197 protein-coding genes, 3 tRNA genes, 3 other RNA genes, 1 riboswitch and 3 other annotated features (2 of these 207 running past the window's edge) are annotated in these 230,686 nt (G+C 37.5%); of the genes, 32 read left to right on the plus strand and 171 right to left on the minus strand.

The window, feature by feature from the left end:
- The 5 genes from lspA to EUBELI_RS05590 form a co-directional block, all read right to left on the minus strand.
- On the minus strand, positions 1–401 hold the 5' portion of the coding sequence (gene lspA, locus EUBELI_RS05570) for a signal peptidase II (RefSeq protein ID WP_012739385.1). It extends 127 nt beyond the left edge of the window; the window shows 401 of its 528 coding nt (coding positions 1–401); its start codon is at positions 399–401; the stop codon falls past the left edge of the window.
- Between the two features lie 23 nt (positions 402–424).
- Positions 425–1,510 carry a 3-dehydroquinate synthase gene (gene aroB, locus EUBELI_RS05575; protein ID WP_041688112.1) on the minus strand — a complete coding sequence of 362 codons (1,086 nt, stop codon included), beginning with the start codon at positions 1,508–1,510 and terminating at the stop codon, positions 425–427.
- Positions 1,511–1,575: 65 nt separating this feature from the next.
- Complete coding sequence (locus EUBELI_RS05580) at positions 1,576–2,127, minus strand: cell division protein SepF (protein ID WP_012739387.1); 552 nt, start codon at positions 2,125–2,127, stop codon at positions 1,576–1,578.
- Positions 2,128–2,183: 56 nt separating this feature from the next.
- The gene (locus tag EUBELI_RS05585; RefSeq protein WP_012739388.1) at positions 2,184–2,876 is read right to left on the minus strand and encodes a YggS family pyridoxal phosphate-dependent enzyme; all 693 of its coding nucleotides are present in this window, start codon (positions 2,874–2,876) and stop codon (positions 2,184–2,186) included.
- Between the two features lie 40 nt (positions 2,877–2,916).
- Entirely contained in the window at positions 2,917–4,305 is a 1,389-nt protein-coding gene (locus EUBELI_RS05590) for an HlyD family efflux transporter periplasmic adaptor subunit (RefSeq protein WP_041688114.1), read from the minus strand.
- A 201-nt stretch (positions 4,306–4,506) separates the two neighbouring features.
- Here EUBELI_RS05590 and EUBELI_RS05595 point away from each other — a divergent pair, with 201 nt between their 5' ends.
- The gene (locus tag EUBELI_RS05595; protein WP_012739390.1) at positions 4,507–4,719 is read left to right on the plus strand and encodes a DUF378 domain-containing protein; all 213 of its coding nucleotides are present in this window, start codon (positions 4,507–4,509) and stop codon (positions 4,717–4,719) included.
- Between the two features lie 40 nt (positions 4,720–4,759).
- Here EUBELI_RS05595 and coaBC read toward each other — a convergent pair whose 3' ends face one another.
- From coaBC to mtaB, 3 genes are read right to left on the minus strand one after another with little or no spacing between them, the layout of a single operon-like run.
- The gene (gene coaBC, locus EUBELI_RS05600; protein ID WP_012739391.1) at positions 4,760–5,953 is read right to left on the minus strand and encodes a bifunctional phosphopantothenoylcysteine decarboxylase/phosphopantothenate--cysteine ligase CoaBC; all 1,194 of its coding nucleotides are present in this window, start codon (positions 5,951–5,953) and stop codon (positions 4,760–4,762) included.
- A 30-nt stretch (positions 5,954–5,983) separates the two neighbouring features.
- A complete protein-coding gene (locus EUBELI_RS05605; protein ID WP_012739392.1) occupies positions 5,984–6,790 on the minus strand; it encodes a type III pantothenate kinase in 807 nt (268 codons plus the stop codon).
- Positions 6,790–8,118: a tRNA (N(6)-L-threonylcarbamoyladenosine(37)-C(2))-methylthiotransferase MtaB gene (mtaB, locus tag EUBELI_RS05610; protein ID WP_081458292.1), complete on the minus strand. Its 1,329-nt coding sequence runs from the start codon at positions 8,116–8,118 to the stop codon at positions 6,790–6,792. Before mtaB ends, EUBELI_RS05605 begins: the two co-directional genes overlap by 1 nt.
- 103 nt (positions 8,119–8,221) lie before the next feature.
- Between mtaB and EUBELI_RS05615 the strand changes: the two genes are divergently transcribed.
- A complete protein-coding gene (locus EUBELI_RS05615) occupies positions 8,222–8,455 on the plus strand; it encodes an HPr family phosphocarrier protein (protein ID WP_012739394.1) in 234 nt (77 codons plus the stop codon).
- A 55-nt stretch (positions 8,456–8,510) separates the two neighbouring features.
- On the opposite strand, the gene thiI is transcribed toward EUBELI_RS05615, so the two are convergent.
- From thiI to EUBELI_RS05650, 7 genes are all read right to left on the minus strand, one after another.
- Positions 8,511–9,692 carry a tRNA uracil 4-sulfurtransferase ThiI gene (thiI, locus tag EUBELI_RS05620; protein WP_012739395.1) on the minus strand — a complete coding sequence of 394 codons (1,182 nt, stop codon included), beginning with the start codon at positions 9,690–9,692 and terminating at the stop codon, positions 8,511–8,513.
- 77 nt (positions 9,693–9,769) lie between these two features.
- A complete protein-coding gene (locus EUBELI_RS05625; RefSeq protein ID WP_012739396.1) occupies positions 9,770–10,927 on the minus strand; it encodes a cysteine desulfurase family protein in 1,158 nt (385 codons plus the stop codon).
- Positions 10,928–10,943: 16 nt separating this feature from the next.
- Positions 10,944–11,681, minus strand: a complete 738-nt coding sequence (locus tag EUBELI_RS05630) for a 16S rRNA (uracil(1498)-N(3))-methyltransferase (protein WP_012739397.1) — start codon at positions 11,679–11,681, stop codon at positions 10,944–10,946.
- A gap of 3 nt (positions 11,682–11,684) precedes the next feature.
- The gene (gene prmA / locus EUBELI_RS05635; protein ID WP_012739398.1) at positions 11,685–12,641 is read right to left on the minus strand and encodes a 50S ribosomal protein L11 methyltransferase; all 957 of its coding nucleotides are present in this window, start codon (positions 12,639–12,641) and stop codon (positions 11,685–11,687) included.
- A 29-nt stretch (positions 12,642–12,670) separates the two neighbouring features.
- On the minus strand, positions 12,671–14,074 hold the full coding sequence (locus EUBELI_RS05640; protein ID WP_012739399.1) for an aminopeptidase: 1,404 nt from the start codon (positions 14,072–14,074) through the stop codon (positions 12,671–12,673).
- 16 nt (positions 14,075–14,090) lie between these two features.
- The gene (gene scpB, locus EUBELI_RS05645; RefSeq protein WP_012739400.1) at positions 14,091–14,708 is read right to left on the minus strand and encodes an SMC-Scp complex subunit ScpB; all 618 of its coding nucleotides are present in this window, start codon (positions 14,706–14,708) and stop codon (positions 14,091–14,093) included.
- A gap of 1 nt (position 14,709) precedes the next feature.
- Positions 14,710–15,486 carry a segregation and condensation protein A gene (locus tag EUBELI_RS05650; RefSeq protein WP_041688116.1) on the minus strand — a complete coding sequence of 259 codons (777 nt, stop codon included), beginning with the start codon at positions 15,484–15,486 and terminating at the stop codon, positions 14,710–14,712.
- Between the two features lie 141 nt (positions 15,487–15,627).
- On the opposite strand from EUBELI_RS05650, the gene EUBELI_RS05655 reads away from it, so the two are divergent.
- A complete protein-coding gene (locus EUBELI_RS05655) occupies positions 15,628–16,482 on the plus strand; it encodes a YihY/virulence factor BrkB family protein (RefSeq protein WP_012739402.1) in 855 nt (284 codons plus the stop codon).
- Here the strand turns inward: EUBELI_RS05655 and EUBELI_RS05660 are convergent.
- The 4 genes from EUBELI_RS05660 to EUBELI_RS05670 form a co-directional block, all read right to left on the minus strand.
- Positions 16,451–18,181 carry a SpoIID/LytB domain-containing protein gene (locus EUBELI_RS05660; RefSeq protein WP_049777917.1) on the minus strand — a complete coding sequence of 577 codons (1,731 nt, stop codon included), beginning with the start codon at positions 18,179–18,181 and terminating at the stop codon, positions 16,451–16,453. The genes EUBELI_RS05655 and EUBELI_RS05660 overlap by 32 nt on opposite strands.
- A gap of 268 nt (positions 18,182–18,449) precedes the next feature.
- A non-coding RNA gene (ssrS, locus tag EUBELI_RS13885) (6S RNA) lies at positions 18,450–18,629 on the minus strand.
- 156 nt (positions 18,630–18,785) lie between these two features.
- Complete coding sequence (gene pckA / locus EUBELI_RS05665; protein ID WP_012739404.1) at positions 18,786–20,390, minus strand: phosphoenolpyruvate carboxykinase (ATP); 1,605 nt, start codon at positions 20,388–20,390, stop codon at positions 18,786–18,788.
- Between the two features lie 140 nt (positions 20,391–20,530).
- Positions 20,531–21,469 carry a sigma-70 domain-containing protein gene (locus tag EUBELI_RS05670; RefSeq protein ID WP_012739405.1) on the minus strand — a complete coding sequence of 313 codons (939 nt, stop codon included), beginning with the start codon at positions 21,467–21,469 and terminating at the stop codon, positions 20,531–20,533.
- A 151-nt stretch (positions 21,470–21,620) separates the two neighbouring features.
- On the opposite strand from EUBELI_RS05670, the gene EUBELI_RS05675 reads away from it, so the two are divergent.
- Positions 21,621–22,259 (plus strand): RpiB/LacA/LacB family sugar-phosphate isomerase, encoded by a 639-nt coding sequence (locus EUBELI_RS05675; RefSeq protein ID WP_022097436.1) that lies wholly within the window; start codon positions 21,621–21,623, stop codon positions 22,257–22,259.
- A gap of 65 nt (positions 22,260–22,324) precedes the next feature.
- On the opposite strand, the gene EUBELI_RS05680 is transcribed toward EUBELI_RS05675, so the two are convergent.
- Both EUBELI_RS05680 and EUBELI_RS05685 read right to left on the minus strand, forming a co-directional pair.
- Positions 22,325–22,882: a biotin transporter BioY gene (locus tag EUBELI_RS05680; RefSeq protein WP_012739407.1), complete on the minus strand. Its 558-nt coding sequence runs from the start codon at positions 22,880–22,882 to the stop codon at positions 22,325–22,327.
- A 120-nt stretch (positions 22,883–23,002) separates the two neighbouring features.
- A complete protein-coding gene (locus EUBELI_RS05685) occupies positions 23,003–23,422 on the minus strand; it encodes a GNAT family N-acetyltransferase (protein WP_012739408.1) in 420 nt (139 codons plus the stop codon).
- Positions 23,423–23,524: 102 nt separating this feature from the next.
- On the opposite strand from EUBELI_RS05685, the gene EUBELI_RS05690 reads away from it, so the two are divergent.
- Complete coding sequence (locus EUBELI_RS05690) at positions 23,525–24,466, plus strand: pectinesterase family protein (protein WP_012739409.1); 942 nt, start codon at positions 23,525–23,527, stop codon at positions 24,464–24,466.
- On the opposite strand, the gene EUBELI_RS05695 is transcribed toward EUBELI_RS05690, so the two are convergent.
- From EUBELI_RS05695 to EUBELI_RS05770, 17 genes are all read right to left on the minus strand, one after another.
- Positions 24,463–25,182 (minus strand): hypothetical protein, encoded by a 720-nt coding sequence (locus tag EUBELI_RS05695; RefSeq protein ID WP_012739410.1) that lies wholly within the window; start codon positions 25,180–25,182, stop codon positions 24,463–24,465. The two genes, EUBELI_RS05690 and EUBELI_RS05695, sit on opposite strands and share 4 nt — an antisense overlap.
- 89 nt (positions 25,183–25,271) lie before the next feature.
- The gene (locus EUBELI_RS05700) at positions 25,272–26,906 is read right to left on the minus strand and encodes a sensor histidine kinase (RefSeq protein WP_012739411.1); all 1,635 of its coding nucleotides are present in this window, start codon (positions 26,904–26,906) and stop codon (positions 25,272–25,274) included.
- 27 nt (positions 26,907–26,933) lie between these two features.
- Positions 26,934–27,611, minus strand: a complete 678-nt coding sequence (locus EUBELI_RS05705; RefSeq protein ID WP_012739412.1) for a response regulator transcription factor — start codon at positions 27,609–27,611, stop codon at positions 26,934–26,936.
- Positions 27,612–27,705: 94 nt separating this feature from the next.
- Entirely contained in the window at positions 27,706–28,353 is a 648-nt protein-coding gene (locus tag EUBELI_RS05710; RefSeq protein ID WP_012739413.1) for a hypothetical protein, read from the minus strand.
- Between the two features lie 53 nt (positions 28,354–28,406).
- Positions 28,407–28,892, minus strand: a complete 486-nt coding sequence (locus EUBELI_RS05715) for an HD domain-containing protein (protein ID WP_012739414.1) — start codon at positions 28,890–28,892, stop codon at positions 28,407–28,409.
- An 11-nt stretch (positions 28,893–28,903) separates the two neighbouring features.
- Entirely contained in the window at positions 28,904–29,530 is a 627-nt protein-coding gene (locus tag EUBELI_RS05720) for a lactate utilization protein (protein ID WP_012739415.1), read from the minus strand.
- A gap of 96 nt (positions 29,531–29,626) precedes the next feature.
- Entirely contained in the window at positions 29,627–30,598 is a 972-nt protein-coding gene (locus tag EUBELI_RS05725; RefSeq protein WP_012739416.1) for a hypothetical protein, read from the minus strand.
- A 49-nt stretch (positions 30,599–30,647) separates the two neighbouring features.
- Positions 30,648–31,121, minus strand: coding sequence for a flavodoxin (locus EUBELI_RS05730; RefSeq protein WP_012739417.1), 474 nt, complete (start codon positions 31,119–31,121; stop codon positions 30,648–30,650).
- A 564-nt stretch (positions 31,122–31,685) separates the two neighbouring features.
- Positions 31,686–32,024, minus strand: a transfer-messenger RNA (tmRNA) gene (ssrA, locus tag EUBELI_RS13890).
- An 89-nt stretch (positions 32,025–32,113) separates the two neighbouring features.
- Positions 32,114–32,596 (minus strand): SsrA-binding protein SmpB, encoded by a 483-nt coding sequence (gene smpB, locus EUBELI_RS05735; protein WP_022097410.1) that lies wholly within the window; start codon positions 32,594–32,596, stop codon positions 32,114–32,116.
- A gap of 18 nt (positions 32,597–32,614) precedes the next feature.
- Positions 32,615–34,735, minus strand: coding sequence for a ribonuclease R (gene rnr, locus EUBELI_RS05740; RefSeq protein ID WP_012739419.1), 2,121 nt, complete (start codon positions 34,733–34,735; stop codon positions 32,615–32,617).
- Positions 34,736–34,844: 109 nt separating this feature from the next.
- Positions 34,845–35,120, minus strand: coding sequence for a preprotein translocase subunit SecG (secG, locus tag EUBELI_RS05745; protein ID WP_228003404.1), 276 nt, complete (start codon positions 35,118–35,120; stop codon positions 34,845–34,847).
- 128 nt (positions 35,121–35,248) lie between these two features.
- Positions 35,249–36,799 carry a 2,3-bisphosphoglycerate-independent phosphoglycerate mutase gene (gene gpmI, locus EUBELI_RS05750; protein WP_012739421.1) on the minus strand — a complete coding sequence of 517 codons (1,551 nt, stop codon included), beginning with the start codon at positions 36,797–36,799 and terminating at the stop codon, positions 35,249–35,251.
- A 121-nt stretch (positions 36,800–36,920) separates the two neighbouring features.
- Entirely contained in the window at positions 36,921–37,670 is a 750-nt protein-coding gene (tpiA, locus tag EUBELI_RS05755) for a triose-phosphate isomerase (RefSeq protein ID WP_012739422.1), read from the minus strand.
- Between the two features lie 218 nt (positions 37,671–37,888).
- Positions 37,889–39,082 carry a phosphoglycerate kinase gene (locus EUBELI_RS05760; RefSeq protein ID WP_041688118.1) on the minus strand — a complete coding sequence of 398 codons (1,194 nt, stop codon included), beginning with the start codon at positions 39,080–39,082 and terminating at the stop codon, positions 37,889–37,891.
- 100 nt (positions 39,083–39,182) lie between these two features.
- Positions 39,183–40,211: a type I glyceraldehyde-3-phosphate dehydrogenase gene (gene gap, locus EUBELI_RS05765; protein ID WP_012739424.1), complete on the minus strand. Its 1,029-nt coding sequence runs from the start codon at positions 40,209–40,211 to the stop codon at positions 39,183–39,185.
- 216 nt (positions 40,212–40,427) lie between these two features.
- Positions 40,428–42,206: a Na/Pi cotransporter family protein gene (locus EUBELI_RS05770; protein ID WP_228003403.1), complete on the minus strand. Its 1,779-nt coding sequence runs from the start codon at positions 42,204–42,206 to the stop codon at positions 40,428–40,430.
- A gap of 269 nt (positions 42,207–42,475) precedes the next feature.
- Between EUBELI_RS05770 and EUBELI_RS05775 the strand changes: the two genes are divergently transcribed.
- Positions 42,476–43,285, plus strand: coding sequence for a histidinol-phosphatase HisJ family protein (locus tag EUBELI_RS05775; protein WP_041688120.1), 810 nt, complete (start codon positions 42,476–42,478; stop codon positions 43,283–43,285).
- Positions 43,286–43,329: 44 nt separating this feature from the next.
- Here EUBELI_RS05775 and EUBELI_RS05780 read toward each other — a convergent pair whose 3' ends face one another.
- Complete coding sequence (locus EUBELI_RS05780; protein ID WP_012739427.1) at positions 43,330–44,640, minus strand: alpha-amylase family glycosyl hydrolase; 1,311 nt, start codon at positions 44,638–44,640, stop codon at positions 43,330–43,332.
- Positions 44,641–44,677: 37 nt separating this feature from the next.
- Positions 44,678–45,808, minus strand: coding sequence for a cysteine desulfurase family protein (locus EUBELI_RS05785; RefSeq protein WP_012739428.1), 1,131 nt, complete (start codon positions 45,806–45,808; stop codon positions 44,678–44,680).
- Between the two features lie 82 nt (positions 45,809–45,890).
- Here EUBELI_RS05785 and EUBELI_RS05790 point away from each other — a divergent pair, with 82 nt between their 5' ends.
- Entirely contained in the window at positions 45,891–47,399 is a 1,509-nt protein-coding gene (locus EUBELI_RS05790; RefSeq protein ID WP_148231342.1) for an oligosaccharide flippase family protein, read from the plus strand.
- On the opposite strand, the gene EUBELI_RS05795 is transcribed toward EUBELI_RS05790, so the two are convergent.
- The 6 genes from EUBELI_RS05795 to EUBELI_RS05815 all read right to left on the minus strand — a co-directional run bounded on the left by EUBELI_RS05795 (position 47,365) and on the right by EUBELI_RS05815 (position 52,377).
- Positions 47,365–47,682, minus strand: coding sequence for a hypothetical protein (locus tag EUBELI_RS05795; RefSeq protein ID WP_193359389.1), 318 nt, complete (start codon positions 47,680–47,682; stop codon positions 47,365–47,367). The genes EUBELI_RS05790 and EUBELI_RS05795 overlap by 35 nt on opposite strands.
- Positions 47,675–48,151: a hypothetical protein gene (locus EUBELI_RS05800; protein WP_012739432.1), complete on the minus strand. Its 477-nt coding sequence runs from the start codon at positions 48,149–48,151 to the stop codon at positions 47,675–47,677. The genes EUBELI_RS05795 and EUBELI_RS05800 overlap by 8 nt, the downstream gene beginning before the upstream one ends.
- A gap of 30 nt (positions 48,152–48,181) precedes the next feature.
- Complete coding sequence (locus EUBELI_RS14805) at positions 48,182–48,316, minus strand: hypothetical protein (protein WP_012739433.1); 135 nt, start codon at positions 48,314–48,316, stop codon at positions 48,182–48,184.
- Positions 48,317–48,583: 267 nt separating this feature from the next.
- Positions 48,584–49,516 (minus strand): homoserine O-acetyltransferase MetA, encoded by a 933-nt coding sequence (gene metA / locus EUBELI_RS05805; RefSeq protein WP_012739434.1) that lies wholly within the window; start codon positions 49,514–49,516, stop codon positions 48,584–48,586.
- Between the two features lie 75 nt (positions 49,517–49,591).
- Positions 49,592–51,601, minus strand: coding sequence for an NAD-dependent DNA ligase LigA (gene ligA, locus EUBELI_RS05810; protein ID WP_012739435.1), 2,010 nt, complete (start codon positions 51,599–51,601; stop codon positions 49,592–49,594).
- A gap of 65 nt (positions 51,602–51,666) precedes the next feature.
- Positions 51,667–52,377: a pseudouridine synthase gene (locus EUBELI_RS05815; RefSeq protein ID WP_049777922.1), complete on the minus strand. Its 711-nt coding sequence runs from the start codon at positions 52,375–52,377 to the stop codon at positions 51,667–51,669.
- Positions 52,378–52,526: 149 nt separating this feature from the next.
- Between EUBELI_RS05815 and EUBELI_RS05820 the strand changes: the two genes are divergently transcribed.
- Positions 52,527–52,600: transfer RNA gene (locus tag EUBELI_RS05820), tRNA-Arg, on the plus strand.
- Between the two features lie 14 nt (positions 52,601–52,614).
- Here EUBELI_RS05820 and EUBELI_RS05825 read toward each other — a convergent pair.
- The 4 genes from EUBELI_RS05825 to gpr all read right to left on the minus strand — a co-directional run bounded on the left by EUBELI_RS05825 (position 52,615) and on the right by gpr (position 57,523).
- The gene (locus EUBELI_RS05825) at positions 52,615–53,511 is read right to left on the minus strand and encodes a DUF5688 family protein (protein WP_012739437.1); all 897 of its coding nucleotides are present in this window, start codon (positions 53,509–53,511) and stop codon (positions 52,615–52,617) included.
- A gap of 249 nt (positions 53,512–53,760) precedes the next feature.
- Positions 53,761–55,203, minus strand: a complete 1,443-nt coding sequence (locus tag EUBELI_RS05830) for an aminoacyl-histidine dipeptidase (protein WP_012739438.1) — start codon at positions 55,201–55,203, stop codon at positions 53,761–53,763.
- A 356-nt stretch (positions 55,204–55,559) separates the two neighbouring features.
- On the minus strand, positions 55,560–56,666 hold the full coding sequence (locus tag EUBELI_RS05835; RefSeq protein ID WP_012739440.1) for a stage II sporulation protein P: 1,107 nt from the start codon (positions 56,664–56,666) through the stop codon (positions 55,560–55,562).
- A gap of 41 nt (positions 56,667–56,707) precedes the next feature.
- Complete coding sequence (gpr, locus tag EUBELI_RS05840; RefSeq protein ID WP_012739441.1) at positions 56,708–57,523, minus strand: GPR endopeptidase; 816 nt, start codon at positions 57,521–57,523, stop codon at positions 56,708–56,710.
- Positions 57,524–57,710: 187 nt separating this feature from the next.
- Between gpr and rpsT the strand changes: the two genes are divergently transcribed.
- Complete coding sequence (gene rpsT / locus EUBELI_RS05845; RefSeq protein WP_041688124.1) at positions 57,711–57,974, plus strand: 30S ribosomal protein S20; 264 nt, start codon at positions 57,711–57,713, stop codon at positions 57,972–57,974.
- A 59-nt stretch (positions 57,975–58,033) separates the two neighbouring features.
- Here rpsT and holA read toward each other — a convergent pair whose 3' ends face one another.
- The 6 genes from holA to EUBELI_RS05875 all read right to left on the minus strand — a co-directional run bounded on the left by holA (position 58,034) and on the right by EUBELI_RS05875 (position 65,303).
- Complete coding sequence (holA, locus tag EUBELI_RS05850; protein ID WP_012739443.1) at positions 58,034–59,008, minus strand: DNA polymerase III subunit delta; 975 nt, start codon at positions 59,006–59,008, stop codon at positions 58,034–58,036.
- A 95-nt stretch (positions 59,009–59,103) separates the two neighbouring features.
- Positions 59,104–61,524, minus strand: a complete 2,421-nt coding sequence (locus EUBELI_RS05855) for a DNA internalization-related competence protein ComEC/Rec2 (protein WP_012739444.1) — start codon at positions 61,522–61,524, stop codon at positions 59,104–59,106.
- A 33-nt stretch (positions 61,525–61,557) separates the two neighbouring features.
- Complete coding sequence (locus tag EUBELI_RS13600; RefSeq protein WP_012739445.1) at positions 61,558–62,478, minus strand: GerMN domain-containing protein; 921 nt, start codon at positions 62,476–62,478, stop codon at positions 61,558–61,560.
- 27 nt (positions 62,479–62,505) lie between these two features.
- On the minus strand, positions 62,506–63,996 hold the full coding sequence (locus EUBELI_RS05865; protein ID WP_012739446.1) for a HAMP domain-containing sensor histidine kinase: 1,491 nt from the start codon (positions 63,994–63,996) through the stop codon (positions 62,506–62,508).
- Positions 63,989–64,678, minus strand: coding sequence for a response regulator transcription factor (locus EUBELI_RS05870; RefSeq protein ID WP_041688125.1), 690 nt, complete (start codon positions 64,676–64,678; stop codon positions 63,989–63,991). Before EUBELI_RS05870 ends, EUBELI_RS05865 begins: the two co-directional genes overlap by 8 nt.
- 19 nt (positions 64,679–64,697) lie before the next feature.
- Positions 64,698–65,303 carry a helix-hairpin-helix domain-containing protein gene (locus tag EUBELI_RS05875; RefSeq protein ID WP_012739448.1) on the minus strand — a complete coding sequence of 202 codons (606 nt, stop codon included), beginning with the start codon at positions 65,301–65,303 and terminating at the stop codon, positions 64,698–64,700.
- Positions 65,304–65,463: 160 nt separating this feature from the next.
- Between EUBELI_RS05875 and EUBELI_RS05880 the strand changes: the two genes are divergently transcribed.
- Entirely contained in the window at positions 65,464–68,190 is a 2,727-nt protein-coding gene (locus EUBELI_RS05880; RefSeq protein ID WP_012739449.1) for a YfhO family protein, read from the plus strand.
- Complete coding sequence (gene argH / locus EUBELI_RS05885) at positions 68,191–69,567, plus strand: argininosuccinate lyase (RefSeq protein WP_012739450.1); 1,377 nt, start codon at positions 68,191–68,193, stop codon at positions 69,565–69,567.
- Between the two features lie 527 nt (positions 69,568–70,094).
- On the opposite strand, the gene EUBELI_RS05890 is transcribed toward argH, so the two are convergent.
- The 13 genes from EUBELI_RS05890 to EUBELI_RS05950 form a co-directional block, all read right to left on the minus strand.
- The gene (locus EUBELI_RS05890) at positions 70,095–72,404 is read right to left on the minus strand and encodes a DNA gyrase/topoisomerase IV subunit A (RefSeq protein ID WP_012739451.1); all 2,310 of its coding nucleotides are present in this window, start codon (positions 72,402–72,404) and stop codon (positions 70,095–70,097) included.
- Positions 72,405–72,422: 18 nt separating this feature from the next.
- Positions 72,423–74,339 carry a DNA gyrase/topoisomerase IV subunit B gene (locus EUBELI_RS05895; RefSeq protein ID WP_012739452.1) on the minus strand — a complete coding sequence of 639 codons (1,917 nt, stop codon included), beginning with the start codon at positions 74,337–74,339 and terminating at the stop codon, positions 72,423–72,425.
- A 17-nt stretch (positions 74,340–74,356) separates the two neighbouring features.
- Entirely contained in the window at positions 74,357–75,355 is a 999-nt protein-coding gene (locus tag EUBELI_RS05900; RefSeq protein ID WP_012739453.1) for a peptidylprolyl isomerase, read from the minus strand.
- 16 nt (positions 75,356–75,371) lie between these two features.
- The gene (gene rlmH, locus EUBELI_RS05905; RefSeq protein ID WP_012739454.1) at positions 75,372–75,851 is read right to left on the minus strand and encodes a 23S rRNA (pseudouridine(1915)-N(3))-methyltransferase RlmH; all 480 of its coding nucleotides are present in this window, start codon (positions 75,849–75,851) and stop codon (positions 75,372–75,374) included.
- 5 nt (positions 75,852–75,856) lie between these two features.
- The gene (locus tag EUBELI_RS05910) at positions 75,857–76,120 is read right to left on the minus strand and encodes a hypothetical protein (protein ID WP_012739455.1); all 264 of its coding nucleotides are present in this window, start codon (positions 76,118–76,120) and stop codon (positions 75,857–75,859) included.
- A 13-nt stretch (positions 76,121–76,133) separates the two neighbouring features.
- A complete protein-coding gene (locus EUBELI_RS05915) occupies positions 76,134–76,916 on the minus strand; it encodes a Cof-type HAD-IIB family hydrolase (RefSeq protein ID WP_012739456.1) in 783 nt (260 codons plus the stop codon).
- Positions 76,917–76,927: 11 nt separating this feature from the next.
- Positions 76,928–77,491, minus strand: a complete 564-nt coding sequence (locus EUBELI_RS05920) for a Maf family protein (protein ID WP_012739457.1) — start codon at positions 77,489–77,491, stop codon at positions 76,928–76,930.
- 160 nt (positions 77,492–77,651) lie between these two features.
- The gene (locus tag EUBELI_RS05925; RefSeq protein ID WP_012739458.1) at positions 77,652–79,196 is read right to left on the minus strand and encodes a hypothetical protein; all 1,545 of its coding nucleotides are present in this window, start codon (positions 79,194–79,196) and stop codon (positions 77,652–77,654) included.
- A gap of 215 nt (positions 79,197–79,411) precedes the next feature.
- On the minus strand, positions 79,412–81,073 hold the full coding sequence (locus EUBELI_RS05930; RefSeq protein WP_012739459.1) for a 2-isopropylmalate synthase: 1,662 nt from the start codon (positions 81,071–81,073) through the stop codon (positions 79,412–79,414).
- Positions 81,074–81,168: 95 nt separating this feature from the next.
- Positions 81,169–81,426, minus strand: a binding site (T-box leader).
- 3 nt (positions 81,427–81,429) lie between these two features.
- Positions 81,430–82,803: a hypothetical protein gene (locus tag EUBELI_RS05935; protein ID WP_012739460.1), complete on the minus strand. Its 1,374-nt coding sequence runs from the start codon at positions 82,801–82,803 to the stop codon at positions 81,430–81,432.
- 11 nt (positions 82,804–82,814) lie between these two features.
- Positions 82,815–83,945: a DUF58 domain-containing protein gene (locus EUBELI_RS05940; protein ID WP_012739461.1), complete on the minus strand. Its 1,131-nt coding sequence runs from the start codon at positions 83,943–83,945 to the stop codon at positions 82,815–82,817.
- A complete protein-coding gene (locus EUBELI_RS05945; RefSeq protein WP_012739462.1) occupies positions 83,945–84,880 on the minus strand; it encodes an AAA family ATPase in 936 nt (311 codons plus the stop codon). The genes EUBELI_RS05940 and EUBELI_RS05945 overlap by 1 nt, the downstream gene beginning before the upstream one ends.
- 114 nt (positions 84,881–84,994) lie before the next feature.
- Positions 84,995–85,450, minus strand: coding sequence for an Lrp/AsnC family transcriptional regulator (locus tag EUBELI_RS05950; protein ID WP_012739463.1), 456 nt, complete (start codon positions 85,448–85,450; stop codon positions 84,995–84,997).
- 240 nt (positions 85,451–85,690) lie between these two features.
- Here EUBELI_RS05950 and EUBELI_RS05955 point away from each other — a divergent pair, with 240 nt between their 5' ends.
- Complete coding sequence (locus EUBELI_RS05955; RefSeq protein ID WP_041688126.1) at positions 85,691–86,002, plus strand: DUF1292 domain-containing protein; 312 nt, start codon at positions 85,691–85,693, stop codon at positions 86,000–86,002.
- On the opposite strand, the gene EUBELI_RS05960 is transcribed toward EUBELI_RS05955, so the two are convergent.
- The 4 genes from EUBELI_RS05960 to EUBELI_RS05975 form a co-directional block, all read right to left on the minus strand.
- Complete coding sequence (locus EUBELI_RS05960; RefSeq protein ID WP_049777924.1) at positions 85,956–87,812, minus strand: ATP-dependent helicase; 1,857 nt, start codon at positions 87,810–87,812, stop codon at positions 85,956–85,958. The genes EUBELI_RS05955 and EUBELI_RS05960 overlap by 47 nt on opposite strands.
- A gap of 102 nt (positions 87,813–87,914) precedes the next feature.
- Positions 87,915–88,415: a GreA/GreB family elongation factor gene (locus EUBELI_RS05965; RefSeq protein ID WP_012739465.1), complete on the minus strand. Its 501-nt coding sequence runs from the start codon at positions 88,413–88,415 to the stop codon at positions 87,915–87,917.
- Between the two features lie 78 nt (positions 88,416–88,493).
- Positions 88,494–88,661 carry a DUF454 domain-containing protein gene (locus tag EUBELI_RS14215; RefSeq protein WP_148231343.1) on the minus strand — a complete coding sequence of 56 codons (168 nt, stop codon included), beginning with the start codon at positions 88,659–88,661 and terminating at the stop codon, positions 88,494–88,496.
- A 2-nt stretch (positions 88,662–88,663) separates the two neighbouring features.
- Positions 88,664–88,969 (minus strand): ABC transporter ATP-binding protein/permease, encoded by a 306-nt coding sequence (locus EUBELI_RS05975; RefSeq protein ID WP_041688128.1) that lies wholly within the window; start codon positions 88,967–88,969, stop codon positions 88,664–88,666.
- A gap of 183 nt (positions 88,970–89,152) precedes the next feature.
- Between EUBELI_RS05975 and EUBELI_RS05980 the strand changes: the two genes are divergently transcribed.
- Positions 89,153–89,226 (plus strand) — tRNA-Pro (locus EUBELI_RS05980).
- 52 nt (positions 89,227–89,278) lie between these two features.
- Here EUBELI_RS05980 and EUBELI_RS05985 read toward each other — a convergent pair.
- Together EUBELI_RS05985 and EUBELI_RS05990 are read right to left on the minus strand one after the other, a co-directional pair.
- Positions 89,279–89,944, minus strand: coding sequence for an energy-coupled thiamine transporter ThiT (locus EUBELI_RS05985; RefSeq protein ID WP_012739468.1), 666 nt, complete (start codon positions 89,942–89,944; stop codon positions 89,279–89,281).
- A 140-nt stretch (positions 89,945–90,084) separates the two neighbouring features.
- Positions 90,085–94,080 (minus strand): pectinesterase family protein, encoded by a 3,996-nt coding sequence (locus EUBELI_RS05990; protein WP_012739469.1) that lies wholly within the window; start codon positions 94,078–94,080, stop codon positions 90,085–90,087.
- Positions 94,081–94,298: 218 nt separating this feature from the next.
- On the opposite strand from EUBELI_RS05990, the gene EUBELI_RS05995 reads away from it, so the two are divergent.
- Entirely contained in the window at positions 94,299–95,159 is an 861-nt protein-coding gene (locus EUBELI_RS05995; protein ID WP_041688129.1) for a helix-turn-helix transcriptional regulator, read from the plus strand.
- Between the two features lie 70 nt (positions 95,160–95,229).
- On the opposite strand, the gene EUBELI_RS06000 is transcribed toward EUBELI_RS05995, so the two are convergent.
- Together EUBELI_RS06000 and EUBELI_RS06005 are read right to left on the minus strand one after the other, a co-directional pair.
- Positions 95,230–96,273 (minus strand): hypothetical protein, encoded by a 1,044-nt coding sequence (locus EUBELI_RS06000; RefSeq protein WP_012739471.1) that lies wholly within the window; start codon positions 96,271–96,273, stop codon positions 95,230–95,232.
- 4 nt (positions 96,274–96,277) lie between these two features.
- On the minus strand, positions 96,278–97,618 hold the full coding sequence (locus EUBELI_RS06005; protein ID WP_012739472.1) for a hypothetical protein: 1,341 nt from the start codon (positions 97,616–97,618) through the stop codon (positions 96,278–96,280).
- Positions 97,619–97,742: 124 nt separating this feature from the next.
- Between EUBELI_RS06005 and EUBELI_RS06010 the strand changes: the two genes are divergently transcribed.
- Complete coding sequence (locus EUBELI_RS06010) at positions 97,743–98,006, plus strand: helix-turn-helix domain-containing protein (protein WP_012739473.1); 264 nt, start codon at positions 97,743–97,745, stop codon at positions 98,004–98,006.
- Between the two features lie 78 nt (positions 98,007–98,084).
- Here the strand turns inward: EUBELI_RS06010 and EUBELI_RS06015 are convergent, their stop codons facing one another.
- The 11 genes from EUBELI_RS06015 to EUBELI_RS06070 all read right to left on the minus strand — a co-directional run bounded on the left by EUBELI_RS06015 (position 98,085) and on the right by EUBELI_RS06070 (position 118,489).
- Positions 98,085–99,095 (minus strand): GGGtGRT protein, encoded by a 1,011-nt coding sequence (locus EUBELI_RS06015; RefSeq protein ID WP_012739474.1) that lies wholly within the window; start codon positions 99,093–99,095, stop codon positions 98,085–98,087.
- 14 nt (positions 99,096–99,109) lie between these two features.
- Positions 99,110–99,814, minus strand: a complete 705-nt coding sequence (locus EUBELI_RS06020) for an iron-sulfur cluster assembly scaffold protein (protein ID WP_022097694.1) — start codon at positions 99,812–99,814, stop codon at positions 99,110–99,112.
- A 153-nt stretch (positions 99,815–99,967) separates the two neighbouring features.
- Positions 99,968–100,639, minus strand: coding sequence for an LbetaH domain-containing protein (locus EUBELI_RS06025; protein WP_012739476.1), 672 nt, complete (start codon positions 100,637–100,639; stop codon positions 99,968–99,970).
- A gap of 23 nt (positions 100,640–100,662) precedes the next feature.
- Positions 100,663–102,483: a glutamine--fructose-6-phosphate transaminase (isomerizing) gene (gene glmS, locus EUBELI_RS06030; protein ID WP_041688133.1), complete on the minus strand. Its 1,821-nt coding sequence runs from the start codon at positions 102,481–102,483 to the stop codon at positions 100,663–100,665.
- Positions 102,484–102,505: 22 nt separating this feature from the next.
- Positions 102,506–104,521 (minus strand): DNA topoisomerase, encoded by a 2,016-nt coding sequence (locus tag EUBELI_RS06035; RefSeq protein ID WP_041688620.1) that lies wholly within the window; start codon positions 104,519–104,521, stop codon positions 102,506–102,508.
- Positions 104,522–104,555: 34 nt separating this feature from the next.
- Entirely contained in the window at positions 104,556–105,143 is a 588-nt protein-coding gene (gene yfbR / locus EUBELI_RS06040) for a 5'-deoxynucleotidase (RefSeq protein WP_081458296.1), read from the minus strand.
- A 123-nt stretch (positions 105,144–105,266) separates the two neighbouring features.
- Complete coding sequence (gene asd, locus EUBELI_RS06045) at positions 105,267–106,364, minus strand: aspartate-semialdehyde dehydrogenase (RefSeq protein WP_012739480.1); 1,098 nt, start codon at positions 106,362–106,364, stop codon at positions 105,267–105,269.
- 251 nt (positions 106,365–106,615) lie between these two features.
- The gene (locus EUBELI_RS14610) at positions 106,616–111,487 is read right to left on the minus strand and encodes a pectate lyase family protein (RefSeq protein WP_012739481.1); all 4,872 of its coding nucleotides are present in this window, start codon (positions 111,485–111,487) and stop codon (positions 106,616–106,618) included.
- A 363-nt stretch (positions 111,488–111,850) separates the two neighbouring features.
- Positions 111,851–115,711 (minus strand): pectate lyase family protein, encoded by a 3,861-nt coding sequence (locus EUBELI_RS13610; RefSeq protein WP_012739482.1) that lies wholly within the window; start codon positions 115,709–115,711, stop codon positions 111,851–111,853.
- A gap of 220 nt (positions 115,712–115,931) precedes the next feature.
- A complete protein-coding gene (locus EUBELI_RS06065; RefSeq protein WP_041688625.1) occupies positions 115,932–116,534 on the minus strand; it encodes a metallophosphoesterase family protein in 603 nt (200 codons plus the stop codon).
- 38 nt (positions 116,535–116,572) lie between these two features.
- Entirely contained in the window at positions 116,573–118,489 is a 1,917-nt protein-coding gene (locus EUBELI_RS06070; protein WP_012739484.1) for a BMP family ABC transporter substrate-binding protein, read from the minus strand.
- 249 nt (positions 118,490–118,738) lie between these two features.
- Between EUBELI_RS06070 and EUBELI_RS06075 the strand changes: the two genes are divergently transcribed.
- Positions 118,739–119,887: an aminotransferase class I/II-fold pyridoxal phosphate-dependent enzyme gene (locus tag EUBELI_RS06075; protein ID WP_041688135.1), complete on the plus strand. Its 1,149-nt coding sequence runs from the start codon at positions 118,739–118,741 to the stop codon at positions 119,885–119,887.
- Between the two features lie 95 nt (positions 119,888–119,982).
- Here EUBELI_RS06075 and EUBELI_RS06080 read toward each other — a convergent pair whose 3' ends face one another.
- From EUBELI_RS06080 to ppdK, 5 genes are all read right to left on the minus strand, one after another.
- Positions 119,983–120,621, minus strand: coding sequence for a bifunctional 4-hydroxy-2-oxoglutarate aldolase/2-dehydro-3-deoxy-phosphogluconate aldolase (locus EUBELI_RS06080; RefSeq protein WP_022097684.1), 639 nt, complete (start codon positions 120,619–120,621; stop codon positions 119,983–119,985).
- A 63-nt stretch (positions 120,622–120,684) separates the two neighbouring features.
- Positions 120,685–121,980: an MATE family efflux transporter gene (locus EUBELI_RS06085; RefSeq protein ID WP_012739487.1), complete on the minus strand. Its 1,296-nt coding sequence runs from the start codon at positions 121,978–121,980 to the stop codon at positions 120,685–120,687.
- Between the two features lie 111 nt (positions 121,981–122,091).
- Positions 122,092–122,739, minus strand: coding sequence for a uracil phosphoribosyltransferase (gene upp / locus EUBELI_RS06090; protein ID WP_012739488.1), 648 nt, complete (start codon positions 122,737–122,739; stop codon positions 122,092–122,094).
- Positions 122,740–122,768: 29 nt separating this feature from the next.
- Positions 122,769–124,196, minus strand: a complete 1,428-nt coding sequence (locus EUBELI_RS06095) for a uracil-xanthine permease family protein (protein ID WP_012739489.1) — start codon at positions 124,194–124,196, stop codon at positions 122,769–122,771.
- A gap of 149 nt (positions 124,197–124,345) precedes the next feature.
- Positions 124,346–126,976 (minus strand): pyruvate, phosphate dikinase, encoded by a 2,631-nt coding sequence (gene ppdK / locus EUBELI_RS06100; RefSeq protein WP_012739490.1) that lies wholly within the window; start codon positions 126,974–126,976, stop codon positions 124,346–124,348.
- Between the two features lie 234 nt (positions 126,977–127,210).
- Here ppdK and EUBELI_RS06105 point away from each other — a divergent pair, with 234 nt between their 5' ends.
- Positions 127,211–127,381 carry a DUF4250 domain-containing protein gene (locus EUBELI_RS06105; RefSeq protein ID WP_012739491.1) on the plus strand — a complete coding sequence of 57 codons (171 nt, stop codon included), beginning with the start codon at positions 127,211–127,213 and terminating at the stop codon, positions 127,379–127,381.
- A gap of 59 nt (positions 127,382–127,440) precedes the next feature.
- Here EUBELI_RS06105 and clpB read toward each other — a convergent pair whose 3' ends face one another.
- From clpB to EUBELI_RS06130, 5 genes are all read right to left on the minus strand, one after another.
- Positions 127,441–130,038 carry an ATP-dependent chaperone ClpB gene (clpB, locus tag EUBELI_RS06110; RefSeq protein WP_012739492.1) on the minus strand — a complete coding sequence of 866 codons (2,598 nt, stop codon included), beginning with the start codon at positions 130,036–130,038 and terminating at the stop codon, positions 127,441–127,443.
- A 209-nt stretch (positions 130,039–130,247) separates the two neighbouring features.
- On the minus strand, positions 130,248–131,483 hold the full coding sequence (locus EUBELI_RS06115) for a glycerate kinase type-2 family protein (protein WP_041688137.1): 1,236 nt from the start codon (positions 131,481–131,483) through the stop codon (positions 130,248–130,250).
- Between the two features lie 42 nt (positions 131,484–131,525).
- Positions 131,526–132,401 carry a 2-hydroxy-3-oxopropionate reductase gene (gene garR, locus EUBELI_RS06120; protein WP_012739494.1) on the minus strand — a complete coding sequence of 292 codons (876 nt, stop codon included), beginning with the start codon at positions 132,399–132,401 and terminating at the stop codon, positions 131,526–131,528.
- 125 nt (positions 132,402–132,526) lie between these two features.
- On the minus strand, positions 132,527–133,918 hold the full coding sequence (locus EUBELI_RS06125; RefSeq protein ID WP_012739495.1) for a GntP family permease: 1,392 nt from the start codon (positions 133,916–133,918) through the stop codon (positions 132,527–132,529).
- 120 nt (positions 133,919–134,038) lie between these two features.
- Positions 134,039–135,211 (minus strand): CdaR family transcriptional regulator, encoded by a 1,173-nt coding sequence (locus tag EUBELI_RS06130; protein WP_012739496.1) that lies wholly within the window; start codon positions 135,209–135,211, stop codon positions 134,039–134,041.
- A 161-nt stretch (positions 135,212–135,372) separates the two neighbouring features.
- Here EUBELI_RS06130 and hcp point away from each other — a divergent pair, with 161 nt between their 5' ends.
- Positions 135,373–137,046, plus strand: a complete 1,674-nt coding sequence (hcp, locus tag EUBELI_RS06135; RefSeq protein ID WP_012739497.1) for a hydroxylamine reductase — start codon at positions 135,373–135,375, stop codon at positions 137,044–137,046.
- A gap of 58 nt (positions 137,047–137,104) precedes the next feature.
- Here the strand turns inward: hcp and EUBELI_RS06140 are convergent, their stop codons facing one another.
- Positions 137,105–138,364, minus strand: a complete 1,260-nt coding sequence (locus EUBELI_RS06140) for a peptidoglycan-binding protein (protein ID WP_012739498.1) — start codon at positions 138,362–138,364, stop codon at positions 137,105–137,107.
- A 98-nt stretch (positions 138,365–138,462) separates the two neighbouring features.
- On the opposite strand from EUBELI_RS06140, the gene EUBELI_RS06145 reads away from it, so the two are divergent.
- The gene (locus tag EUBELI_RS06145) at positions 138,463–139,377 is read left to right on the plus strand and encodes an N-acetylmuramoyl-L-alanine amidase (protein WP_041688632.1); all 915 of its coding nucleotides are present in this window, start codon (positions 138,463–138,465) and stop codon (positions 139,375–139,377) included.
- A gap of 60 nt (positions 139,378–139,437) precedes the next feature.
- On the opposite strand, the gene EUBELI_RS06150 is transcribed toward EUBELI_RS06145, so the two are convergent.
- From EUBELI_RS06150 to EUBELI_RS06185, 8 genes are all read right to left on the minus strand, one after another.
- Positions 139,438–141,003 carry a flotillin family protein gene (locus EUBELI_RS06150; protein ID WP_012739500.1) on the minus strand — a complete coding sequence of 522 codons (1,566 nt, stop codon included), beginning with the start codon at positions 141,001–141,003 and terminating at the stop codon, positions 139,438–139,440.
- Between the two features lie 38 nt (positions 141,004–141,041).
- The gene (locus EUBELI_RS06155) at positions 141,042–142,742 is read right to left on the minus strand and encodes a zinc ribbon domain-containing protein (RefSeq protein WP_012739501.1); all 1,701 of its coding nucleotides are present in this window, start codon (positions 142,740–142,742) and stop codon (positions 141,042–141,044) included.
- A 120-nt stretch (positions 142,743–142,862) separates the two neighbouring features.
- Positions 142,863–143,351: a dihydrofolate reductase gene (locus tag EUBELI_RS06160; protein ID WP_012739502.1), complete on the minus strand. Its 489-nt coding sequence runs from the start codon at positions 143,349–143,351 to the stop codon at positions 142,863–142,865.
- Positions 143,352–143,353: 2 nt separating this feature from the next.
- A complete protein-coding gene (hflX, locus tag EUBELI_RS06165; RefSeq protein ID WP_012739503.1) occupies positions 143,354–144,595 on the minus strand; it encodes a GTPase HflX in 1,242 nt (413 codons plus the stop codon).
- 14 nt (positions 144,596–144,609) lie between these two features.
- Positions 144,610–146,337 carry a phosphoenolpyruvate--protein phosphotransferase gene (gene ptsP, locus EUBELI_RS06170; protein WP_012739504.1) on the minus strand — a complete coding sequence of 576 codons (1,728 nt, stop codon included), beginning with the start codon at positions 146,335–146,337 and terminating at the stop codon, positions 144,610–144,612.
- 15 nt (positions 146,338–146,352) lie between these two features.
- Entirely contained in the window at positions 146,353–148,164 is a 1,812-nt protein-coding gene (locus tag EUBELI_RS06175; protein WP_012739505.1) for a glycerophosphodiester phosphodiesterase family protein, read from the minus strand.
- A gap of 37 nt (positions 148,165–148,201) precedes the next feature.
- Complete coding sequence (locus EUBELI_RS06180; protein ID WP_118010133.1) at positions 148,202–148,795, minus strand: putative ABC transporter permease; 594 nt, start codon at positions 148,793–148,795, stop codon at positions 148,202–148,204.
- A gap of 44 nt (positions 148,796–148,839) precedes the next feature.
- The gene (locus tag EUBELI_RS06185) at positions 148,840–150,048 is read right to left on the minus strand and encodes an NADP-dependent isocitrate dehydrogenase (protein ID WP_012739507.1); all 1,209 of its coding nucleotides are present in this window, start codon (positions 150,046–150,048) and stop codon (positions 148,840–148,842) included.
- Positions 150,049–150,229: 181 nt separating this feature from the next.
- On the opposite strand from EUBELI_RS06185, the gene asnB reads away from it, so the two are divergent.
- Positions 150,230–152,074, plus strand: coding sequence for an asparagine synthase (glutamine-hydrolyzing) (gene asnB / locus EUBELI_RS06190; protein ID WP_012739508.1), 1,845 nt, complete (start codon positions 150,230–150,232; stop codon positions 152,072–152,074).
- Between the two features lie 80 nt (positions 152,075–152,154).
- Here asnB and trpD read toward each other — a convergent pair whose 3' ends face one another.
- The 36 genes from trpD to EUBELI_RS06370 all read right to left on the minus strand — a co-directional run bounded on the left by trpD (position 152,155) and on the right by EUBELI_RS06370 (position 188,999).
- Positions 152,155–153,162, minus strand: coding sequence for an anthranilate phosphoribosyltransferase (trpD, locus tag EUBELI_RS06195; protein WP_012739509.1), 1,008 nt, complete (start codon positions 153,160–153,162; stop codon positions 152,155–152,157).
- A gap of 50 nt (positions 153,163–153,212) precedes the next feature.
- On the minus strand, positions 153,213–154,400 hold the full coding sequence (gene fliB, locus EUBELI_RS06200; RefSeq protein ID WP_012739510.1) for a flagellin lysine-N-methylase: 1,188 nt from the start codon (positions 154,398–154,400) through the stop codon (positions 153,213–153,215).
- A gap of 16 nt (positions 154,401–154,416) precedes the next feature.
- Entirely contained in the window at positions 154,417–154,899 is a 483-nt protein-coding gene (gene ybaK / locus EUBELI_RS06205; RefSeq protein WP_012739511.1) for a Cys-tRNA(Pro) deacylase, read from the minus strand.
- Positions 154,900–154,920: 21 nt separating this feature from the next.
- Complete coding sequence (gene murI / locus EUBELI_RS06210; protein WP_012739512.1) at positions 154,921–155,718, minus strand: glutamate racemase; 798 nt, start codon at positions 155,716–155,718, stop codon at positions 154,921–154,923.
- Between the two features lie 21 nt (positions 155,719–155,739).
- A complete protein-coding gene (locus EUBELI_RS06215; RefSeq protein ID WP_012739513.1) occupies positions 155,740–156,138 on the minus strand; it encodes a hypothetical protein in 399 nt (132 codons plus the stop codon).
- A gap of 177 nt (positions 156,139–156,315) precedes the next feature.
- Entirely contained in the window at positions 156,316–156,483 is a 168-nt protein-coding gene (locus EUBELI_RS14350) for a hypothetical protein (RefSeq protein WP_012739514.1), read from the minus strand.
- 99 nt (positions 156,484–156,582) lie between these two features.
- Complete coding sequence (locus EUBELI_RS06220) at positions 156,583–158,370, minus strand: bifunctional homocysteine S-methyltransferase/methylenetetrahydrofolate reductase (RefSeq protein WP_012739515.1); 1,788 nt, start codon at positions 158,368–158,370, stop codon at positions 156,583–156,585.
- Positions 158,371–158,471: 101 nt separating this feature from the next.
- The gene (locus EUBELI_RS06225; protein ID WP_118148254.1) at positions 158,472–159,827 is read right to left on the minus strand and encodes an NCS2 family permease; all 1,356 of its coding nucleotides are present in this window, start codon (positions 159,825–159,827) and stop codon (positions 158,472–158,474) included.
- 280 nt (positions 159,828–160,107) lie between these two features.
- A complete protein-coding gene (gene mscL, locus EUBELI_RS06230; protein WP_012739517.1) occupies positions 160,108–160,536 on the minus strand; it encodes a large conductance mechanosensitive channel protein MscL in 429 nt (142 codons plus the stop codon).
- 38 nt (positions 160,537–160,574) lie between these two features.
- Complete coding sequence (locus EUBELI_RS06235; RefSeq protein ID WP_012739518.1) at positions 160,575–161,261, minus strand: HAD family hydrolase; 687 nt, start codon at positions 161,259–161,261, stop codon at positions 160,575–160,577.
- Positions 161,262–161,274: 13 nt separating this feature from the next.
- Complete coding sequence (locus EUBELI_RS06240; protein ID WP_012739519.1) at positions 161,275–161,925, minus strand: HAD family hydrolase; 651 nt, start codon at positions 161,923–161,925, stop codon at positions 161,275–161,277.
- A gap of 24 nt (positions 161,926–161,949) precedes the next feature.
- Positions 161,950–163,119 carry a peptidyl-prolyl cis-trans isomerase gene (locus EUBELI_RS06245; RefSeq protein WP_041688139.1) on the minus strand — a complete coding sequence of 390 codons (1,170 nt, stop codon included), beginning with the start codon at positions 163,117–163,119 and terminating at the stop codon, positions 161,950–161,952.
- A gap of 10 nt (positions 163,120–163,129) precedes the next feature.
- Positions 163,130–165,109: an NAD(+) synthase gene (locus EUBELI_RS06250; protein ID WP_012739521.1), complete on the minus strand. Its 1,980-nt coding sequence runs from the start codon at positions 165,107–165,109 to the stop codon at positions 163,130–163,132.
- Positions 165,110–165,159: 50 nt separating this feature from the next.
- Positions 165,160–165,312, minus strand: coding sequence for a hypothetical protein (locus EUBELI_RS14355; RefSeq protein WP_012739522.1), 153 nt, complete (start codon positions 165,310–165,312; stop codon positions 165,160–165,162).
- A 65-nt stretch (positions 165,313–165,377) separates the two neighbouring features.
- Positions 165,378–165,719 (minus strand): PAS domain-containing protein, encoded by a 342-nt coding sequence (locus tag EUBELI_RS06255; protein WP_012739523.1) that lies wholly within the window; start codon positions 165,717–165,719, stop codon positions 165,378–165,380.
- 24 nt (positions 165,720–165,743) lie between these two features.
- Positions 165,744–168,395: a valine--tRNA ligase gene (locus EUBELI_RS06260; RefSeq protein ID WP_041688143.1), complete on the minus strand. Its 2,652-nt coding sequence runs from the start codon at positions 168,393–168,395 to the stop codon at positions 165,744–165,746.
- A gap of 207 nt (positions 168,396–168,602) precedes the next feature.
- Positions 168,603–168,833 (minus strand) — a binding site (T-box leader).
- A 51-nt stretch (positions 168,834–168,884) separates the two neighbouring features.
- Positions 168,885–169,232, minus strand: coding sequence for a hydrogenase maturation nickel metallochaperone HypA (locus EUBELI_RS06270; RefSeq protein ID WP_012739526.1), 348 nt, complete (start codon positions 169,230–169,232; stop codon positions 168,885–168,887).
- A gap of 5 nt (positions 169,233–169,237) precedes the next feature.
- Positions 169,238–172,006 (minus strand): FAD-dependent oxidoreductase, encoded by a 2,769-nt coding sequence (locus EUBELI_RS06275; RefSeq protein ID WP_012739527.1) that lies wholly within the window; start codon positions 172,004–172,006, stop codon positions 169,238–169,240.
- Between the two features lie 3 nt (positions 172,007–172,009).
- On the minus strand, positions 172,010–173,350 hold the full coding sequence (locus EUBELI_RS06280) for an MATE family efflux transporter (RefSeq protein ID WP_012739528.1): 1,341 nt from the start codon (positions 173,348–173,350) through the stop codon (positions 172,010–172,012).
- Between the two features lie 35 nt (positions 173,351–173,385).
- Positions 173,386–173,883, minus strand: coding sequence for a CarD family transcriptional regulator (locus EUBELI_RS06285; RefSeq protein WP_012739529.1), 498 nt, complete (start codon positions 173,881–173,883; stop codon positions 173,386–173,388).
- 200 nt (positions 173,884–174,083) lie between these two features.
- Positions 174,084–174,563 (minus strand): DUF6465 family protein, encoded by a 480-nt coding sequence (locus EUBELI_RS06290; protein ID WP_049777926.1) that lies wholly within the window; start codon positions 174,561–174,563, stop codon positions 174,084–174,086.
- Positions 174,564–174,588: 25 nt separating this feature from the next.
- The gene (locus EUBELI_RS06295; RefSeq protein ID WP_012739531.1) at positions 174,589–174,840 is read right to left on the minus strand and encodes an HPr family phosphocarrier protein; all 252 of its coding nucleotides are present in this window, start codon (positions 174,838–174,840) and stop codon (positions 174,589–174,591) included.
- A gap of 107 nt (positions 174,841–174,947) precedes the next feature.
- Positions 174,948–175,274 (minus strand): DUF3837 domain-containing protein, encoded by a 327-nt coding sequence (locus EUBELI_RS06300; protein ID WP_012739532.1) that lies wholly within the window; start codon positions 175,272–175,274, stop codon positions 174,948–174,950.
- A complete protein-coding gene (trpA, locus tag EUBELI_RS06305) occupies positions 175,274–176,068 on the minus strand; it encodes a tryptophan synthase subunit alpha (protein WP_012739533.1) in 795 nt (264 codons plus the stop codon). Before trpA ends, EUBELI_RS06300 begins: the two co-directional genes overlap by 1 nt.
- Positions 176,068–177,255: a tryptophan synthase subunit beta gene (gene trpB, locus EUBELI_RS06310; protein WP_012739534.1), complete on the minus strand. Its 1,188-nt coding sequence runs from the start codon at positions 177,253–177,255 to the stop codon at positions 176,068–176,070. The genes trpA and trpB overlap by 1 nt, the downstream gene beginning before the upstream one ends.
- 20 nt (positions 177,256–177,275) lie before the next feature.
- Positions 177,276–177,929, minus strand: coding sequence for a phosphoribosylanthranilate isomerase (locus EUBELI_RS06315; protein ID WP_012739535.1), 654 nt, complete (start codon positions 177,927–177,929; stop codon positions 177,276–177,278).
- Positions 177,913–178,719, minus strand: a complete 807-nt coding sequence (trpC, locus tag EUBELI_RS06320) for an indole-3-glycerol phosphate synthase TrpC (protein ID WP_012739536.1) — start codon at positions 178,717–178,719, stop codon at positions 177,913–177,915. Before trpC ends, EUBELI_RS06315 begins: the two co-directional genes overlap by 17 nt.
- Positions 178,719–179,288: an anthranilate synthase component II gene (locus EUBELI_RS06325; RefSeq protein ID WP_012739537.1), complete on the minus strand. Its 570-nt coding sequence runs from the start codon at positions 179,286–179,288 to the stop codon at positions 178,719–178,721. The genes trpC and EUBELI_RS06325 overlap by 1 nt, the downstream gene beginning before the upstream one ends.
- A complete protein-coding gene (trpE, locus tag EUBELI_RS06330; protein WP_012739538.1) occupies positions 179,285–180,703 on the minus strand; it encodes an anthranilate synthase component I in 1,419 nt (472 codons plus the stop codon). Before trpE ends, EUBELI_RS06325 begins: the two co-directional genes overlap by 4 nt.
- Positions 180,704–180,791: 88 nt before the next feature.
- Positions 180,792–181,076: a binding site (T-box leader), on the minus strand.
- A 56-nt stretch (positions 181,077–181,132) separates the two neighbouring features.
- The gene (locus EUBELI_RS06335; protein WP_012739539.1) at positions 181,133–181,504 is read right to left on the minus strand and encodes a hypothetical protein; all 372 of its coding nucleotides are present in this window, start codon (positions 181,502–181,504) and stop codon (positions 181,133–181,135) included.
- A 610-nt stretch (positions 181,505–182,114) separates the two neighbouring features.
- A riboswitch (cyclic di-GMP riboswitch) is annotated at positions 182,115–182,252 on the minus strand.
- Positions 182,253–182,493: 241 nt separating this feature from the next.
- Complete coding sequence (locus EUBELI_RS06345) at positions 182,494–183,135, minus strand: HAD family hydrolase (protein ID WP_012739541.1); 642 nt, start codon at positions 183,133–183,135, stop codon at positions 182,494–182,496.
- Positions 183,128–184,015, minus strand: a complete 888-nt coding sequence (locus EUBELI_RS06350) for an HD domain-containing protein (RefSeq protein ID WP_012739542.1) — start codon at positions 184,013–184,015, stop codon at positions 183,128–183,130. Before EUBELI_RS06350 ends, EUBELI_RS06345 begins: the two co-directional genes overlap by 8 nt.
- Positions 184,015–185,862, minus strand: a complete 1,848-nt coding sequence (locus tag EUBELI_RS06355; protein ID WP_012739543.1) for an alpha-amylase family glycosyl hydrolase — start codon at positions 185,860–185,862, stop codon at positions 184,015–184,017. Before EUBELI_RS06355 ends, EUBELI_RS06350 begins: the two co-directional genes overlap by 1 nt.
- Positions 185,863–185,875: 13 nt before the next feature.
- On the minus strand, positions 185,876–187,303 hold the full coding sequence (locus EUBELI_RS06360) for an MFS transporter (protein ID WP_012739544.1): 1,428 nt from the start codon (positions 187,301–187,303) through the stop codon (positions 185,876–185,878).
- 50 nt (positions 187,304–187,353) lie between these two features.
- Positions 187,354–188,271, minus strand: coding sequence for a radical SAM protein (locus tag EUBELI_RS06365; protein ID WP_012739545.1), 918 nt, complete (start codon positions 188,269–188,271; stop codon positions 187,354–187,356).
- A 17-nt stretch (positions 188,272–188,288) separates the two neighbouring features.
- A complete protein-coding gene (locus tag EUBELI_RS06370; RefSeq protein ID WP_012739546.1) occupies positions 188,289–188,999 on the minus strand; it encodes a ClpP family protease in 711 nt (236 codons plus the stop codon).
- Positions 189,000–189,171: 172 nt separating this feature from the next.
- Here EUBELI_RS06370 and EUBELI_RS06375 point away from each other — a divergent pair.
- Together EUBELI_RS06375 and EUBELI_RS13615 are read left to right on the plus strand one after the other, a co-directional pair.
- A tRNA-Thr gene (locus EUBELI_RS06375) sits at positions 189,172–189,244 on the plus strand.
- 342 nt (positions 189,245–189,586) lie between these two features.
- Entirely contained in the window at positions 189,587–190,756 is a 1,170-nt protein-coding gene (locus EUBELI_RS13615) for a GH25 family lysozyme (protein ID WP_012739547.1), read from the plus strand.
- Between the two features lie 109 nt (positions 190,757–190,865).
- On the opposite strand, the gene EUBELI_RS06390 is transcribed toward EUBELI_RS13615, so the two are convergent.
- The gene (locus EUBELI_RS06390) at positions 190,866–191,852 is read right to left on the minus strand and encodes a DHH family phosphoesterase (RefSeq protein ID WP_041688149.1); all 987 of its coding nucleotides are present in this window, start codon (positions 191,850–191,852) and stop codon (positions 190,866–190,868) included.
- Positions 191,853–191,977: 125 nt separating this feature from the next.
- On the opposite strand from EUBELI_RS06390, the gene EUBELI_RS06395 reads away from it, so the two are divergent.
- The 6 genes from EUBELI_RS06395 to EUBELI_RS06420 all read left to right on the plus strand — a co-directional run bounded on the left by EUBELI_RS06395 (position 191,978) and on the right by EUBELI_RS06420 (position 197,413).
- Positions 191,978–192,703, plus strand: coding sequence for an ABC transporter ATP-binding protein (locus EUBELI_RS06395; protein WP_012739549.1), 726 nt, complete (start codon positions 191,978–191,980; stop codon positions 192,701–192,703).
- Positions 192,700–193,491 carry an ABC transporter permease gene (locus EUBELI_RS06400; RefSeq protein ID WP_012739550.1) on the plus strand — a complete coding sequence of 264 codons (792 nt, stop codon included), beginning with the start codon at positions 192,700–192,702 and terminating at the stop codon, positions 193,489–193,491. Before EUBELI_RS06395 ends, EUBELI_RS06400 begins: the two co-directional genes overlap by 4 nt.
- Before the next feature lie 57 nt (positions 193,492–193,548).
- Positions 193,549–194,043 carry a DUF5721 family protein gene (locus tag EUBELI_RS06405; protein ID WP_012739551.1) on the plus strand — a complete coding sequence of 165 codons (495 nt, stop codon included), beginning with the start codon at positions 193,549–193,551 and terminating at the stop codon, positions 194,041–194,043.
- A gap of 165 nt (positions 194,044–194,208) precedes the next feature.
- Positions 194,209–196,203: a molecular chaperone HtpG gene (gene htpG, locus EUBELI_RS06410; RefSeq protein WP_012739552.1), complete on the plus strand. Its 1,995-nt coding sequence runs from the start codon at positions 194,209–194,211 to the stop codon at positions 196,201–196,203.
- A 48-nt stretch (positions 196,204–196,251) separates the two neighbouring features.
- Positions 196,252–197,001 (plus strand): signal peptidase I, encoded by a 750-nt coding sequence (lepB, locus tag EUBELI_RS06415; RefSeq protein ID WP_012739553.1) that lies wholly within the window; start codon positions 196,252–196,254, stop codon positions 196,999–197,001.
- A 97-nt stretch (positions 197,002–197,098) separates the two neighbouring features.
- Complete coding sequence (locus tag EUBELI_RS06420; RefSeq protein WP_012739554.1) at positions 197,099–197,413, plus strand: DUF1540 domain-containing protein; 315 nt, start codon at positions 197,099–197,101, stop codon at positions 197,411–197,413.
- A gap of 203 nt (positions 197,414–197,616) precedes the next feature.
- On the opposite strand, the gene efp is transcribed toward EUBELI_RS06420, so the two are convergent.
- The 6 genes from efp to nrdR form a co-directional block, all read right to left on the minus strand.
- Positions 197,617–198,174 (minus strand): elongation factor P, encoded by a 558-nt coding sequence (gene efp, locus EUBELI_RS06425; protein ID WP_012739555.1) that lies wholly within the window; start codon positions 198,172–198,174, stop codon positions 197,617–197,619.
- 68 nt (positions 198,175–198,242) lie between these two features.
- Positions 198,243–198,686 (minus strand): type II 3-dehydroquinate dehydratase, encoded by a 444-nt coding sequence (gene aroQ, locus EUBELI_RS06430; RefSeq protein ID WP_012739556.1) that lies wholly within the window; start codon positions 198,684–198,686, stop codon positions 198,243–198,245.
- A 1-nt stretch (position 198,687) separates the two neighbouring features.
- Positions 198,688–199,221, minus strand: coding sequence for a shikimate kinase (locus EUBELI_RS06435; RefSeq protein WP_012739557.1), 534 nt, complete (start codon positions 199,219–199,221; stop codon positions 198,688–198,690).
- Positions 199,214–200,086 (minus strand): shikimate dehydrogenase, encoded by an 873-nt coding sequence (gene aroE, locus EUBELI_RS06440; protein ID WP_012739558.1) that lies wholly within the window; start codon positions 200,084–200,086, stop codon positions 199,214–199,216. The genes EUBELI_RS06435 and aroE overlap by 8 nt, the downstream gene beginning before the upstream one ends.
- Positions 200,087–200,107: 21 nt before the next feature.
- Positions 200,108–200,605 (minus strand): YqeG family HAD IIIA-type phosphatase, encoded by a 498-nt coding sequence (locus tag EUBELI_RS06445; protein ID WP_012739559.1) that lies wholly within the window; start codon positions 200,603–200,605, stop codon positions 200,108–200,110.
- Positions 200,606–200,641: 36 nt separating this feature from the next.
- A complete protein-coding gene (gene nrdR / locus EUBELI_RS06450; RefSeq protein WP_022097251.1) occupies positions 200,642–201,088 on the minus strand; it encodes a transcriptional regulator NrdR in 447 nt (148 codons plus the stop codon).
- Between the two features lie 112 nt (positions 201,089–201,200).
- Between nrdR and sigG the strand changes: the two genes are divergently transcribed.
- The 3 genes from sigG to EUBELI_RS06465 all read left to right on the plus strand — a co-directional run bounded on the left by sigG (position 201,201) and on the right by EUBELI_RS06465 (position 203,395).
- A complete protein-coding gene (sigG, locus tag EUBELI_RS06455; RefSeq protein WP_012739561.1) occupies positions 201,201–201,977 on the plus strand; it encodes an RNA polymerase sporulation sigma factor SigG in 777 nt (258 codons plus the stop codon).
- Positions 201,978–202,019: 42 nt separating this feature from the next.
- The gene (locus EUBELI_RS06460) at positions 202,020–202,277 is read left to right on the plus strand and encodes a PRC-barrel domain-containing protein (RefSeq protein WP_041688151.1); all 258 of its coding nucleotides are present in this window, start codon (positions 202,020–202,022) and stop codon (positions 202,275–202,277) included.
- Between the two features lie 68 nt (positions 202,278–202,345).
- A complete protein-coding gene (locus EUBELI_RS06465; RefSeq protein WP_012739563.1) occupies positions 202,346–203,395 on the plus strand; it encodes a lactonase family protein in 1,050 nt (349 codons plus the stop codon).
- 59 nt (positions 203,396–203,454) lie between these two features.
- Here EUBELI_RS06465 and EUBELI_RS06470 read toward each other — a convergent pair whose 3' ends face one another.
- The 17 genes from EUBELI_RS06470 to EUBELI_RS06545 all read right to left on the minus strand — a co-directional run bounded on the left by EUBELI_RS06470 (position 203,455) and on the right by EUBELI_RS06545 (position 225,678).
- Complete coding sequence (locus EUBELI_RS06470; protein WP_012739564.1) at positions 203,455–203,877, minus strand: aspartate carbamoyltransferase regulatory subunit; 423 nt, start codon at positions 203,875–203,877, stop codon at positions 203,455–203,457.
- A gap of 12 nt (positions 203,878–203,889) precedes the next feature.
- Positions 203,890–204,852, minus strand: a complete 963-nt coding sequence (pyrB, locus tag EUBELI_RS06475; RefSeq protein WP_012739565.1) for an aspartate carbamoyltransferase — start codon at positions 204,850–204,852, stop codon at positions 203,890–203,892.
- 38 nt (positions 204,853–204,890) lie between these two features.
- A complete protein-coding gene (trpS, locus tag EUBELI_RS06480) occupies positions 204,891–205,982 on the minus strand; it encodes a tryptophan--tRNA ligase (protein ID WP_012739566.1) in 1,092 nt (363 codons plus the stop codon).
- Positions 205,983–206,017: 35 nt separating this feature from the next.
- Entirely contained in the window at positions 206,018–207,379 is a 1,362-nt protein-coding gene (locus EUBELI_RS06485) for an MATE family efflux transporter (RefSeq protein ID WP_012739567.1), read from the minus strand.
- A 75-nt stretch (positions 207,380–207,454) separates the two neighbouring features.
- Positions 207,455–207,934, minus strand: coding sequence for a VanZ family protein (locus tag EUBELI_RS06490; protein ID WP_041688153.1), 480 nt, complete (start codon positions 207,932–207,934; stop codon positions 207,455–207,457).
- Positions 207,935–208,220: 286 nt separating this feature from the next.
- Positions 208,221–208,575, minus strand: an RNA gene (gene rnpB, locus EUBELI_RS13745) — RNase P RNA component class A.
- Between the two features lie 6 nt (positions 208,576–208,581).
- The gene (locus EUBELI_RS06495; protein WP_012739570.1) at positions 208,582–208,941 is read right to left on the minus strand and encodes a PilZ domain-containing protein; all 360 of its coding nucleotides are present in this window, start codon (positions 208,939–208,941) and stop codon (positions 208,582–208,584) included.
- Positions 208,942–209,224: 283 nt separating this feature from the next.
- Positions 209,225–210,256, minus strand: coding sequence for a tRNA preQ1(34) S-adenosylmethionine ribosyltransferase-isomerase QueA (gene queA / locus EUBELI_RS06500; protein ID WP_012739571.1), 1,032 nt, complete (start codon positions 210,254–210,256; stop codon positions 209,225–209,227).
- A 542-nt stretch (positions 210,257–210,798) separates the two neighbouring features.
- Complete coding sequence (pheT, locus tag EUBELI_RS06505) at positions 210,799–213,225, minus strand: phenylalanine--tRNA ligase subunit beta (RefSeq protein WP_012739572.1); 2,427 nt, start codon at positions 213,223–213,225, stop codon at positions 210,799–210,801.
- Positions 213,226–213,288: 63 nt separating this feature from the next.
- Positions 213,289–214,308 (minus strand): phenylalanine--tRNA ligase subunit alpha, encoded by a 1,020-nt coding sequence (gene pheS / locus EUBELI_RS06510; protein ID WP_022099095.1) that lies wholly within the window; start codon positions 214,306–214,308, stop codon positions 213,289–213,291.
- A gap of 78 nt (positions 214,309–214,386) precedes the next feature.
- Positions 214,387–215,844 (minus strand): hypothetical protein, encoded by a 1,458-nt coding sequence (locus EUBELI_RS06515; protein ID WP_012739574.1) that lies wholly within the window; start codon positions 215,842–215,844, stop codon positions 214,387–214,389.
- A 17-nt stretch (positions 215,845–215,861) separates the two neighbouring features.
- Positions 215,862–216,686 carry a tetratricopeptide repeat protein gene (locus EUBELI_RS06520; RefSeq protein WP_041688155.1) on the minus strand — a complete coding sequence of 275 codons (825 nt, stop codon included), beginning with the start codon at positions 216,684–216,686 and terminating at the stop codon, positions 215,862–215,864.
- 31 nt (positions 216,687–216,717) lie between these two features.
- The gene (locus tag EUBELI_RS06525) at positions 216,718–217,827 is read right to left on the minus strand and encodes a DUF5716 family protein (protein ID WP_012739576.1); all 1,110 of its coding nucleotides are present in this window, start codon (positions 217,825–217,827) and stop codon (positions 216,718–216,720) included.
- Positions 217,828–217,837: 10 nt separating this feature from the next.
- Positions 217,838–221,218, minus strand: a complete 3,381-nt coding sequence (locus EUBELI_RS06530; protein ID WP_012739577.1) for a DUF5717 family protein — start codon at positions 221,216–221,218, stop codon at positions 217,838–217,840.
- A 6-nt stretch (positions 221,219–221,224) separates the two neighbouring features.
- Entirely contained in the window at positions 221,225–222,547 is a 1,323-nt protein-coding gene (locus EUBELI_RS06535) for a replication-associated recombination protein A (protein ID WP_041688655.1), read from the minus strand.
- Positions 222,548–222,572: 25 nt separating this feature from the next.
- The gene (locus tag EUBELI_RS06540) at positions 222,573–224,243 is read right to left on the minus strand and encodes a hypothetical protein (protein WP_012739579.1); all 1,671 of its coding nucleotides are present in this window, start codon (positions 224,241–224,243) and stop codon (positions 222,573–222,575) included.
- A 46-nt stretch (positions 224,244–224,289) separates the two neighbouring features.
- The gene (locus tag EUBELI_RS06545) at positions 224,290–225,678 is read right to left on the minus strand and encodes a glycine--tRNA ligase (RefSeq protein ID WP_012739580.1); all 1,389 of its coding nucleotides are present in this window, start codon (positions 225,676–225,678) and stop codon (positions 224,290–224,292) included.
- Between the two features lie 654 nt (positions 225,679–226,332).
- Here EUBELI_RS06545 and EUBELI_RS13620 point away from each other — a divergent pair.
- A complete protein-coding gene (locus EUBELI_RS13620; RefSeq protein ID WP_012739582.1) occupies positions 226,333–227,181 on the plus strand; it encodes a hypothetical protein in 849 nt (282 codons plus the stop codon).
- 77 nt (positions 227,182–227,258) lie between these two features.
- Here the strand turns inward: EUBELI_RS13620 and EUBELI_RS06555 are convergent, their stop codons facing one another.
- From EUBELI_RS06555 to era, 4 genes are all read right to left on the minus strand, one after another.
- Entirely contained in the window at positions 227,259–227,861 is a 603-nt protein-coding gene (locus EUBELI_RS06555) for a TIGR04100 family radical SAM protein (RefSeq protein WP_041688157.1), read from the minus strand.
- Positions 227,862–228,273: 412 nt separating this feature from the next.
- Positions 228,274–229,116, minus strand: coding sequence for a pyridoxamine kinase (locus EUBELI_RS06560; protein ID WP_041688158.1), 843 nt, complete (start codon positions 229,114–229,116; stop codon positions 228,274–228,276).
- 151 nt (positions 229,117–229,267) lie between these two features.
- Positions 229,268–230,011, minus strand: a complete 744-nt coding sequence (gene recO / locus EUBELI_RS06565; protein WP_012739586.1) for a DNA repair protein RecO — start codon at positions 230,009–230,011, stop codon at positions 229,268–229,270.
- A 21-nt stretch (positions 230,012–230,032) separates the two neighbouring features.
- On the minus strand, positions 230,033–230,686 hold the 3' portion of the coding sequence (gene era / locus EUBELI_RS06570) for a GTPase Era (RefSeq protein ID WP_049777979.1). The gene runs 300 nt beyond the window's last position; the window shows 654 of its 954 coding nt (coding positions 301–954); its start codon lies beyond the right edge, outside the window — the gene reads right to left on this strand; the stop codon is at positions 230,033–230,035.

Below are 230,686 nucleotides of genomic sequence, written 5' to 3' on the forward strand. Positions count from 1 at the left end.
ACCGGAAAATTAATAAGCTTGAAATATATAAAATCCCTTACGTATCCGAATCTTACCCTGTCAATAAAGTTTCCTACTGCACCAGATACAAGTAATGTACATGTTATAAGAAGTGGCATATACTTTCTTGTTGCAGGAAGATTAATAATTACATAAGTTACTATAATCATAACTATAACTGTAAACACAAGAAACAGATTAATCTTACCGCTTAACATGCCCCATGCTGCACCTGAATTTCTAAGATAAGAAAAAACAAAAGCATCGCCTATTATCTTAAAATCCGGTTTTCCTAAAAGACTCGCTTCTGCAAGTGCTTTGGTAATCTGGTCTAATTCAGTCAGAACAACAATTCCTATAATATAAAATAACAAATTAAATATTTTCTTTTTATTATTCACTTTCGACCTCCGTTATTAAACATTTATCTTATAACACCTTCAAGTGCTCTTCTCATCTGGTCATCAGTTATATCTCTGTCAATATAAGCATCTCCGACTGACTTAAGAAGAATGAACTTAACCTTGCCGGCATCCATCTTCTTGTCATTCTTAGATACCGCAACAACATCATCAATCTTAATTCCTGTGACATGGTCAGGGAATTCATATAATGCAAATGTTTTAAGAGCATCATCTCTTTCCTCTGCAGTTATAGTTCCAAGCTCGACACATATATTGAGTGCTGCTATCATTCCAAGCACAACACACTCTCCATGATAAAGTGAGAAGTTCATCTCTTTTTCAATGGCATGTCCTAATGTATGTCCAAAATTAAGCAGTGCTCTTTCACCCTTTTCCCTAGGGTCATTCTCAACAACCTCTCTCTTGATGTTACAGCTCACATATATCATATGTTCAAGTGCATCTGAATCTAGTGCCTTAATTCTGTCTGCATTGTCCTTAAGCCAGTTGTAATATTCCCTGTCTTTAATAAGACCATGCTTAATAATCTCACCAAATCCAGAATTAAAAAGTCTCTTACTGAGTGACTTAAGCACAGACATGTTCATATATACAAGCTTTGGCTGATGGAATGCTCCAACCATATTCTTATATGCCCTGAAATCAACGCCTGTCTTGCCGCCAATACTTGAATCAACCTGTGCAAGAAGTGACGTAGGAACCTGTATGAATTTAATTCCTCTAAGATATGTTGCCGCAGAAAATCCTGTAAGGTCGCCAACAACTCCTCCGCCAAGTGCTACAAGGCAGTCATTCCTGTCAAAATGATTCTCTATAAGATATTCATATACATCCTGTACTGTGTCAAGAGTCTTATTCTCTTCTCCTGCTGCAAATGTATACACATATACTGCATTGCCTGTTTTTTCAAGTTCATTCTTTACCTGTTCTGCATATAAAGGACCTACATTGCTGTCTGTCACAATACATAACTTTCTCCCTGTTATTTCAAGCTTATTAAAGGCTTCTGAAAGTCCCCCGAATCCACTTTCAATCACAATATCGTATGCTGGTTTTCCTTCGCACTTTACATTAATACACTTCATAACATTCTCCCTTATTCTTATACTTAAACAGCCACCCATTATATGTGGGTGGCTGTGAAGATCAATTAAAATCTGTTTTCATTCTTGTTAAATGATGAAAGATCAATTCCTCCTGTTACTATCTCAGGAATATCACCCGAAATATCTACATTAGGTGGAGTCACCAGGAAAATATAATTAGTTATCTTCTGAAGGTTACCCCTTATTGCATATGTAGAACCAGCAGAATAATCTATTATTCTCTGTGCTATCTCAACATGGATTCCTTCAAGGTTAAGCACAACTGCCTTACCTGTAAGAAGTGTATCAGTTATCTCCTTAGCATCTTCCATAGATTCTGGTCTTATTACAACAACTTCAAGTCCTCTTGCAGACTGTGTCTTCATAGGAACAACCTTAGACTTCGAAGCGAATCTTGGCTTCTCTGCTGTATATGAAACTTCTTCATCAGCTACTGAATCTTTCTTGGATGAACCAGTAAAAAGTCTCTTTCTTGCAGAAGGCTTATCATCTTCATAATCTTCATCAAAATCATCATCATAATCTTCGTAATCATCATCAAAATCGTCATCATCATGCATCTTAAACATATTAGTTAAACCATCTAACATTCCCATTATAAACACTCTCCTATATCTGATAATCTGACTTTCTTTAGTATCCCCAAAACATATTAATGTGAATAGTCCCTGGCTCCAAATATTGCTGTTCCCACTCTGACATGAGTTGCTCCTTCTTCCACCGCAACTGTATAGTCGTTAGTCATGCCCATGGACAAAACATTCATGTATACATTATCTATGTTTTTGTTATTTATGTCAACCAGTAATTGCTTTAATTCTCTAAAATACTTTCTGTTATCTTCTGGATTTTCAACGAATGGTGCACTTGTCATGAATCCTCTTATCCTGATTCCCGGAAGCACTGCTATTTTCTTTACAAATTCTTCCGCTTCATCACATGTTACACCGAACTTGTTCTCTTCTCCTGCAACATTTACTTCAATAAGAATATCCTGTACAAGGCCTTTCTTTACTGCATCATCACTTATTGCAACAGCAAGTCTTTCTGAATCAACTGAATGAATCAATGCAGCTCGTCCTACAACATATTTTACCTTGTTTCTCTGCAGATGTCCTATCATATGCCATGTTATATCCTTAGGAAGTGTATCTGTCTTGTCCACCATCTCCTGAACATAATTCTCTCCAAACTGTCTTATTCCACAGTCATATACTTCCATAAGCATCTCCTTGGGCTTAGTCTTGCTTACTGCAACAAGACACACATCTTCTGGATTTCTTCCTGATTTCTCACATGCTTTCTTAATATGCTCTTCTACTTCAATAAGATTATCCTTTAACATAATGCCTCCTGAATGTAATTAATCTGATATACATAAGCATTTAATATATCATCTCATTCTCTGAATACTTGTCTGCATCTAGAATTATTCTGTCATATATTGACACACCATGGCTAAGTGACTGTTTAACAATATAGTATTCATTATTACCATCAATTATTTCTACAAGCTTAAAGACCGTATATCCTGTATTAACACAATAAATACCTTTAAGTTTTTCTACAGGGCCAACTACAAATCTGTCATTAGAATCCATTTTTATAATGGCTGTTCCCGCCGAAAGCTCTGTCTTTTTAATATATATTGATTCATCATTTGATTTATAGATATCAACTGACTTAAATACCTGATTCCGCTTTCCTTCTGAGTCACTTTCCTCTACAAGAAATCCATAATTGCCCTTTTCTCCATTAGTTATAAGATATTCCTTTGGTATCTTATAAAACTCATTCTCTGTAACTGCAGACACAGGAACCTTTATTCCTGATTTTCCTGACACAATTATTTCAATGTCAAGAAATCTTTCTGTTGCATATCTAATCATGTACTTTGATAAAGTAATCTCACCATATGAATTCTTTCCATCATTAACTATCTTAAAAGGAAATGTTCCCATAACATTGTCTTTTGTAAATTTGATTGATATTGTATCTTTACCGGATAACGAATACTTATCAATATCCGACTGTGTAACCGGAAACATAAGTGTCCAGTTCTCACTCGTAATAAGCTTATACGCCGGGTCCGACGCTGCAATCAATTTTTCAGCTTTAAGATTCTGCTTATCATATGCAGTTTTTTTAAAATCTACATTTCCAATTGTATCTTCTGTTATTCCCTCGTATCCATCAATTGAATACACAACTATTCCCGGTTTATCTGATTTCACAGTCTTGAAAAGATCCTGGCTTCCTGTACTTGAAACAATCGAATCAAGATTAGCCATGATATTCTCATTAATAGACTGAAGAACTGTTGCATTAAGATCAGACTTAAGATCATATACTGCACTGAAATCATTATCACCATATTCCGTCTTATAATTAGTAAGTGTATTCTTTATAACTGTCAGATTCTCATCAGACAGTTTATTACCATCTCCGGAAGTATACTGAGCAAGAATCTCTGACACTCTTCCTGTCTCATCAACCGTATACACTGTATCATCGGTCATAACCCTTGTTCCCTCTCGCTGATAATAGTTAATATCACCGGAATATGAAGAATTATAGACTTCTTCCTTTCTTAAGGCAACCGCTGTAAATGAAGCATTATTCATTAGTGAACCCACTTCAACTTCATATGTCTGTACCTTTGCTTTTGAAACATATATAACTATAAAGCACACAATATATACCAGCACTATTCCAAATATAATTGCTGCTGCTTTCGGCTTTCTTCTGTATCTGACTACTTTCTTTCCCGCCATGATAAACCTCATTATTTCCGCACTTTATCTGTGCTGATTCACAAACACTGTAATTGTAGCATTTTAGACAGTCTGATACAAGGTTTAAAGTCGTCAAGTTTACACTTTTTCTCAATAAAATCCATATTTTACCAGTATGATTTATCTTACATTTTCCATACTAATTTCAAAACCAAATCCGCTATTTTAAGGAGGCATTTTATGAATTCTAAACCTATAGACTACATTGCTCTTACAATTGCCATTGTAGGAACTCTTAACTGGGGACTTATCGGTTTCCTCAACTTTAATCTTGTGCATTTTATCTTCAGATCAGTTATGATTGACCGTATAATCTACGCACTTGTAGGTCTTTCCGGCTTATATCTTTTAAGTACTTACGGAAGAATCAAGGCACTTGGCGAAGATATGTAGCAAAACAGGCTGCCAGTTAACCGGCAGCCTGTTTTTATTATTATTGTCTTGCTTTCATTATTCTGTCAAGAAGTGCGTCAGCAACCTCTTCCTTACTCATCATAGGAAGCTCCTCGACTGCATCTTTAGTAATAACAGTAACCACATTGGTATCTGTTCCAAATCCGGCTCCTGCCACTTTGACATTATTAGCCACTATCATATCAAGATTCTTCTTTGTAAGCTTCACCTTGGAATTGTCAAGCATATGCTCTGTTTCCATTGAGAATCCGCACAGGAACAATCCATCTCTTTTACTGCTTCCAAGTGTGCCGATTATATCTTTAGTCCGCTCAAGAGGAATTGACATATCACCATCTTTTTTCTTAATCTTTTCATCGCTTACATCAGACGGTCTGTAATCTGCAACTGCTGCTGCCTTGATTATTATATCTGCGTCTTTAGCACTCTTAATTACTGCATTATACATATCCTCTGCTGAAACAATATCCACCATCTTAACAAATGGCACCGGCTCAAGGCTTACTTTTCCTGATATAAGTGTTACATCCGCTCCACGAAGCATTGCCATCTTAGCAATTGCATATCCCATTTTTCCAGTGGAATTATTAGATAAGAATCTTACAGGGTCTAACTTCTCTCTTGTAGGTCCTGCAGTAACTGTAAGCTTAATTCCGGTCATATCCTTATCTTTAGCTATTGTCCTTAAGATGTAATTAAGAAGAACCTGCTCCGACGGCATCTTTCCCGCACCTGTATCTCCACACGCAAGATATCCGCTGTCAGGCTGGATAATTTCATATCCATAATGCTCTAATTTCTTAAGATTATCCTGTACTATAGGATTAGTAAACATATTAGTGTTCATCGCAGGTGATATAAGCTTTGGACATTTGCATGCCATAATTGTTGTAGTCAGCATATCGTCTGCTATCCCATTTGCAATCTTTCCTATTACATCTGCCGAAGCAGGTGCTACAAGGAATATATCAGCCAGCTTTGCAAGGCTGACATGCTCAACATTAAACTGGAAGTTTCTGTCAAATGTATCAACTAAGCACTTATTTCCTGTAAGTGTCTCAAATGTTATCGGATTAATAAAATTGCATGCATTCTCAGTCATTATAACATGCACATTGGCATGCTTCTTTACAAGCATACTTGCAAGATTAGCAATCTTATATGCTGCTATACTGCCTGTTACTCCAAGAACAACTGTCTTTCCCTTAAGCATATTATCTCCTCCCGCCTATTCAGCCACTTTCTAGACATTTTTATCATAAATGTATTTCAGACCTCTTATAAGAAGTGCAGGGTCAGTCTCAATTCTATTCCTGCAGAATGGAATTATAACCTTGCTAAGCCCCCCTGTTGCCACAAGCTTTGCAGCAGGCTTTCCGTTCTTTCCGAATCCGCAGCAATCTATTATTCTGTCTATAATTCCGTCTATACTTCCTGCATGTCCGTATATAAGACCACTCTTCATACAGTCAACCGTGTTCTTTCCAACCGGTCCTTTTGGTGCATCAAAGCTGATTCTTGGAAGCTGCGCAGTTCTTGATGAAAGTGAATTCATTGAAACGCCTGCTCCCGGAAGGATTGCACCACCTATATAATTACCATTCTCATCAACTGTGCTTATAGTAGTAGCTGTGCCTATATCAACTATAATAACAGGTGCACCATAATCATGTGTCGCTGCAACTGCATCAACTATTAAGTCACTTCCCACCTGCTTCGGCTGGTCCATAAGAATGTTAAGTCCAGTCTTTACTCCGGGTCCTACAACCAGAGGCTCTATATCTACAACCTTTTCAACAGCAGCTTTAATAACATTAACAAGCTGTGGAACAACTGACGATATAATTGCACCATTGATATCCTCTGATTTTATATTATAAATTTCAAGAACATTCTTAAAGCTGATGGCATACTCCAGCTCTGTCTTTGAAAGGTCTGTACTCAGCCTTTCCTCAAATATTACTTTATCATCATCAACACAGCCAATAACTATATTAGTATTGCCCATATCTATAGCTAATATTGTTCCTTTAGTATTCTTTCTTGACATTAATTACACCTCGCTAATATAGTAACCCCGTCACAGATAAGCTTATCAGCCATACATTCATATATGTCATTAACAGGATTATCCTTAAACTCATCAGCGGCTATTGCCACTCTTATATAGTTCTTTGTATATCCTGTATAATATGACCTGCCATCTATTTCTGTCAATTCTTCTATAAGAACTTCTAGCCTTTTTCCGATATACATCTTTCTGTATTCAAGTGACTGTGCCTTCTCTAACGCAAGCAGAACTGCACTTCTTTCTGACTTAACAGTGTCTGCTACCTGTTCCTTCATCTTGTCAGCAACAGTACCCTTTCTTCTTGAATATTTGAATATATGCATTTCATAAAAATGTACTTTCTCAAGGAACTTGCGTGTCTCAAGGAAATCTTCCTCTGTCTCGCCCGGAAATCCCACGATTACGTCAGTAGTTATTGCCGGATTCTCAAACACTTCTCTTAACTTTACGCAGCCCTCATAATACTCTTCTGTATTATATTTTCTGTTCATTGCCTTTAATGTCTTGTCGCATCCACTCTGTAATGATAAGTGAAAATGTGGACATATCTTTTCTAAGCCGGCAATCCTTTTTGCAAATTCTTCTGTAATTATTCTTGGTTCAAGTGACCCTAAACGTATTCTTTTAATTCCTTCAATCTCATGGATTGCCTCTATAAGTTCTATAAGACTTATATTCTCAAGGTCTGTTCCATAAGATGATATATGAATTCCTGTAAGAACAACCTCCTTAACACCTGTAGCTGCAAGCGTCTTAACCTCATTTACTATATCTTCAGGCTTACGGCTTCTTACCCTGCCTCTTACGTATGGTATTATGCAGTAAGAACAGAACTGGTTGCATCCGTCCTGAATCTTGATATACGCTCTTGTATGTTCCCCTGTCTGGTTAATCTTAAGCGATTCATACTCCTGATACTTGTCATTAATATCAACAAGATAGCTTGTTTTATCCGCACCGCCAAAATAATCATTTAATGCTTCAACAATACTTATCTTCATATTATTACCAAGAATGATATCAACACATTCATCCTTTTTAACTCCGTCAGGGTCTGCCTGCACATAACAGCCAGCAGCAACAACAACCGCCTCCGGATTCATCTTCTTTGCCTTATGCAGCATCTGTCTTGATTTTCTGTCAGCAATATTAGTTACTGAACATGTATTAATTATATATATATCAGCCTGAACATCTTCACTGAAAGGCACTATCTCATACCCCTCATCCCTAAGCATTATCTCCATTGATTCTGCCTCATAGGAATTAACCTTACAGCCCAGACTGTGTATAGCAACTTTTTTCAATTTAATCCTCATTTCCTGTTAATTTTTGTTACATTTCTTTATTGACATAGGTTTAACAAATAGATATTATAGTTTATAGAAAAACATTTAAGGAGGTATTCTAATGAAAACTGTAAAGATTTCATTAAATTCAATCGACAAAGTAAAATCTTTTGTCAACGATATCACTAAATTCGATGTTGACTTTGATCTTGTTTCTGGCAGATATGTAATTGATGCCAAGTCTATAATGGGTATATTCAGTCTTGATCTTTCTAAGCCAATTGACTTGAACATTCATGCAGACAATGATATTGATACAATCCTTGCCGTATTAAAGCCATACATCGTTGAGTAATGATGTGTAAGCACATATAAACCGCTTTATCTGTTACAGATAAAGCGGTTTTATTTTATTCAATTACGATTTTTTCTGTTGTCTCAATTGCTGTCTTGTAAAGCTCCTCAATAACTCCGTCAAGGTTAGTCTCATGCTGCTTGATAATATTAAGATTAGGCTTGGTTACAGGGTGCTTTGCAACGAATATTGTACAGCAGTCCTCAAATGGCTGTATTGATGTCTCATATGAGCCAATCTTTTCTGATATATCAATAATCTCCTGCTTGTCAAAACCGATAACCGGTCTGAATACAGGCATTGTACACACTTCGTTAGTACAGTAAAGACTTGCCATTGTCTGGCTTGCAACCTGTCCGATACTCTCTCCTGTAACAAGTCCCTGACATCCGCTTGATTTTCCTAAATCTTCAGCAATCTTCATCATATATCTTCTCATAATGATTGTAAGCTCATCATGTGGACATTTCTCATATATAGCCATCTGGATATCTGTGAAATTAACAACATTAAGTGTAATAGGGCCTGAATACTTAGATACAATCTTTGCAAGGTCAATTACCTTCTGCTTTGCTCTTTCACTTGTATATGGAGGAGCATGGAAGTATGTTGCTTCAATCTGTACACCTCTTTTGGCAACCATATATCCTGCAACAGGGCTGTCAATACCACCTGATAATAAAAGCATAGCCTTTCCTGCTGTTCCGATTGGCATTCCGCCAGGACCCGGAACCTCGATAGAGTAAATATTGATTACATCTCCTCTGATTTCTACCTGTAAAAGAACCTCAGGCTTATGCACGTCAACCTTCATCTCTGGGAATGCATCAAGAATTCTTCCACCAAGTTCCATATTAATCTCCATTGAGTTCATTGGATAATTCTTTCTTGTTCTTCTTGCATTAACCTTGAATGTAAGATTCTTATTCTTATATGCCTTATCAAGATAATTGATAACCTGATTAGCAAGGTCATCAAAACCGTTATCTTCAATCTGAACTACAGGACAGATTCCAACTATACCAAATACTCTTGTAAGGCTCTCAATTACCTCATCATAATCATAGTCCGCAAGTGCATTAACATAGATTCTTCCATCTGCTCTTCTTACATCAAATTCTCCCTCAACATCTTTAAGTGAGAACTTAATCTGTCTTACAAGGGCGTCCTCAAAGATGAATCTGTTCTTTCCTTTAACGCCTATTTCTCCATACTTTATCAAAAATGCTTTATACATCGTTTTCCGCCTTTCCTTTGCATATCAAGATTTGTGCAAAGCACAAATCTTGTGTGTGAAAATCTATTTTCACACAATTATCGTCTTGTGTACTTCCTAAGCATTGGAAGCAGCTGTTTAAGTGTTTCTATTGTGTATTCAAGTTCTTCCTTTGTTGTCTCATAGCAGAAGCTGAACCGAAGTGTAGAATCAAGCAGCTCCTTATCAAGTCCGATTGCAACAAGTGTGTTGCTCAGTCCCGGCTTGTTAGATGAGCATGCTGAACCTGATGATACATAGATTCCTTTATCTTCAAGTGAATGAAGAAGCACTTCTGCCCTTACTCCCTTAAAGCTTGCACTTACAATCTGTGGTGCTGAATCCGTACCCTTCTTGCTGTTTACCTGCACATCAGGAAGCTTTTCAAGCTCATCTATGAAGTAATCCTTTAACTCATACAAATGTGCTATCTTGCTTTCAAAGTCATTATTATATATAAGCTTTACGGCAGTTGCAAGTCCTGCTATAGCCGGAACATTTTCAGTTCCTGAACGCATGCCCTTCTGCTGTCCTCCACCATATATAATAGGCTTGATTCTTGTCTTATCATTAATGAATAAGAATCCGCTCCCCTTAGGTCCGTGAATCTTATGTCCACTGACTGATAACAGATCAATTCCAAGCTTCTTAGGATATATCTTATATTTACCATAAGCCTGAATCGCATCAACATGATATACAATATCAGGATTATAATCTTTAATTATATGTCCGATTTCTTCAATCGGTTCAACTGCACCAATTTCATTATTAACATACATTACTGAAACAAGTATTGTCTCATCATCAAGTGCATCCTTTAGAGCCTCTATATCAACTATTCCGTCTTTATCAACTGGAAGATATGTTATTCTGAAGCCTTCTTTTTCAAGGAAATTGAATGGCTCTTTAACTGATGAATGTTCTACAGATGATACTATGCAGTGCATTCCTTTTCTTTTATTAGCCATTGCTGTTCCGATTATTGCCATGTTATTAGATTCTGTTCCACCAGAAGTAAAGAGTATCTCCTTATCCTGACACTTAAGAGTCTTTGCTATTACCTCTTTAGCTTCACGGATATATTTCTCTGCATCAACGCCCTTCATATGCTTTGATGATGGATTACCATAATCTTCTGACATAACCTTTACTGCTGTTTCTACTACCTCTGCTGCACATTTCGTTGTAGCAGAATTATCAAGATATGCTTCCATATTGCCTCTTTTCCGCTTATTCTTCCATATTATACATAAGCACTGACAACAGCATCATTCCCGCTGTCTCAGTTCTTAATATTCTCTTACCTAGTGTGATTATCTCACAGCCTGCATTTACAGCTTCGTCAAGCTCTGACCTGTCGAATCCGCCCTCAGGGCCTATGAATATACCAACAGATTCTCCATGTCCGATTTCTTCAATCACTTTTCTGGTCTTTTCCATGCCTTCTGCGCACTCATATGGCAGTAAAAGCTTATCTAGCTTTCCCGCATACTCAAGTGCCTGCTTAAATGTCATAACTTCTGTCACTTCAGGCTGGATACTTCTCTTGCTTTGCTTGGCTGCACTTAATGCAATACCATTCCAGCGTTCAACCTTAGCTTTAGCTTTCTTCGCATCTAGTTTTACAACGCTTCTCTTCATTGCTACAGGAACAACACTGTATGCTCCGAGTTCTACAGCCTTCTGTATTATAAGCTCCATTTTGTCAGCCTTAGGCAGTCCCTGAAACAGGATTATTCTTGAAGGCAGTTCTTTTCCCTGCTCGTCCTTGCTTAGTATATCTGCCCTTATATATTCATCTGACATAGAAGCAATGCTGCATTCATAATCAACATTATCTCCGCTGCTTATAAGAAGCTTGTCGCCTTCTTTGAATCTTAATACATTCTTAATATGATTAACATCACTTCCAACTATATCTATATATGAATCATGGATATTCTCATGCTCTGCAAAAAAATGATACATACACTACTTCCTTCTTGCTGTGATATTAACCCACTCGCCATCATGGTTAATCTCAACTATCTCTAACTCAGGATTCTTCTTAAATGCCTCTGCCACCTCATTTTCCTTAGTATCTATAATACCGGAAGTAATAAAGTAAGCGCCGTGCTTCATATGCTCATGTATGCATGTAGAAAGCGGCTCTAATACGTCTGCAAGGATATTGGCACACACAATGTCGTAGCACTCATAGCCACAGGCATCTTTAACAGCTTTATCATCAATGATATTACCCTCAATAACCTCAAGCTGCTTCTTATCTATATTGTTCTGCTCTGCATTTTCCTCTGATGCAATAATTGCATTAGGGTCGAGGTCTGTACCAAATGCATGCTTTGCACCATATTTTAATGCAACTACTGAAAGTATACCGCTTCCACAGCCGACATCTAACACCTCATCACCATCTTTAACATACTTCTGAAGCTGCTTTATAACCATTCTTGTAGTCTCATGCGAACCTGTTCCGAAAGCTGTTCCCGGGTCAATGCTAAGTACAGCATGCCCCTTCATCTCCTCTGTCTCCGGCTCCCATGTAGGCTTAATGAATAAGTCTCCTATTGTAAATGTATGCCAGTACTGCTTCCAGTTATTAATCCAGTCCTTATCCTCTGTCTCTGATTCTGTGATTGTACCCTCACCAATATCAATAAACATTCTTAAATCTTCAAGTTCTGCCTTAACCTTTTCAAGCATTGAGCCATCATCTTCTTCACTGTCAATGTAGAAATTAACCTTAGCTCTGCCATCATCAGGTGGAAGGTCAGGAATGAAATCTACAAACATTGACTTAGCCTCTTCCTTAGTAAGCTGTACATTATCCTCAATTTCGATACCTTCAATTCCTATATCATTAAGCGCGCTGCTTATCATATCAACTGCATCTGTAGTTGTCTGGATTGAATATTTATTCCACTTCATATTATTGTCCTTTCGTTAACACAAACATTTTACATCTGTAAAAATGCTTCATACCCCTTTAATGTCTCATATAGGTCAGCCTTGCTTATTACCTCGTATGGTGCATGCATATTCTGTACAGCAATTCCACTGTCGATTACATTCATATCAAGATTAGCCAAGATATATGCAATTGTTCCGCCACCGCCTGCATCTACCTTTCCAAGCTCTGCCATCTGGAAGTACACAGCTGCATCATCCATAACTTTTCTTAACTTTCCAATGAACTCAGCAGAAGCATCATTAGAACCGCTCTTACCTCTTGAACCTGTGTACTTGTTAAATACCATACCTTTTCCAAAGAATGCTGAATTCTTCTTTTCAAACACTGATGCATAATTAGGGTCATATGCTGCACTTACATCTGATGATAACATATAAGAATTAGCAAGCGCTCTTCTTAATTTAAGCTCTGAATAATCACCACATCTGTCCATAACCTCTGCGACCATATTTTCAAAGAATCTTGAATGCATACCTGTTGCGCCGACGCTTCCTATCTCCTCTTTATCCACAAGTATGCACACACCTGTTCTGTTAACCTGTGGTGTATTAAGAAGTGCAATAAGCGACGGATAAGCACACACTCTGTCATCATGGCCATATCCCATAATCATGCTTCTGTCCAGACCATAATCTCTTGCAGGTCCTGCCGGAACAGCCTCAAGCTCTGCTGATAAGAAATCTTCCTCTTCAATCCCATATTTTTCTTTAAGAATTGCAAGAATATTCTTCTTAACTGCTTCCTTTTCTTCCTTATCCTCATCTGTATTATCACTGTCTGATGCTGCCGGCATGCTTCCTATAAGGATATCAAGGTCCTCGCCCTCAACCACCGAGCTTCCTTTCTTTTCCATCTGTTTAGCAGCCAGGTGTATAAGAAGGTCTGATACTCCGACAACCGCATCGTCAGCATCTTCTCCGATTACAACTTCAACACATTCGCCATTCTTTAATGCAACAACACCATGAAGTGCAAGAGGAATTGCTACCCACTGGTATTTCTTGATTCCTCCATAATAATGTGTATCAAGAAGTACCAGGTCTGAATCTTCATACATAGGATTCTGCTTGATATCAAGTCTTGGTGAATCAATATGTGCCCCAAGTATATTCATGCCGGTACTTATCGGTTCACTTCCAATATTAAAAAGCACTATTGCCTTCTTCATATTAACGGCATATACCTTATCGCCTGCTTTAAGTGTCTCATTGGCTGCTATTATCTCCTGTAAATCTCTGTATCCGGCTTTCTTTGCCAATTCTACAGCCTTTTTTACACATTCTCTTTCTGTCTTACACTCAGATATAAAAGTCTTATATTCATCTGCAAATGTGAATACATTGTTCTTATCTTCGTCTGAATATTTCTTCCATGCATTCTTTCTTTCCATAATGTCAACTTCCTTTCTATATTCCTAATGTTATCTGACCATCAGAATCTTCCTGATTATCTGCATCAAAGCTTTCGCTTGCAAGCTCTAACTCTGCCTCTTCCTTATATTGTTCAACCATATCTTCACTGATTGTTGGAAGCTCATCTATAGACTGTACTCCAAATGACCTTAAAAAATCCTCTGTTGTTCCAAAAAGCATTGGTCTTCCCGGTGCATCAAGTCTTCCAACTTCCTTCACAAGACCAAGTTCAACAAGCTTGCTTACTGCTCTGTCTGAATTAACACCTCTGATATTCTCTATCTCAATCTTAGTTACAGGCTGCTTATATGCTATTATCGACAACGTCTCTAATGCCGCATCTGTCAGTGTGTATCTTCTTGGCTGGCTGCAAACTCTTATTAGTGCATCATAATATTCCTGCTTGGTACACAGCTGGAAGCTGTTCTCAAGCTCAATGATTCTTATTCCCCTGTTCTCTGATTCATATTTATCCATAAGATTGTGTACTATCTTAACAGTTGTATCCACATCCTGTTCTATAGCATCTGCAAGCTTACCTGCTTCCACAGAATCACCCATAGTAAAAAGCACAGCCTCAATTATGCCTTCCATCTGTTCTAAACTCATCATTCTACTCCTCTGTTATATCTTCAATAAGCTCAGGATCCCTGACCACCCTTATGAATATATCATCCTCCGGGCATTCCTGCTTAACCTCAACAAATCCAGTCTTAATAAGCTCTAACACAACTAAAAATGTTACTATAACAGCAACCTTTGACGGATTATTCCACAAAAGCTCCCTAAAACTAAAAGCTTCATGCTCCATCATAAATGCTTTAATATCCACAAGCTTTTCACTCATGGTAACTTCTTCTTTCTCAATCTTTCCAAACTTGCTTCGTACAGGATCTATCTTATCTTCCTTACGTTTACAAACATCAGCAAATATTCTGTTAAGACGCATAAGTGTTGTATCACCAATAACCTCTGTAAGATCAACCGGCGGTGTATATGCTGCAACCGCCTCCGGAATACTCTGCTTCTTATAATAGGTTCTCTCTGCATCTGTATGCTTGTCCTTTAATTCCTGTGCCATAGCCTTATACAGCTTGTACTCTAACAGCTTTTCAACAAGCTCTGCTCTTGGATCTTCCTCATTGCCTTCCTCATCCACTTCCTTAGGAAGTAACATTCTTGACTTAATATCAAGAAGAGTTGCCGCCATTACAAGGAACTCACTTACCACATTAAGATCTTCCTTCTTTAGCTGCTCAACATATTCCATATACTGTTCTGTAATCATTGCAATCGGAATATCATATATATTAACTTTATTCTTATCTATCAAATGTAAAAGAAGATCTAAAGGTCCTTCAAACACCTGAAGCTTAACACTTATTCCCATATCTGCCTCGCTATATTTACTGTGCATAATTACACGTATCACATTTTACATAAAATAACTGCTGTTTGCAAGTAATTGCTAAATTCTATAAAATAACATATAATATCTTGAAAACATTCAATTAAGGATTAAGGTATAAGAATGCTCAATTTAATATTATTAATTAAAAGAATTGTCACTAAAATATCTGAAGACCGCATCGGCGACTACGCATCCTCAGCATGTTACTATCTTATGCTGAGCTTTTTCCCGTTCTTTATTGGTCTTTTAAGCCTTATAAAGTTTCTGCCAGTTTCCAAAGCAGACCTTCTAAAGGTTATTTATGGCGTTCTTCCAACTCAGCTGCAGCCTATTGTCCAGGCAATGCTCACTGATATATATGACAATTCAACAACTGCATTAACCCTCATTACTGCAATTGCTATCATATGGGCTGCCGGTAAAGGTTTCATGGCTATAGTCCGTGGATTAAAACAGATATACAGAAAAGATAACCAGAAGAACTGGCTTTTCCAGAGAATAAGAGCAAGTATCTATGCCCTTATATTTATGATTCTTATTATTGCCAGCCTTATACTTATGGTATTTGGTAACAATATTATGAACTTCACTATGAAATATATACCACAGCTTACTAATGTAGTCGTGATATTCAGAGGTATATTTAACAGTAAACATTTTCTCTTTCCAAGTATATTCACACTCTTCTTTACTATAGCATTCTCACTTGTATCAAGAAGAGGAAAAAAGTTCTATAAAGAGATTCCAGGAGCTTTCTTTTCTGCTTTAGGATGGTATCTTTTTACAGCACTGTATTCTCTTTATGTTGGCCACTCACCGAACTTTTCATACATGTACGGAAGTCTTGCTACTATCATCATAGCACTTATATGGATGTATGCCTGTATGATTATAATATTCATCGGTGCAGAGATTAACTACTTCATCAATGATGAAAAAATATTCAGTCATTATCTTGGGAAGAAATCAGAGTAAGCGTAGTACCTCTGTAGAAGAATTCCAGAATCTGCGCGTAAGTCATGGATTCTGCCATTTTATTGGCAGCATTCTGACTCATGCCAATTCCATGTCCGTAGCCACCTCCTGTTATCTTAAAGCCTGTAAGCTTCTTTCCCTCCGTCACTTTCTCAAACACACAGAATGTGCTTGGGAGATTAGCATATCTTGTCGTTCCTGACTTAGTGTTCATATCCACATTTGCATTGCCAAATGCTGCCCTAATCGCTGATTCACTGTCTATCACTGTCTCGCCTTTATCACCTGTAACTTTAACTTTTACTGCAGCTCCTCCATTAACACGCTCAAGGACTTCAATATCTGTTATGTTTCCTACATTCTTCCCTGTAGAACGTGCAAATCCTTCACTTATCTCTTTAACAGATTCCTCCATGCTCCATCTGTACAATGTGCAGTCGTAATCATAATCAGCTTCATTTTCACCTTTTATAAATGTATTAAACTCCGATTCTACTGTCAGTGTAAGTCCTCTGTCCACTCCGCCCACACACTCCGCAACAAAATACGGATAGTTTTCTGTTGTATTGCCCCAGAGTGTAACGTCTGTTGTGCTTCCACATGAGGTTGAATAGTAATATGTCTTAACAACTTCTCCGTTATATGATAGCACCTGTCCCGCTGTCTCATCTACTGCAGTATCTGTTGATTCTGCCCGCTGTGAGTTATTATATACCTGAAACTGTATTGAGTCATCAATATGTGCTCCATAAGCACTATAATAGTTATTAGAAAGTTCCGTATAAGCATAGCTTCTTGCACATACAGCCTGACATTTCAGTGCTTCAAGATTAAACCCTGACGGCATCTCGCTAGGGACAACTTTTTTAAGATAATCTTCTATCCCCACTTCATTTACAATAACAATTCCTTCATCATACAGTGAAACTTCAATAGTTCCACCATATGAAGGTGTTCCTACGCCTCTGTTTACTGATTGGAACTGTATCTCACCTGATTTAGGAATTAGTTTTATTCTGCCCTCATTAAAGTCTTCTGTATCCGGATTAAACACAACCATCTCCCCGGGTGCTGTCTCATAAGATTCTTCACCAGTCTCAACTATCATTCCTGAATCAGCACAAAAAACTGCTTCATTAAAAAATATATCTCTGAATCCGCTTGTCTTGATAATTACTCTTATATTGTCAGCCTGCAAAGGTTTATTCTTAATAGCACCACAGACTTCTCCATCCGCCACAATAAAATCCTGTAATGCATAACCGACAATTATACTGCTGTAATTACTTATCAATGAGTTTTCTTTTTCATACATAATAAAGTCCTCATCCAGCTTAACAGAGCCATAACCTTCAATTTCAACGCTGTCTTGTGAAACTGACAGCACCTTTCCACTTACAACATCCGTCTTTGTATTAACTCCAACAATCTTTCCATTCTCAACGATAATATCACATAAACACCCGGTTACATCTTCTGCTATCTTTCCAGTATTGAATTTCTTTATATTACCATACATATTGGCAGTTATTGTATTGTCTTCTATATTAGTTACATATACATTTTTATAAAGATTGATTTCTGACGATGTGTCCTGATATCTTGATTTAATCATACATGACATATATATACATGCTGATGACATAAAAATCACCAGTGCAGAATAGGCTAAGAATATTATTTTTGTTCTCTGTTTCATATACTATTCTCCATACTAAATTAAGTGTCCTTGTTCAGACAAGCTCTTGATAGTATATGCTGAAAATTGAAGTTTTAGAACTAGGTATGCTCATCACTTTTCACGCAAAAAGCTTATATGCCAGAACTAAGTTCTGGCATTGTCGCGTTGCTCCTCGAATATAAAATCATAAAAAGCGACGCATGCAAGCATGGCCGCTTTTATAATTTTATATTCTCATCGCTTTTCGCGCAAAAAACAGGCTGTCACATATGTGACAGCCTGTTAATAATATCCCAAAACGCCGCTCCCCACGCTTTCGACTCCTAGCGAAGCTAGGTGGGCAACCGCATCCAGACCGCTGCCTTCCACTGACTAAGGAGGCTTGACATTGGAATGGAGATATAGGAATCCCGTCGATGAAATGTAGGATCAAAATAATGTGGTTTTGCGAACGTCCCAGGAAATATTCTATTGATACGTAATCTGTACCGATGTATTGATTATACATCTTCTTTACTGATTACACAATATTATATGTCAAAAAAATTCAAATATACCTGCGAATGAATTCAATTCAGACGCAGGTATATAATCATAATTCAAACTCTGTAATGATTGAAAATTAAAGCTGTGGACCAGCAGCAACTAAAGCCTTACCAGCTTCGTTACCTGTGTACTTAACAAAGTTCTTATTGAATCTTGCAGCAAGATCCTTAGCCTTAGTCTCCCACTCAGAAGCATCAGCATATGTATCTCTTGGATCAAGGATTGCTGGATCTACTCCAGGAAGCTCTGTAGGAACTTCAAAGTTGAACATAGGAATCTTCTTTGTTGGAGCTGTATTAATAGCACCTGAAAGGATAGCATCAATGATACCACGAGTATCCTTAATAGAGATTCTCTTACCTGTTCCATTCCATCCTGTGTTAACTAAGTAAGCCTTAGCTCCACTCTTTTCCATCTTCTTAACAAGCTCTGCTGCATACTTTGTAGGATGAAGCTCAAGGAATGCCTGTCCGAAGCAAGCTGAGAATGTAGGTGTAGGCTCTGTGATTCCTCTCTCTGTACCAGCAAGCTTAGCAGTAAATCCTGAAAGGAAGTAGTACTGTGTCTGCTCTGGTGTAAGAATAGATACTGGAGGAAGTACTCCGAAAGCATCTGCTGAAAGGAAGATTACATTCTTAGCTGCTGGAGCTGAAGAAATTGGTCTTACTATATTCTCAATATGATTGATTGGGTAAGATACACGAGTATTCTCTGTTACGCTCTTATCTGCAAAATCAATCTTTCCATTCTCATCAAGTGTAACGTTCTCAAGAAGAGCGTTTCTCTTAATTGCATTGTAGATATCTGGCTCTGAGTCCTTATCAAGGTTGATAACCTTAGCGTAGCATCCACCTTCGAAGTTGAATACGCCATTGTCATCCCAACCATGCTCATCATCACCGATAAGGAGTCTCTTAGGATCTGTTGAAAGTGTTGTCTTACCTGTTCCTGAAAGACCAAAGAAGATTGCTGTATTCTCTCCGTTCTTATCTGTGTTAGCTGAGCAGTGCATTGAAGCAATACCCTTTAATGGAAGGTAGTAGTTCATCATAGAGAACATACCCTTCTTCATCTCTCCACCATACCATGTATTAATGATTACCTGCTCATGGCTTGTAATGTTGAATGCAACACATGTCTCTGAGTTAAGGCCTAATTCAGCATAGTTCTCAACCTTAGCCTTAGAAGCATTATATACAACGAAATCTGGCTCGAAGTTCTCAAGTTCTTCTGCTGTTGGCTTAATGAACATATTAGTTACAAAATGTGCCTGCCAAGCAACTTCAACGATGAAACGAACTGCCATTCTTGTGTCCTTGTTAGCTCCACAAAATGCATCAACTACGAAAAGTTTCTTATTAGAAAGCTCTGCCTTAGCGATGTCCTTAACCTTAGCCCATACATCTTCTGACATTGGGTGGTTATCGTTCTTATACTCATCTGATGTCCACCATACAGTGTCCTTAGAGTTCTCATCAACAACAATGTACTTGTCTTTAGGAGAACGACCTGTATAGATACCTGTCATAACATCAACAGCTCCAAGTTCGCTTTCCTTACCAACTTCATAACCTTCGTTAGTAGACTTAGTCTCTTCCTCGAATAATAATTCATAAGAAGGATTGTAGACGATCTCTGTAGCACCTGTGATGCCATACTTGCTTAAATCGATTTTTGCCATCTTACATAAACCTCTTTTCTTATAATTTCTTGTAAATTATTACAAAATTCTTTTTAATTCTATACCATGCCCTAATTAAAATCAATAAAAAATTGTTAAATTTTTCTCGAAATCGTGTATATATTAATTTTATTAATCAGTTATTCTTTAGGAACCGTCTTTTCGTACTTGATATCTTCAATTGTTTCACTTGAAAGCCTGATAGCCTCAAGTACCACATTTTCTGCAACTCCCATGTTCTTGGCTACTTCTTCCACCGTAGGTTTTCTTCCTAATTCTTCTTTAAGTCTTGTTCCCCAGTCATTTACAAGATTGACTTTATTGAGAATTTTTCCCGAAACCATATTAACATCCGTCTGTTCATCTATAAGCATATTAAGACTGCCTTCAATAAGCTCCTTAACTGCTTCGTCAATTCCTTTAAGCACATTAAGAAGGTCTTCCTGTCCACCTTCTTTAATCTTATCCTTCCACTCATAATTATTAAGCCATTCCTGCTGTCCTATATATGCTGTCATAGCCAGATTGGCCTCCTGTACAAGGTCACATGCAAGAACTCCCTTTCCTCTGAATGGTTCTATCCATGACGCAATCTTTTCAAGATAACTTTCTGTAAACAGTTTTAGTGATTCTTTATCATTGTCCTCAACTATGTTCATAAGAAGATATGACCTTGTAACATCTGTCATAGGCTGTATTCCTGATATATCCTGAAGATATATTTTCAGATACTTCTCATCCTCTTCGTAATCAAGATGACTTACAATATCATCCGCAACCTTCTTATCTTCCTGCTCTTCCTTAGAAATATGTTGTCCTGACTCATCAATATTATCATCTGAGGCACTTTCCATCAGCTTTAGGAATTCATTATCTACGCTGTCTTCACCCTGTATCTTAATTCCATTAGCCATCAGATATCCTGAAATCATCTGGAATTTGGCATCATCTAATGCCATATCTTTAAAAAAGCTGTGTACATCCTCTCTTGTAACAATATTGCCATTAACCTTGGCATATTCTTTAATGCTTCCGACAGCCTCCATAAATGCTGCCTGGGAATCTTTATTTTCAGCCATATTATCTAACCTCTTTCAACTTAATTCGTTCTGTATAATATAACACATAAGTACGCATTTGGTAAATGTATTATTTCAGTATACACATTTGACAAAAGCAGACCCACAGCTTATAGTTTATATAGAATATAAGAAAAGAGGAGATTTCATAATGAGAATCGCATTAATTAATGAAAACAGCCAGGCTGCAAAGAACGAGATGATTTATGCATCACTTAAGAAGGTTGCAGAAAGCAAGGGACATACAGTTGATAATTATGGTATGTACTCAGCTGATGATAAAGCACAGCTTACATACGTACAGAACGGTATCCTTGCTGCTATTCTTTTAAACAGCGGTGCTGCTGACTTTGTGGTAACAGGTTGCGGTACTGGTGAAGGTGCTATGTTAGCACTTAACTCTTTCCCTGGAGTTCTCTGTGGACATGTTGTTGATCCTTCAGACGCTTATATGTTCATGCAGATTAACGACGGTAACGCTATTGCTCTTCCATTTGCAAAGGGCTTCGGATGGGGTGCAGAGCTTAACCTCACATACATCTTTGAAAAGCTTTTCGAGGGTGAACCAGGTGGCGGATATCCTAAAGAAAGAGTTGTTCCTGAACAGAGAAACAAGAAGATTCTTGATGGCGTAAGAGCTGTTACTCTTAAGCAGGATCTCGTAGAAGTTCTTAAGGAGCTTGATCAGGATCTCGTTAAGGGTGCTGTTGCAGGTGAGAAGTTTGAAGAGCTTTTCTTTGCTAACTGCAAGGATGAGAAGATTGCTGAGTATGTTAAGACTCTCAGATAATTAATTCTGCATTGTACTTAAAAAGGTGTCTCCGTTAATCCGGAGACACCTTTTTCTTTTACTTATTATGCTGCTTTCTGTATAAAACCAGCTTTAGTTATTGCATATCTTACTGTCTTTCCAAGAAGTGTTGCAATAACTATCTTAACAATATCAAATCCGATAAATGGATATACACATACTGTAAGTGCATATGTGACTGAACATTTCATAAGGTATACAAACCATACCGTACCAAATGCGTATGCAACAGCAGTTCCAACTACCCAGCCAAGCATTGTAAGAAAAATATTTCTGTGTGAAAGCTCAATCACAGCTCCTCCAATAAGTGCCATGAATATGAAACCTATAAGATATCCTCCTGTTGGTCCAAGAAGCTTTCCTAATCCACCAGCAAATCCTGAAAATACAGGAAGTCCTACAGCACCAAGCAGCAGATATATTCCATAGCTTCCTGTTCCTGCCCATATGCCCAGTACAAATACTGTGAAATAAATCACAAGATTAGTAAGAGATATTGGAATCTGACCAATTGGAACTGAAAGTGGTCCAAGAATACATGTAACTGCTGCCATCATAGCCATAAATGTCAGCTGATAAATAGTAACCTTTTTACTTTTCATAATTAAAGTCCTCTTTTCAAATGTAGTAATACAACATTTGTTATTGTACACACTCAAAAAGCTATTGTCAACCTATTATTAATTCAAGTTGACATTCAGTTAACATTACATTTTACAATGCTATTGTAATATATACTGTATCATTCCCGGTCCAAGCTCTGGTGTCGGCCTTGCGATAAATCCATGCTTTTCATAGAATATCTCTCTTCCCTTGGCACACATCAGACAAAGCATCATTCTTGTGCCATCCTGAGTAATTCCTTTGACATAATCTATTATATGTTCTATAAGCATGCTTCCTATGTGCTTACTCTGATATTCCGGTATTATTATTAAATCCTGGATATAGCTGATTACAGACATATCTCCAACCACTCTGCCCATTCCTATAGGCTTGCCATCATCATATACTGTGAATACTTTCACGCTGTTATCCAATGCTCTCTGAGCCTGATTTTCATCCAACTTAATCCAGCCAACCTGTTTTCTTAATGAAAGATATATATTAACATCTCTCATATCTTCTACTATTCTTATCATAATCTCTATTTCCTACAAATTTTTTAACGAATCGAATTATACTCGCTTTATTTATTAATGTCCAGTGTGCTATAATAGCAAAAAAATATCGGAGGTACTCACATGATTACTGTAGCTAAAGATAATTCCGGAGATTTTAATTCTATCCAGCAGGCTGTTGATTCAATTCCAGCCGGAACCCCTGAAACTATCTATATCAAAAAAGGAATATATAAAGAACGCGTTGAAGTCAGAAAGAATAATATATCATTTGTTGGTGAAAGCACTGATGATACTATAATAACAGAAAGCTATTATGCAAGAATGATTATGCCTGATGGCTCTAAACGTGGAACTTTCCGTTCTTATACATTTTTCGTCTACGCAGACAATTTTACTGCCAGCAATTTAACTTTTGAAAATGCAGCCGGATTCGGTGATGAATTTGGCCAGGCGATTGCAGTATATGCCGAAGGGGATAACATAACTTTCAGGAACTGCAAAATTCTCGGTCATCAGGATACTCTGTTCACCGGTCCTCTTCCAATGAAAGAAAAGCAGCCTGGTGGTTTCACCGGACCTACAATTGACGGAATACGCCGTGTTGTCCACCAGTTATATGAAGACTGCTACATTGCAGGAGAAATTGATTTTATATTTGGAAGTGCTACTGCTTACTTTAAAAACTGCACCCTTTTTGCACTGAACAGAAATCAGGAAATCAATGCTTTCTATACAGCACCTTCTACATATGAAGGACAGGCTTTTGGTTATGTATTTGAGAGCTGTACATTTACAGGTAACTGTCCTCCAAAAAGTGTTGCTTTAAGCAGGCCATGGAGAATACATGCCAAAACAGTTCTTCTTAACTGCAGCTATTCCGATCAGATAATTGATGAAGGATTTACTGACTGGAACAAGCCCGAATCGCATGAAACTGTATATTATGCAGAATACAACGGACATGGAGAAGGTTTTAAGCCTGAAAAAAGAGCAGCTTATGTTCATCAGTTAAATGAATCAGAAGCTGCCCTCTATACTCTTGAAAATGTTATGAATTCCTAATTAATTGTTAATGAACCAAGCGATGTTCCAGATGATGTTGCCGTCATAGAAGACCCGGCTACTAAACTGGCATCGCTTTCTTTTACCTGAAAAAGTACCACAACATCTTTACTTGCACCTGCTGCAAGACTTACATTTTTCAATGCTGTTATATCATTCTTCAATATTGATGCATAATTACCTACACCAGTTCCTCCAACTTCAAGTTTAAATGTTACATTACCTGAAGAATTGAGTGTTACTGCCTGTCCACTTGTATTAGTAAGTGTAAGTTCAACTGCAACCACCTTATATCCTTGCTGTGCAGGCACAGATACATAATCATCCAATGGATAAGCACTTCCTGTAACATAATCCTTATATCTGACTGTTACACCATTAAGTCCTAAAACTGCCGGAAGATTCCCCATTAAATCTGTTGACGCTGTTCCTGCTGCATTAGAAGCAGAAGGTTTATGTGAATTAACAGACTGACTCTGTGATGGTGTCTGTGTACTGCTGTTAGTACCTGCAGTTGTTGTAACACCTGTCTTCTGCGCAGTATTAAGCTTCTGGTACTTCCATTCATTATCATATGAATACTTAAGAAGTGTTCCTGCTATATATTCTGCTACAAGGTCATTCTCTTCATTAGTCAGTGATATATCATTCTTACCACAGCCTGTAAGTGCTGCCATACACAATAGTACAAGCAGACCCGTTAAAAATTTTTTCATATATTGTTCCTCAAACTCTTTAAAAAATTATTATTGTAGTTCATGATAAATAAATACATTTTCTAAACACTAATAACAATTATATCATATTATGATTTACAATCAAGATTAAACCAGAATTCTACACCATCAGATACATTTCTGACACCATATTCCTGCCCCATTGAATCCATAATAGCCTTTACAATAGACAGTCCTATTCCATTACCTCCATATTCTCTTGTTCTCGCTTTATCAGTCTTGTAGAACTTCTCCCATATTCTTTCAAGATCTTCATCAGCAATATTCTTTCCACTATTATATACAGTAACGGTAATAGTTCCTCCATTCTCTGATTTTTCAGTTCTCACCTCAATTGCACGCTTTCCATCACAGTGATTAAGTGCATTAGATATATAATTAGTAAGCACTTCCTCTGTCTTGTATTCATCAGCCCACACATAATTATGCTCATTACGGTTATCAAATACTATACTCATATTCTTTTGTCCCGCTCTTATTGCATTGGCATCTGCTACAGAAGCAATAAGCTCATTAATATCAAATCTCTCCATCTCAGGCTCATCATTTCCGAATTCAATCTGATTAAGTGTAAGAAGTCTCTTAACCATTGTATTCATCTTGTTTGCCTCGTCCATAATAACATCACAATAAAATTCCATGCTTTCAGGATCATCTGTTATGCCTTCCTTAAGCCCCTCAGCATATCCTTGTATAAGTGCAATAGGAGTCTTTAACTCATGAGATACATTTGAAAGAAAATCTGTTCTCATTATCTCAAGCTTTTCTTTTTTATCAATATCTTTCTTAAGTTCAAGGTTAGCCTTCTTAAGCTCAGCAATATTCTGTTCAAGCTTCTCAGACATATTGTTCATGCTCTTTCCAAGCAGACCAATCTCTCCCTTATCACTTCCCTCATATCTTGCATCAAAATCCATCTCTGACATCTTCTCAGCAATATTAGAAAGCTGCTTAATCGGTCTGGTAATATATGTTGATACTACAAATGCTGCAATTATACCAACAGCAAGAATTGCTCCTCCAACATACTTAATAAGAGTTGTCGATATATTTACATTATCTTTTATTCCCTGGATAGGAGTTCTTAATATAATTGAATATCCATTGTCAAGTGTACCCCATATCTCAAGATAGTAATCTCCAAGCCTTTCATCATACACCTTCTGTAATGTGTAATTATCATTGGAGCTTATAATTGTCCTGTTCTCAACAAGTGATGTACCAGACATATCAATAATATCTTCCAGACGCTTTCTATGATCTTTCTTATCATCCTTGTCTGCCGGGTTATCTGAATCATCTTCCTGTTCCTTAGGTTCCGGTGCTTTATCAGGTGAACCATTATTCTTAAAAATATCTCCATTAAATATACTCATGCGAAGACGTTCCATCATTGAATCATCTCCCTGAGTACTTACATATATGGTACACCAGCTGCTGTCAACTACAAGCACAGATATTCCCTTTGCTGTAGATATGTTCTCCATATCAGCACACATAGTATCTTTATCTATCTGTGAATCAGTATATTTCTGCATGATTTCATTGACATTCTCATAAGAATTAATCATGCTCTTCTGCTTACGGTTCATATACACTTTCTCAGAAAAAATGCTGTTAAATCCAATAAGCATAGCCACAAGACATGTAACAGTAACTACCAGAAGAAGTGTAATCTTAAACTTAATTGAATGTATCTTCATCTTTAATTGCCTTCCTTATACGCAGAATCAGTCAACAATGAACTTGTAACCCATACCCCAGATTGTCTTGATGTAATCACCCTTCTCACCCATTTTCTTTCTTAATTTCTTAACATGGGTATCTATAGTTCTTGCATCTCCATAGTAATCATAATTCCATACATTATTAAGAATCTTCTCTCTAGACAACGCAAGCCCTTTATTCTCAACAAAATAAGTAAGCAGTTCAAACTCCTTATAGCTTAACTCTATCTCTTCACCATCAATCTTAACGATATGTGCTGCTTTATCTATAGTAATTCCACCAATCTCAATTATCTCGTTGCTGTCAACACCATATGCACGTCTTATAATTGCATCAACTCTGGCTGTAAGTATCTTGGGTGAAAATGGCTTGGCAATATATTCGTCAGCTCCACATTCAAAGCCTTGTAGTTCATCCATCTCCTCGCCCTTTGCTGTAAGCATTATAATAGGAACTTTAGAATCCTTTCTTATCTGCCTGCACACTTCCCATCCATCCATTCTTGGCATCATAACATCAAGAATTATAAGTGCAATATCTTTATTCTCCATAAATGTATCTACAGCTTCTACACCATCAGCCGCTTCAATAACAGCATATCCTTTTCTTGTAAGGAAATCACTTACAAGCTTTCTCATTCTGCTTTCATCATCTACTACTAAAACCTTCATCTTATCCATATGTAATCCTCACTTTCACGGTGAATTAATTATCTATATACTATCTGATAAATATGTTTAAAATGTGTACTCTGCTCATATATTTATATTATGACTACTTTGTTGACTGCTGTGATGATGATTTTAAAGACTGCTTTGATTCAAGTTCCGCTTCCCTTGAATTAAGCTCTTTCTCTTTTTCCTTTAACTTGGCTTCCTTAGATTCAAGCTCTGTCTGCCATGAAGAATACTTATTCTGTACATTCACTTCATAATTAATGACATTAGAATTAGAGCCTGTCTTAAGAATAAAAAACATTGCAATTAACGCAATAACAAGAAACACATTTACAATCATAATTCTCATAAAATTGTTCTTGTACTTTGCCACCTGAATTGAGAGAGTATGCAGCTCACTTCTATGCTCATTTCTTTCACGTCTTCTGTCAATCGCAATCTGTGTTTCACTCTTTACCGGAATCGGCTTAATCTTATCATCTGGAATATCTGGTGAATTATACAGAAACTGCTGTAAATTCTTGAGATAATTTAGTCCAATGGATGTATAAAATAACTGTCTGTCAATTATCTTATTATACAACACATACACCTGTTTCGGATCTTTACTGTCCGTCTTTCCAGACAGATACTTAATAGCATTCATCTCATCTTTTGCTTCCTGCGCTTCCTGCTTCGTCTTAAAAGTATATCCGCCGACAACAAAGCCTTTTTCCTTATTATTAACATTTTTATTATCGCTCATAAACTCCACTTCCCACGCACATTTTTGTTAATTGTAACATTAAATCTCATTATCTACAAACCAAACATCTCCTGGCATATCTTTTTGCCGCTTTCCGTCTTAAAAATGTTATTATATGCTTTCAATGCTGCATCCTTTGTAAGATTATCATCGCATATGTTAACTAAGAAATCCGCCTCAACAAGTATCTGATAATCAATGCCGTCAATATTATTGTAAGTATGGTGATGTCCTATCAGATACTGCACTCTTTCTGATACTTCACTGTCAAAGCCAAGCCTGTCAAGAAGTCCTGCGGCAATAGCAGGACCTTCTTTTTCCTGCAGTTTTCCTCCGCACTCACCATATTTTTCTTCACATGTATGAATCCCGATATCATGTGTGAGTGCCGCTGTTTCAATTATAAAAAGACATTTGTCATCAACATTTTCCATCTGTGCAATCAGCTTTGCATAGCTGTGAACCTTGCAAAAATGCTGTATTCTTTTAGCGTCTCCTTTATATAATTCAATCATTGCCATATGAAGTCTGTTAATCATAGTGTCTCCTTTTAATAACCAAGTGTATCATTTACAAGTATTACATGTATTCTTCCGACATGGCGTGAATATCTTGTAATCAGGAACTGGCAGCATAATGTGTCTGGTGATTTGCAGTCAAAGCATTTTCCGGTTGTCTTGCAGGGTGTCTTGACATCAAAATTCTGTGCATTAGTTGGTGCAGCTATATTTCTTGCACGCTTCATTGCCGAATCGAGGTCTGAACAGACTTTATTCATTCCAACTATGAAGATTACCTTCTTTGGTCCCTGCGCTATGCATGAAACACGGTTAGAATTGCCATCAATATTGACAAGTATTCCATCACTTGTCATCGCATTTGCACTTGATAAGAACACATCAGCGTCATATGAAGCCAGAAGTCCCTCTCTTGGAGTCATCTTAGAGCGGTCTATATAATTGTAATTGCCCTCCTTCAAAGCCTTCACAAGTCCAATCTCCTGTGCACTGTGACAGCCGCCCATAGCAATTGTGCTTTCCTCGTCAATTAACTCCAAAGCCTGCTTTAAAGCTGCTTCTTTATCCTCTGCATAATATCCTGACATATTTCGTGACTGTAAGCCATTAATTACAGTCTGTGCCAGTACTTCATTTCTTTTCTTTACATTTTCGTCCATGCTTGTATCCTCCAGTCTATGTAAATATTTAGTATGCTTATTATAGCACAAATTCTTTTACTTCCTTTATGCTTCATAACAAAATAAATGTAGTTCTTATGAGTTATCAATAACATTTTCTATATAAAATTTAAGGAAATCATGTATCTCCATATTATATTCTTTCTCAAATCTTTTTCTAACATTTTCTTCCAGTTCCGATCTTTCGTGAAATGAATCTTCATAATATCTGACCATGCTTTCAACTACATTCTGACAAAATGGTGTTCTGTTATGTATTCCATTTAATTTTTTATCATCCCAGTTAAAACCATATGTAACGCCATACTCTTTTTCTTTGTACAAAATACAATAATTATAGTCGCCGCCATCTTGGGTCAATATTGTAGATGTAAAGTTTGTAAGGGTCAATACAATATCTCTGTTAGCTTCATAGACTCCATAAATAATATTTATATTATGGCTTTCAAGATTGAAATCCTCAAATTTTCTGTTACCTATCAGTTGTCTTCTCTGAGTATCTGTCAATTCAACCAGACTTAAATCTATGCTTATTTCATCACTATCAATATTATTGTCGCTGTTTACCTGATCTTTATCTTGTATAAAGCACTTAGGATTTTCAGAAATTCTTTGCAGATTCGCAACAAATAACTGAAGATGTTCCCGTTGAAACTTTAAATCTGTGCCAAACTGTCTGTTGACCGCTGCCATTTTTACAGATATTTTTCCATATTGTGATTCACCATCAAATTTTATCTCCTTACCGCCAAGAACATTTTCAACTTCAACATTTTTTATACTATCATTCTTTATGATATAACATTTATAAAACTTTCCCCACAAGTCAAACACAGCAATTAGAACATTTTCATCAGTTGTCGTGACAAATGCCTTACAATCAGATATGGAATGTCCATGGTGCATTATAATATAAGATATCCTGTCTCCATCTGGTTCTTCCATATCAACCAGAATCTCATCTCCGTGTGTAAACTCATCTTCTTTTAAAACTTTAGAAAATGTATCTTTATATAATTGTGTACAAAACACATTTTTAAATCTCATATTCTACCCCTGACTAATATCATAAACCTGCCATATTATTGTATAATTTCTACTTGATACTCATAACAAACTTTTCAAGCTTCTCCTGATTATCCTTTGCAGCATTACTATTGCGGTCTGCTAACGCAACCTGATTTTTTAGATTCTTAAGACTCTTTGACAGCTGCAGAAGGCATCTGTCATTGTCACCACCACCGCTGAATGTAAACACAGCATCAATTTTATCTGCCACGCCGTAATTTTTTATAAATGTGTTGACCGGAGACGCCGGCATACCTGCCCATACCGGCATACCTAATATAATTTCATCATAATAATCTATGTTATCCGGAACACCTTTTATCTTAGGTCTTCTTCCAAATGTTGACTGCATTCCTCCAACAATCATCTGCCTCACTGTATTCTTAGGTAATGGCTTAACTAAATCTATCTCAAAGATTTTTGCTCCCAACTTTCTTGCAATAACCTTTGCAGCTTCCTTTGTATTTCCTGATAATGAATAATAAACAACAGCTCTGTTCATAGCTGGCTCCTCCTTACTTATGTGATTGTACTTATTTTACGCTATTGAGTATTGTGTGGCAAGTGTACCTGGTGTTTTGGACTTTCTCGTACCTTACATTCTCTTCAATGTCCAATCTGCCACGCTTTCTCATCCCTTTTGGACTTCAGCATACCTTTCCTCCGCTTCAACGTCCAATCTGCCACGCTTTCTCATCCCTTTTGGACTTCAGCATACATTAACTCCGCTCCAACGTCCAATCCACCGCTCTTGCTCATCCCTTTTGGACTTCAGCATACCTTAACTCCGCTTCAACATCCAATCCACCGCTCTTGCTCATCCCTTTTGGACTTCCTCGTGCCATATCTCCGCTTCAACGTCCAATCTGCCGTGTATCCACCTCCCCCACAAAAGGGAGTCGAATTCTTCGCTCCGCTCCGGTCGGCGCAAAACCGAGGTCCACCGGACCTCGTGCGCCCCTGTCCAAAAACCCGGCTACGCCATGTTTTATCCATTAATAAGACTCCCCTCTGGTCCATAGGAAAAAGGGAGCGAAGAAGCTCACGCTTCCTCACTCCCTTTTTCCTATGGACCAGAGGGGAGTCGAACCCCTGTCCGAAAACCCATTCCCTGTTCTTCTACTATCATAGTTGATTGTTTAACATTCCCTCCGGTACACGAGAATCAACACCCTTGCACCTTTAGTAGCTTCATGATACGACCAGCATCTCAAAGCTTTGATACTGTCGTTTCCTACATGTTCGAAGCCTGGGTCTTAAAGTGTAGGTGCTTTAAGTCAGACTGCTGCAATTAGGCAGCGTATGCTAAATTATCGTTAGCGTTTATATTTAAGTTTGGATTTTGACGCTTTCCTGCGGATAGCTTCACCAGCTTCAAGATCCCCGTCGAAACCTTTACTAGCCCGTGTGTAAGCAGTTTTATCTGCTTATTTATATTAACATTGGCATAATGCCAAGTCAATGAACTTGTTATTCAAAACTGATAAAATATTTCTAAAATCTGAGATTCTTATTCTTGAATTCCTTCTGTGCATCTCTTATCTGGTCTTTCTTTGCAATAGAATCTCTCTTGTCAAAGTTCTTCTTACCTTTTCCAAGACCAATTTCCATCTTCACCTTTCCCTCTTTCAGATATACCTGAAGAGGAACAAGTGTGTAACCTTTAATTGTAAGTTCACCAGTAAGCTTATTAATCTGATTCTTGTGAAGAAGCAGCTTCTTAGGTCTTAAAGGATCTTTATTGAATATGTTTCCCTTCTCATATGGTGTAATATTCATACCTAATACATACACTTCGCCATTCTCAATCTTGATATAAGATTCCTTAATTGAGCACTTACCTGCTCTGATTGATTTAACCTCAGTGCCGTGAAGTACCATGCCCGCCTCGTATTTCTCTTCTATAAAATAATCAAAATAAGCTTTCTTATTGTTCGCTATAAGTCTGTTTCCAGATGCGCTTGTTTTTGATGCCATGTCAGTCTCCATTCTATTCTATGCAAATGCAAAATCAATTGTTCTTAGTATCTTATCGGTGCCTATAACCACAACCTTAACCTTCTGTCCGAGCTTATAACTTCTGTTCCCAAGTTCTCCTACCATCTCATAGTGTTCCTCGTCAAATGTATAGAATCCCTTCATATTATTGATAGAAACCATGCCCTCGATAGTGTTTGGAAGTTCAACATATACGCCCCACGCGGTAACACCCGAAACAACTCCATCAAATGTTTCTCCAACAAACTGTTCCATATACTCAGCCATTTTAAGCTTGTCTGTATCTCTTTCAGCATCTGCCGCACGCCGCTCCATCGCACTTGTCTGGACAGCAACATCCGGTAATATTGCATCATAATGGGCAGCTCTCTTAGGACTTAAACCTCCGTGAAGATTCTCCTTGATAATTCTGTGAATCTGGAGATCAGGATATCTTCTGATAGGCGATGTGAAATGACAGTAATACTTGGCAGCGAGTCCAAAATGTCCTACACATTCAGTAGTATACTTAGCTTTCTTCATAGAGCGGAGTGTCAGTCTGCTTATAAGATTCTCAGCATCAGAACCCTCTATCTCAGAAAGAAGCTTCTGAATCTCCTTAGGTCTTAAATCATCAGTAAGTCTTAATGTATAACCAAAGTTATTAATAAATGTGGCTAACTTACGCATTTTTTCAGGATCAGGATTCTCATGAGTTCTATATAGAAATGGCATATCCTGCCAGAAATAATCCTCTGCAACAGTTTCATTAGCAGCAAGCATAAAATCTTCAATAATCTTAGTTGCTACATTTCTGTCATACGGCTTAATATCAGTCGGGTGGCCATTCTCATCAAGTATAATCTTACTTTCAGGGAAATCAAAATCAACCGAACCTCTTGCAAATCTCTTCTTTCTAAGAAGCTCCGCAGCCTCTTCCATCATATGAAACATTGGAACAAGCTCTTTATACTTCATAATTTCATTAGTATCATTATCTACAAGAATCTTTTTTACGCTTGTATAGCTCATTCTTCTGTCTACATTAATAACAGTTTCACATATTCTATGTCCAACAATATTTCCCTTTTCATCAATATCCATAAGGCAGCTGAGTGCCAGTCTGTCTTCTCCCTGATTAAGTGAACATATCCCATTAGATAACTTATGCGGTATCATTGGAATAACACGGTCTACAAGGTAAACACTCGTACCTCGTTTAAGTGCCTCTTTATCCAGCGCACTTCCCTCTGTAACATAATGACTTACATCCGCAATGTGGACACCTAGATGATATACAGGTCCTTCTTTCGAGATAGATACTGCATCATCTAAATCCTTCGCATCCTCACCATCTATAGTAACCATCTGAACATTTCTTAAATCAACTCGTCCAGCCTTATCCTTTTCACTGACAACATCAGGAATATCATTAATTGCCTTCTTAACTGATTCAGGAAACTCCACTAGTAAATCATATGCCTTGATAATAGACATTATGTCCACACCCGGGTCATCTATATGTCCAAGTACTTCTGTGACCTTCCCCTGTGGATTCTTACTCTGGCTGCCGTAATCACTTATAGAAGCAACTACCTTAGAACCTTCAACCGCTCCATTCATGAATTCCTGCGGTATAAATATATCACAGTTAATCTTTGCATTATCAGGAATAACAAAACCATACGTTCTGTTCTTCTGGAATGTTCCGACAACTTCCTTAACCTCATGCTCAACAATAGCAACAATCTTACCTTCAGCCCTCTTACCGCCATTCTTCTCAGTAGTTATCACAACCTTGACTTTATCATGATAGAAAGCATTCATCGTGTCATTAGCCTTAACAAATATATCATCTTCCCTGTCAGGTATTACTACAAAACCAAAGCCCCTGCTTGTGCTTTCAAATGTTCCGACAAGTGCTACATTTTCAGGCTTCATATACTTACCCTTCTTTGATACACCTATTGTTCCATCTGCAACAAGACTGTCAAGCACTTCCATAAGTTCTGAACGCTTAGCTTTCGGAATATCGAGAAGCATAGCGATTTCTTTAGCTTTCATTGGAACATACAGTTCATTATTAAGAATCATATCAGTAAGCATCTGTCTTCGCTGTTTAAATATATCCTTCTCCATATCCCTTATATCCCTTTCTTACCATTAAAATATCCGAATTTCACCAGATTGCTCGTAAAAGTAAAAAACACTCTTAAGAAATTATCCGTTTCTTAAGAGTGTCCGTAATTTAGAAATTAAAATTAAGTATAACTGCTATAACAATAAAAAGAATTACAAGAATCTTGGTTATCTTAACAAGCTTGCCCTCCATTGAACGGCCCTTGTTCTTACCCCAGTATGAATCAGCAGCACCACTAATTGTTCCTGACAATCCGTTCTGCTTACTTTCCTGCATAAGAATTATTATTGCTAAAGCTATACAAATTACCACAAATACTCCCATTAAACCAATTCTTAATACATCTCCGACAGACATATGAAACAATGGAATTATCTTATTCATACTATCCTCATTCCTGCGCATCATGCGCTTTTTATTACATAATTATGCCAATACGGCAACATAGGTCATTCTATCACAAATAAACATTTTGTGCAAGAAAAATCAATAAATTAATTTCAACCATTCAATTAGTTCTTCTTCACAAGAAGAGACTCACCTGTCATCTCAACTGGTTTCTCAAGTCCCATAATTTCTATAAGTGTAGGAGCGATATCACATAATCTTCCACCCTCACGAAGTGTATAATTCTCATCATAATTAACAAGAATAAATGGAACAGGGTTAGTTGTATGTGCTGTATGTGGAGCTCCTGTTTCGTAATCAATCATCTTCTCAGCATTACCGTGGTCTGCACAGATGAAGAGAACTCCGTCAACATCCTTTACTGCATCTACAGCCTTGCCAACAAGCTCATCAACCTTCTCTACAGCCTTGATTGCTGCTGGGATAACACCTGTATGCCCAACCATATCAGGATTAGCGAAGTTGATAATAATAACATCATATTTGTCAGACTTTATAGCCTCAACTAAGTCCATACCTACTTCCGGAGCACTCATCTCTGGCTTTAAGTCATATGTTGCAACATCCTTAGGTGAGTTAACGAGTAATCTGAACTCATCAACATTAGGGTCTTCAACACCGCCATTAAAGAAGAATGTAACATGTGCATATTTCTCTGTCTCAGCAAGTCTTAACTGCTTCTTTCCATGATTAGCAAGGAATTCACCAAATGTGTTCTTAATAATCTCTTTCTTGAATGCAACCTTCTTGTTAGGGATTGATTCATCATAATCCTTGAAACATACAAATGTTAATGGAATAAATCCTGTCTTTCTTTCAAATCCTGTAAACTTATCATCGCAGAACGCTCTTGTCATCTCTCTTGCACGGTCTGGACGGAAGTTAAAGAATATAACAGAATCATTAGCCTTAACTAATGAAAGTGGCTGACCATCTTTACAGATAACTGTTGGCTCAACGAATTCATCTGTCTTACCATTATCATATGACTCCTGAAGTGCCTGTGTAGCTGACTCGGCCTTAATGCCATCACCTGTTACAAGTGAATCATAAGCCTTTTCTACTCTGTCCCAGTTATTATCTCTGTCCATTGCATAGTAACGACCTGATAAAGATGCGACCTTACCAACTCCGATTTCTGCCATCTTATTCTCAAGTGTCTCAACAAATCCCTTAGCTGAAGCTGGAGGTGTATCTCTTCCGTCAAGGAACGCATGAACATATACTTTAGACACTCCCTGCTGCTTTGCCATCTCTAAAAGTCCATATACATGGCTTAAATGACTGTGAACACCACCATCTGATAAAAGTCCGAAAAGGTGAAGATCCGAATCATTCTTCTTGCAGTTCTCCATTGCCTCAAGTAATTCTTCGTTCTTAAAGAATGTACCATCTTCAATATCCTTAGTAATTCTTGTAAGATCCTGATAAATAATTCTACCAGCACCAATATTCATATGACCAACTTCTGAATTACCCATCTGTCCGTCTGGAAGACCTACAGCAAGTCCTGAAGCATATCCCTTCTGGAACGGGCATTCCTTCATAAGCTTATCCATAACAGGAGTGTTAGCCATAGCAATAGCATTACCCTCTGTTCTATCATTTAAACCATAACCATCAAGTACCATTAAAACTACTGGTTTTTTACTCATAATGTGATTCTCCTTTAAATGTATTCTAATTAATTGCCTATAGCATGATAGCACATTTGTAAAAAAAATCAAAGACCTTGTCTTGAATATTATCATCAAAACAAGGTCTTTTCATGCTTATTTACTTATTATAATTAACTATATCCGCAAAATCCGGCTTGAGACTTGCACCTCCTACCAGTCCACCATCAATATCAGGCTGGGCAAAAAGCTCTGCTGCATTAGAAGCATTAACACTTCCTCCATAAAGAATCCTTATCTGATCCGCTGTTTCTTTATCATATAACTCTTCGAATACAGTTCTTATAAATCCACATACTTCCTGTGCCTGCGCTGTAGTTGCAACCTTTCCTGTTCCAATAGCCCAGATTGGCTCATAAGCAACTATTGTATGAAGCACCTGCTCTTTAGTAACACCAACATATGCTTCTACTATCTGTTCTTTAATGAAATCAAGTGTAATCCCTTTTTCTCTCTGTTCAAGTGTCTCTCCACAACAAAGAATTGGGATAATTCCATGTTCAAGTACCTTATGCATCTTGAGATTAAGCACTGTATTACTTTCATTAAAGTACATTCTTCTTTCTGAATGTCCTATGATAACATGGCTTACCCCGGCATCAACAAGCATCTCAGGCGATAACTCACCGGTAAATGCTCCTTTCTCCTGATAATATACATTCTCTGCACCAATATGTATATTAGATCCTTTCACTGCCTCCACTACAGGTACAATGTCAATAGATGGTACACAGAACACAACATCAACATCCGGATTATTAACATTCGGTCTCAATTCAGTAACGAGCTTAACTGCCTGGCTTGGTGTCATATTCATCTTCCAATTGCCTGCTATTACTTTTCTTCTCATTCTACGCCTCCCCACAGGAAATTATCCATAATAACATATATATGGACAATCCTATTAAATTATTCCGATATAACTATCCTAGTAAAATAGATAATAGCATACTTTGGTACATATTTCAAGTATAGTTTGTGAAATAAATAACAAAAAATCCAGACCCTACTTAACAAAAATAAGGTCCGGATTAAAATATAATTATATAACTATGTCAGTAAAATTAATTACTTATCGTTAGCTGCAACTACGCCTGGAAGTTCTTTACCTTCAAGGAATTCAAGAGATGCTCCACCACCTGTAGAGATGTGTGTCATCTTATCTCCAAATCCTAAGTTGTTAACAGCAGCTGCTGAATCACCACCACCAATGATTGTTGTAGCATCTTTAAGCTGTGCAAGTTCTTCTGCAACAGCAATTGTTCCTGCTGCGAAATTAGGGAATTCAAATACTCCCATTGGTCCATTCCATACTACAGTCTTGGCATCCTTTAAAGCTTCCTTGTAAAGCTCACATGTCTTAGGTCCAATATCCATACCCATGTCATCATCTGCCTGATGTCCTGCTTCTACGACATGTGAAGGAGAATCATTGCTGAATTCCTTAGCTACAACTGTATCGATAGGAATAAGCATTTTAACGCCCTTTTCTTCAGCCTTCTTCATCATTTCCTTAGCAAAATCAAGATAATCATCCTCTACTAATGACTTACCTACATTACCACCATGTGCCTTCTGGAATGTATAAGACATACCACCACCGATAATAAGTGTGTCAACCTTATCAAGAAGATTATTGATAACTGAAATCTTAGAAGAAACCTTTGAACCACCAAGAATTGCAACGAAAGGTCTTACAGGATTATTAACTGCATTTCCAAGGAAATCAATTTCCTTCTGCATAAGATATCCAACAACAGCTGTATCAACAAACTGTGTAACACCTACATTAGAACAATGCGCTCTGTGAGCTGTACCAAATGCATCATTAACAAATACATCTGCAATAGAAGCTAAATCCTTAGAAAATGCTTCACCGTTCTTAGTCTCTTCTGGTCTGAATCTTGTATTTTCAAGAAGAATAACATCTCCATCATTCATTGCAGCAACAGCTGCTCTTGCATTATCGCCTACAACAGTATCATCTGCTGCAAACTTAACTTCCTGACCAAGAAGTTCTGAAAGTCTCTTTGCAACTGGTGCAAGAGAAAATGCAGCATCTGGTCCCTTTGGCTTTCCAAGATGTGAACAAAGAATAACCTTTCCTCCATCAGCAATAAGCTTCTTGATTGTTGGAAGAGCAGCTACAAGTCTTGTTTCATCTGTAATTCTGCTTCCATCTAAAGGTACATTAAAATCACATCTGCATAATACTCTTTTGCCCTTTACATTGATATCATCAATAGACTTTTTATTAAGCATATTAATATCCTCCATATAATACATAAAATAGCTACATATACAGCTTTATAAAAAACCGGAGAATAGTCATACCATTCTCCGGCAAAAACAATCTAAATGATTAGTTTAATTCAGCGAAGTACTTAATTGTTCTAACCATCTGGCTTGTGTATGAGTTCTCATTATCATACCAAGAAACAACCTGAACCTGGCAACCACCGTTTGGAAGTTCATTAACCATTGTCTGAGTAGCATCAAATAATGAACCAAATCTCATACCAACGATATCGCTAGATACAATCTGCTCTGTATTGTAACCGAATGACTCTGTTGCAGCAGCCTTCATAGCAGCATTAACTTCATCAACTGTAACCTTCTTAGCAACTACAGCATTAAGAATTGTTGTAGAACCTGTAGGTGTTGGAACTCTCTGAGCAGCTCCAATAAGCTTTCCGTTAAGTTCTGGGATAACAAGACCAATAGCCTTAGCAGCACCTGTTGAGTTAGGAACGATGTTGCAAGCACCTGCTCTAGATCTTCTTAAATCACCCTTTCTCTGTGGTCCGTCAAGGATCATCTGGTCACCTGTGTAAGCATGAATTGTACACATAATACCTGACTCGATTGTTGCACAATCGTTAAGTGCCTTAGCCATAGGAGCTAAACAGTTTGTTGTACAAGAAGCAGCTGAGATAATCTGATCATCTGCTGTAAGTGTCTCATGGTTTACATTGTAAACGATAGTCTTAAGGTCATTTCCAGCTGGAGCTGAGATAACTACCTTCTTAGCACCTGCATTAATATGAGCCTGTGCCTTAGCCTTAGATGTATAGAATCCTGAACACTCAAGAACTACATCAACACCAATCTCTCCCCATGGGCAGTTATTAGCATCTGGCTCTTTGTAAATCTTGATAGTCTTACCTTTAACTGTGATTGTACCAGCCTCATCATCAGCTGTTACCTGATCTTCCTCACCGAAGTTAACATATCTTCCCTGTGATGAGTCATACTTTAAAAGATGAGCAAGCATCTTAGGGCTTGTTAAATCGTTAATAGCAACTACCTCATATCCTTCTGCACCAAACATCTGTCTGAATGCAAGTCTACCGATACGACCAAAACCATTGATTGCAACTTTTACTGACATAAAAACAATTCCTCCTAAAATGAATTTTTATAACATAGTTTGTTAAAATTTCAACTACCGTGTATTTTACATAAGAAGAAGCAAAATATCAAGGCTTTCTTCCCATTTTTTACATTTTTGCACTTTTTTCAATAATAACTCATTATCAATTAGTCATTTTGACGAAATTTTAACAAATTCTGTATCCAATATTATCTACTTAACACTAATCTCTGCTTAATACTGGCTTAAAGGAAACATTTCTTTGTATTCCTCAAAATATTTATCAAAATTAGTTCCATTATCTTTCTTGAGATTAATAAGATACTCATGTGTATCAAACACATTTAACTCAAGCTCAATAATCGCAACTGCCACGTTAGAACAATGGTCAGCAATTCTCTCGAAATCTGTAAGCAGATCATTAAATATAAAGCCCTGATGAAGTGTACATTCACCTTTCTGGACACGCTTGACATGATTCATCTTCATTTCATCACAATATATGTCAACGAGTTCTTCTAACGGCTCTGTCTTATAGGCATATTCAACCTTGTTCTGTTCAAATGCATCTATTACATTTCCAACTATTTCTTTCATAATTAGTGACATCAGTTCAACATCTTCAACAGCACAATCAGAAAACCTAAGCTTTTCATTAAACAGTTCTGCTGCTGCCTGTGATATGTTAACAGCATGGTCACTTATTCTCTCAAAATCAGAAATTGTATGGAGAAGCTTTGAGACCTCCTTGTTCTGTCCAGAAGTAAGCTCCTGCTGTGTAATCTTTACAAGATAAGTTCCAAGCTTATCTTCATATCTGTCAACCTTATCTTCTCTTCTCTGAATCTTGTCATATTTTTCCTGCGAAAATGTATCCAGTAGTTCCATGGAACGAATAAGATTTTTCTGTGCCATATGTGCCATTGAACAAAGAACTGACTTAGCCTGTTCAATAGCAACTGTAGGATGAGCAATAAATCTGTCATCAAGTACACTGATTTCAACAATATCTTTATCTTCCTCATCAACAACCTCCTTGAAAATTGCACATACCATCTTTTCAAGGAATCTGATGAATGGAAACAGTACAGCAACTGTTGCAACTCTGAATAAAGAGTTCACAAATGCTATCGAAACAGTTGTCATCGTTCTGTCCATAAATGAAAAATGCACAAAATGATTAACACTATAAAATACTACTGCCCATATTAAAGCACCAAGTGCATCAACAAGAAGATATACAAATGCTGTTCTCTTACCATCTGTAGTCGCACCAAATGAAGAAATGATAACAGGCATGGCAGCTCCGACAGCAATACCCATTATAATAGGCAGTGCTACTGAAAATGAAATAGCTCCTGTAACTGATAAAGCCTGAAGAATACCAACTGTAGCAGATGCACTCTGCAAAACAGCAGTAACCAAAAGTCCTATAAGTATTCCTATAAATGGATTAGAAAACTTAGTAAGCATATCAATAAATGCCGGCTCAGATCTTAATGGTGCAACTGCTGCACTCATGTTCTGCATTCCTACCATAAGGATACAGAAACCTATCATAATATCACCTATATGCTTCTTAGTGGGGTTCTTACAGACCATCCTGAACATGATTCCGATAACACCAATAACAGCAGCAAGAACCTCTGTTGAAAGTAAGTCTACCCATCCGGCACCACCACTGATATCAGAAAGACATAATACCCATCCAGTAACAGATGTACCTATAATTGCGCCCATAATAATACCGATAGCCTGTTTCATTTTAATCATACCGGCATTAACAAAACCAACAACCATAACAGAAGTTGCCGACGATGACTGGATAATTGCCGTAACACCTGTACCAAGCAGTACTCCCTTAAGAGGTGTATTACTTAATCTGTACAGAATAACTTCCAGTTTGCCACCAGCCACTTTCTTTAATCCATCTCCCATAAGCTGCATTCCAAAAAGGAAAAGCGCTATTCCTCCGAGAAGAATAATCACAATGTGTATCAATTCAAAACTCACGAAAGCTCCTATCTGCGCATAAAAGTCAAGGTCGGACAGCGTAGTTGGTACTTCTACATCTATGCGCATTCACATAATCAGAATTTATACGCTGTCTTCTTAATAATATCAATACTAATAATCATTTTCAAGGAAAAATTACCTGTATTTTACATTAGTTTACATGTTCTACATAAACATCAAAAATATCAATTGCGGATTAATTATGTTTATGTATAATGTATATTGACATTTAAGCATATGACTAATATTTGATGGAGGACATTACTATGCTGTTATCAGATTCACATATACATACTATGTTCTCTTCTGATTCAGAGGAGAACCCTGTAAATGTTGTTAACAATGCTATTTCACTGGGATTTAAACACATCTGTTTTACCGACCATAATGACTTTGATGCTCCTTTAGAAGATGGAAAAGTCATGTTTAACCTTGATTTTCCGGAATACATTAAGTATTTCCAGAATCTGAAAGAATCATACAAAAATAAAATCAATATTCACATAGGTGTTGAACAGGGACTTATGAGAAGTGTCGCAGACAGAGTCAATTCATACGATTCTGCAAAACAGCTTGATTTTATAATAGGCTCGTCACATCTTGTATATGGAGAAGATCCCTACTACCCTGAATTCTGGGAGAAACGTTCTACAAAGGATACTGTTTTAACTTATTACGAAAGTATTCTTGATAATCTTGGCTGTTGTCACAACTTTGATGTGTATGGTCATCTTGATTATATTGCAAGATATATTCCTGCCAATTCTTACGCATATGACTGGCATGATTTTGATGATTTAATTAATACCATCCTCAAAACAATCATTGAGAAAGGCAAAGGTATTGAAATCAACACTGCCGGTCTTAAATACGGAATGCCTGAACCTAATCCATGCCTTGATATTGTTAAAATCTATCACAACCTCGGAGGAGAGATAATCACTGTAGGTTCTGATGCACACGAAGTTAAGTTTTTTGCTTACAGATTTGATGTCGTGTCAGATATGCTTAAAAACGCGGGGTTTAATTATTACACCATATTTAATGAAAGAAAGCCTGAGTTCATCAGATTATGATGAGCTCAGGCTTATTTTATATACATGTATCTTATCTGCACCTTCTACATACATCTGTAAAATCTGAAGCTGTAAGATGGAAGAACTATTTTTCCAGATAATTCTTCTTTCTTACCTGTTATAAGATTAAGTGCATCTGCACATTCTGTATCAAAGTACGCTGTGTACTCATTCTCATCAGCATTAATTGCTACAAGCACTTTTTCTCCATCTGCTTCCCTTTTGAATACATATTGTCTGTTTGTAAGCACTTTCTTTGTGTAATCACCATAGCTTAATGCCCTGCTGTTATGATACATTTGTCCTAATGAACTTATTGTATCAGTCAGCTCGTTGTATTCCGGCTTATCAAACGCCGGACGCAGAATATTGTCATTGCCGCTGCCCTTAACTGCCTCGCAACCCCATTCACTTCCATAATATATACATGGAATTCCCGGCATACCGAACATAAGGGCATATATAAGCGGCAGATGTGCTTTGTTAGTAAGTGTGCTGGCAATCCTTGAAACATCATGGTTATCAACAAATGTAAGCAGATGTTTTCCTGTATACAGACACCATGGTTCTTTTCCAAACTGCCTTTCTATGCTGTGTGCAATCTCGAACATATTCATTGAATTAAAGCTTGAGTACAGTCCCTTATAGCACTCATAATTAGTTGCACTGTGCAGGCACTCATCACCCACAATTGTGTTGTAATCACCGTGAAGCATTTCTCCTACAAGGAAAAACTCCTGCTTCATCTGGTCTGTCTCGTATCTTAAACGCTTCATAAAATCCCTGTTAAGGCAGTACGCAACATCAAGTCTTATTCCATCAATATCAAATTCATTAACCCAGCCACGCACCGACTCAATAAGGTAATTAACCACATCCTGATTGTTCAGATTGAGCTTCACAAGATTGTAATATCCTTCCCATCCCTCATACCAGAAGCCGTCATTATATGGTGAATTGCCATCAAAGCTGATGTTAAACCAGTCCTTATAGGCAGAATCCCATTTTTTCTCACATACATCCTTAAATGCAAAGAAGCCCCTTCCGACATGATTAAACACACCGTCAATGACTACCTTTATTCCTGCCTCATGCAGCTTTGACACAAGCTCTGCAAAATTCTTATTAGTTCCTATTCTTTTATCTATCACACGGTAATCCCTTGTATCATAGCCATGATAATCGCTCTCAAAAATTGGAGAAAAATACACCGCATCAGTTCCTAACTTCTGCAAATGCGGTATCCAGTCTGCAAATTCTGATATGCATCTGTTCATCACCCCGTCGTTGTCTCTTAATCCATCACAAAATCCAAGTGGAAATACCTGATAAAACACCGCTTCTTCGTACCACATATTATTTTAACCTCCGTAACTGTCTGATATATTAATATTAAGCCAATTCCCGCAGTCTGGCAACATCTTTCTTAATACACTCAACCACATAATCAGCTTCCCTGTGTGTAATTGTATGGTTAATTGTCAGTCTTAGTGAACCTTCTGCTATTTTTTCATCAAGTCCAAGTGCAAGAAGGACATGTGATGGCTTTCCTGAATTAGATGTACATGCTGAACCTGCAGACACGCATATCCCCTGCTTATTAAGCATTACAACAAGCATTCCGCCATTAACATACTGAAAGCTGAAATTCATATTACCTGTAACGCGGCATTCCCTGCTTCCATTAAGCCTTGAATAAGGAATTTCTCTTAGTATTCTCTTAATCATATAGTCACTAATTCTCTTTTCCTGCCTTGCCCTGTCAGAAAGAGTTTCATAAGCAATTCTTGCTGCTGTTGCAAGTCCTGCAATCCCAGCTACATTTTCAGTGCCTGCCCTAAGTCCGTTCTCCTGTCCGCCTCCATGCATGAACCGTTCTGGCTTTCCGCCCCTGACATACAGAAATCCTACGCCCTTTGGTCCGCATATCTTATGTCCGCTTACATTTAAGAAATCCACACCCAGCTTTTTCACATCAACATCAATATGTCCAAATGCCGCCACTGCATCAGAATGAACCTTTGCACCATACTCATGCGCAATTTCACATACATTTTCTATCGGCTGGATAGTTCCAATTTCATTATTAGCAAGCATAACTGACACTAAAAATGTATCATTTCTAATCATTTTTTCTAACTGTTCCAGCTTAACAATTCCCTGCTCATCAACTGGTGCAAATGTGACATCTATTCCATAATTCTTAAGCCACAGTGCCGATTCCGTCACCGCATGGTGTTCTATTGAACTTACTATTATATGTCCCTGTTTTCTTTTCAGACTCTCTGCTTTAACTGCCCAGTTATCCCCTTCCGTTCCACCAGAGGTGAAAAATATTTCATTTCTGTCAGCATTTATTATATCTGCAATAATACCTCTTGATTCCTCTACAACATTTTTAGCTTTTTCAGACAACCTATACACACCTGACGGGTTTCCATAATCTCCCAAAAGATATGGAAGCATTGCTTCAGCCACTTCTTTTCTGATAGCAGTTGTCGCCGCATTGTCCATATATATCATTATATTTCCGCCCTGTAATTCCTTATAATATTGTATTCAGGCAGGGCATATATTGTTAATAAGTCTATCTGCGGTATCTGCTATGAATAATAAATTATCCTTAAAAGGTGGCATATTCAAATCCGCCATAATCCTTACATTTGCCGGCATTCTATCAAAATTGCTCGGGTTTTATTTTCGAATACTTCTCACTAATTATACAGGTGCTGCAGGAGTCGGACTTTTCCAGATGTGCATGCCTCTTATTGCGCTTGCATTTGCAGTATGCTGCAGTGGATTTTCTGTAGCTGTTTCAAAATATTCAGCATCATCTCCATCTCTAAAATGGCTTTTCTGCGTATTAAAGATTACTATTTCTCTTTCAATTGCCGTTATGCTTTTATTTCTTATATTCAGCGATTTCATTGCAAACCATATATTTATGGAAAGCCGCTGTGAGGGAATAATCCGTATAACTGCAATCTCTCTGCCATTCATGTGCATACATAACTGCTTGTCTAATTACTATTACAGTCAGAAGGAATCTTTTCTGCCAGCCTCCTCACAGCTTGTCGAACAGCTTGTGCGTATTGGCACTATTATACTTTATGTGCGCATAAAAAATGTATCAACAATATCCATTGCTGACGCTGTTACCGGTAATATATTCGGTGAATTTGCAGCTGCCACATACTGTGCTATTCCGCTGTTTTTCCGTTCCATTCATAATAAAAGCATGATGCAGAAGCTCTCCTGTTCACTCCGTGAATACAGATATATTGTTAAATATGCATTTCCAATTAACGCCAATCAGACTGTTCTGCATCTGCTTGAGGGTGCGGAAGCAATTCTTATTCCTGCAATCCTGTGCATGCATGGACTGACCAAAGATAACGCGATAAGCCAGTTTGGTATACTTACAGGAATGGCTCTTCCTCTGGTGCTTTTCCCATGTACGGCAGCTAATTCATTTGCACTTATGCTTCTTCCAAAGGTATCTGATGAAAGTTCGAATGTCCTGTCTGACCATCTTGCTGTGACAGTAAAAAGAACAGTTTCCATGTGTTTAAGTCTCGGCATTATAAGCATATTTTTATTCATTAACTATGGTGCGCGCCTCGGTGCAATGATGTTCCACGAAGACTCTGTATACATATACACCTGCATTCTTTCATGGCTGTGTCCTTTCCTCTACTTAAAAATCAGCCTTACAAGCGTGACTAATGGCATGGGACATACCGCCCTTACATTCATAATTAATATAACCGGAATTATCATCCGGCTTGCCTGTGTATTTCTGCTTATTCCAAAGCTTGGCATAACCGGTTATCTGTATGGTGTTCTTATTAGCAACATATGCATGAGTCTGCTTTACATTTTTAATATATACAAGAAGCTGAACATCCAGCCAGACCCGTTTGGCAGTATAATTGTGCCATTATGTATTGCGGTCATATCTATATTTTCATCAAGAATTATATGCCGCATTGTATTTGGTCTTATAATAAAAGAAGCAGAAGAATACACTCTCCTGCTTACCGGTGCCGCCATATGCTGCATTGTATATATTATTCTCTTTATTCATGAACAATCGGAACAGCGTCCTTTATAGACGGTGCCGCTTTCCAATAGTCAAGTCTGGATTCGTACTGCTGCCTTATCCATTCCACGGCAGCAAGACGACCATCTTCTGTCAGTTCAAATATCTCTGTTGTCTTATCTTCTTCCTTAACAGCACATGAAGCATATGGCCCGCGCCACACGCACGCAGAAAGCTTTAAATCAGGCTTTTCTCCTGTCTGCTTAAGCATATATCTCATTCCATTGTGCTGTCCTGTATACACACCCTTGTATTTGAAGAAATTAAGTGGCATTATTCCATTCGGATCAATCATTGCCATCACCTTCCACACCATTATTATTCTTTATAAGCTTCTCATTATAAAATGCGCCACCTAAATACATAATTCCTATTACAACCGGAAGGCATATAAGAATCAGCATGTTACCAGTTATTGAATACTTAGATACCACAAATACTATTATTAAATCAACAACTCCTGCTATAGTCATAACAATTCCATAAACTTTGATTTTATTAACTGCATCAACAGCACCTATATTGGTCATTCCATAAAATCCTGCAATTGCAAAGTAAACTCCCTCAACAATAACTGCTAAAAATGCTATGTTCAGCAGCCTAACAATCATATATAATGCCTTTCCCTGCTCTGTTGTTGAAAATGAATATAGATCCGACATAATATAAAACGCATAAAATGCCATTATAATCCCCATCGTTACCGCAAGCATTGATGCTAATTTAAGAATTCTGCACTTTGACTTTTTTGTTACTACGCTCATATTCTTATCTCCGTTTCTGATGATTAATGATTATAACATGGCATTGGCGATTTTTAAAGGGTGGGATGTATACATCCCGTATGAAGCTAATTCTGCATCGTAATCTGTAATATTTCCCTCTTTTATCATTTTTAATAATTCTTCTAGTACTTGTTCTTTTGACATTGTGTTCTCCTGTATAAGCCCATTACAGCTATCTTATAAATAAAAAAGCATAATTATTATTGGATGGGCGGTGTATCCATCATCTCAGGTACTCCGAAGAGTGTGTCGGGAACCATTTCCGACCTCAATAATAACTATGCTAATTAACAGTATATTCTTTATCATAAAAATATATACATTATTTTATGTTTTGTCAACACCTATCTGTTTCAATCTTTCATATATTTATTTCAATAGTTCAACAAAACAAAAGTATCTACACCCCTCTTAAATACAGTAATTATCATAACTTTCATTAAGGTCATAAGGAGTTATCTGGTATACATAATAATTCAACCAGTTAGTATAGAGATTGTTGGCGTGGCTTCTCCATGAGAGCAATGGTTTTCTGTTGCAGTCGTCATCAGGATAATAATTTACCGGAAGGTCAGGCTCAATTCCTTTGTCAATATCACGCTTATATTCCTGATCAAGAGTTAATCTGTCATATTCAGGGTGTCCCATAACAAAAATCTCTTTCCCGCCATCACCAAGAACAATATATATTCCTGCCTCATCTGAATCTGCAAGTACTTTAAGTCTTGGATTGTCAAGAATCTGCTGTCTGCTTGCCTGTGTATATCTTGAATGTGGTGCCATGAATACATCATCAAAGCCTCTTACTAAAGGCTCTTTTCTATTCATAACCCTGTGCTTGTACACACCTGACAGCTTCTTCGGAAGTAATTCCTTCTTAATACCATAATGGTAATACAATCCTGCCTGCGCACCCCAGCATATATGAATTGTTGATGTAACATGCTTATTAGACCACTCCATTACTGTTATAAGTTCATCCCAGTAATTAACCTCTTCAAAGTCAAGCTTCTCGACAGGTGCTCCCGTAATAATCATTCCATCATAATTATTATTCTTAATTTCTTCAAAAGTCTGATAAAACTTTTTAATATGTGAAGCTGAGGTATTCTTTGAAACATGTGATGACATCTGTAAAAATGTAACATCTATCTGTAAAGGTGTATTAGATAAACCTCTTAAAAGCTGTAATTCTGTATCCTGCTTTATAGGCATAAGATTAAGAACTATTATCTCCAAAGGTCTTATATTCTGTGAAATAGCTCTGTTTTCGTCCATGACGAATATATTTTCTTCTTCCAATTCTGCTTTAGCTGGTAAATCACTCTGAATCTTAATTGGCATTACTGTTCCTTCTTTCTGTTATCATTGCTGTCTGATTATATCATATCATCTTTAATAACTGCATAAAAATTTTCTTTACTTTATCATTTCCATAAATTCATCAATCGTAAGCACCTTAACCCCCAGTGAATTAGCCTTATCAAGCTTAGAGCCTGCTGCCTCACCTGCAACTAGATAATCAGTTTTTTTGCTGACACTTCCTGTTGCTTTGCCTCCATTAGAAACAATCAGTTCTTCCATATCCTTACGGCTGTAATTATCAAAGCTTCCTGTTACAACAATCGTCTTTCCTTCAAGCTTATCTGACATTTCTTTCTTCTCTGGCATCTGCATATTAAGACCTGACTGTTTTAGCCTTTCCAGCAATTCAATATTAGCCTCATCATGGAAAAAGTCATGTATACATTTAGCTGTAGTTGCGCCTATATCCGGAATATTCTGCAGTTCTTCCTCACCTGCATCAGCAAGTTCCATAAGATTATCATAATAATTCATAATCTGCTTGGCTGTATTCTTGCCGACATTTCTTATTCCAAGTGCAGTAAGCAGTCTGTCTGGTGTGTTCTCTTTAGATTTCTCAATAGCTGCAAGCAGCTTATCAGTATTCTTCTCTTTTCCTATGATTCCCTTCTCAATAAGTTCATCACGGTGTTCTTTCAATGCATATATATCAGCATAATTGTGTATATAACCATCTTTTATGAGAGCATCCACTAGAGTTTCACCAAGCCCCATGATATTCATGCAGTCAAGAGATGTAAAATATGCTACTGTTCTTGACAACTGTGCTGCACATGAAGGATTGACGCATCTTATATCTGCTGTATCCTCTTCTCTTATAAGAGGCTCTCCACATACAGGACATACCTTTGGTGCTTCAAACACATGCTCAGGTGCCTTTACGCAGCCATTAAGTTTAGGAATAATCTCACCACTCTTAAACAGCTTATATTCTCCTCCAATTCCTACATTCATCTGTGTAATATAATCCTGATTATGAAGAGTTGCTCTTGATACACTTGTACCACACAGTCTGGCAGGCTTTCCGGTTTCTGGATCATGGAATATTCCTGTAAATGTAAGTTTTCCTGTTCTTCCCACATCCACAAGAATATCATCCATAACAATAACCTTTTCTTCCGGCGGATATTTGTATGCAATATGACCGCTTGAATACTTGCTTCCTGCTGGAAACTCCTGTCTGAAGGCAATATGGTCAATCTTTACAACAGCACCGTCAATGTCATATGGAAGTTCTTCTCTCATTCTTCCTATCTCATCAATTGCTCTGACAACCTCTTCCTTAGTCTTACATATCTTATGATATACAACCGGTACACCTGCTGCCTTTAATATATCCATTCCCCTGCCGTGGCTTTCCATAATCTCATCAGGTCCGTCCTGTACATTAAAGATAAATATCTTAAGACCTCGCTTCTTCGTAATTGAAGTATCAAGCTGTCTTAATGTTCCGGCCGCAAGATTTCTGGGATTAGCAGCTGTTTTTTTCTCAAGTCTTTCCTGTTCTTCATTATATTTTTCAAAATCTTCATGGCTCATATACACTTCGCCACGAAGTTCTAGTGAATCATAAGGAAGGTCAATAACTTGTAACACATCCCCCACTACCCTTGCATTAGCTGTCACATCCTCACCAATAAGACCATCTCCTCTTGTCTCTGCCAAATGCAAATGCAGCTTCCCATCTGCTTCTTTTACATATCTTAAACTCATGCTTAAACCGTCAATCTTAGTCTCTACTGAAAATGTGCAGTCAGGATGCATGGCATGAACCTTATCAACCCATGCACACACCGCATCTTCTGAAAACACATCTTCAATAGACAGCATAGGTACATTATGTGTGACCTTAACTCCGGCTTCTCTTTTGACAGTTCCACCAATCTTCTGTGAAGGTGAATCAGATGTCACCCATTCCGGATGTTCTTTCTCAATCTCTTTAAGCCTTATCATAAGCTTATCATACTCATAATCGCTTATCTCCGGCTCGTCCTGATTGTAATATCTGTCCATATGATAATCTATCGTCTTCTTAAGTTCTGAATATTCCTGTAATAAATCCATAATCCGCTCCTTATATGCCGCTTATATATCGACTATTAAAATCTGCTTATATAAGCTTTTACTGCTTACTTATATATCTTCTCATAAAGTGTATTAAGCTCTTTACCGTCCAGTTCCCTGTACTCACCAGTCTTTAAATCCCCTAATTCCACATTCATAATCCTTATTCTTGTCAGTTTAGTTACACTATATCCACATTCCGCACACATTCTTCTTATCTGTCTGTTAAGCCCCTGTGTAAGAATAATTCTGAATGTCCTGTCTGATATCTTTTCCACAACACATTTTCTTGTAGTTCTGTCGAGTTCCTTAAGATATATCCCCCCTGACATTCTCTTTATAAAGTCTTTGTTTATTGGTTTATTAACTGAAACGATATATTCCTTCTCATGACCATTAACGGAACGAAGCAGCCTGTCCATCATATCACCATCATTAGTAAGCAGAATAAGACCATCAGACTCTTTATCTAATCTGCCCACAGGGTATATGCGTTCCTTATATCCGATAAAATCCACTATGTTATTCTTTCCCTGTTTATCAGTTGTTGTACATACAATTCCTACAGGCTTATTAAAAGCTATGACTACCTGTGGTGGTGTGCTGTTGTCAACTTTCCTGCCATCAACACATATAATTGTATTGTCGTCTACCATCTCACCCATAGCTGCAATCCTGCCATCAATTGTGATACGTCCTTCCTGTATCATTCTGTCAGCTTCACGTCTTGAACAGATTCCATGGGCACTGAGATATTTATTAATACGCTCTGACATGTTTCCTCCAATTCTTATCATCATTGTTGATAAGTTCAAATCAAAATACAGATGTATTAATTCTAACAAAAGAAAAAAATTAATTCAATTGTTGCGGGTTTTAATTTAATAATGTATAGTATATAAGCATATAAATTATTATATGTTGTGTACATGTAGCTTAGCTGGATAAAGCGTTCGCCTCCGGAGCGGAAGATCGTGGGTTCGAATCCCATCATGTACATTTTAATGAATATGTTACATAGTTATCAGTCTTTCATTTCTGTTATATTCATACACATTATCAGAAAGTATTTCATCTGCTGCCACGCCTTCTGTATTAACTTCTCTTACCATATTAACAAGTTCATTTTTTTCAAATATAGGCAGCTTTGGAAGAAGAATGACTTCATGAATAGATGATGGAAGAATATACAAATCTTTACCAAGCTTTTGTGCAAAATCATATAAAACATTATCATAAAGAATACAGGCAGCACCATTTATCTTTGTTTCATTAGTAAGCACATACATATCCGATGGCACATAATCCTTTAAATCAACTTCCTTACCATCTACACTGACACCACATTTGTCAAAAAGAGCTGACATTGAACTTATTCTGGAATGTAGCAAATCCGGGGTATTCTTTAATGCTGCTTTATACACATCATCAATCGTTACATTCCAGTTTTTAAGATTATTATTATATATTAGTGCTGTTGCACTCTTTCCACCACAATTATCCAGCAGGCAGTAAAATACAACCGCCAGATCAAGTATTCGCTTGTGTGGTACCTGTTCAAGAAGTTTCTCATTACTTTTATAATTAACAATCTTATAAACTATCTTATCCTTTATTGTGTCAAAATTCTTAAGAATATTAACATCAAATGTTATGTTATCCCTGTTTTCTCTGTATATAGTCTCAATCTGTCTAATAATTTTTTTAATATTCTCTCCCTGAATATACATTTCATAAAAACTATCAAGATAAATAGTTGGCGCTATATCCCTGTCCTTTTCCATAATAACAAGTCCGTCCATCTCCCTGCCATTATTCTTAATCACATGATTAATAGTAATCTTTCCACCTTCTCCTGCGATATACGCCGCATTCTCCTTAATATACTCTACAAAATCCTTATACTCCATATACTGTTCCCTTTCAAAATTTCTATCCCCTTGCGCATGGAAATTAATAAATGTTTTGTACGGGTAAAATGTTATACTTAGCCCAGATATTTGTCAACAATATATATAGTATTGTAATAATCATGTCGCGAACGGTATGATTTATGTTGTAAACGGTATATAAAATGTCGTATTCGGTTGATTTCCCGTCGTCAAAAAAAATTCAGCCAAATACGACATATACAAGATATAGTTTTATTAAATTATTTACTATGAAAGCTGCTTTAATACATTCAGAATAAGCTCCCATATTCTTTGTGTCGAAGCAATATCCAGTTTTTCTTTTACAGTATGAATATCAATTATATCAGGACCAAAAGATACACAGTCCAGACCATCAATCTTGGCAGCCATGATACCGCATTCAACACCTGCATGCATTGTTTCCACAGATGCCTCTTTATCAAAAAGCCTCTTATAAGATTCACACAACATATCCCTGATTGCTGAATTCTTCTTAAATTCCCATGCCGGATAAACACCTTTAAGTTCATAAGTTCCACCAAGATATTCAGTCATTTTTCCAACCTTATCAGTAAGATATTCTTTTTCACTCTGCGAACTGCTCCTTATTAAGTAGGTTGCTGCAAATGTTTTCTCAGCCAGCTCTGTAACTCCCAGATTAAGTGAAGTCTGCACCAGACCCTTAATATCATTACTCATCTTAACAACGCCATCAGGTATAAAATTAAGCACATTTATAAGCATCTGTGTTGTCACATCATCACATGCCAAAGCACTGCCTTCACATTCACAATTCACCTTGATGGTAAGCTGTGGGTCAGTAACCGAATACTCATCTTTCAAAACATTTGCAGTATTATTAAGAAGCTCTGCAACCTTATCTGCTTCCTGTGTCATTATAACCGCATTTGCAAATGGAGCTATAGAATTATCTTTTTCACCACCCGATATGCTTACAATATTCACACATTCTTTAACAGCAAAAAGAAGACGTCCCATCAGAATATTTGCATTAGCTCTCTGGCATATTATATCTGTTCCAGAATGTCCACTTGTAAGGCCATTAATTTTAATAGACATCTGTGTTCCTGTAATATCCGATTTTTTCAATGGATAAGAAGCCTCTAAAGTTGCTCCCCCAGCACATCCTGAAAGGAATATCCCCTCCTCCTCAGAATCTATATTAAGCATAATTTTACCTTCAAGACAATCAGTATTAATTGCCTCAGCACCAAGCATTCCAATTTCCTCGTCTACTGTAAACACAGCCTCAATCGGCGGATGACACACATCCTTGCTGTCTAATATGGCAAGTGCATAAGCAACTGCAATTCCATCATCAGCACCTAATGTTGTCCTGTCAGCCTTGACATATCCATCATCTATATACAGGTCAAGACCTTCTTTTTCCATATCTTTAACCTTATCATTCGTTTTGACGGCAACCATATCAATATGTCCCTGCAAAATAACAGGTGCAGCCTTGCTCTCACAGTTACTTGCCGGCTTTTTTATTATCACATTGTAACTTTCGTCCTGATTAAACCACAGATTTCTCTTGCGTGCAAATTCACACAGATAATCACTTATCTGCTTTACATTGCCTGAACCATGTGGAATTGCACATATCTGTTCAAAATATTTAAAGACAGCCTGTGGCTGTAAATCTGCTAAAATGTTGTTACTCATATTTTACCTCCTTTGGGTGTGGTGGTGATGGGACGGCAGGATATGTGGTGCAGGCGTGAGGCTCAGGGTTTCACTGTCTGGATACTGTGGGATTATGCGTATGTGTTTTGTAAGACGGACGCAACCGGTGCATACTCGCCATCCATGGCTCGGATGCACCTTTCCCGCACCTCGTGTGCGGGAATTGCTACACTGTAAGGCATAATCCTCTCAGTATCCGCCAGCTCCACATTCGCCTCACACCTGCACCACATATCCCGCCTGTCATCTCCACCACACATTATAGGGAAAATGTGAAGTAAAAACAAGATGCGCTTCGCTGTCTTGTTTTTGTGGTGGCACACCCACTATATCCCTCACTCCTCATATGCCTTCTCCCCACCGAGCAGCCTGTCGAGCATATCTGCCACTGGGACCATCGCATTTTTGACCTCTGTACTTGTATTAGTCTGTGCTCCTGCTTCTATAAGCATCGACCTGCCCTTCATATGCAGACAGTAACGATATGCATTAATATAAATATTCCGTAACAGCCCCGGATAATACGCTTCTCCTAAAAGATACATCTGAAGACTCATTGCCAGATTATCATCTCTGTTTGCATTGTAAAGATAGCCTATATCTCCTTTTGCCTTGCTGTAGCTTATTCCATTAAAAAACATTACCTTCGACATTATTACTCCATTTTCTTCGGTTACAAGTCTTGTAGTATCTGGAACACCATCCCTGTGAAGGTCTATTACAACCTCAATTGACGGATTTTCTTTCAGTATTTTTGCCACATTTTCTTCTGCATATGTATAAGCCTTGCTTCTGTCAAGCTTCCCATCAACATAATCATACACACTCGTATCATGATAAACATTGTAACCATATGTATTAGTGAGTATATCTGTTAGATAATCTCCAACACCAACTATTGTTGTAGACGTATCTCCCTCAACCGTATCCATAAATCCCTCCTGTGAATGTGTATGAAATATAAGAATCTGTGGAGAATCCGCATTTTTCTCCAATGACAGGTCTTTTGCCAGAAATTCCTCCGGACGCATTATCTGTGTTGTCAGGCTTGTGATAGAGGTAACTGTATAGAACTTCATAAGAAAATCATAATTTTTTAAATCTGCAATATTATAAACATTTCCAGCTGCATTTTCCTGTAAAGGCCAAGGACAAACTGCAGCACCTGCCTCCACAACCCCCTCTTCCGTCTGTGTAGCAGGTTTTTTATCCTCCTCAGCCATACTAAACATATTTTCCGAATCAACCCACACAGAACGGGCATTTTCATCATAATTATCTTCAAAATATGTCTCTACAGGAAACAATGTCTTAACTGCATTTTCATAAATTCTGTTCTGAATATAATATATTAAATTAAAACTATAATTCATCATTATTACCATAAGCATTAAGCCCATGAATATAAACATATACACAGGCCTGTACTTTCTATCACCCATATATCCTCCTTGCTTTTCATTACCATTATATTGTATTCACATCAGCCATGAATATGAACACCAACACGGTTAATTGCTTTGGATATTATGATACTTATGTTTCTAATGTCTGAATCAATGTCCTTCGGGGTTACATACATTTTTCCTGCCCCCTGAATAATGCCTTCTGCGTCTATAACAGTAGGCACGCCAATTGCAAGCACAGGAACACCTATATTGTCTTTTGTTATTCCTATTCTGTGATTTCCAACACCTGAGCCAGGATTAATTCCCTGGTCAGAAAGCTGTATGGTACTATTTAATCTGTTCACACTTCTTGCAGCAAGAGCATCTATCGCAATGCATACATCCGGCTTTATCTGACTTACAACGCCTTTAATAATTCCTGCAGTTTCAATACCTGTCTGTGCCATAACTCCCGGACTAAGTGTGCACACTCCCGTCTCATCGCCCTCACTTATCTTAATACAAATGTTATCTACAACCTCAGGACCTAATGAATCCGATGTTATATTTCTGTTGCCAAGTCCGATAACAAGAATTTTTTCCGGCTTTACATTTTTATTCATGCGCTTTAAAAGCTTAAATATATAGCCTGTCAGTGTCGATATAACCTCTTTTGCATATTCTTCGTCTCCGCCTGTAATATCATCAGCCTCTATTGTAAGATAAGTTCCTTTGGGTCTTCCTATCGCGGCTTCGCCCAAATGATTTGTCACCTGCAATTCTGTGACCTTCACTCCCATTCTTGATTTATTGCTTTCTCTTAATCTTATTCCTCGCAGCTTTCCTGTTCCATTCATTGCTTCTTCATTTGCCTCTACTGCAAGGTCAGTTCTTACAACTATATTATCCATTTTTCACATCACCTCCCCAACATATTGTGTAGAAAAATGAAATTTTTATACCAAAATCTTCATTTGGTTCTTGACATATAGATGTTTGTACTATAAAATGTGTGAGTATGTTTACATTAGATCGTCCGTGTCCGGCTTTAATGCGAAACAGATATTATTATTGAATTATGATTTGGAGGTGTACGGATTGGCTAACATTAAATCTGCTAAGAAGAGAGTAATTACAAGTCAGGTAAGAGCTGAGAGAAATAAGGCGGTTAAGTCTAGAGTTAAGACTTATATCAAGAAGGTAGAGGCTGCTGTTGCTGCTGGTGACAAGGCTGCTGCTAACGAAGCTCTCCCTGTTGCTATAGCTGAGATCGAGAAGGCTGCTTCTAAGGGAATCTTCCACAAGAACGCTGCTGCAAGAAAAGTATCTCACATTACTAAAGCTGTTAACGCAATGGCTTAATAAGAATTTTAATAATTTAAAGAACCCGGTGCTGACACCCACTCGCACCGGGTTCTTTTTTATTTGCTGTATTTAATTATAATAAGTTCTACTCCCAGCCTGTCATTAAGCCTTCCCTGCTTAACTGCTTCTTCTGTTTTCGCACATTCATTCAATGCATCCAACAGTGTATTCATCTCAAAATATTTTGCCTGTGCCTGATATTTACCGACAACAAATGGTGCTGCTCCTATCTTTGATGCAATCTCTTTACCTGAAATACCCCTTGACATAAGATCCTTCACCTGTAATATTCCGTTAAACTGTCTTACTATAAGATAAAGTATTCTCATAGGAGGTTCTTTTAATTCCAACAAATCATAATATAAATCAAGTGCCTGCTGTTGTTTCTTATTCGCAATTGCACTTATCATATCAAATATATGGCTTGTTGTCTGTGTTGCACATACTTTCTCTACATCTTCTGCTGTCACAACATTCCTTCCCTGACAATAACTTACAAGCTTCTCTATTTCCTGCCTTATATAATCCATGCCTGCACCTGTCTTATCAAGTATCAAATCACAGGCTTCCCTGCTTATTTTAAGATTATCCTTAGCAAGAAGCCCTGCTATCCATTTTTCAAGAGTAGCAGTTGTCTGTGGCTTCATCTCGCATACATATCCCACAGAATCAACTGCCTTATATACCTTATTACGCTTGTCCACATCTTTTTCTACCATAACAATAACAAGATAATCAGGAATATGTTTAATATAATCTGCAAGCTCGTCATTAGAACTTTTCAAAAAACCGGTATTTTCCATTATAACAAGTCTCTTCTGGGCAAAAAAAGGCAGCGTTTCACACACATCAATTATATCCTTAACGCTGGCATTATCCGAATCATAATATGAATAATTCATAGTATCATCACCAGCTATAGCATTCTTTAATCTGTCTCTGTACTGCTTCTTAAGATACTCTTCCTCTCCATACAGAAGATATACACTCTTAAATTCGCCCTTTTTAATATCATCACTTATGACCTTCAAACCTGCTGCCTCCGTTTCTAATCTTAAACAATAGTATCAGATATGTACAAGTGGTTCAAGTTGAAAATATTTTATCATAGCATGCTATGCATCTTCTATTCTTTTTGCTCACCAAACACTTCAATCGCATATGAATCTTCCCATACCCGCACCATAATCTCTCCTCTGTCATCAGTCCTGTACACCTTCGTACCTGCCTCTTTTAATCTCTGCAAAGTCTCATTATGCGGATGTCCATATGAATTATCCACTCCACAGGATATCAGTGCAGTTTCAGGCTTAACAAACCTTAAAAAATTCTCTGAACTTGCACCTCTGCTGCCATGATGCCCAGCTTTTAATACATTTATGCCAGACAGCTTCTGCAAATCCACCACACTGTCTGACTTTCTGGCATCCTGTATCAGACATTTCTCTGCTTTACTCTCTGCATCTCCTGTCATAAGCATGGAAAATTTTCCAAATGATATAAGATAGACTGCTGAATAGTCATTAGCTGATTCATAATTGTAGTTCTTACATGGATGTACACAGCTTATACTAAGATTACCTGCTGATAAAGCATCTCCCCTGCACGCGTATAAAACATTTATTCCTACTCTGTCAGCCATTTTCCTGATTTCCAATAATGTTTCATCCGTATCGTTAATATGCGGCAGAACAATGTTTTTTATTTCAAATGTATTATCACACATATCAATAAGTTCGTATATTCCACTTATGTGATCCTTATCGGGATGACTCACAAATACATAATCAAGACTCCGTACCCCGGCATATTTCAGATAAGTATATATCCTGTACCGTCCAATATTCTTCTTGCTTGTACTCCCTCCATCAAATAAAGCATTGAAGCCATCACTTGTCTGCAAAACTATTGAATCTCCCTGTCCCACATCAAGCATACTTATCTTCATTGAACAGCCTGTATTATATCTTAACTGTATAGTAATAATCAAATACAATATTGCAGGCAGTACATTTCTATATTTCCCTGAAATACCGGAAAATACTTTCATATAATAAATCACACACCATACAATAAGAAACACATAATACAAAACAACCGCTTTTTCCGGAGGATGACCTGTTACTATAACTGCACCTGATGAACCTGATGCCTTTTCACACAACCAGCTATATAAGTCAAGAATGTACTCTCCGGCACCTGCAGTCCATATCGCAGCTTTCATTGATATAAGTCCCATAATTCCTGTTAATATCCCACTTACCATAATAACTGACATCAACGGTATAACTACTATATTAAGCAAAAGACTTATAATGGCAATCTGTCCTGACATGCTTAAAACAACAGGAAGCGTTGCAATCTGAACACACAAGCCTGTAATCAGCATATCTATGATATTGTGGTATATAAACATTTCTGTAATGGATACCATTTTCTTTTTTCTGAAAAAAAGCATAATTGTTTCTTCATTAGAAAAAATCGGCTTTACAAATATAATTCCTGCCATAGCAAGAAATGACATTAAAAAACCTGCGTTACTTATACAATAAGGATTTCTGATAATTAGTATTACAACCGCCAATCCAAGCGTATTAGCACCATCACTTGTTCTGCCAAGCACATCTGCAAGCATAAAAACAAGAATCATAATGACAGCACGCCCGGCAGACACGCTGTTTCCTGTAATATACAGATAGAAAAGCATTATAACGCTGCTTAACACTGCCGCCTGTATTACGCTTATAATTTTTTTCAGCATCCTGTATACCAGCATACCAACCATCGTTATATGAAGTGCACTGATTGCAAGAATATGTGATATTCCGTTTTTCTTGTATAACTCCTTAATCTCATCATCCAGAACACTCCTGTCCCCAAGCACAATCGCCCTCATGGTACCTGCATTCTTTTGTGTAAATGTATTAACATATACATTTTTTATTGAATCAGCTATATTTAACAGGCTTGCTTTTAAAGTTCCTTCGCATGGTGTTATATTAACAGTTTTATTAAAAATCCCCTGATAATTAATACCATCTGATGTATAATAAGCTCTTGCATTAAACTGGCCTTCATTTGTTGGTTCTTCAAAATCCTTTAGTTTTACTCTCACCCAGATATAATCACCAGCATGACAGAATGAATCTTCCGAATATATAATAATTCCAGATTTTACCGATTCATTAACCTTTTCATCATTATTTTTCCAGTCAGGAATGAGCAATGCATTATTAAGCCTTGTTGCATAACTGTTACCACCTTTTATTACAGACACTGCTTCGCCTTTTATATATGCGTAACAGTCCTGCGTCAGCTTTCCCTGATAACGCATCCCCCTGCTGTAATATTCAGTTCTTATTACCATAATTGGAAAAATCAAAACAAACAGAATGTAAAACAATGGTGTTTTACTGTATTTATAGAATATAAAATAGCAAGCAATAATTATAACGCCTGCTGACAATACAATATATCCAGATGAATATATTGACAAATACGCAGCAGCCAGTCCGATAACTGCTGCAACAAAAAAAGGTCTTTTCAAGTATTTCCTTTCTGGAAATAACCGTAGATATAATTATTTTTCAACAATTTCATTATTCATGTAAAAAATACCATCAAGACTTATAACATCACGATACATAAGATTAGAATTACCATTTACAAGAATCTTTACACCATCAATTCCATCAAGCCCGACAAGTGAATCAACTAAAGAATATAAAGTAACATTACTCTTAGCATTAACCATATCAGATGCAAATTCAGAACTAAAATTCACATAACATATCCTGTCTATAACTGATATACTTAACAACTTGGTACTTGATGGTACCGACTGATAATATCCTCTCTCCTCCGGTCCGCTGATAATCTGTTCCACAACTACCTTTTCCAGAGAAACATTTTTGTTGTAACATATTTTTTTCTTAGTCTTTATAAGAGCATCACCTGTTTTATTTGCATAATACAGATTAATTGTAACCCACTTCACATCAGCCACAGCACCTTCTGAGGAATCGATAAAATCTTCTGCGCTCATATTACCTATATTGCTTCCGTCCTCATATACAGCATCCTTACCATCAACATAAAATCTTACATAAGTAACGCCTTCTATCTGACATAATTCTTTTACAACAGCAGCCCTGTACAGAACCTCTGTTGAAGGCTTCATATCATAATAACTGCTGTCAAAATACACATTAACATATATACTGTCAAATTCAACTGTCGGAGAATTGACATTAACAGGCTTAATAACACTACATTCCTTACTACTTTCAGAATTCATGCTATCCAGCAGACGCTGTGCTATAACATACTGGTCATTTTCATCTATAAATATAACATTTTCAAGCAGAGATGTTCCCTGATTATTCGCATAATAAACTTTATATGCTGTCCCATGCTGCTTCTGGGTACAGGCAGACACCATAAACATTGGAACCATAATAGCAATCACGCATAATATTGCTGATGATATTTTCTTAGGCATATTTACAGTTCTCCTTTCCTGACAGCATTATTGTACTTCTACATAATTAAGAGGTACTCTCATTGTAAATGTAGTTCCTATATTTTCCTCACTATGAACTTTTATTGTTCCATGGTGTAAAAGTATTATATTTCTCACAATAGCAAGTCCCAGTCCTGTTCCACCTGTTTCTCTTGACCTTGCCTTATCAACCCTGTAGAATCTCTCAAATATCTTATTCTGGCTTTCCTCTGGTATTCCTATTCCTGAATCTTCAACTCTTATATAGAAATACTGATAATCCGCATTTAAAGATACATGTACCCAGCCATCATCTACATTATATTTTATAGCATTCTCTACAAGATTAGATATAACCTGAGTCATTTTAACTTCATCTATCTGTGCAACTACTGGTCTGAAGCTCTCAAACAGCAGTTCAATATTCTTCTTCTGGGCTATAGGCTTAAGTCTTTTAAGTGTCATCTCAAGTAATTCATTCATATTAACTGAGGTAATATTAAGTGTTGCTGTTGTCTTATCCATCCTTACCAGAGTAAGCAGATCTTCAATAATCTTACTCTCTCTGTCAATTTCAGTGACAATATCCTGCATAAATTCCTGATATACTTCAATCGGAACATTCTCTTGTGTGTTAAGAGACTCCGCAAGGACCTTTATCGAAGTAATAGGTGTCTTAAGTTCATGTGACACATTTGAAACAAATTCTGCTCTTGACTGGTCTGTCTCATTAGCCTTGTCCATAATTCCATTAAAATCCTCTGCTATCTCACGGATTTCAGTATATCCCTTCAGAGGAATACGCTCATCATTATGGCCTGCATTAACATTAGCCATTATATCTATTATTCTTCTTACCGGTCTGTTAAGAAAATGTAACAAAACAATTAATGCTATAAGACATATTGTAATAATTATAACCTTAATATTATTATTCTGACTATTCACATTCATAAACAATGAATCAATTTCCGTATAATCAAGGTCTGCAACAAGTACTGCAATAAAATCACCTTCATCATTATATACAGGTGTTACAGCCTGTATATCTCCAGACTTATAATCATACACTGTGCTGGTTTTATGACTGACAACAGTATCAAAAACCTTTGAATTAATTATGGTCTTCCCATAATCTGTTGAATAAGTATCTGCATAAACATTATAATTCAAATCAACGATTCTTATTCTTATCTGGTTCATTGCTGAATAACTGTTAAGCCTGCTTCCCATGCCAGACAATTCAGCATCATGAAGTCCTGCATAGCCTGCATACTCAGCCGCAATAAGAATTGCTTCATTCTGTACAACCGCCTTCTGTCGTGTTATTACAGACTCTTTATATATATACTCAAAGCCTTCAAATGTACCTATAACAGCTGCAGTTATTATAACTGCACTTACAACAAACTGTATTACTGTATATCTTCTTATAAATTTCAGAAAATTATCAAAAATTCTTATCCATACGATTTTTCTACGATTAATTTCCTTTTTATTTTTATTTTTATTAAACATTAAAGTAATATCCTACTCCCCACTTTGTATGAACATACTTAGGTTCACTTGGATTATTCTCAATCTTTTCCCTAAGTCTTCTCATGTGGACATCCACGGTTCTTGCATCTCCTGTATAATCCTGTCCCCATACAGCCTTTAACAGGTTGTCACGGCTATACACTTTTCCCGGATTAACAGCAAGTATCTCCAGCAAGTCAAATTCTTTTGCAGTAAGATTGATTTCCTTATCTGCAATATATAGACTTCTGCTGTCACAGTCAATTTTCATATCTCCTGCTTTTATCACATTACTTTTCTGTTCCTTTTGGGTTATTGATGAATTACGCCTTAAAATAGCTTTCATTCTTGCTTTCACTTCAAGAATATTAAAAGGCTTTGTTATATAATCATCCGCTCCATAATCAAGTCCCAGAATTTTATCCATGTCATCACCTTTTGCTGTCAGCATAATGATAGGAACATTAGAAAATTCCCTTATCTGCTGGCATACTGATAATCCATCCAGTTTAGGAAGCATAATATCGAGAAGGATAATGTCATATTTGTTGTTTCTGACATATTCAAGAGCCTCTTCCCCGTCATATGCACAGTCAACCTCACTGTAATCCTGCATAAGACTGAATTTAAGTCCCTTAACTATCATTTTCTCATCATCAACAACCAATACTCTGCCTGCCATATCCTTCTCCTTTTTCTTTTTATACACTTATATAATTCTTAATTTTATTAAATGCGGACTCTTTTATCCCGGATACCTTCATTATATCCTCAATCCTGTCAAATCTGCCATTAGTATTCCTGTAATTAATTATGTCTGCCGCTCTTGAACTTCCAATTCCCGGAAGAGTCATAAGCTCATTCTCCGTTGCCCTGTTAATATTAACCAGTCCTGAGGTTGACACTGTACCATCAGTTTCTGATATATGTTCACTTTCACAGGGTATATATACCCTGTCACCATCAGAAAGAATACCAGCCATATTAAGAGCTGCTGTGTCAGCGCATTCAGCCATACCACCTGCCATCTGTACTGCCTCATACATTCTTGTTCCTGCAGCACATTTTATAACTCCTGGTTCAAGCACATCTCCACATACATATACATATATATCATTCTCTGCCTGCACTTCATCCGTGCATTCTTCATTCTCTGTGTCTGCCTGTGTTATTATAACTGTATTCCCATACTCACGCTTCTTCTGTCCGGCAGAAAAATATACAGTTCCTGTAACCAGCAATACAACTGCGCACATACAGTATTTAACAGTTTCTTTATGTTTAACAAATATTCTTTTATAATTCATGTACAATCTCCTTAACTTACAGGTCAAGGAAATTCCCTTTGCGTACCTTTATATTTTACAGAATTGTTACAACGAATACAAGCCTAATTTTAGTTTAAATGTTTACACATTTTTTGTTCTTTGGTAAAATGTTACTATTATCGGCTAAGGGAGGAAAGCCATGACATCTTCAAAGAAATCAATTCTTAATTCTAATCTGACTTATGTAATAGCATTTGTGCTTCCTTTAATTATGATGGCAGCACTCTATTATACCCGGGAAATATTTCCATGGGGAAGCGACTGCTATCTAAGATCAGACATGTATCACCAGTATGCCCCTTTCTTTTCGGAATTGTGGCACAAGATAAGGAATGGTGAAAGTCTTACCTATTCATGGGATATTGGTATGGGAACCAACTTTACATCATTATATGCGTATTATCTTGCCAGTCCTGCGAACTGGTTTATTGTATTATTTCCGCAGAAATATATGATTGAAATTATGAATTCCCTTATCATATTAAAAATTGCCGGCAGCAGTCTTGCAATAACATATTACATAACCAGACATTTCGATACTAAAAACTGTGTGGCTGCTCTGTTTGGCATGTTCTATGGAATGTCCGGATTCATTGCAGCATACAGCTGGAACATCATGTGGCTTGACTGCGTAATATTATTACCACTAATAATGCTTGGTCTTGAACGACTTGTTAATGAAAATAAATGTATCTTCTACTGTATAACACTGGGATTATGTATATTTACCAACTATTATATTTCAATCATGGTATGTATTTCTGTTGTTATTTACTTTATCATACTTATGATTTCATATAATGGTCCGGTAAGCATATTACAATATGTAAAGAAATTCATTAATTTCTGTATATATTCACTCCTCGCAGGTGGACTTGGTGCCTGCCTTTTACTGCCGGAATTTTATACATTTTCTTTATCTGCATCAAGTGACACTTCATTTCCTGCACAGTTAAAATCATATTTCAGCATACTTTCAATGCTTACAAGGCAGCTTATTAATGTTCCTGTCCATCTCGGACTTGAACATTTTCCTAACATATATTGTGGTGTTGCTGTATTTTTGCTTATTCCGCTCTATGTTATGTGCAAAAAAATCAATGCCCGTGAAAAAATTGGAAAATGTATAATTCTTCTGATTTTCTTAACAGCATTTAACCTCAATATACCTAATTATATATGGCACGGACTGCATTTTCCAAACAGTCTTCCATGCAGACAGTCTTTTATCTACATATTTTTTGTTCTTACTATGTGTTTTGAGGCTGTATATAATATAAAAGAGTTATCTAATAAACAGATTGGTACTTCATTATGGATTTCAATCGGTCTGCTTGTTCTTTTTGAACAGTTATTTATGGCGGATGGAAGTACTTATTCATTCAAGATTGCATATGTAAGTGGAATATTCATATTGTTATATGCTCTTCTTATGTTTATTAACAATAATGCAAAGCTTAAAATACCGCTTGTACTTCTGCTTACATTTTCTGTATCAATCATAGAATGTACTCTTAATATGGATTCGACAGGTATCGGTACAACGAGCCGTACATCATATCTTCTTGATTATGATGCAGTAAAGACTGTTACTAAAACAGTTGCTGATAACGACGATTCATTTTACCGTATGGACAAGCTTTTTGGTGCAAGAACCAAAAATGATGGTGCATGGCATAATTACAAAACTGTATCCACATTTTCTTCTACATGTAATGCAGGTATGTCAAAACTATTCAATTATCTTGGTTTAGAGAATTCAACCAATGCATATGGATGCAATGGTCTCACAGAAGTAACTGATATGATATTCTCTGTTAAATATACCATAAGCAACAAGCTTCTTGCAGAAAGTAATTTAAGAAGCTACTATACAGGAAGTGACGGTGAGTTCATATATAAAAATAATTATACTCTTCCGATAGGATTTGCTATTAATGAACAGTCTGCTTCCAAAATGAATTTCATGACTGCCAATAACGGTATTGAAAACCAGAATCTTATGATTCAGAATATGACAGGGATAAGTGATGTATTCACTGTAGTTGATGAATTTCCTAACGAATCAGACTGTACTATAAAGCCACAAAAAGATGGACATTTGTATCTTATAGCTGCCAACCAGTCCGTTGATTACATAACCGTAACGCTTAATAATTCAGACAAATCTTATTCTTACAGTAACTTAAAGAGTAATAACAGAATTATTGATGTAGGTTATATCACAAAATCTGACACAGTGGAAGTTACCGCCGAAACAGGTATGAATCTTACTGCTTATATGCTTGATTCTGATAAGTTAATCAAGGCTTACAATATTCTCAATGCAGAAAGTTATCAGGTTGATTCATATACAGATACTCATTTTAAAGGATCAATCAGCTTATCTTCTGACAAGACTGTTCTGTTTTCTATTCCGTACGATGCCGGATGGTCTGTATATGTTGATGGCAAACGTGTAGATACATTTGTATGGAAGAACGCTTTGTTATGTGTTGATGTTCCAGCCGGAACACACTCACTTGAATTAAGGTATGTTCCACACAATTTAATATTGGGTTGCGTTTTAACTGCATTTAGCATTATTATATTGATTGGCATATATGTGTCTGCCCGTCTTATAAGGAACGGCAGAATACATACTTATAACTGGCCTGTTTTCATCAGAAAGTATCTTGAACTTCCTGTTATAGAATCTGTTGCAGAATCTCATTCTGATAATGAGGACTACAATTTCCTTAATAAGAATATACAAGAAACTATTCTTGATGAAATGAATGATTTTGATAATCTCGAATCTCCGGATTTCGAAGATGATACATCAGATTATAATTTAAAAGACAATGAAACCAAGGAGGATTTATAAATGAAATTATGGGGTGGACGATTCACCAAAGAAACTAATGAGCTTGTCAACAACTTCAACGCATCAATTTCATTTGACCAGAAGTTCTATAAGCAGGATATTGAAGGAAGTATTGCACATGCTACTATGCTCGGCAAGCAGGGAATTATTCCTGAAAGCGAAAGTGAGCAGATTGTAGAAGGTCTTAAGGGAATTCTTGCTGATATTGAATCAGGAAAGCTTGAAATCACTGATGAATACGAGGATATCCATACATTTATGGAGGCTACTCTTATTGAGAGAATCGGTGATGCCGGAAAGAGACTTCACACAGGACGAAGCAGAAATGACCAGGTTGCTCTTGATATGAGACTTTTCACAAGACAGGAAGTTCTTAATACTGATGCTGAGCTTAAAGAGCTTATGGCTGTTATCTTAAGAATCATGAAAGAAAATACACATACATTTATGCCTGGTTTTACTCATCTTCAGAAGGCACAGCCTGTTACTGTTGCTCATCATTTCGGTGCATATTTCGAAATGTTCAAGCGCGACAGAAGCAGACTTCACGATATATATGAAAGAATGAATTACTGCCCTCTTGGTGCAGGCGCACTTGCAGGAACAACTTATCCATTAGACAGAGAACTTACTGCTTCTCTTCTTGGTTTCTACGGCCCAACACTCAACAGTATGGATTCTGTTTCTGACAGAGATTATCTTATTGAATTCTTATCTGCATTATCAACTATCATGATGCATTTAAGCCGTTTCTCTGAGGAAATATGCATCTGGAATTCTAATGAATACAGATTCATAGAACTTGATGACGCTTTCAGTACAGGAAGCTCTATTATGCCTCAGAAGAAGAACCCTGATATTGCAGAGCTTGTAAGAGGTAAGACAGGCAGAGTATATGGTGCTCTTATAAGTCTCCTTACAACAATGAAGGGTATTCCTCTTGCTTACAATAAAGATATGCAGGAAGATAAGGAATTATCATTTGACGCATTTGACACAGCTAAAGGTTGCATCAGCCTTTTCAAGGGCATGATTGATACTATGAAATTCAACAACAAGAGAATGGAAGCTTCAGCAAAGAACGGCTTCACTAATGCTACTGATGCTGCTGACTATCTTGTTAAGAAGGGGGTTCCTTTCAGAGAAGCCCACGGTATTGTCGGTCAGCTTGTTCTTATGTGCATTGAGAAGAATATCGCACTTGATGACCTTTCACTTGACGAATACAAGGCTGTAAGCCCTGTATTTGATGAAGATATCTACGAGGCAATCAGCCTTCAGACTTGTGTAGATAAGAGACTTACTCTTGGAGCTCCTGGTCCAGAGGTTATGAATAAGGTTATTGCTATTTATGATAAATATATGGAAGAGAATTAAATAGTATTTCGGGGTCGTACAGTCTGTGAGTCAAGCATTAGTGCCAACTTTAGGTAAGCTTACATGCCGTTGTCCCTAACGCTTAACTCACAGACACTACCACCGCGAAGTACCGATTTTGATTCATGCCATATGTCTCCAGTATAAAAAAAGGTATGGATAATCCCATACCATATTCTGACTAACAAAGTGACCTCGCTGGTCAAATTATTCTTTCAAATGTAGTCTCGCCAACCCAAAAACAATTTAACTAACTATCCATTTATATTTTAGAAAAATATACTTTTTTAAGGGTGGTCATGTCGAAGAAGTGCTTCACACCATCACAACTAAATTGTAAGCTATCCGTGTGGGTGTTATGCCGCCATATACAAAAGTTCGGTGCTGGAAATCTCGTTCAAGCGAAGCGCGTTTGATTTCCAGCACCGTTATAAACTCTGTATATGGCGGCATTTACAGCCACTAGGACCGCTTACCTTAGTTGTGATGGTGTGAAGCACTTCTTCGACTCTCCAACCGTTAAACAACTATACTCTTATCTTAGTCCCCTTAGTATCCCTGTGTGCCGTCTTCATCTTGGCAAAGCTGATACTCTTGCCCTTATATTCCATTGTGAACTCGTCACCTTCTGTAAGCAGGAATACATCTTCTATATAATCATCTTTTGAAAGCTTGATTCCTCTTACGCCAACAGCACTCTTCTTCTTCATTGGAATATCTGTTAATGGGAACTTTAAGAACACTCCATTTTCTGTCTGTACAATTACATTCTGGTTGCTCTCGACAACCTCTTCTTCCTTGATTTCTCCATCAAGTGAGAACTTTGAATAAATCTCTACTCTTGCGTCTGTTGAATACATTCCGATAAGTTTATCGTCATCTGCTAATTTTGTACATGCAACTGTACGCTTTGCAACCTGGAATTCTTCGCTGTCTACAAGCTTCATCATTCCCTGTCTTGTAACAAAAAGCATTTTCTGATTCTTAAGTCGTTCAAATGGAGTAATGTACACAATTATCTCCTTAGAACTGTCATAGTTACACAGATTATCAATCGGTGTGCCTTTATCTCTGAACTTAGTGAATGGCAGATCCTTTATCTTTAACTGGTGCAGATCTCCCGTATCAGTAAATATGCAGATTTTATCTGTGTTCATTACCGGAATGACATATTTGTTCTCATTAAATACAGCATCTTTATTTCTCTCAAATGCAGCCATATCAATGGTTCTTGCATATCCGAATCTGTCCATAATAAACATAACTTCCATCTCTGGAATCTTCTTTTCCTCAAATACAGCAGCTTCTCCGTCTTCAATTACAGTTCTTCTTTCAACACCATATTCCTTTTTAATATTAAGAAGGTCAGCCTTGATAACCTTAGCCATCTCTTTTCTGCTGCCAAGTATCTTTTCATACTTCTCAATCTTCTTGACACATTCATCATATTCTTTCTGAAGATTAAGAATTTCAAGGCCAATCAGCTTGTACAGACGCATTTCCAATATTGCGCCAGCCTGTCTTTCTGTGAAATCAAGACCTGCAGCCTGCTTTTTTGACTGCTCTGACTTAAACTTGATTCCCTCAACATTACCATTAACAAGGCAGTCCTTAGCCATCTTAAGATTAGCACTGCCTCGTAATATCTCGATAATAAGGTCAATAATATCACATGCTCTTATAAGACCTTCCTTAATCTCCCTGTTAGCCTTCTCCTTTTCAAGAAGTGTTGTGTACTTTCTTGTAGCAAGCTCATACTGGAAATTAATGTGGTGTTTTATTATATCCTTAATACCTAAGGTCTCAGGTCTTCCATCAACGATAGCCAGCATATTTACGCCAAATGTATCTTCCAACTTGGTCTTCTTGTAAAGAAGATTTTCAAGATTCTTGACATCAGCGTTCTTCTTAAGTTCAAGGACAATTCTTATTCCTTCCTTAGAAGATTCATTGGAAATGTCGACAATATCGGTAGTTTTCTTAGTCTCTATAAGGCTTACAACATCAGATATAAATTTACCTATGTTAGCACCAATCATTGTATATGGAATCTCTGTAATAACAAGCTTGTCCTTCTCAGAACGGTTCTTGGCAGGCTCGAATATGACCTTGCCTCTTAACTTAATCTTACCTGTTCCAGTCTCATATATTGCACCAAGCTCGCTTTTATTAATTACAATTCCGCCTGTAGGAAAATCCGGTCCAGGGCAGAGCTGCATAAGCTCGTCTGTTGTGATATCCTCATTATCCATATATGCACATACTGCATCAACAACCTCTGAAAGATTGTGTGGAGGGATATTAGTTGTCATACCAACCGCAATACCATCTGCACCATTTACAAGCAGATTAGGTACTCTTACAGGAAGAACCTCAGGCTCTTTTTCTGTCTCATCAAAGTTAGGCACGAAATCCACAACATTTTTATCAAGGTCAGCAAGATATACGTCCTGTGTGAACTTTTTTAACTTAGCTTCTGTATATCGCATAGCGGCAGCTCCGTCACCTTCGATAGAACCGAAGTTTCCGTGTCCGTCAACAAGAGCCATACCCTTCTTAAAATCCTGTGAAAGTACAACGAGTGTCTCATATATTGAACTGTCACCATGTGGATGGTATTTACCCATTGTATCACCAACGATACGTGCAGACTTTCTGTGAGGCTTGTCGTAATTAAGCCCCAACCGGTCCATGGCATACAGCACTCTTCTCTGTACCGGCTTTAAACCGTCTCTTACATCAGGAAGTGCTCTTGCTGTAATAACACTCATGGAATAATCTATATAGGACTTCTGCATAACCTCAGAATACTCAGTCCTTATAATCTTCTCAGCCATTTTCTACTCCTTTAGCTTTTACGCATCAATCTCAGCTTCATTAGCATGCGTATATATAAATTCTCTTCTAGGTGGTACATCTGTACCCATAAGCATTGCTGTAACCTCAGTTGCAAGCCTTGCGTCCTCAATCTCAACCTGCTTTAAAATTCTTGTTTCAGGATTAAGAGTTGTCTCCCATAGCTGGTCAGGATCCATCTCTCCAAGACCTTTGTATCTCTGAAGTGTAAATGTTCCTGACGTATGCTTCTTTCTGTAATCCTCAAGTGCCTTGTCATCATATAGATATTCACCCTCGCCCTTCTTAGGAACAACCTTGTAAAGAGGTGGTGTAGCAATATATACATGTCCCTGATTAATAAGCTCAGGCATGAATCTGTAGAAAAATGTAAGAAGCAGTGTATCAATATGTGCTCCATCCACATCGGCATCAGTCATGATAATAATCTTATTATATCTTAATCTGCTAATATCAAAGTCATTACCGTAGCCCTCTAAGAATCCACAGTTGAATGAATTAATCATTGTCTTAATCTCGGCATTGGCAAGTACCTTATCAATACTTGCCTTTTCAACATTAAGAATCTTACCTCTGATTGGAAGAATTGCCTGAGTTCTTCTGTTTCTTGCAGTCTTTGCTGAACCTCCGGCTGAATCTCCCTCTACAATGAATACCTCACATTCCTCCGGATTCTTACTCTCACAATTAGCAAGCTTTCCGTTGCTGTCTATAGAGAACTTCTGCTTTGTAAGCATATTTGTCTTGGCCTTTTCTTCTGCTTTTCTTATCTTCGCAGATTTTTCAGCGCATGCAATTACAGCGTTAAGATCGTCCAAATGTCTGTCGAAATAAAGCTGTACCTCGTCACCTGTTACATTTGCAACAACTGTACCAGCATCCGGATTATCAAGCTTGGTCTTGGTCTGTCCCTCAAATCTTGGCGCAGGATGCTTAACTGCAACAACTGCAGTCATACCATTTCTTACATCAAGACCTGTAAAATTCGCATCCTTATCCTTTAAGATGCCAAGTTCTCTCGCATACTGGTTGATAATCATTGTAAACTTGGTCTTAAAGCCTGTAATATGCGTTCCACCCTCCTGAGTGTATATGTTATTACAGAAGCCAAGAATATTTTCCTCAAATTCATTAACAAACTGAAATGCTACTTCAACCTCAATATCTTCCTGCTTCTTCTTAAAGTAGACGATATCGCATACTGTCTCTTTGCCATTGTTAAGGTCTTTGATATATGCCTTAAGTCCGTCAGGCTCATGGAAAGTTTCCTTATCCTCGCTGCCCTTTCTCTTATCTTCAAACTCAATTGTAAGCCCCGGATTAAGATATGCAGTCTCATGAAGCCTGCTCTTTATCGAGTCTGCTTTGAATCTTGTCTTTTCAAATATTTCTCCATCAGGAAGAAATGTAACAGTTGTACCAGTATCATTTTTTCTGCATGTACCAATCTTTTCAAGCGGCGCTGTTGCTTTTCCACGCTCGTATCTTTGCTTGTACACTCCACCGTCAACTCTTATCTCAACCTCAAGCCATACAGAAAGTGCATTAACAACAGACGCACCAACTCCATGAAGTCCTCCTGATATCTTATATCCGCCATCTCCGAACTTACCGCCTGCATGAAGTACTGTAAATACAACCTCAACCGCAGGTATTCCGGCTTTAGGGTGTATTCCTATAGGAATGCCTCGTCCATTATCCTTGATAGTTGCTGTTCCATCATCATTAAGAGTTACATTTATCTGTGTACAAAAACCTGCTAGATGCTCATCCACTGAATTATCCGCAATCTCATATATAAGATGATTAAGTCCCTTAGTTCCAACACTTCCAATATACATACCCGGTCTCATTCTTACCGCTTCAAGACCTTCCAGTATTGATATACTGTTAGCATCATATTTATTAGCTGCCATTATTAATTACGCTCCTCTTACTTTCCAAAATATGTGTTAAAAATATCTTCAAAGCAGCTATCTAATGTGTAACCATCTCTGATACTTAATTTTTTCCACGCATTGTTATTAAATTCCATATAAAGACCGGCTTCATATTTTTCGAAATCAGCATTAAACTTCTCTAACTTTCTTTTTTCAAGAATAGCCGTCTTATTAACCTCTGTCTTAGCTTTATCATTATCTGATGTACATCTGATAATATAATATCTGCCCTCTGCTTTAACAACCTTACTCATTTCACCTGTTGCTAAATCAAAAGCTGCTTTTTCAAATGTGCTGTCCATTTCACCACGCTTTAACTCATACTCATATTCGCCATCTGCATTACATTCTTTTGCAACTGCAAAAAATGAACTTCCTGAATTAACAAGATTATATGCTTTATTAATCTCTTCCTCAGAATCTGAAACAATATACTGAATATCAATAACTCTAGCTTCATCAGCACTTACTTCTATATCCATTTCAGAAGTTATATCTGAATATAATTTTTTTGCAATTGCAAATTCTGTGAACATATCACTAAGTTTTTTCTTAGTAATCCCAGTATTACTAATCTGCGTTTCAGAAAGACCATTATAATATGCATCAACAGCCTTGCTAACTGAATCCTTCTCATCTCTTCCAAGGACTACTCCCTTTTCTTTTGCCTTTGCATTCATTGCCTTGACACGCATAAGCTTACTCTTTATCTGATCTTTTATATAACTTTCGAAATCTGCATCACCAACATTTTCTTTCCAGATACTGCTGCCAAACATTTCCTCATATTCTTTTTTTACATCTGACATAAGTATTTCTGCTTCACATGTATATGTCACTTTCTGACCTGTAGTTTTTATAAGCTCGTCATCCTTCATTCCCATAGTAAAATATACTGGTTTTCCATTAAAAAACCTGATATATCCTGTTATAAGAAGCGCAACTACAAGAAATACTGCTATAATTACAATTGTTTTCTTTCTTCTTTTCATAATCCATCCTCTTTAACTACTTGTGATATGGCTCATTCTTCATAATCCTGTAAGCCCTGTATATCTGTTCCAAAAGAATAACTCTCATAAGCTGATGTGGAAATGTCATTTTTGAAAAACTCAGCTTATAATCTGCCCTTTTTAGGACTGCATCTGCCAGTCCCAAAGAGCCTCCTATTACAAATGTTATGTTGCTTGTTCCGTCTATTCCAAGTCTGTCAATCTTTTCTGATAGTTCAACAGAATCAAGCATTTTTCCTTCTATTGCAAGTGCGCATACATAAGCATCATCTTTAATGGCAGAAAGGATTCTCTCCCCTTCCTTGTTCTTAATCTGCTCGTTGACAACATCACTTGCATTATCCGGTGTTTTCTCATCAGGCAGCTCTACAATATCGAGCTTACAATATCTTGAAAGTCTCTTGGAATACTCATCTACCGCCTGGGTATAAAATTTTTCTTTAATCTTACCTACACATACAACCGTAATACGCATATGTATTATCCTTCCACAAAGAAATATCCGCCATTATCAAGTTTGAATACTTCTAACTGCTCAAGAAGCTCATCATTACTTAATTCAGATACATCCATTCCTTCATCATCCATAACTTCTCTTAACTCTTTAATATCCTTGCAGTATACTGCCATGCAATCCTCTAAGAATTCCTTTGCTTCGTCTAAATCATATGCAACAGGCTCATCAAAAAGCTGTTTCTGGTCTCTTAAAAATACCTTTGCGCATTCATCAATATGCTTATCCATAACTTAAGTCTCCTTATCTTATCTCCTTAAATTGTTCTCTTAATGTTCCTTCTACCCATCCTGTTATGAAACGCCCATGTTTCTTAACATCATCTACAGCTTTCTCCATAACATATGAGTAATACACATTGTCAAGCATTGCAATATCATTATAGTTATCACCAAATGCCATACATTCTTCAGGTTTTAGTCCAAAATACTGCTGAACCTGCTCAATTCCTCTTCCTTTATTAACATTAGTGTCCATAAGGTCTAAGTAAAGTTCTCCCGATACAAGTACTGAAGCCTTATCACTCCATTTGTTAATAAAATGCTCTTTAGAGTTCTTAATTCCTGTCATATCACATACAGCTATCTTTAATATATCCTCATCAATGTCTGTAAACTTATCGACTAATGTTGTATGGTAATTGACCACCTTGGTCATTCTGTAATAATATTCTTCTGACTTAGGTTTAATATATGCCGTATGTTCTCCTGATACAAGCACCTCACAATTTGGCTGTTCAATTACATCCTCAATTATCTCTAATGCAAGTTTCCGCTCCATTGGAGTCTTACCAATAGTTTTTCCCCTGTATTCTACAAGAGCACCATTCTCCGCAATATATGCAAGCCTATCACTGACAACTCCAAAAAGTCTCTTAAGACTCGTTATCTGCCTGCCACTAGCCGGTGCAAATATAACTCCATTATCAACAAGCTTATTAATATACTGTACCGCAGATTCATCAACACTCTGCGCTCCATTTAGAAGCAATGTCCCATCAAGGTCACTTGCTACGAATTTAACCATATATTTTCTCCTTAAAATACTTTAAGCTCATGTACAAGTCTTGCTACAGGCAGACCGACAACATTATTATAGTCGCCTTCAATACCCTTAATGTATGCTGCAAATTTCCCCTGAATACCATATGCACCAGCCTTGTCCATAGGCTCTCCTGTATTTATGTAATCCCCGATTTCTTCATCCGTCATATCATATACCCATACATCAGTTTTTTCGTAAAAGCTTACATTCTTGTGTGCACTGCATATAGTTACTCCTGTATACACCTGATGAATCTCACCCTCTAAAGACTTAAGTATTCTGAATGCATCCTCTTCATCCTCCGGCTTGGTAAGAATCTCTCCCTTATGGTAAACAATAGTATCTGCACCTATGACGATTACAGAATCCTCTTTATCAGCATATTGCTCTAATACAGACTGTGCCTTAATAGCAGATAACTCTCTTACATAATCTTCAGGCTCCATCTCTTTAATATTCTCATCTGCATCACTTGTAACAACAGTAAAATCAAGTCCTACCTGACTCATTAATTCTCTTCGTCTTGGTGAACCCGATGCAAGTATCAAACGTTTCATAAAACTTCCATCTCCTTGTTCTTCACTGTATTTTGTGTTCAGAGCCTATTTCGACTCATACATATTGCATTATAACATAAAAAAACAGCGTGCTTCAATACCACTTCAACAAAAAAGGCACAACATTACTGCTGTGCCCCTCTGATATCATTAACATTTATTATCTTTTATCGTTCTTTTTGCTTATCACAATAACAGTTCCAGAGATAACAGCTGCTACCACAAGAATCACGATATATACCCATACATGATTATTATCACCAGTCTTTATGACCTCTTCATCAGCCGCAACTTCACCTGTTTTTCTGACTCTTGAGCCATCAACAGTCTCATTCTCTTTTCCTGTAACCAATTCCTCATCTCCTGCAACTTCACCTGTCTTCTTTATAACCTGTGCTGATGAAGTTGTATGTTCTTTTGTCTGTTTATTAAAATCAACTGTTGTTTCATTTGGCTTTGTTGGCTTAGTTTCCTTACCTGCATCAATCGTTGTCTTATTCGACTTTGTTGTTTCCTGTGCAGCTGTTGTCTCATCAGCCTGTGTTGTCTCCTGCGCAGCTGTTGTCTCATTCGACTTTGTTGTCTCCTGTGCAGTTGTTGTCTTATCAGCCTGTGTTGTCTCTGATGAAGACTCTGCTGCAGAAGTTGTTTCCTTCTGTGTTGTCTCCTGCTGCTGATTGTCCGATATAAAATGCATTTGTCCATTAACATTAACAAATGACTTAGAAAGTGTTCTTCCGTTACATGTAGATGTTAAAGTAACATCTGCTTTTGGTGCAACAACTATACCACATACCTCACCTATATTAATATGACCCGTTACATTAACAGCATTAAATATAACAGTATCTGATATATCAATATCTGTTAATCCACCTGTATTCTTACCATTAATACTGAATCTTTTAATATCTGCATCACCATCACCGCCAAGCAGATTGATAATAACAAACTGTCCTTGTGCTTTATTTGTTATATTGAGCTGTCCTTCTCCATAATAAGATGTAACCTCTTTTCCCTGCCAGTCAATATAATTATTAGCATACATATTTACCACTACAATCTGCTTATTCTTAAATGAAGAAAGATCAATCTTTCTCTCATCATATGCACTAATAACTATATCAGCCTCAGAATCCGGCGTATCTGCATATACCTTGAAATTATCATATACATTATCAAGTGCTGCAGTTACATCCATATAGTCCTCTGCATAATAAACATTGATTGTATCCTTACAGTTAGCGACATTAATAACAGCACCCGTTCTTTTCCCATCTGTATCCTTAATATAATATTTATTCTCTCTAGGTTCATAATCATAATCAGTTCCAAGTACAAGATTATTAAACGCATTCCTATCCACATTCACTTCTGATGAACCTGAATTATCGAAGCTCCTGATATATGTTGTTCCAACACTCATGTCAAGCCATGCACTCATCCACTGATCTGTTATTACAAGCTTGTTAGTAGCGAAACATGTCTGATTGTGATTAGCGTTCTTAAACTCTTCAGCAACTACACCATATGGTTTTGCTGTTCCAAGCAATTCATTAAGAATATCCTGTGTTTTTGAATATGCACCAGCTCTTATGGATGTACCTGTAATCACAGAACCCGCAACCACTGCAACTGTAAGAACACCAACTGCTGCCTTCTTAACCTTTGCACTCAAACCATTTAATCGTTTTCTAAAAAGCATTACTATCCCTCCAAAATTTCTGAACCAATAGTTTCCCCTTAACTATATTTCTTTCCCCTCCGAGCGTATAATATCATTAGTACCAAAGTACCGCATCCCCCCTTTTTGTGGGGTTAACTTTACATAAAAAAAATAACTCATGCCCCGGGCCACTATCATTCTAGTATATGTCCAGGACATGAGTTATATTACAAATCATTTAATTAAACAATAAATTATGCCTCAATACTTCTGTTCATTGCTGACTCTAATGCATCAATAGAAGCTCTGATAATATCGTGATCAATACCAATACCAAAGTAATTCTTACCATCTTCTCCTGTAATACCAACATACGCAATAGCACTTGAATCAGATCCCTTCTTTAATGAATGTTCTTCATAACAGAAAATATCACAAGGCTTTCCAAAATGTTCTGAAAGAGCATTGCTTACTGCATCAAGACGGCCATTACCACCGTTCTCAACATTGCTCTTCTTTCCGTTTTCATCAATAGTCACAACAGTCTGGATACCGTTAATCTGCTTAAAATGTACTTCCGTAATCTTAAATACCGGTGTGTACTTTTTATATCTCTTCTCGAAAATTTCAAGAACTTCATCTGGTGAGAGTTCCTTATGATGTACATCAGAAACATCCTTAACTGCATATCCTAAATCTTCTCTCATAGCCTTAGGAACTATCATTCCATAATTATGCTCAAGGACATATGCTACACCGCCCTTGCCTGACTGGCTGTTAATTCTGATAACATCTGAATCATATGTTCGTCCGACATCTTCTGGATTAATTGGAAGATATGGAACTGTCCATTTATTAGGATCTTTTTCAATTCTGTAATGCATTCCCTTAGATATAGCATCCTGATGTGAACCTGAGAAAGCTGCAAAAACAAGCTTACCACACCATGGATGACGGTCATCAATCTTCATCTGTGTGAGTCTTTCAAACACTTCTGCAAGATGTGGCATATCAGAAAGATCAAGCTCAGGATTAACACCCTGCATATACATATTCATAGCAAGTGTAATAATATCTACATTACCTGTTCTCTCACCATTACCAAAAAGTGTTCCCTCAATTCTGTCTGCTCCTGCAAGAAGTCCTAACTCTGCATCAGCAACACCTGTCGAACGGTCATTATGTGGATGAAGAGAAATAATAACATTTTCTCTGTTGTGCATGTACTTAGACATATATTCAATCTGGCTTGCAAATACATGCGGAAGTGACATCTCAACTGTAGCCGGAAGATTGATGATACATTTCTTATCAGGTGTTGGCTGCCAGATATCAACAACAGCGTTGCACACTTCAAGCGCATACTCCGGCTCAGTTCCTGTAAAGCTCTCCGGACTGTATTCAAAAAGGAAGTTTCCACCATCAGCTTCTGCAAGCTCCTTTAATAACTTAGCACCTTCAATAGCAATCTGTTTAACCTCTTCTTTAGACTTCTTAAACACCTGCTCTCTCTGAGCTAACGAAGTAGAATTATATACATGAACGATTGCTCTTGGAGCACCCTTTACAGCTTCAAATGTCTTCTTAATAATATGTGGTCTTGCCTGTGTAAGTACCTGTATTGTAACATCATCAGGAATCATATTCTTCTCAATAAGTGTACGGCAGAATTCATATTCTGTCTCAGAAGCTGCAGGGAAACCTATCTCAATTTCCTTAAATCCGACTTCAACTAACATCTGGAAGAATTCCAGCTTTTCATCAAGGCTCATAGGTTCAACAAGAGCCTGGTTACCATCTCTTAAATCAACCGAACACCAGATTGGTGCCTTATCAACATACTCCTTGTTAACCCAGTCATTGCACTTAACCGGTGGCATAAAATAGCCTCTTTCATACTGTCTGTAATCAAACATTCCTAAAACCTCCTGAAAAAATATATATGGTTAATAAGTAAAAGCTTTCTCAAAGATAAGCATAAAAAAATCTTTCGTCCATGGGTAATTCTACCCAAAGAGACGAAAGACATAATCTCACGCGTTACCACTCTTCTTCATAGCTATGCTATGCACTCACTGAATACGTATAACAAATGTGTTATATTATATTCTGTCCACTATAACGGTTGGCTTCCGGCTACTCCTACTTCTCATGATGATTTCAGGTAGCAGCTCCAAGGCGAGTTCAATAAGTTCCTTCGACTGCCTCGCACCATCCGGCAGTTCTCTGACTCTGGTTCCTATCTAATAGTCCTCTTCACAGCATTTACTTATTATGTATGCTTATTATACTTGTCATTTTTTACAAAGTCAAGCATAAATTCAAGTTCTTCTTTGGAAATATTCTTATCAGAATATCTGGCTTTTTCATAACTTCTTGTAATTTTTTCAGCAGTCGCAGCATTTGAAGTAATATTATTTCTTGTGATATCCGCAGGCTGCATATAAACCAAACTGTTTGCAGCCATCTTTTCTTTTCTTTTTCTCTTATCCGGCATCGCAGCCTTTTTAAATGCTTTTCTATATTGCATATTAACCGCAAGATTGTTTTTCTCCACAGCATGCTTAGACCTTCTGATTTTTCTTTCATGCCTGCCTGTTCCTATGAATTCAACCTCATCTCCATTATCATCCCTTGATTCCTTGAACTTTCTCGCATATCTTACAACAACATATATAGCAGCAATCAATAACCCTGTAATAATAACCACTGTGAAAGCAACGAAAACTGCCTGCATAACAGGATTATCCGCATAATCTTTTATCTCTGTTTCGTCATACAAAGAATCATCCTTATTGATCGGTTGAGTTGGCTGCTGAGGCAGAGCTTCGTCATTTTCCTTCATAAGCATAAGCAGCAATTTAAGAAGCGGTCTGAATACTACACCTAAGATACTTCCCATCAGTGCAAATATATTACCACCATCTCCTCTATAGAACAGAAGCATTCCCATTATCATTAGTACAGCTACAACAGCCGCAGTCACCATATTAATACCAGTTATTCTTCTTGCTGGAAATTCAGATTTACCTGTATTACTTATAAATAAATCATTAACTCCTTTAAGCTGATTCCCTATAAGGCAAAGAATTATAAAAAGGGCAAACATCAATGATTCAAAACTTACAAGTTTTGTACTGCCATTCTGTCCGCCAAGTGTACTTCCAACAATCATAACAATGCAATACACCACTGACATTCTCTCTGTAGTCTGCATTACCGCTTTCTTTTCATCATCATTAACATCTTCTGTTTTAGTGCTGAACCGCGACTCCTTCATATATTCAGTTTTTCTTACATTAGCAATCCTTACACTTACAGATCGTACACATACAACAAACGCACTTACAAAATATGCCGTACTTTCAGCATCTGTTCTTCCAAGCATAATTGCTGCTGCAATAAGTACTATATGAATCGTTACAAAAAGAAACAACGACTTTATATATCTTCTTACAAAAAATGTAATAACTACAGGAATAGTAACCAGTGTGGCATATAAAATATATTCATCAGACTTTTTAACAACCCCTAGAATTATCATTGCAGCAAATGCCATAAAAACAACACACTGACTAAGTAATTCCACAACTGACCGCGCCGCATATAATGTTTTATTTCCTGAACGCGCAACAGACTCACTCATATTGCTTCTCCTTACTTAACTTCCCATCCAACCGGCTCAAAATCACATAATTCCAGTCCATAATCATCTCCTGGAAAATGTGGTACAATCCATACCATATCTGCCTGAATCCTGCTGATTTTATTAATAACACTCTGCAATTTCTTTCTTCTGCTTGCAGAGATTAAAACATATACATATTCACTTTCTATTCTCATATTATCCGGCTCAAGAATTTTTTCAAGCATAGCAGAGTATTCTTCCATAGCAATTCCTGTATCAATTCTTGCAAGTGCAGTATTAATATTATTGAGATGTCCTGTTCCAGAACCATTATTTATTACAACCGGACTCTTTGTATCAACATCACATCCATTGCTGAGCATTGAAACATTTATTCCACATGCAATTAGCATCTGTGATATTCCTGCTGCAATACTTATAGCCTGTTCGTCAACTGCATCATACCTCAACACTCCGTCTTCTTCGAGATTTAGCAGAATGCATACATTTCTGCTGACAGACTCATCATATTCATTAACCATAAGATTGCCGGTTCTTGCCGTTGCTTTCCAGTTGACATTCTTAAGGCTGTCATTACTGGTATAGTCTCTTATCCCCCTGAATACAAATGGATCTTCCAGCATATATTTTTTCCGTTCTGCTTCTCCTGTAATCCTGCTGTTCACTGATTTTAACACTGTCGGGTCTGCCGGTTTTGGATATACTGTTATTTCACAGTTATTACCAGCCTTTAGAACATTAATTTCATTCATAAACAAGCCAGAGAATACAATCTCAAGACCTGAAATGCGGTAAACGCCCCTTCTTGTGCACCTGACAGGAACCTTTCTTGTAATTCTCTGATTAGAAAGAAGAGAAAACACATCATTACGGTAAGTCTTATCCGATACGCTTGAATTAGTATCTGCACCTGTAAAAAGCAATTCTCTTGCAGCCTGAAATTTAAGATTAATACAAGGAAGTGGCAGTCTCTTGGCATTAGTAACAACTTCCGTAATATTAACAATATCATCCTTAACCACATGCTTTTTATCAAATTCAAGACTCACTGTAAGATTTTTATTCCAGTTATATCTGTACACAAGCTTTACAGCAAGGTACACAATCAGTACACCTAAAAGCATTAACAAAACATTCATTATCTATTCCAATCTTCAGTAGGAACTGCTGTTTTCGAGACAACATTGCCTATGATCTGTTCTTTATTATCTCTGTTCATAAAACCAGCCTGTAAAACAAGTCTGTGTGCCCATACATATGGTGCCAAAATCTTAATATCCTCTGGCACAACATAATCTCTGCCTGCGACATACGCATATGCTCTTGCAGCATTCAGCATGCCAAGTGTTCCTCTTGGACTGACACCTGTTAATACATTTTCTTCATTTCTTGTCATTCTTGCAAGTTCAACAATATACTCAATAAGCACCGGATGAATGTATACATTCTTAACATCTTCCTTCATTGCTATAATATCCTCACATGTTGCCACTTTTTCAAGAGTTATTTCCGGATTAGAAGTAAGGAATCTGTTAAGAATGAGTACCTCATCATCTTTTTCCGGGTAGCCCATATTAATCTTCATAAGGAATCTGTCAAGCTGTGCCTCTGGAAGCTGATATGTTCCTGCTGTTTCAATTGGATTCTGCGTTGCAATTACTATAAAAGGTTCTGCCAGTTTAGAATATTCTCCATCAACAGTAACCTGATGTTCTTCCATACACTCAAGAAGTGCCGACTGAGTTCTCGGTGTTGCCCTGTTAATCTCATCAGCAAGAATAACATTAGCAAATACAGGACCTCTTCTGAATACGAACTCCCCCTCTTTCTGGTTATACACATGTACGCCTGTTATATCAGACGGCAAAAGATCTGGTGTAAACTGAATTCTTGAAAATTCACCATCTATACTTTTGGCAAATGATTTCGCCATCATAGTCTTTCCTGTTCCCGGAACATCTTCAAGAAGAACATGTCCACCGGCAATAATACTTGTCAGAACCAGTTCTGAAACATTTCTCTTACCCACAATCACCTTACTTACATTATCTAATATATCTGAAGCCTTACTCATAATACCTCCTCGTAACACGAAATTTAAACTCAGATAATTATAACAAAAACACTGCCAGAACAGCAAGTGTCTGACAGTGTTAATAGGTTAAATAATTATGAACTTTTGATGAATTTAATTATCTGTAGGCATCTCCTGATTAACATCAATACCTCTTGGAGCAACAGGTGTTGAGAACACAATCTGTGTACTTGTTCTTCCGAACTTCTGAAGCTGGCCGATAAATGTATCAAGTTCCATGGTACTTGGGAACATAACCTTTAATAGCATTGAATAATTACCTGTTACACAGTTGCATTCAACAACATTAGGGCATGATTTGATAAATGGATAGAAATCCGGTTTCTGTACAGGAGCAACTTCAAGATTAATAAACGCAGTAATATGATATCCCAGCTTTAACTGATTAATCTTAACTTCATAACCTTCAATAATTTCTTCCTTCTCAAGCCTTTCAATTCTTGCTGAAACCGCAGGTGATGAAAGGAAAACATTTTCGGCAAGAGCCTTTAAAGGCATCCTTGCATTCTGCTGTAATAATGTAATTATCTTCTTATCGATTTTATCCATGGTGTTAACCTCCAGATTATAATATTCATTGTTTAATGCTATTAATTTAACCAAAAAAGGAGACAATCCTAGCGTTGCTGCTAAAATCGTCCCCTTTGACTTAAATTATTAACTTATGCATAATATACACCTTACATAATAAAATAGCAAGTCTTTTTTCTTTATTTTCATTGCTTTTATACATAATTTTTGTTAGAGTAGAGAAAATACTAAAGCCATTACTGGCAGAACGGAGACATTATGGAGAATAATAATCAGGAATATAACACAGTAACTCTGATGCTTGACGATAACACAGAATGTGAATGTGCAATAATACGCATATTCCCTGCTGGAGATAACGACTATATTGCTCTTCTTCCACTTGAGGGAGAAGCTGCAGACAACGATGAGGTATATCTCTACAGATACAAGGTTGAAGGTGACAACGAACCTGTACTTGAGAATATTGAATCTGATGATGAATACGAGCTTGTATCTGAAGCATTCGATGAAGAATTAGATGCTATGGAGTATGAAGATCTGTACGAAGAAGAGGATAACGAGCAGTAAGAATCTCTTCTAAAAAGCGTGAACGGGTTGTATCTTTATTGTACCTCTGCTTGGGGGACAGAAGATACAACTTTTCTTTTGCCCTTGTCATTGCAACATAAAAAAGTCTTCTTTCCTCTTCTATCTGCTCATCAAGAACTGCCTTATTATACGGTATTATCCCCTCACATACATCCATCACCATCACGATCTTATATTCAAGCCCTTTAGAGCCATGCATTGTAAGCATATGCACACCTTCCACCGTGTTGTTCCTACGCTGAGTATCACACTGCTTAAGGTATTCTGTAATACCATCAAGCCATTGTGAGAGGCTCATATACCGCGACGCCCTGTGTGCCAGTTCATCAAGCACATTATATAATTCTTCCTTATCAGCCTTATGTTCATATATATAATTTCTTATATATTCATCGTAGCCAATACCCTTTCTTATATAATTAACTGCCGCAAATGGAGACATATTTCTTATCATGTTAATATCAGATGCCAGCTTTTCCACCTGTTCACTCATCTGTTCATTTCTTTCACAGCTTCTCTTCAATGCATTAATATCTGCCGGCTGTGTAATATATGAACGGGTTATATATCGGATTGGTTTATTAATAATACGCAGAAAGTCCATTCTTTCCCTGCTTCCAAGTGCAATCCTTATATATGTCAGAATATCCTTACTTATCCAGTGCTCATATACATCCTGTACTGCCGAATAATCACAGCATGGAATCCCGTCACTTTCAAGCCTTGACATATACATATTCCCAATCACATTAGTTCTTGATAACACAGCAATGTCATCAGCAGCTATTCCGCTGTCAATAAGTCTTCTTATCTCAGATGTAACAAATGCTTTCTCATCATTCAGGCTGTTAAATTCATATATAAACACAGAATCTCCTTGTGAATTGTAGGTCGTTATATCTTTATAATAACGTTGCTCATTTTCCTCTGCTACAGCCCTTGAAGCAAGCACAATATTGCCCGTTGACCTGTAATTAATACACATGTCAATTCTTACTGCATCACTATAATACTTATTGAAATCTAACATTATCTGTGGAGCAGAACCTCTGAATCCATATATACTCTGGTCATCATCCCCCACCACGAAAAGATTCCTGTATCCGTCAGCAAGAATCCTCACAACATCAAACTGAGCCTTATTGATATCCTGAAACTCGTCAACCAAAATGTACTTATACTTATTCTGCCACGCCTTCCTGTAATCTTCCCTCTGCATCAGTAGGTCACGACATAGTCCTATCATGTCATCAAAATCAATCAGATGCTTTTTTACAAGCATATCATCATAAGCCATGTATATTATTCTGAAACTCTGTTGTGGAACAGACATGCTCTCATATTCATCTATATTAACAGCTTCACCCTTAACACGGCTTATCTCAGATAAAACACTTGCTACAGCTTCCTTCTCATCATCATACTCCAGTTCAAGTCTGCACATCTGGTCTTTCACGAATTCATGCTGTACCTGTGGCTTAATAATGCAGCGTGCAGAATAATTATATGCAGCCTTAAGTATTGTAAAAAATACTGCATGAAATGTACCAAATGTTACTGCAGAGTTTCTGCCCTCTGACAACCCCTTAAACTTAAGCTTCATCTGTTCGGCAGCAGCCTTAGTAAATGTAATAACAAGAATATCAGATGGATTGACCCCACACCTGTCAATAAGATATCTTACCCTGTGAGTAAGAACAGTTGTCTTTCCCGACCCCGGTCCGGCAATTACCATACACGGTCCTTTATTATGTTGTATAGCCTGTATCTGTGCTTCATTAAACTGCAAAAGCGGCACCCCTTATAATAATCTTACACAAACAAATGTATACTAAGATTATATAAGTATGTCGCTATTATGTCAATTCAATAATATATATTTTATATTTTATTAATAACTTGTTATATTATCATCAGAATCATCAGTATTAGATATATCCTTGATAACAACATAATATTCAACCTGTGGATTAACCTGTACAAGAACCCTGTCACCCTTCTTATGTCCAAGAAGAGCCTTGCCGAGAGGCGACTCTATACTGATCATTCCGCTTAACGAATCAGCCCTGATTGTAGTAACAATCTTAATAGTCTCAGTGCTTTCATCATCCTCATACAATACCTCAACCGTATTATTAACACCAACCTCATCATCTGCTGATGAATCATCAATAACAGTCGCATTCTTAATAGTTCTCTGCAGGTATCTTATTCTACTCTCGTTCTTATTCTTAAACCTTTTCGCTGCATGATACTCGAAATTCTCACTTAAATCACCCTGAGCCCTTGTCTCCTTGACATCATCAAGTGCAGCCTTTCTTACCTCATGTATCCTGTACTCAATCTCTTCTTCCATCTTTTTGATATCATTCTTAGTAAGTTCGTGTCCCATATCTATCCTTCTTTCTTACCTTTTAATCAATGAAATAATATGAGTATATTTTGCCCTTTTAAGATACATTTTGCAAGTCTATTCTGTCTCGACTTTAAGTGTCTTGATTCCAAATATAAAATACAGCACATGGAAAAGCCATACAAAGCCAAGAATAATTCTTCCAACCGGCACAGCATGCATCATAATAAATCCGATGCTCATAAGAATTGTAACCGTAACCATTATTCTAATCTTGGTTTTCATAGTCATCCCTTTACCCTGCCGTTCTCAACACAGTACACCTTTATATTTTTCTCTCCATATGAGAATGTAACATTTTCAGCAGCAGCGCCCTTAAATTCAATGCTCTCACAGCCTGTAACATCCTTGGTAACCGGCTGTTCATCAAGAATATCCAACACTCTGTTTCCTGCTGTAAATGTGTTCTGCAATATACTTCCAAGATTAGCAAGATTAAGCGTTAGTTCCATTCTTTTTGAATACTTCTCTGCTTTTTCTTTTTCCTTAGCAGTAAGCACCGGTTTACGCGGTGTTTCCATTGAATCAGACATACAATCCTCCTTAGCAAAAATAAGCATATTGTTAGAAATTGCTAACCACATGTTTAAAACGATATTCTAATTTAGTTGTAATTTCAACTATAATCTTACACAATAAATGATGTAAATATATTTTACTTTTTTGCTTGCACTTCCCTGCAGATACGCTATAATATATAAGTCACATTTAAGCATCGGCGTGTGGCTCAGTTTGGTAGAGCGCGTGGTTCGGGACTACGAGGCCGCAGGTTCAAATCCTGTCACGCCGACTAAAAAGCTCATGGGAATTATTTTATTAATCTCCATGAGCTTTTTTATTTTCTATACAAAATTATTTTTAACATAAACAAGTGCCTTATTAACGGCTGGCAATGATATAACCATAAGTGTTATCACTGCTTCAAGTCCAATATAAGAGGCATTATATACTATTGAATAAAGCACGGCACTGTTAAAAAAATCCGGAGTGTATACGGCAAAGAATATCCATCCAGACAGAAATGAACATATAAATCTTCCTATAACTCCAGCTATATATCCCTTAACAAGCCCATGCTTTGAACCAGTGAATATTCCTGATAATCCAAGTGCACCAAACCCTAATATATAATCAAGCATAACCTGTGGAATATTCAAAATATATGGATCAAGTATCAACTGTATAATTCCATATGCAACAGCTGCTGTTAATCCTGCCTTTATTCCATACCAATACCCTACGAGTACAATAAAAAGCATACTAAATAATGTTACAGAACCCCCCATCGGAAGTCTAATAACCCTAATCATAGAAGTTACCACGGCCAGTGCAATTGCCATTGCTGCAAATGCAATATGTTTCGCATTATTTTTCTTATTGCAGTCTCTCGCAACGCAGCCAATTATCAGTAGTGCAACACATAAAATTATAAGTACAGCGTAGCCTGCTCCTTTAAGACTATATGTTACCCCACTGTCATTAACCATTTTCTCAACTAAAAAACTCATAATCTTCCTTTCTTTCGCACCTCATTTAAGTACTTTCAAAAGATTATCTGTTTCTCTTATAAATGTCAAGAAAAACCCAGAGCATGACATTAACTAACTTAACGACTGCTCTGGGTTAATATGTTTTTTATTGCTTTGAATTAAACTCTTTTTTTCTTAGTAGAAGCAAAAATTCCTAATCCTGATAATCCAAGAAGTGAAACAAGCGCTGCAATTGGAGATTTGTCTCCTGTCTGTGCTGACTTATCGCCATCTTTAATTTCTGTTCCAGATGGTACCTCTGTTGTTGGATCTTCCGGTGATGGATTCTCTGGTACTGGATTCTTAACAGTATCTTCATATACTAATATATAAGTAGAGAAAACATCTGATTTAAATAATATTTTCTTTGTATTTTCATCATATGTTGCATCAAGTACATCAACATTACCATTATGAACTCTTAATACACTGTATTTTCTTGTCTTGTTTGCATCTGTATTAATTAATTCATCCGGAACTGACACTTCAATCGCAATTGGTTTCTTTGTTTCGGTAACAGAAATATTTCCATTTCCAATCATAACATTAAGGTCTATATCCAGATACATTCCTGCTTTCTTACCAGAAGACAATTCTGCAAGTTTCTTTTCAGCAGCTTTCTTATCATCTTCATTTACGCCTATATCCTTATTTACTGAAAGAACTATTTTAACATCCTTTCCTTCTGCATCTTTCTTCTGATCATCAGATAAAATATTATCAATTAAATCACTTACAGACTCTTTCACTTCAACAGAAGGTGCATCTTTTCCTGTATCAATAGAAACATCAGTATCCAATGTCGGAGCAGATGGCTTTGGACTATCCGGTGTTGGATCTACTGGTTTCGATTCATCTGGTGTAGAAGGAGTATCTGTCTTATACAATGCGTTAACAACGGCACTAGCATCATAATCGCCCAATACATTATTCATTGCATATACTGAAGCCTGTGTAGATGACAAAAGTGGTCTGTCATTATCTAATACATATCCTGGACCGTATGAACCATATTCTGCAAATCTTGCATTCTTATATGAATTACCACTCATATCACCATATCCTGAATCAATAATTGCTCTTCCAAGATAACAATTAATAAATGTTGTTGAATCATCTTTTCCCCATGGACGAGCCATTCTGTATGAATCATCGGCAACCTTGTCCTCTGCAATGAATCTGCAATTATTAAATACATATCCATAATCTGTAGATGCATATGTTCTGCCTGCTGTAAAGCATCCATCAGCCTTATATTCTGTATATCTTGCAACAATATCGCAATCATCAAAATATGATGTACCAGCTCCGTAAATGAAATCCACATTACCTGTAATATAACACTTAGAGAAGTACTGTCTTGTAACTTCATAGTTTCCATCAGAGCCCTTTACCCTCGAATCTGTAAGAAGAGTATCCTGATATCCAACAAGTCTTACATTAACACAAGCTGTCTTATCTGCAACTATGCAAAGTGCATCTGCCTGCTGGTCGCTGCCATTAGTATATGCAAATGAGTTCTCTACTGTAAGGTTTTCTGCAGTAAATCCATCAGCATCAGAACCTACATACATTGCATTTCTTGTCCACATATCAGTAGCAGTTTTATCTGCAAGAGCTGCTGAATAATAAATATGAGTCTTCTCTGCATCTTCTCCTAAAAGGCTTACATTAGGAACTTCTACTGTTACTCTTTCATTGTACTCCCCATTTTTAATGAATATAACCTTAGACTCTGCATTATCAGCTGATATTGAATTAACAGCTGCCTGTACAGTCTTATAAGTTGCATATCCGTCTACTACATCCCCATCTTTACCTGTAAATGCTGAATCAACCACAATGTTATAATCAGGATTACTTACAAAGTTAAATATTTTCCTTGTTGTCTTTCCAGTTTCATCTTTGAAAAGAACCTCAACATCATTTCTACCTTTAACTAATGATGATGCTTCAAGAATAAATGCTTCATCAGCATTTACTTTCTTGGCTATTGTCTCATTTCCGTTAACAACCATTTTTACAGTTCCAGCTCTGTCTGATTTCATTGCAACAGATGCCTTATCCGCAAATACAGTATCATTATCCTTAGCAACAACTTCTAACTTTGCAGCCTCATTTTCATATACATACTCACCAGTATGTCCATTAGATGCAAGAACCTGTAGCGTTTCTGATGGATTGCTTGTATTATCAGCATTCTTTGCAACAATATAATAATAATACGGTTCCTCAGCCTTTATATCAGAATCTGTATACGATAAATCTCCTACTGTTTTTACAATCTCTGCTTTTCCATCTGAACCAAATGCTTTGTAAATATCATATTCTGTTGCACCTTCAACTGCTGTCCATGAAAGTTCAATACTCTTATCAGTTCCTTTAGCTGACAATATTGTCTTAGCTAATGGTGTTTTTAAGCTGACTGCATTAGTTTCAATTGCTGTTCCCTTTGTATCTCCACCCACAGGAACAACTTTAAACTTATATGAACCATCCTCTTTTACACTATATGTATATGAATTAACCTTAGAATCTCCAGCTTTTACATAATCAGCTCCATCCTTAGATACATATACCTGATACTTAATATTTCCCGTGCCTTCTGTTGCAATATCCCAGTTTACAGAAATGCTGTTTCTGTCATCAGCAACCTTTGCTGTTGCATTGTTAATAACAGGTGCTACTCCGACAGCAATATAATAATCATTCATATCATATACTATTTCACCAGCTTCATTAATAAGCTTAACATTAGCTAAATCAACTGATATTCCAGAAAAAGCAAATCCATAGTTTACAGACTTTCCAGACTGAAGAGCCGAATCAATAACATCCTGTGCAAGATCAATTGTTGCCCCATTAGCTTCTGTGTCAACCAATACATTTCCTGATGCCGAAACAATTTTAACCTCAGCTTTATTATCTGCTTTCTTAGAATATGAAACTGTATATGTTCCTCCAATAGCATCAGCTAATGTACTAGTCTTCGGATCACCACAATTTCCTGTACCCCTGTTACCATATGTATGCTGATATACCTTATTTTTCTGGAAATGTACTACATCAAGTGATGTTTTTTGTTTTTCTTTAGTGCTGAACTGACCAATTGCGATTCCCTGCTTATCCGTTCCACTGTCAACAGAATTAACTGTTATATCAGCTGTAATTGTCAGATTTTCTGAAATCTCAGGGAATAATAGATAATCAATGTGCTTATCTTCTCTTATATTACCCTTATCAGCTTTAGAGCGTGTCTGAGTAATCTTTAATATATTACCGTCAGCAACTTCTTCGTATTTGTTACCTTCAATATATTTACCAGAATACGCTGCGCTTGTTGTATGAGTTGCCTTTAATTCTCCAACATTAGAATCGAACACAACCTTTTTAACCTTATTATCATCCTGATTATACTCAGAAGTAATCTTTACATCTGAAAATGTTGCTGTTGCTCCTTCTGTTGCAAAAAAACCTACTGTCTTTGTATCTATACCACTAAGAGTCTCTGATTTTGTTGGTTTTTCTGGAAATTCTGATGTAGCTGAAACATAATAACTAACAACCTGTCCAACTATCTGAATTTTAACATACACTTCATCACCAGCTTTAGCACTTCCTAAAGGATTTGCTCCATTCTTTCCGCCATGCCTGCCATATCTGATCTGGTTTTTACCAAAATCAGCATATATTGCCTCTGACTGACTGCCAGGTTCACTTGCGTCATTTCTTACAAGAACACCAGCCTGAGCATTTCCACTTCCTGAGACCTTCATTTTGGCAGTAATAGTGACATCACCTTTTGCATTAAAATAAGAATATGATAAATTATCGTTTCCTTTATCCTTATCAAACTTTGTTCCCGCTCCTGTTACTACAACTGTCTTAGCCGAAGAATCATATGTATACGAGCCTTTTCCAGTATGCTCTCCTATCTCTACACTATTCCATATTGTATCAAGTACCTTTGACTTAGCTTGTTCCTGTTCTTCTGCATGTACAATCTTACTAACTCCGAAATTCTGTGTAACCACACCAACAGGTAACATAGTTGCTGTCATAGCAACCACTGCTGCTACACCAACCGCTTTCTTCAATTTTCTTGTTCGTCTCATGATATATAAAAACCTCCCAATTTTTATTGACGCATTCCCGCGCATCACTGAAACATAATATAATTCACACGCTTTTTATTAGCAACTTATATTTTTGCATTTTACTTATTGACTACATGTTTTTTTAGTATTATACTACATTTTGTTAATAAGATAATAAAAATCAAGTCGGTTTTTAGTAATATTGCATAAATGTAATTATAAAGGATATTAAATATATGGATTCAGGCATTAACAATATATCAAGATTCAGAATTGACCATTCATTTCATAAGCTGCACTATGCCATGCATTCTGCACACAGCCACACATACTATGAACTGTTTTACATGATGCATGGCAATTGTACTATTTCAATAGATAACAGGCTTTTCACTCTTTCCGAAGGAAACATTATATTTATACCTGCCAACTCAGTACACAGAACATCATATATTGGTGAGCTTGTTCCTGAAAGAACATATATAGAATTTTCTAAAGACTATATAGAAACCATCAGCCAGACTCTCGGTAAAAACTGGGCTGAGCACAATCTTTGGGGACATATTTTATATATAGAAAAAGAAAAACGCGAAAAAATTGATTTCCTGTTCAGAGAAATCCAGAAGGAATATGATATTGTTGATGGCTATTCAGACTGCTGTATAAGACAGCTTTTCCAATATCTCATTATCAATCTCATCCGTCTTGACAGAAATACTAAAGATATAAAAGAATTCATTACCAATTCAGATAATAAAATTAATCAGAACATGATCATTGCTGCCAAATATATTGCAGAAAATTTTAAGAACGATATTACACTCAAAGATGTTGCCAGCCATTTAAATCTTAATCCATCGTATTTTTCCAGCAAATTCAAGGCTTTTAACAACATCGGATTCGCCGAATACCTACGTAATATCCGCGTCAATCATGCTGAATGGTATCTTATCGAAACAGACTTAAGCCTTTCAGATATTGCCAGCGAATGTGGCTTCTGTAATTCCAATTATTTCGGTGATACATTTAAACTGGTCAATGGAATATCACCATCTGAATTCAGAAAGAATAATAAGCCTAAGAAAGCTGAAAACTGATGTTTTTACATAAAAAAACTGTTACACATGGCCGAAAGCCAAATGTAACAGTTTTTAAATTATATTCAGATCAGCCATTCCATTGATATATTATACAGAATTTCTCACCATTATATCTTAAATATTTTTCAGAGCCATCTGGATAATAAAATGTGAACAAATAATCCTTAGCAGTATTTTTACTATTATAACTGCCATAAATAGTTGCACCAGATCTGTTATATCCGGACATATCAACAGAACGGAACTCATTTGTCCTCATAATTTTTCCATATATAGAATCATCCGTTGTATCTTTACGCCAGTAACTTTCATTAAGATTCAGTGTACCATCACTATTATATACAATATTATCCTCAAAATCTGCTTCAGGCTGCGAACTGCCTGTACCTCCTTGTAAAGCTCTTAATGCTGTCTGCCTTGCAAAATGAAATCCATTATCATCATATGTAAACACATAACAATATGACAAGTCCTTTAAATATATATAATATTCTATATCTTTAGCAGTAACCCTGTTCTTAACATCACTTGTAAATCCCTGCCAGCTGCTGACCGGATTTCCCAATGCATTTACTTTATTAACCAGCTCCATAAACTCAGGAACAGTAGAAAGCGCATTCGACAATTCTTCTGTAGAAACATAACCAGACGACTTAAAACTTGTGCTCCAATAACTCTCCTGAAGATTAAAAGAACCATCATCATTATATACAAGATGCTTTGCCGATGCAGCAGACGGTTTAACATAGCTATTCTGGTTACTATCAGCAGAACCATTATAATTACCTGACGAATCGTCATTACCATCGTTACTGCTGTCAGCCTGAAAGCTTCCGTTTTCTTCTGATGCAGAGCTTTCCTCAGAACTGTTATTTTCTGTACTCTCTGTGCTTATTTCACTTTCCGTTGCAGTTTCTGTCTGTTTTACTGTTTTATTCTCATCTGAATTTACAGTTGTACTCTCATTCTTCTGCGCTTTATTATCTGCGACAGCTTTATTTCCAGATTTCTTAACTCCATTAACGATAAGAATAACAGCCAGAACAACAATTATTACCGCAGCACATGCGCCTGCAATTAATAATTTCTTATCCTTTAATATATTTTTCATATAATTATAATACTCTCTTCTTTCCGAATACAACCATTCCCATTAATGAAACAACTGCAAGTAATGATATCATTACTACAGCAGAATTATCTGATGTCTGTGGAGCCTGTACATCTTCATTTTCTGTAGGTGCCTGTACATCTTCATTTTCTGTAGGTGCCTGTGTGCTTTCGCCTTCCTTTACCTCTGAAGCCTTAGTAAGAACATATGTTGAACAATGATCCTGTGAAACAGTTACATATCCATTTTGACCAACGACAACATTCTGAATTAAAGTAAGAGTATTATCATCATTTACTAATGAATACTGTAAAGTCTGTCCTGCATAATCTGTTCCTACAGGAATTGTTATCTGTGCCTTAGCTGGAAGATTTCCTGAATAGTTAAACTTAATCTGTGATACAAAGCCGTCATTTTTAACTACTGCTTTAACAATATCAGCATTTTCAAAGTCTGATACTATCTGTGTTGTAAAATCATATGCTGATACGCCATCAACCTTGTTCATTGTTCCCTTTGCAAATGTAAATGTAACACCATTATCTGTTTTAATTATTACATCCTTTGTTGCATTCTTGGCTAAAACATCATTGAATTCCTCTGCAGTCATAGACTTGTCTACATTGACAGTATAATTATTATCCGGTTTTACCTCTGAATTATCAGCGAATTTAAGTACAGTCTTATCTACCATATAATCAGGCATAAAAAGTAAAGCATCTCCATCGCCGACACCATCAACACATGTTATATACATATATGTAAAATCAACTTTTGTTGTTGACTGCAGATCCATGCTTTTATCAATATAATATCCCTCATCATCCTTGCAGCCGTAAGCCTTTGAGAAAACTATTTTCTGGAAATGTCTTGTTGTTCCTAATTTACTTGAACCATTAACTGCAAACAGCTCATCATACTCGAATCCTTTATTAAAGCTTCCATAATACATAGGCGGATTTATTCCTATTATTGAACCATTATTAGCCTTAGTAATCACAAGCTTTCCTGCTTCATCCCTTGATAATGAATATCCTATAGCGCCACATGTTTTAATATCATCAAGAGTAAGTGTTGATCTTTCTTCATCAACTTCAATTGAGCTGTTTTCTGAAAAAACATTAAGCCCTGTAAAGCTGGTACCAAAGTATTCATTAATAACCTCAAGATCACAAGCATCAATGTCCTTTACTTCAAACCCTTCTGCATTATACTTAATTATTTTTGATATCTCATCAGCCTTAACTGTCGTAATATTTCCATTAATTCCAGCAGCCATGACAAATGCTGTAATTGCAGCAAGTGCAGTTCCCATTAATTGTTTGATTTTGTTCTTTTGTTTCATTTCCAATCTCCTTTTATTTTTATTTTTTTATATTATATCACTTTTCTTCCATTTTGGACACTTTTATTTTCCATTTTGGACATAATTTTTTTGATCCTAAAAAATTAAAAGAAGGTGAATAATTATGGCAGAAAGAATTAACCAGCACAAGAACCCTTTAGTAGGTTCTAATATCAAAAGACTTCGCATTGAAAGAAAAATGAAAGCTATTGATATTGTAGCAAGATTGCAGCTTATGAATATTGATGTAACCTCTGGAATATTCAGTAAAGTAGAAAATGGAAGAAATAATCCATCCGTAGATATGCTTATAGGACTTACCCATATATTTGAATGTGATTTTAATGAATTTTTTAAAGAACAAACAGACAATAATGATACCTTGTAAAAATAAGAGCCTGCCACACCAATCTGATGTGACAGGCTCTTAAAGCCCGTATTATACGGTTTTAATATACATTTTTAATTAGAACTTGCCATTCTTAGCAGCTTCCTCGATAGAAACAGCTACAGCTACAGTAGCACCAACCATAGGGTTATTACCCATTCCGATTAATCCCATCATTTCAACGTGAGCTGGAACTGATGAAGAACCGGCGAACTGAGCATCTGAGTGCATACGTCCCATAGTATCTGTCATACCATAAGAAGCAGGACCTGCTGCCATATTATCTGGGTGAAGTGTACGTCCTGTACCACCACCTGAAGCTACTGAGAAGTACTTCTTTCCAGCTTCAAGTCTTTCCTTCTTATATGTACCTGCAACTGGATGCTGGAATCTTGTAGGGTTTGTTGAGTTACCTGTGATAGAGATATCAACATTCTCCTTCCACATGATTGCAACACCTTCTGTTACATCGTTAGCGCCGTAGCAGTTAACCTTAGAACGAAGACCATCTGAGTATGCTGTTCTAGAGATTTCCTTTACTTCGCCTGTTGAATAATCCATCTCTGTCTCAACGAATGTGAATCCGTTAATTCTTGAGATAATCTTAGCAGCATCCTTACCAAGACCGTTAAGGATAACTCTAAGAGGTTTCTGTCTAACCTTGTTAGCCTTCTCTGCGATACCGATAGCACCTTCAGCAGCAGCGAATGATTCATGACCTGCAAGGAATGCGAAACATTCTGTCTCTTCTTCAAGTAACATCTTTCCTAAGTTACCATGTCCAAGACCAACCTTTCTCTGGTCAGCAACTGAACCTGGAATACAGAATGCCTGAAGACCCTCACCGATAGCTGCAGCAGCTTCTGAAGCCTTTCTTGCACCCTTCTTGATAGCGATTGCTGCACCTACTGTGTAAGCCCAGCATGCATTTTCAAAACAAATTGGCTGGATACCCTTAACCATAGCATATACATCTAATCCGGCATCCTTAGTAATCTTTTCAGCTTCTTCAATACTAGCTATACCATAGCTGTTAAGAACTGAAGTAATCTTATCTATTCTTCTCTCATATGATTCAAATAAAGCCATTCTAATTGTCCTCCTTACTTAACTTCTTCATCTGTTCTTGGGTCAATAATCTTAACAGCATCTGCAACTCTTCCGTACTGTCCGCAAGCCTTCTCATATGCTGTTGTAGGGTCATCACCCTTCTTAATGAAGTCTGTCATCTTACCAAGGCTGACAAACTTGTAACCGATAATCTGGTTGTCCTTATCAAGGGCAATACCTGTTACATAACCTTCAGCCATCTCAAGGTAACGAGGACCTTTCTTTAATGTACCATACATAGTACCAACCTGAGAACGAAGTCCCTTACCAAGATCTTCAAGACCGGCACCAACTGCAAGTCCACCCTCAGAGAATGCGCTCTGAGTTCTTCCGTAAACAATCTGTAAAAATAACTCTCTCATAGCTGTGTTAATTGCATCACAGACAAGGTCAGTGTTAAGAGCTTCCATAACTGTAAGTCCTGGTAAAATCTCTGCTGCCATAGCTGCTGAATGTGTCATACCTGAACATCCGATAGTCTCAACTAAAGCTTCCTGAATGATACCTTCCTTAACATTAAGAGTAAGCTTACATGCACCCTGCTGAGGAGCACACCAGCCTACACCATGTGTAAAACCTGAAATATCTTCAACCTTCTTATTCTGTACCCATTTACCTTCTGTTGGCACTGGAGCTGCTCCATGATGAACGCCCTGTGCTACTGGACACATATTCTCTACTTCCTGTGTGTAAATCATCTTATTACTCCTTTCGTAATTCATAGTGTTTACTATAAATGAAACGACGGCCAGAAGCCGTCGTCCAAGCCTTGACTATTTTCTCACAAACTTTTGCATTAGTCAATGTGAGACACAACATTTTTACATTAATAAAACAAAAAATTCACATAATTATCTCTTAGTTACTACTTCGCCCTGCTTCTTATATATAGAACCTGCCGGAATAAAGCCCCTTACACTTGAAAGCGGATAAATATTACTCTCTCTTCCAACGATTGTTCCAGGATTAAGTACGCTGCCACAGCCAACCTCAACATTATCTCCAAGGAAAGCACCTATCTTTTTGATACCTGTATCAATATTGCAGTCAGGTCCTTTAATAGTAATAAGCTTCTTGTCAGACTTAACATTAGATGTTATAGAGCCTGCTCCCATATGAGCCTTGAATCCAAGAATTGAATCTCCAACATAATTATAATGTGGAACCTGAACCTTATTAAAAAGAATTACATTCTTAAGCTCAGTTGAATTACCGACAACAGCACCCTCACCTACAATAGCTTTTCCACGGATAAATGCACAGTGTCTTACCTCGGCATCTTTACCGATAATTGCAGGTCCTGCAATATAAGCTGATGGAAATACATTTGCAGTTCTGTGAACCCATATATTCTCCCCACGCTTCTCATATTCATCTTCTGGCAGAGTATTGCCAAGTTCTACAATAAAATCACCAATCTTTGCAAGTACTTCCCATGGATATGTACAGCCTTCAAATACCTTTGCTGCAATAGTTTCATTAAGGTCATACAGATTACTTATCTTTAATGCATCATTATTCATATCTAATATCCTCTTTATATCAATTATTCAACCGTAACAGATTTTGCAAGGTTTCTTGGCTTATCAACATCGTTACCCTTAAGAACTGCTGTATAGTAGGCAATAAGCTGTAATGGAACTGCCGCAACCATAGGCATAAGAAGCTGGTCTGCCTGTGGAAGCTTAATAACAATATCTGCCACTCCATCCTCAATATCAAGCTCTGGTTCTGCAATAAGCACTACAAATGCTCCTCTTGACTTAACTTCCTTAATATTACTTATAGTCTTTTCCTCAAGATTCTTCTGTGTTGCAATTGCAATTACAGGCATCTGTTCTGTAATAAGCGAGATAGTTCCATGCTTAAGCTCTCCTGCTGCATATGATTCAGAATGAATATAAGATATCTCCTTTAACTTAAGAGAGCCTTCCATACTGAGTGCATAATCAAGACCTCGTCCTATATAAAGAAGACTGTCTGCATTAATAAGCTTAGAAGCTGCAAACTGACACTTACTCTCAAGTGCAATGGCTTCTTCAATAACCTCAGGTATTTCTTCAAGCATCTTAGTGTATCTGCTGCATTCTGCCTCATCCATCTTACCATTAGCATAAGCTAATTCAAATGCAATTAAATACATAATTGATATCTGAACCATATATGCCTTTGTTGAAGCAACTGAAATCTCAGGACCCGCATGTGTATATACAACCATATCTGCTTCTCTTGCAATTGATGAACCCTTAACATTAACAATTGCCATAGTATCAGCACCTGCCTGTTTTGCAAGTTCAAGTGCAGCCTTAGTATCAGCAGTCTCACCTGACTGTGATATAACAATCATAAGATCATCTTCACTGATAAGAGGATCTCTGTATCTGAATTCTGATGCAATATCAACAGTTACAGATACTCTTGCCATCTTTTCTATTATATATTTTCCTACCATTCCGGCATGCATTGCAGTACCACAGGCAACAATATATATATTCTTATAATTCTTTAACTTGTCAGGATTGAATCCTTCTGCACTGAAATCAGGCATATCGTCCATGATTCTTGGCATGATTGTTCTCTTTACAGAATCTGGCTGCTCATGGATTTCCTTAAGCATAAAGTGCGCATAACCGCCCTTTTCTGCAGCATCAACATCCCAGTCAGCAGTATTTAATTCCTTATGTATCTCATTGCCATGAACATCATATATCTTAACTGAATCCTTCTTAATAACTGCAATCTCATTCTGGTCAAGAAGATAATAATCTCTTGTATAATGAATAATAGCCGGTACATCAGATGCTATAAAATTCTCATGTTCTCCAACACCAACAATAAGAGGACTGTCCTTTCTTACTGCAAATATTTCATCAGGGAAATCTCTGAACATAATTCCAAGTGCGTATGAACCCTTAATCTCTGATAACACCTTTGCAATAGTCTTCATAGGATCGCCATCATAGTAGTAGTCAAGCAGCTTTGCTGCAACTTCAGTATCTGTTTCACTTGCAAAGCTATATCCCTCTCCGATAAGAAAATCCTTAAGCTTCTTGTAGTTCTCAATAATACCGTTATGTACAATAGTAACTCTCTTATTACCATGTGGATGTGAATTGATATCTGATGGTTCTCCATGTGTAGCCCATCTTGTATGACCAATTCCAACATGTCCTTGTGGTTTTCCCTCTTCATCCATCTTCTCAACAAGGTTGGCAAGTCTTCCCTTGCATTTCTTAACCTTAATATTGCCATGATCAAATACCGCAATACCTGCTGAGTCATATCCCCTGTATTCAAGCTTAGACAATGCATCTACAAGTACATCTGCGCTTTCTCTGTCTCCTACATATCCTGCAATTCCGCACATATATTTAATTCCTTTCACTCATTTACTTATAATTCTTAGCAGTCTCGTTAAAAAGCCCTACAAGCCCCACCTGATTCCTTAATGCCATAACAGCCCTTGTTCTTCTTGAAACAAAACCATCAAGCTTTTCCATATACTCATCTGCTGTAATATTCCCCTCTGCTACACCTGTAAGTCCTTTTTCCCAGCTTGCCGTAAGCTCCGGATTAAGCAGATGCCTGATAGAATTGTCTACAACATCATATATTATCTCGCCTAAAAATGTAGGCGTAATAATCTGTGTCTTAGAATTAATAGAAATATACTTAATAGTATTAAGTTTTTTAAGAATCTCTGCTCTTGTAGCACTTGTTCCTATTCCACTACCCTTAATCTGGGCACGCAGCTCCTCATCTTCAATAAGCTGTCCTGCATTCTCCATTGCAAGAATAATAGAACCTGAATTATATCTCTTAGGAGGTGATGTTTCACCTTCTTTGATATTAAACCCATTAAATGTGATTGTAGAACCTTTTCTGTATTTTTTCAATACCTCAAATAAAGCTACATCACATTTATTATCTTCCTTATTATCGACGCTATCATCATCCTTTACTTTTGCATCATTTCTCGCCTTTGCAAATGAGTTCTTAGCTACGCTAAGATAACCTTCATCTACAAGCACTTTAAATGAAGCATACAGCTTTTCATTCTTTACATCACTGATAATACTTACCTTCTGATAAATAGCCGGTGGATAGAATATACTTAAAAATCTTCTTACAATTATCTCATAGGTTCTCGCAGCTGTAACTGACAAGTTCTTTAAATTATTAAACCCCTGTCCTGTCGGAATAATCGCATAATGGTCTGTGATTGCTTTATCATTGCAGTATCTTGTCTTTTCAATTCCCTTCTGCATATTATTCTGTAATATATGCTCTGCTATCTCCTTCACAGGAGGAAAATTCCTAAGTCCGCCTATATTCTTATGTATTTCCTTACTTACTGCTGTTGATAACACTCTCGCATCAGTTCTTGGATAAGTAACCAGTTTCTTTTCATACAGCTCCTGAATAATATTAAGGGTCTCATCAGGGCTTATCTTAAACAACTTGCTGCATTCATTCTGAATCTCGGCAAGGTTGTACAGAAGTGGTGGATTCTTGGTTTCTTTCTTTCTCTCAATAGAATCAACTACTCCCTGTGCCGGCAGTGGGTCAGATAAGAACTTAACAAGCTCCTCAGCCTTCTCCCTGTCCTTAAAACCATTATCCTTATACAAATACGGTGTGCCCGCATACATACTCTTATCACTCACACGCCATTCTGCGTCAAATGTTGAATTCTCAACCTGTGCCTGACCTATAACCCTGTAGAATGGAGTTTTAACAAAGCTTCTTATCTCCCGTTCCCTTCTTACTACCATTCCAAGAACACATGTCATAACCCTGCCGACAGATACAACTGCCCTGTCAAGATGCAGATAATTGGCAATATTGCGTCCATATTTCAATGTAAGAACTCTTGAGAAATTAATTCCCATAAGATAATCTTCCTTCGCACGAAGATACGCTGAATCACTCAGATTATCATATTCAGATATATCTTTAGCTGTATTAATTCCTTTAAGAATCTCTTCCTCTGTCTGCGAATCAATCCACACACGGCGCTCTTTCTTTCCCTTAACGCCTGCCTCCTGCCTCACAAGCCTGTATATATATTCTCCCTCTCGTCCTGAATCGGTACACACATATATATATTCAACATCATTCCTTGTAAGAATGTCTTTAACTATATTAAACTGTTTCGCAACTGCAGGTATAACCTCATACTTGAATTCCTTTGGTATGAATGGCAATGTGTCAAAGCTCCATCTTTTCAGATTAGGATCATATGCATCCGGGTAGCTCATAGTTACCAGATGTCCGACACACCATGTCACAATATGGTCTCCACCCTCAAGATATCCGTCTTTTCTTGTGAAGTTCACATGCAGTGCCTTGGCAAACTCCTGCGCCACGCTTGGTTTTTCCGCGATATATACGGATTTTCCCATTATATCCCTCATTTCTGTGTCTATTACACAATTATTATTCTCCTGAAGCATCAAGAGTTCCCATATAAGCTGGTATATATTCTTTTATAAAATAATCTGCTTCCGGAATATTCATATCAACAATAGCCTGATATATTGTCTTTTCCGCATCAGCAAAATCCATATTACCAGACTTCTTTTCCTCAAGACATTTGATATAAGCTGACATCTTATCAGCCGCCTTTACATATTTCCAGAGTTCTTCTTCCTCTTCTGTCTCTGATAACACACCCTTATAATGTGCTCTTATATCAGATGACAGACCTGAGAGCATCTGCTCCTCTGCAACATGCTCTACTTCCTTATAAGCATTTCTTATAACCGGATTGTAATACTTTACAGGAGTCGGAAGATCACCCGTAATTATCTCTGTAACATCATGATACATTCCAAGAATTGCAAGCCTTTCAGCATTAATATTCCCACCATATATCTCATTGTTGATAATTCCCAGTGCATGTGCTATGAATGCCACTTCAAGACTATGCTCGCACAGATTCTCATGGCGTGTATTCTGCATAAGTCCCCATCTGTTAATATATTTCATTCTCGACAGCATTGCATAAAAATAATTTTCCTTCAATGTAAATGTCCCCTCTTTACTCTTTAAGTCGTTTCATAATTTTATATCATAATAGGTTTTTAAGCAAGTAAAAAGAGATGCCATCTCTGACATCTCTTTTCTGGTATGTGTATTAGAATTTAATTATTCTGCATCCTTAGGAGTGATATAACCCTGTGCCTTAAGAAGCTCTGCAATAAGAACAGCTCCACCTGCTGCACCTCTTAATGTGTTGTGTGAAAGACCAACAAACTTATAATCAAACACACTGTCTTCTCTTAAACGGCCAAGTGAAACACCCATTCCATTCTCATAATTAACATCAAGCTTAACCTGTGGACGGTCATCCTCTTCAAGATACTGGATGAACTGCTTTGGAGCACTTGGAAGATTAAGTTCCTGTGGAACTCCCTTGAAGCTTCTCCACTTTTCAATAATCTGTTCCTTAGTAGGCTTCTTCTCAAAGTTAACAAATACTGCTGCTGTATGTCCATCAAGAACCGGAACTCTGATACACTGGCATGTGATAACCGGATCACTTGCAGGAACAATCTTTCCGTCCTCAATCTTACCCCATAATCTTAAAGGCTCTTTTTCAGACTTTTCTTCTTCTCCACCAATATAAGGAATGATATTCTCAACCATCTCTGGCCACTGCTCAAATGTCTTACCAGCACCTGAGATTGCCTGATATGTTGTTGCAACAACAAGCTTTGGTCCGAATTCCTTTAATGCATTAAGAGCAGGTGTGTAGCTCTGGATTGAACAGTTAGGCTTAACACAGATAAATCCTCTCTTAGTACCAAGTCTTTCTCTCTGATACTTAATAACTTCAAGATGCTCTGGGTTGATTTCTGGAACAACCATAGGAACATCTGGTGTCCAACGATTAGCACTGTTATTAGAAACAACTGGAACTTCTGCCTTAGCATATCTTTCCTCTATAGCCTTAATCTGGTCCTTAGGCATATTAACTGCACAGAATACGAAATCTACCTTAGAAACAATTTCATCAAAATCCTTATCCATATCATATACAGTCATCTTCTTAACGAACTCTGGCATTGGTGTCTGCATCTTCCAGCGTCCTTCAACAGCATCTTCATAAAGCTTTCCTGCTGAACGTCCTGAAGCTGCTACTAAAACGACCTCAAACCAAGGATGATTCTCAAGTAATGTTATAAATCTCTGTCCTACCATACCTGTACCGCCAAGGATACCAACTCTTAACTTATCGCTCATTTTTAACTCCTTCAATATGTAAAATCTAAAAGACACTTCCCTCTGTTCTGTCTTTCTGTGACGGACATTTGTTTTTGTGTCTAAGAAAATATATCACAGCCCATTGGATAATGCAAGTGATTTTTAAGTTTTTTAGCATTTTTCTTTATATTTTTATTTGAAATCAAAAGAAGCCCCCGGCATTATACCGAAAGCCTCTTTTAGAAATATTAGGAGAAGTAAATTCTTATAAGTATATTATTAATCGAATATTACTTTACTCTGCGTCTTTTTGATACAACTGCTACCCCTGTAAATACTGCTAATGCACTGATAAATATAATTACATACATCATCATATGGCTTGCATCACCTGTCTTTGTCTCATCTGCTGCAACTTCTGGTGTTTTAGCTGATGCTGTTGTATCTGAAGCTACCGTCTCAACCTGTGAGTTAGTAATCTTTTCCTCGTCTGCTGCAATCTCTGCTCTCTTAGCCTCAGTTGTGCTTCCAGCTGCCTGTGTTGGCTTTGTTGTTGGTGCTTCTGTAGGTGCTACTGTTAGCTCTGTTGTTGGTGCTTCTGTAGGTGCTACTGTTGGCTCTGTTGTTGGTGCCTCTGTAGGTGCTACTGTTGGCTCTGTTGTTGGTGCCTCTGTAGGTGCTACTGTTGGCTTTGTTGTTGGTGTCTCTGTTGGCTTTGTTGTTGGTGTCTCTGTTGAGCCTGTTAATGCTATACCATTAGATACCTCAATATAATATACATTAACACCGCCTGAAACTCCTGCTAAATAATATTCTCCTGCCTCTTTAATATTAAATGTTGCTGATACGAGATTCTTTCCACCAAGTTCTGCTGATGATGCTACAACTTTTCCATCATCATCAAGAATCTGTAACTTTCTAGCCTCTTTGCTAGATGAGCTCATAGCATATACAGTAACTGTTGATGCTCCTGCTGTCTTGAATTCAATTGCTCTCTTTGTTGTTGTTCCAGTTCCACCAAGCTTGATTCTCTGCTTAAAGTTCTTTCCGTTGTATGACTTGCTGTTAGAATCAACAGAAACCATACTGTCTGCTGATGCTATAATCTTAAATCCATCCGCATAGATTGATGAATTGATATCTCCTGCTGTCATATCATTGGCATTAAGAACAAGCTTCTTTCCTGCTGCTTCTGTAGGAGCAGCTGTTGTTGGATTCTGTGTTGTTGCCTCTGTAGCCTTTGTTGGAGCCTGTGTCTCCTTTGTTGTTGCCTCTGTTGCCTTTGTTGGAGCCTGTGTCTCCTTTGTTGTTGCTTCTGTTGCCTTTGTTGGAGCCTGTGTTGCCTTTGTTGTTTCCTGTGAAGAAGATGTTTCCTCTGTCTTTGTTTCATCTTCCTTTACATTAGTGTTTACTAAAACCTTTATAATCTGGTTAGCAGCACTAAAATGTGCTCCCATAGTTGCATATTCACCAGTTGTCTCATAAAGTCCCTTAACATTAATGGTTCCATCTGCATTTCTTATCTGAGAATCAATGTTCTTATTAGTATCAATAGTATTATTAGTGTTAATAAACATACCTGATATACCAGATGGATTGCTTACAACATCCCCCTTCTTGTCTCCACTTGCCATTACTGTTGGTATCATGCCTGATATTCTATAATACTTCTTAGAGTTAAAATAGATTGAATTTAACATCTTTCCAACAAACTTATCTGAATCCGTATCATTTACAGATACAAGGCCCATATACATAGAATCACTTGATGATCTGTAGAATGTGAAGTTGCTCTTCTTTGCATATTTACCATTAGCAACACTTGTGCAGTTCATTATTGTTAATGCACCACCGTTACCATTATCTGTAAAACCACATGCACCATTATTTAATGCAAGACAGTTTAATACAACATGAGGTGTAGGAACAGCTTTATTGCTTCCACCAAGCTTGAATCCATTCATATCTCCGGCAGCCTCTCCAGAACCATCTGAAAGCTTTCCGTTACCATATGCTATACAGTTTCTGATTGTGACAACTCCGATTGAACCTGTCGCTGGCTTAGCGTAAAGATCCCATCCATCATCTGAATTACAGTATGAGATACATCCATCAAATACATTGCCTTCTCCACATGTAAGCTTAGCTGCGAATCCATCTGCATTTTCACCATTTCCACCCTCATCAACTGGGTCAACATTATTAAATGATGTACAGTTGATAATCAGGTTATTGCTTGGCCATGTATCTTTAATCGGCTGTGCATTTGCATCTTTTCTTGCAATCTGAAGACCTGTATCTCTGTTAGCCTCAAATACACATTTTTCAAAAATGTTATTGTTTCCAGAAAGAAGAACACCATTATCTCCTGCATGATAGAAGTTTATTCCTTCAAAATACCAGTAATCAGCATAATGAATAAGTCCTCTGTTAAATGATGCTAACTTCTGTGATGAAAAATCAAACTTAACACTCTTGCCGTATTCTGCCTTAAGAATGATATAGTTATCTGCTACTCCATTATTAGTGATGTATAATGCAGGAGCGCCTGTCTTTCCCTTGTCATCCGTTGCCATCAGGCTTTCGATTGAATCAAACTTATAAGTTCCTTCTTTAATAATGATTACATCTCCTGCCTTTGCATTATCAATTGCTGCACGGATTTCTTCTGAAGTTGAAACATATTTAGCATTCTTAAATTCAGAATCTTTCTTTGTGCTTATATCTGTATATGCACCTGAATATGAAAGACTCTTTGAATCATATTCACCTGCCTCAGAAGGAACTGAAGGTGTCTGTGTTTCCTTTGTTGTTTCTTCATTCTTTGTTATAGCTTCTGTTTCTTTTGTTGTTTCTTCATTCTTTGTTGTAGCTTCTGTTGCCTTTGTTGTTGCCTCAGTCGCTTTTGTTGTTGCCTCAGTTGCCTTTGTTGAAGATTCTGTTGAAGCCTGTCCTTTTTCAGTTACAACTACCATATAAATGTAATTTTCGTTCTTCTTCTGCTTAATTACATATGTTCCTGCTTTGCCTAATTCAACTGTTCTATACTCAACAGATGTTCCAATATTACTAAATAATACATCATCATTTACTTTTACTGAAGAATCTGACTTCTTAGCCGAAACTAATATAGATAATGTTGCATTATCTGTAGTTGTTTTAAATGCAATTGAACCTTTTGAATCAAGTTTAACTGCTTTACTATATGTTTTTCCATTATATGTTGCTTTAATACTCTTTAATGATTCACTAATTGAAAAATAAGAATCATTTGTTTCATTATCTGCAATATATGTATGAGTTGCACCTGTAGCTGCTGTCTCTTTAGTTGTTTCCTCAGCCTTTGTTGTCTCATTGTCCTTTGTTGTTGCTTCTGTTTCCTTTGTTGTAGCCTCTGTTGACTTTGTTGGCTGCTCAGGTGCTACAACTGTTCCTTTAACACCGCCTACTGATACAAGACTTGTATTTCTATAGTTTGTAACAGTAGCCTTTAATTCCTTATTAACAGAATAATCATCATTATCTGCATCTGTGAACTTCCAATCAATAACACCTCTTCCAAGACTTCCTGCACCCTTTGAAGATGTTACTACTGAAGGTACATCTTCTGCATTATTAAGGCTTCCTGATTTAACTCCGAGATCCTTAGTTGTATCAAAGTTATCATAAGATGTTCCACCTGCTACTGTCTTATATGAAGATGGAACTTTCTCATCTGCTGACTTTGCAAGGTATGCATCAAATGATGCCGCATTTGCAGAATCACCAGTTTCTGAAACAGCATTTGCATAGATAATCTTCTGTGCACCTACGATAACATTTCCTGATGCTTTAATGATACCACCGTTCTCACCTGAGAATGTGCCCTCACCAAGTGCATCACTTCCCTGTTTAGAAGAAAGCATTGGATATTTACAATTATTAAAATAATTATTCTGTATAAATAATGAAGAACCCATTGTTGAACCAGCACCATACTTTGCATTGCCATCATAGTAGTTGTTATACATATGCACTGACATTGTTCTTACTCTTGCATGTCTTGAATCAGAGTGATCAAACCAGTTATGATGATATGTAATATAGTTAGGACCAGACTCGCTCTTCATTCCACATAACGAGCACTTACCCGAGTCATAAAAATGTACATATGAAACTGTTATATACTGTGAATTACCTTTAATGTCAATTGAACCATCACCCTTTGCCTGGTCAGCATCTCCACCTGCTTTACCATAGTACAGATCAACATTGTGAATCCATACATTGCAGTTTGCTGTATCGAGAGAAATACCATCATCCATGAAATTGATAATTGAGAAATTTCTCATCTCAACATTTCCTGCATTTCTTAAGAGGAAACCGAATCCATTGATTGTCGCATCATTTCCGATACCCTCTATTGTCATATTAAGATTTGAATAAGCACTAGCTCCTTTAATCTGTACTCCCTCAGATGAACTTGAAAACTTATCCATTGCAGCATCTGTAACACATCCGATTACACGGACATCAAGTGCTCTTGTTTCTATCCCCTTGCTAGCACTCTTTGTATATGCATCAATTATTGTCTGAAGACCTGTATATTCCTTCTCTCCCTTTGCCTCTTTTACTGATGCCTTAATTGTCTTTGCATTATCGTTAGTAACATAAAGAACAATTGCATCTTTCTTAAGTGTTCCATCCTCATTGTAAGCACCTGAACCTGTCTTATACTTTGATTCAGATGAGAATGCAAATCCAGATCTGTCATATGAACTTACAGTAAGTGTATCAGTTACTTTTGCTTTTCCTGCAACTTCTTTTCCGTCCTTTACAGGAACAACCTTAATAACATAGTCTCCTGCTGCAAGTCCTACAGCATCAACTCTCCAATAATCATTGTATTTTCTTATTAATTCATTATCAATTCTTGTGTAAGCAGAATCATCTGCATCAGCCTTCTTTATATAAGCTGTATACCCATCTGCCTCTTTATCAATAGACCACTGTGCATATGCCGATTCTAACCAGCCCGCCGATGTTCCATCGATAAACTTTACTGCACTTACTTCAGCTTTTGCTGTTAAAAGTGAAGTTGGAATAACGATACTTACTGTCATAACTAACACAAGTATCCATGCCCATTTTCTACGGGCTGCTTTGCTTATTATAGCCTTCATAGTTCTCCTCCCAATGCATCTTTTTATGCACATTAGTTATAATGTGCAAGCACTATGGCGCTATCTTAGCAATTTTTCACAAATAAAGATATAGTACTTCCATAGGCTTTTGGTACCAGTTTGTTTTAAATAGTACTATTCTATGATAAATACCTACTTTAAGGGGGATTTTTCGTTATCTTGTATGAATATCAACATTCAATCCACTATATATTGTGCATGTTGTACATAACTAATTATATCCATGCGTACATCATACATTTACAACCGATATTCCTCTTCAATTAAAAAGGCTCACAGCAAAAAAGCTGCCCCCAATGGATAACTCCATCGGAAGCAGCCTTGTAATAATATTATATTTTATTAGTAAGCAATACCATTAGATACTTCTACATAATAAATATTAACTCCACCAGATTCTGATACAATATAATATTCACCTGCTTCATCCAGTCTGAATGATACTGATTTAAGTGATGAGCCTGGAATCTTTGATGTACTTGTTACATCATTGCCATTCTTATCAATAATCTTAATAAGTCTGCTTGTATCTGTATCTGAGCTTGTAGCATATATCTTTACCTTAGATTCACCTGCTGTCTTAAATGCAATAGCTCTTGCATATTCACTTCCTGCACCGCCAAGCTTGATTCTCTTAGTAAAGCTGATGTTCTTATAGTCTTTTGCACTCTTATCAACTGTTACTGTTTTCTTGCTTGTTGCAACAATCTTAAATCCATCAACAACAGTTGAGCTCTTAATCTTGCCTGTTGATACATCGTTAGCATTAAGAATTAACTTTTCACCCTTTGTGGATACTGAGGTTGCTTCAGTTGCTTTTGTCGGAGCCTGTGTCTCCTTTGTTGTTGCCTCTGTCGCCTTAGTTGGAGCCTGTGTCTCCTTTGTTGTTGCCTCTGTCGCCTTTGTCGGAGCCTGCGTCTCCTTTGTTGCTGCCTCTGTCGCCTTTGTTGTTTCCTGAGCCTTTGTTGTCTCTTCTGGCTTAGTTACTTCAGATGATGAATTCTTTGAAGATACACTAATCATCTGATTAGCAACATTGAATCTTGCTCCCATTGATGCATAGCTTCCTATTGTCTCATAGAGACCGTTCATATTAACAGTTCCATCAGAATTTCTAAGCTGTTTATCTATATTTTTGCTCATATCAATTGCATTAACAGTGTTCTTAAACATTCCGGCTGTCTTAGCAGGGTCAGTTACAACAGTTCCCTTCTTATCACCACTCACTAAAGATGTAAGAACAGAACCTGTAAGACTGAAATACTTTCCAGAGTTGTAATAGATTGAGTTAGCCATCTTGCCTGTGAACTTATCTGAATCTATTGCACCTGCTGAAACAAGTCCCATGAATATTGCATCACTTGATGTTCTGTAACATAAGAAGTTGCCCTTCTTTGCAAATTTACCATTGCCCCATGCTGTGACATTCATAATTGTAAGGCCTGTTGGGTTATTATTATCTGTAAATCCTGTTGCACCATTGTCAAATGATAAGCAGTTCATTACCTTATGTGGTGTTCCAACACCTGAACCGCCAAGCTTGAAGCCATTCATATCTCCATTAGCATAATGAACACCATTAGATAATGTTCCATTATTAAATGCCACACAGTTTCTAATTGTAATTACACCTATAGGACCTGTTGCACTCTTTGCAAATAAATCCCATCCATCATCTGAGTTGCTGTATGATATACATCCATCAAACACATTGCCTTCACCACATGTAAGCTTTGCAGCAAAACCATCTGCATTCTCACCTGTACCGCCCTGGTCAGGGAAATCACAGTTATCATGTGATGTACAGTTGATAATCAGGTTATTTGATGGCCATAAATCCTTAGTAGCAGCTGTTGTGTCATATCTTGAAATCTGAAGTCCTGAATCTCTGTTTGCCTCAAATACACATTTTTCAAAAATGTTGTTATTACCAGCAAGTAATACTCCGTTATCACCTGCGCCATAGAAGTTAATTCCCTGGAAATACCAGTAATCTCCATCTACAACTACACCTCTGTTAGCTCCATCAAGCTTCTGTGCTGAGAAATCAAACTTAACTTCCTTGCCACTTTCAGCCTTTACAATAATATAAGAGCCTGATTTTCCATTCATGGCATTATTAATTACGATTGTATCAGAAAACTTATATGTTCCCTCTTTTACAATAATTACATCGCCGGACTTAGCTGAACTGATTGCATTAAGAATTTCATTTGAAGATGATACATACTTTGCATTCTTGAAATCTGCATCCTTCTTATTACTGATATCTGTGTACGCACCTGAGTAAGAAAGACTTGTCTTATCGTATGATGTTGTTGCATCTGAACCAGCTGTTTCCTTCTCAGTTGCCTTTGTTGCGCTCTCTGTTGCTTTTGTTGTTGTCTGTGTTTCCTTAGTTGTTGCCTGTGTAGCTTTTGTTGTACTCTCTGTTGCCTTAGTTTCTTCTGTTGTTGGATCTGGTGAAACAATCTTTGCATTAGTACCACCTACAGAAACAAGGTCTGTATTCTTGTAATTAGTAACTGTTGCCTTTAATTCCTTATCTATGGCATATACAGAATCATCTTTATCAGAGAATGTCCATGGAATTACTCCACCGCCAAGGCTTCCTGCTCCCTTTGCAGATGTTACTACTGAAGGTACATCTTCTGCATTATTAAGGCTTCCTGATTTAACCCCGAGATCCTTAGTTGTATCAAAGTTATCATAAGATGTTCCACCTGCTACAGTCTTATATGAAGATGGAACTTTTTCATCTGCTGATTTTGCAAGGTATGCATCAAATGATGCAGCATTTGCAGAATCACCTGTTTCTGAAACAGCATTTGCATAGATAATCTTCTGTGCACCTACGATAACATTTCCTGATGCTTTAATGATACCACCGTTCTCACCTGAGAATGTACCCTCACCAAGTGCATCTGTTCCCTGATTAGATGAAAGCATTGGATTCTTGCAGTTTCTGAAATAGTTATTCTGTATGAATAATGAAGAACCCATTGTTGAACCTGCACCATACTTTGCATTGCCATCGTAGTAGTTGTTATACATATGCACTGACATTGTTCTTACTCTTGCATGTCTTGAATCAGAGTGATCAAACCAGTTATGATGATATGTAATATAGTTAGGACCAGATTCACTCTTCATTCCACATAAAGAGCACTTACCTGAGTCATAAAAATGTACATATGAAACTGTTATATACTGTGAATTACCTTTAATGTCAATTGAACCATCACCCTTTGCCTGGTCAGCATCTCCACCTGCTTTACCATAGTACAGATCAACATTGTGAATCCATACATTGCAGTTTGCTGTATCGAGAGAAATACCATCATCCATGAAATTGATAATTGAGAAATTTCTCATCTCAACATTTCCTGCATTTCTTAAGAGGAAACCGAATCCATTGATTGTCGCATCATTTCCGATACCCTCTATTGTCATATTAAGATTTGAATAAGCACTAGCGCCTTTAATCTGTACTCCCTCAGATGAACTTGAAAACTTATCCATTGCAGCATCTGTAACACATCCGATTACACGGACATCAAGTGCTCTTGTTTCTATCCCCTTGCTAGCACTCTTTGTATATGCATCAATTATTGTCTGAAGACCTGTATATTCCTTCTCTCCCTTTGCCTCTTTTACTGATGCCTTAATAGTCTTTGCATTATCGTTAGTAACATAAAGAACAATTGCATCTTTCTTAAGTGTTCCATCCTCATTGTAAGCACCTGAACCTGTCTTATACTTTGATTCAGATGAAAATGCAAATCCGGATCTGTCATATGAACTTACATTAAGTGTCTTAGTAACCTGTGCTTTGTCAGTAACTTCCTTTCCGTTCTTTACAGGAACTACCTTAATAACATAGTCACCTGCCGCAAGTCCTACTGCATCAACCCTGTAGTAGTTCTTATACTTTCTGATAAGTTCATTGTCGATTCTTGCATAAGCAGAATCTGACTGGCTGGCTTTCTTGATATATGCTGTATATCCTTCTGCCTGATTATCAATGGACCACTGTGCATATGCTGACTCTAACCATCCTGCCGCACCATCAATAAATTTTACTGTTCCAACATCTGCCTTCACTGTAAGAAGTGATGTAGGAATCACGATACTCACAACCATAACTAGTGCAAGTACCCATGCCCATTTTCTACGGGCTGCTTTGCTAATAATAGCTTTCATGTTTTGCTTTTCCTCCTCAATACATTAATTTGTGCATTTTGCTTTAACAAGCAAGGGTTTATGTCATTATATTAGCAACTTTTACTCAAAAAGTACATGTATGTTAAGTAGGAAATAGGTACCATATTCATAATTTTTATGTATTTCATGTGAAAATATGTCAAAAATATGTAAAACACCGTAGCACATTTGCTGGTAAGCTAATATGCCACGGTGCAGATTAAACATCCGGATATTCAAATATATATCTCTCATACCCATTAATTATCTTAGTATTCTCATTATACTCATATTCCTGCTTAAACTTCATCTGGTAGCTCTTATGGATATGACCATGGATAAAATACTTAGGCTTATATTTTTCCAACAGATAATTAAAGCCCTCAAAACCCTTATGCGGTTCGTCAGGCCCGTCACCTATTCCCGCTGCCGGAGAATGTGTAAGCAATATATCAAAGCCCTTATTCTTCTTTATCGAAAACCACATTTTATTAATCCTGCGGTTCATTTCTTTCTGTGTATACTGGTTCTTTCCCTTCTTATATCTTATAGAACCACCAAGTCCCATTATACGGACCCCCTTATACACATATATCTTATTCTCAATATTGATACATCCATCCGGTGGCTGTATCTCATAACAGTCATCATGATTGCCATGCACATAAAGAACAGGTACTTTTGTAAATGATGCCAGAAACGACAGATACTGGGGCTTTAAATCCCCTGCTGAAAGTATAAGATCTATACCTTCCAATTTTTCCTTTTCGAAATAATCCCATAAGTACTTTGATTCAACATCCGCTAACACAAGTATTTTCATTAATAATTCCCCAGCCACCACTGCAGGCAGCATGCTTTCTATTCTTCTTCTTTGATAACACCCTGAAGTGCCATTTTTAATTTAGCATTATCTGTAAGTTCATCATACCGAGGCAGTCTGCCAACCACATTATCAAGCAGCCAGTCCATAGTAATTATATGTTCCGGATCAATAAGCTTTCCTTCTTCAACCCTTATATTACCCTGCTGATCTTTTAATTCGCCCTCAAACACTCTGAACCTTGCCTCCTTAAGTTCTTTCTCAAAGAGCTTTACAAGCCTCTTAGTTGCTGATGGAAGGCTCTCTGAATATATAAGATCAACAACTCCTGCTGACATTCCCCACCAGTAATTAAGTGCTTTTACATTATCTCCGTCCTCATCCTTACTCCATGAACCGCTCATAATGCTCTGGATAAGCTTTTCATAAAAAACTCCCCAGTGCCATACAGGCATAGCCAGATGCTTATCTGAATCACTTGCTTTATACAATCCAAATCTTCTCTTGCTCTTGCCCGGAGTAATCATATCCTGATTAGATATAATGCTTATATTCTTCTTAGCAAGATTTCCCTCAGAATCATTATCATTAATACTATTCCATTCAAGGTAAACCTTGGCTCTTGGATTAACAAACTTTACTCCCAGTGCAAATGCATTAATATTCGCACACGCTCCATAAACCGGATTATCAGCTATATAACCAACATTATCATCATCAGCCATTGAGCCTGCAATAATTCCCGTTATAAACTTTGCTTCAAACATTCTCGCATAATATGACCTTATATATTTATGTGAAATATTAAGTGAACAATCAAGAATCTTTACTGACGGATGTGCTATTGCAGCTTTTAGTCCGGCCATACTCATTGCCGACGATGTCAGGAATATCAGGTCACAGCCTTTCTCTATAAGTCTGTTAATTGCTGCCTCATCACTCTGCTCTGGTATCACATTCTCCTCTACATATGTTTCTATCTGGTCACCAAATGTATCATCAATATACTGTCTTCCAAGCTCATGTGCATAGCACCACTCTGAATCCTGCGGAGTCTTTTCATACACAAATCCAACCTTAAGCTTCTTAACTCCTCCCATTGGAAGCAGATAGCTTAATATATTCTTCTTAGGTGCTGCAGCTGGTGTCATCTTAAGTTCCACTTCGCTGTTATCATCAATAAGCTCGAATTCAGCCCATGTCTTGGCAACATTCTTTGCCATCTCAGACTTAGTCATTCTCTTAACAGCATCATATCCGTGAATGTGAATGAATCGTAAAAATGAATCTCCCGTCGGAAAATCGAACTTATCCCCTCCTCTTGATTCATAAGCAAGCCTGAAATTAAGATAGCACGAAACAAGGTCTTTCTTATCATCCTCATCCATTGGTTCTCCTGGTGTAATTCCAACCAGCTCCATAAGAGTTGTAAAACTGCCCTCTTTACTGAAATATATATCATTTAACTTAGTAGATTTATAAAAATCCATGAATTCATAATATATCTTAACATCAGGATCATCACTATACTTAGGTATCTTTCTTATAACCTGTGCACTTACTGTCACCGCCTTAAAATACTTAAGTACACTGACTCTTTTATTACCTTCAAGCACATAGAACTTATTCATGTACTCATATACTTTAATATCGTCTCTTATTCCCTCATTTACCTGACTGTCGCTAAGTGAAGCCCACTTTGCCGAAAATTCTGTTCCCCAGTCAAGTATAGGCATAAAGTTGTCTGCAAATGCTGTAGTTCTTCCTGCTGTACATGTTCCTACTACCAGCCTTAATGGAATCTGGTCACTTCCAAGACTGACTTCTCTGTCAATACTGCTTTCATCAATAATATCCTCCAGAACCGGAAGATATGGATAAGTACCCTTATTTACACACGCATGATATTCTTTTTTACCAATCTTTACTGCACTGAGATAATCCTGCACTGACATATCTTTTACCTTTCCTTTCTGTCTGCATTCTACCCTTTAATGTTCCTGTATGTAACATTTGCAGACCGCCATATCTTATTTATTTCTACTTACATATATAAAACTATCACATTTTCACCAAAAAATACACCTTAAAATTGACTTTTGTTAATTATGCTAGTATCTTATTCGATAGGCTTGAAATTTTTCTATATTTCCGGTCTGAATAAAATGCATGCAGATACGCATTTAAAGAAATGGAGTATACATATGAATATTGAATTTTCTAAAAGAGCTGACCGCTTTGGCAGCAACATTTTTAATATACTTAATGAAAAGAAGAACGACCGACTTGCACAGGGAAAGCCGGTATATAACTTTACTGTAGGGACTCCTGATTTCAAGCCTGATGAATCTGTTATGAAGGTTGTTTCAGATGCAGCACTTGATCCTGAGAATTACAAATACTCACTTGGTGATACTGATGAGCTGCTTGACGCCGTATGCAAATGGTACAAACGCCGTTACAACACTGTTATCACACCTGATGAAGTCACCTCTGTATTCGGAACTCAGGAAGGTATGGCTCATATTGCCCTTGCTTTGTGCAATCCGGGAGATTTATGCTTAGTTCCTAATCCGGGATATCCTATATTCGAGATTGGACCATTCCTGTGTGATGCACAGATTGCTTATTACAATCTTCTTCCAGAGAATGATTATCTTATAGATTTTGATTCTATTGATGAAGATACTGCAAAAAGAGCCAAAATGATGGTTGTATCTTATCCACTGAATCCTGTATGTGCTACTGCACCTGATGAATTCTACGATAAACTCATCGCATTTGCAAAGAAATATAACATCATTATTATTCACGACAACGCATATTCTGAGATTATATATGACGGACAGATTGGTGGCTCTTTCTTAAGCCACGAAGGTGCTATGGAAGTCGGAGTTGAATTCAACTCTCTTTCTAAGACTTATAATCTTACTGGTCTGCGCCTTTCATTTCTTATCGGAAACCGTGAAATCGTAAGCAAATTCAAAACTGTCCGCTCACAATTTGACTATGGAACAAGTCTTATATACCAGAAAGCTGCTGTTGCTGCACTTAACGGTCCGCAGGAATATGTCGCTGACAACCGTGCTGAATATGAGTTAAGAAGAAATGCTCTCGTTGCCGGAATTAAGAAGCTTGGACTTAAACCTGCTGATGTTAAAGGCACAATGTTTGTATGGGCTGCCATTCCTGACGGCTATACCAGTTCAGCTGATTATGTTATGGAACTTCTTAATAAGACTGGCGTTTTATGTACACCTGGAAGCAGCTTCGGAAGCCTTGGAGAAGGTCATGTAAGATTTGCCCTTGTACTTCCCCATGAAGAAATTGAGAATATTTTTTCTAATCTGTAATTCACTAAAAAACATAATATACGTACAAAACCCCGTATCCTGCAAAACAGAATACGGGGTTTATATGTATCTTTGCTATTAACAATCACTGGTAATTAGCCACGGATCTTCTTAACAAGAGCAACAGCCTCTGCTGTCATATCCTTAATCTTGTCAAATTCTCCTGCCTTAATCATATCACCCTTAACCATCCATGAACCACCACAGCAGAATATCTTATCGCATGATAAGAATTCCTCAAGGTTAGCTGTGTTGATACCACCTGTAGGCATGATTCTTACATTAGTGTAAGCTGCGCACATAGCCTTGATCATCTTAATTCCACCTGCAGCTGTAGCTGGGAAGAATTTAACTCTTGTAAGGCCTCTCTTAACAGCCTGTGCAAGCTCTGAAGGTGTAACGATACCTGGCATAACAGGAATGTTCTTAGAAATACAGTAATCAACGATTTCTGGATCAAATCCTGGGCTTACGATAACTGAAGCACCAGCTGCTACAGCTCTGTCAACCTGCTCTGTTGTAAGTACTGTACCTGCTGCAAGTACCATATCTGGATATGCTTCATGCATAAGACGGATAGATTCCTCAGCTGCTGCTGTACGGAATGTAACCTCTGCACAAGGAAGACCACCATCAACTAAAGCCTTAGCTAATGGAAGTGCATCTTTAGCATCATTCAATACTACTACTGGAATTACTCCAAGTTCTTCAAATTTGTCTGCAATATTGCTCATAATTATATAGACTCCTTTCATATTTTCCCAATCTCTGGGATAATTTTGTCCGCAAATATTCTATCACACTCTCAGCACCATTACAAGCATTATAAATGTTGTTATTCCCTCAGCAACGGCATACGCAAGCCATACTCCTGTCATTCCAAAAAGTGCTGACATTACAAAAACTGCACCTAAAATCAGCACAAATCCTCTTGCCACAGAAACAACTGCCGCTTTAAACGCATCCTCTGTTGCACTGAATGCACCGCCACCTACAATATTAATTCCCGCAAAGAATATTCCAATAAAATATAACTTAACGCCTTCTGTTGCGTAAAGCCTTAACATTTCTGAACCTTCACTGTTAAACACTGCGACAAACTGTCCTGCAAATATAAACAATATACTATACATAACCGCTGCAAGTACCAATGCTGTTGTATATCCCATTCGTTTTAACTGTTTACATCCATCCTTGTCTCCCCTGCCGAAACAACTGCTTATAAGTGGCTGACTTCCCTGTGCAACACCATTAAATACCGCAGTTGTGACAATTGCAATATTAGCCACAACTCCGTATGCAGCTACTCCGACATTACCAGCCAGCTTAAGAATTACGAAATTAAAAACAAGTGTAATAACAGCTGATGACATCTCTCCAACAAATGCCGATATACCAAGCTGGCACCCTGCCACAAGTTTTCTGACTGAAGGCTTACACACAACAAGCCTGACACTGCTTTTCTTAGAGAAGAAATGTATGCTGCATATTCCCATTCCGATAATCGGCGACAAAGCTGTTGCCAGTGCTGCACCTTCCATTCCCAGATTCATCGGGAACATGAGAATATAGTCAAATACTATATTAAACAGACTGCTAAAAAGTGTTGCACTCATAGCAATTCCCGGTGCTCCGTCATTTCTTACAAATGCATTAGTCACATAATTACACATAAACATCGGTGCAAAACACATGAATATCTTAGTGTAATTATTCCCAACTGCTACAATATGTTCATCAGCTCCTAGAACACGCATGATATCTGCCGAAAAGAATATTCCGGCAAAAACGAATATCATACTTGACAATATACACCATATTAATGCATTCCAGAAATAATCATCTGCATCTGCATCTTTTTTAATCTTACTGATTGCATATCTTATAGCTGAACCAACACCAATCATCTCACCAATTGAGAATATTATACTATATAATGGCATAACAAGATTTAATGCTGTAAGTCCGTCTGCTCCCTTTGCTATAGATATAAAATACGAGTCAGCAAGAACGTAGCATGAAAACCCTATCATTCCGAGAATATTCTGCGATACATATTTAGAAAAATTCTTTCTGTTTTCCTCCTTGCTCATCGAAATCTCCTTAATTAAATAATATAAGTTACAAAAACGGCTCCCGTTGGGAGCCGCATTTTACACACTATCATATCTCTTAGCGCAAAGCAATTACATGCCCATAATTATTTACTTAGTTCCGAAGATTCGGTCTCCGGCATCCCCAAGTCCTGGGCAGATATAAGCATCTGCATTAAGCTCTCTGTCAAGATGTCCAATGTATATCTGAACATCCGGATGTGCCTTATGAAGCTTTTCAACTCCCTCTGGGGCAGCTATGATACACATGAACTTAATCTGCTTTCCGCCAACCTTCTTTATCTGGTCAATTGCATCAACTGCCGAACCACCTGTTGCAAGCATCGGATCTGTTACAACAATAGTTCTTTCCTCAATTGGATGTGGAAGCTTGCAGTAATATGGTACCGGCTCATGTGTCTCTTCATTACGGTACATTCCAATATGTCCAACCTTAGCTGTTGGTACAAGTGAAAGTACACCAGGAACCATGCCAAGGCCTGCCCTTAAGATAGGAACAATTGCAAGCTTACGTCCTGAAATCATAGGTGTCATACAAGTCTCAATAGGTGTCTCAATCTCTACATCTTCTGTTGGAAGATCTGATAATGCCTCAAAACCTTCAAGCATAGCTATTTCTTCAACGAGCTTTCTAAATTCATTAGTTCCTGTTTTCTTATCTCTAAGAATTGAAATCTTATGCTGGATAAGTGGATGTGTAAATATTGTTATATTCTTCTCATTCTCAAAATCCATCATTATTAAGTACCTCCAAATTTTATTGTTATTTACTTATTATCTTCTGATTCTTCTTTTTCAGAGTCTGTGTTCATAACATAAACTCCACGGCTGCTGTCACCTGCTGGATTCTTACCGAATTCATAATCATTACCAGGTAATATAGCATTAAGAAGAATACCTGCTATAGCAGCGATTGCAAGTGCTGTAAGTGTTATAGATGTTCCACCGATTGTAAATGTAAGTCCACCACCGAAGCCTAAACCACATACAAATATAACACCTGCAATAATAAGGTTTCTTGACTTAGTAAGGTCAACCTTGTTCTCAACAACATTTCTTACACCGATAGCTGAAATCATACCATAAAGCATGAATGATATACCACCGATAATTGCTGTTGGCATAGTTGATATAACTGATGAAAACTTAGGTATGAATGAAAGTATAATTGCAAATACTGCTGCGATTCTGATTACTCTTGGGTCATATACCTTAGAAAGTTCAAGAACTCCTGTGTTCTCACCATATGTAGTATTAGCCGGACCTCCAATTGCACCTGCAAATGCTGTTGCAACACCATCACCAATAAGTGTTCTGTGAAGACCTGGATCTGCTAAATAGTTTTCTTCAACTGTAGCCGAAATAGCTGACATATCTCCGATATGTTCCATCATTGTTGCAATAGCAATAGGTGCCATTACAAGGATTGCTGTTACATCAAATTTCATAAACTGGAACTTTGGAATTCCAACCCATGAAGCAGATGCAATTGATGAGAAATTAAGTATTGCTGAACCATCAGGATTATGTACGCCGCATGCATTAAGAATAAGTGCAAATACATATGAAATTACTACGCCCATAAGAATAGGAATAATCTTGAAAAGCCCCTTGCCCCATATATTGAATATAATAATTACAGCAAGTGCAACAAATGCAAGTAACCAGTTAGTTGAAGCATTTGTAATAGCTGAACCTGCAAGTGAAAGGCCAATACATATAATGATAGGTCCTGTAACTACAGGTGGAAGGAATTTCATAACTCTGTTGACTCCAACAAGCTTAATTATAAGTGCAAGTACAAAGTAAAGCATTCCGGCAACAAATATACCACCACATGCATAAGCAGCTTTATCATTAGCTGACATTCCAGCATACATACCGCTGTCAAGATTAGCTACTGTGTAGAATCCACCAAGAAATGCAAAGGAAGATCCTAAGAATGCAGGTACTTTGAATTTAGTACACAGGTGGAATATCAATGTACCAAAGCCTGCACAGAAAAGTGTTACTGATACAGACAGACCTCTGGTAAGCTCCTCACCGCAGGCAGCCTGAAAATATCCTGATACGAGAATAGGTACAAGAATAGTTGCGCCAAACATGGCAAACATATGCTGAATACCAAGAATCAGCATCTTCGCTTTACCAAGCTTTCTGGCATCACGAATAGGTTCGATTTTCTTTTGTTCCATAATACGCTCCAATCAATATATATTTTCATATTATTATAGAACATAATAAGATTTAGGGCAATGAAAAAATATTCCATTTTAAACATTTCGGGGCATGAAAAGCTTTTGCTTTCCATGCCCCGAAACTCGTGTTATGGTCAGAAATTGGATTATTTCTCTTCTGCAATAGCAGCCTGTGCTGCTGCAAGTCTTGCAATAGGTACTCTGAATGGTGAGCAGCTCACATAATCAAGCCCAATCTTGTGGCAGAATGCAACTGATGAAGGATCTCCTCCATGCTCTCCACAGATACCTATGTGAAGATTCGGATTAACCGGTCTTCCAAGCTTTATTGTCATCTCCATAAGCTTGCCTACACCATTCTGGTCAAGCTTTGCAAATGGGTCATTCTCAAATATCTTAGATTCATAGTATGCATTAAGGAACTTACCAGCGTCATCTCTTGAGAATCCGAATGTCATCTGTGTAAGATCGTTAGTACCAAAGCAGAAGAAATCAGCTTCCTTAGCAATCTCATCAGCAGTAAGTGCAGCTCTTGGAATCTCAATCATAGTACCAACCTCGTATTCAAGGTCGATTCCTGCTGCCTTAATCTCTTCATCTGCTGTCTCAACAACAGTCTTCTTTACATACTTTAATTCCTTAACCTCACAGATAAGCGGAATCATAATCTCCGGCTTAACATTCCAGTCAGGATGTACCTTCTTAACATTGATTGCAGCTCTTATAACAGCTCTTGTCTGCATCTTGGCAATCTCTGGATATGTTACTGCAAGACGGCATCCTCTGTGTCCCATCATTGGATTAAACTCATGAAGACTTGCAATAATATTCTTAATAGTCTCTACTGACTTGCCCTGTGATTCAGCTAACTTCTTAATATCTTCTTCCTCTGTAGGAACAAATTCATGAAGAGGTGGATCTAGGAATCTGATAGTTACAGGATTACCTTCAAGTGCCTCATAAAGTGCTTCGAAATCTCCCTGCTGATATGGCAGAATCTTATCCAGTGCTGCTTCTCTTTCTTCTACAGTATCAGAACATATCATCTCTCTGAATGCTGCAATTCTGTCCTCTTCAAAGAACATATGCTCAGTACGGCAAAGTCCGATACCTTCTGCTCCAAGTTCTCTTGCCTTCTTGGCATCCTTAGGAGTATCTGCATTAGTACGAACCTTTAACTTTCTGTACTTATCAGCCCACTCCATAACTCTTCCAAACTCTCCTGCAATCTTGGCATCAACCGTAGGAATCTGTCCATCATATATGTTGCCTGTTGTACCATCAATAGATATATAATCTCCTTCATGGTATTCCTTGCCTGCAAGTGTGAACTTCTTATTAGCTTCATCCATTGCAATATCACCACAGCCAGATACACAGCAGGTTCCCATACCTCTTGCAACAACCGCTGCATGGCTTGTCATACCTCCTCTTACAGTAAGAATACCCTGTGAAGCCTTCATACCTGTAATATCTTCTGGCGATGTCTCAAGTCTTACAAGAACAACCTTCTCTCCTCTTGCATTCCACTCTTCTGCGTCTTCTGCTGAGAAAACAATCTTACCACATGCAGCGCCAGGAGATGCTCCAAGACCTCTTCCTGCTGGAGTTGCAGCCTTAAGTGCAGCTGCATCAAACTGAGGATGAAGAAGTGTATCAAGATTACGAGGATCAATCATTGCAACTGCTTCCTTCTCTGTTCTCATCCCCTCATCTACAAAATCGCATGCAATCTTTAATGCTGCCTGTGCTGTTCTCTTACCATTACGTGTCTGTAACATGAACAGCTTGCCATGCTCTACTGTAAATTCCATATCCTGCATATCTCTGTAATGTTCTTCCAGAGTTGCACACACATCCTTAAACTGCTCAAATGCTTCCGGGAACTTCTCACTCATTTCCTGAATATGCATTGGAGTTCTTACTCCGGCAACAACATCTTCACCCTGTGCGTTAGTAAGGAACTCTCCAAAAAGTCCTTTAGCACCAGTTGCAGGATCTCTTGTAAATGCAACACCAGTTCCACAGTCATCCCCCATATTACCAAATGCCATAGACTGTACATTAACTGCTGTTCCCCAAGAATAAGGAATATCATTATCTCTTCTGTATACATTAGCTCTTGGGTTGTCCCATGAACGGAATACAGCTTTTATAGCTCCGTATAACTGTTCCTTAGGATCATCTGGGAAATCCTTGCCAATCTTAGACTTATATTCAGCCTTAAACTGTGTTGCAAGCTCCTTAAGATCATCCGCTGTAAGCTCTACATCAAGCTTAACCCCTCTCTCATCCTTCATCTTGTCAATAAGCTCTTCGAAATATTTCTTACCAACTTCCATAACTACATCTGAATACATCTGGATAAATCTTCTATAACAATCCCATGCCCATCTTGGATTTCCGGATTTCTGTGCAATTACATTAACAACATCCTCATTAAGTCCAAGATTAAGAATAGTATCCATCATACCCGGCATAGAAGCTCTCGCTCCAGAACGAACAGAAACTAAAAGTGGATTCTCCATATCTCCAAACTTCTTGCCTGTAATCTGTTCCATCTTCTCAATATGTTCGTTAATCTGTCCCATGATCTCATTATTGATCTCTCTACCATCCTCGTAATACTGGGTACAAGCTTCTGTTGTAATTGTGAATCCCTGTGGTACAGGTAGACCGATATTAGTCATCTCTGCCAAGTTAGCACCTTTACCTCCGAGAAGCTCACGCATATCTGCGTTACCCTCTGTAAACAAATACACCCATTTCTTTCCCATAACAAAACCTCCATAATTTAATATTCAGTTATTTAAGTAGTATATTTCTTAGCTTGTTAAAATTATAACATAGTAATCGTTTTCGTGCAACCATAAATGTATTTATTTTAATACAATTTTATATACAAGCCTTACATTTACAGAATATGCTTAATATGGGAAAATATTCATGCTGTACTAAATAGTACAACAATAGAGCCATCACTGAAAACACAATATAAGGAGGATTTTTCTATGCCTAAAGACCCTGTTATGCTTTTAAGCTTTGTCAATACACAACTTCGAGACAATTACAATACATTAGAGGAACTGTGCAAATCTTATATGGTTTCTGAGGAAGAGATAACTGATAAGTTAAAGACAATTAATTACGAATATAATAGTGAAAAGAACCAGTTTGTTTAAAAAGCAGGTATAATATACAGACTCACTCTGCACATTACACCTGCTATATCAATTACTTATTATTTCTGTCTTGCAGCGGCTCTGGCTGTCAGCTTTCCATCTACAAGGTCAATAACAATATCATCCCCTGTATTGATATTGCCTGCAAGTATTAACTTGGCTGCCAGTGTCTCAACTGTCTTCTGGACATATCTCTTAAGCGGTCTTGCACCATACATTGGGTCAAATCCGTTTTCAACTATGAAATCCTTGGCTGCATCTGTAAGAACAATCTCAAGCTCTTTATCTGCAAGTCTCTTGTTAACATCTGCAACAAGAAGATTGATAATATTGCTGATATTATCCTTAGTAAGAGGCTTGAACATAATTATCTCATCAAGACGATTAAGGAATTCAGGTCTGAAATGATTCTTTAAATCACCCATAACAGCTTCCTCTGCCTCTGGCTTAATTGAGCCATCAGGATTGATGCCTTCAAGCAGATATGAAGAACCAATGTTACTTGTCATTATGATTATAGTGTTCTTAAAATCCACAGTTCTTCCCTGTGAATCAGTGATACGGCCATCATCAAGTACCTGTAAGAGGACATTAAATACATCTGGATGTGCTTTCTCAACTTCATCAAAAAGAACAACTGAATATGGTTTTCTTCTTACTGCTTCTGTAAGCTGTCCACCTTCATCATAACCTACATATCCTGGAGGCGCTCCGATAAGTCTGGATACTGAATACTTCTCCATATACTCGGACATATCAAGTCTTACTATATTAGATTCATCATCAAACAGACTCTCAGCAAGTGCCTTTGCAAGCTCTGTCTTACCTACACCTGTAGGTCCTAAGAACAGGAATGAACCGATTGGCTTAGTCGGGTCTTTAATACCAGCCTTAGACCTTATGATTGCCTCTGTAACCTTAGTAACACCTTCATCCTGACCGATAACTCTCTTGTGGAGCTGTTCATCAAGATTAAGAGTTTTCTGTCTTTCAGACTCACTTAACTTGCTAACCGGAATACCAGTCCATCTTGATATAATCTTGGCAATCTCTTCCTCAGTAACACTTTCATGAACAAGACTCATATCTCTATTACTTGACTTCTTCTCAGCTTCTTCCAAAGCCTTCTGTGCCTGTGGAAGTTTACCATACTGAAGTTCTGCTGCCTTATTAAGATCATATTCTCTCTTAGCCTGTGCTATCTGGGTATTAATCTGGTCAATCTCTTCCTTTAACTTGCTTACCTGGTCAACAGAAGATTTCTCGCTGTCCCATTTAGCTTTCTGGATATTGAAATCAGACCTTAATTCAGATAATTCCTTCTGTAATGCATCAAGTCTTTCCTTACTGAGGTTATCTGTCTCTTTCTTAAGAGCAGCCTCCTCAATCTCAAGCTGCATAATCTTTCTTCTCTTCTCATCAAGTTCGGCAGGCATTGAATCAAGTTCAGTCTTAATCATTGCACATGCCTCATCTACAAGGTCAATAGCCTTATCTGGCAGGAATCTGTCTGAAATATATCTGTCTGACAAAGTAGCTGCACTTACAAGTGCGCCATCTGTAATCTTAACTCCATGGAACACTTCATATCTGTCCTTAAGACCTCTAAGGATTGAGATAGTATCCTCAACTGTAGGCTCATCAACCATAACCGGCTGGAATCGTCTTTCAAGTGCCGGGTCTTTCTCAATATACTCTCTGTGCTCATCAAGAGTTGTAGCACCTATACAATGAAGTTCACCACGGGCAAGCATTGGCTTTAACATATTACCTGCGTCCATAGCACCTTCTGTCTTACCTGCACCGACAATAGTGTGAATTTCATCAATAAACAGAATTATCTGTCCTTCAGATTTCTTAACCTCGTCAAGTACAGCCTTAAGTCTTTCCTCGAATTCACCACGATACTTTGCACCTGCAACAAGTGCGCCCATATCCAGTGCAAAAAGCTTCTTATCCTTTAAGCCTTCTGGAACATCACCTCTTACAATTCTCTGTGCAAGTCCTTCAACAACTGCTGTTTTACCAACACCTGGCTCACCAATAAGAACCGGATTGTTCTTAGTCTTACGGGAAAGAATTCTTATTACATTTCTTATTTCATTATCTCTTCCGATAACCGGATCAAGTTTTCCATCCTTGGCTCTTTCTACAAGGTCTGTAGCATATTTGCTAAGAGTATCATAAGTTGCCTCCGGATTATCCGAAGTAACACTCTGGTTACCTCTTACTGTCGCAAGGGCTGACAGGAATGATTCCCTGTTAATTCCATATGTCTTAAAAAGCTGCTTTATACCCTTGTTAGGTGCTGCAATCATCGCAAGCATAAGATGCTCAACAGAAACATATGCATCCCCCATTCTCTTTGCTTCATCTTCAGCATTTACTAAAACCTTATTAAGATCATTGCTTACATAAAGCTGTACATTTCCTGAAACCTTATTCTTCTGGCTAAGTAAAGTCTCAATATTCTTAATAAATGTGTCCTTATCAATTCCCATCTTCTCTATCAGGCTCGCGATAAGACTATCTTCTATAGTTAAGAGACTGTACAGAAAATGTTCCTGATCAATCTCCTGATTACCATAATCGTAGGCAATCTTCTCGCACTGGTTAACAGCCTCAATAGACTTCTGTGTAAACTTATTAATGTTCATACGATTACCTCCTTCTATTACAATGAATGCTTAACTTCACTGTTTATCTATTGTTTTCCTCTTACAATTGATGTTATACATCTCATTGTTAGCACTGTCAAGAGGTGAGTGCTAATGAATTTATTAAAAAAATATAAAGCCAGCAAAATACTGGCTTTACACTATAATAAATAATTAAATTATATATTTTTATCGCTTTATGTACCTTATCAATCTGATATAAGCAGCACAGAAACATCATTAACATTTGTTCCCGTAGGACCTGTTATAATAAGCCCCTCTGTTAGTTTCAATGCATTATAAGCATCATTATTCTTAAGCACTTCAAATATATCTATTCCTTTATTCTTTAAGACTCCTGCTGTATCACCATCGCTATATCCACCTGCCGCATCCGTAGGTCCGTCTGTTCCATCGCTGCCTATACTGAATACTGCTGCATTTGACATTCCCTTAATACCTTCTGCTGCTGATAATGCAATCTCCTGATTTCTTCCGCCTTTACCATGTCCGGTAATATTAACAACAGTTTCTCCGCCTGCTATGTATGCCAGCTTCTTTCCTGACTTACAATGTGTCTTTGCTATAGATGCAAGAAAACTTCCGGCTTCTTTTGCCTGACAGCATAGCTGGTCAGTAAGCATTACTGGTTCATATCCATACTGTAAGCACTCTCTTGAAACTGCACTGCATAATTCACGCACACTTCCATTAATAAATGTTGTTACGTTATCAAGTTTCTTTGGAGTTTCAATATCCATCAGTTTATTAGCCATCTCACTAAGATTCAGATTATATTTTTCTACAATATGTTTTGCTTCTTCACATGTTGTTGTATCTGCACATGCCGGACCTGAAGCAATCATATCCAGTGGGTCACCAAGTATATCTGATAATACTATTGATAATACATGCGCCGGTTCACATAATTTTGCAAACCGTCCGCCCTTTACTTCTGATAAGCGTTTTCTTATCGTATTAATCTCAACAATATCTGCACCGCATGCAAGTAACTGATTAGTTATATCCTGCAATTCTTCTCCTGTAATCTTCGGCTTCTCAAATAAAGCACTTCCTCCACCTGAAAGAAGAAAAAGCACTGTATCATTCTTATTGAGTCCGCTTACCATCTCAATAGCTGCCTGTGTTGCTTTAAATGAATTCTCATCTGGAACAGGGTGGCCTGCCTCAAAACATTCTATTCTTTCAATCGGCTCTTTTACATGTCCATACTTCGTTATTACAATTCCTTCATTTATTCTGTCTCCCAGACAGTCACTTGCCGCCTTTGCCATCTGCCATGCGGCTTTTCCTACTGCTACAAGAATAACTTTTCCATCAAATTTCCTGTCATTAAGTGTTTTCTTAACTGCTTCATCCGGAAGAACTGCTTTAATTGCCGCATCAATTATATTGTCTGCAACCGCTCTTAATTCTTTATTCATAAGATTCTCCTTCCTGACATTATAATAACCTGTCAACAACATTTATAATTTTGTGTCTGCCAGTTTTTCATAATAATGTATAATTGCACTGTGGTCGCTGCTTCCATCTCCATTATTATGCAGATACTGCATTATTTCCTGAACCTGTGCCGTCATCGGTACTGGAGCTCCAACACTATGAGCACACTCAAGTGCATTATTCAAATCTTTAATATGCAAATCTACTCTGAATCCTGGTTCAACATTGTCCTCTATCATCATTGGAACTTTGGCATTCATAACAGTAGACCCTGCTAGTCCGCCTTTTATTGCCTCAAATACACGCTCAGGGTCTACTCCGGCTTTTTTTGCCAGAATGAAGCTTTCAGAAACTGCCTGGATATTACATGCAACAATTATCTGATTGGCAAGTTTTGTTGTATTTCCTGCTCCAAGTTCACCACATCTTGTAACTGATGAACCCATATGTGTAAGAATCTGTTTATACTTATCAAATGTTTTCTCATCTCCACCAACCATAAATGCAACTGTTCCATCTATTGCTTTAGGTTCTCCTCCTGACACAGGTGCATCAAGCATATCAATTCCTTTTTCTTTTAATACATCACCAATATATCTGCTGTCGACAGGATTAATTGAACTCATATCTATAAAACATGTTCCTTTTTTCATATAACCCGCAATACCATTTTCCCCAAGCATTACATCCTTTACCTGAGGACTGTTTGGAAGCATTGTTATAACCACATCACTTTCCATGCCAATCTGTTTTAAATCACCACTTCTCGCACCTGCCTGTACAAGTTCATCGACATTTTCCTTATGATGGTCATTAACAATCAATGTGTATCCAGCTCTGCAAAGATTCTTTGCCATCGGTTTTCCCATTATTCCCAATCCAACAAAGCCTATAACCATATATAATCCTCCTGATATTGTTCTAAATGTATTGTTATTATAACCTTTCTTTTATATAATAATGCGACCATACTGATAAGTCCATATAGTTCTCATAAGTATAGCCGCATTATGTAACATTTATATTATAAAATTAATGAAAGAATAAATATTTCAACCATTGCTGCAATACCCATTATTAATGTGCACACTGTCTGTGTCTTATATCCCTGTTCAGGATCCATGTCACCAAAATTAGTAACTACCCAGAAGTATGAGTCGTTAGCATGTGATACTGTCATGGCACCAGCGCCTATAGCCATTACACAAAGCACTGTCTTAACAGGTGAAGCAAGTCCAAGTGCTCCAAGCAGTGGAGCAATGATACCTGCTGTAGTTGTAATTGCAACCGTCGAAGAACCCTGTGCTGTCTTTAATATTGCTGCAAGAAGGAATGGGAAGAATATTCCAACTGCTGAAAGCACTTCTGCATGCTGTGTAATAAATGCAACCATTGAGCTTGATGAAATAACCTTTCCTAATACGCCACCAGCTGCTGTTACAAAAAGTATAGGACCAACTGTCTTTAATGTCTCATTGGTAATATTGTAAAAATCGGACATCTTATGTGCCGTTGCAAGCTGGATTACTCCAAATATTGTACCAACAGCAAGAGCTATAATTGGTTTTCCAAGGAACTGGCATGCTATGTCAAGTACGCCAGTCCAGCCAGCCATTGATGAAATTGAACCAAGTGCCATAAGAATGATTGGTACAAGAATTGGAGCTAATGCATTAAATCCATTAGGAAGCTTTCCATACTCTGCAACTAATTCTTCATATGTCTTGGTAACCTCTCCATTGTCTGTTACTTCATCAGCACTCTTTACTCTCTTTCCAATAAACTTAGCATATACAAGACCTGCTATAAGAGGAAATATTGAACATACAACACCAAGTCCCATTACAAGTAAAAGATTATCTCCCACTCCAAGTGTATTAGCAGCTGCTATCGGACCAGGTGTTGGCGGAATAAAAACATGAGAAATATAAAGTCCTGCTGAAAGTGCTACTGTCATTGCTACACTTGAAACTGCTGTTCTTTTTACAAGTGCTTTTCTTATTGGATTAAGAATTACAAAACCACTGTCACAAAACACAGGAATTGAAACAACCCAGCCCATAAGCTCTATTGCAAGTTCTGGTCTTTTCTTTCCTACTACCTTAATTACCATATCTGCCAGCTTCAATGCTGCTCCTGTTTTTTCAAGTACCGAGCCAATCAATGCACCTAATATAATAACAATACCGATGCTACTGAATGTACCTGAGAATCCAGCTCCTATAACTGTTGGAATTCCAGACACCTTTGTTCCGTCTGGTTTTACAGTATCAACAAATGGAATTCCTGCCATCATTGCAAGAATAAGTGATACCGCCATAATTGCTAAGAAAGGATGAACCTTAAACTTAGAGATTGCAACTATCATCACAATGATAGCCAACACAAATGCAATTATCAATGCTACTCCTGTCATAAAAACACCTCATTTCTATTTTATTGTTGTACGGTTTGCACAAACCTTTGTGCTTTGTATGACACAATAATAACATGTAAAGTTTAATAGCAAAATGTTACACAGCACATAATATCATTTTTATTTTGTATTATGTAACAATAATGGTAAATCATATTTTTCATTAATTAATTCATCAGTAATTATGTATGCCAGATACAACGCTGGACTTTCTGTTGGTTTCCTGACATCAAGTCCTGTTATTTCTTTCAGTTTTGATATTCTGTATTGTAATGTATTCTTATGAATATAAAGATTGTCTGCTGCTTTCTGTATTGATCCCTGTGCATTAAAATACGCTTTCAGCAACGCAATATTCTCACATACATCATTATAATCCATATCTTTGAATACCTTCTTTAAATATTCAAGCTTAATCTCTGTCGGTACATTGCTTATTAAAAGTTCAAGACTAATATCCTCATAGCATATAATCTGTTCATGTTTTTCAGCTGCAGCCGTCCATGCCCTATGTGCTTCAACATAAGCTTCATGCATATCATAGCTTTGGGCTGAATCTATACCAATATTCAGCTCAAACTTATCTTTTTCCCACACATATCCTGCCAGCTCTCCTGCAAATTTAACCACATTTTCCGTATCCATATTATCTATGATTATTATCTGTCTTGAAGCATTCCTGAAATGCATTTTATAATTATTTCTCTTTAAAAATGCATCAACATCATTTTCAAATTTTGCAATCTGAGACTGTCCCTGCTGTGAATCTTTAAGGTTGTCCAACTCATCTATGCTGGCAATAAACACTCTTCTTGGCTTATTAATATCTATTCCCAAAGCCATTCCACGGTCTTCTAAATCAGCATTCTTATATCCTCCATTTATAAGCCATTCTTCATAAAAAGCATTCCTTACACGCTTATTCATAAGCTGTCTATAGTTTGCACGACTCTCCATCAAAAGAATTTCCGTCATCTTTTTTAACAGTTTTCCAGACGTTATAACCTCTTCATATCCACCTGTCATTCCTATCACTCCTACTATTCCGCCATCAAGTTCAAGTGGAAGATTGATTCCTTTTTTTATGCCTTTTGATAAATCATCTTCATCAATATAATATTCCTCAAGATTTTCAGATATAATCTTATACGCACCATAATGAAAATCCCCTATTCTGGATTTATCACGACTTGCAATTATATGTCCTGTCTCATCCATAAGATTAATATTCTGTTTAACAAGTTTTGAAATTTCTTCAACAATCTGAGTTGCAGAATTCTTTGATATATGCATAACATGTACCTCCTCTTTGATAAGGATGTGACGGAATCCGTCACATATTCTTTCTATATATTATTGTACCATACATTTTTAATCATACAAATTTATGAATAAATCAGATATTCAGGATTCATAATATTAATTAATAATAATGAATCAAAAAGGAGTATTATATGAGTAATAATATGGATCTTGGATACGATATGTTCTGCTATCAATGTGAACAGACAGCCGGCGGAAAAGGATGCACTAAACTCGGCGTATGCGGAAAGACACCAGAAATAGCCAATCTTCAGGATTTGCTTATCTATCAGCTGAAAGGTATCAGCTTCTATGCCAGACATATTCTGGATTCAGGACTTAATGTTGACAAATCTGTTGTCAGCTTTATTGAGAATTGTCTTTTTACCACTCTTACCAATGTTAATTTCAATGTAGATGACCATGTCCATCTTCTTAAACAATCCCAGGACATCAAGAATAATCTGAAAAATATAGTAAGAACAACTGATTATATTACCCCATCTGCTGCATACGAACTGCCAGAAACTAAAGCTGATATGCTGCGTGACGCGCCAATGGCAGGTATTATGTACGACAAAACTCTGGATCCTGATATCCGCTCATTAAGACAGACTATTCTTTATGGTCTTAAAGGAATAAGCGCCTACGGTCATCAGGCAAGGGAACTTTCATACTATAGTGATAATGTTGACAATTTCTATATAATTGCACTCGAAGCAATAACAGATAACACCCTGACTGTCGAAGAACTTATCCGTCTGACTCTTAAAACAGGTGATATGGCTATTGAGATAATGAAAAAACTTGATGAAGCGAACACAACCATATATGGTAATCCATCACCACACTCGGTCAACGTTCACATTAAGAAAGGTCCCTTCATCATTGTTTCCGGTCATGACCTTAAAGACCTTGAAATGCTTCTTAAACAGACCGAAGGACTTGGCATTAATATATATACCCACGGGGAAATGCTCCCTTCCCATGGTTATGAAGGTCTTAAAAAATATAAGCATCTTGCAGGTAATTTTGGCGGCGCATGGCAGGACCAGCAGAAACAGTTTGATAATCTTCCCGGCTGTATCCTTATGACAACCAATTGTCTCATGCGTCCAAGAGACACATATAAAGACCGTATATATTCTACTAATGTTGTAGGCTGGGATGGCATAAAATATATAGAAAAGAAGCCTGACGGTGAAAAGGATTTTTCTGAAATCATAAAACAGTCTCTTGAACTTGGAGGCTTTACCGAAGAGCAGGAAGCAAAAGAAATTCTAGTAGGATTCGGACATGAAGCTGCTCTGTCTCATGCAGTTGAACTTGTTGAAGCGGTAAAATCAAAACAGATACGACATTTTTTCCTGATTGGTGGCTGTGATGGTGCAAGACCTGGCAGAAGTTATTTTACTGATTTTGCCACTATGGTTCCTGATGACTGCATGATTCTCACTCTCGCATGCGGCAAATATCGTTTCAATAAGCTTGATTTCGGCACAGTTGCCGGACTTCCAAGGCTTCTTGATATCGGACAGTGTAATGATGTATATTCTGCTATTCTTATTGCCAATGCCCTTTCAGATGCATTTGGTACAGATGTCAATGGACTTCCTTTATCTCTTATTGTTTCATGGTATGAGCAGAAGGCTGTTGCAGACCTTCTCGCCCTGTTAAGCCTTGGCATTAAGAATATTTATCTCGGTCCGACACTTCCAGCATTCTTAAGCCCTAATGTATTGCAGTACCTTGTAGACACTTTCCAGTTAAGACTTATAAGTAATCCGGAAGATGACATTAAGACATGTCTTGGACAGGCTATTTAAATGTTTCTCCTAAAAAGGCTGCCACAAAGTGACAGCCTTACATACCTCATTAACATTCTTATAATTCCGCCAATCCGGCAAGTGCAACATATTTTTCTGATACTGTAAACCATGTAGGGAAATCTGTTATTCCTGACTGTGGCAGATTGAATATCCGCTGGAACTCCTTAACCGCTGCTGCCGTCTGCTCACCATATATTCCATCAGTACTTAGGACCGGAATAGAATTATAATACTCCCCTATAAGATTAAGCTGTTCCTGAAGCTGTCTTACCTTCTGCCCTGATGAACCTATATCAAGATTAGTTCCCGGCCATGAATAAGGAATTCCGCTTATCTGTTCTGCCGCATTAATATACACATCCTGACCATAATAATATCTTAATATATCAATAGATGAATAATTCTGATCTCCCAGATACTTGCTTCCCCACTGTGAAAGCCTGTTAGGACATGTCACTCTCTTTCCATCACAATACTGTGTAAGTATTGGCTGCTTTACATTAGGTCTTGATATGTAATTGTCAAATATATCATCTACTACCTGTGATATACTTTCGAACACATTTCTTCCATTAACCCATTTCTGGTCATATGCAGTTGATGAAGTTATTGTAAAATCATAAAATTTGTTTCTGTACCATTCTGTATATACCCGGTTTAATGTAAATGACATAATAGCAAGCACATTTGCCTCAATTGTCTGCCTCGGCCATGTTGAATATATCTCAGAACTTGCTACATTCTTAATATAATCCTTATAAGTAACATAATAATTATCTGCCTCAGTATCTTTAGGCGGTCCGTCATGTACAACTACAATTTCAGGAACAACAACTCTGTCAAGCACAATTTCACCCGACTGTCCCATAGGCTTAATCTCTTCTTCATCAATCTTAGGTGGGTAATCTCCATATAATGTGTTAACAGGTATGACTATATTATTCTGTGAATTATCCCTTGCAGACATCTTTACATTCTGAATGCTTAGCTCCCCCGAAAACATATCACTGCCTGATATATTTACATTATCAAATCCTGGCGCACTTACAGCTATGTCATACTCTGAAAATGGCTGCCTGTTCCCCGGTTCCATGCTATATTCAATTGGAGGCGTTCTTAAGTCGTTAAATATACTTATCCCGTCTCCGTCTGTACCACTTTCTCCTATTATATTATCAGGATTTCCTGTATACGACAGTCTTACAGCCGCTCCTTTAATTGGCACATTTTCTTCATTGACAACACTTACCTTCAATCGGCCTTTATCAATATTATTTTCTGGCACTTCAAATGTATGTACATATCCAACGTTCATAATCTGTCCTCTTTCTCATCTTAAGATAAATATATGTGACAGGTACGCTTATTATGTCTTTTGCATACAATAATATGATTAATGTTATCGGAGATATTATGGCTCAATATAAGATAGCTGTAGATGCCGGACACGGCGGTAGCGACTATGGTGCAACATATAATGGCAGAGCTGAGAAAGATGACAACTTAAAGCTTGCTCTTGCCGTAGGTGATATATTAGAAAAAAATGGTATTGACGTTGTGTACACCCGTACTACTGATGAATATGAGACACCTTTTAAAAAAGCGACTGATGCCAATGATGCTAAGGCTGATTATTTTGTTTCAATCCACAGAAATTCATCCCCTACGCCTAACCAGTACACAGGCGTGGAAACTCTTGTTTACAATAATTCCGGTATTAAATCACAGATGGCTGCCAATATCAATTCTGAGCTGGAAAAGGCTGGCTTTAAAAATCTTGGAATTACCGAACGTCCTAACCTTGTTGTACTTAAACGGACAAAAATGCCTGCCGTACTTGTAGAAGCCAGCTTTATTAACAACGATAAAGATAATGAAACATTTGATAAGAACTTTAACCAGATTGCAAATGGAATCGCAGATGGTATTCTTAAGACCCTTGGAATTAAACCAAAGACAAATAATACTACTGCACAGGCTGCTTCAGGTGAAGTCCCATCAGTGAAATCAGATTCTGCCAAATCCGCTGAAATCATGCCTGCAGCATGCGAAAAAAAGCCTGCACCTCCTGCTAAACCAGCATGTAACTGTGATGATGACCTCTCTCCTGAGCCACTTTATCGTGTTCAGGTTGGTGCCTACCGCAATAAAAATAATGCAGACCGCATGCTTAATTCCCTGCTTATTGAAGGATTCCCAGCTTTTATCATATATGAGAATGACTATTATAAAGTTCAGGTTGGTGCTTTCAGACAGCTTTCAAACGCCATTAAAATGGAGCAGAAGCTGCGTAAATTCCGATACAACACCTACATTGTATACTCATAATTATAAAATCGGCACCAGACTGAATATTTTCAATCTGGTGCCTGATTTTAACTATAGCAATTAGTTTTCTTCTGAATTTGGAACTAAATTCTTCACTTCTGCTTCTTCACTTGCAGCAGCGCTCATTCCTTCCGGAAATCCAGTAAAATTCACGTTCTTAGTAGTCTTTGCATCATATGTATTAGCTTTCATGACTTCTGTAAGGTCAAAGCCTGTAGTCTCTTTGATACTCTCTATAGTCTTTGCAAGTACTGATGGCACATTACCGCTGAATGTTCCCACACCATTCTCCCCAGAACCACCGTCAATAATTGTAACCTTATCAATGCTTTCAAGTGGTTTAGCTATTGCCTCAGCCATCTCTGGAAGAACTTTAATAATCATCTCTGTCATTGCTGCTTTACCATATTTCGCCATAGCTTCTGCTTTCTTCTCCATAGCTTCCGCCTCAGCAAGACCTTTGGCCTTAATACTTTCAGCATCAGCCATACCTTTTGCTTTAATGGCCTCAGCTTCAGCAATTCCCTGTGCCTTTACCGCTTCGGCTTCCTGTTCTTTTGCGAATCTGTCAGCCTCTGCCTGTGCTTTCTTAGCTTCTGCCTGCTTCTGTATTTCAAACTGCTTTGCTTCTGCTTCCTTCTGTCTCTGATAAAGCTGTGCATCAGCCTTCTGCTGTGTAGCGTATTTCTCTGCTTCTGCCTGTTTACGGATATCAGCATCAAGTGTCTTTTCCTTAACAGCAATCTCTTTTTCTCTTAATTCAATTTCCTTCTCCTGCTTTGCTATATTAGCATTTGCAGTTGTAATTTCGATTGTTTTTCTCTGTTCCTGCTGTTGAATTTCATATGCAGCATCCGCCTCAGCCTTCTTGACATCAGCAGTTTTCTTTAATTCCTGCTTTTTAATTTCGAGTTCATTATTTCTTTCTGCAATTGCTGTCTCTGCTTCAATTCTTGCATCATTAGCCTGCTTGGTTGCATTAGCCTTTGCAACAGCTATATCTCTTTCAGACTCAGCTCTTGATATCTGTGCCGACTTGCTGATACTTACAACCCTGTCAATACCAAGATTTTCAATAACATTACCCTCATCAGTAACATTCTGGACATTAAAGCTCACAATTTCAAGACCCATTCTTGCCATATCCGGTGCAGCATTCTCCTGTACCTTCTCAGCAAACATTTTTCTGTCCTGAACAATATCTTCAAGTCTCATCTGTCCTATAATTTCACGGACATTACCTTCTAACACATCCCCTACAGAATTTCTAATATAATCTTCATTCTTATTTAGGAAATTGCTGGCTGCTTTTTCAAGCATTTCTGTTGTTGAACCAACCTTAATCTTAACGGCTGAATCAATATTAACATTAATATACTCATTAGTAGGAACTGATTCCTTAGTCTTTACATCTACTGAAATCATTTTAAGTTCCAGTCTGTCAACTCTCTGTAAAAATGGTATTCTTAATGCTGATTTACCAATTACAAACTTTGGATGTTTTCTAAGACCTGAAACAATCAATGCCCTGTCTGTTGGTGCTTTAATATAACTTGCAAATATAAATATAATCAGCAAAACTATTATAATACCTATAACAATTGCTATTTCCATATTATCCCCCATATTATCTTAGTGAATCATTTTATTATTTCATTAGTAATTTAATTACCTGACAATGCTACTGAAAATAACTGCTTATAAAGATCATCGCTTATTATCTTTTTGAATACAGCAGAATTCTTGACAAACTCTGTCACAAGTGCTGTCTGCTGTGCAGATGTCATCTTGTCTACATTCACAGGCTTAGGAAAACTTGATGAAGAATACTTCATTGAGCTGAACTCTTTCTGTGAATAGTCTCCTGTAATCTTCATATTAGCTTTAACATCTTCTGTATTCATATCAATAGACATTTCATTAATATTCACATTACTTCCCGATAATGAACAATCCAGCTTCATCTTCATGTATTCATTTCCATTTTTTGCATCAACAATTACAGATGATCTATTATCTGAATTATGTATTGTGAATTTAGTATTAAAGTTATCAGCAGCTGCTTCAATAACAACATAATCAGAAATATTATCTTTTCCTACAAAAGAAATTGCTATTTCTCCATTTGAATATTCATCAATATCAGATACATCGACTGAAACTCTTACTATTTTATCATCCTTATTAACATACATTGAAAAAGTTACAGGATCCATTCCCTGAATTGATGAAGCAATTTCTTTCTTAAGGCTGTCCTGTGTTACACCAGCAATAGTAAGCATTGACATATATGCTGATGTTGCTGAATCTGCGTATAAAGCATCAATTGCAGTATCAACACCGACCTTAATGGCATTTTCTGTAACTGTTACACTATATTCTGTAACTTCGATATCACCATTATCTGACTTATATGTAAGGCTTTCATTCTGACCGTACTGACATTCATCTGCAAATGCATCAATTCCCTTAGCTAATGCTCTGGCTGCTGCCTTTGCCGGCTCTTTATACTGTGAAAGATTACCTGAATTTAATGCTGACAGATAACCTGATATATCACTCATATCAAATGGGTAACCAAATGAAGAATCTATATCTGTATCATTAACAATCTGATTCACTGACATACTGAATGTCTCTGTAAATAATTCAGGAATCTTAAAGTACACTGTAGAACCATCTGTATAGAATGAAACTGTAAGTAACTCTGCATTACCATTCTGAAGCTTTAAATCTCCTGCAGCCTTCTGCATCGAAGTATCTGCCTGAATATCATACTTAACTGAATCAGCTTTGACATACTTGCTATATGACTCACCATTAACAGTCATGTTATCAAACTTAAATGTTCCGGAAAACTCTGTTTTGTCTGATATTGAACCAGCACCTAAATTATTAAACAAATTATCCACAGAATCTTCCAGTGATGCCCCTACATTTTTAATTGCAGTTACAGCATTCTTTGTAGGTGATAATTCTTTCTTCAGCTTAGGAAGTACAACTATAACAACTGCTGTTATTATAGCTACAAGCACAACTAATATTGCAACAACCAATGGCCATTTCTTCTTTTTCTTCTTAGGCTGTGGCTGCATAGGAGGTGCTTCCTGATATCTTGGTACATCTACATTCACTGGTGGAACTGCCCCTGACTGTGGCTGTGTTCCGAACTGTGGCTGTACCGTCTCATTAAACTGTGGCTGTGTTCCGAACTGCTGCTGTGCAACCGGCTCACTCTGTACCGTCTGTGGAGCCGGTTCGTTCTGTACAGGTGTTTCCTGTACTGGCTGTGGATTTAAAGGATTTCCACACTTTGGACAAAATTTTGCTGTCCCTGCATTATATCCGCATTTTGTGCAAAACATAACATTTCTCCCCTCTCTTGTTTTATAATTATAGTATCAAATAAAATGTATATTTTCAATGAAAAAAATATGCCACAAACTGCTCTTTCATATCCGTTTCTGCACGATTCAAAACATAATTTACATTTTACAGTACTTTTTAAATTCGTAGCACAAATCAAAGTATGTGTGTTCCTCACTCATCTGTGTAACTTTCCATTCTGGCATCTTATCCAGATTAGGAAAATGTGCATCTGCATCATACTTATAATCAACACTCGTTATGTGTGCCACATCGCAATATGGAAGAAACTGTTCAAATACAGATTCTCCACCGATTACATATATATCCTCTGACTTATATGATGCAACCTTTTCAAGTGCCTCTTCTACTGAATGCACTACAACAGCTCCATCCTTCTTATATGACAAATCACTAGTAAGCACTACATTATATCTGTCTATAAGAGCTGTTCTGTCCGTAATCTGCTCATATGTCTTTCTTCCCATTATTGCAGCTTTTCCAGCTGTTTCCATTCGGAAAAGCTTAATATCTTCCGGAATATTAACAAGAAGATGTCCCTGTTTTCCTATTGACCAGTTCTTATCTACTGTTGCTATCAGATTCATAATTACAACTTCCCTTCTATCTCCTTAGGAACATAGGCAAGCACCTTAATTCCGTCTTCTGTGTACTCTTCACTTTCAAGCTGTCCGAACTGTCTTATAAGCTGTATCTTACCTGCTTCGCTGTAAGAAAATACTCTTTCAATTCTTATTCTGCTCTTAAGAATAATTTCCTGTAAGCACTCTTTAAATGCTTCAAGGCCATTGCCTCTTACGGCAGATATATTGTATGTGTAGTCTGCATGCAAATCCTTAGCTGCCGGCTTCTCCGGTAAAACATCACATTTATTAAACAATGTAACAACAGGCTTTCCTTCAACACCTAACTGCTTAAGTGTTGCATATACTGTTGACATCTGCTGTTCATAGTCTGGGTTGGATACATCAACAACATGCACTATAATGTCTGCATACTTTGCCTCTTCAAGAGTACTCTTGAATGCTTCAATAAGATTATGTGGAAGCTTTCTTATAAATCCGACTGTATCAGTAAGCAACACTTTCTCTCCATTAGGAAGTTCCATACTTCTTGTTGTAGGGTCAAGTGTTGCAAAAAGCTTGTCCTCCGACAGCACACCCGCATCAGTAAGCTTGTTAAGAAGTGTTGATTTGCCGGCATTAGTATATCCAACTATAGCCGCAACAGATGTTGATGTCTTAGCTCTTTTGCTTCTCTGGACATCTCTGTGTTCCTTCATATCCTTAAGGTCTGCTGAGAGCTTTGATATTCTGTCCCTTATAAGTCGTCTGTCTGTCTCAATCTTTTTCTCACCGGGACCTCTTGTTCCTATTCCGCCACCAAGTCTTGACATTGATGTTCCGAAACCCGCAAGTCTTATTGAACGGTACTTTAACTGTGCCATCTCAACCTGAATCTTACCTTCACTTGATGTAGCTCTTGCCGCAAATATGTCAAGAATAACCATTGTTCTATCCATTACCTTGATTCCAAGCTCATCCTCAAGATTCTTAAACTGGGCAGGACTTAATTCGTCATCACATATAATTCCCGTAGCATCAAGCTCATCAATCATAAGTCTTAATTCTTCAATCTTACCTTTGCCAATATATGTTGCAGGGTGAAAGTTATCTCTTGTCTGAATCATTCTTCCAACTGTCTGCGCGCCTGCTGTCTTAGCAAGCTCTCCAAGCTCATCAAGAGAGCGTTCTGTATCATCATCTGTATCAAATGCTACTCCAACCAGAATAACTCTCTCGATAATCTCATCTGTCTCATAAACTGCCATATATATATTTCCTTTTACTTTTTATTTCTTTCTGATATATAGTCACTAAGATAGTCTGTTACTTCTTTCTCAGTTACCATTGACATAACCTTATCTGTTACAAGTCCGGCTTCTTTAATTGACCAGTCTGCAATTGTCTTTCTCGTCTCTAATACCTTTCCTGTTGATACTGAAAATTCATCCAGACCAAATGATAAAAGTATCGGAGCCATTAAAGCATTTGCAGCTGCCTCACCACACATTCCGGCTTCAATACCTGCATTATGGGCACATTCTATTATCCTTCTTATAAGCCTTAATACTGCCGGATTAAATGCAGAATACAGATATGCCACATTTTCATTGCATCTGTCTACTGCAATAGTATACTGTGTAAGGTCATTAGTACCAATTGAAAAGAAATCAGCCTCCTTTGCTAATGTATCTGCCATAACAGCAGCTGCCGGAGTTTCAATCATAATGCCTGTCTGGATATTCTTATCATAATTAATTCCGTTACGGTCAAGGTCGCTGCATATCTTCTTAATCAGCTCTTTCACCTGTCTTACTTCATTAACTGATGTAATCATAGGTATCATAATTCTTATACAGCCATATGCACTTGCCCTTAGAATTGCACGAAGCTGTGTTGTAAATATATCAACTCTGTCAAGGCAGAATCTTATTGCACGGTATCCTAAAAATGGATTAGCCTCTTTGGTAAGTCCCATATAAGGAATATCCTTATCTCCACCAATATCAAGTGTTCTTATTGTAAGTGGCATGCCTTTTGTCAGTACTGCTGCCTTCTTATATTCCTCAAACTGTTCCTCCTCTGTCGGCAGCGCATTCTTATTAAGAAAGAGAAACTCTGTCCTGAAAAGTCCCACGCCTTCAGCTCCGTCCTTAACTGCCTTGGCTGCTTCATCAGCTCCACCAATATTGGCAGCAAGCATAACCTTCTTTCCATCAGCTGTCTCTGTGCTTTTATTAATAAAGGTCTTTAATTCCTCAATATGTTCTTCATATTTTTTCTTTTTCTTCTCATATATAGAAAGTGTACGCGGTGTCGGATTAATAAAAACTTCTCCATAAGCTCCATCTATTATTATAAAATCTCCATCTTTTACTTTCTGAAGTATTCCCTTCACACTAAGTACTGCCGGAATCTCAAGTGCTCTTGCAAGAATTGAAGCATGCGCCGTATCGCCACCCTTTTCAGCTATAATACCTGCAACATGTGCTATGTCCATAGAAGCTGTCATCGATGGCTTAATCTCATCTGCAACAATAACAGTATTATCCGGAAGATTAGTAAGGTCAAATGCTTTCGTTCCCTGCAATATCTGTATCATTCTTTCTCTCATATCCTGAATATCAGTAACACGCTGCTGCATATCAGGATTATCCATTGAAGAAAACAATTGAATCAGCTTATTACACACATCATCAAAAGCTGCTTCTGCACATATATGACTATTATCAATTGCAGCAACAACTTCATTCTCTGTTGTTATATCTCTTGCAAGATATATCTGATTCTTAAGCACCAGTGCATCCTTGTCAGACTCACCAAGTTTTTTCTCCAGTTCAGACAATAATTCTTCCGTCTGCTCTATAAATGTTTTTCTGGCCTCAAAGAATCTTTTCTTCTCTTCTTCGGCATTATAATGCGTTCCCCTGTTTACAACAGCACTGGCATTATAAACAATAAGAACATGTCCTATGCCAATTCCTCTTGAAGTTCCTATTCCTCTTTCCATACATATGCCCCCATTCTACTGATTAAACACATACCTTATCATGTTAACAATAGTTTCCGATGTATCTCTCGAATATATTGTCTCCCTTGCAAGCACCGGATTGTCAGTAATGATCCCATCTACGCCTTTGTTAGTCAGATTCTTGATTGACTCTTTATTATTTACTGTCCAAGCATAAACACGCTTACCTGAATTATGAATTGCATCTATAGTTCTCTTTGATAAAAATGCAGCATTTATACTAAAGAAATCTATATTCTTCATATCATAAAAATCTCCATATGCTGCTGATAAAATATATCCAACCTTAATATTTTCATTGTATGATTTAACTGCCTGCAATGCAGAATTACTGAAAGATGTTATAACACAATCATTAACCATATTATATTTCTCTATAAGTCTTACTGTATTCTTTGCAAGAAGTTCACCATTATCTGAAGGTTTCAGCTCAATGTTCAGTTTAATCTTACCCTGAGTAAATTCAAGTACCTCTTTTAACAGCGGAACATTTTCGCCTTTATACTCATCCGAAAACCACGAACCGGCATCAAGACTTTTAACTTCCCTATAAGTCATTTCAACTATATTTGCATCAATGCCGGTAGTTCTGTAAGCATTTGAATCATGCATTACAATTACCTCTCCACTTCCTGTCAGCTGTACATCCAGTTCAATGTAATCCGCCATGTCATCAATTGCTTTCTCAAAGGCAGCCATAGTATTCTCTGGCGCTTCTTTTGATGCTCCTCTGTGTGCCATAACCTTAGTTTCATGGAATATAGCAACATTTTCAAAAGGATTATTATTAAATGACATTAACAGATAGCATGAATCTGCAATAACTGCTGACGCAATAATAACACTATATATTATCTTTCTTCGTCTTGCAGGACCTTCCTGTATATCTGTGAACTCAAATGTAATATCGTCTACATCAGTATATTTGTAATACATATGTGAAATAGCCGAAAAAGACAGTGGTATTGCTACACATACAAGAATACATTTTATAATTAGTCTTTCTGTCCTTAATGCAGACAGAAATATAGCATTTCCAAGATATGCCATATTAAGAATCTTAACACCTGCAACAAGAAATACTGATATAAGCACATAAGTTATTCCAATAATTGCAAGCATAACCAGATTATACACAACAAGTGCTGATATTGTTCCCATTGGATGCTTCTTAACCATACGGGCACTTTTCTTATATGCTTCCCTAAATCCCAGTCCTTCCATCATGCATATATTCATTGCATATATTCCAGGAATTACAATTGCGTATATAATGACAAACACAAATATAACTTCAGCTTTAATATACCAGTGATTCCTAATGATATACATTTTAATTAAGTTAGTATTAGTCTCACTGTATAAGACATTAAACCATACAGTTACATTGGAAGCCAGAATTGATATGAAGTAAAATATACTCAGACCTACATGCCTTGGCTTAAAAACATTTTTAAAAACCTTATAAGAATTATAAAATATATCAACAACAGATGCATTACATGATGTTCTCTTTGTCTCGAAACAGACTGAAAGATATGTCATCTCATAAGTGCAATAGAATACAAATATACCCACAGCAAGAAAAATTGCAAATATGACTACAGGGTGTGTCATTGCTCTCTGAATATATTCATTAGTAAGATAGTTCACTCCTGCTATCTTCATAAGAAAATTAATTGCAAATAAAACAATAGGGAATATAACAGCAAAAGCAACAAGCTTGTATGCCAGTTCAAATGTCCATACATGCCTGCTGCTGTCAATTAAAAGACTAAAATTGTTTCGTAACTTTTTAAAAATCATATAATTATCCCCGAATCAATTGTCAATAAGATGCTGATTATCTGTGAAACATCTTAATAAACTTTCTCATCTCCGCTCTGATATCCATATTCTGCATATTAAGACTTTCCGAAAAACTCTGCATAAAATCCGCAGTATATGAAAAGACAAGAATCATTGCCATAACACTGGCAATCCTGTAATCGATTGAGAATACAAAACGCTCCACAAATTTATTCAAAAATCCGAATATAAATACGGCAACAAACCCCCAGGCAAGTGTTGACTGTAAGCATATGATGCCTTTGTAATTAAACTTAAGATGATCATAATTCCACCACACTTCACCAAACAGTTTTAACATAACCTGTGCTGTAAGGTACTCAAATGCTGTAGCACATATACATCCAAAAATATATAGTGCAATATAATTATGCTCTATTGGCTTAAAAATATTAAAAGCAATCAGTGTTCCGAAACCATATATTACACAGAACGGCAGCTTGGCAAAGCCTCTGTTTTCCCAGTAACCAAGCTGCTTTCTGATAACCACACATTCCATACACCATCCAAGAAAGCTGTATATAAAAAACCATATAACCAGCTGGCTTATATTCATGCTTCTAAATGTTATACCCATTATATGTGACATAATGTCCCCCTCCATCATCAAATGGAAAATCCAGAACCCATTAATTAAAGAAGTTCCTCAAGAGTCTTTCTTATTGCACTGATGAAATCCTGTGTATTAAGTGTTACAGGATTCTCCATTGTTGTAATAAGTGCAAGATCCTTTGTCATCTTTCCATCTTCAATAGTTTTAATACATGCACGCTCAAGAGTATCAGCAAATTTTCCAAGCTCAGGAATGTTATCCAACTCTCCTCTTTTTCTTAAAGCGCCTGTCCATGCGAATATAGTAGCGATAGGGTTAGTAGATGTTTCTTCACCCTTAAGATGCTTATAATAATGTCTCTGTACTGTTCCGTGTGCAGCTTCATACTCATAGTATCCATTAGGTGATACAAGAACAGAAGTCATCATTGAAAGTGAACCAAATGCTGTGGCTACCATATCACTCATAACATCTCCATCATAGTTCTTACAAGCCCAGATATATCCACCCTCTGAACGGATAACTCTTGCTACTGCATCATCTATAAGTGTATAGAAATATGTTATGCCAGATTCCTCGAACTTAGTCTTATACTCAGCATCGAATATTTCCTGGAATATGTCCTTAAATGTATGGTCATACTTTTTAGAGATTGTATCCTTAGTTGCAAACCAGAGATCCTGCTTTGTCTCAAGCGCAAAATTAAAGCAGCTTCTTGCAAAGCTCTCAATAGAATCATTGAGGTTGTGCATTCCCTGTAGAACTCCTGCACCCTTGAAGTTATGAATAAGCTCTCTTGTCTCCTCACCAGCCTCGTTAGTAAATACAAGCTCTGCCTTACCAGCCTCAGAAACCTTCATCTCAGATGCCTTATATACATCACCATATGCATGTCTTGCAATTGTGATAGGCTTCTTCCATGTCTTAACATATGGCTCAATACCCTTAACGATAATAGGAGCTCTGAATACTGTACCATCAAGCATGGCTCTTATTGTTCCGTTAGGACTCTTATACATCTCTTTGAGATTATATTCTGTCATTCTTGCCGCATTAGGTGTAATTGTTGCACACTTTACTGCAACACCATACTTCTTAGTAGCTTCTGCTGAATCTATAGTTACCTGATCATTAGTCTCATTTCTATGTACAAGACCCAAATCATAGTATTCTGTGTTAAGGTCAATAAAAGGAGTGAGCAGCTCGTCCTTGATAAGCTTCCACAATACTCTTGTCATCTCATCTCCGTCCATCTCTACAAGTGGAGTTGTCATCTTAATTTTGTCCATAATATAAAGAACCTCTCTTTCTTTTCTTACCTGATTAATTATTATAATTTATTTCAAATGTTTTGTAAACAGAAACTGACTTGTATTAGCCTGATTACTTTGTTATAATTCATAAGTAAATTTTACATACTACATTTAACAATGCACTGATTGTGCAGACACAATATGGAGGTACAGATACATGTGTGGATTCGCTGGTTTTACCGGCTACTTAGCTGACGGTGATGCTGTTCTTGAACGCATGATGAATAAGATTATTCACAGAGGACCTGACAGCGCAGGTAAATACATTGATGATAAAGCGTACATGGGCTTTAGAAGACTTTCTATCATTGATCTTGATAACGGAAGCCAGCCTATGTTTAACGAGAATAAGAAGATAGTAATAACATTTAACGGTGAGATATATAACTATCAGGATTTAAGAAAAGACCTTATTGAGAAAGGTCACGTATTTGCTAACAATTCAGATACTGAAGTTCTCATTCACTCATACGAGGAGTATGGCAAGGACATGCTTAACAAGCTTCGTGGAATGTTTGCATTCGTAATCTGGGACAGCGAGAAAGAAACTCTTTTCGGAGCAAGAGACTTCTTCGGAATTAAGCCTTTCTACTACACAGTTGCAGACGGCAACATGATATATGGTTCAGAAATTAAAAGTATCTTAGAGCATCCTGCTTATAAGAAAGAGGTTAATCCTGTTGCACTTGAGAATTATCTCACATTCCAGTACTCAGTACTTGATGAAACATTCTTCAAAGGAATATTCAAGTTGATGCCTGGTCACTTCTTTACATTCCACAAGGGTGAGCTTAACATTGAAAGATATTGGGAGCCTACATTTGATGCTGATGAGAGCAAGTCTTTAGATGAATTTGTTGATGAAATCGACGATGTTATGCATGATTCAGTTGAACACCATAAGATTAGTGATGTTGAGGTTGGTTCATTCCTCTCAAGTGGTGTTGATTCAAGCTATGTTGCTGCTACATTTAACGGTGACAAAACATTTACTGTTGGATTTGATTATGAAAAATACAACGAGATTGACTATGCCAAAGCTTTATCTGACAAAATTAAAATTGACAACTATTCAAAGCTTGTTTCAAGTGAAGAATACTGGGCTGCAATTCCTAAAATCCAGTATCATATGGACGAGCCTTTAGCTGACCCTGCTGCGATTGCACTTTACTTTGTAAGCCAGACAGCAGCCAAGCATGTAAAGGTTGCCATGTCAGGTGAAGGTGCTGACGAGTTTTTTGGTGGATATAACATTTACAGAGAACCTCTCGATCTTGCAGAATTCCAGAAGCTCCCTAAAGGCTTAAGAAAAGGACTTGCCGGCATTGCCAATGCTATTCCATTCAAGTTCAAGGGAAAAAGCTTCTTAAACAGAGCAAGCAAGACAGTTGAAGAAAGATTCATCGGTAACGCTTTCATGTTCAATGAAAAAGAACGTGCCAGGATATTAAAGAATCCTACCGGCAAGTATGACCACAAGCAACTTACAAAGCCTTTCTATGATAAGGTTGCTGATAAGGATGATGTTACTAAGATGCAGTATATTGATATCAATTTCTGGCTGATAGGCGATATCTTACTTAAGGCTGATAAGATGAGTATGGCTCACTCTCTTGAGGTAAGAGTTCCATTCCTTGATAAGGAAGTGTTCAATGTTGCCCGTACTATTCCAACTAAGTACAAGGTTAACAAGAGTAATACCAAGTATGCCATGAGACAGGCTGCCCACAGACATCTTCCAGACATGGTTGCTGAGAAAAAGAAGCTTGGATTCCCTGTTCCTATCAGAATCTGGCTCAAGGATGAGAAATATTACAATATGATTAAAAAGGCTTTCACAAGTGAAGCTGCTGAGAAATATTTTAACACTGATGAGATTGTTAAATATCTTGATGAACACAAAGAAGGAAAGGCCGATAATTCGCGTAAGATATGGACAATTTACATGTTCCTTGTATGGTATGAAGATTTCTTCGGCAACGGAGTTAAAGAAGCCGCTTAATTTTTTATAATTATAATAACAATTAACCCCTGCCGCTAATGCGACAGGGGTTTTGTTATACCTAACACATATTCTGTTAATTACTTATTAGTCTCTTCTATAAATCTTTCAAGCTGCTTCTTAGCTGCTCCGCTCTTAATAATCTCTCTTGCTTTCTCAATACCTTCCTTCATTGTAATACCATCTGAAGCAAGATATATGGCAGCTCCGGCATTAAGAAGTACCACATCTGTCTTAGGTCCTTCTGCACCTTCAAGAATATCTCTTGCAATCCTGGCATTAACTGCCGGCTCACCACCAGCAAGATCTTCCTTCTTGCATCTTGTAAATCCAAAATCCTCCGGCTTTATAGTATATGATTTGAACTCATCACCTTTGAACTCGCATACCTTTGTATCAGCACTTAAAGATATCTCATCTATGCTGTCCATTCCGTATATTGTCATAGCTCTTTTGCAGCCTAAATTATGTAATACATGTGCAAGCGGCTCAACAAGCTCCTCACTATATACACCAAAAAGCTGCATAGATGCCCCTGCCGGATTGGCCAGAGGTCCAAGTATATTGAATAATGTACGGATTCCAATTTCCTTTCTCACACCTCCAACAAATCTCATAGCCGGATGATATTTCTGTGCAAAAAGAAAACATATATTAATATCCTTAAGAATCTGTGCCATCCTTGCAGGAGCTGCATCTATCTTAACGCCAAGAGCCTCTAAACAGTCTGCTGTACCACATTTGCTTGAAGCTGCTCTGTTACCATGCTTAGCAACCGGTATTCCAGCTGCTGATACTATGATAGAAGCTAAGGTTGATATATTGATTGAATTAGAACCATCTCCACCTGTTCCAACGATTTCAAGAACATCCATATCATTTAAGAACTTCTCACAGTGTGCTCTTAAAACTCTTGCTGCTGCTGTAATCTCGTCAATAGTCTCTCCCTTTGCTGCCAGAGCTGTAAGAAATGCTGCCTTCTGTGCATCAGTGGCTTCTCCTGTCATAATCTCTTCCATTACATCATTCATCTGCCCAGCAGTTAAATCTTCTTTCTTAACCAGCTTTGCAATAGCTTCTTTAATCATATTACCTTAGCCTCCCATAAACATATCTAAATGATAGCTTTAGTGTATTACTATAACGCCGTGCTGTCAATCCATAACAGCTTACAAAGGTTATCTGTCTCAAACACATCATCAAAAATAAAAGACTCATAAAGTGCTTCCATATTATCCTCTGAGTACTCGACCTGTCTTGAAAATATATGAACCGTATCTATTCTGTCCTCAAAACAAAACTTCTTATGCTTCTTATACCATACAAGCATGTCCATCTGACGGAGTATAAAATAATTAGTAACAAACATTTTAGCTTTACCAACCACATCATAATCATATACAGCCTTTGCAAAATACCGAAACACCAGATATGTTATAAAGTTTCTGTACTCATACTCTCTTTCAAGCATTGCTGTCATGAATTCTTCTTTAGTTTCCTGATACTGCTCATTATCCATATTGTCATGAAAAGTCTCTGTCATCTCAGCTAATATCTGTTCCCAGCGTGTATTAAGCACTTCCATATCCTCATACGGATACATAATACTTCTTATACATTTCCATACATCAACATCACCGAATTCATCGCTTTCTGATTCATCATTCATTTCAATAAGAATATGTTCAATATCGCTTCTTCCAAATGTATTGATATACTCTTTAAGTCCATCATAATCATCATTATTAATGTATTCCTGCATTACTGCACAATATTTTAATATAACAACAAGCTTTTCATTAATAGACATTTCCGGCATATCAAGAATCTTAAATATTTCATCTCTTGCCTTAAATATCCTGACAGCGTAAGCACTGTCATACTCATCATCCTCTGAATATTCCTCATCACACGGCTTTAATACAGTTGTAAATGTTTTGTTTTCAGAAAATATAATTCTTTCCACTTCCTCACATGCAAGCCCAATACCGCTTTCTTTGATTTCTCCATAATATTCAGAATATCTTGGAAACTGGTCACACACTACAGACAAATGCTCTGCTCCAAGTTCTTTATGAATTGTACATAATCCACACTTATCTAACAAACCGCAATGTCCATCTACGAGTTTAAAACAGTTCGAACCGTCTTCACTTTTAGTAATTGATTCTCTTATTCTGTCTCCAAGCTCGCCATCAAGACTCATATAATAATTATAAGTATCATCATCAATATCTATCTCCCAGCCGCCAACACAACAGTTGTCTTTACATTCTGAAGTTATACAGTGGAACTGGTCATAATAGAATGGAACCCTGAGTTTCATAATCCTTATCTTCTCCTTAGTCTGTAACGATATCAGCAATCTGATATCTTATAACTTTATCTACATCAGACAGCTTAACTTCTACCTGATGTCCGATTTTACCTGCACTAAACATTATAGTTTCAAAATTCTCAGCAGTCTTATGAAATGTTGTCGGAAAGAACTTCTTCATTCCTATAGGCGAACAGCCCCCATGCACATAGCCTGTAAGCGGAAGTAGTTCCTTTGATTTAATCATTTCTATTGATTTTTCTCCAACAGCCTTTGCTGCTTTCTTCAAATCCAGTTCCTTATTAACAGGAACAACAAATACATAATTCTTACCTGTCTTGCCAACTGTAACAAGTGTCTTGAAAGCCTGTGCCGGATTCTCATTAAGAACAGCAGCTATCTCATCACCGCTTAGCCCTTCTGCATCGGGGCACACATGTGTTTTATAAGGTACTTTTTTCTGGTCAAGCACTCTGCATACATTAGTCTTATCGTCTGATTTTCCCATAATTACATTCCTCTGGCAATTCTATATCTGTCTCATTCTCTCAAGTCTTTCATGAAGCTTTTTTATATGTTTCATCTCAGCTTCACTCTCCATTTTTCTATCTGAATAATAATATTCTACACTGCCTTTTTTCCCTTTATCTTTCTCAGTAAATATCCCTTTTTTCATAACAGTATTCTTAAGATTATTAGATACACCCGTATTTCCGTCAACCATCTCTAAATCATCAGGAAACAGCTTTGCAAATGAATCCTTGAAATAGTTAAAATGTGTACACCCAAGCACAAGTTCAGAATAATCATTAAGATTGTATGGAGCAAATTCACATTTTAAATAATCAGTCACATCTGAAGAATCAAAATCATCATCCTGTGCGAACCTTACAAGTTTTGGAAGTGCCACAACATCAACAACATGCTTATCATCATATTTATCTATAAGTCTTTTTAACTTTTCCCCTTTTGCTGTAACAGGTGTAGATACTACCATAACCCTTCTTCCGGTTTCAGAAGTATGTTCAACTGCAGGCTTGACTGCCGGCTCTATTCCAATTATTGGCAGCTTATACTTTTCTCTTAGATATGATATTGCTGCACTTGTTGCTGTATTACATGCAAGCACAATTGCCTGACAGCCCTTATCAACAAGAAATCCAACCGCATGATCAACAAGCTTTCTTACTTCCTCCCTTGTTTTTTCTCCATATGGAACATTATCCACATCAGCATAAAATATGTAATCAGCCTCTGGCATGGTAATCATCGCCTGATGAAGCACCGACAGACCACCTATCCCTGAGTCAAATATTCCTATCTTCATATTGCTACAATCCTCTATATTCTAATCATTATATACCTTGCAATAAACAATCATTTTATCCTTTAATATCTTAACCCTGCTCGGTCTTATCTCACCTGCAAATATCTTATCTGCGAAATCAGCAAACAGATATTTCTGTAACAATACCTTAAGTTGTTTATTCCCGGATCTTCTTATAGCTGACACAATCCAAACAGCAACAAAACACACTGGCCACACCCATACAGGAATATACTGCATAATTGTAAGTGCATATCTTCCTGCAAGCGCAAATCCTATTGCACAAAATATAACAACATATACCACAGCCCATATATAAGCCTTTATCCATCCAACAGCACCAAGAACTTTAAGTCTGTTGGTTATCTTTCTATAATTTTCTGATTCTTCTGCCGTTATTGATAACTCTATTATCTCCATAAACAAGTCACACCTTTCTTAGCGATTAACAATAATTATAAGCCCTTAAGTCAAAGTATTCAAGATACTTTATTTTACGCTCTTTTTTAAGGCAAAAAAACTTTCCCCGTATACGATGAGACACAATTCATCATATACGGGGAAAACTATTATATTGGTTTCTTTTAAACAATTTGATTAATAGTCACTCAGAACATCTTCCACATGCTTAATAGAAATCTCTAAAAAATTGGATATTTCATAATCTGGAACACCATTATCATGAAGTATGAATATAAGTTCTTCCATACTCGTTCCCTTACGGCGTTCCATCATAATAAAATGTTTAACCTGAGTCTCGTCCATACCACACCTCACACCTCACATATTATTAAATTATTCCGCATCGAAACTTTTCAACATTATATCAGATACATTTCTAATAAGTCAATAGAATAGTCCTACTTACTGATTGTTCTTCCCAATAATCTTCTTTAACATATGTACCCTGTTAAATGGAAATGAAAAATAATACCCATCAACAAAATCAGTAGTCTTTGCAATTATTTCCCTTGCTATCTGAATACCGGTCTCTTCTCCCTCTTCTTTTGACATATCAGCTCTGTATCTTGAAAGAATCTCATCAGTAACATTAATACCTGTCATCTCATTTTTCATGAATGTTGCATTTCGAAGACTTACAAATGGCATTATTCCACAAAGAATCCTTGCCCCTGTCTGTTCTTTAATCTGTCTGAGTCTGTCTATATCTTCATCAGAAAATACAGGCTGCGTCATAAAAAATGTGGCTCCCGCCTCCATTTTTTTCTTAACACGCTCAAGTTCCACTTTAAAATTAACCCTTCCCTGATTAATTGCTCCACCATATATAACCGGTTTCCCGGCAAACTGTTCCTGATTCATATCACTTATTATATTCATAAGTCCAACTGAATCGAAGTTAAACACACTCTTTACAGACGCTCTTACAACTGATGGTATGGGATCACCGGTAATAACGAGAAAATTATTAATATCATTTATATGTGCTCCCAAAAGCTGTGAACGCATTGCTATAGCATTCTTGTCACGACAGCATATGTGCGGCATAACACACATTCCCGTTTCTCTCGAAACCTTTTCTGCCATAAGTATTGAATCTGCACGTGTTCTTCCTGATGGTGAATCCGGAAATGTAAGCACATCAACTCCGCTTTCCTTCATCAAAAAAGCAGCATCCATAATCTTCTCATCATCAATTCCAAGCGGAGGAGCAAGTTCTACAGCAATCAGTTTTCTTCCTTCTTTTCCTTTATAGAAAGAAACATCATTTGCAGTTTTCTTTTCTGATATCTCTTCTTCTATGGAAGCATTTTTCATATGAACAACATCAGCAGTTTTTAAAACCATCTGTCTTATATATTCAGGTGTTGTTCCACAACAGCCGCCAATAATATCAGCTCCATCCTCAGCCAGATCATGCATAATCTGTGAAAAATATGCTGCATTGTTATCATCAAATACCATTCGACCGCTTACAACCTGTGGATATCCTGCATTTGGAAGCACCGCAAAATACTTGTCATTCCTGTTAATAAGGCTCTGCACAAGCTTCTTCATATGTCCCGGACCAACTCCGCAGTTAAATCCACATGCATCAATATATGAATTTTTCCCAGCTTCTTCAATCAGCTTTCTTGCACTAAAGCCTGCACTGCTATAGCCAAACTGATTTATTGCAAACTGAGTTATAACAAATCCGTTTTCTCCTGCATTTTCAATTGCTTTATCAATAAATCCCAGTTCTGGAAATGTTTCAAAAACAAATATATCAACGCCACATTCCTTAAAAACATTAACTATATCAACATACTCTTTTTCAATATGCTCTTTTTCAATCATATTTTCACCAGGAATAGGGCCAATATCAGCTGCTACAAGCACATCTGTCCCCTTTACGGCTTCCCTTGCAATGTCAACGGCATTTTTAATATTATTTCTTACCTCATCAAATCCCGCTCCAAGACACACGGTATTACTTGCAAATGTATTAGTTCTGATAATCTTAGCACCAGCTTCAATATATTCTTTATGAATTGCCAGTACTCTGTCTGAAGCCTGTAAATTTGCCAGCTCAGGCAGGCTGCCCGTATCATACTTCTTAGCATAGTATGTTCCAAACGCACCATCTGCCACCAGTATTTCACTCTTTAATCTGTCATATAATATTCCTGCTGTTCCTGTATACTTCATGCCCAGTCCCCTTATCTTTTAACATTCAACTTAAAAAAGGAGCCACCTTATATAAGTGACTCCAAAATTGTATCATTATTAAGTTTAATTTGCACTAAAAATTAAAGGAAAATATACTTCAATATGAACAGCAATGCAAGCACGTACATAAGTGGAGTAATCTTCTTAGCCTTTCCAGCAACAAGATTAACAATAACATACGAAATAACACCAACTGCAATACCTTCTGAAATGCTGTACATAAGCGGCATACAGATAAGGCAGAGGTAAGCCGGAATACTCTCTGTTAAATCATTAAAATCAATTTCAACAACCGCACTAACCATAAGGAATCCTACAAAAATAAGTGCCGGAGCTGTTGCAAATCCAGGAATTGTAGTAAATACAGGTGCAAATATAATTGCAATAAGGAATAAGAAACCTGTTACAACTGAAGAAAGTCCTGTTCTTCCGCCTTCTGCAACACCTGATGAGCTCTCAACAAATGTTGTTGTTGTAGAAGTACCAAGGATGGCTCCTGCACTTGTTGCGATAGCATCAGCTAAAAGAGCCTGCTTAATTCTAGGAAGTCTTCCGTTCTCATCAAGCATTTTAGCCTTATTGGCAACACCGATAAGTGTTCCAAGTGTATCAAACATGTCAACAAAAAGGAATGAGCACATAATAACAATAAAATCTAATATATTAATATTAAGACCCTTAAGGTTAAAGCACTGTCCAAATGTCAGGCTGATAGCTGTGATATCAAAGCTTCTCCATGAAGGAATAAGTGAATAGAATCCTGCTGCTGCATCAACCTTATAAAGTCCTGTAAGCTGGCAGATAATACCAAGCACCCATGTTGCAACGATACCGATAAGGATAGAACCCTTAACATGCTTTACATAAAGAATAGCAATGATAAATGTACCGATAACTGCAAGTAAAGCACCTATTCCTACTGTGTTAAAATTAGTTCTGAAATTAACAACAGTAACCTTTGTTGACTCACTTGCAACAACTAGGTTAGCACCCTGAAGTCCGATAAATGCCACAAAAAGACCGATACCTACTGATACGCCCTTCTTTAATGTTGTAGGAATTGCGTTAAATATAGCTTCACGAACATTAGTAAGTGAAAGCACAATAAATACAAGTCCTTCAACAAATACAGCAAAAAGTGCTACTTTCCAGCTATATCCCATGCTTCCGCATACTGTATATGCGAAATAAGCGTTAAGTCCAAGTCCTGGAGCAAGTGCAAAAGGATAATTAGCAAGGAAAGCCATTGCAAAACAACCTATAGCAGATGCTATTGCAGTCGCCATAAGAATTGCATTAGAATCCATTCCTGATGCTGACAGGATAGATGGATTAACAGCCAGAATATAAGCCATTGTCATAAATGTTGTAATTCCAGCTACAACCTCAGTTCTTACACTGGTGTTGTTTTCCTTAAGTTTGAACAATTTGTCCATTTCAACCTCCATAATTTTATAAATATTAAAAAACACTTAATAATATTAACATATTCTTCTCAATTTTACGACAACTTTTTTTATTAGACATATATCTTTTCTAATAAAATCTCCCACTAAAAGAGGGAAGCGCATTCAATAGCAAAATAGTACTATATCATTGTACTTTAGTTATACACCTGTGAATTGGACGTGAACACAGGTTTGGGATACATCCATTTATGAAAAACATGAATAAAGCCATATATGCAGTTGGGAGACCTGCATATATGGCTTTATTTTATTTCTTATCTACTAATTCAGTTGTACAGAAAGGACATCTTGTTGCCTTAACAGATATCTTGCTGAAACAGTATGGACAATCCTTTGTAGTTGGAGCCGGTTCTTCTTTCTTCTTACCTAAGCTCATCATCTTGTTCATTGCTTTAACTAAAAGGAACAGAACAAATGCCATAATAAGGAAATTAATAACTGCTGTTATGAATGAACCATAATCAAACACAACTCCTCTTATTGTAAATGTACCACCAACGGTAACACCCTCACCATTAGTACCACCTGTAACTACGGCAATAAGCGGATTAATAAAACTGCTTGTAAGTGCTGTTACAATGCTCTGAAATGCAGCACCGATAATAACACCTACTGCCAGATTCATAACATTTCCTTTCAAAGCAAATTCTTTAAATTCCTGAATGAATTTTTTCATTGGGTTTTCCTCCCGTATATTATTAATCTTAGAAACGATTATAGTGTCTTTAGTTTTTTCCTTATGTCCTCTACAGTTTCAACAATATAATCTGCTCCCGCTATCTCAAGCTCCTGTTCTTCTGCAAAACCATATCTTACTCCCATAGAATCAATTCCAGAAGCTTTAGCACCTAATATATCGTCTTTTCTGTCACCAATCATAATAGACTGTGACTTTGTTTCTGGCAGATTGTCAGCGTCCGCAAGTCCGGCAGCAGCAAGCCTTACAAACACTTCATCAATAACCTGGTTCTTATGTCTACGTTCTCCACCTTCTAATTCACTTCCAACAGCAACATCAAAATACTTATCAACATTAAAGTACTCTAATATTCTTGGAACATATATTTCAGGCTTACATGTAGCAAGTGCAATTATATATCCATCACTCTTTAATCCTTCAAGCATATCTGCTATCCCGTCAAAAAGAACATTTTCATATATTCCCTTGTCAGAATATCTTTCACGGTAATAATCAACTGCCTTTAGTGCTTTTTCTTTGTCAAATCCATAAAATTTTTCAAAGCTTTCATCAAGAGGAGGACCTATGAATCTTCGAAGCATCGCCTGGTCATTTTCTTCTATTCCAAGTTTCTTAAGTGCATGCTGCACACTTTTGGTAATTCCCTCGCTTGAATCTGTAATTGTTCCATCAAGGTCAAATAATATATATCTCTTAGTCATATTTTCTCCATTATCACATTAATTCACTGTAACTTCTGATATTGTAATCGGCTATCTGACAAATATCCTGCCAGTCATCCGCTGAAGCCTCATCATATACTGCCACAACAGTAAAACCGCCACTCTTGGCTCCCTGTGCAGCCGATAACACATCTTCAAACACAATACATTCATTCACACTGCACCCTGCTTTGCCGGCTGCTTTCATATATACATCCGGAAATTTCTTTCCTCTGGATACTTCATTTGTCTGTGTAAATGCATCAAAAAAATCATATATTCCATTTCTTCTAAGGCATGGCTCAAAAAGTGCCCTGTCTGATGATGTTGCCGATACAATCTTAAAGCCATTATTATGCATTTGTTCTATAAAAGCTTTCGCATACGGCTTTAACACCACCTTGTCAGTGTATGCCTTACATGCTGCATCATACCATTCTTTCATGATTTCTTCTGTAGATTCCGGCAGATTATACTTTTCCTTAGTATATACCGAACCGGATTCAAATGTATGTGTCTTAATCTCCTGCATATATTCCTTAGATACAGGAATTCCTCTTCTGCCCAAAAAATCCATGTCAACCTTAGCCCATACCTGTGTTGAATCAAGTATAGTTCCATCAAGGTCGAATATGATACACCGGCAGTTACTAAGATCTAACATGGATAACTCCTCCAGATTTATGTACTACTTATATGAAAATCTCTTCTTTACATTAACACTATATTCATCAGTATATTTCTTGATATATTCTGAATATTTTTTATTAAGCACTGTCGATTTTATAGAATCATCATCTGCCCCATCATAAGTTCTATTAATATAATAAACAATATAGTAGCATGAATTGGCGCTGTCTTCTATAACAGTTACATCACCCTCACTTCTGTCAGATGAAACAATCCAGTCAGCACATGCTGATTCAATGTCGCTCTTCTTAACATCGCTGACTAATGATGCATCATCAGCAGCATACTTATCTTCTTCATCATTTGAATAAATTCTGCACTGAGTGGCAAATGTAGCTTCGCTTGTTACTCCTGAAGCAAATTTATCTGCCTTTGTCTTTGCTTCTGCCATATCTGATGAGTCAGAGCTTCCGGCTTTCACTGTAAATGTTCTGTACTTAAACTTATCATATGTATCTTTATTTGACTGATAATACTCATCTGCTTCCTCATCAGTTGCTGCAAGCTTCTCTGTAAGCACCTCCTGATATGCAGTGCTCTTAAGATAATCCTTTAAAAACACCTTAACCCTCTTTTCATTTGCTTTCTTTCCAAAAAGCTGTTTAAGATAATCTGAATAAGACATATCTGCTTCGCCTGCTGCATCCTTTAATTTACCAATGAATTCATCATAATCAGCAGCTTCATTATCATATTCAAATCCATTTGCATCAGCATCTTCTAATAAGGCTTTAGTCTCTTTAATAGTTGAAACTGCTGAATTAGCAAAATAATCATACCATGTATAATCTGTTGAATATTCCTGGCTCTTATCTGACTGGCTTGTCTTATATCCCATATAAGATGTGTAATAATCACCATATGTCATAGTGCCATATATAGCTGTGTTAAGATTGTTTGTCTTGGCAATTCCATAATAGAAGTCAAACTCTATCTGACTTATTTTATCATCATTAACCTCAATATAATCATTATAAATGCTATTAAGTTTAAGACCTGCTGCCGTACCGCAGCCAAGTATGATAACAGCTAAAACTGCTATGCTGACCCATTTAGTAATAAATCTTCTCTTAGCTTCTTTTCTCTCTTCTTCTTTTCGTTTCTGCATCTTACGGTCATATTTAGTAACAACCTTCTCCTTATCTGATGCCGCATTATTATCAGCCATAATGTCCTCCCTATTCATATCCGTTAATTTCTTTAATTCTGTCTAACTGTTTCATCCACTCATGCGAGCATGCATCACTCGGCATTCTTAAATCACCTCTTGGCGATACTGCAACTGAACCGACCTTAGGTCCGTCAGGCAGACACGAGCGCTTAAACTGCTGCGCAAAGAATCTCCATGTGAACGTTCTTAGCCACTTATAGATAGTCTTATCATCATATTCTCCTGCAAATGCGTACTTTGCTATTCTGAATATCTTCTCAGGCTCTGCACCGAATCTTAGCATATGATACATAAAGAAATCGTGCAGCTCATAAGGTCCAACCAGATCTTCTGTCTTCTGTGCAATAGTACCATCTTCCTTAGGTGGAAGAAGCTCAGGACTTACCGGTGTATCAAGCACATCGTTAAGAACTGATGACAGTTCTTCATTGCCGCATGTATCTGCATAGAACTGTACCAAATGCCTTACAAGTGTCTTAGGTACTGATGCATTTACTCCATACATTGACATATGATCGCCATTATATGTTGCCCAGCCTAATGCAAGCTCCGACATATCACCTGTTCCTATTACCATTCCGTTAGTCTGGTTGGCAATATCCATAAGTATCTGTGTTCTCTCTCTTGCCTGACCGTTCTCATAAGTCACATTATGATTATTCTCATCATGTCCGATATCTTCAAAATGCTGTCTTACAGCCTTCATGATATTGATTTCCCTGAGCGAACAGCCAAGCTGCTTAGTAAGCTTGACAGCATTATTATAAGTTCTGTCTGTTGTACCAAAGCAAGGCATCGTTATACAGTGTATACCGCTTCTGTCAAAGCCGCACATGTCAAATGCCCTTACAGTTACAAGAAGTGCCAGTGTAGAATCAAGTCCTCCTGATATTCCGATTACTGCATTCTTACAATTCGTATGTTCCAGTCTCTTCTTAAGTCCGTATGACTGGATATTAAGAATCTCTTCACATCTTGAGTCTCTCTCCTTCTTATCAGAAGGTACGAAAGGAGCTTTATCAAAATATCTTATGAGTTTTAACTCTTTATTGATAAGTCCATGAGCCTGAACTTCTGTATATGCGCTGTTCTCGTCAACTGCATAGGTTGTCATTCTTCTTCGTTCAGAGCATATTCTCTCTACATCAATATCAGCATATACCGATTCATCAGCAAATTTATGTGCCTCTGCAAGTGTAGAACCATTCTCACATATAAGGTTATGTGCTGAGAACACAATATCCTGGGTAGATTCTCCTCCTCCAGCACTTGAGTACACATATCCGCACACAAGTCTTGCAGACTGCCCTGAAACAAGCTGTTTCCTATATGTATCTTTGCCAATAGTTTCATTGCTTGCCGATGCATTTACAATAATAGTTGCACCATTCATAGCATGCTTTATGCTTGGCGGCTGTGGTGTCCACAGATCCTCACATATCTCAACGCCAATCTTAACTTTTCTGTTATTATCAAATGTAAATAATAATTCACTTCCAAAGGGAACTTCCTCACCATCAACATTTACATATACACATTCATTGAATCCCGGTGTGAACTGTCGTCTTTCATAGAATTCTCCATAATTAGGAAGATACATTTTCGGGACCATACCAAGTATCTGTCCGTTCATAACTCCTGCAACAACATTGTAAAGCTTCCCGTTCATTTCATATGGAAGTCCTACAAAGCTTATCATTCCTTTTACATTTTCCGAAAAATGTTTTATCGAAACAAGCCCTTCCAATGCTGAATCTAACAGCCTGTCATGCAAAAATAAATCATTACATGTATAACCTGTTATACACATTTCCGGAAAAACAGCTATCGCAGTATCCTTCTTATAAGCCTCAATCATAAGAGCCTTAATATTTTCTATATTATACTCACAGTCAGCCACTTTAATCTTCGGAGTCATGGCCGCTGCTCTTATATATCCGTCTTTCAATTTGCCCTCTCTTTCAATATATGTCTTTTCGTCAAACATTAAAATTATATCAGACTGGGTATATATTTACAATAAAGGTCACAAAAAAGTCACTTTTGATTATATTGTCCATAAACAAGTGTCACGCCGCTTTCCTGCTCTTTCGGCTCATTACACCCTATTAAAGCAGTTATCATACTTATAATAACCACCAGAGCCAATAGTCTCGCTGTCAGCTTTTTCTTTATTCCATCTTCTAACATAAAAACCTCCACTGTCCATAAATCTATTATGAACCAGTGGAGGTTTTATTATACTTTAAATGTGCTTATTCAATTACGGCTGCACTAACCTTTATTACTCTGTGTCCAGCTAAGAGCTTATTCTCAATCTTATAGAATGCAACTACCTTAAGAGGCTTGCCATCTTTAGCAACAAACTCCTGTACATAGCTTACATATCTCTTATCTATGAACTTTTCTCTTAACTCTGTTATTACTTCCTCATACTCAACGCTTGGTACGAACTGCTTAAATACAATTCCCGCCTCAAAATCATCTTCTGTGTATCCAAGAAGCTCTGTAAATCCATCATCAATATCAATAATCTTACCGCTTCTCATCTCCATAGAAAACTGTGTAAAAGGAATTGCTTTCATTACTTCTGCCATAATTATTCTCCTTATCCGTGAAAACTACTTAGAAAGTGTTGCAAGACGCTCAGTTACCTGCTCAAGCATCTGTGTATATTTTACCAGCTTTGCCTTCTCTTCGTCAATCTTTGCCTGAGGAGCTTTTGATGTAAACCTCTCATTGTTAAGCATTCCGTTACATCTCTTGATTTCTCCCTGTAATCTGCCTTCCTCTTTCTTAAGTCTCTCTATTTCCTTGTCGATATCAACAAGCTCTGCGAAAGGAATATAGATAACAGCATCCGGTATAACTGTTGAAACAGCATCATCCGGAATTCCAGCCTTATCTGACTGAACCTTGACTTCGCTTGCGTATGCAAGTGTTCCGAAGAATCCAAGTGAATTATTAAATATATTTTTAACCTCATCACTTGCTGAAACAACATATACAAGTGCCTTACGGCTTGGTGCAACATTCATGTCTGCACGTAAGTTTCTTATATTACGGACAGCTTCCTTGATTGTCTCAATAGCCTTCTCCTCTGCTGCGAAATTGTTAGTTTCATCATATACAGGCCATGAAGAAATCATGATTGACTCCTCTTCATCCTGAATATTGCAGAATATTTCTTCTGTAATGAATGGCATATATGGATGAAGCAGCTTAAGTGCATCTATAAGAACAGTTTTTAATGTCCAGATAGCTGCTGTCTTTGTCTCGTCTGCATCATTGTAAAGTCTTGGCTTAACCATCTCAATATACCAGTCACAGAATTCTTCCCAGATGAAGTCATTAAGCTTGGCAACAGCGATACCAAGTTCGTATTTTTCCATATTATCTGTAACTTCTTTGATAAGTCCATTCATCTTAGAAAGAATCCACTTATCAGCATCAGTTAAGTTAGCAGGTCTTGCATCTGTAGCCTTAATCTTGTTATCAGGATCATTCATCATGATAAATCTTGAAGCATTCCATACCTTATTAGCAAAGTTACGGCTAGCCTCAACTCTTGACCAGTAGAAACGCATATCATTACCAGGTGCATTTCCTGTAATAAGAGTGTATCTTAATGCATCTGCACCATATTTATCAATAACCTCAAGCGGATCAATACCATTTCCTAATGACTTACTCATCTTTCTTCCCTGGTCATCTCTTACAAGGCCGTGGAATAATACCTTGCCAAATGGCTTCTTGCCCATATGCTCATATCCTGAGAATATCATTCTGATTACCCAGAAGAATATAATATCATATCCTGTTACAAGCACATCTGTAGGATAGAAGTAGTCAAGTTCAGGTGTCTTATCTGGCCAGCCAAGTGTTGAGAATGGCCATAATGCTGATGAGAACCATGTATCAAGTGTATCAGGATCCTGTTCAACATTAGCACTTCCACACTTAGGGCATGTGCATACCTTATCTCTTGAAACAGTCATTTCTCCACAATCCTTGCAATAGTATGCAGGAATTCTGTGTCCCCACCAAAGCTGTCTTGAAATACACCAGTCTCTGATATTGTCTGTCCAGTTATAATATGTCTTATCCATAGAAGCAGGGATAAGTTCAATATCACCATTCTTAACGCCTTCAACAGCAGGCTTGATAAGCTCGTCCATCTTAACGAACCACTGCTGCTTAATCATTGGCTCAACAGTTGTCTTACATCTGTCATGAGTACCAACATTGTGTGTATGGTCTTCAACTCTTACTAAAAGTCCAAGTGCATCAAGGTCAGCTACCATAGCCTTTCTTGCTTCATATCTGTCCATGCCTGCATACTTGCCGCCAAGATTATTAATTGTAGCATCATCATTTAAAATGTTAATCTCTGGTAAATTATGTCTCTTACCAACCTCAAAATCGTTAGGGTCATGTGCTGGAGTAATCTTAACTACACCTGTACCAAATTCCTTATCAACATAAGGGTCTGCAATAATAGGTATTGTTCTGTCTGTAAGTGGAAGTTCAACTTCCTTTCCAACAAGGTCTGTGTATCTTTCATCATCCGGATTAACAGCTAAAGCTGAATCTCCAAGTAATGTCTCTGGTCTTGTTGTTGCAATCTCAACGAATCTTCCCGGCTCACCAACTACAGGATAGTTAATATGCCAGAAATGTCCTGCCTGCTCCTCATGCTCAACTTCTGCATCTGATATAGAAGTGTTGCAGACCGGGCACCAGTTTACAATTCTTGAACCTTTGTATATAAGACCTTTCTCATAAAGCTTGATAAATACTTCCTGAACTGCCTTAGAACAGCCTTCGTCCATAGTGAATCTTTCTCTGTCCCAGTCACATGAAGAACCAATCTTCTTTAACTGGCTTGTGATAGTTCCACCATATTCTTTCTTCCATTCCCATGTTCTCTTTAAGAAGCCTTCTCTTCCAAGCTCATGCTTGTCAATTCCTTCTTCCTTAAGAGCATTAGTAACCTTAACCTCAGTTGAGATTGAAGCATGGTCAGTTCCAGGAATCCAGAGAGCTTCATAGCCCTGCATTCTCTTGAATCTGATGATAATATCCTGCATAGTGTTATCAAGCGCATGACCCATATGCAGCTTACCTGTAATATTAGGTGGTGGCATAACAATAGTAAATGGTTTCTTATCTCTGTTTACTTCTGCATGAAAATACTTCTTTTCAAGCCACTTGTGATATAATCTGTCTTCGATTTCAGACGGATTATAATTCTTTTCCAATTCCTTGCTCATTATTAATCTCCTTTTTAATATTGCATTCCGGGTTCTTTCCCAATTATGCGCTCGCTGCTCATATGCCAGAATTTCATTCTGGCATTGTCGCGGCGCTCCTCGAGAACCCATACAAAGTTCTCAGTTCGTGCAAGCACGACTGCGAACTTTCCATGACTTCTCTCATCGCTGCTCGCGCAAAAAAGCCCTTTGCAGGGCATATACTCTGCAAAGGGCGTAAATAAACTTATTAACGCGGTACCACCTTTGTTTAATTATCTTGTGATAATCCTCATTATTCCTTAACGCGGAATACGTCACAGCCTACTTAAATCAACAGTTCAGCCATGCGGCTCCAAAGCTACCTTCCATATCATTATTACCTGAACCATCTTCCAGCCAGTGAACGGTTCTCTCTGTCGGATAAGGATATGTACTCCTCTTTTTCAATGCCTTTAAATATAAAATTCTTTTCTATCTTAATATCTGACAGAAAAAAATGCAAGCATTTTATTCAGGAACTTCAATCTGCTTAATATTAAATTCATTGCCCTGAATAAGATATGTGTGCTTACTGCCACAGTTCGGACAGACTTTGGCGTATTTCACAGTCTCATAAGTTTCCCCACAGTCCTCGCAGTAAGTTATACCCGGAATTATCTCGACTTCCATCTCACAGTCCTTTACAAGTGCTTCTTTCTTGCAAGCCCACTTCCAGCAGTCTGTAAGATATTCTTCTACAACTCCTGATACTTCGCCAAGCTCAATTGTAACTTTAGATATGCTTGAAACATCATTATCTGAAGCTACTGCTTTGAGATCATCTATTATGTGAAATACTACGCCTAATTCATGCATACATTTTAGTCCTTTTTCTTTTTGAATTTAATCTTGATTGCCTGCTTTGCACCATATGGAAGAATGTACTTAAGCTTATCCTCACTTCTTCTCATTGTAGAACACTCTGGTAAGTCTCTCTGAAGATGAATAGCATCAAACTCACACTTTGTTGTACAGATACCACAGCCTACGCACTGGTTCTCATCAACGATTGTTGCACCACAGCCCAAGCATCTTGCAGTTTCTTTCTTAACCTGTTCCTCTGTGAATACACCTGCATCACTTCTGAATGACAGCTTATCAACTCCCGACTTCTTAGCTGGTCGCTGACGGCCTGTATTGTCATACTTCTCAACGCTGTAATCATCCTTATCAAGTTCAACATAATAGTTAGGATCCCTGCCTATTGTAAGTGAGCTGTGTGGCTGTACATATCTGTGAATAGATATAGCCCCCTGCTTACCTGCTGCAATAGCATCAATAGCGAATTTAGGACCTGTATATACATCACCACCGACAAAAATATCCGGCTCTGCTGTCTGATATGTAACCTTGTCAGCAACAGGATAATTACCATGCCAGAATTCAACCTTAGTACCCTCAAGAAGGTTGCCCAATTCAATTGTCTGTCCGACAGACATTATCACATTGCTGCATTCTATTGTCATAGTCTCATTCTCATCGTACTGTGGATTGAATCTTCCATCTGCATCCTTAACAGAAGTACATTTCTTAAATACGATGCCTGTAACCTTGCCATCTTCTGTAAGGATTTCTTTAGGTCCCCATCCACCAATAATATTGATACCTTCTGATTCAGCAGTCTCAATCTCTTCTGGAAGTGCTGGCATAATGTCTCTTGTCTCAAGAGATACCTGTGAAACCTTAGGTGAACCACAACGTATTGCTGTTCTGGATACATCAATGGCAACATTACCACCGCCAATGACTACTGTGTCACCTGTAAGCTTATAGCTTTCATCATCAGTTGTTATATGGAGAAGCTCAACGCCAGTCATAACTCCCTTAGCATCTTCTCCGGCAACGCCAGTCTTTCTACCGCCCTGACATCCAATTGCAACATAAAATGCTTTATAGCCCTGTTCGCGAAGCTGTGCGATTGTGATATCCTTACCTACTTCAACACCACATTTTATCTCAACACCCATAGCCCGTAATACATCTATCTCTGCCTGTACGATATTCTTCTCCATAACAAATGAAGGAATACCATATACAACCATACCGCCCGGTTCTTTATTCTTCTCGAATACAGTCACATTAGTATAGCCTTTCTCTGCAAGGTAATATGCACATGAAATACCAGCCGGACCTGCTCCTATAATCGCAACCTTCTCGTCAAAATATCCCTTAGTTGCAGGAACAACCTTTTCTGGAACATATCTTGTTTCTGCATTGATATCTAACATTGCGATATATTTCTTAACTTCATCAATAGCAATTGACTCATCAATAGTTCCCCTTGTACATGCGTCTTCACAACGCCTGTTACAGACATAACCACATATTGCAGGAAGCGGATTGTTCTTCTTAATAAGAGCGAGCGCATCCTGGTATCTTCCCTGTGCAGCCATCTTTAAATAGCCCTGTACAGCAATGTGGGCTGGACAGGCTGTCTTACATGGAGCAGTTCCTGACTCATGTGTATTGATTCTGTTCTTGTCCCTGTAGTCCTCTGACCACATGTGTCTGCCCCACTTCTGTTCTGAAGGAAGCGGCATCTTAGGATATGTAACCTCTGAGCCGTCCTTTCTGCAAAGCTTCTGTCCAAGAGACAATGCACCTGCAGGACAGTATTCAACACAGCGTCCACATGCAACACAGTTCTGCTTGTTGACATGTGCAACATATGCTGAACGTGACATATTAGGAGTATTGAAAAGCTGTGATGTCCTGAGCGCATAACAGACATTAACATTACAGTTACATATAGCAAATATCTTATCTTCACCATCAATATTAGTTATCTGGTGAACAAATCCGTTATCCTCTGCCTTCTTGAAAATCTCAAGCGCTTCTTCCTTAGTGATGTATCTTCCGCCTTTGCCAGTCTCAACGACATAATCAGCCATATCACCTACAGCAACACACCAGTCAGCAGGATCATCTGCACATCCCTCGTCAAATGTCTTTCTTGATTTACGGCATGAACATGGGCTTGCTGCATATTTGCCCTCGTATTTATCAAGCCAGTATGAAATCTTCTCAAGCGAGATGGCTTCATTACACATATCAACTTCCTTCTGTACAGGAATGACATGCATACCGATTCCGGCACCTCCTGGTGGAACCATATGTGTAAGTCCCTCAAGAGGAATACGGCTCATACGCTCAAAGAATCTTCCCATCTCAGGATGTTCCTCTAAGACAGCATCATTCATATTGGCAAATTCCGCACTTCCAGGAACAAACATAGGAAGCACATACTGTTTCTCGTGCTTTGGATTCTCCCAGTTATACTCGATTACACCATTAAAAGCCATCTTATTAAGAAGCTCCTCAAGATACTTCTCATCCATACCTGTAATCTTAACAAGTTCAGGAAGTGTCTTTGGCTTACGCACTCCCATCTTTAATGCAACCTCAGCCATCTCATCAGTACAGATTGCTGCAAGTCCCCAGTACTCAGGGTCATCTGCTGTGAGCTTCTCCAATCCAAGCTTTATTGCTGCCCTGTCAGTAACCATCTTTCCAAGTTTAAGGATTGGTTCCCTTACAGGAAGCTCAGGATGTGGATTCTTAAATTCAACATTCTTGGTATTCTCTGCCATAAATCATCCTCCGTTATTCTTTCCTCTGGCAAATGCCGGATTCTTTATTAACTGCACAATAAGCGGAATAACCATCAGAACCCATACTATAGGCTCTGAAACTATAACACCCCAGTATCCCATTAATGGAACAAGTGTAAATGTTATAACAACCTTTCCTGCAAGCTCAATCCCGCTTGATATGATAGGCGTAAGCCTGTCACCTATTCCCTGCAGTGAATTTCTTATGATAGTTATCATCGCTGTCACAAAATAAAGCAACGAGTCAACTCTTAAATACAGCGTTGCTGTATCTATTACATTTTTGTTATCCGAACTTATAAGCATTTTAACAAATGCAGGAACTATCGTATAAGATGTGATTACACATAACACACACCATACCCATCCCATAAGAATAGATGTTAATATGCCCTTTCTTATTCTTTCATACTTTCCTGCTCCAAGATTCTGTCCACAAAAGGTTGCCATCGTAGTTCCCAGCACACCGAACATCATCATGAAAAGCTCTGATAATCTTCTTGCAGTAGTATGGGCAAGAATTATATCCTGTCCAAATGAATTGATTGCACTCTGCAATGTAACAGAGCCAATTGATACAAGACTGCTCATAAAGCCCATGGAACAGCCTGTTGACATAAGTTTTCCACACAGACTGGCATCACTCTTAAAATCTTTCTTTTCAATCCACAGTATGTTGTATCTTTTAAGTGAATATATAAGACACGCGATAAGTGCTATGAGCTGTGAAAGCACTGTTGCCACTGCAGCACCTCTTACCCCCATTGGAATAACCTTAAGGAAAAATAAGTCTCCACCAATGTTAAGCACTACTGATATTCCTAAAAAAATAAGCGGAGTAAATGAATCTCCTATCGACCTTAACAGGGCTGCACAGACATTGTAAAGCATAAGTATTGTCATGCCTGCAAATATTATAAATATATAATCATAGGCTTCCTTTAACAAATCCTCTGGTGTATTAAGTACTTTCAGAAGAGGTCGTAAAAATATCAGCACAACCACTGTCAGACCTGCTGATATCATAATTCCATATTTGAACGAACCTGCAACTGTCCTCTTAAAATTAGCTGTATCTCCTGCCCCAAAAAACTGTGCAGCAATAACAGCAAATCCATTAGTCAGTCCCTGTAAAAAGCCTATAACAAGGGTGTTCACTGAGTTAGTAGACCCTACAGCCGCCAGTGAACTTTCTCCTAATACATACCCTATAATCTTGGTATCCACAAGATTATAAGTCATCTGAAGCAACGAGCCTATAAAAACCGGTAATGCAAACCAGAATATAAGCTTAGTTATACTTCCCTTAGTTAAATCTTTCATACAAATATTCCTATATAGTTCTTAATTCTGCCCAATTAATCCACTGATAAAAATGCATCCATCTCTTCAGCAACTTCATCAAAAGTCTGGTTATAAACAGCTGCAAATTCACCATACAAAAGCTTCCTTGCCGCAAGCAGCATCCTGCTGTCTGCTGATTTCATCTTTCTTAAATCCTTAGCTCTTTCATTCTTAATGACATATAATGCACGAATCAGATGCATAAGCTTTAAAGCATCCTGAGATTTCATATGTTCATCATACTGCATAGGTGTAACCTTTTCTGAAAGTTCTCCATCTTTCTTACAATTTCTGGCTCTTTCCTTTAACTTGTCACATTCCTTAACAGTCATAATGCTTCTTATCATAACCTTGTTGCTGTCAACGGGTGAATATATAATTCCCTTGCTGTCAAATACCGGCTGAAGAAAATAATAATCCCCTGATATTCCCTTAATAGGTGGTGTATCAATATTTTCAACCTCGCACACTCCAACAACTCCGTATACTACCTTATCACCAATCTCAAACATGCTCTCCGTACTTCCTTCCAATTCTTCGTTAAATCCGTATCAATTATTAATATTATATTACATTTCTAAGATTTTTTCAAAGTATATTTTTACTGGAAATTCGAAACAAAATCTATCTGTCATATGACATAATAAATAAAAAACGCCGTTTCAATGAATCACTCATCAAAACGACGTTCAAATATCAATCTGGTTATTAATTAGAATAAATCTACTCTTCCTGCAACCTTTCCATCAGCAACATAATAGCATGCTCCATCCTGTGGCTTTATGTATAACTTAATATCCTTAGCTGCTACCTTCTGTGCCTTAAGATCAGCTTCAACTCTCTTTAATACAGCATCCATATCTGTCTGCTCATCGTTGTACTGGATAAACGTCTCAGTCTTAACTTCTTTCTTTGCAACAGCCTTCTTAGCCGTAGTCTTAACGGCTGTCTTCTTAGCTGACACTTTCTTTGTTGTAGCCTTAGCTGCTTCCTTAACAGTCTCTTTAGCTTCTTCAACCTTAGTCTCAGCCTTAACTGCTGCTGTCTCAACTGCCTTCTTGGCTGTCTCTGTCTTAGCTGCCGCTTTTTTAGCAGTCTTCTTAACAGTTGTCTTAGCTTCTGCTGCCTTTACATCTGCTGTCTTTACAGCACCACCAAATACATTGCCATCCTTTTTTTCATTGTTTGCCATGTTTCCATCCTCCTTAATAAAAATACTACTCTCCAATAAGAAACTTCTTGATTGTTTCTACAGCTTTATCTGCATCATTGCCTTCTGCTGAAATAGTAACAGACATTCCGTCTCTTAATCCAAATGCCATAATCCCCATTAAGCTTTTAGCATTAATATTCTTGCCTTCTGATGAAATATCAATATGACTCTCAAACTGACAAGCAGTCTGAACAAGCTCAGCAATTGGATTCTTATGTACTTTATCAATGTTAGCAACGTTGATTGTCTCAGTCATTACAAATTACACCTTACTTTCGTTTAATTTCAGTTACTTTTGTAAATATACCCTAATAGTAAATATAAGTCAACATCTGCTTTCGCAATTTAATTAATAAACAGCCCTCATTTGATTGTAAGATTTATTGATTTATCTTCATAACCCTCATTATAAAGTTCTCTCATCTGCTCATCAAATATATCAGAAGGTTCATAATCACACAACAAAAGAATCAATTTTTTTATCTGTTCATTTTCAGAAGATAGTTTTTTATACTGTGGTTCTATTTTGTTTTTCAATTCCACAAGATTAGCAGCATTTTCCTCCTTAGGAATTGCCAACGCCCCTGACACAACTCCAAGAGCATAGGCACATTCATAATTGCCAGTCATTCTTGCATTAGAAAATTCACATTTGCGCGCAAGCGCTTGCTTAGCTAATATCGGTACCATCAGGCATTAAGCTCCTTCTTAAATGTTGCAACATAATCTGTGGCAGCTTCCTCTGAATAATTATTAGCTTCAAGAAGCTTGATAAAATGTGAACCAACGATTGCACCATCAATAATATCTTCAAGCGGTGCAACATCTGCTGCTGTTCTTATTCCGAATCCCATCATAACAGGAATCTTAGATTCTTTCTTAACTTCTGTAAGATATTCTCTTATCTGTGAATGGAAGTTAGCTCCCTTTCCTGTAACACCCATCTGTGAAACGCAGTATACAAAACCTCTTGCGTTCTCTAAAAGCATTGGAATCCTGCCCTTAGATACCGGAGATACAAGCTGGATAAGAATTGGCGACTTCTCGTTCTTTGCAAGGACATCCTTAATCTCGCCCTGCTCCTCGAATGGAAGGTCAGGTATGATAAGTCCGTCAACACCATTTTCAATACATTTATTCACGAAGTTCTCAACTCCATAATGATATACAGTATTATAGTAAAGCATGAATACAACAGGGCTGTTAAGACCAGCTTTTCTTACCTTACCCATCATTGTAAATATGCCTTCAAGTGAAGCTCCATTCTGTATTGCTTTGAAAGATGCATCCTGAATTACAGGGCCATCTGCAATAGGATCTGAGAAAGGAACACCTATTTCCATAATATCGATTCCTGCCTTCTCCTGTGCAAACATAATCTTCTTAGTTGTATCGTAATCTGGAAGTCCTGCTGTTGTATATGTAATAAATGCTTTCTTTCCCTCTTCTTTAAGTGCTGCAAGTCTTTCTTCTATTCTATTCATTACTTGTTAGTCTCCTCTCCGTTAAGATATTTCTGAACTGTATTAACATCCTTATCACCACGGCCTGAAAGACACATGATAATTGTCTTACCCTTATATTCACCCTGTGCCATCTTGAACACATGTGCAAGTGCATGAGCACTTTCAATTGCCGGAATAATTCCTTCCATTCTGCAAAGTTCCATAAGTGCATCCATACATTCTTTATCTGTTACAGAAACATATTTTGCTCTTCCAGAATCTCTTAAATAAGCATGTTCCGGACCAACACCCGGATAATCAAGACCAGCTGAGATTGAATGTGCAAGCTGGATATTACCGATTTCATCCTGTAAAAGATATGTCTTCATTCCGTGAAGGACACCAACCTGTCCGAGTGCCATTGCTGATGCATGCTTTCCAGTCTCAATGCCAAGACCTCCTGCCTCAACACCGATAAGGTCAACATCCTTATCATTGATGAAATCAGCAAACATTCCGATTGAATTAGAGCCACCGCCAACACAGGCAACAACTGCGTCAGGAAGCTTTCCTGTCTTCTCAAGAATCTGCTTTCTTGCCTCAGTACTGATAATTCTCTGAAATTCCTTAACCATCTTAGGATATGGATGTGGTCCTACAGCAGAACCAATGATGTAAAATGTATCCTCTGCCTTTTCAGCCCATGTTCTGATTGCTTCATTAGTAGCATCCTTTAATGTTGCACTTCCTGTTGTTACAGGCTGCACCTTAGCTCCAAGCATTTCCATTCTGAATACATTAAGTTTCTGTCTCTCGATATCCTCAGCACCCATGAAAACTGTACACTCCATATCAAAAAGTGCTGCACCTGTAGCTGTTGCAACGCCATGCTGTCCGGCACCTGTCTCAGCGATAACCTTAGTCTTACCCATTCTCTTTGCAAGAAGAATCTGACCGATAACATTATTAATCTTATGTGCTCCTGTATGGTTCAAATCTTCTCTCTTAAGATATATTTCAGCACCATATTTTTCGCTTATTCTTTCAGCATAGTAAAGAGGTGTTTCCCTTCCAACATACTCTTTAAGATAGTACATATAATCTTTAATAAACTGTGGATCATTAATTGCCTCATCAAATGCTTTCTCAAGCTCTGCCAGAGTATTCATAAGTGACTCTGAAACATACTGTCCTCCAAACTGTCCATAATACTTGCTTTCTGCCATTTTCTCTTTACCTCTTTTTCTTAATATTTTGCATTCTGTATAAATGCTTTAACTTTACTCTCATCTTTTCCTTTAACGGACACATCATCATATTCAACGCCCGAACTTATATCAACAACATCAGACCTTACTGCTTCTATCGCAGCTTTTACATTGTCTGGTGTAAGTCCTCCTGCAAGGAATAATTTTTTATTACCGCAGTCCGCTTTTTTAAGACTTTCCCAGTCGAATGTCTTACCGCTCCCCGGAACTCCCGCATCAAAAAGCAGTCCATATATTTTATCCAGACTTCGCCATCGCTTAGTCTCCAGATATATATCTTCTTCTGACTGATGCTTAATGTTAACGGCTCTTATAATCCTGACACTGCATGCATTATACACATCATCACTTAATTCACCGTGAATCTGTATATAATCAAATCCTGCATTCTGTATTGCTTCAAGCTGTGATACATCGGGGGACACAACAACAGCAACGCTCTTGATGTCCGATTTCTTCAATTGTGCAACAAGCACCGCTGCCAGATTAATGTCAATATTGCGTTTGCTTTTTGGATAATATAGTACCATACCTGCATAGTCAGCACCATATTTTTCTATAATGTGTACATCATCCATACTTGTAAGTCCGCATATCTTAACCTGTACTAAAGAATCATTTTCTTTCAGCATTATATACCTCTTTAAACTCTGATATTAATTCTTCCGGCTTCGGTGCTTCCATAAGCACTGTTCCTATAAGAAGTGCATCTGCTCCACTCTTTGCCAGCACCTTAATATCGTCTGTATCCGCAACACCGCTTTCTGATACAAGCAGTTTTCCAGCTTTTCTCATCTCTGGTGTAACCATATCTGCAAGTTTTTTCGTAGTATCAAGGTCAACCTCAAATGTCTTAAGATTACGGTTGTTAATTCCTATAATCTTCACATCAAGATTCAGCATTCTCTGCATTTCCTCTTCGTTATGAACCTCGCATAAAACATCAAGTCCTAAACTGTAAGCAAGGTCATATAGTTCTTTAAATCTACTGTCATCAAGAATCGCAGCAATGAGAAGAACTGCATCCGCTCCTATTACCTTTGCTTCATACACCTGATATGGATCAATTATGAAATCCTTTCTGATAATCGGAAGGTCTGTCATCTGTCTTATCTGCTTAAGATATTCTGTACTTCCCTTAAAATGGTCTTCCTCTGTAAGACATGAAATAGCATCTGCGCTTTCGCCGTACTGTTTTATTCTTTTTTCCAGAGTAATCTTATTGTTCATATTACCATGACTTGGTGATGCTTTCTTGAACTCACTTATAATTGAAAGGCCGTCCTTTGCAAGTGCATCATAGAAGCTGTGTGACACTCTCTGGCTCTCAATCGCAAGTCTTGTCATCTCCTCTTCACTGATTCTTTTCTTGTGTTCTGGAAGTCTTTTTAACTTATCCTCTACAATAACATCTAATATCATTAAATCACCCCATTAACAAAATTCTCAATCATTCTCTTGCCATGCTCTGTATATATTGACTCCGGATGGAACTGCAATCCGACCACCGGATAATCCTCATGTTTTACAGCCATTATTTCTCCATCCTGTGTCTTGGCAATAATCTCCAGGCAGTCTGGCAAAGTCTCTTCAATTATAGCGAGTGAATGATATCTTGCAACCTTTACTGGTGAATCAAGTCCGGTAAATATTCCTGTTCCATCATGGTATATTTCAGACTGTTTACCATGCATGATACATTTTGCATAAGAAACAGTCGCGCCAAATGCTTCTCCTATGCACTGATGTCCCAAACATATACCAAGTATCGGCTTCTTTCCTGTAAAATGCTTTATTACATCAACACATATTCCAGCATCTTTAGGGCTCTTAGGGCCAGGAGATACAACTATTGATTCAGGGTCAAGCTCCTCTATCTCCTCAATTGTTATCTTATCGTTTCTTACAACCTTAATATCACTGTTAAATATTCCAATAAACTGATACAGGTTATATGTAAATGAGTCATAATTATCAATCAGCAGAATCATAAATGTTCCTCCTTAACAAGTGTCTTTGCAAGTGCCATTACTTTATTGCAGCACTCCTGATATTCCATCTCAGGCTTTGAATCAGCAACAATTCCTGCACCTGCCTGAAGATATACCTTATCGCCTTTCTTAATCATAGTCCTGATTGTAATGCAGAAGTTCATATTACCGCCAAAATCAAGGTATCCTGTAGCTCCTCCATACAGGCCTCTTCTTACTGTCTCAAGCTCATCTATGATTTCCATTGCTCTTATCTTAGGTGCGCCGCTTAATGTGCCTGCTGGAAGGAATGATGATACGAGGTCAAGTGGATGATATTCTCCATTCTTTCTTCCCTCAACAAGTGAAACAATATGCATAACATGTGAATATCTCTGGATATTCATGAACTGGTCAACCTTGACTGTTCCTATCTCACTTATCCTACCCATATCGTTACGTGCAAGGTCAACTAACATTACATGCTCTGCTCTCTCTTTCTCATCTGCAAGAAGTTCTTCCTCTAAAGCAATATCCTGTTCCTTTGTTGCTCCTCTTTTTCTTGTGCCCGCTATAGGACATGTATATACTTTATTGTCTGACTGCTTTACAATCATTTCCGGTGAACTTCCGATTATCTCAAAATCGCCGAAATTAAAATAATACATATATGGTGAAGGATTAAGTTCTCTTAATTTTTCATAGAGATTAAAACCGCTCTGTCCCGTCTTTATTGTCCATCTCTGCGAAAGAACAGTCTGGAATATATGACCTTCTTTTATGTAATTCTTAATCTTATTAACCTTCTTGCTATATTGTTCAAGCGTGTCCGATTTTTTCAATATTACACCATCAAGTGACATATCAGGCTTATCATCCTTAAACTTATCTACACCCTCTCTTGCAGTCTTTATAAGCTCCTCCGCTTCCTTTAAAGCCTTAATCCTGCCTTCCTCTGAATCCTCTCCAAGCACTACTGCTGTGAATGTTTCTGCTGTATGATTGATAGCAATGAACTTGTCTGCAAGCATAAGCTGTATTGTCTCAATTCCTATCTCATCAGGATTATCATCAGGAAGGACTTCTGTGTATCTTATATAATCATATCCAAGGCTTCCAACAAGACCTCCGATGAAATCAAGTTCTCCCGGATCCTTTACTATCTCGAATTCATCAAAATACTCTTTAAGTCTTATAAGAGGATTGCCCTCTCTTACCTCTCTGCTTCCATCTTTTCTTGTAATAACAAGGCTGTCCTTATCTGATTGGATTATCTCATTCGGTTCAACTCCCATAAAAGTATACTGTCCGCTTTCCTTGTCAGTTCCTTCAAGAAGAAATCCCTTCTTTTCAATTCCAAGTCCTTTGTATAGTTCAATAGCTTTCTCATTAACGATACTTACCGTCTTCTTATAAGCTCTTAATCTTCGTTTCATAGTTCCTCCCTATCCTTCGTTGTTCATTACTGGCGTCTGCTGCTTACAAAAAATGTCCCTGACAGGAACCTGTATATTGCAGATTCCTGTCAGGGACGAATTACCGTGGTGCCACCCTTATTTATGAACATACTTGTAATATTAATAAAAAAGGTGGCACTCCTTACCGGATATGCCACCTGTATGCTCAACTCATTATCAGATACAATTAATATATCCTTCCCCTGTAACGCGAGGCCACGTCGTAAACTACTGCTAATTCATCTACGCATCTCACAAACCCATTCCTTACGGCTCTCCATGCTGACATTCCACCACCGCCAGCTCTCTGTGATGTACCTTCCGAAAGTACTCTTTTGATCATCGACTTTAAATATTTAACTGCCACCTATAATAGCACTATGTTTATCTGCCGTCAAGCACAAAAGCTTAAAATTTCCTGATATTAACAATTGTCTGAACCAGATATACTATGTATAAAACAGCTGCTACAAAAATAAGAACCGTTGTTGCATTTGTAAGTACCAGTATAATCACATTCACAGTAAGAAGAATAACTACTCCTAAAAGTGTTTTTCCGATTGTTCTTTTAAATACTTTAACGCTTACAATATATACCATAACAACGATTATCAGAATAATCAAACTCAGAATCGAAAGTGTTCTCCAAAAAGCATCAAACTCTTCCTGTGTGGTCTGCTGAATCCTTGCAATTCCACTCTGAATAAAAAACATATATAGGTTTATTATCATCAAAATTAATGTTACTATTTCTATCAGCATATTCTTTATAGCTTTCATTTTTATCCTCCATTATCAAAAAATTTATTTCAATTTTAATTAGCACTTACATAAGCCAATACAATGCTAATACTATCAAATAGAAAATAACAAATACAAAAAATACAATACTCAGGACTAAATATATAGTTGGCTCGTTCCCCATCACTGCATTCTTGGGATTATTTTTATTAACATATATTGTATAAACAGCCCCCCTTGTATGAAGCGGTGAAAATATATTCATACTTACCCAACCGACATAATTATACCCTTTATCGTCACGGATAAGAAACTCAGAAAAGTAATGATTGCTATTACCATATGCGATGCCTTCAGTTTTATAAAATTGAGTTTTTATGTATATAAATCTAGCCCAAAAAATCATATCCAATATAATACTCATAACCAGTCCTTCCACTTCCTACACCTCATATTTCATGTTATTCGACAGCGTCAGATGCAATGTGTTCGCATGCTTTCTAATATATTTAATGCTGTTATTTGTATTTTCTCTAACTTCCCCAGAGTTGTTAAATAAATTCTTCAATTTTTCTTTCCCCCTATGGTATTTTTGAAGCCTGAATTTAAAACAAAAAAGGCTGCACTAAGAAATTTTTAAAAGATTTCTTAATGCAACCGAACTATCATAGTATTAGAGACTTATGCTTATGTGAATCTCTCAACTGAAAATAGTGTTTTTCAGCTTTATACCTCTAGACTTCTAGTTTTGCGTCCTTATATTTCTATAAGTTTGCCATATTTACTTTTTTAGTATATATTAATTTATATCACCTGTAAACTGCTATTATTGAGATTGATTTGTATCTCTACTGAATTTTATCTTATTTCTTGCTAAAAGCCTACTCACTCACTTGAATTTCTATCTTGCGTAGGTCTTTTCCAAACTTCACATATTCTGGCACAGTTCTCAGCCTATCCCAGCCCAACTCTCCACATATCATGACACAGCTTTAAGCCCCAAAGTACTCTCCAGCTTAAAACCCATCCTACAATATCTCTGCAAGCTCTGCAAAGCTCTCTATCTTAGCAACATAGCAATCTTTGGATACGTCTCCAAATCCATACTCAGCATATATAAAATCTATGCCAGCATCTTTGGCAGACTTTGCATCACCTGCAGTATCACCGACATACACAGGGTTCTTTAAATTGTTTCTTTCTATAAGTATCTTATTAGACTCGCTCTTTGGCAGAAATGTCCTTCCCCAGCATTCAGTATCTTTGAAGAAATCGGACATAAGGTGTGCTGTAAGAAAACTTTCAATATAACCATCCTGACAATTGCTCACAATATACAATGGATATTTCTTGCTTAGTGTATAAAGAGTTTCTGCAAGCTGTGGATAAAGAATTCCACCTCTTTCTGCAAGATATCCATTCTCAAATGTACACAGCTCGTCCATAAGTGCATTTCTTACCTGCTCCTGTTCTTGTGGAAACAGCTTTGCAGCTATGTCGTACATCGGAAGTCCCATACAGTCGTTAAGGTCTGTCTCGACAATTGGTGTTCTGTGAATCTCTTCATGACGAGAAAGTATTATATTCCACGCCTCACATATTGGCTTTCTTGTATCCCACATAGTACCGTCAAGGTCAAATATTATTCCATCATAAGATTTATTAAGCATTGTTATCCTCCAGGTCTTTATCTAATTCATCAAGCAATGTCTTTAACTGTGCTTCCTGTGTTATATCATAAACAATTGAAAAGCAGTCTCTTGCCAGACGGTAATCTTTATCATTCATCATAAGTTCACCGACTCTGTATATAATTCCTATCGTCTTAGAGTCAGGTCCTGGTTCCACCTCATTCTTATCAAGTATTTCCTGCATCTGTTTAACAGAATATTCCGGTGTCTTGTCATTTAATGCCTGCTCAAGATACTTAAGTTCATTATCAGCATTATCTGTCTTATAATATATATTGCTGTAGGTGTAGCACACTCTTGCCGCCTCAGTATTATACCTGGCAACATAATAAAATCCCATATTTCTGTAATATCTTGCCATCGTTGCGCGGCTACAGCAGAATCTGTATGCCTGCTTTGTAACATCAAGATATCTCGACAGCATATTAAGATTCTTATAACATTCTGCAAGTCCAAGATACGAATCAAGGTCAACAGGATTCCAGCATATAGCCTTCTTAAATGCATCCTCAGCTCTGCGAAACTTCGATAACTTCAGGCACAGACTGCCATAAGTCCTGTAGTACTCTCCAACCGGCAGCTCTGTACACAGCACATCCGTTTCCGGTTCAAAATAACATGCGTACACATAATATTCCATAACATGATTAAGGCTTATATATATTGGTCTGCCGTCCATGTCCGATTTTTTCACAAATGTATCATCCATAGTTCCGGCTTTACGCTCGTCCGTACACTCTTCTATTCTTTCAAGTATTGCAGATAATATATCTGCCGCTTTGTCATAATCACCTGAATTAAATATCTTCTCATAATCTGCAAATCTGTCTTTGACATCTGCAAGCTTCTTTATATCCATTATTTCTCCTTTTTAGCAGGAATTTCATATGTTCCTGTGAGTATTGCAACGCTCCGTGGCTCAACACATACACTTCTGTTATTATCTTCAATCACAGCACCTGATACATTAGAACTCATATCAACCTTCCATGTACCATTAATCTTAGGAAGTGCAAAGCTGTGATTCTCCCAGTGCATATTATATGCAGCATATATCAGACTGTGGTCTTCTTCATCCCCATATACACATGAATACATAATTCCTAAATGTCTGTCATATGTATTCATCTGTGCATACCACGCATTAGTTCCATGATATGATATATCAGGGTAGCCACATGATACCCTGTCACTTAAAGTAAGCGACTGCGGCATATGAAGTATCTTATTATTCTGTCTGAATTGTATAAGAGCCTTTGTCCATTCAAGAATTTCTTTTCCCTCTTTAGTTTCCTTCCAGTTAACCCATGAAAGTTCACTGTCAACACAATACGGATTATTGTTACCGTTCTGTGAATTGCCAAACTCGTCTCCGGCAAGTATAAGCGGAGTACCTGCCGACAAGAAAACAAATGCCAGTGCATTTTTAATCTGACGCATTCTTAGTTCTTTAATCTTTCTCTTTCTTGTCGAACCTTCCTCGCCACAGTTCCAGCTGAAATTAAAATCCTCGCCATCCCTGTTATTCTCACCATTAAGCTCATTATGCTTTCTGTCGAAGCTCACAAGGTCATTAAGAGTAAATCCATTGTTGTTGGCAATATAATTAATACTTGCACTGTTTGCTTCATTCTTTCTTGATATAGCTGCAAATTCTCCAAGCATATTCTCGTCACCCTTTAACAGGCGGCGCGCAATATTCTGGAAATCATTATTATAATTAGCCATATGCTTCTTCGTTCCGGTTTTACCATTCCAGTATACAGTTATAATCTTGGTATCCGCTAAAAGTGCATCCTGTGAAAGTGCTTTAAGTGCAGACTCATCACAATATACATGTACACCATCAATATGATATTCTGTAACCCAGTGTCTTACACACTGCAGGATAAAGCCTGTACTTTCGTCAGTAAAAAACATTTCCATAACGACTTCAATGCCATTTCTGTGCAATTCTTTAACCACATTCTTAAATTCAACTGTATAATCCCTAAACACCCCTGGATGCTTTGAAGCAATTGAAGAATATGATGCCTTAGGTGCGAAATAAAATCCTCCCGTATATCCCCAGTAATTAATTTTCCGCGTATTCTTATCCACGCTGTAATGTGTTCCGGCTCCGTATTTTGACATTATAGTATCAGTCAGCTGTGGAAAACGGCCTATTTCATCAAATTCATATGCGGGCTGTAACTCAATAGTTGTGATTCCAAGTTCCTTAAGATATGGAATCTTGTTAATTATTCCTGAAAATGTTCCTTTATCTTTAACCTTAGATGTTCTGCTTTTAGTAAAACCTCTTACATTCATCTTATAGAATATACAGTCGCTGTAATCATAATTAAGCGGTCTGTCATCTTCCCAGTCATAATCTGCCACATCAATCGCAGCCAGATACACATCTTTCTCGTCCGTCTGTCCAAATCTTCCGCAATCCGTTATCGCCTTTGCATATGGGTCAAGATACATTAAGCCATCTATCTCATAGCAATAGAAACTTTTGTCCAGCTTCCTGTCACATACATATACTGAAAATATGTTGCCACATTTCATTGATGAATCCAGTTCTATACGTTCTTTTGGCTTCATATGTGCATCAAAAATCAGCAAAGCTGCACTGTCACATTCTGCCTCATATGTAAAATTATATCCGTCCTTATATCTGCTGCATCCCATAAGCATGGGATTTCCTTTACTAATAAGCATATTAATCTCCACTCTATTTTTTATACAAGCCCCTCATAGTATTCTTATCCAGCTTATAGAATCTCATTATAAATATTGTCACAATCCAGCCTATTATCGGAATTATGCAATAGAAAAATATTGTCAGAAACTTAAGCTGTGGTGTCAGTTGGTCCTCCACCTGCGGAAAAACTTTAGAATACCCTGCTATCGCAAGTGCTATTCCTACAAATCCTGTTCCAAGTGCTGAAAATGATTTGTCAATAAATGAAAACAGTGCTCCCATTATTCCCGGCACAAAATGTCCGCTCAGTGTATATTCGTAATCAGTACAATCGGCAATCATAGGAACAACTATATTATTAGATATTGATTTTACTCCGTTAAGCAGTGTAAACACTAACAAAAACGCTACCGATATAAAGTTAATATGTCTTAATGATACATTTGTAAGGTCTGAAAATATCATCATAAACATAAGTATCGTCTGAAAAATAATTGCAAGATATGTTGACCTTACAAGTGTCTTCTTCTGTCCGCATCGCTTGGCATGCTCTATCCCAATATATATTATTCCCAGATTAGGAATACCTACAATTATTCCAATTATACCAGCCAGCGGATAATTCTGCATCAGTATTCCATAAAGCATTACAAGAACTGTTGAATTACCATATACCATCTGTGCGAATTTGTTAGATGCCGCCGCAATAACAAGCATTCTGATTGGCTTGTTGTGTTTAATTATAGCCGCATAATCCCTGAAATGTATCTGCTGCTTCTTATCCTCATCAAGCTTGAAGTACTTTACATTATCCTTACTCCATATTCCCACAACAGCCAGTGCTGAGCATATTCCGGCTACAATAACCACTGTGATTACGAACTCTGAGAAAAGTGCCTGTGACTGGAATGTCTTGTATTTCTCAATCAGATACACCGACACATAAAAAGCAACCAGACCATGTGCGAACATTATAAATGTTGAGTCAAAAAATGTTATCATTGGCCTCTGCTTCATGTCATTAGTAATTACCGATTGTCCAGACTTTACAACTGCTGTCTGAAATGTGTATCCTATTATATATACTGAATATACAATTATAAAATACAATGGTCTTAAAATAACTGGAACAAGGCTTGTAGTAAAGAACAGTACAAGACTGCTAATTGCCATTAGTAAGTATCCTATAACAATATAAGGCCTGAATTTACCATATTTTCCATTAGTCTTATCTATAAAATACCCTATTACCGGATCTGTTACCCCATCAAATATTCTCATTCCCGTAAGAATAACTGAAATAAGCACAACTGAAAGACCTGCTATTCCATTAGCATAATATGAGACATATCCCATCATCGCAAGAAACAGATTTGTAGATGTATTATTAAGAGAAAACAAGCCAATCTGCCATATTCTGGCTCTGTTCTGCTCTATATGCCCATGCTTATTCTCCATATATTAATCCTGCCAATACATTTGTAATAATCTCTGTTACGATTATATAATCATATGCCCTCATAGTCAAATTCAGGTATGAAGCTTTCCTCAGCAACATCACCTTCCTGAATAAATCCATTATTAATCCCACAGTCTATTGCATAATCTACCACAGAATTATATTCTTTTCTTGTCACTTTACGCGACAGGAGTGGATGTTTTTTTAGTCTGTCAAATGGCGTGTACTGGCTCATTATGCTTATGTATATATCATCTCCATATGTATCAATAAGATACTTTATAACCGCTTTGGAATCCTTAGTTGTTCCCGGAAGTACAAGATGTCTTACAATTACGCCTTTTTTCATAATCCCGGCTTCAACTCTTCCGCTCTTCACGAGTTCATCATCTTCTATGAAGAATTCCAGCTTCCCGGTCTGTCTGACCATCTCATGTATTGCAGCTTTAGCCACATCAGCATAATCTGGTGCTTTCGAGTACTCTGCCGAAAGCCTGCTGTCTATGTATTTCATGTCTGGAAGATACACATCCACAAGCCCGTCAAGCATATTAAGCGTGCTGACATTCTCGTATGCACTTGAATTGTACACAACTGGTATGACAAGCCCCTTATTCTTTGCCTTGACAAGTGCCTCTGCTACTTGTGGCACGAAATGTGTTGCAGTTACAAGGTTAATATTGTTGGCACATTTGTCCTGAAGTTCAAGAAAAATGTCTGAAAGCCTCTCCACTGTTATCTTCTTTCCAACCTGTGCCGCAGCAATCTCAGAATTCTGACAGAATATGCACCTTAATGTACACCCTGAAAAGAACACTGCCCCACTTCCATGTTCACCTGATATGCATGGCTCTTCCCACATATGTAGAGCGGCTCTTGCCGCATATATATCATTAGTCATTCCACAAAAGCCTGTATTAACATTTCTGTCAACATTACAGGCTCTTGGACACATATTACATTTCATAATTTCCCCTTATTGCGTTATTGTTCATCAATCAATGAATCCAGCTTTGCAAGTGCATCGCTGATTCCTCCTACTTCACATATTAAACCTTCTTCAACAGCCTGTCTACCCACCAGCACTGTTCCTAAGTCTTTAGAGAGTTGTGTGGTGTCAACCATCATTTTCTCTACTCTTTCTTTGCTTACATTGCTGTGAGTCGCAATAAATGATGTTATCCTGTCAGATATCCGTTCAAAATAATCATATGTCTGCTGAACTCCGATAAGTGTTCCGTTCATCCTCACAGGATGTATTATCATGGTAGCTGTAGGCACAATAAATGAATAATCTGTACTCACAGCAAGCGGCACACCTATACTATGTGAGTCGCCTATGATAAGTGAAACTGTTGGCTTTTTCATTGAAGCAATCATCTCTGCCAGTGCCAGTCCCGCACTGACATCCCCACCAACTGTATTCATAATAAAAAGTACACCTTTAATATCTTTATCCATCTCAATCTCCGCCAGCTTAGGAAGCATATGTTCATACTTGGTTGCTTTGCTTGTTGCAGGAAGATTATCATGTCCTTCTATCTCTCCAATAATCGTTATCACCTGAAGAGCATTTTTCGTAACAGCACCATCTTTGTAGTCATCTGCGGTATTCCCGTTGTTGGATTTCTCGTTGTCTGATATCTCATTGTCTGGTTTCTTGTTGTACGATTCATCATTACCTATTGTATTCATGGCTGCCTCCTTCTTTGTTGCTAGTTATCTGTTCTTAATCTATAATTGTCCGTATAGAGAATTATTATTCATCATGTCAGGCTTATATATCCGTGAAATAACGACTTTACAAAAAAAGAATTAATATATATAATAATTGTTGTTCGTCGCCACAATATTGGCAGACAGACATGCCACCTTGGCTCAGTCGGTAGAGCGTTTCACTCGTAATGAAAAGGTCGCCGGTTCGATTCCGGCAGGTGGCTTTGTAACTAATGGACTTTATGAATGCTGTTATGCATCATAAAGTCCATTTTTGCACGCATACATTCCTATTTTGGACTTCATCCATGCCTCACTCCACTTCAACGTCCAATCCGCCACGCGTTGACCTTCCTTTCGGACTTTCTACTGTCTTTCCTCCACCTCAACGTCCAATCCATCACTCTTTGACTTCCTTTTTGGACTTCATCCGTGCCTTACTCCACTTCAACGCCCAATCTGCCACGCTTCAGTTTCACGCTACACTGTGCATCACCTTCCCTCCTCACTCTCCATCATCTTTCGAATATTCTATATTAGAACATTAAAAGAAAGGGGCTATGTAAATGAAGAAAATCATCAGAATATATATTGCAATTATTGCATCTGTATGCCTGTTCATGTCATTTTCAGCTGATATATATGCCGTTGTTATAGATGTGAGCAGCTATAATGGATTCATACAGTGGGATAATATGAAAAACTATATTGAGGGTACAATTATCCGTATAGGATATGGCAATGATATCCAATCACAGGATGATGCTGCTGCCATAAGAAATATGGATGAATGTGAAAGGCTTGGAATTCCTTACGGCGTCTATCTATACAGTTATGCATTAGATTATTACGATGCAGCAAGCGAAACTGCCCATGCGCTAAGACTTCTTAAAGGTAGATCTCCCGAACTTGGTGTGTGGTTTGATATGGAAGATGCTGATGGATATAAAGCAAGAAACGGTCTGGATGTATACTCCGAAGGCGAACTGCTGTCTGATTTCTGCGAAATGTTTGTTAATGCTATGCGTGTCAGCGGATATAAAACCGGCGTCTATGCCAATTACAACTATTTTACAAATGTGCTTAACCTTGACAGACTGAAATCAATCCCAGAGATGAATATCTGGCTTGCGCACTGGGGAATTGATTCTCCAAGCCTTGACTGTACCATGTGGCAGTTTGGTGCAGTAGAAATCGAAGATGAAGAATATGATGGCAATATATATTACTCAGATTATTCTGTAAAAAATGATGGCAATACTGATGAAACTATCCGTACCGATGATAGTTCATCCAATAATATAAATGTTTACTATCAGACAAAGCTTGCAACGGGTCGCTGGCTTCCTGTTGTTAAGAATAATGATGACTACGCCGGAATATCCGGTCAGAGAATTACCGGTCTTGCAGTCACAACAGATACCGGCTATATAAAATACAGAGTCCATGTAAATAATGGCTGGCTTGGTTTCATAGACAGCCGCAACACTGATATTAACGATTATTATAACGGATATGCCGGCAATGACACACCTGTTGATGCTGTTGAGATATATTATTACACCCCTGATGATATTATTAATTCATCAGGTTATCATTATGCATTCTACAGGGTAAGCCCTAGGAATAACAATTACTACAGTTTGCAAAAAGACAACAACACTGATAACGGAATGGATGGCTATGCCGGCATTTTCGGACATTTCATTGACAGAATACAGATTAATATAAAATAGCATACAAAACAAAAACTGCCGGTAAGAATTACATGCCGCTCATAAAAATCCGACTTAAAATCTGACATCTGACGAGCGGTAGTACACTTACCGGCAATTAATATATTTATTATTCAATACCTGCTTCCTTCAAGAATCTTGTCTTAATCTCCTGCTCAATTTTCAAAACCTCAGCCTCACTTATTTTCTCACCATCTGGTCTCCAGTATGAAACATAACCTCCAGCCATATTATCATGCCCTCCGCCAGTTCCAATTCCTTTAAGTGCATTCATGGTAATTACTCCTGACAGATATTTTCCACTGCTTCTTATAGAGATCTTTATTCCATCCTGCTTCGGTGAATAGACTATCGAAAGATTAACCCCATCCAGTGTCAGTGTAAAATCACATATAGCCGCAATAAGTGCTTCCTTGCATTCATATCCTGCACATGCAAAACATACATCCTCCCTTATGTCTATCGTGCTGAATGCATCCTTATATGCCTTGATATCATCATAATGCAATACACTGCTGTCAAGTTCTGAAAGAATATCTCTGTCAGCCATCATATACATCTTATAGAACATATCCAGATCCAATTGTGTGACGCCTCTTTTCATATCTGCAGTATCCATTTTAACACCATAAAGAAGTGCTGTTGCAACATTTTCAGGCATATCTATATTATTGTCAAAATAATAAGTTGCAATAATAGATGCACATGCTCCCACATCAGGTCTTATATCAGAAAATCTGTAATCTACCGGATCATATATAGGATGATGGTCTATGCATATAATTTCCTGTCCATTCATGTCTACAATATTAGAATTGCCTTTCTGTGCATCAACGAGAATAATCTCATCCCCTTCATTAAATTCATCCGGATTCGTGTATTCTTTCACTTTAATGTTAAGAAGTCCAACCATTTTAGCTGTTACTGTCCGTTCAATGTTCCCCTTATAACATATCTCTGCTTCTACCCCTTTTGCTTTTAGTAATTCAGATAATCCATACGCACATGCAATCGCATCAGGATCAGGAAAATTATGCGTCTGTATATGCACTCTGTTCCCACTTATATTAGCAATAATTTCCTCTAAATAGTTCATAAAGCTCCCCTCATTTGACTTTAATAGTTTTATTATATTCTTAATACCTGTTTTATTCAATCTTGATTATCACTTTTTCTGATATTTTTCATAAATTATAATAACCATAATATGGGAGTAATCTATTGGAAGCAATACTATCTTTAGACCACATATATTATTCTTATCATGATAAAAATGGAGAAACACCTGTAATCAATGACCTTTCTTTTGAAATAAAACCCGGTAGTTTCACATCAATTGTCGGTCCATCCGGTTGTGGCAAATCCACATTGCTCTCTCTGCTATGCGATCTTATAAAGCCTGAAGCAGGAACAATATATATAAGACCGCCAGAGAATAATCATGACTCCCGGATGGGATATATGCTACAGAAAGATAATCTGTTTGAATGGCGCAGTATATATAAAAATGTTATGTTAGGTCTTGAAATAAATAACAAAAAAACTCCTGAAAACATTGCCTATGTTAATCATCTCTTAGAGCAATACGACCTTGCAGGATTCAAATCAGCAAGGCCATCCCAGCTATCCGGAGGCATGAGACAGCGTGCAGCACTTATACGCACACTTGCTCTGAAACCGGATATTTTGCTTTTAGACGAACCTTTTTCTGCCCTCGATTATCAGACACGACTTGAAGTAAGAGAAGATATCTGCAGTATATTAAGAAAAGAGAAAAAAACGGTAATTCTTGTCACTCATGATATCTCTGAAGCCATAGCTATGACTGACCGTGTTCTTATTCTGACTAACAGACCTGCAAAGCTTTTAAAAACAGTTGATATTGAAGCAAGAGATACTCTTTCAAATCAGAAATATTTTGATGAAATAAGGGAGGTGTTAAAATGAATGTGAGCCCATTACAGCGAAGATTTATAATTAAGCAGCGTATATATTCCATATCAGTGGTTCTCTCCCGCCTTATACTGTTTTTAGGGTTCATTGGCATATGGGAATTTACTGCTGACAAAGGTATTATCAATGCATTTATATTCAGTTCACCCGTAAGACTATACCAGACATTTATAGATCTTTCCAGAGATGGTGTGATATTCATGCATATATGGGTAACACTTTATGAAACACTTGTTGCATTTGCAATTATTACCATTGTGGGAATAATATTTGCAATTCTTCTATGGTGTTTTAAAGGTCTTTCAGATTGTCTTGAACCTTTCATGGTTGTTCTTAACAGCCTCCCTAAATCAGCACTGGCTCCAATGCTTATTGTGTGGCTCGGAACTAATACAAAAGCGATAATTATAACAGCCGTGTCTGTCGCAATATTTGGTATGATTATTAATCTTTACACAGGATTCTTAGAAATCGACAAGGAAAAAATAACTCTTATACGCACCCTTGGCGGCAAAAAATGGCATATCTTATGCAAGCTTATTCTTCCCGGTTCTAAAAAAATTATTATAAGTAACATGAAAGTAAATATTGGTTTGTGCCTTGTAGGCGTAATCATAGGAGAATTCTTAGCTGCTAAAAAAGGGCTTGGCTATCTTATAATATATGGCAGCCAGGTATTTAAGATGAGCTATGTTGTACTTGGAATTGTTATTCTCTGCATTATATCAACGCTTCTTTTTGCACTTATAAATATAATTCAAAAGCTGTTTCTAAAAGACTGATTATATATTATAATTAAGATACTATAAGCAAAACAAGGAGGCAGACAAGGAGGATTTATGCTTTCTCTTACTATTAAAGATTTAAAGCAATTTATGAATAAGCTTCTTATCAACAACACATTTGATAACATGTGCCTTTCAGAAGCATATATATGCACAGGATGCAGCTTTACCATAGATGGTAAGCTCAATACGCAGTTTTATAATGAGGATGAATTAAATACCATGTCTTCATCCAGATACTCCTCATGGAAAACTATCAAGCCATTTGTGTTCAGTATTATAAAAGGTAAAAAAGTGCCTGAACTACTAAGAATCACATTTGTTCTTCCAGAAACTGTTGCTGCCAGACTTATATTGGAGAATGATTTGAATTTTGACCCTGATTGTGTGAACGGTCTGTTCCTTAATATACGATATCAGGACGGAAGTGTGACAATGACGACAGCATCCTCACTAAACACATTTACACTTGACCACTCCCTTGATGAAGCATTTGAAAAATATATTGTCAAATTCTTAACTGATGCTGATATTTCCTATGAAGAATAATTTAGAATTATTTAATAAATGCTGCAAAACCGCCTGTTTACACGCACAGGCGGTTTTTTGTTAGCACTCTTATTTAAGGAGTGCTAATTTTTGCTTGACTTATGTTTTATTGTGTATTAAATTAACATTTAGTTTAATACTATACAGATTGGAGAGTGAAATATTATGTCAAAAGAACATGGTAATTTATCTATTAACAGCCAGAATATTTTCCCTATCATCAAGAAATGGATGTATTCTGACCATGATATCTTCTATAGAGAGTTAGTTTCTAATGCATGTGATGCTATCACTAAGCTCAAGAAGCTTTCAATGATTGGGGAGTATGAAGCTCCTGATGATATTGAATATAAGGTTGAAATTAAGCTTTCTGCAAAAGATAAGACCATTAAAATCATTGATAACGGTATCGGTATGACTAAGGAAGAGGTTGATGAGTATATCAACCAGATTGCTTTTTCAGGTGCTGAAGCATTCCTTGAGAAGTATAAGGATAAGGCTAACGATGACCAGATTATCGGACATTTTGGTTTAGGTTTCTACTCAGCATTTATGGTTGCTGACCAGGTTACTATTGATACTCTTTCATTTAAGGACGGAGCAGAATCAGTTCACTGGTCATGTGACGGAGGAACTGAATATGATATAAGTGAGGGAACCAAAACAACTCCTGGCACTGAGATTACTCTTTACCTCAATGAGGACAGCTATGAATTTGCCAACGAATATAAGGCTAAAGAAGTTCTTGATAAGTACTGCTCTTTCATGCCGGTTCCAATCTTTGTAACTAACGAAGATGCGGGTGAACAGACTGAGGAAATTCCTGAAGAAGAAGTTACAGAAAAAGATACAGTTCTTGATACATTTATAAAGGACGCTGTTACAGAAGAAGTTGAGAAAGAAGATGGGACTAAGGAAACTGTTGAGAAAGTTCCAGCCAAAAAGATGGCTAAGATTGTAAAAAGACCTGTTGCAATCAACGATATCCATCCACTCTGGACAAAGCATCCTAATGAATGTTCAGATGAAGATTACAAGGAATTCTACCGCAAGGTATTCCACGATTATAAAGAACCATTATTCTGGATTCACCTTAATATGGATTATCCTTTCAATCTTAAGGGTATTCTCTACTTCCCTAAGATTAATACAGAGTATGAATCTATTGAAGGTACTATAAAGCTTTATAACAATCAGGTATTCGTAGCAGATAACATCAAAGAAGTTATTCCAGAATTTTTACTTCTTCTTAAAGGTGTTATTGACTGCCCAGACCTTCCACTTAATGTATCACGTTCAGCACTTCAGAATGATGGATTTGTTAAGAAGATATCTGATTACATTACTAAAAAGGTTGCCGACAAGCTTTCAGGAATGTGTAAAACAGATAAAGAGAACTATGAGAAATACTGGGATGACATCAATCCATTTATTAAATTCGGCTGCTTAAAGGATGAGAAATTTGCAGAGAAGATGAATGATTACATCATATTCAAGAACCTTGATGGCAAATATTTGACTCTTAAGGAATGTCTCGAAGAGAATAAAGAAAAACACGAAAACACTGTATTCTATGTAACAGATGAAGTTGAACAGAGTCAGTATATCAACATGTTTAAGAACGAAGGAATTGATGCTGTAATTCTTACTCATAACATTGACCAGCCATTCATAACTAACATGGAATCCAAGAATGAAAATCTCAAGTTCAAGCGTATCGATGCAGATCTTTCAGACAGCTTTAAGGAAGAGACTTCTAAAGACGAGTTGAAGGACATGACTGAAAAGCTCTCTAAGACTTTCAAGGATGCTCTTGGCAAAGAAAATTTAACTGTTAATGTCGAGAAATTAAATGATTCATCTATATCTTCAATGATTACTCTTTCAGAAGAAAGCAGACGTATGCAGGATATGATGAAAATGTACGGTATGGCAGGTATGGACCCTAATATGTTTGGTGCTGAGGGTCAGACTCTTGTACTTAATGCTAACAATGACCTTGTCAAATATGTTGCAGAACATGCAGACGGTGAAAATACTAAGATTATATGTGAACAGCTCTATGACCTTGCAATGCTCAGTCATGCGCCTCTTTCACCAGAGCAGATGACAGGATTCATTGCAAGAAGTAATAAAATCATGGAATTGCTTGCAAAATAACGCCTTTTAAACTATCATTGTCTTATATAAAGATAAGGACTATTTAATATGACAGATTATAAAAATAATGAATTCGACGATGATAAAACATCAAAATACGATTTTGATGATGGCATAGAATTTCTTGATGATACTTATGAGCATCATGACAATGATTATTTTTCAGATTATGATGATAATGCTTCATACGAAACAGATATTCCGCGCTACAATGAAGAATACTATAATGACACTAAGGATTCCCAGAAGCAGGCTGCTAAAACCAGTGTTGGTTCTGAAATCTTTAGTTTCTTAAAAATCCTGACATTGGCTATTATCATGGCATTTCTATTTACAAGATTTATCATTGTTAATGCCCAGGTACCTTCTGGTTCTATGGAGAATACTATTCTCACAGGTGACAGACTTATAGGTTTCAGACTCGCCTACCTTTTCAGTGAGCCTAAGCGCGGAGATATTGTAATATTCAAATATCCTGATGACGAATCTCAGAATTTCGTTAAACGGGTAATAGGAGTCCCTGGTGATGTAATACAGATTACCAATGGGCATGTATATGTGAATGGTGATATTCTTGAAGAAGATTATTTAAGAGAACCTATGTATAATGATGGTGATGAGCTAACCTATGTTGTACCTGCTGATTCATATTTTATGCTCGGAGATAACAGAAATAATTCCAAGGATTCCAGATATTGGACCAACACATTTGTATCAAAAGATAAGATTATTGCTAAGGTTTCTTTCAGATATTTCAATGTCAGAACGAAGCGTTTTACATTTTCTTTCATTAAATAACACTCTGAATAAAGAATAATATAAAGGGTACAATAATATGGCCGCTATGTTTCACAAACAATAGCGGTCATATTTGTTTTTTGAAAGGAGAAATGCTATGGGAAATCTTAACTGTAATGCTGCTTCGTGCATGCATAACTGTGACAACCAGTGCTGTCTTAATTCAATCTGTGTAGAAGGAAGCTTGGCATGTCAATGTGATGAAACATGCTGCAGTGATTATGAACATCAGAAGCATGGATCAACTAATATGTGCCATATTCCTAAAGATTCGCTGACAATCTCTTGTCAGGCAACTAACTGCATATATAATACGAATAAAAAATGTGATGCAGACCATGTAGATATATCAGGCATTAAGGCTGTTACTGAAAATGATACTGTCTGTACAACATTCCAGGCAAGGGGATAAGTCTAGAACTATTCTCATCGCTACTCGCGCGAGTAGCGCATATGCCAGACTAAAGTCTGGCATTGTCGCGGTGCTCCTCGAATATCCGCCCAATTTATAATTCATGCAAGCATGATTATAAATTCTGCAGCTATTCTCATCGCTACTCGCGCAAAAAGGGCTGTCATGCATATGCATGACAGCCCTTTAATAATACATATTGATTATGCTCTTGATGTGTACTCACCTGTACGAGTATCAATCTTAATCTTATCGCCCTGGTTAACGAATAATGGAACCATAATCTTAGCTCCTGTCTCAACGATAGCTGGCTTAGTAGCACCTGTTGCTGTGTTACCCTTGATACCTGGCTCTGTCTCTGTTACTTCAAGCTCAACTGAAATAGGTGGCTCGATAGCAAATACATTGCCTTCATGTGAACAGAGCTTAACCATCTCATTCTCTTTAACGAACTTAAGAGAATCACCAACCTGATCAGCACTTAATGCAATCTGGTCATATGTCTCTGTATTCATAAAGTTGTAAAGATCTCCATCAGCATATAAATACTGATATTCTGATCTGTCGATGTGTGCAAGATCAAACTTCTCAGTTGGTCTGAAAGAATTCTCTATAACACCACCAGAAATAATATTCTTTAACTTAGCTCTAACGAAAGGTGATCCCTTACCAGGCTTAACATGCTGGAATTCGATTACCTGCCAAATTCCGTTCTCATACTGAATTGTAATACCGTTCTTAAAACTACCTGCATCTACCATTCTTTGGTATACCTCCTAAATAATCAAATGACTTCTAATATTGTATAATAAATATAAACATTTGGCAACTACTTTTTCATAGCAAGGTCAACAACTGCTTCCATGGCATATAAATATCCCTTAAGTCCAAGTCCAACAACCTGTCCGTTGCATACAGGAACGGTCACAGATGTGTGTCTGAATTCCTCCCTTGTATGTACATTAGATATATGAACCTCAATCTTAGGAATTGCTGCCACAGATGCAAGAGCATCTCTTACTGCATAGCTGTAATGAGTAAACGCTCCCGGATTAATAACTATTCCATCAACATCATTATAATATGCTTCCTGAATCTTATCAATTATAGCACCTTCATGATTGCTCTGGAACACCTCAACATCAGCTCCAAGCTCCTCTGCTTTCTTCTGAATCATTGAAACAAGAGCTTCATAATTCTGCTCTCCATATATACCTTTCTCTCTTATTCCAAGAAAATTAATGTTAGGTCCATTCATTACAAGTATCTTCATATCAATCCTCCATTATGCCTATATTAATAGCTGAAACTATATCAGCATACATGTCTTCAAATCTTCTTCCATCAGTCTTAACTATAACATCAGCGGCATCCTTATAAAGCTCCTCCCTTGCAGTCATAAGACTTTCAATCTTTTCTCTTAAGTTACCTCCCGCAAGAAGTGGTCTGCTTGTATCCTTAGACAGTCTTTTTACAAGTTCATCAACTTCAGCTTCAAGATATACAACTACTCCAAGCTCTTTAAGAAGCCTGCGGTTAATATCTCTTACCGGCAGCCCTCCTCCAACAGATATAACACAGTTATCACATGAATCAGCAAGTTCTCTGACTGCCTGTGTCTCCATATCCCTGAAGGCTTCTTCTCCTGACTCTCTAAATATATCCTTAATAAGCTTATTGTATTTTTTTTCTATGTACTCATCAGTATCAAGGAACTTCATTGAATGGGACATCGATATCCACCTGCCAAATGTAGTCTTACCGCTTCCCATAAAACCAATAAGGATAATATTATTCTTACTATTCATTAATCCCAAGCTCCTTCTCAAGACACTTATATACTTCATCCGCTTCTTTTTTAGAAATCTTACAGTCATTCCAGAGTTCATAAGCACTTACTCCCTGATACAGAAGCATCTTAAGTCCATTATAAGCCTTTTTCCCCTGTGCCTTGATAAGCTTCATAAACATAGTCTCAGCCGGATTATATATAATATCAACACCAACTGCCGCCTTCTTATAAAATGATTCATCATCAATAACAACTGCAGTATCATTCGGGTGAAGTCCAACGCTTGTTGTCTGGATAACAATATAATCATCTCCTGGAATATCCGCATAATCAGCAATATTCATAGGAATTACTTTTTCATTGTTAAAATGTGTATTCACAGCATGCGCTATATCCTGTGCCTTATCTACAGATCTGTTCAACAGATAAATTTTCTTTGCTCCCTTACTTGAACAAAGAAAAGTAATAGCTCTTGCTGCGCCTCCTGCTCCCAGAATAATAACCTTAGAATCAGCCAGTTCAATTCCTTCATCTTCAAGTTCCCTTGCAAGGCCAAGAATATCAGTGTTATATCCTTTAAATCCACCATCAGCTCTTACAAGAGTATTAACAGCACCTATAGCCTTTGCAAGCGGATCTATGTCTACAAGAGAATCAATAACCTCTGACTTGTGTGGAACAGTGACATTAAGTCCCAGTATATTAAGACTGTAAGCGCCCCTTACAGCAGCTTCCACATCTCCTTTTTCCACTTTAAATGTAGTATAAACCATATCTTTTCCTGTCAGCCGTGCAAGATTATTATGAATTGCCGGTGACACAGAATGTCCTACCGGATTACCAATAAGTCCGCATACTCTTGTTGTTCCTTTGATGTCCATAATCTAAGCTCCTTTAAGCAATTAATGCTTTCTTCTTTTATAGAAAAATAATACAATCCATTCCAGTCTTCTCTTAAGAATTATCTGAATTTCTTCATGCTTATCAATAGGCTTTACAAGCACAGACATAATACCTGCCCTATTAGCGCCCCACACATCTGTAAAAAGCTGGTCACCAACAAAGAATGTGTTATTCCTGTCTGTTCCCATAATATCCATTGCCTTAATATAATTGACCGGCGATGGTTTTGCTGCCTTACTTACATATCTTGAACCACATGCATCAGCAAGCGGCTTCACACGCGGTTCTTTGTTATTCGATATAATACATGTATCAAACCCTATCGCTCTTAAACTGTCAAATAAATCACTGCACTTCTTCGTAACTGGTGCACCATGTTCCACAAGAGTATTGTCAATATCAAATATAATACCTCTGTAGCCCTTATTATACAGTCCTTCATAATCTATGTCGTAAGCTGAATCAATATATATATCAGGATAAAACCTCTTAAACATAACAAAAATGCTGCCTTTCTTAATTACTGATATATATTATTTAAGGATTTTCTTAATCTCTTCCATAAATGAATCAACATCCTTAAATTCTCTGTAAACAGATGCAAATCTTACATAGGCAACCTCATCAACTGCCTTAAGCTTGCTCATTACAATCTCACCAATAGTTTTAGTTGAGATTTCTTTCTCTCCAATATTAAATATCTGTGTCTCAATCTCATCAACCATATTATTAATCTGTGAGATAGATACAGGCCTTTTATGGCACGATCTGACAATACCCGCAGTTATCTTCTCTCTGTCATATGGTTCTCTGTTATTATCCTTCTTAATCACAATAAGAGGCATAGATTCAATCTTTTCATATGTGGTAAAACGCTTACCACACTCGTCACACTGACGACGTCTTCTTATTGAGCTGTCATCAGTCGGTCTTGAATCAATTACCTTAGTGTTATCTTTACCACAAAATGGACACTTCACGCTATCTACCTCCAAATTAAATATATAAATTAATTATGAATAAGCCCAGCCAAAATGTCAATCCTTTTAATGTTGATAAATTGAAAAACCAATTATTATTTAAGGAGGGATTATGGCTGGATACAAAGTCGAAATATGCGGAGTCAATACAAGTGACCTTCCTCTTCTTAAACCCGCCCAGGCAAAAGAACTGCTTGTAAAGATAAAATCAGGAGATACGCAGGCAAGAGAAACATTTATAAAAGGAAACTTAAGGCTTGTATTAAGCATTGTACAACGCTTCAGCCAGAGTGGTGAAAATCTTGATGACCTGTTTCAGATAGGCTGTATAGGAATGATTAAAGCGATTGACAATTTTGATATATCGTTAAATGTACAGTTTTCAACATATGCTGTTCCCATGATAATCGGTGAGATAAAGCGTTTCCTGCGTGATAACAGCACTATAAGAGTCAGCCGTTCCTTAAAAGATACAGCCTATAAAGCAATAACTACCCGTGAAACACTTATGAAGAAAAATCTTAAAGAACCATCAATTACAGAAATAGCAGAAGAAATAGGCATTTCAAAAGCTGATATCGTAATTGCCCTTGAAGCAGTCACACCTTCAATATCATTATATGAACCGGTATTCAATGATGGTGGTGACACCCTGTATGTTATTGATCAGGTAAAGGACAAGAAAAACACTGAAGACCGATGGGTAAGAAATATTGCACTGCAAGAAGCAATAAACCGGCTTTCCCCAAGAGAACGCCAGATAATAATACTCCGTTTCTTTGATTGTCTCACACAGACTGAAGTTGCCAAAGGCCTTGGGATATCACAGGCCCAGGTAAGCCGTCTTGAAAAATGTGCCTTGCGTGATATGAAAAGACACCTTTGCTGATATTCGTAATATAATAATATAAGCACTTAACCAGGTATTATAATGCGTCTATGTGAACTTAAAGGAAAAACTGTAATAAATGATACCGACTGCTGCATATTAGGCTTTGTGGTTGATATTGATTTCGACCCGTCATCAGGCTGCATACTGGCACTCATTGTCCCCGGTCCCGCCAGATTATGCGGACTGCTTGGAAGAGATTTTGAATATGTAATTCCTTTCAAATGCATCCGCACAATCGGACCTGATATTATACTTGTAAGCATTTGTCCTGACAAGGTTAAGCAAAAATGTATCTGACCAGTATTGAAAATCCTTTACTTATGCTATAAAATAATAATATATATGTTTTACGGAGGCGGATAATCATGGATAAGAAATATGTAGCTTATGCAGGCAGCTATACACACGAAAGCAGTAATGGTATCCATATATATGACTGTGATGTAGCTAAAGGAAGAATAACAGAACGTGAAGAGGTGGCAATTGATAACCCTTCTTTCATTACATTTTCACATGATAAGAATTTCTTATATGCTATATGTGACCAGGGTGTTTCAGCTTATGCTGTATTAGAAGACGGCAGCCTTGAGCTTATGAATGTTGCATCCATTAACGGAATGCGTGGCTGTCATATATGCGTAACAAGCGATAACAGATTCCTTGTTGTTTCCGGATATCATGACGGCAAGATTACTGTTTTGCACATCAATGCTGATGGTTCAGTGGGATTTATAGCTGATGAAGTATTTCATAAAGGAATCGGAAGTGTTGCAGAAAGAAACTTCCGTCCTCATATAAGCTGGAGTACATTCACACCTGATGAAGAACTTTTATGTGTATGTGACCCTGGAATTGACCAGATTAAACTTTATGAATTCAATCATGTAACCGGTAAATTAAAGTTATACGATATAATCCGTTCACAGCAGGAATCTGCACCAAGACAGATTGAATTCAGTCAGGATGGTAAGTTTGCTTATGTTGTCTGCGAAATGAAGAATTATATTAATGTATATTCTTATGATAAGAATTCAGACAAAGACCGTTTTGATTTAGTACAGAATATATTCACTGTAAGAAGAGACCATAAATCTAACAGTGCCGCTGCTAACATAACATTTGACAGCACAGGAAAGCATCTGCTCTGCTCTAACGCCGGCGATAATACAGTTACAATATACAAGGTTGATTCCAAAACAGGAAAGCTCTCAAGCCTTAATTCTCTCCCTATCAGTGGTGATTATCCTAAGTACATAAGGCTCTTCCCTGACGACAAGCATTTAATGTCAATGAATAATGAAGGGAATTCTATCACGATATTTACTGTAAAATACGACAAAGGGCTCATAATAATGAATGGTCCGGAGCTTAAGATTTCAAGACCTAATAATATGATAATTAAAGAACTTAAGTAAATGTGTCTTTGACACATATATTAAAATGGCTGCCGTTTAGTAACGACAGCCATTAATTTTTATGAATATTTCTCTTCACAGTACTTACATCTATAAACCTGCTTTTTCTCATCAGCAAGTACGAACACCTGATTTAAGCCCTGCTCGATAGATGTGATACATCTTGGATTCTTACATTTGATAATATTAGTAACCTGCTTTGGAAGAGATAGTCTCTTCTTCTCTACTATTTCACCATTCTTAATAATATTTACAGTAATGTTATGGTCAACGAATCCTAAAACATCAAGATCAACAAGATCAAGACCACCTTCAATCTTAATAATGTCTTTCTTTCCCATCTTACCACTTCTTGCATTCTTAATAATAGCAACCTGACAGTCAAGCTTATCAAGTCCTAAGTAATTGTATATCATCATGGCCTTTCCTGCTTCAATATGGTCAAGAACAAAGCCTTCATTAAGTTCGCCTACATTTAACATAAATTTTCCTCCTTATGCATCCAGTGAATCAAGTACATGAGCTAATGATGGATTAACCACTGTATCAAGTCCAAGTAAAGTAAGTATAAGTGCCATTCTTACATATACACCAAACTGAACCTGCTTGAAATAAGCAGCTCTGTCATCATTGTCAACATCAACAGATATTTCATTAACTCTTGGAAGCGGATGAAGAACATACATATCAGGCTTTCCAAGTGCCATCTTATCTTCATCCAGTATATAGAAGTCCTTCATTCTTAAGTACTCATCTTCGCTGAAAAATCTTTCTCTCTGTACTCTTGTCATATAGAGAATATCAAGTTCTGGCATAGCCTGCTCAAGGTTCTCAACTTCTACGAAATCACAGTTATTAGCCTTAAGTACATCATCCCTGATATAATCAGGAATTCTTAACTCCTTAGGTGATATAAGGACAAACTTTACATTCTTATATCTTACTAATGAGCTTATAAGTGAGTGAACTGTTCTTCCGAACTTAAGGTCACCACATAATCCTATTGTAAAATTATCAAGCGAACCACGAAGTTCCCTTATTGTCATAAGATCTGTAAGTGTCTGTGTAGGATGCTGATGTCCTCCATCACCTGCATTGATAATAGGAATGTGCGAATATTCAGAAGCTACCATTGGAGCACCTTCCTTTGGATGACGCATTGCACATATATCTGCATAACAAGAGATAACTCTTATAGTATCTGCAACACTTTCACCCTTTGACGCTGAACTTGAAGAAGCCTCAGAAAAGCCTAATACCTGACCGCCAAGGTTAATCATGGCAGCCTCGAAGCTTAATCTTGTTCTAGTACTTGGCTCATAGAACAATGTGGCTATCTTCTTTCCATCACATACATGACCATACTTTGATGGATCCTTTGAAATGTCTCTTGCAAGATCTAATAATCTTGCCAGTTCATCAACGCTTAAATCAAGCGGACTAAGTAAATGTCTCATAATAGAAAAGCCTCCGTGTGTATATTTAATTAAAATAATTACTCTGTTCTGCTGTATTTTTCTGACTGAACCTTAATAAGTTCTGCATCATTAAAATAATCAATCTTCATAGCAGCCTTGACATCATCAAGAGTGTCCTGTGCAACAGCATAAGCCGCTTCTGTACCTCTCTTAAGGATATTATATACTTCTGGAATATCCTTTTCATATTCATGTCTTCTTGCTCTGATTGGTTCAAGCTCCTTGTTGATAACATTAAGAAGGAACTTCTTAACCTTAACGTCTCCAAGACCACCTCTTCTGTAATGATCCTTTAATTCATCAAGATTCTTATAATCAGGAAGGAATTCAGCAAAATCCTCATCACTGCTGAAAGCATCAAGATAAGTAAATACTGTGTTACCCTCAACCTGTCCAGGATCAGATACCTGAATATGGTTAGGGTCTGTGTACATACTCATAACCTTTTTCTTAACTTCCTCTGGAGTGTCAGATAAGTAAATACAATTTCCTAATGACTTGCTCATCTTAGCCTTACCATCAGTACCAGGAAGTCTTAAACATGCCTTATTATCTGGAAGAAGAATCTCAGGTTCAACAAGAGCCTCTCCGTATACAGAGTTAAACTTTCTTACAATCTCACGGCACTGCTCAATCATAGGTTCCTGATCTTCTCCTACAGGAACTGTAGTAGCCTTAAATGCAGTAATATCCGCAGCCTGGCTTATAGGATAACAGAAAAATCCTACCGGAATACTAGCCTCAAAATTACGCATCTGAATCTCAGATTTAACTGTAGGGTTTCTCTGAAGTCTTGAAACTGTAACGAGGTTCATATAATAAAATGTAAGCTCTGTAAGCTGTGAAATCTGTGACTGGATAAATATATTAGACTTAGCTGGATCAATACCAACTGAAAGATAATCGAGTGCAACCTCGATTATGTTCTGTCTTACTTTCTCCGGATTATCAGCATTATCTGTTAATGCCTGTGCATCCGCAATCATAATAAAAATCTTCTCGTATTCACCTGAATTCTGTAATTCAACTCTTCGCTTTAAAGATCCAACATAATGACCTAAGTGAAGTCTTCCGGTTGGTCTGTCACCTGTTAATATAATCTTAGACATAAGCGCCACCTTTCCTCATCCCAAAATTGTAAAAATTATATCATACTTTTACGCAAATGGCAAAATAGTTTAATATAAATTGGCAGAATAACTGCAATTCCTGCAAGGAATGTAAGTCCCTCATTCCAGCACACTGCATCAAAGCCAAAATGCGGTATCAGAAGCACAGCAACAGCCGCCCTACCAGCCATCTCAGCAAGTCCTGAGAGGATAGAATATTTGCCATATCCCATACCCTGAACAGAGTATCTCGCAGTAAACAAAAGTGCAAGCTCCGCATTAAACACACTTATATATTTTATGAATTTCACAGTGTAACCGACAACAACCGTATCGGCTGCATCTACGAATATAAGCGCCATATATTTACCTGTAAAAAAGCATACAACCATAGTAATTACAGAATAGATAAGACCTATCTCCAAAGTTCTCTTAAATCCTTCACTGATACGGTCAAATCTCTTAGCTCCGAAATTCTGTCCGATAAATGATGAAAGAGCTGTTCCCAACGCATTTAACGGACACAGAATCAGATTCTTAATCTTATATCCGGATGTAAATCCTGCAATGGCGTCTTCTCCAAGTGCATTTACATAAAATTGCAGAATAATTGCGCCAATTGCAGTAATAGAATACTGCAGTCCCATTGGCATGCACATTTTAATAATGTTCTTCATGTAATACGGATGGAACTTTCTTTCATCTGCATTAACTGGAAATAACAGTTTGTACTTCTTAAAGATGTATACAGCACTAAGAACGCCTGCAATTCCCTGTGAAAATATAGTAGCAACTGCAGCTCCGGCAACACCCCATTTCACAACAACAACCAGAAACAGATCAAGAAATATATTAATAACAGTTGATACTGCCATAAACATTGTTGACTTTTTGCTGTCTCCAAATGCCATCAGAATCCCAAAACAGAAGTTATACAGAACCGTCAACGGAAGTCCTAAGAATATAATAACAAGATACACATGTGCATCCTTAAATATATTTTCAGGTGTCTTTAACCACGTTAAAAAGAGTCCACTCATAGACGCTGTAACTGCTGTCATAATAACCGCGATTGCAAGCGCAAAGTAGACTCCATTAACAAAATATTTTCTTAAATCATCATTCTTTCCTGCTCCAAATGCCTGTGACACAGGAACACTTATTCCTATACATGAACCTATACAGAAATAACATACTATATATGTAAGAGAAGATGTTGCACCAACCGCTGCAAGTGCCTTAGAACTTAAGAACTGTCCGACAATAGCTGCATCAGCAATATTATAAAGCTGCTGCAGTAACTGACCTAAAAGCACCGGACCTGCAAATGATAATAAAATCCTTGTTATTGGTCCATTAGTCATTTTTGCATTATCCATAGTGTTGGCATTTTCCATTTTTCTTCCATCCCATCATAATTACTAATAATTCTTAACCATTATAGTCCTTATGAAAAGATTTGCAACTGATAATCATTTTTTCTTTTTATGAATCAGATATGATATTCCCCATATAATTAATGCTCCAATAACTGCTCCACAGCCATCAATTAAAACATCCTTTACCTGTCCGCTTCTTCCCGGCACAAAAAGCTGGTGAAGCTCATCCGTTGATGCATATAGTACGGCTATGCATACTGAAACCAATACATTTTTCCATCTGATTATGCTGACTGTAACAGCCCCCAGAACCAGTCCGGCAAGCATAGCATACTCTGTCGCATGTGCAGTCTTTCTTACCGGATGATCAATAGCCTGAGCCATATGAATCTGCTGCTGCTCACTTAAATCATCAAACCCCGGAACAAATACATGACAAACCATCATTCCTGCTTTAATACTCTGTTCTTCCGATTCATCCCCCGGCCTTGCCGAGAAAGAAAATATAACAACCATCCATGTAACCGCAAGAATTGTGAAAACAATTCGGCGGACACTATTCACCTTTTTCATTAATATCCTCACCAAAAACATTTATTGCATAGATATTATACATGCAATTTCCCATTCTGAAAACAATTATTACATTATTGACAACAGAAAAAGAACTGCAACAGACACACATCGATGTCATGCTACTTAACTTCCATAATTTCAACCAACCATATCATCAGGGTACTTCCTCACCGTTTCCAACTATTCCATTCTCCCCAGCATAGCTGAGGGATTAGACTTTTCATTTATACTGATTACAACGCATAAAAAAATCCGGCATATAGCCGGAAATAATTATTATAATAAAATGAGCAGCACTATAAGCCGGGTTATGTCAGCATAAGCTGTGATGATCATCTATCTAGTCCTGCTGTTGCCAGCAGGCTCAAGCAACCTACCTAAAGCTCGGCGGGCAGCCTTTATATCGCTTTTATTTGGTCTTGCTTCGAATGGGGTTTACATGTGCCACTGCTGTTACCAGCAATGCGGTAGTCTCTTACACTGCCTTTCCACCCTTACCATAACTTTCGCCATGGCGGTATATTTCTGTTGCACTGGCCTTGGAGTCGCCTCCACCGGATGTTATCCGGCATCCTGCCCTGTGAAGCCCGGACTTTCCTCACCTGCACGAATGCAGCCGCGATCATCTGTGCTACTCATAATATTTAGTTGTTATTACTCTCGTACACAATCTGATAAACTTCTATCTTAAACTGGTCTTCAGAATTAATTCCAACGAATCTGCATCCATAGGTTGTCTCTATTTCTCCAAGATTCTCCATTCTGATTACTTCAATAACCGCTTCAAATGATTCACCATTAGATAATCTAATATCAGTATCATAATATGTGTTAAGCCTGAATTCATAATCTGACTTGAATGCAATTCCATCTTTAGATATATTAATAACATTAACAGTAACTGTGTCACCTGAGTATCCTGTTACATATTTATCATCAAGCTGTCTTAATGAAATAGTAACATCAATATCTGTTCTTTTTGACCTTCTTTTTTCAATCCCCATGATTACCCTCTGTTATAAACAGGTGCTCTGCCTGTCCTTCTTCATTTAATCTACTTAATGATAACATTAACTTATGCGAAGTTCAAATATATTTTATATATACTTTTATTGCTTTATATTTTGTATCGTGTTAAAATATTTTTGTTACCGCTCCCTGATTGGAACAGAACCCCCTCGGCGTAAACGGCACCGAGGGGGTTCGTCTGTGTTCATGAGTCATTTTACTCATTTAATATATCATTTTTTATTTTTATGTGCAAGTCTTTTCTATAAATATATATTATTATTTAATAAACATAGCATCTCCAAAGCTGAAGAATCTGTATTTCTCCTGCACCGCAACTTCATATGCATGAAGTACATGTTCTCTTCCAGCAAGCGCCGACACAAGCATAACAAGTGTTGATTCTGGAAGATGGAAATTAGTTATAAGACAATCGATTGCCTTGAACTTATATCCCGGATATATGAATATCTCTGTCCATCCACTCTTGGCTGGAATTGTTCCATCTTCAAGCGCAACAGATTCAAGTGTTCTCGTACTTGTTGTTCCGACAGCAATTACCCTTCCACCATTCTTTCTTGTATTATTAATCATGTCTGCTGCTTCCTGTGTAACAACATAAAACTCCGAATGCATATGATGGTCAAGAATATTCTCTACCTTGACAGGTCTGAATGTTCCAAGTCCCACATGAAGTGTTACTCTTGCAATGTTAACTCCCATAGCTTTGATTTTTTCAAGTAGCTCTGTTGTAAAATGAAGACCGGCAGTAGGAGCCGCCGCAGAACCCTCATGCTTTGCATACACAGTCTGATATCTGTTCTTATCCTCAAGCTTATGTGTTATATATGGTGGAAGTGGCATCTGTCCAAGTTCATCAAGAATCTCTTCAAATATTCCGTCATATGTGAACTGGATAAGTCTGTTTCCTTCTTCAACTATATCAATAATCTCTCCTATAAGCTTGCCTTCGCCAAAACTTATCTTAGCTCCAACCTTAGCCTTCTTTCCCGGCTTAACAAGAACTTCCCATGTATCCTGTCTGTCTTCAAGTCTTTTAAGAAGAAGCACTTCAATAGTAGCTCCTGTATCAGCCTTAGTACCTATAAGTCTCGCTGGAATTACCTTAGTGTCATTAACAACAAGACAATCACCCGGCTTAAGATAATCTACGATATCTCTGAATATCTTATGTTCAATCTCTCCTGTTTCCTTATCAAGCACCATAAGTCTTGAACTTGACCTGTCCGACAATGGATCCTGTGCAATAAGCTCCTCTGGCAGATCATAATAAAAATCATGTAAATCCATGCTTATACTCCTTTCCGTACTTTATACTTCACTGGATTGGACTTCCTACATGACTCACTCCGCTTTAAAGTCCAATCCGCGTCTACAACTTCCCGATTTTGGACTTCCTCCGTGTCTCACACTACTTTAAAGTCCAATCCACGCCTACGGCTTCCCGGTTTTGGACTTCCTCCGTGTCTCACACTACTTTAAAGTCCAATCCGCGCCTACAGCTTCCCGGTTTTGGACTTCCTACATGACTCACTCCGCTTTAAAGTCCAATCCGCGTCTACAACTTCCCGATTTTGGACTTCCTCCGTGTCTCACACTACTTTAAAGTCCAATCCGCGCCTACAGCTTCCCGGTTTTGGACTTCCTCCGTGTCTCACACTACTTTAAAGTCCAATCCGCGCCTACAGCTTCCCGGTTTTGGACTTCCTCCGTGTCTCACACTACTTTAAAGTCCAATCCGCGCCTACAGCTTCCCGAAACGCTACATAAAAGGGGCGGCGCCACACGCCGCCCCTTCATCAACCGCCACAACATCGCGGTCTATATCTGTATTACTTTCTAAGTTCGATTCCGTCAGCCTCAAGATCCTTGAATATCTTCTCCATTACTGGTGTGATGTCCTTATCCTCAAGTGTTCTGTCCTTAGCTCTGAATGCGATTGAGTAAGCAACTGACTTGAATCCTTCCTTAATCTGGCTTCCTTCGTAGATATCGAAGAGGTTGTAGCTCTCTAATATCTTGCCACCGCGCTTTTCAATAATCTTCTCCACTTCACCAACTGGAAGTTCCTTAGGCATTACCATACTGATATCTCTTGTTACAGCTGGGAACTTTGCAATTCCTGTGAACTTCTTATCGAAGCTTGCCATTTCTGTAACTGTTGGAATATCAATAACAACAATATATGTTCTCTCACCGATTGAGTAAGTATCGGCAACATCCGGATGAAGTTCTCCGATATAACCAATCTTCTTATCAGCGTAATATACATCAGCCTGACGACCTGGATGTAAGAATGGAATACCAGCCTTGGCATCATATGTTGGCTTCTTCTTCATTCCAATCTTCTCAAGGAATTCTTCAATAACACCCTTCATTGAGTAGAAGTCAACGCTGCCGAAAGCTCCAAGTGTGAATTCAACTCTTTCATCCGGAAGCTCATTTACATCATCTGCTGCAAGGTAAACCTTAGCTAATTCATATAACTTAACATTCTTGTTTCTTCTGTTATAGTTAGTAGATAATGATGTAAGCATTCCGTGGATTGGAAGTGTTCTCATAACTGAGAAATCCTCTCCTAATGGGTTAGAGATTACAACTGTCTTTCTGTATACAGAATCAGCAGGAAGCTTTAACTTATCGAATACCTTAGGGCTCTCGAATGAGTATGTCATAGCCTGTGAGAATCCTGTAAACTGGGCAACCTCAGAAGCTGCATCTTCAATGCTCTGCTCAAATGAAATCTTACCCATTGTTGTCTCTCCCTTAGGAAGAGTTGTAGGAATGTTGTCATATCCGAAGAATCTTGCAACTTCCTCTGCTATATCAGCATCTCTGTTAAGATCCTGTCTGAATGTTGGAATGATAAGCTCATTAGCGTCTTTATCATATTCAACTTCAAGTCTTTCAAAGTAAGAAAGCATATCTTCATCTGATACATCAGTACCAAGTAAAGCGTTGTATTTAGCTGGCTCAAATGGAAGTCTCTTCTTAGTTACAGGATCAGGATATACATCAACTGCACCACCTACAACATCACCTGCATCAAGCTCCTCGATAAGCTGGCATGCTCTGTTAATAGCTTCCATAGCATTCTCTGGGTCAAGTCCCTTCTCGAACTTACCAGATGCGTCTGTTCTTAAACCAATCTTCTTAGTTGTCTTTCTTATGTTAGTTCCGTCAAATGTAGCTGCTTCGAAAAGCATTGTCTGGACATCATCAGTAATCATTGAATTCTCGCCACCCATGATACCTGCAATACCAACTGGCTTCTCACCATCACAGATAAGAAGTGTCTGTGCGTCAAGAGTTCTCTCCTGTCCGTCAAGTGTTACGAACTTTTCGCCATCAGTTGCTGTTCTTACAACAATCTTGTGACCTGCAATAGTATCATAGTCATACGCATGCATTGGCTGACCATATTCTTCCATAACATAGTTAGTTATATCAACGATGTTGTTGATTGGTCTGATACCTGCTGTCATAAGTCTTTGCTGCATCCACTTTGGAGATGGAGCAAGTCTGATATTCTTAACAACTCTTGCAACATATCTTGAGCAAAGCTCTTTAGCTTCAATATCAACTGAAACCATTGTGTTAACATCCTCATCGTTACCTGTCTTAGTAACAACCGGTGGATTGAAAGGCTTTCTGAATGTAGCAGCAGCCTCTCTTGCGATACCGATAACGCTGTAGCAGTCTACACGGTTATTAGTAATCTCATATTCAAATACTGTATCATTAAGTCCTAAGTACTCTACCGCACTTGAACCAACAACAGCATCATCTCCAAATATATATATTCCTTCCTCTGGTGCATCCGGGAAGAATTCTCTTGAAGAACCAAGTTCCTCGATAGAGCACATCATACCGCATGACTCTACGCCTCTTAGCTTGCCCTTCTTAATCTTAATTCCGTCTTCTGGAAGTGCGCCTCCGTCATGTCCTCCGGCAACTTTACCTCCGTCTAATACTACAGGAACCTTCTGTCCGCTTGAACCAACTTCAATGTTAGGTGCGCCTGTTACAATCTGGACATTCTCGCTGCCAACATTAACCTGGCATATAACAAGCTTGTCTGCATCAGGATGTCTCTCAACTGAGAGAATCTGTCCAACTACGATTTTATCAAGGTTCTTGTCAAATGCATTGAAACACTCTACCTTAGTTCCTGAAAGTGTCATTGCATCTCTGAATTCCTGATCTGTACACTCAAGACCTGGAACCATTGCTTTTATCCAATTTAATGATGTATTCATATCGTCATTCTCCTTAAATATACTTTATCTTATTCCAGTCATTAGACCACTATATGAATCGATTTAGAACTGCTTTATAAATCTGATATCGTTCTCATAAAGAAGTCTCATGTCATCGATTTCGTACTTAAGAAGAGCAACTCTCTCAAGTCCTACACCAAAGGCAAATCCTGTATATTCTTCCTTATCAATTCCGCAAAGCTCGAATACATGTGGGTGAACCATTCCACAGCCGAGGATTTCAATCCATCCCTCGCCCTTACAGAAACGGCATCCTTTACCACCACATTTGAAACAGCTTACATCCATCTCGGCACTAGGCTCAGTGAATGGGAAATGATGTGGTCTGAATTTAACTTTAGTATCAGGTCCGAAAAGCTCCTTAGCGAATTCTGCTAAAGTTCCTTTAAGGTCTGCAAATGTGATTCCCTTATCAATTACAAGACCTTCTACCTGATGGAAGCATGGTGAATGTGTAGCATCAACTTCATCTGCTCTGTATACACGTCCTGGAGAAATCATTCTGATAGGGAGCTTGCCCTTCTCCATAACTCTTGCCTGAACAGGGGAAGTCTGTGTACGGAGTACTATCTTATCATTGATGTAGAATGTATCCTGTTCATCCTTAGCCGGGTGGTTAGCTGGTATGTTAAGTGCCTCAAAGTTGTAGTAATCATACTCAACTTCTGGTCCATCAACTACTTCATAACCCATTCCGATGAATATCTTCTGGATTTCTTCTAATGCAAGTGTATTAGGATGCTTATGTCCTAACTCATCCCTCTTAGATGGAAGAGTAACATCTATTACTTCACTCTTTAACTGAAGTTCTCTCTTCTTGGCAGCTAATTCTGTCTTAGCCTTATCTAATACTTCTTCAATTGCCTGTCTTGTCTCATTAACAATCTGACCAACCTTAGGTCTGTCTTCTGGTGCAACTTCCTTCATACCTTTAAGTACTTCTGTAAGTTCACCCTTCTTTCCAAGGAAAGCGACTCTGATATCATTCAGTTTATCAAGCGAATCAGTTTCATTAATCTGTGCTAAAGCTCTTTCTCTAATTGCTTCAAGTCTTTCTTTCATCCTTATAGCCTCCATACTTCTTTCGCTTTTTATCATTCATATGCGTAAAAAGCCACTGTTTATTGTAACATATCGATTTTATTTTGCAACCCGTGAATGTCTCTTCTCGTACATTTCTATTACGCGCATAGCTCCATCACTGTGTTCCGGATTAGACAATGTAGCATTTTTAATATTACTCTTTGCCTCTTCTATACGCTTTTCATTATATTCAATCTGCTGTCTTAATTTATATCTTCTGGTGTTTAGCTCATGCCTTACCTCTACCATTTCCTTAGGATTGATAAATGCCTTAACCCTTCCAAACCATATATGAGGGTCACTCAGTCCCAGCTTTCTGAGTATACTTTCAAGATCGTTTTCAGCACTGTTAAGTGATGATGTCATATCAAGCATTCTGCTCTGTTCTGCCTTCATTTCCTCATATAGTTTATATTTGTTTTCAAGCTCATATGCGCTCTTAACACCATATTTAGAATATTCATAATCAAGCGTGTTCGCCGCATTAACATATTTAATTTTTATTTTATTAAGAAGTCCTGTCGCTTTATTTAGTTTAATTTCTGTAACAAGCACGTTCCGCTCTGTCACCTTAAGTATCGCAAACATTCCAACAGCAAGTATCGCAGCAAGTAACGAAATCACTATAAAAAATGCTGTTTCCTCATCATTTTCAACAATTGCCATAGATACTATGAATATGATAAAAACTACAACCATTGCAGCAAATGCTGTTCTGGCAAGTGACCTTATCTGTAACTGCCGTTTAACAAGTGCTTTGGATTCAAGTCTCAGATTCATTCTTTCTCCTTCAAGAACCCTTAAATCCTGCTTAACTGCATCATAATATTCTTCCTGTGCCTGCATCAGCTTAATTCCAGATGGTATTTCATCTTCAAATGTTTCCATTCTTCTGTATGCTGAATTGGAAAGTTTATGTTCTGTTGACTTTAATATTCTCCGGTCAACCATCATACTGTCAATAATTTCAGCACATGATATTATCTTATTCTTAATATCCTGAGGAGCCTCGTCTATCAGCTGGATATCATTGAATTCTTCTGTTACGGCTTCATACTCTGCCTTTACATTTTCTATATGTTCAGCTGCTTCTTCCATTATGTCACACTGCTGCTTTACATATACTTCCATATCATGTGTTCCAAGCTTCCTGACATTAATTATCTCTGCATCCTGTGATTCATCCTTTTTACTGATATCTGTTCCATAATTTTTCTCAACAGCCTGTATTAATGTCTGTGCCTGTACACTGTTTAGAAGATGGTCATACTTTTCTTCCTCCAGCTTACTCTTTTCCTGTCTTTTTCTTGTTTCGTAATCCGGCTTACCCTCAACTTTATTATTCTTTTCTTTTTTTTCTCTGACCTTGTCAAATGCTTCATACAATTCTATTGCATGTGTACTTTTTATTTTTTCTTTTTCATCATCAGGCGCATCATCTTCAAGAATCATTTTTTCAAGAGTGTTAGAATAACCATATCCATAATCTCTCTTTTTCTTTTTAAATATTCCCATATATAACCACACACTCTCTAAAATGTCTTACTATATTTCATGTAATCATTTTTCCATTTAACCAGTTCAGAATCAATAGCATTATTAAACTCTTTCATCATTCCCTGCTGCTTTAAAGCCTCAATCTGTTCAATCTGCCTGTATTCATCACTATATCTGGCATTATCCATCAATGTTTCTATTTCTCTGTTTATTACATATTCGTCTTCTGTGGCATCCACATTAACAGGTCCACTGTTTCTGCCTGCCAGCATGCCTGCCGCTATGCTGCATTTTCTGGATTCCTCATGTTGTCCTATTGCGTAGGCTTCATCATAATACTTTACAGCTTTTTTATACATAAACATTCTTGCATAAGCTGTTCCAAGATTATGATACACTTTAGCATACTCCGAACCTGAAAGACCATTTCCCTTATATTCATTTATTATGCTCTCGTAGCATTTGACAGCACTAAAAAAGCACTCGTTCGCAAGATAACCATCGCCACGCGACTTTAGTCTCTCACACACATTCTGTCTACCAAGCGTATTCAGTGTTTCGCGTAATTTCTCAATATCAGACACCGAATAATAATCGACTGTTTTGAGAATAGTAACAAGCATCTCCGCCAGCCCCGCCTTTTTTTCACTCAGGCTTCTTATGCGTTCCGATAATTCTTCCTCACCCGTCTGCCTTAGAAACTCTATAAGTCTGCCGTTAATGAAATCCTGACCAATAAGGTATATATTATTATAAATGTAGTAGCAAAGTTCTTCAGCAGTATACAGCCGCATACCTGTTCCCTCTATCACAAGAGGTTTATCAGTCTGCCTTCCTCTGCACAGAATCATTTTCCCCATTATGTTCTCCATTCCGTGTATTTATCCACATTTATTCATTAGCAAATTCAAGTTCCTTATAAATAACTTTTCCAGAGCTTTTAAATAATTCTCCGAATCCCATATCTTTGATACTTATAAGGCATCTGTCTGCACTCATGAATTTAACATTCATTGATATCCGCGTTGTCATTCCTTCCCTGAATGGAATTTCACTTATATCAATGACTTCATCATAATATCTGTTATCTGGTGTTATGATTCTTAGTGTTATCTTTCTTAAATCATCAAGTATATACTCCATCGTCCTGTCTGCCATATACCAGTTCATTCCGGGCCTGATTATTCTGAACCTTTTATTCTTTCCATACTGGACGATATCTGTTTCAATTCCATACTTTACATGATTATCAAGAAGCATCGTTACATCTGTAAATATTCTTGGCTTAACTGCCTCTATTGCACCCAGGCAGGCCCCTTTACAATACAGGTTCTGTCCAACAAATGCTTTTCTTCTTGTTACCATTAATTTTGCAAATTTAGGTGGAAGCTTTTCAACATTGAACCCGGCTCCCGTAAGGTATGCTGACGAAACAGGTCTTTTAGCAAAATATTCTTCTGCCATGCTGCAAAGCTCATTCTCAATCCCATCAATATTTTTTATATCTGCAGCTGCACATACCGCTTCTGACGAATATTGTGTACTTTCCTGTAACAGATAATTATTATTATCCTTTTTTCTTATAGCCAGCATATCACATTTAATGCCATTACTGCCATAATCAAAAATCGCAACACCGGATGAATAAAGCTCCCTCTTCTGGCTGTATGCATAATAAGCAAAACTCTCTGCTTTGCTTATTATCTGCCATCTATCCCTTGGTATGCCTGCTTTCTCGAGCTCATCCCGCATTCTGTTAAGCTCATCCATCTGAAAATCTGATGTTGTTATACATACACTTTGTATTCTGCTTTCATCAGACAGTCTTAAACACTCTGCTACCAGCTTATTGACAGGGTATACTTCATCCGGTTGTTTTTCTTTTCCCTCCGGAAGTAAATTCACAGTTCTTATAACACATTTTTCACTGTCATATATTCCAGCCTGAATTGTTCTCTCGGCTATATCTATTCCTGCTATAAGACCACCATTCTGCTCCATCCCTGTCTCCTTATTTCACAATTTTAAACATCTGCTTACTTACATACTCTTCCACACTATAACTGCGCATAAGCTTCTTTAATGTAGCCATATCATGTAACTGCCTGCTTGCAAGGCAGTCATTAATTGCATCAAATCTGCCACTTACAGTATCGGGACTTACTTCCTCATATTTTAAATTATAATTCTCAGACACATTTTCTTCCCTGCTGCCTGCAACCGTATAATTATAATCAAGCACATCGCCATAGAAAAGATTAAACCTGCATGTATATATTCCCCAGTCATTTGACTTCATAATCTGTGTATGCTGCTGTTTGTCATCATTTAAAGTATAGGTTACTGTAACCTTGCTTTCCGGTTCCGCAATACACTCAAGAACTGTAATTCCTATAACATTATATGGTATGTCAAGCACCCCGTTAAATTTCTTATAAAACGCATATATTCTGTCATTTTCACACAGCTCATTTAAAATTTTCTGTGCATATTTTTTCTTCTTTTCATCATCAAGAACAGCAGTATTTTTAGAAATATTTTTAAGCCATGCCACATAACAGCACTCAGGAAGTCCTGTTCCATCTTCAATGCATTCATCCATTACCCTGAATACAATATCGTTAGCTTTCTTCTGTCTTATCAGGTAAAGCTGCGCATTATATGAAAGATATGCTTTAACAATCAGCATATCGGGTATCTTACCATAATAATCTGAAAATACTTCCGTAAATCTTCCACTATGTACTCCGGTATACATCATCTGAGCAAGTAGCCTTTCTGACAAATGTGTCACATTAACTCCATAGTTTAATCCTGCCTTCCACACTTCATACATATCCTCATTCGGACCATTGAAAAATTCGGACATGTATGAAAGAACTGATTCATTGTATATATGCTCCCTGAACATATATGCTGTAATCTCATCTATAACTTCGTTATGCTCATCTGATACATTATTAAGAATATAATCTGTCATTTTAAGAAGCCTTGTAACAGCTACACGGCTGCATCCATATATGCTCACAAGCTCATATGCTTGCGAATACATGGATGAGTCTATAAGTATTTCTATAAGATTCTTTGCATCCTCCGACAACAATCCGTCTGTATCAACAAATGGATACTCATGCCAGAAATCATCCAGTTCATAATGTTTCCGGTAATAATCTATCATCCACGAATTAATTGTCTGTCTGAATGAATCATTAACACCTTCAAGCTTTTTAACATTCTTATAGCACATCAGTGTCTGATCATTAAATATCTGCTTCTTATGAAGCCTGCATGCACGGCTTACAAGTATACCTGCTTCTTTGCTCAACGTATCATCACATTTTTCAAATACTTCTTTATATTCTTCTTCATCAAAGACTTTTTCTATCTCGTAATCAACACCAGAATTTCTTACCCTGCCATCACAACATCTGAACCCAACAACTGCATCAGGATTATACATATATATGTAGCACTGCGTTCCCATAAGTTCATAATCACATTTATCTTTAAGCTGGTTATGCCAGACTTCTATACCTGTAACATAATTGCTAAAGCAATTTATCTTATATATGTATCTAAGTCTGCATATGAAATCATTAGTTTCCTCTGTTATTAATTGTGGTTCTAACAATGACTTATACAATATTTCAAGATATTCATTAATATTTCCTGCTTTCAATTGTTCATATACATATATTTCAATATTCTTTTCGTAGCAGGCATATATGTCTTTGTAATAACTATACCTGCCTCTTATTATATTTGCATACAAAAAAGCTTTATCCAGCCCCATCAGGGTATTATCATATGAGAAATACATAAGAACAATCTTTGGCAGCTGTCTTTCAACATCCTTTTTCATACTGGCAATATAGAACTCATATAATCTTGTAATTCTCAGTCCCCTGAGTACTCCAAGCTCATACACCTCATAATACTGTTCACCTGTAAGTCCCAGTCTTATCATGTGAGAAACAAGAGCTGTAAGAATTTCGTCACTTTCAAACCTGTCATTTAGTTTCTTTAATACTGACACCAGTTCATATGACCCATTCTTTTCAGATAAAGCCACATCCGCAATCTGCAAAGCGAGCTTTTCATTAATAATTCCATATCTGCATCCGAAATTAATAACCTTTATTTCGAATTTATTAAGTACTCTTAAAAGAACCGGCTGAGCGTTTAATATATTTATTGCTTCAAGATATATAACAGGACTTGTACATCCGTCATTAACAATATCCTTTATTCTGACAAGCCTTATACTCTTATTATTTTCTGTATCTGAGTTCAGATAAAAAAGCAGCCATAATAATCTGTATGTATCATACCCGTTTTCAAAAAATTTTCTTACCTGTTTATTAACCTGTTCTGTATATTCTTCTGACTTTACTATTAAAGTTGAAACATAAAGAAAGTAGCAATACATTTCCACATCGTCACCAATTCTGCCAATTATGTCTTTCTTAAGAAGTTCCATCATACCGGATGCCTCTTCTTCTCTTCCTGACATTGCAAAAAGCTGTACCTGCGCTATATCATAAAACGGATCATTTCCCCTGATTCCTCTTATCCTGTCAATAATCTGTAACGATTCAGAAATCCATTTTTCCTTCTTGATTTTTTTCATTCTAAAATCAAGGTAACATTTTGTAAGTCCTTCAACTGCCTTTTTATTTTCCAGTCTTAAATCATACCGATTATCATTTGTTTCATCTTCAGTTACTGCTGACGAAACAGCCACAGGCACCTTAAAATGCTGCTTAAATGTATCGATACATATGTATGCATAGTTATTACCAGCATGCAGCTTCTCCGGATCAATAATATATTCAAGCTTATATCTGTCTCCAATAAATTCATTATCACCTATAGAAGCCTTCCCGATTTTAATAAATGGTGCCTCAGAATATATACTTACCTCTGTTGTTCCATGTCCGATTTTTTCAATCACAATTGTATCTTCATACTTCTCATCAGATACATTAATTCTTATCTGCCCTGTTTCTACTTTAATAGAGGCATCCTGCTCTGGCTCTGGCTTTTTAACAGTTTCCGGTTCACATGTAAATACATATGGGATAACCTTTTCTCCTGCATTACTGACTATCGTAAAGCAGCCTTCTATATCATTCTTCTCCTCTATTCCTTCAGCATTGACAGTATAACTGATATCTATATCAGTTCCATTAAAACTCTTTGTAATTACATTAACTCTTTCATTGTCTGAATACACCATTCCCGCCGTCTGTATGGAAGCAGTAAAATTAAAGTTCCCCTCTGTACATTTATCACAGGAAACATTCATTGCTGCCTGCTCATTCTCAAATGTCAGTTTAGGAACTTCAATAATTGATTTACCTCTTGATAGTCTGTTAATGTAATCCCTCATTGAAAACTATGCCTCCGAATTAATCTTCTCCAAATGTTTCTTAATGTCCTTCTCATATCCCATATCAGATGGTTCGTAAAATTTCTCATCCACATATGCATCAGGAAGATACTGCTGTTTTACAAAATGATTAGGATAGTCATGTGCATATTTATATCCTATTCCATGTCCAAGTTTTGCACTTCCTTTATAATGTGCATCCTGCAAATGTACAGGCACAGGCGCAGTCTTTGAATTTTTAACCACATCCATTGCCTTATCAATTGCCATAATACACGAATTGCTCTTAGGCGCAGTGGCAATATAAAGTGCTGCCTGACTAAGTATTATCCGTGCTTCAGGCATTCCTATCCTTTCAACAGCCTGTGCTGCAGCAACTGCCACCTGCAATGCATTAGGATCCGCATTGCCTACATCCTCACTTGCACATATCATAATTCTTCTGGCAATGAATTTTATATCTTCACCTGCATATAACATTTTGGCAAGATAATAGCTTACAGCATCCGGATCTGATCCTCGCATACTCTTAATAAATGCAGATATTGTATCATAATGGTTATCGCCCTCTTTATCATATCTGACTGAACGTTTCTGGATACATTCCTGCGCTGTCTCAATGTCTATATGGATAAATCCATCCTCTGACCTGTCTGTCGTAAGTATACCAAGCTCTACGGCATTAAGTGCATTTCTTGCATCCCCATTGGATATATCAGCTAAGAACTCCAGTGCATCATCATCTATTACCGCCTTATAACTCCCCATACCTTTCTTTTCGTCATATACAGCTCTTTTTATTATTGTCTTTATATCGTCTTTTTCAAGAGGCTTCAACTCAAATATTATTGACCTTGATATTAAAGCCCCGTTTACTTCAAAATATGGATTCTCCGTGGTCGCGCCAATAAGAATTATAGTTCCATCCTCAACGAAAGGTAACAGATAATCCTGCTGACCTTTATTAAATCTATGAATCTCATCTACAAAAAGTATCGTTTTTCTTCCATACATTCCAAGATTGTCCTTTGCTTTTGCAACAACCTCTTCCATGTCCTTTTTGCCTGCTACTGTCGCATTAACCTGACAGAACTCTGCACTCGTTGTATTGGCTATAATTCTTGCAAGTGTAGTTTTTCCTGTTCCCGGCGGTCCATAAAAAATAACTGAACTTAGCTTATCAGCTTTAATAGCCCTGTAAAGCAGTTTATCTTTACCAACTATATGTGACTGTCCAACCATCTCCTCAAGAGTTTCTGGTCGTAATCTCATCGCAAGCGGAGACTCATTGTTCTTATTGTTTTCCCTCATGTATTCAAATAAATCCATAATCAATTCCTTATCCACAAAACATTTATTTAAGTTCTGTTCCAAGCCACAGCCTGTCAACATATCCAATCTGACTGCTGTTATTGCCTTTAAGTGTATTAGAATACAGTATGTTATCAGAATCATATGAATATATTCTGTTCTTATAGAAATGTGTTCCCTGCGTGCTTGTATTTGAATCTGCTTTAAATATAAGTACTGCCTTTTCTTTAATACTATTCATATAATACTGGTTATTATCTGCTATATATGTTATCGCCTTGCTTTTATTATACACCTTTGATAATGAACCTGCATTTACATCAGAAGCGATATCAGTGATTTTATTATTATCAATAACTCTTAACCGGTTATCTGCATTTACATATACAATTTCACCACTGGCAGAATTGTATATATAATTCTTCTCCTTAGTCATTGAATCTATATCAATATAATCTCCTGTCTTACCATCCTTATATAAGGCTGATGTAAGTGTAGCACCTGATAATCTGTATATAAGAGAATTATTCTTATCAATTATATAATCTGCATCCGTATCAGTTTTCTTATCAATTTTATGTACTGCTGCATCCTTACAGGAATAATAATACACCCCATCTGACTTGGAATACAGAAAAGCATCAACATCTTTTCTTGTATTAAGGCTGTCCGCATTACCTGTATATACGCCTGATGTATTCTCGGATGCCGGCCATATCTGCATAACTGTATCAGCAACTGTCACTGGTTTTTCTTTACGCTCATAGTCATATGTATACAATGATCCTGCATTTGTAAGACATACTATTATGTGCTTTGCTTCATATACATATGCCTTATTAAGGTTTCCTTCTATCAGCGTTGTCTGTGCCTCTGAATGTTTTTTAACTTCCATAATACTGCTCATTGCAAGACTTGTGCCATTCGTTGAGCCTTCATCATTGATAACATTATTATTCGTATATATTACCTTACCATCATTAGATATATACACAATTTCTTTCTGAAGATCATCCTCTGTAACAAGAACACACTCATCTTTATTCCATATATACATGGAATATTTTCTGGATGTTTTATTTTCATCATAAGTCACAGTGACAAAATATCTTCCATTATCACTTGCAACACTTAAAATATTCTTGTCAGAATCAATCTGTTCCGGCCACTCTGGTGTATAAAATGTCTTGCTGTCAGATGCAAATATAGCATTTTTTTCATCGCACACATAATTACTGTCCAAACCCGCAATATCATATATCTTTCCATTATAACTTACATAAAGAGCATAATTTTTCTTTGTTGCAAGCTTGTATATTCCAAATGCTGCCGCCCCTGTAATTATCAGAACCACAATCAGCGCAGCTATCATTTTCATTCTTTTGTTCACTTTGCGGCGTGCAATTCTTACCTTTGAGTGTTCCTTAGTATCCTCGCCGGCTTTCATATTGTTATTTCTATTCTGTCTGCCCGTATCATTTTTTCTTTTATTCTGACTTGTTCTTTTCTGCACGCGCTTAACTAATTCCTGTCCATAGTCTCCTGGTGATTTCTCTTTTTTATCAGAAGAAGCAGACCTGTCTTTCAAAGCCTGCTTCTCTTCATATGCTTTTCTTCTGGCAAGATAATCACTATTGTTAACTAATATGACAGGTCCGTCACATCTTGGGCACTGACTGCCCTCATATTCCTGACCACATTTAGTACACAGCATAATTCTTTCCTTTTAATTATCGATTTAAATTCTGTTCTTTTATTAATTAAAATCTAAACTTATCTTCAAAATATGCCTTAAGATCTGCTATCTTTATTCTTTCCTGCTGCATTGTATCCCTATCTCTTACAGTTACAGCACCATCTTCTTCCGAATCAAAATCATATGTGATACAGAATGGTGTACCAATCTCATCCTGTCTTCTGTATCTCTTTCCGATATTACCTCTGTCATCAAATTCACAGTTATAGTACTTAGAAAGCTCTGCATATACTTTTTCTGCGCCTTCATTTAACTTCTTAGAAAGTGGAAGAATACCAATCTTAACTGGTGCTATTGCAGGGTGGAAATGAAGAACTGTTCTTACATCTCCTCCTTCAAGTTCTTCTTCGTCATAAGCTGAGCAGAGGAATGCTAATGTTACACGGTCTGCGCCAAGTGAAGGCTCGATAACATATGGTATATACTTCTCCTTAGCTTCATCATCAAAGTATGACATATCTTCGCCAGATACTGTCTGATGCTGTGTAAGGTCATAGTCTGTTCTGTCAGCAATACCCCAGAGTTCGCCCCATCCGAATGGGAAGAGGAATTCGATATCTGTTGTTCCCTTAGAGTAGAAGCAGAGTTCTTCTGGTGAATGATCTCTTGCTCTCATTTCATCTTCCTTAATTCCTAATGCCTTAAGCCAGTCTATGCAGTACTGTCTCCAGTATGTGAACCACTCAAGATCTGTTCCAGGCTTGCAGAAGAACTCTAATTCCATCTGCTCAAACTCTCTTGTTCTGAATGTGAAGTTACCTGGTGTAATCTCGTTACGGAATGACTTACCAATCTGTCCGATACCAAAAGGCACTTTCTTTCTTGATGTTCTCTGGACATTCTTGAAGTTAACGAAGATACCCTGAGCTGTCTCCGGTCTTAAATATACTGTATTCTTGGCATCCTCAGTTACACCCTGGAATGTCTTGAACATAAGGTTGAACTGTCTGATATCTGTGAAATTGTGCTTACCGCATGAAGGACAGCAGATATTCTTCTCATCAATGAAATTCTTCATCTGCTCCTGTGTCCATCCATCAACTGAACCGCCAAGATCATATGAATTCTCATCTGCCCAGTCTTCTATAAGTTTATCTGCTCTGAATCTCTCATGACATTCCTTGCAGTCCATTAATGGATCAGAAAATCCACCAAGATGACCTGATGCTACCCAAGTCTGAGGGTTCATAAGAATTGCACAATCAACACCAACATTATATGGGCTTTCCTGTACGAACTTCTGCCACCATGCCTTCTTAACATTGTTCTTTAACTCAACACCAAGATTACCATAATCCCATGTATTAGCTAATCCTCCATAGATTTCAGAACCTGGGTAAACAAATCCTCTCGCCTTAGCTAAAGAAACAATTTTCTCCATTGTCTTTTCCATAATAATATAATCCTCCTAAAGGCAACAGCCTGACTACATCGAACTGCATCGGCTGCTACATAATCTTAATTATTTTATAACATTTAGTGCTGATTAGCAAGAGGGCTGATGGGAATCTTGTTTTGGACTTCCTCCGTGCCTCCCGCCACTTCAACGTCCAATCCGCCGCTCTTTCTCACTCCTTTTGGACTTCTTCCCGCCTTCCCGCCGCTTCAACATCCAATCCGCCGCTCTTTCTCACTCCTTTTGGACTTCCTCCGTGCTTCCCGCTGCTTCAACGTCCAATCCGCCGCTTCTGCAAATCCCTTTTGGACTTCCTCCGTGCTTCCCGCCGCTTCAACGTCCAATCTGCCGCTTCTGCAAATCCCTTTTGGACTTCCTCCGTGCTTCCCGCCGCTTCAACGTCCAATCTGCCGCTTCTGCAAATCCCTTTTGGACTTTCTCCCGCCTTCCTGCCGCTTCAACGTCCAATCCGCCGCTCTTTCTCACTCCTTTTGGACTTTCTCCTGCCTTCCCGCCACTTCAACATCCAATCCGCCACTTCCACGCATGTATTTGTCGTCTATGAATATTTTATAAATTATTACTTGACTTTAATGTCAGAATACTTTATATTCTTATTATAACCAAAACGCATTAGAAGGAGGATATTTCTTGTTTATCAATTACAACATTTCAGAGATTATCAGCCAACTTTCATCTGCCATACATTATGATGAAAGCATTGTAAAGAATCTGCCTGATGGCAAGCTCAATTGCACACATAATGGACGTTATATTAAGTGGTTTCTAAGCGATGGGAATAATATATCTTACATACACAAGAAAGACAGACAGCTTGCTTCCACGCTTGCCTTGAAAAAATTTCTGTTATCAAGAATTGAAGATAATAAAAGGCTTCTTGCCACATACAAGCAATGTAACAGCACCGATATCCAGTCCGAATTATTATTAAAAGATAACGATTTTAGGAAACTGCTTACAGACTATCCGGAGAATTCCAAGCACATATATTGCAACAGGGATTTATTCAGGGATTTCCACAATGAGCAATTCCAGCCTGTCATTGATTCATGGCTGTCTGAAGAATATAATCACAATGAAGCATACCCACAGGCGCTTAAGCATCCATGTCCATCTGGCAATGTCGTCAGGTCAAAGTCCGAAGCTATGATTGATTTGTTACTTAACCAGTATGGAATTCCATACAGGTATGAATGTGAACTAAAGCTTGACAACATAAGTTTCTATCCTGACTTTACACTGTTTAATCCTATATCTGGGCAACTTGTGTACTGGGAACACTTTGGTATGATGGATGACCCGCAATACTCTCTTAATGCTTCAAGAAAAATCTCCAGATACATAGCTGGAAATATTATTCCTGGAATTAATTTAATAATGACATTTGAGACATCTCCCAATCCTCTATCAGGAGTTATTGCAGAATCAAAGATAGAGGAGTACCTGCTGATGTGCAATAACCAGCAAGCCCCCTCTTAACACCACGGCGATTTTATTCAATTACAACAATATTGGCAGCTAGATTTCCCATAATAGCAGTGCAACAGAACTATGCATTAATCCTCCCAAGGACGAATCCTGTAAGCAGCCCCTATCTCATCACATAGCTTCTGGCACTCTGCCTCTTCCTCATGAGATATGGTTGTGTCAACTGTTGTAAGAACAACATTAGGGATATACTTGGTACATTCCTTTGCGAAGCTTATCATCTCATCAAATGATTTCTCACCGAACTTACTTCTTACAAGTGCATTGTATTCATCTTTGTGTGGATTGTTAAGACTGATAGATATTGTATCTATAAGCCCCTTCATCTCTGGCACAATATCCCTACCATTCACAAGATTGCCAACCCCATTGGTGTTAATTCTTGTCTTTTTGCCAAATGTTTTTTTGACATATTCAGCTACCTTGATAAGAACATCAAATCTTTCTGTTGGCTCCCCAAATCCACAGAATACAACCTCTTCATACTCATCCATATTGAACTTATCAAATTCAGCTATAACCTCATCATATAAAGGTTCTCTCTCAAGCCAGAGTCTTCCAGACTCTCCAATTCTGTCCATTGTCTGTCTTAAACAAAAAGTACATGCATATGGACATTTATTAGTTAGATTAACATATAAATTGTTATGAACTTTATATAATATTTCCATGATTTAACTCCTTTCATTTTGCCGCCTCGCTTCAACTTTTCTTTTGAACTTACTCGTGCCCTATCGCCGCTTCAACGTCCAATCCACCACGCTACGGCTTCCTTTTTGGACTTCCTCGTGCCTTCCCACTTCTTCAACGTCCAATCCGCCACGCTTCGACTTCCTTTTTGGACTTCCTCGTGCCTTCCCGCCGCTTCAACGTCCAATCCGCCACGCCGCCAGCACAATTTTGGACTTCCTCGTGCCTTCCCACTTCTTCAACGTCCAATCCGCCACGCTTCGACTTCCTTTTTGGACTTTCTCGTGCCTTCCCACCGCTTCAACGTCCAATCCGCCACGCCGCCAGCACCGTAGTTTGCGAAAAGCTACGACACATCAGCTCACATGACACATATTCCCACACTCCAACCACTTACTTCAACGTAGTCAGCAGTTCCTCAAACGGCACACCGTCTGTCAGAGGAATATCCATCTCTATAGCCTTGAGTATGCATTTTTTTATAAATGTAGATGCTTTTCTTACTGACTCATGGAAATTCACACCATTTACAGCATCTGCAGCTATTATAGATGCAAATATATCTCCTGTTCCGGAACGCTGTGTTCCAACCTTCATAGTCTTAATAAGATAGTCTTCCCTGTTCTTTTCATAACAGTAATTACCAATATAATGGCCCCGCTGGATTCCTGTAATAACAATCTTAGATGGTCCCATTGCAACAAGCTTCATTGCAATTTTTTTAAGCTCATCATTGGAATAATCCGGTCTGTATGGCTCGTCAGTTAAAATACATGCTTCTGTGAGGTTCGGTGTAAGAATATCTGCATATTTTACAAGCTTCTTCATCTCCTGGCATGTCTCATCAGTATATGTCGGATACAGATTTCCGTAATCCCCCATAACCGGGTCGATAACAACAATATTATCTTCCGTCTTGAAATTCTTGAAAAATTCTTCAACAATAGCAATCTGATTATGTGAACCCAAGAATCCTGTTACAATTCCATCAAATTTAAGGTTTAACTTCTTCCACTCTGCCATATAAGGTGGCATATTCTCTGTGAAATCTTTAAAATAAAAGCTGTCAAAGCCTGTATGATTAGAAAATATCGATGTAGGCATTGGACAGCACTGAATTTTCATTGCTGATATAACAGGCAGTTCAACTGCAATAGAACATCTTCCAAAACCAGAATAATCATTAATTGCTGCTATTTTCTTCTGGTTATTATGAGACACATTATTCTCTGGCATATTGTCTCTCCTTTCGTCTAAATGTGGCATAAACCTGACAGCCTGTTATATGACAATTCTGCCATAATCTGACTGCAGTCCACACATAAAATCTTTATCTTTTAATATACAAAAAACTGGCATATGATAACATAGCCAGTTTATGTAATATTTATATGGTCAGATTAAGCATTTCCTTCGACTTAAATTCTTTATCAAACACAATGCTTTCCAGCCTGTTCACCACAAGCCTTAATTCTTCCTGAACTTCCTTTGTAACTGTAAATGAATACAGCCTGTTAAGCTGTGCTGTGACAATATACTGTAGTGTATATACCGTCGAACCTGAAAGTGTAATTCCATCATATACATTTGTGGCACAATTCTTACAACATAGTCCGTTTCTTGAATACGAATATACATACAGATTATCTTCTCTGCCACACTCGTGGCATGTGAAGAAATCAGGACACTCACCATTAACCGCAACCATTCTTATCTCGTATATGAATCTTATAAGCTCATGACTGACAGCACCTCTGCCCAATGCCTTAAGAGTAATATAGAGCAGATTAATCATTTCTGATGCATCAAGATTCTCCCTGCCATAATAATCTGCAATCTCAGCAAAATAGCAGGCGTAGCACACGGCATTAAGGTCATTTACCACATTTTCAAAGTACTCCTTAGCCGATGCTTTATACATCGTATATGATTCGCGTCCACGGTACACCTCAAATGTTCCAAATATAAAGCTTCTCGTAACACCAATCAGTGTGCTATTAGGCTTTCTCGCACCTTTCGCAAATACCGTTATCTTGCCATACTCCTTAGTCAGTATAACCAGTCTTCTGTCATATTCACCGACAGGCATGGCGGAAAGTATCATGCCTGTAACAGTAGTAACCTCCGCCATCGCACCCTCCTGTCATGTATATTATTTGTCCTTCTTCTTGTCATATCCGAAGTTCTTAAGAAGAATATCACTGTCGCGCCATTCCTTCTTAACTTTTACCCAGAGCTTAAGATTAACCTTCATGTCAAGCTGCTTCTCAATCTCGTATCTTGCATTAGTTCCGATTTTCTTAAGCATTTCGCCGCCCTTGCCAATAATAATTCCTTTGTGGGAATCTCTTTCGCATATGATAGTAGCGTCGATATCTGTTATAGGACCTCTTGCATTTCTTCTTTCCTTGAAGCTGTCAATAACAACCGCAATTCCGTGTGGAATCTCGTCATTTAATGCATGAAGTGCCTTCTCTCTTATAAGTTCTGCAACAATCTGCTTCATTGGCTGGTCTGTTACTGTATCTTCATCATAGTACATCGGACCATAATCAAGATGTAAGAATATAACATCAAGCAGGTCATCAACATTATTGCCGTTTCTTGCACATACAGGAACAATATCAACAAAATCAAGTTCCTTTCTGTAGCAGTCAATAACCGGAAGAATCTCCTCTTTCTTAATTGTGTCAGTCTTATTGATCACAAGAACTATAGGAGTCTTACACTCTTTAAGCTTCTCTACGATATGCTCCTCGGCAGCTCCAAGATGTGTTGTAGGCTCAACTAGCCAGCATATAAGGTC

Source organism: [Eubacterium] eligens ATCC 27750, from assembly GCF_000146185.1.
Taxonomy (GTDB): domain Bacteria; phylum Bacillota; class Clostridia; order Lachnospirales; family Lachnospiraceae; genus Lachnospira; species Lachnospira eligens.

What these genes read in the sequence shown, in the direction of transcription:
- aroB (WP_041688112.1), bottom strand. Translation starts at nt 1,510, where the DNA reads ATGAAGTGTATTAATGTAAAGTGCGAAGGAAAACCAGCATACGATATT.
- EUBELI_RS05580 (WP_012739387.1), bottom strand. Translation starts at nt 2,127, where the DNA reads ATGGGAATGTTAGATGGTTTAACTAATATGTTTAAGATGCATGATGAT.
- EUBELI_RS05585 (WP_012739388.1), bottom strand. Translation starts at nt 2,876, where the DNA reads ATGTTAAAGGATAATCTTATTGAAGTAGAAGAGCATATTAAGAAAGCA.
- EUBELI_RS05590 (WP_041688114.1), bottom strand. Translation starts at nt 4,305, where the DNA reads ATGGCGGGAAAGAAAGTAGTCAGATACAGAAGAAAGCCGAAAGCAGCA.
- EUBELI_RS05595 (WP_012739390.1), top strand. Translation starts at nt 4,507, where the DNA reads ATGAATTCTAAACCTATAGACTACATTGCTCTTACAATTGCCATTGTA.
- coaBC (WP_012739391.1), bottom strand. Translation starts at nt 5,953, where the DNA reads ATGCTTAAGGGAAAGACAGTTGTTCTTGGAGTAACAGGCAGTATAGCA.
- EUBELI_RS05605 (WP_012739392.1), bottom strand. Translation starts at nt 6,790, where the DNA reads ATGTCAAGAAAGAATACTAAAGGAACAATATTAGCTATAGATATGGGC.
- EUBELI_RS05615 (WP_012739394.1), top strand. Translation starts at nt 8,222, where the DNA reads ATGAAAACTGTAAAGATTTCATTAAATTCAATCGACAAAGTAAAATCT.
- thiI (WP_012739395.1), bottom strand. Translation starts at nt 9,692, where the DNA reads ATGTATAAAGCATTTTTGATAAAGTATGGAGAAATAGGCGTTAAAGGA.
- EUBELI_RS05625 (WP_012739396.1), bottom strand. Translation starts at nt 10,927, where the DNA reads ATGGAAGCATATCTTGATAATTCTGCTACAACGAAATGTGCAGCAGAG.
- EUBELI_RS05630 (WP_012739397.1), bottom strand. Translation starts at nt 11,681, where the DNA reads ATGTATCATTTTTTTGCAGAGCATGAGAATATCCATGATTCATATATA.
- prmA (WP_012739398.1), bottom strand. Translation starts at nt 12,641, where the DNA reads ATGAAGTGGAATAAATATTCAATCCAGACAACTACAGATGCAGTTGAT.
- EUBELI_RS05640 (WP_012739399.1), bottom strand. Translation starts at nt 14,074, where the DNA reads ATGGAAAGAAAGAATGCATGGAAGAAATATTCAGACGAAGATAAGAAC.
- scpB (WP_012739400.1), bottom strand. Translation starts at nt 14,708, where the DNA reads ATGATGAGTTTAGAACAGATGGAAGGCATAATTGAGGCTGTGCTTTTT.
- EUBELI_RS05650 (WP_041688116.1), bottom strand. Translation starts at nt 15,486, where the DNA reads ATGGGAATAAGTGTTAAGCTTCAGGTGTTTGAAGGACCTTTAGATCTT.
- EUBELI_RS05655 (WP_012739402.1), top strand. Translation starts at nt 15,628, where the DNA reads ATGCTCAATTTAATATTATTAATTAAAAGAATTGTCACTAAAATATCT.
- EUBELI_RS05660 (WP_049777917.1), bottom strand. Translation starts at nt 18,181, where the DNA reads ATGAAACAGAGAACAAAAATAATATTCTTAGCCTATTCTGCACTGGTG.
- pckA (WP_012739404.1), bottom strand. Translation starts at nt 20,390, where the DNA reads ATGGCAAAAATCGATTTAAGCAAGTATGGCATCACAGGTGCTACAGAG.
- EUBELI_RS05670 (WP_012739405.1), bottom strand. Translation starts at nt 21,469, where the DNA reads ATGGCTGAAAATAAAGATTCCCAGGCAGCATTTATGGAGGCTGTCGGA.
- EUBELI_RS05675 (WP_022097436.1), top strand. Translation starts at nt 21,621, where the DNA reads ATGAGAATCGCATTAATTAATGAAAACAGCCAGGCTGCAAAGAACGAG.
- EUBELI_RS05680 (WP_012739407.1), bottom strand. Translation starts at nt 22,882, where the DNA reads ATGAAAAGTAAAAAGGTTACTATTTATCAGCTGACATTTATGGCTATG.
- EUBELI_RS05685 (WP_012739408.1), bottom strand. Translation starts at nt 23,422, where the DNA reads ATGATAAGAATAGTAGAAGATATGAGAGATGTTAATATATATCTTTCA.
- EUBELI_RS05690 (WP_012739409.1), top strand. Translation starts at nt 23,525, where the DNA reads ATGATTACTGTAGCTAAAGATAATTCCGGAGATTTTAATTCTATCCAG.
- EUBELI_RS05695 (WP_012739410.1), bottom strand. Translation starts at nt 25,182, where the DNA reads ATGAAAAAATTTTTAACGGGTCTGCTTGTACTATTGTGTATGGCAGCA.
- EUBELI_RS05700 (WP_012739411.1), bottom strand. Translation starts at nt 26,906, where the DNA reads ATGAAGATACATTCAATTAAGTTTAAGATTACACTTCTTCTGGTAGTT.
- EUBELI_RS05705 (WP_012739412.1), bottom strand. Translation starts at nt 27,611, where the DNA reads ATGGATAAGATGAAGGTTTTAGTAGTAGATGATGAAAGCAGAATGAGA.
- EUBELI_RS05710 (WP_012739413.1), bottom strand. Translation starts at nt 28,353, where the DNA reads ATGAGCGATAATAAAAATGTTAATAATAAGGAAAAAGGCTTTGTTGTC.
- EUBELI_RS05715 (WP_012739414.1), bottom strand. Translation starts at nt 28,892, where the DNA reads ATGATTAACAGACTTCATATGGCAATGATTGAATTATATAAAGGAGAC.
- EUBELI_RS05720 (WP_012739415.1), bottom strand. Translation starts at nt 29,530, where the DNA reads ATGGACGAAAATGTAAAGAAAAGAAATGAAGTACTGGCACAGACTGTA.
- EUBELI_RS05725 (WP_012739416.1), bottom strand. Translation starts at nt 30,598, where the DNA reads ATGAGATTTAAAAATGTGTTTTGTACACAATTATATAAAGATACATTT.
- EUBELI_RS05730 (WP_012739417.1), bottom strand. Translation starts at nt 31,121, where the DNA reads ATGAACAGAGCTGTTGTTTATTATTCATTATCAGGAAATACAAAGGAA.
- smpB (WP_022097410.1), bottom strand. Translation starts at nt 32,596, where the DNA reads ATGGCATCAAAAACAAGCGCATCTGGAAACAGACTTATAGCGAACAAT.
- rnr (WP_012739419.1), bottom strand. Translation starts at nt 34,735, where the DNA reads ATGGAGAAGGATATATTTAAACAGCGAAGACAGATGCTTACTGATATG.
- secG (WP_228003404.1), bottom strand. Translation starts at nt 35,120, where the DNA reads ATGAATAAGATAATTCCATTGTTTCATATGTCTGTCGGAGATGTATTA.
- gpmI (WP_012739421.1), bottom strand. Translation starts at nt 36,799, where the DNA reads ATGAGTAAAAAACCAGTAGTTTTAATGGTACTTGATGGTTATGGTTTA.
- tpiA (WP_012739422.1), bottom strand. Translation starts at nt 37,670, where the DNA reads ATGAGAAGAAAAGTAATAGCAGGCAATTGGAAGATGAATATGACACCA.
- EUBELI_RS05760 (WP_041688118.1), bottom strand. Translation starts at nt 39,082, where the DNA reads ATGCTTAATAAAAAGTCTATTGATGATATCAATGTAAAGGGCAAAAGA.
- gap (WP_012739424.1), bottom strand. Translation starts at nt 40,211, where the DNA reads ATGTCAGTAAAAGTTGCAATCAATGGTTTTGGTCGTATCGGTAGACTT.
- EUBELI_RS05775 (WP_041688120.1), top strand. Translation starts at nt 42,476, where the DNA reads ATGCTGTTATCAGATTCACATATACATACTATGTTCTCTTCTGATTCA.
- EUBELI_RS05780 (WP_012739427.1), bottom strand. Translation starts at nt 44,640, where the DNA reads ATGTGGTACGAAGAAGCGGTGTTTTATCAGGTATTTCCACTTGGATTT.
- EUBELI_RS05785 (WP_012739428.1), bottom strand. Translation starts at nt 45,808, where the DNA reads ATGATATATATGGACAATGCGGCGACAACTGCTATCAGAAAAGAAGTG.
- EUBELI_RS05790 (WP_148231342.1), top strand. Translation starts at nt 45,891, where the DNA reads ATGAATAATAAATTATCCTTAAAAGGTGGCATATTCAAATCCGCCATA.
- EUBELI_RS05795 (WP_193359389.1), bottom strand. Translation starts at nt 47,682, where the DNA reads ATGATTGATCCGAATGGAATAATGCCACTTAATTTCTTCAAATACAAG.
- EUBELI_RS05800 (WP_012739432.1), bottom strand. Translation starts at nt 48,151, where the DNA reads ATGAGCGTAGTAACAAAAAAGTCAAAGTGCAGAATTCTTAAATTAGCA.
- EUBELI_RS14805 (WP_012739433.1), bottom strand. Translation starts at nt 48,316, where the DNA reads ATGTCAAAAGAACAAGTACTAGAAGAATTATTAAAAATGATAAAAGAG.
- metA (WP_012739434.1), bottom strand. Translation starts at nt 49,516, where the DNA reads ATGCCAATTAAGATTCAGAGTGATTTACCAGCTAAAGCAGAATTGGAA.
- ligA (WP_012739435.1), bottom strand. Translation starts at nt 51,601, where the DNA reads ATGGATTTATTACAGGAATATTCAGAACTTAAGAAGACGATAGATTAT.
- EUBELI_RS05815 (WP_049777922.1), bottom strand. Translation starts at nt 52,377, where the DNA reads ATGTCAGAGCGTATTAATAAATATCTCAGTGCCCATGGAATCTGTTCA.
- EUBELI_RS05825 (WP_012739437.1), bottom strand. Translation starts at nt 53,511, where the DNA reads ATGGAGTATAAGGATTTTGTAGAGTATATTAAGGAGAATGCGGCGTAT.
- EUBELI_RS05830 (WP_012739438.1), bottom strand. Translation starts at nt 55,203, where the DNA reads ATGAGTAACAACATTTTAGCAGATTTACAGCCACAGGCTGTCTTTAAA.
- EUBELI_RS05835 (WP_012739440.1), bottom strand. Translation starts at nt 56,666, where the DNA reads ATGGGTGATAGAAAGTACAGGCCTGTGTATATGTTTATATTCATGGGC.
- gpr (WP_012739441.1), bottom strand. Translation starts at nt 57,523, where the DNA reads ATGGATAATATAGTTGTAAGAACTGACCTTGCAGTAGAGGCAAATGAA.
- EUBELI_RS13600 (WP_012739445.1), bottom strand. Translation starts at nt 62,478, where the DNA reads ATGCCTAAGAAAATATCATCAGCAATATTATGCGTGATTGCTATTATG.
- EUBELI_RS05865 (WP_012739446.1), bottom strand. Translation starts at nt 63,996, where the DNA reads ATGTTTAATAAAAATAAAAATAAAAAGGAAATTAATCGTAGAAAAATC.
- EUBELI_RS05870 (WP_041688125.1), bottom strand. Translation starts at nt 64,678, where the DNA reads ATGGCAGGCAGAGTATTGGTTGTTGATGATGAGAAAATGATAGTTAAG.
- EUBELI_RS05875 (WP_012739448.1), bottom strand. Translation starts at nt 65,303, where the DNA reads ATGAATTATAAAAGAATATTTGTTAAACATAAAGAAACTGTTAAATAC.
- EUBELI_RS05880 (WP_012739449.1), top strand. Translation starts at nt 65,464, where the DNA reads ATGACATCTTCAAAGAAATCAATTCTTAATTCTAATCTGACTTATGTA.
- argH (WP_012739450.1), top strand. Translation starts at nt 68,191, where the DNA reads ATGAAATTATGGGGTGGACGATTCACCAAAGAAACTAATGAGCTTGTC.
- EUBELI_RS05890 (WP_012739451.1), bottom strand. Translation starts at nt 72,404, where the DNA reads ATGGCTGAGAAGATTATAAGGACTGAGTATTCTGAGGTTATGCAGAAG.
- EUBELI_RS05895 (WP_012739452.1), bottom strand. Translation starts at nt 74,339, where the DNA reads ATGGCAGCTAATAAATATGATGCTAACAGTATATCAATACTGGAAGGT.
- EUBELI_RS05900 (WP_012739453.1), bottom strand. Translation starts at nt 75,355, where the DNA reads ATGAAAAGAAGAAAGAAAACAATTGTAATTATAGCAGTATTTCTTGTA.
- rlmH (WP_012739454.1), bottom strand. Translation starts at nt 75,851, where the DNA reads ATGCGTATTACGGTTGTATGTGTAGGTAAGATTAAAGAAAAATTTTAT.
- EUBELI_RS05910 (WP_012739455.1), bottom strand. Translation starts at nt 76,120, where the DNA reads ATGGATAAGCATATTGATGAATGCGCAAAGGTATTTTTAAGAGACCAG.
- EUBELI_RS05915 (WP_012739456.1), bottom strand. Translation starts at nt 76,916, where the DNA reads ATGGTTAAATTCGTAGCAAGTGACCTTGATGGGACATTGCTTCTAAAT.
- EUBELI_RS05920 (WP_012739457.1), bottom strand. Translation starts at nt 77,491, where the DNA reads ATGAAACGTTTGATACTTGCATCGGGTTCACCAAGACGAAGAGAATTA.
- EUBELI_RS05925 (WP_012739458.1), bottom strand. Translation starts at nt 79,196, where the DNA reads ATGCTTTTTAGAAAACGATTAAATGGTTTGAGTGCAAAGGTTAAGAAG.
- EUBELI_RS05930 (WP_012739459.1), bottom strand. Translation starts at nt 81,073, where the DNA reads ATGTTTGATTACAGACAGTATGAAAGAGGCTATTTTATGCCACCGGTT.
- EUBELI_RS05935 (WP_012739460.1), bottom strand. Translation starts at nt 82,803, where the DNA reads ATGAGTGAGTCTGTTGCGCGTTCAGGAAATAAAACATTATATGCGGCG.
- EUBELI_RS05940 (WP_012739461.1), bottom strand. Translation starts at nt 83,945, where the DNA reads ATGAATGTTTTGTTAATGCTTTTAGGTGTACTGATTGTGTACCTTGCT.
- EUBELI_RS05945 (WP_012739462.1), bottom strand. Translation starts at nt 84,880, where the DNA reads ATGAGTAAGGCTTCAGATATATTAGATAATGTAAGTAAGGTGATTGTG.
- EUBELI_RS05950 (WP_012739463.1), bottom strand. Translation starts at nt 85,450, where the DNA reads ATGGATAAAATCGATAAGAAGATAATTACATTATTACAGCAGAATGCA.
- EUBELI_RS05955 (WP_041688126.1), top strand. Translation starts at nt 85,691, where the DNA reads ATGGAGAATAATAATCAGGAATATAACACAGTAACTCTGATGCTTGAC.
- EUBELI_RS05965 (WP_012739465.1), bottom strand. Translation starts at nt 88,415, where the DNA reads ATGGGACACGAACTTACTAAGAATGATATCAAAAAGATGGAAGAAGAG.
- EUBELI_RS14215 (WP_148231343.1), bottom strand. Translation starts at nt 88,661, where the DNA reads ATGAAAACCAAGATTAGAATAATGGTTACGGTTACAATTCTTATGAGC.
- EUBELI_RS05975 (WP_041688128.1), bottom strand. Translation starts at nt 88,969, where the DNA reads ATGTCTGATTCAATGGAAACACCGCGTAAACCGGTGCTTACTGCTAAG.
- EUBELI_RS05985 (WP_012739468.1), bottom strand. Translation starts at nt 89,944, where the DNA reads ATGAGTTTTTTAGTTGAGAAAATGGTTAATGACAGTGGGGTAACATAT.
- EUBELI_RS05990 (WP_012739469.1), bottom strand. Translation starts at nt 94,080, where the DNA reads ATGAGACGAACAAGAAAATTGAAGAAAGCGGTTGGTGTAGCAGCAGTG.
- EUBELI_RS05995 (WP_041688129.1), top strand. Translation starts at nt 94,299, where the DNA reads ATGGATTCAGGCATTAACAATATATCAAGATTCAGAATTGACCATTCA.
- EUBELI_RS06000 (WP_012739471.1), bottom strand. Translation starts at nt 96,273, where the DNA reads ATGAAAAATATATTAAAGGATAAGAAATTATTAATTGCAGGCGCATGT.
- EUBELI_RS06005 (WP_012739472.1), bottom strand. Translation starts at nt 97,618, where the DNA reads ATGAAACAAAAGAACAAAATCAAACAATTAATGGGAACTGCACTTGCT.
- EUBELI_RS06010 (WP_012739473.1), top strand. Translation starts at nt 97,743, where the DNA reads ATGGCAGAAAGAATTAACCAGCACAAGAACCCTTTAGTAGGTTCTAAT.
- EUBELI_RS06015 (WP_012739474.1), bottom strand. Translation starts at nt 99,095, where the DNA reads ATGGCTTTATTTGAATCATATGAGAGAAGAATAGATAAGATTACTTCA.
- EUBELI_RS06020 (WP_022097694.1), bottom strand. Translation starts at nt 99,814, where the DNA reads ATGATTTACACACAGGAAGTAGAGAATATGTGTCCAGTAGCACAGGGC.
- EUBELI_RS06025 (WP_012739476.1), bottom strand. Translation starts at nt 100,639, where the DNA reads ATGAATAATGATGCATTAAAGATAAGTAATCTGTATGACCTTAATGAA.
- glmS (WP_041688133.1), bottom strand. Translation starts at nt 102,483, where the DNA reads ATGTGCGGAATTGCAGGATATGTAGGAGACAGAGAAAGCGCAGATGTA.
- EUBELI_RS06035 (WP_041688620.1), bottom strand. Translation starts at nt 104,521, where the DNA reads ATGGGAAAATCCGTATATATCGCGGAAAAACCAAGCGTGGCGCAGGAG.
- asd (WP_012739480.1), bottom strand. Translation starts at nt 106,364, where the DNA reads ATGAGCGATAAGTTAAGAGTTGGTATCCTTGGCGGTACAGGTATGGTA.
- EUBELI_RS14610 (WP_012739481.1), bottom strand. Translation starts at nt 111,487, where the DNA reads ATGAAGGCTATAATAAGCAAAGCAGCCCGTAGAAAATGGGCATGGATA.
- EUBELI_RS13610 (WP_012739482.1), bottom strand. Translation starts at nt 115,711, where the DNA reads ATGAAAGCTATTATTAGCAAAGCAGCCCGTAGAAAATGGGCATGGGTA.
- EUBELI_RS06065 (WP_041688625.1), bottom strand. Translation starts at nt 116,534, where the DNA reads ATGAAAATACTTGTGTTAGCGGATGTTGAATCAAAGTACTTATGGGAT.
- EUBELI_RS06070 (WP_012739484.1), bottom strand. Translation starts at nt 118,489, where the DNA reads ATGTCAGTGCAGGATTATCTCAGTGCAGTAAAGATTGGTAAAAAAGAA.
- EUBELI_RS06075 (WP_041688135.1), top strand. Translation starts at nt 118,739, where the DNA reads ATGAATATTGAATTTTCTAAAAGAGCTGACCGCTTTGGCAGCAACATT.
- EUBELI_RS06080 (WP_022097684.1), bottom strand. Translation starts at nt 120,621, where the DNA reads ATGAGCAATATTGCAGACAAATTTGAAGAACTTGGAGTAATTCCAGTA.
- EUBELI_RS06085 (WP_012739487.1), bottom strand. Translation starts at nt 121,980, where the DNA reads ATGAGCAAGGAGGAAAACAGAAAGAATTTTTCTAAATATGTATCGCAG.
- upp (WP_012739488.1), bottom strand. Translation starts at nt 122,739, where the DNA reads ATGATGGATTTTGAGAATGAGAAGAATATAACAATATTTACACATCCA.
- EUBELI_RS06095 (WP_012739489.1), bottom strand. Translation starts at nt 124,196, where the DNA reads ATGGAACAAAAGAAAATCGAACCTATTCGTGATGCCAGAAAGCTTGGT.
- ppdK (WP_012739490.1), bottom strand. Translation starts at nt 126,976, where the DNA reads ATGGGAAAGAAATGGGTGTATTTGTTTACAGAGGGTAACGCAGATATG.
- EUBELI_RS06105 (WP_012739491.1), top strand. Translation starts at nt 127,211, where the DNA reads ATGCCTAAAGACCCTGTTATGCTTTTAAGCTTTGTCAATACACAACTT.
- clpB (WP_012739492.1), bottom strand. Translation starts at nt 130,038, where the DNA reads ATGAACATTAATAAGTTTACACAGAAGTCTATTGAGGCTGTTAACCAG.
- EUBELI_RS06115 (WP_041688137.1), bottom strand. Translation starts at nt 131,483, where the DNA reads ATGAATAAAGAATTAAGAGCGGTTGCAGACAATATAATTGATGCGGCA.
- garR (WP_012739494.1), bottom strand. Translation starts at nt 132,401, where the DNA reads ATGGTTATAGGCTTTGTTGGATTGGGAATAATGGGAAAACCGATGGCA.
- EUBELI_RS06125 (WP_012739495.1), bottom strand. Translation starts at nt 133,918, where the DNA reads ATGACAGGAGTAGCATTGATAATTGCATTTGTGTTGGCTATCATTGTG.
- EUBELI_RS06130 (WP_012739496.1), bottom strand. Translation starts at nt 135,211, where the DNA reads ATGCATATATCAAAGAATTCTGCAACTCAGATTGTTGAAGAAATTTCA.
- hcp (WP_012739497.1), top strand. Translation starts at nt 135,373, where the DNA reads ATGAGTAATAATATGGATCTTGGATACGATATGTTCTGCTATCAATGT.
- EUBELI_RS06140 (WP_012739498.1), bottom strand. Translation starts at nt 138,364, where the DNA reads ATGAACGTTGGATATGTACATACATTTGAAGTGCCAGAAAATAATATT.
- EUBELI_RS06145 (WP_041688632.1), top strand. Translation starts at nt 138,463, where the DNA reads ATGGCTCAATATAAGATAGCTGTAGATGCCGGACACGGCGGTAGCGAC.
- EUBELI_RS06150 (WP_012739500.1), bottom strand. Translation starts at nt 141,003, where the DNA reads ATGGGGGATAATATGGAAATAGCAATTGTTATAGGTATTATAATAGTT.
- EUBELI_RS06155 (WP_012739501.1), bottom strand. Translation starts at nt 142,742, where the DNA reads ATGTTTTGCACAAAATGCGGATATAATGCAGGGACAGCAAAATTTTGT.
- EUBELI_RS06160 (WP_012739502.1), bottom strand. Translation starts at nt 143,351, where the DNA reads ATGAATCTGATAGCAACAGTAGATAAGAACTGGTCAATAGGAAAACAG.
- hflX (WP_012739503.1), bottom strand. Translation starts at nt 144,595, where the DNA reads ATGGCAGTTTATGAGACAGATGAGATTATCGAGAGAGTTATTCTGGTT.
- ptsP (WP_012739504.1), bottom strand. Translation starts at nt 146,337, where the DNA reads ATGGAAAGAGGAATAGGAACTTCAAGAGGAATTGGCATAGGACATGTT.
- EUBELI_RS06175 (WP_012739505.1), bottom strand. Translation starts at nt 148,164, where the DNA reads ATGATTTTTAAAAAGTTACGAAACAATTTTAGTCTTTTAATTGACAGC.
- EUBELI_RS06180 (WP_118010133.1), bottom strand. Translation starts at nt 148,795, where the DNA reads ATGTCACATATAATGGGTATAACATTTAGAAGCATGAATATAAGCCAG.
- EUBELI_RS06185 (WP_012739507.1), bottom strand. Translation starts at nt 150,048, where the DNA reads ATGGACAAAATTAAGATGACAACTCCACTTGTAGAGATGGACGGAGAT.
- asnB (WP_012739508.1), top strand. Translation starts at nt 150,230, where the DNA reads ATGTGTGGATTCGCTGGTTTTACCGGCTACTTAGCTGACGGTGATGCT.
- trpD (WP_012739509.1), bottom strand. Translation starts at nt 153,162, where the DNA reads ATGATTAAAGAAGCTATTGCAAAGCTGGTTAAGAAAGAAGATTTAACT.
- fliB (WP_012739510.1), bottom strand. Translation starts at nt 154,400, where the DNA reads ATGAAACTCAGGGTTCCATTCTATTATGACCAGTTCCACTGTATAACT.
- ybaK (WP_012739511.1), bottom strand. Translation starts at nt 154,899, where the DNA reads ATGGGAAAATCAGACGATAAGACTAATGTATGCAGAGTGCTTGACCAG.
- murI (WP_012739512.1), bottom strand. Translation starts at nt 155,718, where the DNA reads ATGAAGATAGGAATATTTGACTCAGGGATAGGTGGTCTGTCGGTGCTT.
- EUBELI_RS06215 (WP_012739513.1), bottom strand. Translation starts at nt 156,138, where the DNA reads ATGGAGATAATAGAGTTATCAATAACGGCAGAAGAATCAGAAAATTAT.
- EUBELI_RS14350 (WP_012739514.1), bottom strand. Translation starts at nt 156,483, where the DNA reads ATGGACGAGACTCAGGTTAAACATTTTATTATGATGGAACGCCGTAAG.
- EUBELI_RS06220 (WP_012739515.1), bottom strand. Translation starts at nt 158,370, where the DNA reads ATGAAGTATACAGGAACAGCAGGAATATTATATGACAGATTAAAGAGT.
- EUBELI_RS06225 (WP_118148254.1), bottom strand. Translation starts at nt 159,827, where the DNA reads ATGGACAAATTGTTCAAACTTAAGGAAAACAACACCAGTGTAAGAACT.
- mscL (WP_012739517.1), bottom strand. Translation starts at nt 160,536, where the DNA reads ATGAAAAAATTCATTCAGGAATTTAAAGAATTTGCTTTGAAAGGAAAT.
- EUBELI_RS06235 (WP_012739518.1), bottom strand. Translation starts at nt 161,261, where the DNA reads ATGACTAAGAGATATATATTATTTGACCTTGATGGAACAATTACAGAT.
- EUBELI_RS06240 (WP_012739519.1), bottom strand. Translation starts at nt 161,925, where the DNA reads ATGTTAGATCTTAGTAACTGCCGGTGTATCATATTCGACCTTGATGGA.
- EUBELI_RS06245 (WP_041688139.1), bottom strand. Translation starts at nt 163,119, where the DNA reads ATGGCTGATAATAATGCGGCATCAGATAAGGAGAAGGTTGTTACTAAA.
- EUBELI_RS06250 (WP_012739521.1), bottom strand. Translation starts at nt 165,109, where the DNA reads ATGTTTGACGAAAAGACATATATTGAAAGAGAGGGCAAATTGAAAGAC.
- EUBELI_RS14355 (WP_012739522.1), bottom strand. Translation starts at nt 165,312, where the DNA reads ATGTTAGAAGATGGAATAAAGAAAAAGCTGACAGCGAGACTATTGGCT.
- EUBELI_RS06255 (WP_012739523.1), bottom strand. Translation starts at nt 165,719, where the DNA reads ATGGCAGAAGTAATGAAAGCAATTCCTTTTACACAGTTTTCTATGGAG.
- EUBELI_RS06260 (WP_041688143.1), bottom strand. Translation starts at nt 168,395, where the DNA reads ATGAGCAAGGAATTGGAAAAGAATTATAATCCGTCTGAAATCGAAGAC.
- EUBELI_RS06270 (WP_012739526.1), bottom strand. Translation starts at nt 169,232, where the DNA reads ATGCATGAATTAGGCGTAGTATTTCACATAATAGATGATCTCAAAGCA.
- EUBELI_RS06275 (WP_012739527.1), bottom strand. Translation starts at nt 172,006, where the DNA reads ATGGCAGAGAATACCAAGAATGTTGAATTTAAGAATCCACATCCTGAG.
- EUBELI_RS06280 (WP_012739528.1), bottom strand. Translation starts at nt 173,350, where the DNA reads ATGAAAGATTTAACTAAGGGAAGTATAACTAAGCTTATATTCTGGTTT.
- EUBELI_RS06285 (WP_012739529.1), bottom strand. Translation starts at nt 173,883, where the DNA reads ATGTTTGAGATTGGTGATAAGGTAGTATACGGAGTTGTTGGAGTGTGC.
- EUBELI_RS06290 (WP_049777926.1), bottom strand. Translation starts at nt 174,563, where the DNA reads ATGGCAAACAATGAAAAAAAGGATGGCAATGTATTTGGTGGTGCTGTA.
- EUBELI_RS06295 (WP_012739531.1), bottom strand. Translation starts at nt 174,840, where the DNA reads ATGACTGAGACAATCAACGTTGCTAACATTGATAAAGTACATAAGAAT.
- EUBELI_RS06300 (WP_012739532.1), bottom strand. Translation starts at nt 175,274, where the DNA reads ATGGTACCGATATTAGCTAAGCAAGCGCTTGCGCGCAAATGTGAATTT.
- trpA (WP_012739533.1), bottom strand. Translation starts at nt 176,068, where the DNA reads ATGAATAGAATAGAAGAAAGACTTGCAGCACTTAAAGAAGAGGGAAAG.
- trpB (WP_012739534.1), bottom strand. Translation starts at nt 177,255, where the DNA reads ATGGCAGAAAGCAAGTATTATGGACAGTTTGGAGGACAGTATGTTTCA.
- EUBELI_RS06315 (WP_012739535.1), bottom strand. Translation starts at nt 177,929, where the DNA reads ATGCTGAAAGAAAATGATTCTTTAGTACAGGTTAAGATATGCGGACTT.
- trpC (WP_012739536.1), bottom strand. Translation starts at nt 178,719, where the DNA reads ATGATATTAGATGTTATTGTAGAGGATAAGTTAAAAAGACTTCCAGAA.
- EUBELI_RS06325 (WP_012739537.1), bottom strand. Translation starts at nt 179,288, where the DNA reads ATGATTCTGCTGATTGATAATTATGACTCATTTACATATAACCTGTAT.
- trpE (WP_012739538.1), bottom strand. Translation starts at nt 180,703, where the DNA reads ATGAAACGAAGATTAAGAGCTTATAAGAAGACGGTAAGTATCGTTAAT.
- EUBELI_RS06335 (WP_012739539.1), bottom strand. Translation starts at nt 181,504, where the DNA reads ATGAAAGCTATAAAGAATATGCTGATAGAAATAGTAACATTAATTTTG.
- EUBELI_RS06345 (WP_012739541.1), bottom strand. Translation starts at nt 183,135, where the DNA reads ATGCTTAATAAATCTTATGATGGAATAATATTTGACCTTGACGGTACT.
- EUBELI_RS06350 (WP_012739542.1), bottom strand. Translation starts at nt 184,015, where the DNA reads ATGGATATAAAGAAGCTTGCAGATGTCAAAGACAGATTTGCAGATTAT.
- EUBELI_RS06355 (WP_012739543.1), bottom strand. Translation starts at nt 185,862, where the DNA reads ATGCTTATTAGTAAAGGAAATCCCATGCTTATGGGATGCAGCAGATAT.
- EUBELI_RS06360 (WP_012739544.1), bottom strand. Translation starts at nt 187,303, where the DNA reads ATGGAGAATAAGCATGGGCATATAGAGCAGAACAGAGCCAGAATATGG.
- EUBELI_RS06365 (WP_012739545.1), bottom strand. Translation starts at nt 188,271, where the DNA reads ATGAAATGTAATATGTGTCCAAGAGCCTGTAATGTTGACAGAAATGTT.
- EUBELI_RS06370 (WP_012739546.1), bottom strand. Translation starts at nt 188,999, where the DNA reads ATGAATACAATAGGTAATGATGAATCGTACAACAAGAAACCAGACAAT.
- EUBELI_RS13615 (WP_012739547.1), top strand. Translation starts at nt 189,587, where the DNA reads ATGAAGAAAATCATCAGAATATATATTGCAATTATTGCATCTGTATGC.
- EUBELI_RS06390 (WP_041688149.1), bottom strand. Translation starts at nt 191,852, where the DNA reads ATGAACTATTTAGAGGAAATTATTGCTAATATAAGTGGGAACAGAGTG.
- EUBELI_RS06400 (WP_012739550.1), top strand. Translation starts at nt 192,700, where the DNA reads ATGAATGTGAGCCCATTACAGCGAAGATTTATAATTAAGCAGCGTATA.
- EUBELI_RS06405 (WP_012739551.1), top strand. Translation starts at nt 193,549, where the DNA reads ATGCTTTCTCTTACTATTAAAGATTTAAAGCAATTTATGAATAAGCTT.
- htpG (WP_012739552.1), top strand. Translation starts at nt 194,209, where the DNA reads ATGTCAAAAGAACATGGTAATTTATCTATTAACAGCCAGAATATTTTC.
- lepB (WP_012739553.1), top strand. Translation starts at nt 196,252, where the DNA reads ATGACAGATTATAAAAATAATGAATTCGACGATGATAAAACATCAAAA.
- EUBELI_RS06420 (WP_012739554.1), top strand. Translation starts at nt 197,099, where the DNA reads ATGGGAAATCTTAACTGTAATGCTGCTTCGTGCATGCATAACTGTGAC.
- efp (WP_012739555.1), bottom strand. Translation starts at nt 198,174, where the DNA reads ATGGTAGATGCAGGTAGTTTTAAGAACGGTATTACAATTCAGTATGAG.
- aroQ (WP_012739556.1), bottom strand. Translation starts at nt 198,686, where the DNA reads ATGAAGATACTTGTAATGAATGGACCTAACATTAATTTTCTTGGAATA.
- EUBELI_RS06435 (WP_012739557.1), bottom strand. Translation starts at nt 199,221, where the DNA reads ATGAATAGTAAGAATAATATTATCCTTATTGGTTTTATGGGAAGCGGT.
- aroE (WP_012739558.1), bottom strand. Translation starts at nt 200,086, where the DNA reads ATGGACATCAAAGGAACAACAAGAGTATGCGGACTTATTGGTAATCCG.
- EUBELI_RS06445 (WP_012739559.1), bottom strand. Translation starts at nt 200,605, where the DNA reads ATGTTTAAGAGGTTTTATCCTGATATATATATTGATTCAGCTTACGAC.
- sigG (WP_012739561.1), top strand. Translation starts at nt 201,201, where the DNA reads ATGGCTGGATACAAAGTCGAAATATGCGGAGTCAATACAAGTGACCTT.
- EUBELI_RS06460 (WP_041688151.1), top strand. Translation starts at nt 202,020, where the DNA reads ATGCGTCTATGTGAACTTAAAGGAAAAACTGTAATAAATGATACCGAC.
- EUBELI_RS06465 (WP_012739563.1), top strand. Translation starts at nt 202,346, where the DNA reads ATGGATAAGAAATATGTAGCTTATGCAGGCAGCTATACACACGAAAGC.
- EUBELI_RS06470 (WP_012739564.1), bottom strand. Translation starts at nt 203,877, where the DNA reads ATGTTAAATGTAGGCGAACTTAATGAAGGCTTTGTTCTTGACCATATT.
- pyrB (WP_012739565.1), bottom strand. Translation starts at nt 204,852, where the DNA reads ATGAGACATTTACTTAGTCCGCTTGATTTAAGCGTTGATGAACTGGCA.
- trpS (WP_012739566.1), bottom strand. Translation starts at nt 205,982, where the DNA reads ATGTCTAAGATTATATTAACAGGTGACAGACCAACCGGAAGACTTCAC.
- EUBELI_RS06485 (WP_012739567.1), bottom strand. Translation starts at nt 207,379, where the DNA reads ATGGAAAATGCCAACACTATGGATAATGCAAAAATGACTAATGGACCA.
- EUBELI_RS06490 (WP_041688153.1), bottom strand. Translation starts at nt 207,934, where the DNA reads ATGAAAAAGGTGAATAGTGTCCGCCGAATTGTTTTCACAATTCTTGCG.
- EUBELI_RS06495 (WP_012739570.1), bottom strand. Translation starts at nt 208,941, where the DNA reads ATGGGGATTGAAAAAAGAAGGTCAAAAAGAACAGATATTGATGTTACT.
- queA (WP_012739571.1), bottom strand. Translation starts at nt 210,256, where the DNA reads ATGGATTTACATGATTTTTATTATGATCTGCCAGAGGAGCTTATTGCA.
- pheT (WP_012739572.1), bottom strand. Translation starts at nt 213,225, where the DNA reads ATGAATACATCATTAAATTGGATAAAAGCAATGGTTCCAGGTCTTGAG.
- pheS (WP_022099095.1), bottom strand. Translation starts at nt 214,308, where the DNA reads ATGAAAGAAAGACTTGAAGCAATTAGAGAAAGAGCTTTAGCACAGATT.
- EUBELI_RS06515 (WP_012739574.1), bottom strand. Translation starts at nt 215,844, where the DNA reads ATGGGAATATTTAAAAAGAAAAAGAGAGATTATGGATATGGTTATTCT.
- EUBELI_RS06520 (WP_041688155.1), bottom strand. Translation starts at nt 216,686, where the DNA reads ATGGGGAAAATGATTCTGTGCAGAGGAAGGCAGACTGATAAACCTCTT.
- EUBELI_RS06525 (WP_012739576.1), bottom strand. Translation starts at nt 217,827, where the DNA reads ATGGAGCAGAATGGTGGTCTTATAGCAGGAATAGATATAGCCGAGAGA.
- EUBELI_RS06530 (WP_012739577.1), bottom strand. Translation starts at nt 221,218, where the DNA reads ATGAGGGATTACATTAACAGACTATCAAGAGGTAAATCAATTATTGAA.
- EUBELI_RS06535 (WP_041688655.1), bottom strand. Translation starts at nt 222,547, where the DNA reads ATGGATTTATTTGAATACATGAGGGAAAACAATAAGAACAATGAGTCT.
- EUBELI_RS06540 (WP_012739579.1), bottom strand. Translation starts at nt 224,243, where the DNA reads ATGCTGTGTACTAAATGTGGTCAGGAATATGAGGGCAGTCAGTGCCCA.
- EUBELI_RS06545 (WP_012739580.1), bottom strand. Translation starts at nt 225,678, where the DNA reads ATGGAAAAGACAATGGAGAAAATTGTTTCTTTAGCTAAGGCGAGAGGA.
- EUBELI_RS06555 (WP_041688157.1), bottom strand. Translation starts at nt 227,861, where the DNA reads ATGGAAATATTATATAAAGTTCATAACAATTTATATGTTAATCTAACT.
- EUBELI_RS06560 (WP_041688158.1), bottom strand. Translation starts at nt 229,116, where the DNA reads ATGCCAGAGAATAATGTGTCTCATAATAACCAGAAGAAAATAGCAGCA.
- recO (WP_012739586.1), bottom strand. Translation starts at nt 230,011, where the DNA reads ATGGCGGAGGTTACTACTGTTACAGGCATGATACTTTCCGCCATGCCT.